Annotated in this window: 190 protein-coding genes and 1 tRNA gene (1 of these 191 only partly in view); 97 read left to right on the forward strand and 94 right to left on the reverse strand. The window is 69.0% G+C overall.

The window, feature by feature from the left end; translation table 11 throughout:
- The 3 genes from NNI01S_RS00975 to NNI01S_RS00985 all read right to left on the reverse strand — a co-directional run.
- Positions 1 to 830 carry the 5' portion of an acyl-CoA dehydrogenase family protein gene (locus NNI01S_RS00975; protein WP_063016480.1) on the reverse strand. It extends 319 nt beyond the left edge of the window, so 830 of the gene's 1,149 nt are visible here — the first part of the coding sequence; its start codon is at positions 828 to 830; its stop codon lies off the left edge, out of view.
- Positions 830 to 2,059: an acyl-CoA dehydrogenase family protein gene (locus NNI01S_RS00980; RefSeq protein WP_063016482.1), complete on the reverse strand. Its 1,230-nt coding sequence runs from the start codon at positions 2,057 to 2,059 to the stop codon at positions 830 to 832. Before NNI01S_RS00980 ends, NNI01S_RS00975 begins: the two co-directional genes overlap by 1 nt.
- 225 nt (positions 2,060 to 2,284) lie before the next feature.
- On the reverse strand, positions 2,285 to 2,824 hold the full coding sequence (locus NNI01S_RS00985; RefSeq protein WP_063016484.1) for a YdcF family protein: 540 nt from the start codon (positions 2,822 to 2,824) through the stop codon (positions 2,285 to 2,287).
- 141 nt (positions 2,825 to 2,965) lie between these two features.
- Between NNI01S_RS00985 and NNI01S_RS00990 the strand changes: the two genes are divergently transcribed.
- Both NNI01S_RS00990 and NNI01S_RS00995 read left to right on the forward strand, forming a co-directional pair.
- The gene (locus NNI01S_RS00990) at positions 2,966 to 4,288 is read left to right on the forward strand and encodes a UDP-glucose dehydrogenase family protein (protein WP_063016486.1); all 1,323 of its coding nucleotides are present in this window, start codon (positions 2,966 to 2,968) and stop codon (positions 4,286 to 4,288) included.
- A 151-nt stretch (positions 4,289 to 4,439) separates the two neighbouring features.
- Positions 4,440 to 5,747, forward strand: a complete 1,308-nt coding sequence (locus NNI01S_RS00995; protein ID WP_245675926.1) for a DUF7159 family protein — start codon at positions 4,440 to 4,442, stop codon at positions 5,745 to 5,747.
- A 191-nt stretch (positions 5,748 to 5,938) separates the two neighbouring features.
- Here NNI01S_RS00995 and NNI01S_RS01000 read toward each other — a convergent pair whose 3' ends face one another.
- The 3 genes from NNI01S_RS01000 to NNI01S_RS01010 form a co-directional block, all read right to left on the reverse strand.
- Positions 5,939 to 7,216, reverse strand: coding sequence for a YibE/F family protein (locus tag NNI01S_RS01000; protein WP_063016490.1), 1,278 nt, complete (start codon positions 7,214 to 7,216; stop codon positions 5,939 to 5,941).
- A 390-nt stretch (positions 7,217 to 7,606) separates the two neighbouring features.
- The gene (locus tag NNI01S_RS01005) at positions 7,607 to 8,860 is read right to left on the reverse strand and encodes a pyridoxal phosphate-dependent aminotransferase (RefSeq protein ID WP_063016491.1); all 1,254 of its coding nucleotides are present in this window, start codon (positions 8,858 to 8,860) and stop codon (positions 7,607 to 7,609) included.
- Positions 8,861 to 8,961: 101 nt separating this feature from the next.
- Entirely contained in the window at positions 8,962 to 10,299 is a 1,338-nt protein-coding gene (locus NNI01S_RS01010; RefSeq protein WP_084488347.1) for an NsdA family TPR-like regulatory protein, read from the reverse strand.
- Between the two features lie 230 nt (positions 10,300 to 10,529).
- Here NNI01S_RS01010 and NNI01S_RS01015 point away from each other — a divergent pair, with 230 nt between their 5' ends.
- Positions 10,530 to 10,979: a hypothetical protein gene (locus NNI01S_RS01015; RefSeq protein ID WP_063016495.1), complete on the forward strand. Its 450-nt coding sequence runs from the start codon at positions 10,530 to 10,532 to the stop codon at positions 10,977 to 10,979.
- Positions 10,980 to 11,057: 78 nt separating this feature from the next.
- Here NNI01S_RS01015 and dcd read toward each other — a convergent pair whose 3' ends face one another.
- A complete protein-coding gene (gene dcd / locus NNI01S_RS01020) occupies positions 11,058 to 11,657 on the reverse strand; it encodes a dCTP deaminase (protein ID WP_063016498.1) in 600 nt (199 codons plus the stop codon).
- A gap of 112 nt (positions 11,658 to 11,769) precedes the next feature.
- Here dcd and NNI01S_RS01025 point away from each other — a divergent pair, with 112 nt between their 5' ends.
- The 3 genes from NNI01S_RS01025 to NNI01S_RS01035 all read left to right on the forward strand — a co-directional run bounded on the left by NNI01S_RS01025 (position 11,770) and on the right by NNI01S_RS01035 (position 13,596).
- Positions 11,770 to 12,543 carry an SDR family NAD(P)-dependent oxidoreductase gene (locus tag NNI01S_RS01025; RefSeq protein ID WP_063016500.1) on the forward strand — a complete coding sequence of 258 codons (774 nt, stop codon included), beginning with the start codon at positions 11,770 to 11,772 and terminating at the stop codon, positions 12,541 to 12,543.
- Positions 12,544 to 12,618: 75 nt separating this feature from the next.
- Positions 12,619 to 13,341: a phosphatase PAP2 family protein gene (locus tag NNI01S_RS01030; RefSeq protein ID WP_063016502.1), complete on the forward strand. Its 723-nt coding sequence runs from the start codon at positions 12,619 to 12,621 to the stop codon at positions 13,339 to 13,341.
- Positions 13,342 to 13,522: 181 nt separating this feature from the next.
- Positions 13,523 to 13,596 (forward strand) — tRNA-Gly (locus NNI01S_RS01035).
- A 75-nt stretch (positions 13,597 to 13,671) separates the two neighbouring features.
- Here NNI01S_RS01035 and NNI01S_RS01040 read toward each other — a convergent pair.
- The 7 genes from NNI01S_RS01040 to NNI01S_RS01070 form a co-directional block, all read right to left on the reverse strand.
- A complete protein-coding gene (locus tag NNI01S_RS01040; protein WP_063016503.1) occupies positions 13,672 to 14,781 on the reverse strand; it encodes a methyltransferase in 1,110 nt (369 codons plus the stop codon).
- Positions 14,782 to 15,008: 227 nt separating this feature from the next.
- On the reverse strand, positions 15,009 to 15,620 hold the full coding sequence (locus NNI01S_RS01045) for a uracil-DNA glycosylase (RefSeq protein ID WP_084488348.1): 612 nt from the start codon (positions 15,618 to 15,620) through the stop codon (positions 15,009 to 15,011).
- A gap of 86 nt (positions 15,621 to 15,706) precedes the next feature.
- On the reverse strand, positions 15,707 to 16,222 hold the full coding sequence (locus tag NNI01S_RS01050; RefSeq protein WP_063016507.1) for a flavin reductase family protein: 516 nt from the start codon (positions 16,220 to 16,222) through the stop codon (positions 15,707 to 15,709).
- Positions 16,215 to 16,730, reverse strand: a complete 516-nt coding sequence (locus NNI01S_RS01055; protein ID WP_063016509.1) for an NADPH-dependent FMN reductase — start codon at positions 16,728 to 16,730, stop codon at positions 16,215 to 16,217. The genes NNI01S_RS01050 and NNI01S_RS01055 overlap by 8 nt, the downstream gene beginning before the upstream one ends.
- 11 nt (positions 16,731 to 16,741) lie before the next feature.
- A complete protein-coding gene (locus tag NNI01S_RS01060) occupies positions 16,742 to 17,959 on the reverse strand; it encodes an SfnB family sulfur acquisition oxidoreductase (protein WP_063016512.1) in 1,218 nt (405 codons plus the stop codon).
- A complete protein-coding gene (gene sfnG / locus NNI01S_RS01065) occupies positions 17,959 to 19,074 on the reverse strand; it encodes a dimethylsulfone monooxygenase SfnG (RefSeq protein WP_063016514.1) in 1,116 nt (371 codons plus the stop codon). The genes NNI01S_RS01060 and sfnG overlap by 1 nt, the downstream gene beginning before the upstream one ends.
- A 127-nt stretch (positions 19,075 to 19,201) precedes the next feature.
- Positions 19,202 to 20,593: a styrene monooxygenase/indole monooxygenase family protein gene (locus tag NNI01S_RS01070; RefSeq protein WP_063016516.1), complete on the reverse strand. Its 1,392-nt coding sequence runs from the start codon at positions 20,591 to 20,593 to the stop codon at positions 19,202 to 19,204.
- A gap of 98 nt (positions 20,594 to 20,691) precedes the next feature.
- On the opposite strand from NNI01S_RS01070, the gene msrC reads away from it, so the two are divergent.
- On the forward strand, positions 20,692 to 21,174 hold the full coding sequence (msrC, locus tag NNI01S_RS01075) for a free L-methionine (R)-S-oxide reductase MsrC (RefSeq protein ID WP_063016518.1): 483 nt from the start codon (positions 20,692 to 20,694) through the stop codon (positions 21,172 to 21,174).
- 62 nt (positions 21,175 to 21,236) lie between these two features.
- Here msrC and NNI01S_RS01080 read toward each other — a convergent pair whose 3' ends face one another.
- Together NNI01S_RS01080 and NNI01S_RS01085 are read right to left on the reverse strand one after the other, a co-directional pair.
- Positions 21,237 to 22,670, reverse strand: coding sequence for an LLM class flavin-dependent oxidoreductase (locus tag NNI01S_RS01080; RefSeq protein WP_063016520.1), 1,434 nt, complete (start codon positions 22,668 to 22,670; stop codon positions 21,237 to 21,239).
- A complete protein-coding gene (locus NNI01S_RS01085) occupies positions 22,667 to 23,890 on the reverse strand; it encodes an acyl-CoA dehydrogenase family protein (protein WP_063016815.1) in 1,224 nt (407 codons plus the stop codon). Before NNI01S_RS01085 ends, NNI01S_RS01080 begins: the two co-directional genes overlap by 4 nt.
- Before the next feature lie 156 nt (positions 23,891 to 24,046).
- On the opposite strand from NNI01S_RS01085, the gene NNI01S_RS01090 reads away from it, so the two are divergent.
- On the forward strand, positions 24,047 to 24,349 hold the full coding sequence (locus NNI01S_RS01090) for a DUF1905 domain-containing protein (RefSeq protein WP_063016522.1): 303 nt from the start codon (positions 24,047 to 24,049) through the stop codon (positions 24,347 to 24,349).
- A gap of 38 nt (positions 24,350 to 24,387) precedes the next feature.
- Here the strand turns inward: NNI01S_RS01090 and NNI01S_RS01095 are convergent, their stop codons facing one another.
- The 4 genes from NNI01S_RS01095 to NNI01S_RS01110 all read right to left on the reverse strand — a co-directional run bounded on the left by NNI01S_RS01095 (position 24,388) and on the right by NNI01S_RS01110 (position 26,116).
- Positions 24,388 to 24,984 carry a hypothetical protein gene (locus tag NNI01S_RS01095; protein WP_063016524.1) on the reverse strand — a complete coding sequence of 199 codons (597 nt, stop codon included), beginning with the start codon at positions 24,982 to 24,984 and terminating at the stop codon, positions 24,388 to 24,390.
- A 153-nt stretch (positions 24,985 to 25,137) separates the two neighbouring features.
- Positions 25,138 to 25,479, reverse strand: a complete 342-nt coding sequence (locus NNI01S_RS01100; protein WP_063016526.1) for a hypothetical protein — start codon at positions 25,477 to 25,479, stop codon at positions 25,138 to 25,140.
- A gap of 129 nt (positions 25,480 to 25,608) precedes the next feature.
- On the reverse strand, positions 25,609 to 25,905 hold the full coding sequence (locus NNI01S_RS01105; RefSeq protein ID WP_063016528.1) for a hypothetical protein: 297 nt from the start codon (positions 25,903 to 25,905) through the stop codon (positions 25,609 to 25,611).
- Positions 25,892 to 26,116 carry a hypothetical protein gene (locus NNI01S_RS01110; RefSeq protein ID WP_063016531.1) on the reverse strand — a complete coding sequence of 75 codons (225 nt, stop codon included), beginning with the start codon at positions 26,114 to 26,116 and terminating at the stop codon, positions 25,892 to 25,894. Before NNI01S_RS01110 ends, NNI01S_RS01105 begins: the two co-directional genes overlap by 14 nt.
- Before the next feature lie 98 nt (positions 26,117 to 26,214).
- Between NNI01S_RS01110 and NNI01S_RS01115 the strand changes: the two genes are divergently transcribed.
- A complete protein-coding gene (locus NNI01S_RS01115) occupies positions 26,215 to 27,006 on the forward strand; it encodes an alpha/beta fold hydrolase (RefSeq protein ID WP_063016533.1) in 792 nt (263 codons plus the stop codon).
- Here NNI01S_RS01115 and NNI01S_RS01120 read toward each other — a convergent pair.
- From NNI01S_RS01120 to NNI01S_RS01130, 3 genes are read right to left on the reverse strand one after another with little or no spacing between them, the layout of a single operon-like run.
- Positions 26,990 to 27,616, reverse strand: coding sequence for a TetR/AcrR family transcriptional regulator (locus NNI01S_RS01120; RefSeq protein WP_063917283.1), 627 nt, complete (start codon positions 27,614 to 27,616; stop codon positions 26,990 to 26,992). The genes NNI01S_RS01115 and NNI01S_RS01120 overlap by 17 nt on opposite strands.
- Before the next feature lie 50 nt (positions 27,617 to 27,666).
- Positions 27,667 to 28,431 (reverse strand): crotonase/enoyl-CoA hydratase family protein, encoded by a 765-nt coding sequence (locus tag NNI01S_RS01125; protein WP_063016538.1) that lies wholly within the window; start codon positions 28,429 to 28,431, stop codon positions 27,667 to 27,669.
- Complete coding sequence (locus NNI01S_RS01130; protein WP_063016540.1) at positions 28,428 to 29,957, reverse strand: TLP1 C-terminal extension domain-containing protein; 1,530 nt, start codon at positions 29,955 to 29,957, stop codon at positions 28,428 to 28,430. The genes NNI01S_RS01125 and NNI01S_RS01130 overlap by 4 nt, the downstream gene beginning before the upstream one ends.
- Positions 29,958 to 30,074: 117 nt before the next feature.
- Here NNI01S_RS01130 and NNI01S_RS01135 point away from each other — a divergent pair, with 117 nt between their 5' ends.
- The 4 genes from NNI01S_RS01135 to NNI01S_RS01150 all read left to right on the forward strand — a co-directional run bounded on the left by NNI01S_RS01135 (position 30,075) and on the right by NNI01S_RS01150 (position 34,142).
- Entirely contained in the window at positions 30,075 to 30,830 is a 756-nt protein-coding gene (locus NNI01S_RS01135) for a crotonase/enoyl-CoA hydratase family protein (RefSeq protein ID WP_063016542.1), read from the forward strand.
- A gap of 177 nt (positions 30,831 to 31,007) precedes the next feature.
- Complete coding sequence (locus tag NNI01S_RS01140; RefSeq protein WP_063016544.1) at positions 31,008 to 32,114, forward strand: glycoside hydrolase family 183 protein; 1,107 nt, start codon at positions 31,008 to 31,010, stop codon at positions 32,112 to 32,114.
- Between the two features lie 95 nt (positions 32,115 to 32,209).
- Positions 32,210 to 33,418 (forward strand): erythromycin esterase family protein, encoded by a 1,209-nt coding sequence (locus tag NNI01S_RS01145; RefSeq protein ID WP_063016546.1) that lies wholly within the window; start codon positions 32,210 to 32,212, stop codon positions 33,416 to 33,418.
- A gap of 49 nt (positions 33,419 to 33,467) precedes the next feature.
- A complete protein-coding gene (locus tag NNI01S_RS01150; RefSeq protein ID WP_063016548.1) occupies positions 33,468 to 34,142 on the forward strand; it encodes a class I SAM-dependent methyltransferase in 675 nt (224 codons plus the stop codon).
- 4 nt (positions 34,143 to 34,146) lie between these two features.
- Here NNI01S_RS01150 and NNI01S_RS01155 read toward each other — a convergent pair whose 3' ends face one another.
- The gene (locus NNI01S_RS01155; protein ID WP_063016550.1) at positions 34,147 to 34,737 is read right to left on the reverse strand and encodes an alpha/beta hydrolase family protein; all 591 of its coding nucleotides are present in this window, start codon (positions 34,735 to 34,737) and stop codon (positions 34,147 to 34,149) included.
- Positions 34,738 to 35,089: 352 nt separating this feature from the next.
- On the opposite strand from NNI01S_RS01155, the gene NNI01S_RS01160 reads away from it, so the two are divergent.
- The 3 genes from NNI01S_RS01160 to NNI01S_RS01170 all read left to right on the forward strand — a co-directional run bounded on the left by NNI01S_RS01160 (position 35,090) and on the right by NNI01S_RS01170 (position 39,087).
- Positions 35,090 to 36,925 carry an acyl-CoA dehydrogenase gene (locus tag NNI01S_RS01160; protein ID WP_063016552.1) on the forward strand — a complete coding sequence of 612 codons (1,836 nt, stop codon included), beginning with the start codon at positions 35,090 to 35,092 and terminating at the stop codon, positions 36,923 to 36,925.
- Positions 36,926 to 37,179: 254 nt separating this feature from the next.
- Positions 37,180 to 37,914 (forward strand): helix-turn-helix domain-containing protein, encoded by a 735-nt coding sequence (locus tag NNI01S_RS01165; RefSeq protein ID WP_245675928.1) that lies wholly within the window; start codon positions 37,180 to 37,182, stop codon positions 37,912 to 37,914.
- An 87-nt stretch (positions 37,915 to 38,001) separates the two neighbouring features.
- The gene (locus NNI01S_RS01170; RefSeq protein WP_063016556.1) at positions 38,002 to 39,087 is read left to right on the forward strand and encodes a glycoside hydrolase family 183 protein; all 1,086 of its coding nucleotides are present in this window, start codon (positions 38,002 to 38,004) and stop codon (positions 39,085 to 39,087) included.
- 62 nt (positions 39,088 to 39,149) lie between these two features.
- Here NNI01S_RS01170 and NNI01S_RS01175 read toward each other — a convergent pair whose 3' ends face one another.
- Positions 39,150 to 41,048 carry a VanW family protein gene (locus NNI01S_RS01175; RefSeq protein ID WP_063016558.1) on the reverse strand — a complete coding sequence of 633 codons (1,899 nt, stop codon included), beginning with the start codon at positions 41,046 to 41,048 and terminating at the stop codon, positions 39,150 to 39,152.
- A gap of 299 nt (positions 41,049 to 41,347) precedes the next feature.
- On the opposite strand from NNI01S_RS01175, the gene gnd reads away from it, so the two are divergent.
- Entirely contained in the window at positions 41,348 to 42,376 is a 1,029-nt protein-coding gene (gene gnd / locus NNI01S_RS01180) for a phosphogluconate dehydrogenase (NAD(+)-dependent, decarboxylating) (RefSeq protein WP_063016816.1), read from the forward strand.
- 57 nt (positions 42,377 to 42,433) lie between these two features.
- Here the strand turns inward: gnd and NNI01S_RS01185 are convergent, their stop codons facing one another.
- The gene (locus NNI01S_RS01185) at positions 42,434 to 43,756 is read right to left on the reverse strand and encodes an acetyl-CoA C-acetyltransferase (RefSeq protein WP_063016817.1); all 1,323 of its coding nucleotides are present in this window, start codon (positions 43,754 to 43,756) and stop codon (positions 42,434 to 42,436) included.
- A gap of 212 nt (positions 43,757 to 43,968) precedes the next feature.
- Here NNI01S_RS01185 and NNI01S_RS01190 point away from each other — a divergent pair, with 212 nt between their 5' ends.
- Positions 43,969 to 45,327, forward strand: a complete 1,359-nt coding sequence (locus NNI01S_RS01190) for a 3-oxoacyl-ACP reductase (RefSeq protein WP_063016561.1) — start codon at positions 43,969 to 43,971, stop codon at positions 45,325 to 45,327.
- Positions 45,324 to 46,214, forward strand: coding sequence for a MaoC family dehydratase (locus tag NNI01S_RS01195; protein ID WP_245675929.1), 891 nt, complete (start codon positions 45,324 to 45,326; stop codon positions 46,212 to 46,214). The genes NNI01S_RS01190 and NNI01S_RS01195 overlap by 4 nt, the downstream gene beginning before the upstream one ends.
- A gap of 106 nt (positions 46,215 to 46,320) precedes the next feature.
- Here NNI01S_RS01195 and NNI01S_RS01200 read toward each other — a convergent pair whose 3' ends face one another.
- The 3 genes from NNI01S_RS01200 to NNI01S_RS01210 all read right to left on the reverse strand — a co-directional run bounded on the left by NNI01S_RS01200 (position 46,321) and on the right by NNI01S_RS01210 (position 49,544).
- The gene (locus tag NNI01S_RS01200; RefSeq protein WP_245675930.1) at positions 46,321 to 47,475 is read right to left on the reverse strand and encodes a regulator; all 1,155 of its coding nucleotides are present in this window, start codon (positions 47,473 to 47,475) and stop codon (positions 46,321 to 46,323) included.
- A 206-nt stretch (positions 47,476 to 47,681) separates the two neighbouring features.
- A complete protein-coding gene (locus NNI01S_RS01205; protein WP_040870930.1) occupies positions 47,682 to 48,281 on the reverse strand; it encodes a TetR/AcrR family transcriptional regulator in 600 nt (199 codons plus the stop codon).
- Positions 48,282 to 48,380: 99 nt separating this feature from the next.
- On the reverse strand, positions 48,381 to 49,544 hold the full coding sequence (locus tag NNI01S_RS01210; RefSeq protein WP_063016565.1) for a glycoside hydrolase family 3 N-terminal domain-containing protein: 1,164 nt from the start codon (positions 49,542 to 49,544) through the stop codon (positions 48,381 to 48,383).
- Between the two features lie 452 nt (positions 49,545 to 49,996).
- Here NNI01S_RS01210 and NNI01S_RS01215 point away from each other — a divergent pair, with 452 nt between their 5' ends.
- The 5 genes from NNI01S_RS01215 to NNI01S_RS01230 all read left to right on the forward strand — a co-directional run bounded on the left by NNI01S_RS01215 (position 49,997) and on the right by NNI01S_RS01230 (position 56,896).
- A complete protein-coding gene (locus NNI01S_RS01215; RefSeq protein WP_157114537.1) occupies positions 49,997 to 50,470 on the forward strand; it encodes a universal stress protein in 474 nt (157 codons plus the stop codon).
- 67 nt (positions 50,471 to 50,537) lie between these two features.
- On the forward strand, positions 50,538 to 51,632 hold the full coding sequence (locus NNI01S_RS01220) for an isochorismate synthase (RefSeq protein ID WP_063016569.1): 1,095 nt from the start codon (positions 50,538 to 50,540) through the stop codon (positions 51,630 to 51,632).
- 147 nt (positions 51,633 to 51,779) lie between these two features.
- A complete protein-coding gene (locus NNI01S_RS33170; protein ID WP_084488349.1) occupies positions 51,780 to 51,950 on the forward strand; it encodes a DUF2613 domain-containing protein in 171 nt (56 codons plus the stop codon).
- Positions 51,931 to 56,277, forward strand: coding sequence for an alpha-(1->3)-arabinofuranosyltransferase (locus tag NNI01S_RS01225; protein ID WP_084488350.1), 4,347 nt, complete (start codon positions 51,931 to 51,933; stop codon positions 56,275 to 56,277). The genes NNI01S_RS33170 and NNI01S_RS01225 overlap by 20 nt, the downstream gene beginning before the upstream one ends.
- A 118-nt stretch (positions 56,278 to 56,395) precedes the next feature.
- Positions 56,396 to 56,896, forward strand: a complete 501-nt coding sequence (locus tag NNI01S_RS01230) for a DinB family protein (RefSeq protein ID WP_174554341.1) — start codon at positions 56,396 to 56,398, stop codon at positions 56,894 to 56,896.
- 16 nt (positions 56,897 to 56,912) lie between these two features.
- Here the strand turns inward: NNI01S_RS01230 and NNI01S_RS01235 are convergent, their stop codons facing one another.
- The gene (locus NNI01S_RS01235; RefSeq protein ID WP_063016571.1) at positions 56,913 to 58,097 is read right to left on the reverse strand and encodes an acyltransferase family protein; all 1,185 of its coding nucleotides are present in this window, start codon (positions 58,095 to 58,097) and stop codon (positions 56,913 to 56,915) included.
- 203 nt (positions 58,098 to 58,300) lie between these two features.
- Here NNI01S_RS01235 and pgfA point away from each other — a divergent pair, with 203 nt between their 5' ends.
- On the forward strand, positions 58,301 to 59,458 hold the full coding sequence (pgfA, locus tag NNI01S_RS01240; RefSeq protein ID WP_063016573.1) for a cell envelope lipid trafficking protein PgfA: 1,158 nt from the start codon (positions 58,301 to 58,303) through the stop codon (positions 59,456 to 59,458).
- A 209-nt stretch (positions 59,459 to 59,667) separates the two neighbouring features.
- Here the strand turns inward: pgfA and NNI01S_RS01245 are convergent, their stop codons facing one another.
- A complete protein-coding gene (locus NNI01S_RS01245; protein WP_063016575.1) occupies positions 59,668 to 60,909 on the reverse strand; it encodes a hypothetical protein in 1,242 nt (413 codons plus the stop codon).
- A 119-nt stretch (positions 60,910 to 61,028) separates the two neighbouring features.
- Here NNI01S_RS01245 and NNI01S_RS35835 point away from each other — a divergent pair, with 119 nt between their 5' ends.
- On the forward strand, positions 61,029 to 63,173 hold the full coding sequence (locus tag NNI01S_RS35835; protein WP_245675931.1) for an MmpA family trehalose lipid delivery protein: 2,145 nt from the start codon (positions 61,029 to 61,031) through the stop codon (positions 63,171 to 63,173).
- Between the two features lie 96 nt (positions 63,174 to 63,269).
- Here the strand turns inward: NNI01S_RS35835 and NNI01S_RS01255 are convergent, their stop codons facing one another.
- On the reverse strand, positions 63,270 to 64,442 hold the full coding sequence (locus tag NNI01S_RS01255) for a glycosyltransferase family 4 protein (protein WP_063016579.1): 1,173 nt from the start codon (positions 64,440 to 64,442) through the stop codon (positions 63,270 to 63,272).
- Between the two features lie 115 nt (positions 64,443 to 64,557).
- On the opposite strand from NNI01S_RS01255, the gene NNI01S_RS01260 reads away from it, so the two are divergent.
- Positions 64,558 to 65,343, forward strand: a complete 786-nt coding sequence (locus NNI01S_RS01260; protein ID WP_063016581.1) for a class I SAM-dependent methyltransferase — start codon at positions 64,558 to 64,560, stop codon at positions 65,341 to 65,343.
- Here NNI01S_RS01260 and NNI01S_RS01265 read toward each other — a convergent pair.
- Positions 65,340 to 65,651 carry a hypothetical protein gene (locus NNI01S_RS01265; protein ID WP_063016583.1) on the reverse strand — a complete coding sequence of 104 codons (312 nt, stop codon included), beginning with the start codon at positions 65,649 to 65,651 and terminating at the stop codon, positions 65,340 to 65,342. The genes NNI01S_RS01260 and NNI01S_RS01265 overlap by 4 nt on opposite strands.
- Before the next feature lie 209 nt (positions 65,652 to 65,860).
- Here NNI01S_RS01265 and NNI01S_RS01270 point away from each other — a divergent pair, with 209 nt between their 5' ends.
- A complete protein-coding gene (locus NNI01S_RS01270) occupies positions 65,861 to 67,306 on the forward strand; it encodes an aldehyde dehydrogenase (RefSeq protein WP_063016585.1) in 1,446 nt (481 codons plus the stop codon).
- Here the strand turns inward: NNI01S_RS01270 and NNI01S_RS01275 are convergent, their stop codons facing one another.
- Complete coding sequence (locus NNI01S_RS01275) at positions 67,307 to 67,510, reverse strand: hypothetical protein (RefSeq protein ID WP_063016587.1); 204 nt, start codon at positions 67,508 to 67,510, stop codon at positions 67,307 to 67,309.
- Positions 67,511 to 67,842: 332 nt separating this feature from the next.
- A complete protein-coding gene (locus NNI01S_RS01280; RefSeq protein WP_063016589.1) occupies positions 67,843 to 68,793 on the reverse strand; it encodes a GlxA family transcriptional regulator in 951 nt (316 codons plus the stop codon).
- A gap of 114 nt (positions 68,794 to 68,907) precedes the next feature.
- Between NNI01S_RS01280 and NNI01S_RS01285 the strand changes: the two genes are divergently transcribed.
- Positions 68,908 to 69,660 (forward strand): HD domain-containing protein, encoded by a 753-nt coding sequence (locus tag NNI01S_RS01285; RefSeq protein WP_063016591.1) that lies wholly within the window; start codon positions 68,908 to 68,910, stop codon positions 69,658 to 69,660.
- Between the two features lie 112 nt (positions 69,661 to 69,772).
- Here the strand turns inward: NNI01S_RS01285 and NNI01S_RS01290 are convergent, their stop codons facing one another.
- The 4 genes from NNI01S_RS01290 to NNI01S_RS01305 form a co-directional block, all read right to left on the reverse strand.
- On the reverse strand, positions 69,773 to 71,605 hold the full coding sequence (locus NNI01S_RS01290) for a phosphoenolpyruvate carboxykinase (GTP) (RefSeq protein WP_063016593.1): 1,833 nt from the start codon (positions 71,603 to 71,605) through the stop codon (positions 69,773 to 69,775).
- Positions 71,606 to 71,821: 216 nt separating this feature from the next.
- Positions 71,822 to 73,405, reverse strand: a complete 1,584-nt coding sequence (locus NNI01S_RS01295; RefSeq protein ID WP_063016596.1) for a hypothetical protein — start codon at positions 73,403 to 73,405, stop codon at positions 71,822 to 71,824.
- Positions 73,392 to 74,525, reverse strand: coding sequence for a GTPase Era family protein (locus tag NNI01S_RS01300; RefSeq protein WP_063016598.1), 1,134 nt, complete (start codon positions 74,523 to 74,525; stop codon positions 73,392 to 73,394). Before NNI01S_RS01300 ends, NNI01S_RS01295 begins: the two co-directional genes overlap by 14 nt.
- 67 nt (positions 74,526 to 74,592) lie before the next feature.
- Entirely contained in the window at positions 74,593 to 75,375 is a 783-nt protein-coding gene (locus NNI01S_RS01305; protein ID WP_063016600.1) for an SDR family oxidoreductase, read from the reverse strand.
- Between the two features lie 150 nt (positions 75,376 to 75,525).
- On the opposite strand from NNI01S_RS01305, the gene NNI01S_RS01310 reads away from it, so the two are divergent.
- From NNI01S_RS01310 to NNI01S_RS01325, 4 genes are read left to right on the forward strand one after another with little or no spacing between them, the layout of a single operon-like run.
- Entirely contained in the window at positions 75,526 to 76,872 is a 1,347-nt protein-coding gene (locus NNI01S_RS01310; RefSeq protein ID WP_063016602.1) for a lipase family protein, read from the forward strand.
- A gap of 59 nt (positions 76,873 to 76,931) precedes the next feature.
- Positions 76,932 to 77,744 (forward strand): tRNA (guanosine(46)-N7)-methyltransferase TrmB, encoded by an 813-nt coding sequence (gene trmB / locus NNI01S_RS01315; RefSeq protein WP_157114538.1) that lies wholly within the window; start codon positions 76,932 to 76,934, stop codon positions 77,742 to 77,744.
- Complete coding sequence (locus NNI01S_RS01320; RefSeq protein ID WP_084488352.1) at positions 77,741 to 78,469, forward strand: NYN domain-containing protein; 729 nt, start codon at positions 77,741 to 77,743, stop codon at positions 78,467 to 78,469. Before trmB ends, NNI01S_RS01320 begins: the two co-directional genes overlap by 4 nt.
- A complete protein-coding gene (locus NNI01S_RS01325) occupies positions 78,469 to 81,492 on the forward strand; it encodes an MMPL family transporter (protein ID WP_063016604.1) in 3,024 nt (1,007 codons plus the stop codon). The genes NNI01S_RS01320 and NNI01S_RS01325 overlap by 1 nt, the downstream gene beginning before the upstream one ends.
- 220 nt (positions 81,493 to 81,712) lie before the next feature.
- Here NNI01S_RS01325 and NNI01S_RS01330 read toward each other — a convergent pair whose 3' ends face one another.
- Positions 81,713 to 83,353, reverse strand: coding sequence for a DUF2339 domain-containing protein (locus tag NNI01S_RS01330; RefSeq protein WP_245675940.1), 1,641 nt, complete (start codon positions 83,351 to 83,353; stop codon positions 81,713 to 81,715).
- A 756-nt stretch (positions 83,354 to 84,109) separates the two neighbouring features.
- Here NNI01S_RS01330 and NNI01S_RS01335 point away from each other — a divergent pair.
- Positions 84,110 to 84,301: a hypothetical protein gene (locus NNI01S_RS01335; protein ID WP_063016606.1), complete on the forward strand. Its 192-nt coding sequence runs from the start codon at positions 84,110 to 84,112 to the stop codon at positions 84,299 to 84,301.
- Positions 84,302 to 84,375: 74 nt separating this feature from the next.
- Here the strand turns inward: NNI01S_RS01335 and NNI01S_RS01340 are convergent, their stop codons facing one another.
- A complete protein-coding gene (locus tag NNI01S_RS01340; RefSeq protein WP_245675932.1) occupies positions 84,376 to 84,843 on the reverse strand; it encodes a hypothetical protein in 468 nt (155 codons plus the stop codon).
- A gap of 357 nt (positions 84,844 to 85,200) precedes the next feature.
- On the opposite strand from NNI01S_RS01340, the gene NNI01S_RS01345 reads away from it, so the two are divergent.
- Positions 85,201 to 86,391, forward strand: coding sequence for a helix-turn-helix domain-containing protein (locus NNI01S_RS01345; RefSeq protein WP_063016610.1), 1,191 nt, complete (start codon positions 85,201 to 85,203; stop codon positions 86,389 to 86,391).
- Here the strand turns inward: NNI01S_RS01345 and NNI01S_RS01350 are convergent.
- Positions 86,388 to 86,756 (reverse strand): MerR family transcriptional regulator, encoded by a 369-nt coding sequence (locus NNI01S_RS01350; protein ID WP_063016612.1) that lies wholly within the window; start codon positions 86,754 to 86,756, stop codon positions 86,388 to 86,390. The two genes, NNI01S_RS01345 and NNI01S_RS01350, sit on opposite strands and share 4 nt — an antisense overlap.
- A gap of 66 nt (positions 86,757 to 86,822) precedes the next feature.
- On the opposite strand from NNI01S_RS01350, the gene NNI01S_RS01355 reads away from it, so the two are divergent.
- The gene (locus NNI01S_RS01355; RefSeq protein ID WP_063016614.1) at positions 86,823 to 87,929 is read left to right on the forward strand and encodes an alkene reductase; all 1,107 of its coding nucleotides are present in this window, start codon (positions 86,823 to 86,825) and stop codon (positions 87,927 to 87,929) included.
- 9 nt (positions 87,930 to 87,938) lie between these two features.
- Here the strand turns inward: NNI01S_RS01355 and NNI01S_RS01360 are convergent, their stop codons facing one another.
- The 4 genes from NNI01S_RS01360 to NNI01S_RS01375 form a co-directional block, all read right to left on the reverse strand.
- Positions 87,939 to 88,574, reverse strand: coding sequence for a DUF1707 SHOCT-like domain-containing protein (locus tag NNI01S_RS01360; protein WP_157114551.1), 636 nt, complete (start codon positions 88,572 to 88,574; stop codon positions 87,939 to 87,941).
- A 120-nt stretch (positions 88,575 to 88,694) separates the two neighbouring features.
- Complete coding sequence (locus NNI01S_RS01365; RefSeq protein ID WP_063016618.1) at positions 88,695 to 89,360, reverse strand: response regulator; 666 nt, start codon at positions 89,358 to 89,360, stop codon at positions 88,695 to 88,697.
- A 19-nt stretch (positions 89,361 to 89,379) separates the two neighbouring features.
- The gene (macS, locus tag NNI01S_RS01370) at positions 89,380 to 90,573 is read right to left on the reverse strand and encodes a MacS family sensor histidine kinase (RefSeq protein WP_063016619.1); all 1,194 of its coding nucleotides are present in this window, start codon (positions 90,571 to 90,573) and stop codon (positions 89,380 to 89,382) included.
- The gene (locus NNI01S_RS01375; protein WP_063917286.1) at positions 90,533 to 91,747 is read right to left on the reverse strand and encodes an AI-2E family transporter; all 1,215 of its coding nucleotides are present in this window, start codon (positions 91,745 to 91,747) and stop codon (positions 90,533 to 90,535) included. Before NNI01S_RS01375 ends, macS begins: the two co-directional genes overlap by 41 nt.
- A 206-nt stretch (positions 91,748 to 91,953) precedes the next feature.
- On the opposite strand from NNI01S_RS01375, the gene NNI01S_RS01380 reads away from it, so the two are divergent.
- Genes NNI01S_RS01380 through NNI01S_RS01390 form a run of 3 tightly spaced genes read left to right on the forward strand, consistent with a single transcriptional unit; the run spans position 91,954 to position 95,006 of the window.
- Positions 91,954 to 93,474: an adenylate/guanylate cyclase domain-containing protein gene (locus tag NNI01S_RS01380; RefSeq protein ID WP_174554345.1), complete on the forward strand. Its 1,521-nt coding sequence runs from the start codon at positions 91,954 to 91,956 to the stop codon at positions 93,472 to 93,474.
- Between the two features lie 4 nt (positions 93,475 to 93,478).
- A complete protein-coding gene (locus NNI01S_RS01385; protein WP_063016621.1) occupies positions 93,479 to 94,567 on the forward strand; it encodes a lysylphosphatidylglycerol synthase transmembrane domain-containing protein in 1,089 nt (362 codons plus the stop codon).
- Between the two features lie 37 nt (positions 94,568 to 94,604).
- Positions 94,605 to 95,006, forward strand: a complete 402-nt coding sequence (locus NNI01S_RS01390; protein WP_063016623.1) for a DUF3054 domain-containing protein — start codon at positions 94,605 to 94,607, stop codon at positions 95,004 to 95,006.
- On the opposite strand, the gene NNI01S_RS01395 is transcribed toward NNI01S_RS01390, so the two are convergent.
- A complete protein-coding gene (locus NNI01S_RS01395; protein WP_063016625.1) occupies positions 94,977 to 96,614 on the reverse strand; it encodes an NTF2-like N-terminal transpeptidase domain-containing protein in 1,638 nt (545 codons plus the stop codon). The genes NNI01S_RS01390 and NNI01S_RS01395 overlap by 30 nt on opposite strands.
- Before the next feature lie 418 nt (positions 96,615 to 97,032).
- On the opposite strand from NNI01S_RS01395, the gene abmR reads away from it, so the two are divergent.
- Both abmR and aroQ read left to right on the forward strand, forming a co-directional pair.
- Entirely contained in the window at positions 97,033 to 97,632 is a 600-nt protein-coding gene (abmR, locus tag NNI01S_RS01400) for an ATP-binding transcription factor AbmR (protein ID WP_063016626.1), read from the forward strand.
- A gap of 42 nt (positions 97,633 to 97,674) precedes the next feature.
- On the forward strand, positions 97,675 to 98,124 hold the full coding sequence (gene aroQ, locus NNI01S_RS01405) for a type II 3-dehydroquinate dehydratase (protein WP_063016628.1): 450 nt from the start codon (positions 97,675 to 97,677) through the stop codon (positions 98,122 to 98,124).
- Here the strand turns inward: aroQ and NNI01S_RS01410 are convergent.
- On the reverse strand, positions 98,121 to 98,567 hold the full coding sequence (locus NNI01S_RS01410) for a nitroreductase family deazaflavin-dependent oxidoreductase (protein ID WP_063016630.1): 447 nt from the start codon (positions 98,565 to 98,567) through the stop codon (positions 98,121 to 98,123). The two genes, aroQ and NNI01S_RS01410, sit on opposite strands and share 4 nt — an antisense overlap.
- Positions 98,568 to 98,757: 190 nt before the next feature.
- Positions 98,758 to 99,684, reverse strand: coding sequence for an imine reductase family protein (locus tag NNI01S_RS01415; RefSeq protein WP_494407694.1), 927 nt, complete (start codon positions 99,682 to 99,684; stop codon positions 98,758 to 98,760).
- A gap of 93 nt (positions 99,685 to 99,777) precedes the next feature.
- Between NNI01S_RS01415 and NNI01S_RS01420 the strand changes: the two genes are divergently transcribed.
- Positions 99,778 to 100,128 (forward strand): winged helix-turn-helix transcriptional regulator, encoded by a 351-nt coding sequence (locus NNI01S_RS01420; protein WP_063016632.1) that lies wholly within the window; start codon positions 99,778 to 99,780, stop codon positions 100,126 to 100,128.
- Here the strand turns inward: NNI01S_RS01420 and NNI01S_RS01425 are convergent.
- Positions 100,125 to 101,243: a glycerate kinase gene (locus NNI01S_RS01425; protein WP_063016635.1), complete on the reverse strand. Its 1,119-nt coding sequence runs from the start codon at positions 101,241 to 101,243 to the stop codon at positions 100,125 to 100,127. The genes NNI01S_RS01420 and NNI01S_RS01425 overlap by 4 nt on opposite strands.
- 80 nt (positions 101,244 to 101,323) lie before the next feature.
- On the reverse strand, positions 101,324 to 102,913 hold the full coding sequence (locus NNI01S_RS01430; RefSeq protein WP_063016637.1) for an alpha/beta hydrolase: 1,590 nt from the start codon (positions 102,911 to 102,913) through the stop codon (positions 101,324 to 101,326).
- 157 nt (positions 102,914 to 103,070) lie between these two features.
- Here NNI01S_RS01430 and NNI01S_RS01435 point away from each other — a divergent pair, with 157 nt between their 5' ends.
- Positions 103,071 to 103,382, forward strand: coding sequence for a GNAT family N-acetyltransferase (locus tag NNI01S_RS01435; RefSeq protein WP_063016638.1), 312 nt, complete (start codon positions 103,071 to 103,073; stop codon positions 103,380 to 103,382).
- 4 nt (positions 103,383 to 103,386) lie between these two features.
- Here NNI01S_RS01435 and NNI01S_RS01440 read toward each other — a convergent pair whose 3' ends face one another.
- A complete protein-coding gene (locus NNI01S_RS01440) occupies positions 103,387 to 104,148 on the reverse strand; it encodes a lysophospholipid acyltransferase family protein (RefSeq protein WP_063016640.1) in 762 nt (253 codons plus the stop codon).
- A gap of 126 nt (positions 104,149 to 104,274) precedes the next feature.
- Between NNI01S_RS01440 and NNI01S_RS01445 the strand changes: the two genes are divergently transcribed.
- The 3 genes from NNI01S_RS01445 (at position 104,275) to NNI01S_RS01455 (ending at position 106,349) form a co-directional block, all read left to right on the forward strand.
- Entirely contained in the window at positions 104,275 to 104,919 is a 645-nt protein-coding gene (locus NNI01S_RS01445) for a YqgE/AlgH family protein (RefSeq protein WP_084488354.1), read from the forward strand.
- A gap of 132 nt (positions 104,920 to 105,051) precedes the next feature.
- Positions 105,052 to 105,588 (forward strand): sigma-70 family RNA polymerase sigma factor, encoded by a 537-nt coding sequence (locus NNI01S_RS01450; protein WP_063016642.1) that lies wholly within the window; start codon positions 105,052 to 105,054, stop codon positions 105,586 to 105,588.
- A complete protein-coding gene (locus NNI01S_RS01455; RefSeq protein WP_063016644.1) occupies positions 105,585 to 106,349 on the forward strand; it encodes an anti-sigma factor family protein in 765 nt (254 codons plus the stop codon). The genes NNI01S_RS01450 and NNI01S_RS01455 overlap by 4 nt, the downstream gene beginning before the upstream one ends.
- Positions 106,350 to 106,407: 58 nt before the next feature.
- On the opposite strand, the gene NNI01S_RS01460 is transcribed toward NNI01S_RS01455, so the two are convergent.
- The 3 genes from NNI01S_RS01460 to NNI01S_RS01470 form a co-directional block, all read right to left on the reverse strand.
- The gene (locus NNI01S_RS01460; protein WP_063016646.1) at positions 106,408 to 107,175 is read right to left on the reverse strand and encodes an ABC transporter permease; all 768 of its coding nucleotides are present in this window, start codon (positions 107,173 to 107,175) and stop codon (positions 106,408 to 106,410) included.
- A complete protein-coding gene (locus tag NNI01S_RS01465) occupies positions 107,172 to 108,143 on the reverse strand; it encodes an ATP-binding cassette domain-containing protein (RefSeq protein ID WP_063016648.1) in 972 nt (323 codons plus the stop codon). Before NNI01S_RS01465 ends, NNI01S_RS01460 begins: the two co-directional genes overlap by 4 nt.
- Positions 108,144 to 108,248: 105 nt before the next feature.
- On the reverse strand, positions 108,249 to 108,779 hold the full coding sequence (locus NNI01S_RS01470; protein WP_063016650.1) for an EXLDI protein: 531 nt from the start codon (positions 108,777 to 108,779) through the stop codon (positions 108,249 to 108,251).
- A gap of 135 nt (positions 108,780 to 108,914) precedes the next feature.
- Here NNI01S_RS01470 and NNI01S_RS01475 point away from each other — a divergent pair, with 135 nt between their 5' ends.
- The 5 genes from NNI01S_RS01475 (at position 108,915) to NNI01S_RS01495 (ending at position 113,854) form a co-directional block, all read left to right on the forward strand.
- A complete protein-coding gene (locus NNI01S_RS01475; RefSeq protein WP_063016652.1) occupies positions 108,915 to 110,594 on the forward strand; it encodes a thiamine pyrophosphate-binding protein in 1,680 nt (559 codons plus the stop codon).
- 35 nt (positions 110,595 to 110,629) lie between these two features.
- The gene (locus NNI01S_RS01480; protein WP_063016654.1) at positions 110,630 to 111,289 is read left to right on the forward strand and encodes a hypothetical protein; all 660 of its coding nucleotides are present in this window, start codon (positions 110,630 to 110,632) and stop codon (positions 111,287 to 111,289) included.
- An 8-nt stretch (positions 111,290 to 111,297) separates the two neighbouring features.
- Positions 111,298 to 112,332 carry a 3-oxoacyl-ACP synthase III family protein gene (locus tag NNI01S_RS01485; RefSeq protein ID WP_063016656.1) on the forward strand — a complete coding sequence of 345 codons (1,035 nt, stop codon included), beginning with the start codon at positions 111,298 to 111,300 and terminating at the stop codon, positions 112,330 to 112,332.
- Entirely contained in the window at positions 112,329 to 113,366 is a 1,038-nt protein-coding gene (locus tag NNI01S_RS01490) for an aminotransferase class I/II-fold pyridoxal phosphate-dependent enzyme (RefSeq protein WP_063016658.1), read from the forward strand. The genes NNI01S_RS01485 and NNI01S_RS01490 overlap by 4 nt, the downstream gene beginning before the upstream one ends.
- Before the next feature lie 104 nt (positions 113,367 to 113,470).
- The gene (locus NNI01S_RS01495) at positions 113,471 to 113,854 is read left to right on the forward strand and encodes a cupin domain-containing protein (protein ID WP_063016660.1); all 384 of its coding nucleotides are present in this window, start codon (positions 113,471 to 113,473) and stop codon (positions 113,852 to 113,854) included.
- A 92-nt stretch (positions 113,855 to 113,946) separates the two neighbouring features.
- Here the strand turns inward: NNI01S_RS01495 and NNI01S_RS01500 are convergent, their stop codons facing one another.
- On the reverse strand, positions 113,947 to 114,354 hold the full coding sequence (locus tag NNI01S_RS01500; protein ID WP_063016662.1) for an SdpI family protein: 408 nt from the start codon (positions 114,352 to 114,354) through the stop codon (positions 113,947 to 113,949).
- Between the two features lie 164 nt (positions 114,355 to 114,518).
- On the opposite strand from NNI01S_RS01500, the gene leuS reads away from it, so the two are divergent.
- Complete coding sequence (gene leuS / locus NNI01S_RS01505) at positions 114,519 to 117,365, forward strand: leucine--tRNA ligase (protein WP_063016664.1); 2,847 nt, start codon at positions 114,519 to 114,521, stop codon at positions 117,363 to 117,365.
- 7 nt (positions 117,366 to 117,372) lie between these two features.
- On the opposite strand, the gene NNI01S_RS01510 is transcribed toward leuS, so the two are convergent.
- Both NNI01S_RS01510 and NNI01S_RS01515 read right to left on the reverse strand, forming a co-directional pair.
- Positions 117,373 to 117,555 carry a hypothetical protein gene (locus tag NNI01S_RS01510; RefSeq protein ID WP_063016666.1) on the reverse strand — a complete coding sequence of 61 codons (183 nt, stop codon included), beginning with the start codon at positions 117,553 to 117,555 and terminating at the stop codon, positions 117,373 to 117,375.
- Between the two features lie 116 nt (positions 117,556 to 117,671).
- Positions 117,672 to 118,361, reverse strand: coding sequence for an SDR family oxidoreductase (locus tag NNI01S_RS01515; RefSeq protein WP_063016668.1), 690 nt, complete (start codon positions 118,359 to 118,361; stop codon positions 117,672 to 117,674).
- 228 nt (positions 118,362 to 118,589) lie between these two features.
- Between NNI01S_RS01515 and ggh the strand changes: the two genes are divergently transcribed.
- Entirely contained in the window at positions 118,590 to 119,927 is a 1,338-nt protein-coding gene (gene ggh / locus NNI01S_RS01520; RefSeq protein ID WP_063016670.1) for a glucosylglycerate hydrolase, read from the forward strand.
- Positions 119,928 to 120,000: 73 nt separating this feature from the next.
- Entirely contained in the window at positions 120,001 to 120,738 is a 738-nt protein-coding gene (locus NNI01S_RS01525) for a glycoside hydrolase family 25 protein (protein ID WP_063016671.1), read from the forward strand.
- A gap of 111 nt (positions 120,739 to 120,849) precedes the next feature.
- Here NNI01S_RS01525 and NNI01S_RS01530 read toward each other — a convergent pair whose 3' ends face one another.
- From NNI01S_RS01530 to NNI01S_RS01540, 3 genes are all read right to left on the reverse strand, one after another.
- Entirely contained in the window at positions 120,850 to 122,913 is a 2,064-nt protein-coding gene (locus NNI01S_RS01530) for a PhoX family protein (RefSeq protein WP_063016673.1), read from the reverse strand.
- 233 nt (positions 122,914 to 123,146) lie between these two features.
- Positions 123,147 to 123,947 (reverse strand): hypothetical protein, encoded by an 801-nt coding sequence (locus NNI01S_RS01535; RefSeq protein WP_063016675.1) that lies wholly within the window; start codon positions 123,945 to 123,947, stop codon positions 123,147 to 123,149.
- Positions 123,948 to 124,046: 99 nt separating this feature from the next.
- The gene (locus NNI01S_RS01540) at positions 124,047 to 124,577 is read right to left on the reverse strand and encodes a lipoprotein LpqH (protein WP_063016677.1); all 531 of its coding nucleotides are present in this window, start codon (positions 124,575 to 124,577) and stop codon (positions 124,047 to 124,049) included.
- Positions 124,578 to 124,952: 375 nt separating this feature from the next.
- On the opposite strand from NNI01S_RS01540, the gene NNI01S_RS01545 reads away from it, so the two are divergent.
- Positions 124,953 to 125,174 (forward strand): hypothetical protein, encoded by a 222-nt coding sequence (locus NNI01S_RS01545; protein WP_063016679.1) that lies wholly within the window; start codon positions 124,953 to 124,955, stop codon positions 125,172 to 125,174.
- Positions 125,175 to 125,578: 404 nt separating this feature from the next.
- On the opposite strand, the gene NNI01S_RS01550 is transcribed toward NNI01S_RS01545, so the two are convergent.
- Positions 125,579 to 126,052 carry an MDR/zinc-dependent alcohol dehydrogenase-like family protein gene (locus NNI01S_RS01550; protein WP_245675933.1) on the reverse strand — a complete coding sequence of 158 codons (474 nt, stop codon included), beginning with the start codon at positions 126,050 to 126,052 and terminating at the stop codon, positions 125,579 to 125,581.
- Between NNI01S_RS01550 and NNI01S_RS01555 the strand changes: the two genes are divergently transcribed.
- Positions 126,035 to 126,274: an LmrA/YxaF family transcription factor gene (locus NNI01S_RS01555; RefSeq protein ID WP_169812911.1), complete on the forward strand. Its 240-nt coding sequence runs from the start codon at positions 126,035 to 126,037 to the stop codon at positions 126,272 to 126,274. The genes NNI01S_RS01550 and NNI01S_RS01555 overlap by 18 nt on opposite strands.
- 190 nt (positions 126,275 to 126,464) lie before the next feature.
- Positions 126,465 to 127,124 carry a GAP family protein gene (locus NNI01S_RS01560; protein ID WP_063016683.1) on the forward strand — a complete coding sequence of 220 codons (660 nt, stop codon included), beginning with the start codon at positions 126,465 to 126,467 and terminating at the stop codon, positions 127,122 to 127,124.
- 106 nt (positions 127,125 to 127,230) lie between these two features.
- On the opposite strand, the gene NNI01S_RS01565 is transcribed toward NNI01S_RS01560, so the two are convergent.
- The 3 genes from NNI01S_RS01565 to NNI01S_RS01575 all read right to left on the reverse strand — a co-directional run bounded on the left by NNI01S_RS01565 (position 127,231) and on the right by NNI01S_RS01575 (position 129,421).
- Entirely contained in the window at positions 127,231 to 127,668 is a 438-nt protein-coding gene (locus NNI01S_RS01565) for a DoxX family protein (RefSeq protein WP_063016685.1), read from the reverse strand.
- Between the two features lie 202 nt (positions 127,669 to 127,870).
- Complete coding sequence (locus NNI01S_RS01570) at positions 127,871 to 128,608, reverse strand: alpha/beta hydrolase (protein WP_063016687.1); 738 nt, start codon at positions 128,606 to 128,608, stop codon at positions 127,871 to 127,873.
- Positions 128,609 to 128,809: 201 nt separating this feature from the next.
- On the reverse strand, positions 128,810 to 129,421 hold the full coding sequence (locus tag NNI01S_RS01575; RefSeq protein WP_063016689.1) for a DUF8020 domain-containing protein: 612 nt from the start codon (positions 129,419 to 129,421) through the stop codon (positions 128,810 to 128,812).
- A 235-nt stretch (positions 129,422 to 129,656) separates the two neighbouring features.
- Here NNI01S_RS01575 and NNI01S_RS01580 point away from each other — a divergent pair, with 235 nt between their 5' ends.
- The 5 genes from NNI01S_RS01580 to NNI01S_RS01600 all read left to right on the forward strand — a co-directional run bounded on the left by NNI01S_RS01580 (position 129,657) and on the right by NNI01S_RS01600 (position 135,282).
- Positions 129,657 to 131,015, forward strand: a complete 1,359-nt coding sequence (locus NNI01S_RS01580; protein WP_063016691.1) for a hypothetical protein — start codon at positions 129,657 to 129,659, stop codon at positions 131,013 to 131,015.
- Complete coding sequence (locus tag NNI01S_RS01585) at positions 131,015 to 132,034, forward strand: hypothetical protein (RefSeq protein WP_063016693.1); 1,020 nt, start codon at positions 131,015 to 131,017, stop codon at positions 132,032 to 132,034. The genes NNI01S_RS01580 and NNI01S_RS01585 overlap by 1 nt, the downstream gene beginning before the upstream one ends.
- A 1-nt stretch (position 132,035) precedes the next feature.
- Positions 132,036 to 133,562 carry a tetratricopeptide repeat protein gene (locus tag NNI01S_RS01590; protein WP_063016695.1) on the forward strand — a complete coding sequence of 509 codons (1,527 nt, stop codon included), beginning with the start codon at positions 132,036 to 132,038 and terminating at the stop codon, positions 133,560 to 133,562.
- A complete protein-coding gene (locus NNI01S_RS01595; RefSeq protein ID WP_063016697.1) occupies positions 133,559 to 134,815 on the forward strand; it encodes a CHAT domain-containing protein in 1,257 nt (418 codons plus the stop codon). Before NNI01S_RS01590 ends, NNI01S_RS01595 begins: the two co-directional genes overlap by 4 nt.
- Before the next feature lie 218 nt (positions 134,816 to 135,033).
- Positions 135,034 to 135,282 carry a hypothetical protein gene (locus NNI01S_RS01600; protein WP_063016699.1) on the forward strand — a complete coding sequence of 83 codons (249 nt, stop codon included), beginning with the start codon at positions 135,034 to 135,036 and terminating at the stop codon, positions 135,280 to 135,282.
- A 27-nt stretch (positions 135,283 to 135,309) separates the two neighbouring features.
- On the opposite strand, the gene NNI01S_RS01605 is transcribed toward NNI01S_RS01600, so the two are convergent.
- From NNI01S_RS01605 to NNI01S_RS01630, 6 genes are all read right to left on the reverse strand, one after another.
- On the reverse strand, positions 135,310 to 135,714 hold the full coding sequence (locus tag NNI01S_RS01605; RefSeq protein WP_063016836.1) for a nitroreductase family deazaflavin-dependent oxidoreductase: 405 nt from the start codon (positions 135,712 to 135,714) through the stop codon (positions 135,310 to 135,312).
- 95 nt (positions 135,715 to 135,809) lie between these two features.
- Positions 135,810 to 136,649, reverse strand: coding sequence for an alpha/beta fold hydrolase (locus tag NNI01S_RS01610; protein WP_063016701.1), 840 nt, complete (start codon positions 136,647 to 136,649; stop codon positions 135,810 to 135,812).
- Positions 136,650 to 136,682: 33 nt separating this feature from the next.
- A complete protein-coding gene (locus tag NNI01S_RS33175; protein WP_084488355.1) occupies positions 136,683 to 136,979 on the reverse strand; it encodes a hypothetical protein in 297 nt (98 codons plus the stop codon).
- A gap of 98 nt (positions 136,980 to 137,077) precedes the next feature.
- Positions 137,078 to 137,803, reverse strand: coding sequence for an amino acid ABC transporter ATP-binding protein (locus tag NNI01S_RS01620; RefSeq protein WP_063016705.1), 726 nt, complete (start codon positions 137,801 to 137,803; stop codon positions 137,078 to 137,080).
- The gene (locus tag NNI01S_RS01625) at positions 137,804 to 139,600 is read right to left on the reverse strand and encodes an ABC transporter substrate-binding protein/permease (protein WP_063016707.1); all 1,797 of its coding nucleotides are present in this window, start codon (positions 139,598 to 139,600) and stop codon (positions 137,804 to 137,806) included.
- Between the two features lie 149 nt (positions 139,601 to 139,749).
- Positions 139,750 to 140,544 carry an LLM class F420-dependent oxidoreductase gene (locus NNI01S_RS01630; RefSeq protein ID WP_063016709.1) on the reverse strand — a complete coding sequence of 265 codons (795 nt, stop codon included), beginning with the start codon at positions 140,542 to 140,544 and terminating at the stop codon, positions 139,750 to 139,752.
- 136 nt (positions 140,545 to 140,680) lie between these two features.
- Here NNI01S_RS01630 and NNI01S_RS01635 point away from each other — a divergent pair, with 136 nt between their 5' ends.
- From NNI01S_RS01635 to NNI01S_RS01645, 3 genes are all read left to right on the forward strand, one after another.
- Positions 140,681 to 141,931 carry a PucR family transcriptional regulator gene (locus NNI01S_RS01635; RefSeq protein WP_063016711.1) on the forward strand — a complete coding sequence of 417 codons (1,251 nt, stop codon included), beginning with the start codon at positions 140,681 to 140,683 and terminating at the stop codon, positions 141,929 to 141,931.
- Between the two features lie 154 nt (positions 141,932 to 142,085).
- The gene (locus NNI01S_RS01640; protein WP_439956108.1) at positions 142,086 to 143,054 is read left to right on the forward strand and encodes a phosphotriesterase family protein; all 969 of its coding nucleotides are present in this window, start codon (positions 142,086 to 142,088) and stop codon (positions 143,052 to 143,054) included.
- Positions 143,055 to 143,145: 91 nt separating this feature from the next.
- Positions 143,146 to 144,228: an ABC transporter ATP-binding protein gene (locus NNI01S_RS01645; RefSeq protein ID WP_063016838.1), complete on the forward strand. Its 1,083-nt coding sequence runs from the start codon at positions 143,146 to 143,148 to the stop codon at positions 144,226 to 144,228.
- A gap of 152 nt (positions 144,229 to 144,380) precedes the next feature.
- Here the strand turns inward: NNI01S_RS01645 and NNI01S_RS01650 are convergent, their stop codons facing one another.
- On the reverse strand, positions 144,381 to 144,911 hold the full coding sequence (locus tag NNI01S_RS01650) for a winged helix-turn-helix transcriptional regulator (protein ID WP_174554342.1): 531 nt from the start codon (positions 144,909 to 144,911) through the stop codon (positions 144,381 to 144,383).
- 99 nt (positions 144,912 to 145,010) lie between these two features.
- On the opposite strand from NNI01S_RS01650, the gene NNI01S_RS01655 reads away from it, so the two are divergent.
- Entirely contained in the window at positions 145,011 to 146,183 is a 1,173-nt protein-coding gene (locus tag NNI01S_RS01655; protein ID WP_063016715.1) for a thiolase family protein, read from the forward strand.
- A 588-nt stretch (positions 146,184 to 146,771) separates the two neighbouring features.
- Here the strand turns inward: NNI01S_RS01655 and NNI01S_RS01660 are convergent.
- Both NNI01S_RS01660 and NNI01S_RS01665 read right to left on the reverse strand, forming a co-directional pair.
- Complete coding sequence (locus NNI01S_RS01660) at positions 146,772 to 147,110, reverse strand: hypothetical protein (protein ID WP_157114543.1); 339 nt, start codon at positions 147,108 to 147,110, stop codon at positions 146,772 to 146,774.
- 18 nt (positions 147,111 to 147,128) lie between these two features.
- Positions 147,129 to 147,554: a hypothetical protein gene (locus NNI01S_RS01665; protein WP_063016719.1), complete on the reverse strand. Its 426-nt coding sequence runs from the start codon at positions 147,552 to 147,554 to the stop codon at positions 147,129 to 147,131.
- 105 nt (positions 147,555 to 147,659) lie between these two features.
- Between NNI01S_RS01665 and NNI01S_RS01670 the strand changes: the two genes are divergently transcribed.
- The gene (locus NNI01S_RS01670) at positions 147,660 to 148,643 is read left to right on the forward strand and encodes an o-succinylbenzoate synthase (protein ID WP_063016721.1); all 984 of its coding nucleotides are present in this window, start codon (positions 147,660 to 147,662) and stop codon (positions 148,641 to 148,643) included.
- A 23-nt stretch (positions 148,644 to 148,666) separates the two neighbouring features.
- Here NNI01S_RS01670 and NNI01S_RS01675 read toward each other — a convergent pair whose 3' ends face one another.
- From NNI01S_RS01675 to NNI01S_RS36300, 3 genes are all read right to left on the reverse strand, one after another.
- Positions 148,667 to 149,179, reverse strand: coding sequence for a TIGR04338 family metallohydrolase (locus NNI01S_RS01675; RefSeq protein ID WP_063016723.1), 513 nt, complete (start codon positions 149,177 to 149,179; stop codon positions 148,667 to 148,669).
- 112 nt (positions 149,180 to 149,291) lie between these two features.
- Positions 149,292 to 150,134: a DUF2786 domain-containing protein gene (locus tag NNI01S_RS01680; protein ID WP_063016725.1), complete on the reverse strand. Its 843-nt coding sequence runs from the start codon at positions 150,132 to 150,134 to the stop codon at positions 149,292 to 149,294.
- 84 nt (positions 150,135 to 150,218) lie between these two features.
- On the reverse strand, positions 150,219 to 150,344 hold the full coding sequence (locus NNI01S_RS36300) for a hypothetical protein (RefSeq protein ID WP_281180592.1): 126 nt from the start codon (positions 150,342 to 150,344) through the stop codon (positions 150,219 to 150,221).
- A 79-nt stretch (positions 150,345 to 150,423) separates the two neighbouring features.
- Here NNI01S_RS36300 and NNI01S_RS01685 point away from each other — a divergent pair, with 79 nt between their 5' ends.
- From NNI01S_RS01685 to NNI01S_RS01715, 7 genes are all read left to right on the forward strand, one after another.
- Positions 150,424 to 151,725 (forward strand): ABC transporter substrate-binding protein, encoded by a 1,302-nt coding sequence (locus NNI01S_RS01685; RefSeq protein ID WP_063016842.1) that lies wholly within the window; start codon positions 150,424 to 150,426, stop codon positions 151,723 to 151,725.
- 44 nt (positions 151,726 to 151,769) lie between these two features.
- Complete coding sequence (locus NNI01S_RS01690; RefSeq protein WP_084488356.1) at positions 151,770 to 152,798, forward strand: carbohydrate ABC transporter permease; 1,029 nt, start codon at positions 151,770 to 151,772, stop codon at positions 152,796 to 152,798.
- Positions 152,798 to 153,691 (forward strand): carbohydrate ABC transporter permease, encoded by an 894-nt coding sequence (locus tag NNI01S_RS01695; RefSeq protein WP_174554343.1) that lies wholly within the window; start codon positions 152,798 to 152,800, stop codon positions 153,689 to 153,691. The genes NNI01S_RS01690 and NNI01S_RS01695 overlap by 1 nt, the downstream gene beginning before the upstream one ends.
- A gap of 57 nt (positions 153,692 to 153,748) precedes the next feature.
- Positions 153,749 to 154,282: a ribonuclease FAU-1 family protein gene (locus NNI01S_RS01700; protein WP_063917290.1), complete on the forward strand. Its 534-nt coding sequence runs from the start codon at positions 153,749 to 153,751 to the stop codon at positions 154,280 to 154,282.
- Between the two features lie 124 nt (positions 154,283 to 154,406).
- On the forward strand, positions 154,407 to 156,683 hold the full coding sequence (locus NNI01S_RS01705; RefSeq protein WP_063016729.1) for a transglycosylase domain-containing protein: 2,277 nt from the start codon (positions 154,407 to 154,409) through the stop codon (positions 156,681 to 156,683).
- A 250-nt stretch (positions 156,684 to 156,933) separates the two neighbouring features.
- Complete coding sequence (locus NNI01S_RS01710) at positions 156,934 to 157,392, forward strand: GyrI-like domain-containing protein (protein WP_063016731.1); 459 nt, start codon at positions 156,934 to 156,936, stop codon at positions 157,390 to 157,392.
- 9 nt (positions 157,393 to 157,401) lie between these two features.
- Positions 157,402 to 157,827: a GyrI-like domain-containing protein gene (locus NNI01S_RS01715; protein ID WP_063016733.1), complete on the forward strand. Its 426-nt coding sequence runs from the start codon at positions 157,402 to 157,404 to the stop codon at positions 157,825 to 157,827.
- Between the two features lie 177 nt (positions 157,828 to 158,004).
- Here the strand turns inward: NNI01S_RS01715 and NNI01S_RS01720 are convergent, their stop codons facing one another.
- From NNI01S_RS01720 to NNI01S_RS01735, 4 genes are all read right to left on the reverse strand, one after another.
- Positions 158,005 to 159,105 (reverse strand): inositol-3-phosphate synthase, encoded by a 1,101-nt coding sequence (locus NNI01S_RS01720; protein ID WP_063016735.1) that lies wholly within the window; start codon positions 159,103 to 159,105, stop codon positions 158,005 to 158,007.
- Positions 159,098 to 159,655: a PadR family transcriptional regulator gene (locus NNI01S_RS01725; RefSeq protein ID WP_063016737.1), complete on the reverse strand. Its 558-nt coding sequence runs from the start codon at positions 159,653 to 159,655 to the stop codon at positions 159,098 to 159,100. Before NNI01S_RS01725 ends, NNI01S_RS01720 begins: the two co-directional genes overlap by 8 nt.
- A gap of 113 nt (positions 159,656 to 159,768) precedes the next feature.
- Positions 159,769 to 160,560, reverse strand: a complete 792-nt coding sequence (locus NNI01S_RS01730; RefSeq protein WP_063016739.1) for a DUF1707 SHOCT-like domain-containing protein — start codon at positions 160,558 to 160,560, stop codon at positions 159,769 to 159,771.
- A 4-nt stretch (positions 160,561 to 160,564) separates the two neighbouring features.
- On the reverse strand, positions 160,565 to 161,656 hold the full coding sequence (locus tag NNI01S_RS01735; RefSeq protein WP_063016741.1) for a DUF1707 SHOCT-like domain-containing protein: 1,092 nt from the start codon (positions 161,654 to 161,656) through the stop codon (positions 160,565 to 160,567).
- A gap of 112 nt (positions 161,657 to 161,768) precedes the next feature.
- Between NNI01S_RS01735 and NNI01S_RS01740 the strand changes: the two genes are divergently transcribed.
- The 3 genes from NNI01S_RS01740 (at position 161,769) to NNI01S_RS01750 (ending at position 166,981) form a co-directional block, all read left to right on the forward strand.
- Positions 161,769 to 162,188 carry a DUF5318 domain-containing protein gene (locus NNI01S_RS01740; protein WP_063016743.1) on the forward strand — a complete coding sequence of 140 codons (420 nt, stop codon included), beginning with the start codon at positions 161,769 to 161,771 and terminating at the stop codon, positions 162,186 to 162,188.
- 709 nt (positions 162,189 to 162,897) lie between these two features.
- Positions 162,898 to 165,066 carry a transglycosylase domain-containing protein gene (locus NNI01S_RS01745; protein ID WP_063016848.1) on the forward strand — a complete coding sequence of 723 codons (2,169 nt, stop codon included), beginning with the start codon at positions 162,898 to 162,900 and terminating at the stop codon, positions 165,064 to 165,066.
- A 232-nt stretch (positions 165,067 to 165,298) separates the two neighbouring features.
- The gene (locus tag NNI01S_RS01750; RefSeq protein WP_439956109.1) at positions 165,299 to 166,981 is read left to right on the forward strand and encodes a glycosyltransferase family 87 protein; all 1,683 of its coding nucleotides are present in this window, start codon (positions 165,299 to 165,301) and stop codon (positions 166,979 to 166,981) included.
- 19 nt (positions 166,982 to 167,000) lie between these two features.
- On the opposite strand, the gene NNI01S_RS01755 is transcribed toward NNI01S_RS01750, so the two are convergent.
- Complete coding sequence (locus NNI01S_RS01755) at positions 167,001 to 168,569, reverse strand: TerD family protein (protein WP_063016747.1); 1,569 nt, start codon at positions 168,567 to 168,569, stop codon at positions 167,001 to 167,003.
- A gap of 27 nt (positions 168,570 to 168,596) precedes the next feature.
- Complete coding sequence (locus NNI01S_RS01760) at positions 168,597 to 170,003, reverse strand: TerD family protein (protein ID WP_063016749.1); 1,407 nt, start codon at positions 170,001 to 170,003, stop codon at positions 168,597 to 168,599.
- Positions 170,004 to 170,184: 181 nt separating this feature from the next.
- Between NNI01S_RS01760 and NNI01S_RS01765 the strand changes: the two genes are divergently transcribed.
- From NNI01S_RS01765 to NNI01S_RS01785, 5 genes are all read left to right on the forward strand, one after another.
- Positions 170,185 to 170,808, forward strand: a complete 624-nt coding sequence (locus tag NNI01S_RS01765) for an AIM24 family protein (RefSeq protein ID WP_063016850.1) — start codon at positions 170,185 to 170,187, stop codon at positions 170,806 to 170,808.
- 7 nt (positions 170,809 to 170,815) lie between these two features.
- A complete protein-coding gene (locus NNI01S_RS01770; RefSeq protein ID WP_063016751.1) occupies positions 170,816 to 171,514 on the forward strand; it encodes an AIM24 family protein in 699 nt (232 codons plus the stop codon).
- Positions 171,515 to 171,521: 7 nt separating this feature from the next.
- Complete coding sequence (locus NNI01S_RS01775) at positions 171,522 to 172,286, forward strand: AIM24 family protein (protein ID WP_063016753.1); 765 nt, start codon at positions 171,522 to 171,524, stop codon at positions 172,284 to 172,286.
- A 110-nt stretch (positions 172,287 to 172,396) separates the two neighbouring features.
- A complete protein-coding gene (locus tag NNI01S_RS01780; RefSeq protein WP_157114544.1) occupies positions 172,397 to 173,899 on the forward strand; it encodes a hypothetical protein in 1,503 nt (500 codons plus the stop codon).
- Between the two features lie 193 nt (positions 173,900 to 174,092).
- Positions 174,093 to 174,293, forward strand: a complete 201-nt coding sequence (locus tag NNI01S_RS01785) for a hypothetical protein (RefSeq protein ID WP_063016757.1) — start codon at positions 174,093 to 174,095, stop codon at positions 174,291 to 174,293.
- 1 nt (position 174,294) lies between these two features.
- Here the strand turns inward: NNI01S_RS01785 and NNI01S_RS01790 are convergent, their stop codons facing one another.
- Entirely contained in the window at positions 174,295 to 175,092 is a 798-nt protein-coding gene (locus NNI01S_RS01790) for an MBL fold metallo-hydrolase (protein ID WP_063016759.1), read from the reverse strand.
- A gap of 47 nt (positions 175,093 to 175,139) precedes the next feature.
- On the opposite strand from NNI01S_RS01790, the gene NNI01S_RS01795 reads away from it, so the two are divergent.
- The 3 genes from NNI01S_RS01795 to NNI01S_RS01805 are packed head-to-tail and all read left to right on the forward strand — an operon-like array spanning position 175,140 to position 176,801.
- Positions 175,140 to 175,538, forward strand: coding sequence for a MerR family transcriptional regulator (locus NNI01S_RS01795; protein WP_063016761.1), 399 nt, complete (start codon positions 175,140 to 175,142; stop codon positions 175,536 to 175,538).
- Between the two features lie 37 nt (positions 175,539 to 175,575).
- Entirely contained in the window at positions 175,576 to 176,235 is a 660-nt protein-coding gene (locus NNI01S_RS01800) for an XRE family transcriptional regulator (protein ID WP_157114545.1), read from the forward strand.
- Complete coding sequence (locus NNI01S_RS01805; protein ID WP_063016766.1) at positions 176,232 to 176,801, forward strand: class IV adenylate cyclase; 570 nt, start codon at positions 176,232 to 176,234, stop codon at positions 176,799 to 176,801. The genes NNI01S_RS01800 and NNI01S_RS01805 overlap by 4 nt, the downstream gene beginning before the upstream one ends.
- On the opposite strand, the gene NNI01S_RS01810 is transcribed toward NNI01S_RS01805, so the two are convergent.
- From NNI01S_RS01810 to NNI01S_RS01830, 5 genes are read right to left on the reverse strand one after another with little or no spacing between them, the layout of a single operon-like run.
- Positions 176,773 to 177,561: an HAD family hydrolase gene (locus NNI01S_RS01810; RefSeq protein ID WP_063016768.1), complete on the reverse strand. Its 789-nt coding sequence runs from the start codon at positions 177,559 to 177,561 to the stop codon at positions 176,773 to 176,775. The two genes, NNI01S_RS01805 and NNI01S_RS01810, sit on opposite strands and share 29 nt — an antisense overlap.
- A 59-nt stretch (positions 177,562 to 177,620) precedes the next feature.
- Complete coding sequence (locus NNI01S_RS01815; RefSeq protein WP_245675934.1) at positions 177,621 to 178,760, reverse strand: cysteine protease StiP family protein; 1,140 nt, start codon at positions 178,758 to 178,760, stop codon at positions 177,621 to 177,623.
- Entirely contained in the window at positions 178,757 to 180,223 is a 1,467-nt protein-coding gene (locus NNI01S_RS01820; protein WP_063016770.1) for a phosphoribosyltransferase domain-containing protein, read from the reverse strand. The genes NNI01S_RS01815 and NNI01S_RS01820 overlap by 4 nt, the downstream gene beginning before the upstream one ends.
- Positions 180,220 to 181,434 (reverse strand): HpcH/HpaI aldolase/citrate lyase family protein, encoded by a 1,215-nt coding sequence (locus NNI01S_RS01825; protein ID WP_084488358.1) that lies wholly within the window; start codon positions 181,432 to 181,434, stop codon positions 180,220 to 180,222. The genes NNI01S_RS01820 and NNI01S_RS01825 overlap by 4 nt, the downstream gene beginning before the upstream one ends.
- A 13-nt stretch (positions 181,435 to 181,447) precedes the next feature.
- The gene (locus NNI01S_RS01830; RefSeq protein ID WP_245675935.1) at positions 181,448 to 182,665 is read right to left on the reverse strand and encodes a hypothetical protein; all 1,218 of its coding nucleotides are present in this window, start codon (positions 182,663 to 182,665) and stop codon (positions 181,448 to 181,450) included.
- A 145-nt stretch (positions 182,666 to 182,810) separates the two neighbouring features.
- On the opposite strand from NNI01S_RS01830, the gene NNI01S_RS01835 reads away from it, so the two are divergent.
- The 3 genes from NNI01S_RS01835 (at position 182,811) to NNI01S_RS01845 (ending at position 185,363) form a co-directional block, all read left to right on the forward strand.
- Positions 182,811 to 183,386: a TerD family protein gene (locus tag NNI01S_RS01835; RefSeq protein WP_062966714.1), complete on the forward strand. Its 576-nt coding sequence runs from the start codon at positions 182,811 to 182,813 to the stop codon at positions 183,384 to 183,386.
- Between the two features lie 159 nt (positions 183,387 to 183,545).
- Positions 183,546 to 184,646 (forward strand): DUF475 domain-containing protein, encoded by a 1,101-nt coding sequence (locus NNI01S_RS01840; RefSeq protein WP_063016772.1) that lies wholly within the window; start codon positions 183,546 to 183,548, stop codon positions 184,644 to 184,646.
- A gap of 93 nt (positions 184,647 to 184,739) precedes the next feature.
- Positions 184,740 to 185,363, forward strand: a complete 624-nt coding sequence (locus tag NNI01S_RS01845; protein ID WP_063016774.1) for a TerD family protein — start codon at positions 184,740 to 184,742, stop codon at positions 185,361 to 185,363.
- A gap of 1 nt (position 185,364) precedes the next feature.
- Here the strand turns inward: NNI01S_RS01845 and NNI01S_RS01850 are convergent, their stop codons facing one another.
- A complete protein-coding gene (locus NNI01S_RS01850; protein WP_245675936.1) occupies positions 185,365 to 186,264 on the reverse strand; it encodes a DMT family transporter in 900 nt (299 codons plus the stop codon).
- Positions 186,265 to 186,348: 84 nt separating this feature from the next.
- Between NNI01S_RS01850 and NNI01S_RS01855 the strand changes: the two genes are divergently transcribed.
- Entirely contained in the window at positions 186,349 to 186,879 is a 531-nt protein-coding gene (locus NNI01S_RS01855; RefSeq protein WP_063016778.1) for a CGNR zinc finger domain-containing protein, read from the forward strand.
- On the opposite strand, the gene NNI01S_RS01860 is transcribed toward NNI01S_RS01855, so the two are convergent.
- A complete protein-coding gene (locus tag NNI01S_RS01860) occupies positions 186,876 to 188,264 on the reverse strand; it encodes a glycosyltransferase family protein (RefSeq protein WP_157114546.1) in 1,389 nt (462 codons plus the stop codon). The genes NNI01S_RS01855 and NNI01S_RS01860 overlap by 4 nt on opposite strands.
- Positions 188,265 to 188,480: 216 nt before the next feature.
- Here NNI01S_RS01860 and rpsF point away from each other — a divergent pair, with 216 nt between their 5' ends.
- The 5 genes from rpsF to dnaB all read left to right on the forward strand — a co-directional run bounded on the left by rpsF (position 188,481) and on the right by dnaB (position 193,396).
- The gene (gene rpsF, locus NNI01S_RS01865; protein ID WP_040871220.1) at positions 188,481 to 188,768 is read left to right on the forward strand and encodes a 30S ribosomal protein S6; all 288 of its coding nucleotides are present in this window, start codon (positions 188,481 to 188,483) and stop codon (positions 188,766 to 188,768) included.
- Between the two features lie 88 nt (positions 188,769 to 188,856).
- Positions 188,857 to 189,393, forward strand: coding sequence for a single-stranded DNA-binding protein (locus tag NNI01S_RS01870; RefSeq protein WP_063016779.1), 537 nt, complete (start codon positions 188,857 to 188,859; stop codon positions 189,391 to 189,393).
- A gap of 57 nt (positions 189,394 to 189,450) precedes the next feature.
- Positions 189,451 to 189,702 carry a 30S ribosomal protein S18 gene (gene rpsR, locus NNI01S_RS01875; RefSeq protein ID WP_043700357.1) on the forward strand — a complete coding sequence of 84 codons (252 nt, stop codon included), beginning with the start codon at positions 189,451 to 189,453 and terminating at the stop codon, positions 189,700 to 189,702.
- A 17-nt stretch (positions 189,703 to 189,719) separates the two neighbouring features.
- Positions 189,720 to 190,172, forward strand: coding sequence for a 50S ribosomal protein L9 (gene rplI / locus NNI01S_RS01880; protein ID WP_063016780.1), 453 nt, complete (start codon positions 189,720 to 189,722; stop codon positions 190,170 to 190,172).
- A gap of 629 nt (positions 190,173 to 190,801) precedes the next feature.
- Complete coding sequence (gene dnaB / locus NNI01S_RS01885) at positions 190,802 to 193,396, forward strand: replicative DNA helicase (protein WP_063016781.1); 2,595 nt, start codon at positions 190,802 to 190,804, stop codon at positions 193,394 to 193,396.
- Between the two features lie 28 nt (positions 193,397 to 193,424).
- Here dnaB and NNI01S_RS01890 read toward each other — a convergent pair whose 3' ends face one another.
- The gene (locus NNI01S_RS01890) at positions 193,425 to 194,690 is read right to left on the reverse strand and encodes a serine hydrolase domain-containing protein (protein ID WP_084488360.1); all 1,266 of its coding nucleotides are present in this window, start codon (positions 194,688 to 194,690) and stop codon (positions 193,425 to 193,427) included.
- 121 nt (positions 194,691 to 194,811) lie between these two features.
- On the opposite strand from NNI01S_RS01890, the gene NNI01S_RS01895 reads away from it, so the two are divergent.
- Positions 194,812 to 195,546 carry a TetR/AcrR family transcriptional regulator gene (locus NNI01S_RS01895; protein ID WP_063016782.1) on the forward strand — a complete coding sequence of 245 codons (735 nt, stop codon included), beginning with the start codon at positions 194,812 to 194,814 and terminating at the stop codon, positions 195,544 to 195,546.
- Positions 195,547 to 195,801: 255 nt separating this feature from the next.
- A complete protein-coding gene (locus tag NNI01S_RS01900; protein ID WP_063016783.1) occupies positions 195,802 to 197,466 on the forward strand; it encodes a cutinase family protein in 1,665 nt (554 codons plus the stop codon).
- A gap of 60 nt (positions 197,467 to 197,526) precedes the next feature.
- Here the strand turns inward: NNI01S_RS01900 and NNI01S_RS01905 are convergent, their stop codons facing one another.
- Both NNI01S_RS01905 and NNI01S_RS01910 read right to left on the reverse strand, forming a co-directional pair.
- Complete coding sequence (locus NNI01S_RS01905; RefSeq protein WP_063016784.1) at positions 197,527 to 198,276, reverse strand: SDR family oxidoreductase; 750 nt, start codon at positions 198,274 to 198,276, stop codon at positions 197,527 to 197,529.
- Positions 198,277 to 198,487: 211 nt separating this feature from the next.
- A complete protein-coding gene (locus NNI01S_RS01910) occupies positions 198,488 to 199,726 on the reverse strand; it encodes a phthiocerol/phthiodiolone dimycocerosyl transferase family protein (RefSeq protein WP_063016785.1) in 1,239 nt (412 codons plus the stop codon).
- A 266-nt stretch (positions 199,727 to 199,992) separates the two neighbouring features.
- Here NNI01S_RS01910 and NNI01S_RS01915 point away from each other — a divergent pair.
- The coding region (locus tag NNI01S_RS01915) for an EamA family transporter (protein ID WP_157114547.1) at positions 199,993 to 200,282 on the forward strand (290 nt) is incomplete at its 3' end.

Genomic DNA, 200,282 nt, shown 5'->3' on the forward strand with positions numbered 1-200,282 from the left:
ATCGGCTGACCGAACTGCTCGCGCTGCTTGGCATAGTCGATGGTGTCGGCGAGCACTTTGCGCATGCAGCCGACCGCCTCGGCGCAGATGGCCGCGGTCGCCTCCGCGATCGTCGGCTCGATGACGGTCCAGCCGTCCGACTCCGGCCCGAGCAGAGCGTCGGCGGGCAGCCGCAGGCCGGTGAGCACGAGGTCGGCGGCGGTCCGGTCGTCGATGGTGCGATAGGTGTGCACCTCGATTCCGGCGGGCGGAGCGCTCGCGTCGAATTCGAGCCGGAACAGGGAGATGCCCGCCTTGTCGCGCCGCTGACCGGACGTGCGCGCGGTGATCAGCAGATCGGTGGCCAGCGGCGCGCTGGTCACCACGGTCTTCGCGCCGTTGAGCACCCAGGCGTCGCCGTCGCGGCGGGCGGTGGTCGACACGTCGTGCAGCGCGTGCCCCGATGACGGTTCCAGGGCGGCGAACGCGATGCGCGCGTCACCGGAGACGATCCGGCGCAGCACGGCATCGGCCTGCTCGCCACCGGAACGATCCAGCAGACCGGCGCCGAGCACGACCGTGTCCACGAACGGCTCGACCACCAGCGCGCGGCCGAGTTCTTCGGCGATCACCATGAGTTCGACCGGCCCGCCGCCGGTGCCGTCCACCCGCTCGGGCAGCGTCGCGCCGAGAATGCCCAGCTCTTCGGCGAAGCCGCGCCAGACGGCGGGCTGCCAGCCTGCCTCCGATTTCGCCGCCGCGCGGCTCTTCTCCAGGTCGTATCGGGCGCCGAGGTATCCGGCGATCGCGGAACGGAGCATTTCCTGCTCATCGGTAAGCGTGAAGTCCATCAGAGCCCCAATGCTGCTTTGGCGAGAATGTTTCGCTGAATCTCGTTGCTGCCCGCGTAGATCGAGCCCGCTCGGTCGTTGAAGTACTTCAGCGGCGCGACGGCCTGCCAGTCCGCGCCACTGTGGTAGCCGTCGTCGGGCGGCGTGAACTGGGCGATCGGCCCGCCCGGCTGGGTGGCATGCGGCTGGTACACGCGCCCGCGCGGTCCCGCGGCCTCCAGTGCCAGTTCGGTGAGCTTCTGGCTGAGTTCGGTGCCGAGGATCTTGAGGATGGAGGACGCGGGGCCCGGGTTCTTGCCCTGTGCCATCGCGGAAATGGTGCGGTACTCCAGGATTTCCAGCACTTCGGTGCGGATGCGCAGGTCCGCCAGCTTCGCCGCGAACGCGCGGTCGTCGATCAGCGGGTTGCCGTCCGGGCCGGGCTGCTGCGCCGCGTTGGTGGCGATGTCCTCCGCCATGACCTGCAGCCACGGCGCTGCCGCTCCGCCACGCTCGTGCACCAGCAGGTATTTCGCGACGGTCCACCCGTCGTCGATCCGGCCGAGCACATTGCTCTTGGGTACCCGCACGTTGTCGAAGAAGACCTGGTTCTGCACCTGCTCACCGGAGGTCATCACCAGCGGCCGGATCTCGATGCCCGGCGAGGTCATGTCGATCAGCACGAATGTGATGCCCTGCTGCTTCTTCCCGGTGCGCGAGGTGCGCACGAGGCAGAAGATCCAGTTCGCCTCGGTGGCGTGGGTGGTCCAGATCTTGCTGCCGGTGCACACGAAATCCTCGCCGTCGTCGACGGCGGCCATGGACAGCGCGGCCAGGTCCGACCCGGCCTCGGGCTCGGAGTATCCCTGGCAGAAGAAGACCTCGCCGGTGAGGATGCGCGGCAGATAGAACGCCTTCTGCTCGTCGGTGCCGAACGCGATGATCGCGGGCGCCACCATCCTGATGCCCATCGGCGAGAGCGCCGGCGCACCTGCCAGCGCCGATTCGCGCTGGTAGATGTAGTGCTGGGTCAGGCTCCAGTCGCATCCGCCGTGCTCGACCGGCCAGGCGGGCGCCGCCCAGCCGCGCTCGTGCAGGATCCGCTGCCATTCCATGCTCGCCTCATGGTCGGGATACACGCTCGTCGCCAAGCGCCCGGCCCGCCGCAATTCCGGCGTCAGCTTCGCGTCGAGGAATGCGCGCACCTCGTCCCGAAACGCCAGATCCTCCGCTGACCAGTCGAAATCCATCTGCCCTCCCAGAGGGTGTGCACCGTTGCTTCCATGGCGGCCGTTCCGCCACCATGCGACAGAATGTACGGGTATTTCTTTCATAGAGTCAAACTGACGTCACCCGCCTGCACATCCTCCACCAGGTAAGACCGGCAGCCGGACGCCATTGAGGTCGGCCGCTGGTAACTCGGGCCCGGCGGTGGCGCGCAGGAAGTCGAGAGCCTTCGATGAGTCGGGCGCGGTTCAGCAGTCTTCGAAGTAAGCCTTCGCGAAGCCCACGGATTGGTAGACGTAGTCGTAGGCCCAGCGAGGGACGGAGAGATCAGGTTCCGGGTCGGTGAAAAGGAGTTCTCCGTCCCAGCACTTCCGCAGGATGTAGCGGGCTCGGGAGATGTGCGGAGTGAAGGTGACGACGATGACTCGCCGCCAATTGCGGGCGCGGGCCAGGCGGGCGAGTTCCCTGCCCTCGCCGCGGGTGGTGCGTGGTGACGGGTCGAAGCACAGCACCTCGAAGCTGTAGCCGCCGTGGCAGATACGGTTCAGCATGGCGCTGTTCTCATAGGGGTCGGAGAACACCACACGGGGGGCGTACCCCTCGCGCGCCAGGCGCAGACCCAATTGCTCTCGGCCGTCGTGCGCCCCGCCCAGGACGAGAACGGCGTCCGCCTGCGCGGGCGGGTCGGTCCGCGGACACACATAGACCGGCCACAGCGCGACCGCGGCGACGATCACCGCCACACCGGCGCCGAGCACGCGCCACACCCACCGACCACGTCGCACCATGCCGATGCTAGCCGGGCTTCGCGACCGTTCCACCAGGTCACGGCCTTCTGATCGGCGATGTCGCCGCATGTACACCTGCTGTTGCCCGGACCCTTGCCTCGCTGACGTGGCGTGGCCATCGGAGGGGCTTACCAATCGATCATGCGATGCACAGTCTTCGGAACCGGGTATCTCGGGGCCACGCACGCGGCGTGCATGGCCGAACTCGGGCACGACGTCATCGGAGTGGACGTGGACCCGGGCAAGGTCGCGAAGCTGTCCGACGGAGTGGTGCCGTTCTACGAACCTGGCCTGGAGGGCGTGCTGCGTCGTAACCTCGACGCGGGCCGCTTGCGGTTCACCACCTCCTACGCCGAGGCGGCCGCGCACGCGGAGGTGCATTTTCTCGGCGTGGGCACCCCGCAGAAGAAGGGCGAATACGCCGCCGACCTGAAATATGTGCACGCGGTGGTGGATACGCTCGCCCCACTGCTGGATCGTCCCTCCGTGATCATCGGCAAGTCGACGGTTCCGGTCGGCACCGCCGCCGCGCTCGGCGCCCGCGCTCGCGCACTGAGTTCCACCGACGTCGAGGTGGCGTGGAATCCGGAATTCCTGCGGGAAGGCTTCGCGGTCAAGGACACCTTGCGGCCGGACCGGCTCGTCCTCGGCGTCGACCGGGAGCGCGCGGCGGCTGGATGGGTCGAGAATCTGGTGCGCGAGATATACGCCGATCTCCTCGTCGCCGAGGTTCCTTTCCTGCTGACCGACCTGGCCACAGCCGAATTGGTGAAGGTCTCCGCGAACGCCTTTCTGGCCACGAAGATCTCGTTCATCAACGCGGTGTCCGAGGTATGCGAGGCGACCGGCGCGGATGTGACCATGCTGGCCGACGCCCTCGGTTACGACGCGCGCATCGGCCGCCGATTCCTCAACGCGGGCCTGGGTTTCGGCGGCGGGTGTCTGCCGAAGGACATCCGCGCGTTCATGGCCCGATCCGGCGAGCTCGGCGCCGACCACGCCGTCGCTTTTCTGCGCGAGGTGGACAACATCAATATGCGCCGCCGGACCAAGGTGGTCGACATGGCCGCCCGCGTCTGCGGCGGCTCACTGCTGGGAGCCAACGTCGCTGTGCTCGGCGCGGCGTTCAAACCGGAGTCCGACGACGTCCGCGACTCGCCCGCGTTGAACGTGGCCGGCATGATCCAGTTACACGGGGCCGTGGTGACCGTCTACGACCCTAAGGCCCTGGAGAACTCGCGCCGGGTGTTCCCGACCCTGAATTACGCGACCTCGGTCGCCGAGGCGTGCGAGCGGGCCGACGTGGTGCTCGTGCTCACCGAGTGGGACGAATTCACCGCTTTGCGACCGCAGGACCTGGATGGAGTGGTGCGCGCCCGCTCGATCATCGACGGCCGGAACTGTCTCAATCGTGCCATCTGGAGAGCAGCCGGATGGGTGTACGCGGGACTCGGCACACCGTAGAGTTGCGGGGCGAGGCGGGCTACTGCCAGACAGACGACCAGTCCTGCCTTAAGCACAGCTGATCGCCGACGGTAGGGTCCGTCCAGCGGGTCTCCGCCGACGGACGGCGCAGGCTCGCATGTCGTGAAGTGTGAAACGAGATGGGCAGCTGATGAGTTCGGTACTGGGAGTTTCGGTGGGGGCCGGCGCTGTCCGTATGGCGCGGCCGCACGCCGGTAACCCCCACGGGCATGTCTCCCCGCATTCCTTCGATCTGCAGACCATTCCGGTTCTCGACCAGAGCGTAGAGGAACTGGCGGCCGAAGCCATCGGGGTCACCCTGGAAGCCACGCCGGGAATCGGCGCCACCGCGATCGCCTATCGCAGTGAGCAGCACGCCCGCGCCATCCGCGCCGCCATGGCCCGCCAGCAGCTGACCAATTACGAACTCGTGCCGGAGATCGCGGCAGCACTCGAGTTCGCGCAGGCCACCGGCGATATCCGGGGCATCTCCTCGCTGGTCGTCTACGACCTGGGCAGTTCGGGGCTGACGGTGAGCGTGGTCGACACCCAGACCCGCGAGGTGCGGCACAGCGAACGCACCAGCGACATCAGCGGTGACTATCTCGACTCGTTGATCCGAGAGCAGCAGATCGCCTCGGGGCGCATCGCGCACCCGCCGAACGCCGCGGGCCTGGCCGCGCTGGACGCGCTGTGCCGGGAGGCGAAGGAGCAGCTCACCAGCAATACCGCGGTCGCGCTGCCGAGCGAGCAGGGTTTGGTCCTGCTCGCGCAGGAGAACTTCGAATCGCTGATCATGCTGGCCATCGAATCGTCGGCGCGGATGGCGCGGGACGTGATCGTCCGCTCGGACCGGCCGGTGCACGGCGTGCTGGCCATCGGCGGTTGCGCGCGGATCCCGCTGGTGGCCAAGGTGCTCGAGCGCTGGATGGGCGTACCCGTCATCGTGCCGGACAGCCCGGAGACCGTGATGGCGCGCGGCGCGGCGCTGCTGGCCAGACCGGTGGGCAAGGAGACGCCCGCCGCGACCGCCGCGCTGGACGACGAACTGTCGCCGGCCTGGTTGTCGGCCCCGGCCCAGCGCGGCAAACGTGAGATCAGCGGCGCCGTGTTGACGGTGAGCGCGCTGGCCGTGGTCGCCGCGATCGGGCTCGGCCTCGGCTACGGGCCACAGGTGCTGGAACGGGATTCGCACACCAGCGAGGGCTCGCCCACCGTCTCCCCGACCACCGCACCGCGCACGACCAGCTTGGATCCGCAGATCGCGGTCGCGCCGGGCACCACGGAGTCGCCCGCGCACGAATCGGTCGCCGCGCCGCCGCCGAACCGGCGGCAGACCACCAGCGAGGCGCCGCCGACGCCCGGCCCGAACACGATTGTGGTGCCGGGCCTTCCACCGATCGTGGTCCCCACGATCCCGCCGGAGGTCTTCCCCTTCCCGCCGCCGCCGGCGCGCTGAGCCGGATGACCGTGCCGCACAGGCCGGGGCGAGAAGGTACCAGCCCGACGTGCCGTGCTCAGCGCGCGAAGGTCCAGCAAATGGCGCTGTGCTCCACACGAGCCCGGGACGCGCAGCATGGCGCTCAGGCCCGACCGGTCCGCACGCAGCATGTCCGGTTGCGATTCAGACGCTGACGTGGCGGAAGTGGTTCACACCCTCGCGTGCCGGGCTCGGCGCGGGGGCGGGGGCGGGGTGGGTTCCTTGCTCGTGAAGGGCCGGGCCAGCAGGACCGCGATGCCGGTGGTCAACGGCACCGAGAGCGCCAGCGCGATGCCGCCGACCGCGGAGCGGGCGATCTCGATGGCCACCGCGTCACCGGTCAGCACGTCGCGGATGGACCGCCCCGCCACGCTGAACAGCAGCAGCAGCGGCAGCGCCCCACCGGCGTAGGCCAGCACCAGGGTGTAGACGGTACTGGCTATGTGGTCACGCCCCACCCGCATGGCGGCGGCGAAAACCTCCCGGCGGGATGCTGATTCATCGAGCGCGGCCAGCTCGAAGGCGGCCGACGCCTGAGTGATCGTGACGTCGTTGAGCACACCCAGCGAACCGATGATGAACCCGGCCAGCAGCAGTCCGGTGATGCTGACGTGCTCGATGTAGGTCGCGACGTTCGTGTTCTGTTCCTCGGAAAGCCCGGTGAGATGGGTGATCTCGATCGTGAGCCAGGACAGCGCGGCAGCGAGCAGCATCGAGGTCAGCGTGCCGAGCAGCGCCGAACTGGTGCGCAGGTTCACTCCGTGCGCCAGATACAGCACTGCGTAGAGGATCAGCGAGCCCGCGACCAGGGCGACCGGGATGGCCGGTTTGCCGTCCAGCAACGCGGGCAGCAGGAACAACACCAGGACCGCGAAGGCGAACACCAGGCCGAGCAGCGCGCGCACGCCACGCCAGCGGGCCACCGCGATGATCACCACCACGAAAGCGACGACGATCAGTGTGAGCGGCATTCCGCGCGAATAGTCCTCGAACGAGTACAGCGGCGTCCCGCTCGGGTCGGTCTGGCGGACCAGCCGCAGTTCGTCACCGGCGTGCAGGTCGGGCTGCCCTGGGCCGGGCGCGATTTCCAGCAACGTGCGGTTGCCCTTGTGCGGCCCGGATTCGATCGCGATCAGGCTGCGCTGACAGGTGTAGGCGTTGCTGCGAGGCGGCTCGGGCTGGTCGACGAACACCTTGCCCAGCGACGAGCTGCCGCATGGTCCGACGTCCTGCAGCACCACGGTGCCCGCCTCGGTCTGCACCGCGCCGCCGCCCGCGTTCTGCATGGGCAGCGGGATGTCGATGTGCTGCTTGCTCGGCCACAGCGCGATCGCGCTGATGACGACGACGACCCCGATCACGGTGAGTAGCCCGATGACCACGCGCGCCGCGGTCGCGCCGATCGCGATCGGTCCCGAATGATCGTGGTGATGATGGTGGTCGCTCACCGCGCTCCTACCTGTCAGAGGTGTTTCTGCCCGGAGCGAGCCTAAAGGATTTCATTTTCAAGACCGGCGCGGCGGTTACCGAACACTGCGGATACACGGTCAGAGCGATCCGATCGCGAAGAAAGGGATTAGAGGGGGCGGCGGAGAGCAGGGGGATGTCTCCGCCGCCCGCAGGGCAGGCGGCCCAGGGGGGTAGGCGGCCTAACCCGAGGCCGGATATGCCCAGGGGGGGTAGGCAATCCGACCAGGCACTCTAAGTGCCGAGGACCACTGTACACAAAAGTACTTCTTTTGCGCTAGCTAGTCGCCAAACCTGACAGATATCCGTACATCGGGTTTGTTTCCGGGCCGGAAGCGGGGCGATTATATGGTCCGCCGCCAGCCTTCCCACTATTGGCGATAGCTGGCGAGGAAGTTGCCGAAGCGTTCGATCGCGACCGCGAGATCCCGGGCCCAAGGCAGCGTCACGATCCGCAGATGGTCGTGACGCGGCCAGTTGAAGCCGGTGCCCTGCACCATCAGGATCTTCTCCTGCAGCAGCAGGTCCAGGATCAACTTGGAGTCGTCGTAGATCTCGTACACGTTCGGGTCCAGCTTCGGGAACGCGTAGAGCGCGCCTTTCGGCTTCACACACGACACTCCGGGAATCATGTTCAGCCGCTCCCAGGCGACGTCGCGCTGTTCGAGCAGCCTGCCGCCGGGCAGGATCAGATCCTCGATGCTCTGATGGCCGCCGAGGGCGACCTGAATCGCGTGCTGCGCGGGCACATTCGGACACAACCGCGAAGAGGCGAGCAGGTCGATGCCCTCCAGGAATCCGGCCGCGTGGTCCTTCGGGCCGGTGATCGCGAGCCAGCCCGAGCGATAGCCCGCCACCCGATAGGCCTTGGACAGCCCGTTGAAGGTCAGGCACAGCAGGTCGGGCGCCACGGTGGCCAGTGAGATGTGCTTGGCGTCGTCGTAGAGGATCTTGTCGTATATCTCGTCGGCCAGCAGCAACAGCTGGTGCTTGCGGGCGAGGTCGGCGATCTGCTGGAGCACTTCGGCCGAGTACACCGCGCCGGTGGGATTGTTCGGGTTGATCACCAGCAGCGCTTTGGTCTTGTCGGTGATCTTCGATTCGATGTCCGCGATATCGGGCTGCCAGCCGTTGGCCTCGTCACAGAGGTAGTGCACGGGGGTGCCGCCGGCCAGGCTGGTCATGGCCGTCCACAGCGGGTAATCCGGCGCCGGGATCAGCACCTCGTCGCCGTTGTCCAGCAGCGCCTGCATGGTGATGGTGATCAGCTCGGAGACGCCGTTGCCGAGGTAGACGCCGTCCACGTCGAGCTCGGGGAAGCCGGGCACGAGCTCGTAGCGGGTCACGATCGCGCGCCGCGCCGAGAGGATGCCCTTGGATTCGGAGTAACCCTGGGCGTACGGCAGCGCCGCGATGATGTCGCGCATGATCACGTCCGGCGCCTCGAAGCCGAACGGGGCGGGGTTGCCGATATTGAGCTTGAGAATGCGGTGGCCCTCGGCCTCCAGCCGTGCCGCGTGCGCGTGTACCGGTCCACGGATCTCGTAGACGACGTTCTGCAGCTTCGTGGACTGCTCCAGAACACGCGGGGGGCGGTGCGGATGATGAGGACTCACCCGTCCCATGGTGCCATCCGTCGCAACTGGATAAACCGCCTGTCCGAACGTACCCCGGGGCCTTCCCGCCCGCGACGGCGGCCGCGCACCGACCGTATGTGACGCGTCACTCAGTGAACCCCGGCCGGCGGGATGCTCTTGGCCGCGGTGGAGCCGCAGAATTCCTCGATCCGCTCGTCCAACCGGCGCGCCTCGACCGAGTCGCGGAAGGCCGGGGCCGCGATGAGCCTGCGCACATCGGTCAGCCGCTCCTCGAGTTGCGCGATGCGCTTGTCCTCGTCGAGCCCGAGCACCGGTTGCAGTACCTCGGCCGCGCCGTCCAGGCTGCCGTTGATCAGGTGGGCGACCGCGCAATCGACCCTGGCCAGACCCTCCGCGCCGTAGGAGCGCTGTTCGGAGGGCCCGTTGGAATACAGCTCGATGGCCCGCTGAGTGGCGCCGAGCGCCGGCTCCGCCTGACCGAGGTGGATGTAGGTGGCCCCGGCGTAGTAATTGGCCTTGGCGTCGTTGAAGCCGAAGACGCCGCCCACTTCGTCGTGCAGCGTGTCGGTCGCGTTGATCTCGCGGGCGTCGTCGGCGGCCCGCACGCAGCGATCGGTGTCCGCGCCGCTGCCCAGCGCCGACCAGATGCGCGCCTCGATGTTGAGCAGGCGCACCTGCGCGGTCGCGGACTCGGCGAACTCCTGCCCGCTCTGAGCCAGCTGGACCGCCCGGCGGGGGCGCTGCGACCAATACTCGATAAGCGCGTGCATGCCGCGCGTCCACGCGCGAAGGCCGTTGTGCCCACACAGTTCCGCGTAGGCCCAGGCGGCCCTGACCTGCTCGCCCGCCGCGTCGTAGTAGCCGAGATCGGTGCTGGCGTTGGCGAGCAGGCCCGAGAGCGTGCCCGCCAGCAGATACAGATGACCGGTGTCGGCGGGCCGCTGATGGCCTTCCAGCAACCGATACACCCGGCGGCGCACCCGCACCATTTCCACCATCATCGGCACCGGCGGAATGCGCACGTAATCGTTCGCGATGCGCACGACATCCGCGTCGAGCTGGTCCAAAGTGCTCGCACCGACATTGGTGCTCTCGGCTTTGCCGGCGTGCTCGCTGGCCTCGTGGGCAGCCGCCATGATCAGATCCCTCTCCGAAATCGCTGCTAACGCAACACCTCTCATCGCACCGGCGTCTATGAGAGCCAAAAGGTCGGCGTCGCTCGAATAATCAACGCGCGCCGAGGCGCCGGCGCGCTCATCGAATCCCGGCGGGACGGCTCGATCGCGCGAGGGCTGATCGAGCAAGGCCGCGAACCGGGCCCGCACCACATCGTCGGACCTGGCCAGTGAGGTATCCAGAGCAGCCTGGTTGATCGGTCGAGGATGAACCCGGACGCCTCCGGCTTCCCACTTCGACACCAAGCGTTCGTGCACACCCAGATGGGCGGCGAATTCCCTGATGCTCATCCGCTTGGCATCGCGGAGGGCGCGGGCCTCTTTGCCTGACCAATGCCTGACCACGGTGCCATCCCTTCCGAACGAACCCCTTCCAGAGTACGAGCGGTTTGTGAGCAGGGCCACAGGTGAAATGCGGCCTGCATCAAAGGCAGCGGAAGGGCAGCGGAAAGCGGGCAGGCGGGCGATACCGAATCACGCGGCGAGCCGGGACCATTGAGTCGGAAGGCAAGGAGTTCGCCGTGAATGTCGAGAAACTCAGGACCGTGGACGATTGGGTGGCGTTCTATCGACACGAGTTCGGACTGCCGGTCACCGAGCGTGGCGGTTTCGCCATGCTGCCGATCACCGGCCGCGTTTGCGTCGTCCACCTGCCTACCGCGCGTGCCGAAAAGGTGCGCGCCGCACTGGAACAGCAGGGAACGAGGGGTCCCATGTTGGCCAGGCAGATCCGATGGAGTTTCCTCGCCGAGCCCGACAGCCGACCGGGACCACAGGTGCTCGAGGTGCTCAATCGGTTGGATATCGGCCTGCCCGCCGTCGGCAGCGCCGTGATGTTGCCGACCGGTCTCGGTCGCTGGACCCGGGAAGGGTGCTTCTGGGTCAGCCCGCCGAGCCGCGGTGACACGCTTCCTCCGCTGTCCGTCATCCTCACTACGGCGCTCGCGGTGGGAGCGGGCGGCGGGGACTGATCACCTCCGCGGTCAGATCCCCGCTGCCGTCCGCCGGGTCCGCTTCTCCCCACAGTCGACGAAGCGGACCCGGCGGCGTCAGCGTGATTCGGCGGCGTCGATCGCGGCGGCCGGAATCGGGAAGTTGAGGTAGGACCGCGACGGAGTCGGCCCGCGCTGGCCCTGATACTTCGAGCCCGCCACTGCGCTGCCGTATGGATGCTCGGCCGGACTGGTCAATCGGAGCAGGCACAACTGGCCGATCTTCATGCCCGGCCACAGCGTGATCGGCAGATTGGCCACGTTGGACAACTCCAGCGTGATGTGCCCGCTGAAGCCGGGATCGATGAAACCCGCCGTCGAATGGGTGAGCAGACCCAACCGTCCCAGACTGGACTTGCCCTCCAGACGTCCGGCCAGGTCGTCCGGCAGGGTGCACACTTCGAGGGTGGAGCCGAGCACGAACTCGCCGGGATGCAGGACGAACGGCTCGCCTTCGGCCGGCTCGACCAGGCTGGTGAGTTCGTCCTGCTGCTGCGCGGGATCGATGTGGGTATAGCGAGTGTTGTTGAACACCCGGAACATCCGGTCCAAGCGCACGTCGATGCTCGACGGCTGGATGAGGTTCGCCAGCAGCGGCTCGACGCCGAGACGCCCAGCGGCGATCTCCGCGCGGATGTCACGATCGGAAAGCAGCACGCGACGAGCGTAGCGCCTGCTCGCCGGGGCTCCTCAGGCGCACAGTGATATGAAGAGAGCGATATCCTCGCATTCATTCGGGCGGCGCCGCCCGTAATCGAAGGGATGAACCATGACCGAGGGCTCGCTGTTCGACCTCACCGGCCACGTCGCCGTCATCACCGGAGGCAACTCCGGCATCGGCCTGGGATTCGCCCGTGGGCTCGCGAAAGCCGGCGCCGATGTGTGCGTCGTCGGCCGCAACGCCGAACGCAACGCGGCCGCCGCCGCCGAATTGCGCGAGTTCGGCGGACGAGTACTGGCCCTGAGCTGCGACGTCAGCGAGGAGCAGCAGGTGATCGACACCGTGGGCCGCGCCGCCGCCGAACTCGGCCGTATCGACTCCTGCTTCGTGAACGCCGGTGTCAGTCAGGGTTTCATCCCGTTCGTGGAAACCGATCTCGCGGAATTCCGCCGGGTCACCTCGCTCAACCTCGACGCCGCGTTCGTGACGCTGCGCGAAGCGGCAAAGATTTTGCTCGCCCAGGGCGAGGGCGGCAGTCTGGTCGCCACCGCGAGCCTCGCCGCTCGGCAGGGCGTTCCGCGCGGGCAGTCCTACGCGGCCAGCAAGGCGGGGCTGATCGCCATGGTCAACTCGATCGCGGTGGAGTTGGCCAAGCACGGCATCCGCGCGAACTCGGTGCTGCCCGGCTGGGTCGAGACGCCGATGACCGAGGGCGCGTTCGCCTGGGACCGTTTCCGCGAACGCGTCCACCCGAGGATCCCGGTGCGCCGCTGGGGCCTGCCGAGCGATTTCGAATCCGTCGCCGTCTACCTCGCCGGCCCCGCCAGCGCCTACCACACCGGCGACACTCTCCTGATCGACGGCGGCTACAGCAAGTTCTGAGTGTCGTCGCCCGCCGCTCCCGTCCCAGCTGGGAACGGCAGGGTTACCTCCCGGCGTCGAAGGTGGCAACGTGGAATGGTGACTTCCCCTCGCATTCGCAACGCTCTGGGGGTGCTCACCGCATTGCTGGTGGTGTGCGCCGCAGCTCTCACCGCAGGAGTGGTCGGGGATCGCGGCCCCGGCGGAGTCGATCGCGGCATCGCCGACTGGGCCGTCGGGCACCGGATCGAGGCGTTGACCCCGATAGCAGTGGTGATCAGCGTCTTGGGCGGAACGCTCGCCATGACCGCCCTGGCCACCGCGACCTGTCTGGCGCTGACCTGGCGGCGACGCTGGACATCGGCCGCCCTCGTCGCGATCACCGGGCTCGGCGGGGGGTTACTCGTTCGCGGCGGCAAGCGCCTGACCGACCGCGATCGCCCGCCCGTCGAGGACCACCTGATCAGCGTCTCCAACCAGGCATATCCATCCGGGCACAGCATGGGCTCGTTCGTCGTGGTCGGCATAGTCCTCGTAGTCGCGCTGCCCAGCGTGCACGGCCCCGCCCTCCGCGCCTGCACCGCCATCACCGCCGCACTGTTCGTCCTCGCGGTCGGCCTGTCCCGTATCTACCTCGGCGTCCACTGGACCACGGACGTCCTCGGCGGCTGGTGCTTCGGCGCACTCTGGCTCATCCTCTGCCTGACGGTGTACCGATACTCGGTGCGCGCCGACCGAGGGGCGCCCCCCTCGCACGACGACTTTTCCAGCACGGGACCCGGCAAAGCCGAAGCTCCGTCCACCCCTCGAGCGAAATAGACCGCATCACACGCGGTTCAGCGCTCGCGGAGTCGGCTGGTTCCCGGCGACATCCCATCGATGAGGAGGCGCGCCGTTGGCCGACACTGGGAAGCATCACCCCAGGTCAACAGCTTCTAGCTGGACTTTTCCCACCCCACGCGCCGCTTCTGCTACAGTCTCGATTGGCACGTCTGCCGCTGCCGATGTAGTTCAATGGTAGAACTTCTGCTTCCCAAGCAGACAGCGCGGGTTCGATTCCCGTCATCGGCTCCACCACAAACCCACCCTTTGTCGTCGAGTGGCACATGGCTGCGGTGAATCGCGAGTGGACCCTCCCTCATGTGCCACTCAACGCGGTGCCAGGCGGTAGAGGGACGTCACCTCCGCGGTTCGAGCGGTATGCAGCGGTGAGGCGGAGTCGTGGGCTCGGCGGTGGGTGGGGCGGGTGTCGAGCTGGGCGATTACGTAGAGGTTGGCGGCCGCGATGTCGGCGAGTAGCTCGTCGCGGGTGCGCAGGCCGAGGTGTTGGGGGAGGTCGGAGAGAATCAGCCAGCCTTCGCCGCCTGGGTTCAGGTGGGCGGGGAGGCCGGAGAGAAAGGCGTGCAGCATGGACGAGTTCTCGTCGTAGACGCCGCTTTCCAGCGCGGAGGTCGGTACGCCGGGGAGCCAGGGTGGATTGCACACCACGAGGTCGGCCTTACCATCCGGAAAGAGAGCTGGGCCTTGCACGGCGACGGAGGACAGGCCCAGTCGGTCGAGATTGGCGCGAGCGCAGGTCAGCGCACGAAGGCTGTTGTCAGTGGCGGTGATGCGACCGCATCCGCGACGAGCGAGGATCGCCGCGAGCACACCGGTACCCGTGCCGAGATCGAAAGCGATCTCCGCACGCTCGGGTAGCGGCGCGGACGCGACGAGATCGGCGTACTCGCCGCGCACCGGAGAGAACACGCCGTAGTGCGGATGGATGCGGGCGCCGAGGGCGGACACGTACACGCCCTTCTCCCGCCACTGCGCCGCACCCAGCACGCCGAGCAACTCGGTGAGCGCCACCACGGTGCGTCCGCGTGGCGCGCCATACGCCTCGACGCACGCACGCCGCACGTCGGGAGCGCGACGCAACGCCAGCGAGTAGTCGTCTTCCAGCAACACGAGCATTTTGCCGAGTACCTGCGCGCGCCGACGACGCGACGCGCGATACCGCCGGAACGCTTCAGCCGGATCGTCACCCAGCGAAACCTTCCGCTCGATCCGCCGACCCATCGCTCGCAACAGCTGCCGCGCATTGTGGAAATCCCCGCGCCACAGCAGGCCGGTACCCGCTCGCGCCAACCGACATGCCGCGTCAGCGGTCGTCCAGTCGTTCACCACCACGATGGAATCGACTGGGGGCGCGCCGTTCTCGGAATGCCAGCGGGCGCTCGTGAAGATGTTGTCGTCGGTCCAGGAAACGGTGGACACCGCGTACTCCTCGTGATCGAACGTGCAAGGGCACGAAGAGCACTTCGACGCGGAGTCGCGAAAGACCCGTGCGGCTACCGCACCGGATCGACCTAGATTTCTTCTACACCCGCGCCGAAGTGCGCGAGAAGTCACCGAGAACCATGCCGAGCGTCATGACCGGGACCTTTCCGTGGGAGACGCACGAGTCTCCCACAGCGGCGACTGCCGCAGCAAAGTCCGCGTCATCAGTCGAGCAACCGGACTGCCGTGCGAATCGCCGCTTCGAAGCTACCGCGATTGCGCGGATGGTTGATGCCGGGTGGAGAAGGCGACGCGCCGTGCGCCAAGTGGATATCCGCACCCGTCAACGACATTCTTTGCCACGCGTGCTGCGCCGGACGGCCGAGCAGGACGACCACGCGCAGCCGCGGGAGAAGTCCGAGCATTCGGCGCGTGTACGGCTCGGCTCTACTGAGTTCGGAACGAGAGGGTGAGTCGCCCTCGATCGGAAACGGGCAGGCGTTCCACGCGGTGCAGCGCCGACGGTCGAGACCGTATTCGGCGCAGGTGCGGAAGAAATTCTCCGCACCCACATCGTCGTTATCCCAGCTCAGAAACCTTTTACCAGTGATAGCCGGATTCGCGTCGCCCTCCGGCGCTTTGAGCACGAACAACACCTCGGCCGCGACGCCGCCGAACAGTGGGTCTATGCAGGGCAGATTCGCGAAACCGGTGTCCGCCTCGATGCGGCTGATCAACTGATTGAGCTCGCGGACATGCGGCATCTCGAGTGCGGCGGCCCGTTCACGCCGAACCCTGCGCTGAGCCAGAGCTCTCGGCTGATCGGGTACGTCCATGGGCCACCTCGAGGACCGACGACAGCGCTACGAGGGTCAACCTTACGCGCTGTCGATCCGGTCGTCGGGCGGATCGCACCCACGGCTCAAGCCGCCCCGTTCGCCGGTTCGGCGCGCAACCGGCGGAACTTGCTGCCGTGGAAGACCAGCGGGTCGACGTCGGTGCGGGTGGCGATGCGGTGGATGCGCAGGATGACGACGGCGTGGTCGCCTGCGGGGACGTGAGCCTCTTGGACGCCCTCGATCCAGGCGGACGCGCCGTCGATGAACACGGCGTCACCGGAACCGCGGTGGAGGTGGATGTCGCGGAAGCGGTCGCCGTCGCGGGCGCCGAGCGAGCGGGCGGCGGCCTGCTGGTCGGTGCCGAGCAGGCTGAGGCCGAGGTGGCTCGCGGCGGCGAGCTTGGGCCAGGTGGCCGAGGAGTTCTGCACGCAGAACGAGACCAGCGGCGGATCCAGCGAGACGGGCACGAAGGTGCTCACCGCGAGACCGTGTGGGACGCCGTCGATCTCGGCGCATACCGCGACGACACCGCTGGGGAAATTGGCGAACGCGCGACGCAGACCGGCTCCGTCGGCGGGGAATTCGAACAGGTCATGCATGATTCGCAGCCTTCGAGCTGTGGGCCAGTGCCTGGGCGACCGAACGCCACCGACCACTGTACCGGTCGATGACGCCGTCCTCGGCGAATGTGCGATCGGAAAGGTAGAGCCCGGGCAACGCGGCGGTGGCCCCGATTTCGACGAGCACGGGCTTGAGCAGCAGGTCGGGGGCGAGAGCGTGGGCCGGTCCGGCGCCCAGCATCACCGGGACCGCGAGCACGCCTTCCAAACCGGTTCCGCCTTCGAACTGTTCGAGGAACAGCTTGAGCAATCCCGTGTAGGTCGCCTTGAAGGTGGGGCTGGCGAAGACTACGAGCTCCGAGCCTGCGACGGTGCGCACCGCTTCGGTCACGGCCGAGTCACCCCAGCTGAGCAGGCCGGCACCGAACTCGACCAAGTCGATCACGGTGGGTTCCACCTCCGGCCGCAGCCCTTCGGCGACCAAGGTGGCCGCGGCGAGGGTGCGGGAGGCGGGTTTCGGATTGCCGACGACGACAGTGACTGTCATTTCGTCTCCTTTCAGATCACACCGTGCAGCGGCGGCGCGGCGTCGTGCAGCAGGGCACGGCCGATGTGCTGGTATTTCCAGCGCACCGGATCGTGCAGGGTGTGCGTGCGCGCGTTGCGCCAGAAGTGGTGCAGGTTGAGATCCGCCGCGGCGCTGCGTGTTCCGGACACCTCGAACAGCGCGGCGGACACGTCGTTGGCCGCGCGGTCGGCGAGCACTTTGGCGGTCGCGACGGCCAGCGACGACTGGGCGATGTTCGCAGCGCTCGGATCGATCCTGATGGCCGCGTCCAACGCCCATCCGGCCGAGGAGAGGGTCGCCTCCGCGGCGGTCACCGCGACGGACAATTCTCCGAACCGCTGGATCAACAGCGGGTCGTCCACCGCGTTCGCCACTCCCGCCTCGAACCACGGACGGCTATTCGTGCGCACGAATTCCGTCGCCGCGGTGAGGGCGCCCCGGGCGATGCCGGTGTCGATGGCGGCGTGCAGCAGCTGCGCGAACGCGCCGTATCCGGTGGGCGCCCGCACCGCTCCGGAGCGAGGGATCACCTGGTCGCGATCGACGAGCACCTCGTCGAAGGACACCGTTCCGCTGCCGGTGGTGCGCTGCCCGATCCCGTTCCAGTCGTCCACGACGCGCACACCTGGAGTGTTCGCGGGCAGGTAGACGATGTACTCACCGGGCTCGAGCCCGCCGCGCCCATCCGGATCCTCCAGGCGGGTCAGCACCGCGAAAAGGTCGGCGAACAGGGAGCCGGTGCAGTAGTACTTCACGCCGTCCACCCGGAATCGGTCACCGACCGGTCGCAATGTGGTGGCGATGTCGGCGACGGTCGCGCCGCCGCGCTCGGACTGCGCGTTGGCGATGCGCCCGCCGTCGAGCACCCGCCGGAAGTACCGCTCTTTCTGCTGCGGCGTACCCGCGAGCCGGAGCAGGTTCACATACACGAAGTGGCTGTGCGGGATCTGCGCGATATTCGGATCGGCCGTGGCGAGAATTCGCGTCACTTCCGCGACCGCGCTCGGCGGCAGGTCCGCGCCACCGTGTGCGGCGGGCACGGTGATCGCGAGCAGACCGCTGGCCGCCAGCCGATCGACTTCGGTGTACGGCAGCACACGATCCCGGTCGCGCTGCGCGGCCCCCGACGCGAAGTCGGCCGCGAGCCGCTGCGCGACCGCGAACGCCTGGGCCGCCGACAGGATGCGATCGGCGGCGACCGCGGTCATCAGTTCACCGCCGCGACGGGCCGCTGCGCGGCTTCCAGCTCGCGCACCAGCGGGAGCACTTTCGCGCCGAAGTACTCGATCTCCTCCTGGAAGTGCAGGAAGCCGCCGAGGATCAGGTCGACGCCGAGCTGCTTGTAGGCGACGATCCGCTCGGCCACCTGCTCCGGCGTGCCGATCAGCCGGGTGCGGAAACCGTCGTTGTACTGCACCAGGTCTTCGAAGGTGGAGTCGGCCCACATGCCCTTGCGGTCCTGGGTGGACGCGCCCGCCTGCTGCACCGCGTCGCGGAACCCCTCCACCGCGGGCTTGTTCGCTTTGTCGATGATCTCGCGCAGGGTGTCCCGAGCTTCCTGCTCGGTGTCGCGGGCGATGATGAAGCCGTTGAGCCCGAACTTCACCTCGCGGTCGTGGGCGCGGGCGACGGCGCGCAGGTCGTCGAGTTGTTCGGTGACGCCGTCGAAGTCCTTGCCGTTGGAGAAGTACCAGTCGGCGAAGCGGCCGCCGTTGCGCCGCGCGGCGGTGGAGTTGCCGCCCTGGAAGAGTTCGGGATTCGGGCGCTCGGGGGTGTTCAGCGGCTTCGGCTTCAACGTGAAGTCCCGGATGCGGTAGAAATCGCCGCCGTAGTTGACGTTGTCCTCGGTCCAGATCTTGCGGATCACCTCGAGGAATTCCGCGCTGCGGCGGTAGCGCTCGTCGTGCTCGAGCCACGGCTCGCCGAGCGCGGTGAACTCGCCGGCGAACCAGCCGGAGACGACGTTGATGGCGAACCGGCCGTTCGACAGGTGGTCGGCGGTGGCGCCGAACTTCGCCAGCACCGCGGGGTGCCACAGCCCGGGATGCACCGCCGCGATGACCTTCAGCCGTTCGGTCGCGCCGAGCAGTGCGAGGCTGAACGAGGTCGATTCGTGCTGGTACTCCGCGCCGTAGGAGGCGGTGTAGCGCACCTGGGACAGCGCGTAGTCGAAGCCGTTGTTCTCCGCGGTCTGCGCCAGCTTCTTGTTGTACTCGAAATCCCAGCTGGTGCGCTGTTCGATATCACTGGTGACCAGTCCCCCGCTGACATTGGGCACCCAGTAGGCGAATCGGATCTGCTCGGCGATCTGCTCCGTGGTCATAGCTGCTCCATGGTTTCCGGGGGTAGCCGTCGGATCGGAGGCCGGACGCCACGTGTGCGTCCGGCGCTCCTTCCACTCCAGCACCGGCCCCCGATCGGGACGAGGTTTTGAATCTGTGCGATTCGGATCAGGCGTCGGCGAGCACCGGCGAGTAGTTCGACCTGGCGAACCGGCCCGCGGGCGCGAAACGGCCCAGCAGCGTGGCGGCGTCCGCGCCGGTGACCCGCGTGATGAACTCGTCGACCGCCTCCGGCGAATCGATCGGCAGGAACGGCTGCGGGCGATGCAGCAGCCCGACCAGCGCCGAGGCGAACGCCGGGTCGACGGCCGCCGCGGCGAAGAACGCGTTGCCGACCTCCGCCAGCTCGGGATCGCTGAGGAACAGCCTGGTCACCTTGTTGGCGGCGTCGGCGCGCGCGGCCAGGAACGCGCCGTACTGCCGTGCGATCCACGCCTCGTCGAACGGTCCTTCGTGCACCGCGGCCGCCGCGACCAACCGCTGCGCCTGGATCAGGCCGCTCTGCGCGCCCTGTCCGGCGATCGGGTCGTAGGCGATGGCGGTATCGCCCAGTGCCGCGACCACGTGCCCGCCCGCGGTGCGACCGACACCGGACCGCACGACCGGGCGCACCGCGCCCTTCAGCCACGAGTGCGGGTCCTCGGGAATGGTTTTGGTGGCCAGCACCTCCGGCAGGTCCCAATCGATGTAGTCGCGGTAGAGATCCTGCACGATCCGGTGCGCCGACTCGGCGGACTCCGCGGCGGCGAAGCGCTTCTCCCAATCGCTGCCGGGCCGCGCCCAGCCGAGGAAGGCCCAGCTCGGCCCCGCGTCCTTGTGCAGGTACGGGCCCCACCACCCTTCACCCTGGTCGGCGAGGATGGAGAAACCGCTGTGCGCGCCGCCCGCGACGCTGCGATGGGCGAAGACGTTCTCGTCGTGGCCGAGTCCGGTGACGACGACGGTGAGCAGCGAGCGCTGCGGCGCGTCGTAGGGGGTGCGCTGCGCGTCGACGGGGAACAGATCCGACAGTCCGCCGCGACCGGTCGCGACCAACGTGAGGTCGTTGGCGGCGGCGATGCCGTCGAGCGTCTCCGGCGTCACCGGCTCGACCACGAACCGGCCGCCGCGCTCCAGGAACGCGGTGAGCCGCTCGTCGGCTTTGAGCCGGGTGTCCACCGCGACGCCGACGTATCCGTCGAAATGACCGTCGAATTGGATCAATTCGGGGCGCTCGGGCCCGGGTCCGGCGATGCGCACGCTCAAACCGGTGTGCCGTGGCGCCCGCGCGGTGTAGCTGTCCAGTCCGAGCGCGGCCTCGGCCTGCTGGGTCTCACCGAATTCGAGCGCGGTGCCGGTGGCGGGCACGTCGTCGCGCAAGGCGCGCTGATCGCGCTCGCTGTAGAGGGTGACGTCGAAACCGGCGTCGAGAAGTCCTAGCGCCGCAGTGACGCCGGTCTGTCCGGCACCGATAACCGCGGCCGAACGAGTGGAACGGGAAACGGATTGCTGCGAAGTCATGCAGGGATGATGCGACGGTCACACGGTGGTCGCAGAGTGTTGCGATCACCGAGAATCAATGGGCAGACAGCGAATTCCCAGCGCGTACCATTCGGCCCATGTCGTTTGTCGTCGCCGACCTGACCGGAGACCGCACCGAGCAGTACCGCCGGCTCGCCGCTCAGGCCGAAGCGCTGGTCGCGGGTGAGACCGACCGCATCGCCAATGCCGCCAATCTCGCCGCCTTGGTATTCCACGCGTTACCCGATGTGAATTGGGTGGGTTTCTATTTCTACGACGGGCGCGAACTCGTGGTCGGGCCGTTCCAGGGCAAACCCGCGTGTGTGCGCATCGCGCTGGAAAAAGGCGTCTGCGGCGCTGCGGCGCGGACCAGGGAGACCCAGCTCGTGCCCGACGTGCACGCATTCGAAGGCCACATCGCGTGCGACGCCGACACACGGTCGGAAATAGTCGTCCCATTGATCAGCAACGATGCGCTGATCGGAGTATTGGACCTCGACAGTTCGCAGACCGGGCGCTTCGACGAAACCGATCGCGCGGGACTGGAAGTGATAGCCGAGATATTCCTCGCCGCAGGCTGATTCGCCGACCGGAGAAACGAGACGGCGCCGGGCCACGAGGGTTCCGGCGCCGTCCGAGCACGTTACGAATTCGCCTCCACCGTCGCCCCCGGGCGCGCAACCGAATCCGGCAAGGCCGTCGATCCCGGACCGCCCAACCGGTACCTGGCTCCGCGGTGGTCGGCGGGCAACCGGTCGCCCGCGCCGAACAGCGCGTTGCGCAGGGTGCCCGACGGGTACTGCTCCGCGTACGCACCTCGGGCGGTCAACACCGGAACCACGTGCCGAACAATGTCTTCGAACGATCCCGGCGTGATCGCGTAGGCCAGGTTGAAGCCGTCCAGATCGGTTTCGGCGGCCCACTCCTGAAGCAGGTCGGCGACCGTCTCCCCGGATCCGGCGAACACCGGCCCCATGCCGCCGATCCCGGCCCATTTGCCGATATCGCGGACGGTCCATTCGCGGCCGTCGTCGTCGAATTCCTGGAACGCGGCCACCGCCGACTGGATCGCATTGCTTTCGACCTGGCCGATCGGGTCGTCGAGGTCGTAGCGGGACAGGTCGATGCCCATCCAGCCGGACATGAAGACCAAGCCGCCCTCGACGCTCGCGTAGGAGAGGTAATCCTCGTGCTTGCGCCGCGCCGCTTCGTCGGTCTCGTCCGTGACGATCGTCGCGAGCGCGTAGACGCGCGCCGCGTCACGGCTGCGGCCCGCCGCCTCCAGCGCATCCCGGATGCGGGCAACCGTTTGTGCGAGCACTCGTTTCGACGGACCGGCGATGAAGATGGCTTCGGCGTTCTCCGCGGCGAACCGCACCCCGCGCGGTGAAGCCCCCGCCTGGTAGATCACCGGCGTCCGTTGCGGTGACGGCTCGGAGAGGTGGACGCCCGGCACGGTGTAGTGCGCGCCGCGATGACCGATGTGGTGCACCTTGGCCGGATCCACGTAGACGCCCGCGGCCGCGTCGCGGACCACCGCGTCGTCCTCCCACGAGCCTTCCCACAACTTGTAGAGCACCTCGAGGTACTCGTCGGCCTGGTTGTAGCGCTCGTCGTGGTCGAGCTGGTCGGCCGCGCCGAAATTGCGTGCCGCCGAGGGCAGATATCCGGTCACCACGTTCCAGCCCAGCCTGCCGTTGGTGAGATGGTCGAGCGTCGAAAGCCGCCGCGCGAACGGGTACGGGTGCTCGAATCCGGTGCCGGTGGTGATGCCGAACCCGAGATGCTCGGTCACCGCCGCCATGGCGGAGACCAGCAGCAGCGGGTCGGCGACCGGGATCTGCGCGCCTTGACGCAGCGCGGCGACGTCGTCGCCGCCGTAGACGTCGTAGGTGCCGAGGACGTCGGCGATGAAGATGCCGTCGAAGCGGCCGCGTTCCGGCAGCTTCGCCAGCTCGGTCCAGTAGCCGAGTTCCTTGTAGCGGTGCGACTGGTCGTCAGGATGCCGCCACAGCCCCGGGGACTGATGGGCGACGCAGTTCATGTCGAAAGCGTTGAACCGGATCCGGCGGGTCACCGCGCGGCTCCGGCGGTCGGTGTGCGTTCGCCCGCGCTCCAGGCGAACGGCAGAGAGGCGCCGTTGAGCAGGTGGTCACCGATCGCGCGCGCCTTCTGGATCGCCGGGTTGTGCACCGAGATGGTGCGGGCGTTGCGCCAGTGCCGATCCAACCGCAGCTGTTCGGACACCACCGAAGCCCCGCCCACCTCGAACAGCAGCGACGTCGCGGGCAGCACCAGATCGATGACGGCGAGCTGCGCCCGAGCCGCCGCGAGTTCGGCGGCGACCAGGGCACTCTCGTCCTTCGCCCCGCCCGCCAGCACACCGTCGAGCACGTCGGCGACGGCGAGCACACTGGCTTCGGCGGCGAACGCGGCCGCCGACAGACGCCCGATCACCTGCTGGACCAGCGGATCGTGGCGCGGCAGATCGGCGGCGGAGTGCGTGTAGCCGCGCGTGCGCGCCGCGACCCACTCGCGGATGTCGCGTTCGGCGCGCTTGGCGATACCCGCGAGCACCGAGAGCTGGACCAGTTGCAGGTAGGAGGTCGCGTAGGTGGGGCCGGGCGCACCATAACCGGGGCCGAGAATGCGATCCTCGGTCACTACCACGTCGGTGAATTCCGTGGTGCCGCTGGCCGTCAGCCGCTGTCCGAAGCCGTTCCAGTCGTCGTGCTGACGCACGCCCTCGGCGTTCGCGTCCACCAGCACCCCCACCCGCTCGCCGTTCCGGTCGGCGGCGGCCAGGATGTAGTCCGCGTACAGCGATCCTGTGCTGTAGTACTTCACACCGTTGAGCAGCCAACGACCGCCGTCGTCGGTCAACGTGGTGCGGTAGCGGTCCACCGCGCCGACGCCCGGCTCGGTTATCGCGTTGCCCACCAGCGTCCCTTCGGCCACCGCGCGCAACCAGCGCTCCCGCTCCGGCCCCTGCTCGGCCAGCAGTTGGTCCTCGACGAACGAGAAGTGCACCCGCAGCGCCTGCGGCAGGTTCGATTCGGCGGCGGCGAGTTCGATGAGCAGCCGGAACAGCTGCCGGACGGTGACGCCGTAGCCGCCGAACTCGACCGGAACGCGCAGCGCGCCGAACTTCGCCGCGCGCAGCTCGCCGACTTCGTCGTAGGGCAGGGAGCGATCGATTTCCCGCGCCACGGCGCCCTGGGCGATCCGGTCGAAGATCGGGCCGAAGATCGCATCCAGTTCGGAATCGGTAGTGGATTGGGCCTCGGTGGTCGTCATCAGCCCACGATCGCGCACCCCGCTCGGTCGCTCACGGGTTGCACGCAGCGCGATCGAAATCCTGTCCATCGACGGCGAGCCCGACTCGACGGCCGGTGCTCCCATCCGCTCGCTCGCGGCGGGATCGCTGTCGGTGCCCACCGCTACAGTCGCTGCGTGACTGGTTCGCGGTACTCGTTCACGGCGGAAGTGTGGGAGCACCAAGGGGATGCCGCCTGGCACTTCGTATCGCTGCCCGAGGATGTGGCCGATGACATCGAGGAGCGCTACGCGCATCGTTCCGGCGGCTTCGGCGCGGTGCGGGTGCACGTGGTCGTCGGCGGCAGCAGCTGGTCAACATCACTGTTCCCGGATAAGTCGCGGGCGACCTACGTGCTGCCGATGAAGAAGGCGGTCCGGGCCGCGGAGGGGTTGGAGGCGGGGTCGAGCGCGCTGATCGAGCTCACCGTGGCACTGTGAGACGGGAACCACCAGCGGTTCGCGCGCGTCCGCGCGGATCAGTACGAGACCGGCCGTCCTGGAACCCGTCCCGCCGCATCGCGCTTGCTCGCACTTCGTTTGACCGCCACAACCACGATCACGAGCACACCGAGCACAACGCCGCCGAAACCCAAGGCGAGCGCACCCAGCAGCGTGCCGACGAAAGACGAGCCGAGACCCTGCCCGATGGCGACCGTCACCTCGGAACTACCCGCCGTGGTCACGCGATAGGCGCCCGGCTTCGCGGCATCGAACGAGAACCCGGCCCGCCCCTCGTGGCTGCCGAAGGAATAGGTGACGGTCGCGTCGTATTTCCGCAACTCCGCATGCTTGCCGTCGGGATCGAGCACCCGCAGGTCGACCGTGCCGGAGGGGCCCTGGGACGCCGCTCCGGAATACTCGAGGTACACGGTGTAGCCACCGGACTCCGCCAAGTTCACCACCCCGGAGCCGGGCACCTTGATCCGCTGGAAGTCGTCGATGCGGCCCGAGGTCTGCAGGAAGCCGAAAGCGCCGAGGATGATCCCGCCGATGATGCCGACGCCGATCAGCGCGCCACCCAGCGCGAACCAGCGACCGGAAGGGGTGATCGGTTGCGTCCCGGGTGCTCCCACCGAGCCCGGCGATGTCGGAAAAGGCGGCTGTGACACGGTCGGACCTCGGCTTCTGGTCGACACCCGCGTCGACGTAGCGTCAGCGTACGGTCTGCCGCACCGCCTCGCTATGCGAAGCGTCGGCCGACGCACCCTGGGCGACGGCCGACCTGATCAGCGCGCCTGGGGCGCCGACATGCACTCGCCGGCGATGCGGCCGCTGGCCGCGCGCGCCTTGTCCGCGTCCTCTTTGCTCATCCCCAGCGTTTCCTGGTTGGGAGACTTGGTGTCGTACTCGTCGCTGATCATGATCCGCAGTCCGGCCTGCGAGATTCCCTGATCGACGAACACCTTCGCGGCGCATTCGGCCAGTTGCTTGTTCTTGAGGCCCTTGTCCTGCAGCGACTTGGCGAGATCGGCCTGCGTCACCGTCGGCGCCGCCGCCTCTTCGTCACTGCCGCATGCCGCGAGCACCGGCAGCGCGATCAGCGCCGCGGCGATCATGCAGATCCGCACCTGACTCCTCTTCCTCGACTGACCACTGTCGGTGGCGTGGCCACCATAATGCCGTGTGGCGTCCAGCGGTAGTCGTGGATGGCATTCACAGCTGGATACGCTGTCGCGCACTGATTTACCGGGAAGTCCTCAAAGGTCCATCGCAGCGCGCAACGCGGTGTCGAGCCGTTCCAAAGTCTCGGTGTCCACCACGTCCACCCGCTCGGCCAGCCAACCACGGAAGATGCGCCCGATGTTCCCGGCATGCACCCAGCCGTGCTGCTCTACCGGAACCGCGAGAATGTCCTGCGGATCGTCCTCGATCACCTCGGCCGCGATCAGCCAGGGGCGCGGCGATTCGTTGATGCCGTCACTGCTGATGAGCACGACCGTTCGGCGGCGCGGCGAACCATGCGGGTTGTAGATCCACAGTTCACCCCGACGCACGCATCGCCTCCTCGGCGGCCGCCAGCTCGGCCGCGTCCGCGGCGGCCTCGGCGGTCACATCCGACACCGGACCCACACCGGTGCGCACGGCCTCCCGTCGCGCGGCCTTCGATATCCAAGCCGACGGCGACATTCCCGCGCGAGCGGCCGCTTGTTCGGCGTACGACCAGGCGGCTTCATCGAGCGAAAGGGTGACCTTACGCGTTGCCATACCAATTATCCTACCGGCCGGGCGCGGCTCGGCACCACCCCTCGCCACACGGACCGCGATCCCAACTGACGACAGGTGACTGCTGTTAGGGTTGGCGCATGACGACGTTGCACCATCACCGCGTCGGCGCGGGCGACCCGCTCGTGCTGGTACACGGGGTCGGAAGCCGGTGGCAGGTGTGGGAGCCGATCATCGACACACTGGCCGCGTCGTACGAAGTGATCGCCGTCGACCTGCCCGGCTTCGGCGGATCGACGCGCCCGCTCGCGCACAACACGGTGCCCAACCTCACCGACGCGCTCGCCGAATTCCTCGCCGCCCAGGGGATCGAACAACCGCATCTCGCGGGCAACTCGATGGGCGGGCTGATCACGCTGGAATTGGGCACACGAGGGCTGGCTCGCTCGGTGACCGCCTACTCCCCGATCGGATTCTGGGATATTGCCGGTCGCGTGTGGTGCCAGCAGTCGCTGGGCAAGTCGCGAGCGCTGGCACGCAAGCTGCGACCGGCCCTGCCGTCCGTACTCGGCACTGCCGCGGGCCGGACCGTCTTCCTCTCACTGGTCTTCGGCAAACCATGGGCGCTGGATGCGCAAGTGGCACTCGACACCGCCATCGGCGCGGCGGACGCGGCCGGGTTCGACGAGGCGATCGCCTCGTTCACCGATGTCCGACCGCCCGAAATCGACGCCCTCGCCGACATTCCGGTGACGATCGCCTGGGGCAGCCGCGACATCCTGCTCACCTACGCGACCCAGAGCCGTAAGGCGCGCAGCCTGCTGCCGGACGCCGAGCACGTCACGCTGCACGGCAGCGGGCACACGCCGTTCTTCGACGACCCGGCGGGCTGCGCACAGGTTCTGCTGGAGACGATCACCCGCCGGCGGTAGGCGTCTGCCCGGTTCGGCCCGCGGGCGGATCGAGCAAGGTGTCCGCGGCCGCCGTGCCGAGCAGCACGCGCACGGCGTTGCCCCACCGGTGCCGCAGAATCCGGTTCCGGGACACGTCACCGGTGAGCAGCACGCGCAGGGCCAACCCGGTCATGATCTCGATGGTGAACTCGGTGATCGTCGGCACTCGGGGATCATCCGGGAACTCGCGCCGGAAGCTGTCGCGAATGCTGGTGTGCATCAACTCGAACAGGCGGACCTCCAGCGGAAGGAACGCCGCCCGCAGTTCCGGATCGGTCCGCGCGCCCACCCACATCTCCAGCGCCGCCCAGAACGACGGGCCGCTGAGCATCCGCATGGTCAGCTCGACAGCTGTCTCCAATCGGTCCGCGCCGTCCGGAATGGCCTCGAATTCGCTGGTCAGCTGGTCGAATCTGCGGCGCGCGACATGCTCGACGGCACCGGCGAGCAGATCGGCCCTGGTGGGAAAATGGTGCTGCAACGTCCCGCGCGGCACGCCCGCCCGCTTCTGCACTTCGAGCGTGGTCGTTCCCGCGTAGCCGACCTCGACCAGGCTTTCCACCGCCGCGTCCAGCAACCGCGTGCGCATACGCTCCCTGCGCTGCGCCTGCGGCTGCCGGACGTGTCCCGGCCCGCCCGTCAGCGGCCCTGCCACTGCGGCTCGCGCTTCTGCGCGAACGCCAGCGCGCCTTCGGCCGCGTCCTTGGAAATCAATGCGGGCAGCGCGATCTCGCCCTGCTTCGCGAAGCCCTCCGCGACCGGCCAATCCGGTGACTCGTCGATGATGCGTTTGCTCGCGGCGACCGCGAGCGGTGCGGCGGCGACGATCTCGGCCGCGAGGTCCAGCGCCACCGACAGCGCCGCACCCGGATCGGTGACCCGGTTGACCAAGCCCAGCTGGTGCAGCCGCTCGGCGCCGATCCGCCCTCCGGTGAGCGCGAGTTCGGCGGCGGTGCTGCGCGGCAGCCGCTGGGTCAGGCGCAGCACGCCACCGCCCGCGGCCACCAGACCGCGCTTGACCTCGGGAATGCCGAACTGCGCGTCACGTGCGGCGACGATGAGATCGCCCGCGAGCGCCAGCTCGAAACCACCGGCCAGCGCGAAGCCCTCGACCGCGGAGATCATCGGCTTCGCCGGGGGCTTCGCCGTGATGCCGAGCGGGCCGCGGCGTTGCGTCATCGGCATCTCGCCCTTCGACGCGGCGACGAGATCCATCCCGGCGCTGAAGGTTCCACCTGCGCCGGTGAGCACGAGCACGCGCGCGGCGGCGTCGGCTTCGAACTCGTCGACGGCGGCCTCGATGGCCTGCGCGGTGGCCAGATTGATCGCGTTGCGCGCCTCGGGACGGTTGACCGTCAGCACGGTGATCGCGTCGCGCCGCTCGATCAGGACCGAGTCGTTCATCGGGCGCTCCTCTCGGTGAGCAGGGTGAACGTGTCCGCGGCGATCTCGGCGTCCGCGCCGAGCGGGTCGCCCGCGGTGAACGCCGCGAGGGTGTCGGCATCCGACGCCCGGACCAGTATGCGGGTCCCCGCGGGCGTCAGCGCGCTCACCACAACGGCTTCCGGCTCGTCGGCGTGGTCCGGCGCGGGGCCCTTCCGGTAGGCCACGGTGTAGGACTCGACGGTGGCGGGACCGGTGTATCCGGGCGCTGGTTCGCGCCGTGCCGCGGGCACCTCCGCTTCGATCGCACGGAACAGCCGCTCGGGCGGCTTGGCCGAGTAGATGCCGACGCCGTGCTTGGTGCTGTACCAACCCAGCGCCGTCGCCAGGCCGTACGCGTCGGGTTCCGCGCGCAGGAGGCCGGACAGCGTCGCGATCGAATGCGTCGTGTAGTTGTTGCCGGGCCCGCCCGCGAAGGTGAGGCCGCCGGTGACCGACAGCGGACGGGACGGATCGTCGATCGGCAGGCCGAGTTCCTCCGCGGCGATCTGCACCGCCACCGGGAAGCACGAGTACAGGTCGATGTGCGCGACATCGTCTATCGCGATCCCCGCCGCACCCAGAGCCGCCTTTCCCGCGGCGGCGATGGCGGGCGAGCGGGACATGTCCGCGCGCTCGGAGACGAACCACTCGTCGGTCGCGGTGGCGCCCGCATGCGGGAACACCCAGCGGTCCCGCGGCACACCGGCGGCGTCGGCGGCGGCCGCGCTGCACAGGATGAGCCCGGCACCCAGGTCGACGCTCAGGTTCGCGACCATCAGCTTCGGGTACGGCGTCGATACCATCCGGTTGGCGGGAGCGGGTGTCACGAGGTCGGCGGCGGGCTGCGCGGCGGGCTGCCAGGCGTACGGATTGCGCGCCGCGATTCCCGACAGCCGCGACCACAGGGCGCCGATCCGCTCGCTGTGCGCGGCAGCGCTCGACCCGAGTCTGCGGCGCAGCGCCGTCTCCATGAGCGCGTAGAAATACACCGGGCCCCACAGGCCCGCGGCGGTCTCCATCTCCGAGTTCGGGCCACGATCGGAGCCGATGATCTCGTCGGGACCCACGTCCTCCGGTTGATCCGGCCAGTCCACCGCCGCTCCGGTGCGCGCGGCCGCCGTCCCGGAGTACACCGCTTCGGCCCCGGCGAGCAGCGCGACGTCCGAACGGCCGTCCGCGATGGCCTGGGCGACGATGTTGAGCAGCCGCTGCGGCGCGTCGCCGCCGAAACGCACCGACTGCACGGTTTTTCGCGGGGCCGCGCCGAGGTCGGCCGCGACGAGCGCGCCCAGGTCGCCGTAGGGGCGGCTGACCGGGGCGACGGCGGCGATCAGATCGGCCGACCGCAGCAGACGGTCGCCGACGCCGCTGTCGGCGCCCGCGCGGCGCAGGGACTCGGCGGCGAGTTCGACCGGGCCCGGCAGACCCGGCTCGCCGGGTCGGTGCACGACCTGCCCGGCGCCGACGAGCACCGGCGTTCTCGGGTCCATTCCGGCTGGCAGCATGCGTCCTCCGCTCCATAACCGTCAACATTGACGGTAACTTGAGTCCGATTAGAACAGAGGCGGAGTCCTCCGGCAACAGCCCGAGCAACGCAACTGACTCACGAGTAAGATTCGCGCATGAGCAGCCACATCGCCGTGCGATTCGACGGCCACCGCGCGTACGTCACCCTCGACCGTCCGGACAAACACAACGGCCTGACCATCGACATGCTCGACGAGCTGGTTGCTAGCGCGAAGCTGGTGGCTCGCCGCCACGATGTGCGGGCGGTTATCCTGTCCGGCAACGGACCCAGCTTCAGCAGCGGACTGGACGTCGCCGCCGCTACCAGCGATCCCCTAGCTATCGTACGGAACTTCGTTCCCCTGCCCTGGCGCGGCACGAACGCCTTCCAAGAGGCGTGCTGGGCTTGGCGCCGCCTGCCGGTACCGGTGATCGCCGCGGTACACGGGCGCTGCTACGGCGGCGGACTGCAGCTCGCCCTCGCCGCGGACGTCCGTTTCGCCACCCCCGACGCGGAGTTCTCCGTCATGGAGGCCAAGCACGGCCTGGTCCCGGATATGACCGGCGCGGCGACACTGTCCAGGCTGATCGGCATGGACAAAGCCCTCCTGCTCACGATGACCGCGGACACCGTGGACGCGGCCTACGCCGCACGGATCGGCTTGGTCACCGAACTGGCGCAGGACCCCCTCGCGGAGGCCGAGAAACTCGCCGACCGCCTGGCGACGCGGTCGCCCCACGCGGTGGCCGCCGCCAAGCGCCTCTTCGAGAAGTCGTGGCAGGCATCAACCCGGCGAACCCTCGCCGTGGAGCGCGCGACCCAACTCCCGTTGATCATCCGCAAGGCGATCGGCGGCCGAGCAGGAAAATAGCTGAAAATTCGCCAGTATGTCTGAGAAGGCTCCCTCCGCCCGGTTCCGCTGTTAGCATTTGCACGATTTGCCAGCCAGTCGACAAGTGGTGCGAGGCACACTGCGAAGGGTCTGTGTATCGCGGGACGTCCGTGTTTCGCCACCGCTCTCGGGAAGAAACCGGAGGGCTCACAGACAGTGATCAAGACCGCATCCTTCCTACTCTCGGCGCTGGCGGGTGCCTCGGCCCTGCTCTTCACGGCGACTACCCCCGCCATCGCCAACCCGAACGCGATCAATCCGATTCCGGTGCTCAACGGCACGACCGGATTACCGAATCTGCTCGGCCGCACCAAGGCGGTCTTCCAGGTGACCGGCATGGCCAGCCCGAACAACACCCAGACCTACAACGTCCTCGGCACCGACCTCGGCATCATGTGGGACAACGGGCACGGCGAAATGCTCACCGCGTTCGGCGACACCGCGGGCGTCGGGTTCCCCAATTTGCTCGCGGGCAGCATGTGGGCCTGGCGCAGCAATATCCTCCTGCGCAGCCACACCACCAATCCGTCCGAGGGCATCTTCTTCGACAGCGTGGTGCGCGACGTATTCGGCCAGGCGCGCGACTTGATTCCCAGCCCGAAGATTCCCTTCCTGGAGATCAGCCGGATACCCACCGCAGGCATCTCGGTCGACGGCGTGCAGTTCATGAGCTTGATGTCGGTGAGGACCTGGGACGACGTCGGACAGTGGAGCACCAATTACTCCGGCCTCGCCGTCTCCGGGGACAACGGCGAGAACTGGGCCGAACTGCCGGAAACGCGGCGGAACAACGAAGGCGGGAACGCCAACTTCCAGATGAACGCCTTCCTCGCCGACGGCGGATACATCTACGAATACGGCACGCGGTCCGGGCGCAATCACACCGCCCATGTCGCCCGTGTGCGCGCGCCGGACATCGCGAATCTCGCCGAATACGAGTACTGGGACGGCGGCGCGTGGCGAAAGAACGACGTGAATGCCGCCGCGCCGATCATGTTCGGTGTAGGCGAACTGTCGGTGATGTACAACGCCTATCTCGGACAGTACATTTCGCTGACCACCGACCGATTCAATTCCGTGGTGATGCGGCGGGCGTCCTCGCCGGTCGGCCCGTGGAGCGAACCCGAAGTACTGATCGACACACGGGAATTGCCCAGCGCGTACGCGCCCTCGATCTTCCCCTACCAGACCGGCCGCGATCTGTACTTCCTGACGACGGTGCACAGCCAGTACAACGTGCTGCTGATGCGCACCACGCTGTAGCCCGGAACCAGGCGGTCCGGCGCGACGTTTGACCTCAACAATAGTTGATGTATGAGGCTGATCGCGTTGGACCGTTCACGTCTCCGGGAGGCACCATGCAAAGCACCACCGTCGATGTCCGCGCCTGGCTGCGCGACAACGCCGTCGCGATCGACAGCTCCGATCCGGATGCTTCCGCCGCGGATCTCGACGCCTTGATCGCGCGGCTCGGCGCAGCCACCGTGGTCGGCCTCGGCGAGTCGACGCGATTCTCCCGGCAGACCTTCGGGGTGCGCGAGCGGCTGTCGCGCGCACTGATCGAACGACATGGGTTCCGCGCGCTCGCCATTCAGGACAGCGCGCGCTCCGGGGAACGCTGGGACCGGTTCGTCACCGCCGGCGCCGGCGACCCGGAGACGGTGCTCGCGGGCGCCTGGCGTCCGTGGCGCACCGAGGAATCGGTGGCCACCCTGCACTGGATTCGCGCCTACAACCTGGCGCATCCGAAGGATCCGGTGCGCATCTTCGGTGTCGAACCGCCTCGCGCCGAGCCGAGCGACTACGACGCGGTGCTCGATCACGTGCGCCACGCGGCTCCCGACCGGCTCGCCGCGATCGAGGCGCACCTCGCCCCGATCCGCACCGCGCACCAGGTCGACGAGCACGTCCAGCGACACCACGGCAGTCATCCCGGCCGCCCGTTCGCGGAGCACGCCGAAGACGCCCTCGCACTGCTCGCGGAGTTGCCGGACACGAGCGAGCGCGCCACCGCGCTCGCCCACGCCCGCCTGATCCTCGACTTCCACCAGCAGAGCGTCGCGGGCCGGGGATTCGCCCGAGACGAACGGCCGGCCGCGGAAAGGGTGCTGGAATGGCAGCGCTCGACCGGCGCCGGAATCGTCTACTGGGACGGGCTCGCGCACACCAGCAGCCTTCCGATCGTGCTCGGCACCGCCGAATTCCGCGGTACGGGAAGTCATTTGCGCGCTGAGCTGGGCGCCGGGTACGCGTCCGTCGGCATCGGCTTCCATCACGGCGATCTCGGCGCGGCCGTGGCGCCCGACCCGCAGCCGGACCTGGTCGACGCCGCACTCGGCGAGGTCGAACTGCCCGCCTACTATGTGGACCTGCGCGCCGCGGCGCCGGAACCGGTACGCGGCTGGCTGACCGGCCCGGCGAAACTGCGCACCATCAGCGGCGTCTACGACCCGGCCGCCGACGCCTCGGCGAACATCCGGCTCGCGTCGCTCGCCGACGCGTTCGACGTACTGATCCACCTGCGCGAGACCACGCCGGTGCACTGGCTCTCGCAGGTATCGGACTGACTCGGGCAACCCCACGGAACGCGGGCCGCGCGATCAATAGACTCGAAATATGGATGCGGCCGACTGGGACGAGCGCTACGCGCAAACGGAATTGGTCTGGGGCGCACCGCCGAACAACACCGTGGTGGAGCACGTCTACGGGTTGGAACGCCGTGCACCGCTGCAGGGCGCCACACCCGAGGGCGATGCGCCGGAGTTCCCCCGCGCGCTCGACTTGGCGTGCGGGGAGGGCCGCAACGCCCTGTGGCTCGCCACGCACGGCTGGCAGGTGCACGCCGTCGACTACTCCCAGGTGGGCATCGACAAAGGCCGCACCGTGGCGTCGCGCCTGTCCCGCTCGGTCCGCAGTCGCATCACCTGGCAGTGCGCCGACGTCACGGACCTGGACGAAGCGGGGGTCACCGGGCCGTTCGAGCTGGTCTTGATGGTCTTCCTGCACCTGCCCACAGAGCCGCGCCGCAAGCTGGTCCGCAAGGTGGCCGGGCTACTCGCCCCGGAGGGCACCCTGCTCGTGCTCGGTCACGACACCACCAACATCACCGACGGGTGTGGTGGGCCGCAGGATCCGGCCATCCTCTTCACGCCCGACGACATCGTCGCCGACCTCGGCCCCCTGGCGGCGGCGGGCCAGGTGCGCGTGCGCATCGCCGACCGCGTCTACCGGCCCACCGAAACGGGCGACGCCATCGACGCCCTGGTCATCGCCACCCGCCCGGCCGACTAGGGATTCAGGACCAGCGCTCCAGCCACGGGGTCACGGTCTCGGCGATCAGGTCGAACCCGGCGCGGAAGGCGTGCGGCTGTCCCGGGATGACGCGCACCTCGGCGGCGTCGGCGCGATCGGGAATGCCGAACGGGTCGTTGGCTCCGTTGACGACCACGACGTCGATGTCACCGGGGGCGAGCAGCTCGTCCCGGCGCGAGTTCTCCGGTTTGCCCGGCGGATGCAACGGAAACGACAACGCGAGAACGCCACGCGCGCGCGCCGCGACCGCCGTCCGGCACGCGACCCGCGCCCCGTTGCTGCGCCCGCCCTGGATCAGCGGAATGCGCTTGCGCCCGCGCAATCGAGCGACGACCTCCAGCCAAGCCTCGTCCTGCTTGACCGCCGACCCCGGCGCCCGCCGCCCCGCGACCCGATACGGCTGCACCACCCGCGCGACCCCACCCCCGAGCCGCAGCGCCGCATCCCGCACCGCGAGCAGGTCCTTCGCCTCCACCCCACCACCCGCGCCATGCGTGAGCAGCAGGAGAAAAGCGGGCTTGCGCGGCTGTTCGAGCTCGACCTCAGCCGGCCCGGCACTCGTCTCGATCAGCATTGCACTCATTCTGCCGCGCCGGTTCCGCCCCGAACCGCGACGCCACACCGCCGCGCACACCCGATCAGCGACCTTCACCACCAACGCACCCCGCGCACTCAGCCCCCGGTTTCGAGCGAAGCGAGACCGAGCCTGTCCCGTTCGCGACGAAGCCGCGGCCATCAAACACTGTAAAACGCGTCACATTGCCTGCTCAGCTCTTTGCGCAGTCATTACCGGCCGGTAATATGTTGCATAAGTTACCCGCGAGTAGCATGCGGAAAACCGGCACGACTACCCCGGTGGAGCGAACAACGGGCGGGAACGGCAACCATACCGACCGCACCAACTCAACGGAGAGTGAGTACTGACAATGGGTCACTACAAGAGCAACGTCCGCGACCTGGAGTTCAACCTCTTCGAGGTTCTCGGCCTCGGGTCGATCCTGGACAGCGGCGCCTACGGCGATCTCGACGCGGACACCGTCAAGGAGATGCTCAACGAGGTGCGTCGCCTGGCCGAGGGTCCGCTCGGCGAGTCGTTCGCCGACGCCGACCGCAACCCGCCGGTCTTCGACCCCGAGAACCACACGGTCACCCTGCCCGCGTCCTTCAAGAAGAGCTACCGCACCCTGCAGGACGGCGGCTGGGACAAGCTGGGCATCGCCGAGGAACTCGGCGGCCTGCCGATCCCGCGCGCGGCCTATTGGGCCATCGCCGAGCTGATCCTGGGCGCGCAGCCGGCCGCATTCATGTACGCCGCGGGCCCCGGCTTCGCGAACATCTTCTACAACAACGCCACCGACGAGCAGAAGAAGTGGGCGGAGATCGCCGCCGAGCAGGGCTGGGGCGCCACCATGGTGCTGACCGAGCCCGACGCCGGTTCCGACGTGGGCGCCGGCCGCACCAAGGCGATCAAGCAGGAAGACGGCACCTGGCATATCGAGGGCGTCAAGCGGTTCATCACCTCCGCCGACTCCGACGACCTGTTCCCGAACATCATGCACTTGGTGCTGGCCCGCCCCGAGGGCGCCGGGCCGGGCACCAAGGGCCTGTCGCTGTTCTTCGTACCGAAGTTCCACTTCGACCACGAGACCGGTGAGCTGGGCGAGCGCAACGGCGTCTTCGTCACCAACGTCGAGCACAAGATGGGCCTGAAGGTCTCGGCCACCTGTGAGGTCACCTTCGGCGGCCACGGCATCCCGGCCAAGGGCTGGCTGGTCGGCGAGGTGCACAACGGCATCGCGCAGATGTTCGACGTCATCGAGCACGCTCGCATGATGGTGGGCACCAAGGCCATCGCGACCCTGTCGACCGGTTACCTGAACGCGCGGGACTACGCCAAGGAGCGGGTCCAGGGCGCCGACCTGACCAAGATGACCGACAAGGCCGCGCCGCGCGTGACCATCACCCACCACCCGGACGTCCGTCGTTCGCTGGCCACCCAGAAGGCGTACGCCGAGGGCCTGCGCGCGGTCTACCTGTACACCGCGGCTCACCAGAATGCCGATGTGGCGCAGCAGGTTTCCGGTGCGGACGCCGACCTGGCCGCGCGGGTCAACGACCTGCTGCTGCCGATCGTCAAGGGTGTCGGCTCCGAGCGGGCCTACCAGTACCTGACCGAGTCGTTGCAGACCCTGGGCGGTTCCGGCTTCCTGCAGGACTACCCGATCGAGCAGTACATCCGGGACGCGAAGATCGACTCGCTCTACGAGGGCACCACCGCCATCCAGGCGCAGGACTTCTTCTTCCGCAAGATCGCCCGCGACCGCGGCGTCGCGCTGGCCCACGTGGCCGGTCAGGTGCAGAAGTTCATCGACGCCGAGGCGGGCAACGGCCGCCTGAAGGGCGAGCGCAAGCTGCTGGCCACCGCGCTGGAGGACGTGCAGGCCATGGCCGCCACGCTCACCGGCCACCTGATGGGCGCCCAGGAGCAGCCGAGCGAGCTGTACAAGGTCGGCCTGGGTTCGGTGCGCTTCCTGCTCTCGGTCGGTGACCTGCTCATCGGCTGGCAGCTGCTGCGTCAGGCCGAGGTCGCCATCGCGGCGCTGGACAACGGTGCGACCGGCGCCGACGAGGCGTTCTACAACGGCAAGATCGCGGTCGCGCAGTTCTTCGCCCGCAACATCCTGCCGGAGCTGACCGCCACCCGCGCGGTGCTGTCCAACCTGGACAACGACATCATGGAGCTGGACGAAGCCGCCTTCTGACGCTCGCCAACCGCATAGATGGCGCTGTAGTCCGTCCGCAGCCCGCACCGGGCCGAACGACGGGCAAAGCAGCCGCAACGGCTCGACGGCCCGGAGATCCTCTCCGGGCCGTCGTCGTCTAGATTTGTCGTTTCGTGACGTTCGATCACCGCTCGACGCCGATCCTCTCCGGTAGATTGCGTGCTCCCGGGAGGCGACAGGAGCCTCCCGCTTCACACAGTTCGGCACTCGACATGCCGGCAGAGGTGCCCGAGGTGACGCGCAACGCAACTGGCATCGGCGCTTATCTGCGCGAACGACGCCTCGCCGCGGGGCTGACAGCCGCCCATCTCGCTACGCGCGCCGGGCTCACCGAGGCCGGGCTGGACCAGGTCGAGATCGGTGCCGTCGCGCCGAATCACACACTGCTGCAACGCTTGTTCGACGCGCTCGAGGTGCCTATCTGGTATCGCAAGCACATCGTCGCGCTGACCCAGCCGAGCTTCTTCACTGCGGCCTACGGGCCCGGCCCCGACGTGCCGACCCCGGAGGATCAGGCCGACCTGCACAGTCTCCCCGATCCGGCCTGCTACCAGCGGATGCCCACACAGGATCTGGTGGAGGCCAATTCCGCCTACCAGCGGGTGTTCCCGGGTGCGGTCGCCCGGGGAAACGTGCTGGAGTGGATGTTCCTGGATGCGGCGGCCCGGCGAGTGATGGTGGACTGGGCCGTGGAAGCGCACCTGCTCGTCGACGCCTTCCGCTTCCTGTCCCCACTCGCCCCGCGCGAGCGCGTCGAGCAGATCGCCGAACGCTGCCGCCGCTGTCCCGATTGGGACCGCATGTGGACCACGGAGGTGCGCGCCGCCGACATCCCGCGCCGCCGGTTGCAGGTGCGCGAGCTCGCCACGGGCCGGGTCCGCTCGATGAGCATGCGGGTCTACAGTCCCGAGCTCCCGGAGCGCCCGTGGTGGCTCTACCGGCTGGTCACGATCGGCCGAACGCGCTGAGCCAACCCCTCGATGTAGGCGACATCGCGGCGGCGAGCGGGCAGAATGACCCGAGCAGACTGCGTCCCAGAGGAAGGGAATTGCCGGATGACTCGATCGCTGTCCGCACTCGCCGGGGCCGGCGCGCTAGCCGCGGTCCTGACGCTGGCCGCGGCCGCTCCCGCCGGGGCCGACCCGAACAATGTCATTCCGATCCCGGCGCTCAACGGCATTCACGGCCTGCCGGACCTGCCCGGCCCGACCAAAGCGGTTTTCCAGGTGACCGGCATGGACAGCCCGAATCGCACCCAGAGCGTCAACGTGCTCGGCACGGATCTCGGCATCATGTGGGACGACGGCAACGGCCGCATGATCACCGCCTTCGGTGACAGCGCGGGCATCGGCATCCCGAATCTCCTCGCGGGCAGCATCTGGGCGTGGACGAGCAATGTGCTGTTCCGCAGCTCCAGACACGACCCGGCCGAGGGCATCATCTTCGACGACGTGGTGCCGAACCCGTTGCCCAGCCCGAAGATTCCGGGCATCGAGATCAGCCTGATTCCCACGGCGGGCATCTCGGTGGGCGGTGTGCAGTACATGAGCATGATGTCGGTGCGCGAATGGGGCGACCACGGGAAGTGGAACACCAACTTCTCCACCCTGGCCGCCTCCGGCGACGGCGGCGCCACCTGGACACAGCTCACCCACACCCGGCGCGCCAACGTCGACGGCCACGAGAACTTCCAGCAGAACGCCTTCTTGAAAGCGGGCGGCTACGTCTACCGCTACGGCACGCCCGCGGGCCGCAACAACCCCGGTTTCGTCTCCCGGGCAAAGGAACCCGATATCGCGAATATCGACGCCTACGAATACTGGGACGGCAAGGAGTGGAAGCCCACCGACGCCAAGACCGCGGCACCGATCGTCGGCGGCGTCGCCGAACTCTCGGTGATGTGGAACGACTACCTCGGCCAGTACGTCATGCTGACCACGGATCCGGCCAACAGCGTCGTCCTGCGCACCGCGCCCGCCCCCGAGGGGCCGTGGAGCGAACCCCGCGTTCTCATCGACGCCCGCGCCCTCCCCACCGCGTACGCGCCCATGATTTACCCGTATCAGACGGGCCGCGATCTCTACTTCCTGGTCACCCAGCACACCCAGTACAACGTGCTGCTGATGCGAACCCCCTTGTGAGCACGCGCCGATCCGCCCTGCCCGACGTGTGACAGGGCGGATCGGCGACGCAGGTTACGCCCTCACTCGCACTTCACGACCGGGATCGGGTCGTACTTCACCGTGCGTGTCTTGCGGGAGACTTCGCGTCCCGTTTTGCGGTCGGTGATGACGCGGGTATCGGAGATTGTGAAGCCCGGCGCGCCCTCGGAGGCGATGCAGTCCTTGCCCTTGGGCAGGGTGATGGTGTTGGGCTCGGTCGGTTTGGTCTTCTCGCCGGTGATGGATTCGACGTCGACCGTCTTGGTGCCCCACAGGCGGACGGTGATCTCCGCGTTGGTCGCGACGGTCTCGATGTAGATGCCGGTTGGGGTGTTGTTCCGGAACTTCAGGTCGATGGCGCCGTCGAACACGGTGGCTTCGCGGGCGGCGGGGTAGCGGGAGATGTAATAGCTGTGCTCGGTGTGGCCCGCGTCCTCCAGGCCGGCGAAATAGGCCGCGTTGTAGAGCGTGGTGGCGAACTGGCTGATGCCGCCGCCGACCGCCGTGCTCGGACGGCCGTGGTCGATGATGCCGGACTCGACGTAGCCCTCCGCGGTGCCTCGCGGGCCGGTGAAGTCGTTGAGCGAGAAGGTTTCTCCTGGCTTCACGATCGCGCCGTCGACCTTCTTGGCCACCGTGCGGATATTGACGCCGGAGGGGCCGCTGAAACCGCCGGTGGTGAACGAGCCGACGGGCTCGATCACGCCGAGTCCCTGCGCGGCCTCGGTGGTCAGTTTCGGTTCGATCCGCTCGTAGACCACCTGGGCGGTCCGCTCGCCCGGCGCGGCCAGCAGCGCGGTGAACTGCTCGAATGTCTTCGGCCAGTTGATTTTGTCACCGACAACGGCGGGCACGACCGACGGCTTGCCGCCCGACACCGCGAACGTCGCGTCCTTCGCCTCGACCTCCGTGGTGGCCAGCTGCGGCGCGAGCAGGCCGATCGCGGCGTCCTGATTCACCGATACGGCGAGACCGCCCTGCCCGTCCGGGGCGAATGCCAGGACGGACGCGATCTGCTCCGGATCGAGCTTGCCGGATCCGCCTTTGCCGGCGAACGAGATCGGCGCGCGCACGGCGGGCTCGGCCACCTCGTGCAGGGCTTTGTCCACGGCCTCCGGACGCACCTGCAACGGCGCGGGGTGGACGGGCAAGTCCACCGTCGACCCGGTGACCCACCGGTCGGCCAATTCCGTGCGCGCGGCGGCGACGTCGAGGACCCGTCCTGGAACAGGAGGCACGGCAACAGGTTTGGCCTTGTCGAAGGTGACGGTGCCGTCGACCGAGGCCCGGTCGTGTACCCGCAGCTCGGTGAGCTGACGTTCCAGCGCCGGTTCGTCGATCGCGCTGACGATCGAGACGTCCCGGGTGGTGACGAAGGAGGCGAGCCGGGTGAACGGATTCAGCGGCTGGGTACCGATCCGCGACCAGGTGGCGTCCCAGTCCACGCCCAGTCCGGCAGCGCTCGGCACGATGCGGGTCTGCACGTCGCCGATGCGCAGCGGCAGCTCCCGCCCGGCCCTCGGCTCGAGTTCGGCGCGCAGCCGCGCATCGGCGGCGGAGGTGTCCATGCCGCCCACCTCGACGCCCGCCACGACAGTGCCGCGCGGCACCTCGCCCGAGGACATCACCAAGTCCACCACGTAGCCGAGACCCGCGATCGCGAGCACGGCGCCGACCGCGATACCCGCCCGGCGCACGGTCGCGCTGTCCAGGCGCTTCGGCGGCGGAGCGGAGATCGGGCGACGCGCGGGCGCACGGCGGGGTGCGGGCGGCGCGGGCCGTGGCCGGGTAGTTTGCAAAGGCTGAGTGAGCTGCTCGTCGCCGCTCCAGGCGACCGTCCGGTCCGATCCTTGGGGGCGCTCGGCCCCGAGGAGCTGGCGCCATCCGACTTCGCCCCCTGGCTGTGGGCCGCGTCCTCCGGTGCTCGGCTGGCTCGTCACGAACCGTCCTCCCCGTTCGATTGAATTGTGGACCCGCACCGATGCGAGTCCCCACCAAGATAACGGTTCCGCCGACAGTGGTCGGCACAGCGCACATCCCACGCGAAGAACCGGGTACACCACGCAAAGAGGCCCGCGCAGTTGCCGGGTCGGGGGTCTGGCAACTGCGCGGAGCCGACCTGTTTATCGGACCTGCGCGGGCGGCGTTACATCCGCGCGCCGAACCGTGACCGATCCCACGCGGGACAATCGAGACGACCCCGCGGCAAGACTTCGCATACACGAGGGAGATGGATGGCATGCAGCTGGGAATGATCGGCCTCGGCCGGATGGGCGCGAACATCGTGCGTCGCGCCGTCGGGGACGGACACACCGCCGTCGGATACGAACGCCGCTCCACGCACATCGACGAACTGAGCGCGGAACTCGGCGACCGCTTCCGGGGCAGCACCGATCTCACCGAGTTCGTCGGCATGCTGGAGACGCCGCGCGTGGTGTGGGTGATGATCCCGGCCGGCGCGACCGGGGCGGTGATCGACCAGGTCGCCGAGCTGCTCGAACCCGGCGACATCGTCATCGACGGCGGCAACAGCCGCTACCACGAGGACCTCGCGCGCGCCGAGCGATTGAAGCCCAAGGGCATCCACTACGTGGATATCGGCACCTCGGGCGGGGTGTTCGGCCTGACCCGCGGCTTCTGCCTGATGATCGGCGGCGAGGCCGAGCCGGTGAAATACCTGGACCCGCTGCTGAAGTCCATCGCGCCGGGCATCGACGCGGCGGAACGGACGCCGGGGCGCACCGGCGAGCCGTCCACGGCCGAGCTGGGTTATCTGCACTGCGGCCCGGTGGGGGCGGGCCACTTCGTGAAAATGGTGCACAACGGCATCGAGTACGGGGCGATGGCCGCCTACGCCGAAGGGTTGAATATTCTGCGGCGGGCCAACTACGGGGCCGAGCACACGGGCGAGTTCTCCGCGGAGGAGACCCCGCTGGAGCATCCCGAGTACTACCAATACGACCTGAACGTGCCCGAGATCACCGAAGTATGGCGTCGCGGGTCGGTGGTCGCGTCCTGGCTGCTCGACCTCACCGCGGCCGCACTGCACGCGGACCCGAATCTGGATTCCTACAGCGGGCGGGTGTCCGACTCGGGCGAGGGCCGATGGACGATCGACGCGGCCATCGACACCGGTGTGCCCGTGCCCGTGTTGTCGTCCGCCTTGTTCGCCCGCTTCTCCTCGCGGGGCGAAGCGCTGTACGCGGACAAAGTGCTCTCCGCGATGCGGAAAGCCTTCGGCGGGCACATCGAGCTGCCGGGCAAGTAGCCCGGACACGCGGGTGGTCCGGCCGGGATTCCGGCCGGACCACCCGCGGCATGCGACTCAGCGCTCGAGGATGGCGACCACGCCCTGGCCGCCCGCGGCGCAGATGGAGATCAGCGCGCGGCCGGAGCCCTGCTCCGCCAGCAGCTTCGCGGTGGAGGCCACGATGCGGCCACCGGTTGCGGCGAACGGGTGACCCGCGGCCAGCGACGAACCGTTGACGTTGAGCTTGCTGCGATCGATCGAGCCGAGCGCGCCGTCGAGGCCGAGGCGCTCCTTGCAGTAGGCGTCGGACTCCCACGCGGTCAGGGTGGCCAGCACCACCGAGGCGAACGCCTCGTGGATCTCGTAGTAGTCGAAGTCCTGCAAGGTCAGGCCGTTGCGGGCGAGCAGGCGCGGCACCGCGTAGGTCGGCGCCATCAGCAGACCGTCGGGGCCGTGGATGTAGTCCACCGCCGCGACCTCGCTGTCGACCAGGCGGGCCAGCACCGGCAAATTGCGCTCGGCGGCCCACTCCTCGCTGGACAGCAGCACCGCGGAGGCGCCGTCGGTCAGCGGGGTCGAGTTGCCCGCGGTCATGGTCGCGTCGCCCGCTTTCACCCCGAAGACCGGCTTCAGCGTCGCCAGCTTCTCGATCGAGGAGTTCGGCCGCAGGTTGTCGTCGCGAGTCAGGCCGAGGAACGGCGTGATCAGGTCGTCGAAGAAACCGCGGTCGTAGGCGGCCGCCATGTTCTTGTGCGACAGGTAGGCCAGCTCGTCCTGCGCCTCGCGCGGGACGCCGAATTCCTTGGCGGTGATGGCGGCGTGCTCGCCCATGGACAGCCCGGTGCGCGGCTCCGCGTTGCGGGGGATCTCGATGCCGAGCATGCTCGGGCGCAGCTGGCCGACCAGCTTGAGACGGTCCTTGCCGGTCTTGGCGCGGTTGGCGTCGAGCATCCACTCGCGCATGCCCTCGCTGACGCCGATCGGGGCGTCGGAGGTGGTGTCGGTACCGCCGCCGACGCCGGCTTCGATCCGGCCCGCGGCGATCGCGTCGCCGACGGTGACGATCGCCTGCAGGCCGGTGCCGCAGGCCAGCTGCAGGTCGTGCGCCGGGGTGTAGGGGCTGAGCTTGCTGCCGAGCACGCTCTCGCGGATCAGGCCGTGCTCACCGACCCGCTTCAGCACCGCGCCGCCGACGACCATGCCGAGCCGCTCGCCCTGCAGGCCGAAGCGGCTGACCAGCCCGTCCAGCGCGGCGGTGAACATGTCCTGGTTGGAGGCGTGCGCGTACGCCTTGTCCGAGCGAGCGAACGGGATCCGGTTGCCACCCACGATCGCGACCGGACGGGTGGTCTTACCTGTCTTGGCGGTGCTCTTCGCCGAACGGGCTTTGCTAGTCACTCGAGTCTCCAAGGTCTCGTGGATGGGTGTCCCGGCGGCCCGGTCGAGCGCGGACATTTCCGCGCTGCTCGGCGCCCCGTCGCGGTTGTTTACATTAAACTTACTCTGGAGTAAGTTTAATGTCGACACATACCCCCGCAAAAGTGCGCCAGCAGACCACGCCGGGGCGATACCCCAGACCCGAGAGACAGAACTCAGAAAAGGTAGGAATAGTGGCAGCCAGCAAGAGCAAGGGTGCTCCCAACCTCTATGGATCGTTCGTACACTCCGCGCCTGGCGCGTTCCTGGCCGGCAAGCTCGGCCTTCCGAAGCCGGAGCCGCTGCGCCGCTACGTCGCGGGCGAGCCGCCGCTGTCCGGGCCGGTGCTGCTCGGCGGGAAGGGCCGGGTCGCCGAGCCGGTGCGCGCCCTGCTGTCGGACTACACCTTCGCCGACGCGCTGAGCCAGGGCACCAAGTACGGCGCCCTCGTGTTCGACGCCACCGGCATCGGCACCATCGAGGACCTCTCGCAGCTGTTCGAGTTCTTCCAGCCCGCCCTGCGCAGCCTCACCCCGTCCGGCCGGATCGTGGTCATCGGCACCACCCCCGAGCTGGCCTCCGGCGTGGACCAGCAGATCGCGCAGCGCGCGCTGGAGGGCTTCACCCGCTCGGTGGCCAAGGAACTGCTGCGCGGCTCCACCGCTCAGCTGGTCTACCTGCACCCGGAGGCGTCCGCGACGGCGACCGGCCTGGAGTCGACCCTGCGCTTCCTGCTCTCGGCCAAGTCGGCCTTCGTCGACGGCCAGGTCATCCGGGTCGGCAAGGACGACGCGAGCGCGCCCGCCGACTGGGACCGCCCGCTGGACGGCAAGGTCGCGGTGGTGACCGGCGCGGCGCGCGGCATCGGCGCGACCATCGCCGAGGTGTTCGCCCGGGACGGCGCCCAGGTGATCGTGGCCGACATCCCCGCCGCGGGCGAGGCGCTGTCGCAGACCGCGAACAAGGTGGGCGGCACCGCGCTCGCGCTCGACGTGACCGCGCCCGACGCGGCGGAGAAGCTGGCCGAGTTCGCCACCGAGCGTTTCGGCGGCATCGACATCATCGTGCACAACGCGGGCATCACCCGGGACAAGCTGCTGGCGAACATGGACGAGGGCCGCTGGAACGCGGTCATCAACGTGAATCTCGCCGCGCCGCACCGGATCACCGAGGGCCTGGTGGCCAGGGGCGCGCTCAAGGAGGGCGGCCGGGTGATCGATGTGTCCTCGATCGCGGGCATCGCGGGCAACCGCGGCCAGACGAACTACGGCGCCTCCAAGGCGGGCGTCATCGGCATGGTGAACGCCGAGGCCCCGAAGCTGGCGGAGAAGAACATCACCATCAACGCCGTCGCGCCCGGCTTCATCGAGACCGCGATGACCGCCGCCATCCCGTTGGCCACCCGGGAAGCGGGCCGGCTGATGAGTTCACTGCTGCAGGGCGGCCAGACCGTTGACGTCGCCGAGACCATCGCCTACTTCGCGAGCCCGGCGTCGAACGCGGTGACCGGTAACGTCGTCCGGGTCTGCGGGCAGAGCCTGATCGGAGCATGATGACCCAGGCTCCGGCAGGCAAGGAGAAGACCCAGGTGATCGCCCTCACCGAACCGCCCAAGAACAGCCGCCTGTTCGTCAAGGCGGCGCTCGGCGCCGTGCCGCTGCTGTCGGCGCGCAAGCCGGCGCTGCCGGACCGGGCGGTGCAACTCGACGGGCTGCGGGTCGATCCGGATCACCTGGCCGCCTACTGCCGCGCGACCGGTCTGCGGTTCGGCGATTCGCTCCCGCTGACCTATCCGTTCATCCTCACCTTCCCGCTGGCCATGCAGCTGGTGGTGGCGCGGGACTTCCCGTTCGTCGCGGTGGGCGCGGTGCACGCGCAGAACGTCATCGAGCGCACCCGGGAGATCTCGGTGAGCGAGCCGCTGGACATCCGCACGCACATCGAGAACCTGCGCGAGCACCCGAAGGGACTGCTCGTGGACGCGATCAGCGATGTCAAGGTGGGCCGGGAGCTGGTGTGGCACCAGGTGACCACATTCCTGCACCAGCAACGCACCTCGCTGTCGGGCGGACCGAAGCAGGAGCCGAAGCCGGACGAGGTTCCGCCGCCACCGCTGCGCACGCTGCGGGTGGATCAGAAGACGATCACCCGGTACGCGGCCGCGTCGGGTGACCACAACCCGATCCACACGTCGGCATTGGGCGCCAAGGCGTTCGGCTTCCCGCGGTCGATCGCCCACGGCATGTGGTCGGCGGCAACCGTTCTCGGCGCGGTCGAGGGCCGCATTCCGGAGCAGACCACGTACTCGGTCAAGTTCGGTAAGCCGATCCTGCTGCCGTCCACCGTCAATCTGTATGCCGACCAAGCCGAAGGCGGGTGGGATCTGGCGCTGCGCCATCCCAAGAAGGGATACCCGCATCTGACGGCAACCCTGCGCTGAACGAAGTCGAAGCCGCGCCCGATTCGCGAATCGGGCGCGGCTTCGTGCTTTCGGCGGGATCGGCGCTGCCGCACCCGAGCGCGGCCGGGGCGCCCCGCGATACCGATCAGCAGTCGCAACCGCAGTCGCAGCAGTTGCAGTCACCGCAATCGCAGCAGCCGCAATCGCAGTCGCCGCAATCGCTGCAATCGCAGTTCTTGATCCACGCGTCCTTACGTTCGCCCGTGCACGGTTGTGTGTGGTCGGCGCAGCACGCGTAACCGGTGCAATAACCGCCGAGGATGAGCGTGAGGGATTCGCCCACCCCCGGTCGGCGAGTCGGCGGACGGTGACCGGTGCGCGCGTGGACGCCGCCCCCGGCGCGGGGAGACCCTTCGGACGACACCGAGCACGTGTGGGCGACGAGCGCGCCGAGCCCGCCGCCGAGCCGCCGCAGCACCGCGGTGAGCGGGTCGAGCAGCATCCAGCGCACGGTGGGCACGCTGCTGAGCTCGGCGGCCGCGACGGCCGCGCGCAGGCGCGAATTCGATTGCCGCAGCAGATCGTAAGCCTCGGTAACCGTGGTGCCGGTGGCCGCGAGGGGATTGAACCGATCGTGGGCCGCGTCGTCCTCGTAGTCGGTAAGGGCGTCGGCCAGATGCGCGATCCGGCCGAAATGCCAGCCCGCCGCACGCAACGCGTCGATATTGTCCGGGCGATCGGCCAGCACAGCGGTGTGGGCGAAGAACGCCGACGCGCACAGCTGGGTGGGCGCGGTCAAGCGGTCCAGCGGTTCCGCCGACTCCGCCATCGCCGAGCGCCAATGCGGCGAAGCGGCAAGAGATTCCGGCACCCACCTCGCTACCGCAGCCGAACCGCCCACGCTGAACTGCGCTTTCGCCTCCCGCTCCAGGCGCACCTGCGCGTCGAGCGCCGCGACGAGCGGATCGACGTCCAGACCGATTCCCGCCGCGCTCGCGCGGGCCGCGCCATACCAGCGCGTCGCGGCTTTCGCCAGCGGCCTGCGCGCGAGCGCGGAGACCTCCCCGTCGTCCACATGATCGCGAATCTTGGCCGCGGCCAACAGCAACGACGCCGTGGTGGCGAGCCGCACGCCGGGCGAGCCGGCGGTGACCACCGACGCGCGGCGCATTCCGCGCAGCGGACACGGCGCCGCGGTGGCGCGGGCCGCGGCGCCGGACTGCGCCTCGGTGAGCATGCTCAGTACCAGCGCGTCCTTGTTGGTGGTGGCACGGGCGAGCTGATCATGCCCGTCCCGCAACCCGAGACACAAACCGCACAGATGCGCCCGCCACTCGGCCGCATCGATTCCATACTTCTGAGCGCCGTGCGTACACGGCGTGAGCAACCCGAACACTTCCGCCCCGTTTCTCCCCGGCTCGTCGAAGGAGCCGGTCCGCGCTGTGCGAACTCACGCACTGTGGCAGGAGGGCGGCGCGGAAGCAACCGGTCCGGGCAATGGGCGGGCTACTCGGTCTTCTTCCGTCCGGCGAGACCGCGCCAGGCCAGATCGTCGAGCAGATCCACGGCCTCGGCGACCTCGATCCGGCCGCTGGCCAGCCGATCGGCGATGGCCTCGCCCGCGCCGATCACGGCGACCGCGACGACATCGAAATTCGTTCCCGGCTCGGCGTGCTTGGCGCTGGACTCCAGGAGTTTGGCGGTCAGCTCGATGACGCGTTCGCGGGCGTTCTCGATCTCCGAGGCGAACGCCTGCTGGCCGATGGCCTGCCGGTAGAGCACCTGCCAGGAGCGACGGTTGCGGTCGACGAAGCCGAGGAAGCCCTCCAGCGCGGTGCGCACCTGCTCGTGCGGCGTGAGCAGGGGGTTTCCCGCGGGCGCGACGGATTCGATGAATCGCAGCCCTTCCCGTTGGATGCAGGCGCGGAACAGTTCGTCCTTGGAGCCGTAGTACAGATACAGCATCGGCTTCGAGATCTTCGCCTCGGCGGCGATCGCGTCCATCGACGTGTCGTGGAAGCCTTTACGCGAGAAGACCTCCACGGCGGCGTCGAGCATCTGCTGCTCGCGTACCGCCCGCGGAAGCCGCTTCGTACCGCCCGCCATCCACACTCCTACCACAGGTGAATTTCATATATTACTCCAAGGTAAGTTCCGGCGGTCCGATTTGCTCACCAGTCGCCCGACTCGGCCGTGCGGCGCGCTTCAGCAGCGCGGCAACGCACCCTTGTAAGCGGCCAAGCGCAACACCGACGCATCCACCTGCGGCATCGGCAGTCGCCCACTCGCCACCGCCTGCTCCAGCCGGTCTAGCACCTGCGGCACCGCATCGGTGGTGATCCACAGGGCACTGTCCGCGCCGGCCACCAGGGCGGCCTCCACGGCGTCCTCGATCGACATCCGGCTGGTGATCGCCGCCATGCCGCCGAGATCGTCGGTGAAGATCGGCCCCTGGAACGGCGCGGCGCCGTAGCCGCTGCCGTCGCGCAGCAACCGCATCGCCTCCGGGCTGATGCTGGCCGGGACACCCGGGGTGGTCAGTCCGGGCACGTCCAGGTGACCCACCATCACGGCCGCGCCCGAGCCGATCAGGTTGCGGAACGGAACCAGATCCACGTTCTGCATCTGGTCCAGCGGCGGGGTGCGCACCGCTCCGGTGTGCGAGTCGCCCGAACCCGACCCGTGGCCCGGGAAGTGCTTCATCACCGTGCCGACGCCGACCTCGCGCATGGCGCGGATGTAGGCGTCCGCGTAGCGGGTGACCACGTCCGGATCGTCGGAGAAGGAGCGGTCACCGATCACCGAGTCGTCCGGCTGGGAGCTGACGTCCACGTCGGGGGCGAAATCCACCGTCACGCCGAGATCCTTCAGCGCGCGGCCCCTGGTCAGCGTCGCGCTGTAGAACTGATCGGGGCTCATGGTCTGCGCCGTCTCCCGTGCCGAGGGCGCCGCGCCGATCAGGTCGCGCACCCGCGAGACGCGGCCGCCCTCCTCATCGATCGTCACCATCAGCGGCACCTTGGCCGCCTGCTTCACCTGCGCGATCTGCCCGGAGGCGAGCAGCGCCTGGTCGGTCCATCCGCCCACGAAGATGCCGCCGACCTGCTCGTTGCGCACCACGTTCGTCGCGTCGTCGGCGCCGGTGACGCCGACGGTCAGCAGCTGGGCCAGCTTCTGGCGGGTGGTGAACTGCCCGAGGTACCCCGCGTTGCAGTCCGGCGGCGCCGCGCTGGTAGCGGGGATCACCGCGGTGGTCGCTTCCCGTGTGGTGGTGGTGCTCGACGACGCCGTTTCGGTGGAGCCGCCGTTCGAGCAGGCGGTCGCGACGGCGGCGAGAACGGCGAGGACGAGCAGAGGCGTCTTCCGCATAGAGGTCAACCGTACTCGTCACGACGTGCGCGACCGCACTCGCTACGTCGCTACCGAGCGGGTAACTCACGCACCGGTACCGAATCGTTGCGCCGGGGGCGGGCCGTACCGGACCGACGGGTCACGCCTTGTCCGCGTCGTGATTTCATCCATCGGCGCTTGCGGGGGGCGAGCCGCTCGGGTCGTGACCGGCCTGCTCCCCTGCTGGTGGTCCGCCCTGGAAGTCGGCACGGGCCTCCGACGACGCTCTGCGCTGCGGCAGCACGGCCGGCGACAGCAGCGCCGCGAGGGTCGAGTTGCGGATCGAAGCGGACACGACGGCGCACGCCCGCGTCGGCGCGGCGGCCACACTAGCGTTTGCGCAGGTCATGCCGAGAAACAAGCCGGGTTCACGCGGGCCGGCGCGGGGTAATCTCGGGGGTATCGCCGTGCGTCGTTCTCAGGAGGTCATCGTGCCTTGCGATCTGATGCTCATCGCCTACGACGGCTCCGAGAACGCCAAGCGCGCCGTCACCTACGCTGGACGGTTCCTCAGCGCCGAGCGAGCCATCGTGCTGACCGCCTGGGAGCCCATGGTGCGTCAAGCCGCTCGCCTTTCCGGGCTGTCGGGCGTCATGCAACCGGAATGGGTGCCGGACGACGAGATCGAGGACATCGCCTACGTCGACGCGCGCGCCATCAACGCCGAGGGCGTGCGACTGGCCGAACTGGCGGGCCTGAACGCCGAGGCTCGCACCGCCGAATGCACCACCACCATCTGGAACGCCATCGTCGACTGCGCCGACGAACTGGACGTCGACATCATCGTGGCGGGCACCCGCGGCGCGACCGGGATCCGCGCGCTGCTGCACAGCAGCGTCGCCGACGCCGTCCTCAAGCATTGCCACCGTCCCGTATTGCTCGTCCCGCCCGGCAAGGACTCCTGACCCGCAGACCGTGAGATGTGGATCGCTCCAGCGTCTCGGGGCGCGGCACCGGGGTTAGGTTGGGGTCATGGATGGGTTCCTGCTTGCTCGGGCCGACGGGGTTGTTCGTGGTCACGGGAGCCGAGCCCGCTTCGACGACGCGCGCCTGGCGCAAACCGCGTTGCGCGAGGGCAGCGCGCGGCTGATCGTCGGCGCGCTGCCCTTCGATCCACGCGAGCCCGCCGCGCTGAGCGAGCCGGAGCGCGCGGTGCACACCGCGGGGCCGTGGCGGCCCGCCGCGCTGCCCGAACTGCCCGCGGTGCGGGTGGTGACCGAGCTACCGAGCCCGGCCGAGCACGTCGCGCGGGTGACGAAGCTGGTCGAGCAGCTCAACGATCCCGCGCAACCACTGCGCAAGGTGGTCGCGGCGCGGTCGGTGCTGGCCGAGGCACAGGCCGCGCTCGACCCGGAAGTCGTCGCGGCGCACCTGCTGACCAGGCATCCGCACGCGAACGTCTTCGCGGTCGACCTCACCGCGGCCGGGCGCGCCGGTGCGACGCTGGTGGGCGCGACGCCCGAAGTGCTGATCGCCCGGCAGGGCGACCTGGTGACGCTGCGCCCGCTGGCGGGCACCGCGCCGCGCCCGGCCGATCCGGAGGCCGATGCCGCGCAGGCCAGGGAGTTGCTGGCCAGCACCAAGAATCGCGAGGAACACGCGTTCGTGATCGACTGGATCCGGGAGCGGCTCGAGCCGATCTGCGCCGAACTGTCGATCCCGGAGGGCCCGGAGCTGGTCAGCACCCACGAGGTGTGGCACCTGGCGACGCCGATCACCGGGCGTCTGCGCGACACCGCGATCACCGCGCTCGACCTGGCGCTGCTGCTGCACCCGACGCCCGCGGTCTGCGGCACGCCCACCGATCTGGCCCTCGAGACCATCACGCGCATCGAGGACGACCGCGGCTTCTACGGAGGAGCCGTCGGCTGGTGCGACGCGCAGGGCGACGGCGCCTGGGTGGTCGCCATCCGCTGCGCGGAACTCTCGGCCGACGGCCGCACGGTGCGGGCGTACGCGGGCGGCGGCATCGTCGCGGCCTCCGATCCGCAGGCGGAGCTCGACGAGACCACCGCGAAACTGCGCACGCTGCTCGGCGCGCTGCACTGCGCTCTGCCCACCCGCTGACGCGTCCGGCTCCGGCCGATTCGGGGTGGTCGCCACGTGCTCGGCGACGATCCGGCCGGAGAATCCGCGGCCTGAACGCATACAAATACCGGACGTCCTGCTAGGTTGACCGGGAACGTGCCTGCATCGACGTATTGGAGTACCGCGATGAAGTTTGCTGTCCCGGGTGTTGCGAGTGCTGTCGCGGGCGCCGTGCTGGGCGTGCTCAGCGTCTTCCTCATCACCATCGCGGTTCAGCAGAACTCGCGGCCCGAGATCGATCGCAGCGGTGACAAGGACTCCTCGCTGCTGAACAACGTTGAGTACGGCAGCCGCTGACCCGCTGACCTCCGCTTCACCCGCCGACTCGCTCGGATCGTCCGGGGCGCCGGGGCAGCACAGCACCGCGCCACTGGGCAGACGCTGGTTCGCCGCGACCGTCGTCGTGGCGTTCCTGCTCACCTTCGTGCAGGCGCCCGGACTCACGGTCGCCGACACCAAATACGACCTGGCGCAGAATCCGCTCGGCTTCCTCGAACGCGCGAGCCATCTGTGGAGCAGCCAGGCGCCGATGGGCCAGGTGCAGAACCAGGCCTACGGCTATTTCTTCCCGCACGGCGCGTTCTTCTCGCTCGGCCATCTGCTGGGTGTGCCCGCCTGGGTGACGCAACGGATCTGGTGGGCACTGCTGCTGCTCGCCGGATTCTGGGGAATCGTGCGCCTGTGCGAGGCGCTCGGCATCGGCACGCGGGGGTCGCGCGTCGTCGCCGCGCTCGCGTTCGCGCTGTCGCCGCGCGTCCTGACCACCGTCGGGTCGATCTCCTCGGAAACCCTGCCGATGATGCTCGCGCCGTGGGTGCTGCTCGCGCCCGCCGCGCTCGGCGTCGCCGGGCACGCCCGGCGGCGGGGCGGGGCCGCCTCGCCCGCGGGCAGTGCGCTTGCGCTGGCGCTGATGGGCTCGGTCAACGCGGTCGCGACAGTGGCCGCCTTCCTGCCCGCGCTGCTCTGGTGGGGGTCCTATCGGCCCGACCGCCGGTGGTGGCGCTTCACGGCGGCGTGGATCCCGCTGCTGGTGCTGGCCACCTTCTGGTGGGCGGTGCCGCTGCTGCTGCTGGGCAAGGTCAGTCCGCCGTTCCTGGACTACATCGAGTCGTCGGGGGTGACCACGCAGTGGGCCTCGCTCGGGGAGGTGCTGCGCGGCACCGACAGCTGGACGCCGTTCGTCTCGCCGGAACGCATCGCGGGTGCGGTGCTGGTGACCCAGCCCGCGGCGGTGCTCGCGACCGGGCTGGTCGCGGCGGCGGGCATGGCGGGCCTGGCTCTGCGGTCCATGCCGTACCGGGGCAGGCTCGTGCTGATCCTGTGTGTCGGGCTGGTCGGCATCTGCGCCGGGTTCGTCGGTGAGCTGGGCGGACCGTTCGCCGAGTCGGTGCGCGTCTTCCTGGACTCCGGCGGCGCCCCGCTGCGCAACGTGCACAAGCTGGAGCCGCTGATCCGGATCCCGCTCGTGCTGGGGTCGGCGCAGCTGCTGGCCCGGGTTCCACTGCCCGCCTCCGTACCGCGGAAGGTCTGGCGCAGCGCCTTCGCGCATCCGGAGCGCGACCGCGCGGTCGCCGTCGCGGCGCTGATCCTGACCGCCCTCGCGCTGTCCACCTCGCTGGCCTGGACCGGCAAGCTCGCGCCCCGCGGCGCCTACGACCGGGTGCCCGAGTACTGGCAGCAGACCGCCGAGTGGCTGAAGGACAATGCCGCCGACACGCGCGCCCTGGTGGTGCCGGGCGCGCCCTTCGGCAGCCAGGTCTGGGGGCTCACCCGCGACGAACCGCTGCAAGCGCTGGCCGAGACGCCGTGGGCGATCCGCGACGCGGTGCCGCTGAACCCGCCCGGCACCATTCGCGCGATGGACTCGGTGCAGCGGCTCATCGCCGACGGCAGGCCGTCGGCGGGACTGGCCGCCACGCTGAGCGCGCAGGGCATCGGCGTCGTCGTCCTGCGCAACGATCTCGATCCGGAGACCTCGCGTTCGACCCGGCCGATGCTGGCCCACCAGGCGCTCGACGGGTCGCCCGGGCTGCGCAAGGTGGCCGAATTCGGCAGTCCGATCGAATCGGTGGTGATCGCCGACGACCTGGTCGCCGACGGTGACCTGCGCCCGCCGTACCGGGCGGTCGAGATCTACCGCGTGCAGGCACCGGCGCTGGGGACGCCCGCCGAGGTGCGCGGCGGAACCGGTGCGCCGGAGGCGTTCACCGGCGCGTATACCGTCCCGCTCGCACAAGTCCCGGTGGTACAGGGCGGACCGGAAGTACTCGAGCGGATGCGCCGCGACCCCGATCCGGCCCGGACGCCCGCCCTGCTCGCCGCCGACGCGATCAGGGCAGGGCTGCCGCTCGGCCCGGTGACCGTCACGGACACCCCGATGGATCGCGAAGCCGATTTCGGCCGGGTGGACAACCACAATTCGGCCTTGCGCGCCCCCGATGACGCACGCCGCACCTTCAACCTGGTGCCCGACTATCCGGTGCCCGGCGCCGAGCTGGTGCGCGGCGAATGGTCGGGCGCCACGATCACCGCCTCGAGTTCGGCCGCGGACGCCACCCAGCTCGGCGGCGCCGCGCCGGGCAGTTCGACCGCGGCCGTCGTGGACGGCGATCCGGCCACCGCGTGGATCAGCAACGGCACCGAGCACGCGCTCGGGCAGTGGCTGCGGCTCGATCTCGACCGCCCGATCCAGGCCGGGCAACTGAACCTGACCACGAGTTCGGCCGCCATCGGCGACCCGGTCAAATGGATCGAGGTGCGCACCGCGAACGGCACCGTCTCGGTCCGGGTGTCCGAACCGGGTGCGCCCGTCTCGGTCTCCCTTCCCGCGGGCCGCACCGAATGGCTGACCATCACCGCCATTCGCACCGAGAACGGCTCCAGCGGCGGGCAATTCGGCCTCAGCGAACTCGCGCTGGACGACTATTCGGCGCGCAACGCTCCCGTTCGCGTCGACATCCGTCATCGCACCGTGGTGCCGTCCGCTCCGGCCGGTGCGCAGCTGAGCGGCTGGGATCTCGGGCAGGAATTCCCCGGCCGCAGCGCCTGTTTCGACGCACCCGATCGGGTGCGCTGCAGCAAAGGTCTCGCCTTGGCGCCGGAGGAACCCGGAACGTATCAGCGCACGCTGACCGTCCCGGAACCGATGTCGGTCGCTCCGGAACTGACCGTCCGCACCAGGCAGGGCCCGGCCCTCGAGGCGCTGCTCACCGACCACGCCCGGCCGGTGGCCCGGGGCAAGGCCGACGTCGGCGACTTGCGGGGCGCGGCTTTCGCCGCGACCGACGGCGACCCCCGCACGAGCTGGACCGCCCCGGAGGACTCGGTCCGCGAACCGACCGCGGGCAGGCCGACGCTCACCCTCGAGCTGCCGGAGCCCACGCTGGTGACCGGTCTCGAGCTGACCCCCTCCCTCGGCGGCCTGCCCGCGGCGCCCACCTCGGTGACGGTGAACCTCGGTGACGGTCCGCAGGTGCGGGAGCTGGACGACGACGGGCCGGGCACGCCCACACGAATCTCCCTGCACCCCACCGTGACCGACCGCATCGAACTCAGCATGCGGACGTGGCGGCCGGTGCTGGACAAGACCGCGCTCGGCTTCGTGCAGACCCAGCCGCCCGGCCTGGCGGAGGTGACGGTGCTGGGGCCGGACTACCCCGCGGCGGCTCCGCTGGACCGCGAGCTCACCGTCCCGTGTGAGCTGGGGCCGACGATCGACGCGGGTGGGCGGACCCTGCGCACCACGGTCACCGCCACCGTCGGCGAATTGCGCTCCGGCGCGCCTGTTCCCGCCCGGGTGTGCGCCGACGACGCGACCGGGGCGCCCGGCGAACTCGCGTTGCCGCAGGGCCGTGCCGACGTGGCGGTCGGGCCGACCGACCTCTTCTTCGTCGATCGGCTGCGCTTGCACCGCGGCGGGACGGACGCGTCCGCCGCACCGGTACCGGACCCGGGCGCCCGGCTGCTCGTGCTGCCGTTGAGCACCAATGTCGGATGGCACGCGACCAGCGCGGACGGGCGGGTGCTCGACCCCGTGGTGGTCGACGGCTGGCAGCAAGGCTGGCTGCTGCCCGCCGATGCCACCGGCCCGGTGACGATCGCCTTCCCGGTCGATCGCTGGTATCGCCTCGGCATCTTCGGCGGCCTGCTGCTGCTCCTGCCGCTCATGGTCCTGGCCGTCCCCCGTCGCGCGCGGCCGGATGCCGCCCGGGTCGAGGCGGACGGAGCGGAGACGGATGCGCCCTCGGGCGCCGCGGCGCCCGGCACCTGGGGCAGGCGCTGGCTGGGCGCGGTCGGGCTCACCGGTGCGGCCACCGTGATCGCCGGTCCGGTGGGCGCCGCGGGCACGGTGATCGCCTTGGCCGCGACCCGTTTCACGCCTTATGTCACCGCGCGCGTGCTCGTCGTGGTGGCGGGCTTGGGCACCACCCTGTCCGCCGCCGCCCTGTCGAGGGGCCCTTGGCGCTCACCCGACGGTTATCTGGGTGGCTCCGCGCTGGTGCAGCTGCCCGCGCTGCTCGCGATCATCGCGGTGGGCATCGCGGCGCTGCCCCGGTCGAAACGCGCCGATCGGGCCCGGGTGAGCAGGCCCGACGACCCTCATTCCGGGGCACCCGAGCACTGACCGGTCGCGCCCCGCACCGGCCCGCGACCCCGGCCCACACACACGCGCGGGCTCCTCGCTCGGCCGGACGCGCATTCGCCGTGCGCCGCAAGAGCACTCGTTGCTAACGTGACCCCGCGTGAACACCTGTGCCGAATGCGGTTTCGTCTACGACTTGGCTTCGGCGGCCGACGTGCCGTCGCTGGCGCGGGAGCACGCCGTGGAATACGCCGACCTGCTCGGCGCCGACAGCGCCAAATTGCGCGAGCGCGGCAAGCCCGATGTGTGGTCACCACTGGAGTACGCCTGCCACGTGCGGGATGTGCTGCTGGCGCAACGCGAGCGCGTGCTGGCCGCGCGCCGTTCGGACAACCCTCCCGCCACGGCGATGGGCCGGGACGAGCGAGTCGAGCACGACGGGTACGCCGAGCAGAATCCCGCCGATGTCGCCCGCCAGATCCGCGATGCCGCCCTATTGTTCGCCAACGTGCTCGAGCGCCTCGGCGACGACGACTGGGAGCGGACCCTCGGTTTCCCCTACCCCGAACCCGCGGATCGTTCCCTGCGCTGGCTCGCGCTGCACACCCTGCACGAACTGCGCCACCACCTGCTGGACATCCACCGGCAACTCGACGGCTGAACTCGCGAGCCGCCGATCAGGGCGCGGGCTCGGGTTCGGAACTTCGGCGCACCCGGTCCCGGTCGCGCACCCAGCGCCGCACCGGCTCCTCCACCAATGCGTAACTGGCCGCCGCGACCGGAAGCGTGACGCCGATCGTGAGGACCAGGATGTAGCCGAAATCCCCCTGGAACGGCAGCAGGCCGAAGACCGGGAACACGATCGACAGCACCGCGAGGTGCCAGATGAAGATCCCGTACGACCAGCGTCCGAGCGCCGCGGCCACCGGCGACTCCAGCCAGCGGTGCCCGCGCGCCGCCGGGTCCCGCAGGACCAGCGGCGCGAGCAACGCGAACCCGATGATCGCGCCCAGGCCCATCTTCACCACGTACTGCCAGGGTTCGGCCCGGGTCAGGCCGGCGGGACCGGCCAGATCGGTCGCCGCGAGCAGGAAGGCCGCCGCCGCGACAGTCCACATCAGTGGCTGATTCGCCCCGACTTTCCACCATCGTGATAGCCGAACGCTATGTTCGGCTAGTTCAGCGAGGATCATGCCCCCGGCGAACCAGGGCAGATAGCCCGGCAGCCAGTTGTCAGCGTGGATCGCGTCGGGCGTCGGCACCGGAATCAGGTTCCAGCCGAGGCTGATGACAGCGACGACGAGCAGCACCGGTACCCGCCACCGAGCCACGGGGCCGCGCAGGCGCACCAGCGCGAACGCCAGCAGGGGCAGCACCAGATAGAACGCGACCTCCACCGACAGACTCCACATCTGGGTCAGGCCGTCGGTGAGCGTGAGGGGCACGAAAACCTGCAGCAGCGCCAGGTTCGACATCCAGACCCGCGGTCCAGCGGTCCCGGCCGCGGCGGGCAGCAGCAGCAGGACCGCGCACACCACCACCCAGTACGCGGGCAGGATGCGCGCGGCACGATGACGCAGGTAGTAGCCGACGGGTGGGGCGGTGTCGAGCCCGCGCGCGGCCGCGGCGTGCGGCCGCCAGAGCAGGAACCCGGACAACGCGAAGAAGACGGCCACCGCCATGTCGAACCGGCCCCACACCCGGCCGATCACCGGGGTCCCCGCGGCGCCGGTCTGGAAGGCCACGTGGGTCAGCAGCACGCCGAGCGCGGCCATTCCACGCATGCCCTCCAAGGCGGGGACGAAGGCACGCGGGCGCACCCGTTCGGTCGCGGGGGCGGCGGTGGGCAGGGTCGCTGTCATCGGGCTCCAGTCTGCCTTGACGAATCCACAGTTGATAACCCGACGTTTCAGATTTCGCGCTAGACTCGGGCGATTTCTCGGCCGTTTCGGCCTCGACGGCGCATGGTACGACATCGGACTGTTAGTGTCGGGGCTCACGAGTGCCGCGGCCTGCCCGCAGTACTCGCCGGAGCGACCTGTGTTCTACGACGAGGAGAGTTTGCATGGCACTGAGTGCCGGTACCAGAAGGACGGTGGCCTGCCTGCTCGTGGGTCTCGGCGCGTTGCTGATCGTCGCCGCAATCATGATCCCGACCTACACCGTCGACAAGCTGGCCAAAACTCCCCTCGACCTGGAGATCACCACGATCGCCACGAACCAGCAGGGTGAGGACAGCCTGGTGCTCGACGCCAAGTCGCTCACCGCTCCGGACGGCTCGGCCAAGGTCGACACCAATGTCCCGCTGGTCTCGCAGCGCTTCCTCACCGTCGAGGATCCGGCCGACGCCGAGCAGATGACGGTGCAGGCGGGCCAGACGCTGCGGCGCATCGACAAGCAGGGCGACACCGGCCTGCTCACCGCCACCATCGATCGGGTGACCATCGACCGGGTGACCGGCGAGCCGGTCGCCAAGGAGCCGAACGGTTCCATCGCGGTGACCACGAACCCGCAGGGCGAGAGCATCGCCGAGCCGGTGCAGCACACCGGTCTGCAGTACCGGTTCCCGATCGGCACCGAGAAGAAGACCTACCCGTACTTCGACCTCAACGTGCGCAAGACGTTCGACGCCAACTTCATCGAAGAGACCGAGATCAACAACACGAAGGTCTACCACTTCCAGATGTCGGTGCCCGCCACCAGCCTCTGGGACGTCGTCCAGGCGCCGACCAACCGGTTGAGCCTGCCCGCCGCCAAGTGGGGCGTCGAGGGCGGCGAGGCCCCGGTTACCATGACCCGCTACTACACCAACACCCGTGACCTGTGGGTTGAACCGCAGACGGGCACGGTCGTCAAGGGTGGCGAGGCGCTGCACCTCTACTACTCGCGCACCGCGGACAAGCCGGAGGTCACCGCGCTGAAGTCGCACATCGTGTTCGACGAGAACACGGTCGAGTCGCAGCTCGCGGTGGCCAAGGAGAACATCGACAAGCTGTCGCTGTACGGCCGCGTGCTGCCGATCATCCTGGGCGTGCTCGGCGTGATCGCGCTGATCGCCGGTGTGGTCCTCGGCATCCGGGGCGGCTCGGCTCCGACGCCCGCGCGGGCCGGTGGTCCCGGCCAGCGTCCGAGCGGCGCGGCGTCCGCCGCCCCCGCTCCCCGCGTCAACCGCGGTGCCGACGACGCGCCGACCGAACAGATCCGGATCCACAAAGAACCCTGATCGACTGAGCGCACCTGACTTCGGCTCCCCCGCCTTCCGGCTGGGGAGCCGAAGTCGTTTCCGGGCCGCTACTGTCCGGCGAGCGGATAGGCCACCGGATGCCGCGGCTGATACAGCAACATCGTGCCCGCACCCGGCACGCGCAGGTCCACGCAGCGGCCGAAGCCCCGCTCGGCGACCTCGCCCTCGAACTGCGCTGCGGCGCCGGATCAGCCGACCGGGCGCAGCGGTTCGGGGCGCGTCGTGTGGTCGGCCGCACGCAGGACGATGACGGCCACCACGACCGTGGTGGTGGCCGCGACCGACACGGCCGTGACGATCAGCGCCGGAATCGAGCGGGCCAGCGACAGCATCAGGGTGACTTCGACGACCAGCCCCAGCCAGGCGACCAGCGCCAGAGACGTGCGGTCGACGGCGATGGCCGAGAGCACCGCGCCTTGCAGCACGGCCAGCAGTGCGCCGTGCAGTGCGAACAGCCACAGCAGTCCCTGGATCGGGGCATAGTCCGCACCAGCCAGCAGCGGGGCGAGCGGCGCGGCGAGCGCGGCTCCGAGCACCGCGACGAGGCCGATTCCGCTGAGCACCGCCAGCGCCGACCGGATCGCGCTCGCCGAGTGCGCGGGCTGCGCCATCCGCGGGTAGAGCACGACACCGACCGCCTGCGGCAGCCAGAACGCGATCTTGGTGGCGATCGTGCCGAGGGCGTAGCGGCTGGCGTCCACGTCGTCCAGCACGATCCGGACCACGATCAGGTCCGCCGACGACAGCGCCATCATGGCCGCCTGCACCTGGGCGGCTCGCAGGACCGGCAGCACACCGGGGGCCGCGGCGACCTCGCCCGGCTCGAGAGCGCGGGCGCGCGCGGACGGCGCACCGGCGACGATCCTGGCCAGCAGCGCCGCCACCGCGATCCCGCCGGCCGCCGCCCACAGGGCGAGCGTCGCGCCGCCGCCCAGCGCGAGGACCACCAGCGCGGGCGCTACCCGGGCGATTCCGGCGGCGCCGAGCACCGCGCCCAACGCTCGGAACCGCTTGCCGCCCTGCAACACTCCCTGCTCACCGGACAACAGCACCAGCGCGGGCGCCGCACCCAGCGCCGCCGCGGTGGCGGCGACTCCGACGTTCAGCGTGACGGCGACCAGCGGCACCAGCACCGCGGCCACCAACGCGACGATCACCGCACACCGCCACTGGAGCCCACGCAGCGCCGCCGTTCCCGCACCGCGCACGAGTTCTCTGGCCACCACGTTCTGCAACGCCAGCGCGGGCACCGCGCACAGCAGCTGCACCGCGAGCAGACTCGCGAACTCGCTGTACCCGGTCACCCCCAGCCACCGCCCGGCCAGCAGCTGCAGCAGATACCCGGCGACGTTCGCGGTCATCGCACCGGCCGTCACCCACGTCAGATCCGCCACCACGGGGAACCGACGGACAGCAGACACGCCGCCCATCGTCCCACCCGCGCGACCGGTCCCCCTGCGCGCCCCGCCGGACCACGACACCGAATGCGCCCGGCGCGCGAGGCCGCTGGATCGGCGGCGATGATGATCGGGACGTACAGTGCTCAGGCGTGAGCGGGAGCAGTCGGACTCGAGCGGTGGTCGCGGCATACAGCGCGGCCGGAGCGCTGCTCGTCGCAGGGCCATTGCTCGCGCCGGGACATCTGCTCTTGCGGGACGCGGTGAGCACCCCGCGCAGTTATCCGACCGATGCGGCGCTGGGTCTCGGCGACGCCGCGCCGCGGGCGGTGCCGCAGGACGCGCTGCTGGCCGCGCTGTCGCCGTTCGTCGACGGCGGGCTGGTGGTCAAAGCGATTCTGATCGTCGCGCTCTGGGCCGCGGCCTACGGAGCGGCGGCTCTCGCGCGCGAACTGCTCCGCGCGTCGCTGGCCCCGCAACTGGTCGCCGCGACGGTCGCGCTGTGGAACCCGTACGTGGCCGAGCGCTTGCTACAGGGACACTGGAGCCTGCTCGCCGGCTACGCCGCACTGCCCTGGACAGCGCTGATCGCCTACCGCCTCCGATCGACGGCCACCGCGAAGCGGCGTCAGCGGGTGCTGTCGAACACCCGGCCGGAGCCCCCGAACGACCTGACCGCACCGGCCGAACCACCTGTAGCCGAACACTTCACCCCACCCACCGACACGACGGAAATCCCAGGACGGGCCACCCCGGCCAAATCGATGCCGGGCACACCCGATCACTCCAGCGCGTCTGCCCCGGCCGATACCGCCGAGTCCCACTGGCCCGCTGAACGAACCGCACCGGCCGAACGACCGCTAGGCGCATCCGGTCCGTCCGCTCCCCTCGGCCCCGCACCGTCCCACACGGCGGGCCCGGGTCGGTGGACTCGGCGCATCGCCGCGGCGGCACAGCGCGGGGACATTCGGACCGCATCGTCCTGGGCCGCGCTGGCCGGATCGCTCGCCGCCGCGGGGCTCACACCCACGGGAGCGCTGCTGGCGGGCGTGACCGCCTTCGCCCTGGTGCATCGACGTCAACTCTCCGCGACGCTCGCGCTCTGGCTGGCCGCCTCCGCGCCCTGGCTCGCCGCGACCGCACTGTCCGGCGCCGGCGCCGAGCCGTCCGATCCCGCGGGCATCGCGGCCTTCGCCGCGCGGGCCGAACCCGGTCTTGGCACGCTCGGCAGCCTGGCCGGTCTCGGCGGGATCTGGAACTCCGAGGCGGTACCGGACTCGCGCACCACGCCGCTGGCCGCACTCGGCACCCTGGCGCTGCTGGCGATCGTCGCGCTGGGTGTGCGGTCGGTGGCCACCGGCGGCGCCGACCCCGACAACCGCCACGTCCGCCGGGCATCGCTGCTGCTCGCGGCTGTCGCGATCCTGTTTCCGGCGCTCGGGGCGACGGCGTGGGGCATGCACGCACTGGAGTGGCTGGTCGCCCACGTGCCCGGTGCGGGTCTGCTGCGCGACACACAGAAGTACGCGGCCCTGGCCATGCCCGCCTACGCCCTGTGCGCGGCGGCGGGATGCGCGGTGACGGCTCTGCGCCCGGCCCCCGCACACGCGAGCGCATCGGCGAACCGGCCCGCGCCCGCGCCCCGTGCCGTGACGACGACGGTCGCCGCGGTATTCGTCGCAGTTCTGGTCCTGCCGCTCTACGACCTCGCGTGGGGTGTCGGCGGTGCCGTTCGTCCGGTGCACTATCCCGCCGGTTGGCAACAGGTCGCCGACCGGATCGATGGCCCGGGCGACATCGCGGTGCTCCCGGGCGGGATGTTCCGCAAGTTCCGTTACAGCGGCGCCGCACCGGTGCTCGACCCGGCTCCACGCATGCTCCCCAACGACGTCCTGCAGACCGGGGAGCTTCCCGTGCGCGGCCGTACGGTCTCCGGCGAAGGCAACCGCGCAAGAGCCGTGGAGACTCTCCTGCTGCACGGCGGCTCCCCCGCGGACCTGGCCCGCCACGGAGTGGGCTGGATCCTGGTCGAACGAACCACCCCCGGACCGCTCGGCGAATCGGCGTCCACCCTCGCTCGACTCGAACGGGCCTACGACGACGCAGACCTCACGCTCTATCGCGTCCCGGGCGTCGTCGAACGTGGTGAACCGACGACCACGCAACGCTCCGTCGCCGCCACGGCCCACCTGCTCTGGGGCGCGTTACTGGTCGCGGGCCCCTTGGCCGCCCTCGGCACGCGCGCCCGAGTCAGGGCGAAGGCACACTCTGCGCTGCGCGGATCGCATCGCCGGTAGCGCTCCGCCGACCCCCGCACCGCACGACGGCCGCCGCGTGACCGTCGGCGACAACAGCGCGAGCCACCACCACGAGCGAAACCGTCGCCCTGTGGTTCAGTCGGCGGTACGGGGCGCGAGCAGTCCGGTGACGTGCTCGCCGCGGGCAGCCGCGGCCAGCACTTCGTACACACCGTTCCCGGTCTGCTCCCACGAGAATTCGCGGGCGCGGGCGCGCGCCTTCTCCCCCATGACCGTGCGCGCGCCGGCATCGTCCAGCAGATCGCCTACGGCATCGGCCAATTGGGCTACGTCGTCGACCAGGATGCCGGTGGCGCCGTCGACGATGGAATCGGTGAGGCCGCGCGAACTCCGGTAGCCCACCGTCGGGACGCCGTGCTGAGCGGCCTCGATCACCGCCAGCCCCCATCCCTCTTTCCGGGAAGGCAGCACATGCACCCACGCGCGGGCCAAGAGTTCGTGCTTGCGGCGCTCGTCCACGTGTCCGTGGAAGGTGACGGCGTCGGCGATGCCGAGGTCACGGGCGTTGTCCCGCAGGTTGTCCGCCCACCACCCGTCGCCGATCACGTCGAGGCGAAGACCCGGTACGCGGTCGCGCAGCCGGGCCACGGCCGCGAGCGCGTCCTCGATCTGCTTGTGCGGCACCAATCGGGACAAGACCACGACAGTGGGTGCGGCAGAGCGGGTTTCCGCGGCGCCGGTGGGCGCGTCGGCTGGAACAGGTTCAGCGCCGTTGCGCACCACCGCGATTCGCGAGCGGTCCACACCCAGCGTGGCCAATTCCTCCGCCGACGGCAGCGAAACGGTGAGGTATTGATTGCGCCGGTGCACCCGGGGCGACAGCCGCGACTCGATCCACCAGCCGATGCGGCCGACCAACCGGCCCGCCACCGGCCACTGCTCCCGGTGGCCGTGGTGCACCAGCACCACCGATGGCGCCGCGGTGACGGCGGCGGCGAAGAACGGGATGCCGTTCTGGGTGTCGATCACCGCGTCCGGCCGCACGCCGCGCAACGGGCCGAGACCGATCCTGCCCAGCAGCAGCGCGCCCAGCGCTCGCGGGTACACCGTGTAGCGTCCGCCCGCCCTGCTGATATCGATGCCGTCGACGCGCTCCCGCCGCGGCGCCCCGGGGTAGCCGGCGGTGCGCAGGGTGACCTTGACCCCGCGTGCCGCGAGCTGCGCGCCGACCTGTTCGAGGTACCGCTCGCTGCCGCCGCCCTGCGGGTGCCCGGTGTCACGCCAGCAGAGCAGGAGGACTTCGCGCACGGTGGAGCTTCTCTCGGTCAGTAGGTCCCGGTGGGAACGCCGGATGTCGCGCTACACCCTAACCCGAGCACCCGCCCGAGATGCCGAGCATCGGGGTTGTGCGAAACTCGGCGCCGTGCTCGAAGCCGAAAAGACGCCGACCCGCGGCAGCTCGCCCCGGTTCGCCCGCCGGGCGACCCTGCGCCGGTCGCTGCGCCTGCTCGGCAGCTTCCGGTTCGAGCAGACCGACCCGGCGCTGTTCTACGGGGGTCTGGCCGCCGACAGCGCGGCGATGATCGGCGACTTCTACGCCGACCTCACCGGCCGGTCGCTGCGCGATGCGACGATTCTGGACGTGGGGGGCGGGCCGGGCTACTTCGCAGACGAGTTCGCCCGCACCGGCGCACGCTATATCCCGGTCGAGCCCGATCCCCGGGAGATGCACGCGGCGGGGCTCTCGGTGGCGGGCGCGGTTCGCGGGTCCGGGATGGCCCTGCCGTTCCGCGACGACGCGGTGGACATCTGTTTCTCGTCGAACGTCGCCGAGCACGTCTCGAAGCCGTGGCTGATGGCCGACGAGATGGTGCGGGTGACCAGGCCGGGCGGGTTGGTCGTGCTCTCCTACACGGTGTGGCACGGCCCGTTCGGCGGGCATGAGACCGGGCCGTGGCACTACCTGGGTGGCGAGTACGCCGCGCGCCGGTACCGGCGCAAGCACGGACACGAACCCAAGAACAGGTTCGGCACGTCGCTGTTCGCGGTGCGGGCCGCAGACGGATTGCGCTGGGCGGCAAGCGCTCCGGCGGAGGTGTACACGGTGTTTCCGCGCTACCACCCCCGCTGGGCATGGTGGTTGGTCAGGGTACCTATGGTGCGTGAGTTACTTGTGAGCAATCTGGTTGTGGTGGCAACCAAAAGTTAGCCGAAGTAAGGCTCCAGCCATCCTCGGCGCCAGTGCCGCTTCCCGCACGGGGCGTGCACGGGCTCGCTCCACGGCGATTCGCGCATAGCCAACCCGACGGTCTCGAGGGTGGTGAGGCCGACCAGATCGGCCAGCATCCCCACGGCGGCCACCGCCTCCGCGGCCTGCATAGCCGCCGTCGCCTGCTCGATCGTCAGGGTGCGGCCGGGTAGGAAGGAGACCACCCACCCGCCGCTGCCGACACACTTAGCCTGATGCTCGGTTTGATCACTGGTCATCAGCGACCGGCCGATCACTTGCACCGCCATGACTCGGACTCCCCAGTTTGCGGTAACGGTTCGGTAATGGAGCGAGCTGATATGTCGCTACAGCATCCCCCTTCCAGCAACAGAACGCAATAGTGCGTTCTGCGAAAAGCGAACCGAGAGGTCGGGATTCACACTGGTCAGCGCACGGGCGGCGCGCAAAACTGGAACAGGTTACAGACATAGGGCGGGCAAAACTGTAACGTGTTCTCATGCATTACGACAGCTTGTTCATCGGCGGCCGCTGGACCGCGCCAGCCACCGCCGAGCGCATCCAGGTCATCTCGCCGGCCACGGTCGAACCGGTGGGCAGCGTCCCCGCGGTGAGCCGGGCCGACGTCGACGCCGCGGTCGCCGCGGCCAGGCACGCCTTCGACCACGGCCCGTGGCCCGCCACGCCGCCGAAGGAGCGCGCCGAAGTGCTCACCCGGGCGGCGCGGCTGATCGAACAGCGCTCCGCGGATCTGCTCGCCGCGCTGACCGCCGAAGTCGGCGCGCCGCAGATGATCGCCATGACGCTGAACCAGCTCCCCGCGGTCGCCGCGCTCGATGCCTACGCGGCCCTGGCGGAGTCCTTCCCCTGGTCGGAGACCCGGGTAGGCGGGTTCGGCACCACGCGAGTCACCCGCGAGCCGCGCGGTGTCGTCGCGGCCGTGACCGCGTGGAACGTCCCGCTGTTCCTCGCGGTCAACAAGCTCGCGCCCGCCCTGCTGGCCGGTTGCACGATCGTGCTCAAACCCGCCCCGCTGACGCCGCTCACGGCGAACCTGGTCGCCGACATCTTCACCGAGGCGGGCCTGCCCGAAGGCGTGCTCTCAGTGCTGCCCGCCGAGCCCGACGCGGCCGAGTACCTCGTCTCACACCCCGGCGTGGACAAGGTGACCTTCACCGGAAGCACCGCCGTCGGCCGGAAGATCGGCGCCATCGCCACCGGTCAGCTCAAGAGCGTCTCGCTCGAACTCGGCGGCAAGTCCGCCGCGATCCTGCTGCCCGACATGGACGTCGCGGCCGGTATCCCGGTGCTCGCGTTCTCCGGCCTGATGAACAGCGGGCAGGGTTGCGTCGCGCAGACCCGCATCCTCGCCCCGCGTAGCCGGTACGACGAGATCCTCGAGGCGCTCGTCGAACACGTGAAGACGATGAAGGTGGGCGACCCGAACGACCCGAGCGTGCAGCTCGGCCCCCTGATCTCCGAACGCCAGCGCGACCGGGTGGAGGGCTACATCGCCAAGGGCAAGGCCGAAGGCGCGCGTCTCGTGCTCGGCGGCGGCCGCCCGGAGGGGCTGGACCGCGGCTGGTTCGTCGAGCCGACGATCTTCGCCGACGTGGACAACAAGTCGACCATCGCCCAGGAGGAGATCTTCGGGCCGGTGCTGTCGGTGATCCCGTACGAGACCGAGGACGAGGCCGTGGCCATCGCGAACGACTCCGTCTACGGTCTCGCGGGCTCGGTGTGGACGACCGACGTCGAGCACGGCGCCGAGATCGCAGCGCGGGTGCGCACCGGCACCTACGCGATCAATTGGTATGCGTTCGATCCGAGTTCGCCGTTCGGCGGCTACAAGGCCTCCGGGCTCGGACGCGAGAACGGCCCGGAGGGTCTCGATTCGTTCTGCGAGCAGAAGTCGCTGCTCATGCCGCTCGGCTGGACCGGGTGATCAGTCCGGTGGCATGACCACCCGCAGCAGCGGCGCACGGTTGCCGTATCGCCGGGGTGACGCGTCGACGATCTCGACGCGCCACCCCGGCGGCAGCACTGCCAGTAGCCGCCCCGCGGCCCGGCGCAGCGGGGTACTCGCGGCGGCGAACTCGAATTCGGCCACCGTGGGGGTAAGGGACGTCGCCGTCTCCAGATCGGCCATGCTCCATCCACCTCTCACGTCGATCTCGCCGTGCGCCGCGGCATCGCGGGTCCGATGTCGGTAGGGAAGTCGTTCAGTCGATCAGTTAACCGTCAGTAATCCGACTGGGTGGTGCGGAAGGAAGAACACGCCAAGCATAAGTTACGAGTGCACGGAATCTCTCATCAAGATCATTACCCCGTTCCGCACCCGGCTAAACCCTTCGATCCATGGTAATTTCGCGGATTCGCGGCCGAAGCCGCAACAGCCGGGGCGCGACGCCGACCGCAGGCCACTGCCACGCTTCCCTGAACAGCCACTCGCGCAGCGGTATTCGCGATCGCGCCAGCGCACTAGCCGCCCATCGATCGGCGATACGCGGCGGGTGTGGCGCCCGTCGCCGCTCGCAGGTGCACGCGCAGCGCGGTGACGCTGCCGAATCCGGCCTCGGCCGCGACGATTTCCACTGGCAAACGCGTGGTTTCCAGAAGTTCCCGGGCGCGAGCGGTGCGCTGAGCGTCCAGCCACCGCCGCGGCGTGGTGCCCACTTCCGCCTTGAAGCGGCGGATGAAGGTGCGCTCGCTCATCAGCGCGTGCGCGGCCAGCGCCGAAACATCCGTCGCGGCACTGGGTTCGGCGACCGCCCAGGCCAGCGTCGCGGCAAGGCCGCCGTCGGCGGCACGGGCGCCCGCCCCCTCCGGAATGTACTGCGCTTGGCCGCCCTCGCGGTGCGGGGCGGTGACGTTCCACCGGGCCAGCTCCGCCGCCGCGTGCGCGCCCAGTTCGCGGCGGACGATGTGCAGGCACAGATCGAGGCCCGCCGACAGTCCGGCCGAGGTCAGCACATCACCGTCGTCCACGTACAGCGCGGTGGGATCCAGCCGAACCGCCGGATACAGCTCGGCGAACTCGCCGCAGTAGGCCCAGTGCGTCGTCGCCCGCCGACCGTCCAAGAGCCCGGCCTCGGCCAGGACGAACGCGCCGACGCAGATGCTCACCATGGTCGCGCCGCGCGCAGCCGCGCGCCGCAACGCGGCCAGCGCCTGCGGCGGTGTCGGCAGCGTCGGAATGGCGATCCCGGGCACGACGACCACATCCGCTTCCGCCAGCGCCTCCAGGCCGTGCTCCACCCGCAGTTCGAAGCCGTTGGGCGTCCAGACCGGCCCCGGCCGCAACCCACACGTTCGCATCTCGAACCCGGACGGCTCCCCGGTCTTCCCCGGCCCGTGCCGGAACGCCTGCACCGCGCAGGCCAGGTCGAAGGCCATCACTCCATCCAGCGCGAGCGCCACCACTTGCTTCATCACTCGCAGTTTGACACGAATCCACGCATAACTGTCATTTCCGCCACTCGTCCTGGATCCGGTCGCACACTTGACTCCAAGTGCACACCTAGTTCCGACCAGAAGGAGGGCATCGTGGCCGCACCGACGGGCTTCGACTGGGCATGGGCCACCCGCACCGGGGGCGCGTTGTCGAGGGAGCAACGCCGCAGATTGGCCGTCGCGACCGCGCGTACGTTGCCCGCCATGGCGCCCGATCGGATCCGGATCGCCCTTGGCCGGCGCGGCCGCGGGAAACTGGAGTTCGCCGGTCTGCGATTACCGGATTCCAAGCTCGCCGTCGCGGCGGAGACCGAAGCACGCGAGTCGTTGTCGCCGCACGTGTTGCACCATTCGTTGCGGACCTACTACTTCGGACGCGTCCTGGCCGACCTCGACGGCGCCGCCTATGACGACGAACTCGTGTACGTCTCTTGCCTGCTGCACGACCTGCAACTCGAACGCCCCACGCCTGGAAGATGTTTCGCGGTTGTCGGCGGCGAACGAGCGGAAGCGATCGCACTGGGCGCGGGCGCACCGCCGCAGCGGGCGGAAGCGATCGGCGCGGCGATCGCCGCGCACATCACGCCCGGCGTCGCCGACGATCTCGGCGATCCCGGCGGCTTCGTCTCCGCGGGAGCGTCGGTGGACGTGCTCGGGACGCGGCTGGCGGAGCTGGACCGGGATTGGGTCGCCGAACTGCTGCGGCGGCACCCGAGGCAGGCATTCAAGCGGCACGTGATCGCGGCTTTCCGAGCGGAGGCGAAGGCGATGCCGGAGGGCCGAATCCATTGGCTCGACCGCGCGGGCTTTCTCGCCATGATCCGCCTGTCCCCGTTCGACGAATAGCGCCGCCGCTCGGGCACATTCCCCGCATCGCGCGCAAAACGTTTGTCGCGCAGAACAAAACGCCCGCACCATCTGCCAGATGGTGCGGGCGAATGCTACTTTGGGTGGAGTGTCAGCCCAGACGCTGCTTGAGCGCCTCGAACTCGTCACGCACGCCGGAAGGCAGCTTGTCTCCGACGAACTCGAACCACTCCTCGATGAGCGGGATCTCCTTGCGCCACTCCTCGGCGTTCACGGCGAGCGCCTCGTCGACATCCTTGGGCTCGACGTCCAGCCCGTCCAGGTCGAGCTGCGCGGCGGTGGGCACGTTGCCGATCGCGGTCGCCTCGGCCTGCGCGGAACCCTCGATGCGGCCGACGATCCACTCCAGCACGCGGGAGTTCTCGCCGAAGCCGGGCCACAGGAAGCGGCCGTCCTCGCCACGACGGAACCAGTTGACGTAGAAGATCTTCGGCAGCTTGGCCGCATCGGCGTTCTTGCCGACGTTGATCCAGTGGCCGAGGTAGTCACCGACGTGATAGCCCAGGAACGGCAGCATGGCCATCGGGTCGCGGCGCACGGTGCCGACCTTGCCCTCAGCGGCCGCGGTCTGCTCGGACGACAGCGTGGCGCCCATGAACACGCCGTGCTGCCAGTCGAAGGACTCGGTGACCAGCGGGACGGTGGTCTTGCGGCGACCGCCGAACAGGATCGCCGAGATCGGCACGCCCTGCGGGTCGTCCCACTCGGGCGCCAGGATCGGGCACTGCGCCATCGGCGTGCAGTAGCGGGAGTTCGGGTGGGCGGCCAGCGTCTCGGTCTCCCGGAGGTACCAGTCGTTGCCCTTCCAGTCGATCAGGTGATCGGGCTCGCCCTCCAGGCCCTCCCACCACACGTCGCCGTTGTCGGTCAGCGCGACGTTGGTGTAGACGGTGTTGCCCGCCTCCACGGTGGCCATGGCGTTCGGGTTCGAGCTGCGGTTGGTGCCCGGCGCGACGCCGAAGAAGCCGAACTCGGGGTTCACCGCGTAGAGGCGGCCGTCCTTGCCGAAACGCATCCAGGCGATGTCGTCGCCCAGGGTCTCCGCGCGCCAGCCCGGCACGGTCGGCTGGATCATCGCGAGGTTGGTCTTGCCGCAGGCGCTCGGGAACGCGGCGGCGATGTAGTACGCCTTGTTCTCCGGGGAGATCAGCTTGAGGATCAGCATGTGCTCGGCCAGCCAGCCCTCGTCGTGGGCCATCGCCGAAGCGATCCGCAGCGAGTAACACTTCTTGCCGAGCAGCGCGTTGCCGCCGTAGCCGGAGCCGTAGCTCCAGATCTCCCGGTCCTCGGGGAAGTGGGTGATGTACTTGGTGTCGTTGCACGGCCACGGCACGTCGGCCTGGCCCTCGGCCAGCGGCGCGCCCACGGAGTGCAGCGCCTTCACGAACGGGCGGTCGACGCCCAGCTTCTCCAGGGCGGCGGCGCCCATGCGGGTCATCACGCGCATCGACACCACGACGTACTCCGAGTCGGTGATCTCCACGCCGAGCTTCGGGTCGTCGGCGCCCAGCGGGCCCATGCAGAACGGCACCACGTACATGGTGCGGCCCTTCATCGAGCCGCGGTACAGCTCGGTCATCGTGGCGCGCATCTCGGCCGGGTCGACCCAGTTGTTGGTCGGGCCCGCGTCGGCCTCGGTCTTGGAACAGATGAACGTGCGGGACTCCACCCGGGCCACGTCGGAGGGATCGGAGAGGGCGAGGAAGGAGTTCGGCTTCTTCTTCTCGTCCAGGCGCTTGAACGTCCCCGCCGCCACGAGCTGCTCGGTCAGCCGCTCCCACTCTTCGTCGGAGCCGTCGGCCCACACCACTCGATCCGGCTGGGTGAGTTCGGCGACTTCTTGTACCCAGGCGAGTAGTTCGCTGTGCTCGGTCGGCGCCTTGCCGTCGGATCCACGAAGACCAGGAATGGTCGCTGACGTCATGAAAACTCTCCTGAGATGGGCGGCTATCGCTGCTTCGCCGCCTGGCCCTAGGCCCATGACCAGCGCGAATGCACCGAGCGCCACCGTTGGCGGGAAGGCGCCCGCTCCGACCGGTCGAACGCGCACCCAGGAGGGCGGCAGATCAGGACTTAGCGGACGCCCAAGTTCCTGAATAGAGGTTAACGCGATGTGACGGCCGGTACGGTATCGGGTTCCTCACTGTGTACCCAATCGGTCGTTCGTTTCAACAGGGGAGATCCACCGATCGAGGATCGTGACGTCGCGCTCGCATGCGGCGAGCTGTGCCGGCTGCTCGGCCGCGATCCGGCGCAATTCGGCCTCCAACCGGGCCACCCGGCGATCGATCTCGACCATTCGCGCGGCGCTTGCCTGGACCACATGATCGGCCAAAACGGTCTCTGCTTCCACGAGCGCGGTCACCACACGTTGCTCGAGCTGCGCTTTTACGTTGACCAGCGCGTCGGCGATCCATTGCCGGATGTGCGCTCGATCGGCCAGCTGGCGCCGGGCACGAACCACCCATGCCGCCGCACCACCGCCGAGCAGCAGCGTTACCGGCACGGTCGCGACATCGAGGGCCGGTAGGAGGGAGAACGGAGCAACCAGCAAGCGACCCAGACCGACACCGGCCGACGCGCCGAGCGCGATCATAAGGTGATCTTCGACACCCCGATGGCGTGGCTCGGGATCCGGGCCCACCCGAGGGGCCGGATCACGCCGTCGCGTCGGCGCACCGCGATCCGCGCCCTCGATCCGGGCGCTCAGTTCGGCGATGCGCTCATCGATGACGTGGTCGAGCGCGCCGGTCAGCTCGGTGACGGACTGCTGCAGCCGGGCGGGATAGCCGGCCAGATCGGCGGGGCGCAGCCGCTCCAGTTCGGCGCGCACGGCGGTGTGCAGCGCCCGGATGCTCGCTCCGACCTCGGTCATCAGGTCGACTCGAGCCAAGTGCAACTGCCCGCGCAACGTGGACATGGCGGTGGCCCGGCCGCCGTCGCGACCCGCCAGCAGGACGGCACGTTCCTCGCGCAGCCGCGCCGGTTCGGCGCCGGAGCGCAGCGTCGCCACCTGCTCGGCCACCCGCTGGCGGGTGTCGGCCAGGACCCGTGCGGTGACCGCTCCGGGCCGGTCACCGCCCGCGGCGGCCGCCGCGGTGAGCCGCGCGTGCAGCGCCCCGACACCGGAGCGATCGAGCAGCCCGGCGTCCCCCGAGGTGCGCGCAGCGGCCGCGAGCCGCGCCGAGACCGGCACGATGTCCAGCTCGCCCGCCCCTTGCGCGGCGAGCAGCTCCAGGTCGCGCTCCCGCACCGCCCGCCAGTCCTGGTGGGCGTGGACGCCGTTCATGGCGAGCAGTAGGCGGGTGCCGTCCGCGCGCAACCGGCCGATCATCCCCAGCAGGTCCGCGCCGATGATGGTGCCCGCGTCGAGCAGGATCAACGCCACCGCGGGCGGGGCCGTGGTGGCCTCCACCCCCGCGCCGGCGTCGGCGAGCGGCTCGGACAGCGTGACGCGCGGTTCGAACCGGGCGAGCTCGGTGCGCAACAAGGTGGTGTTGACGTCGGCGGGACCGATCACCACGACCGCACCCGCGCCGCCGTGACCCTGCACCGCGCGCAGCAGCGCCATACCCTGCGGATTCCACCGCTCCACCACGGCCGTGAGCTCCGGCGCCAGCTCGTTCGCGGGACGTCCGGGCCGGCCGTCGCCGGTCGGCCCGCCCGCTCCCGACTCGGACGGCGTACTCGCCGTCTCCGATTCCGGAGGTTCAGAGACCGGCACTGCTCATCCGTTCCCATAGTCGGACGTATCCGTTGTGCACGCGCAACGCGGCGCGGCGTGCGGCAGGCGGCATATCGCTGGTGACGACCGCGCGCCAGCGGGTCGCGCGGGCCAGCGCGTCGTCGGCGTCGGCGGGCGCCGGGGCGGCGTACCCCGCGGCGAGGTGGGCCACATCGGGCCCGGCGAGACCCGCGCAGAGGCCGAGCCAGACGGCGTCGTCACCGTAGAGATAGGACTCCAGGAGGTCGCGCGCGCGGCCGCCCTCCTCCGGGACCGCGCGAGCGGCCAGCCTGGCCAGCTCGTCGAGCAATTCGCCGCCGCGCAACGCGGAGACCTGCTCGTAGCGGCGGTGCAGCAACCGGTGCAGCGCGTCGATGCCGCTGGCGGCGTGCAGGATCTGCAGCAACGCCTGCGGGGCGAGGTCCGGATCGTGGCGCAGGGCCGTGCACGCGCAGGCGACGCCGTAGAGATCCCAGCGCCGCAGCAACTGCTCGCGCTCGGCCGCGTCCGGTCCTGGGGCGAGGAACAGGTCGGGCGCGAGGATCAGCGCGGGGTCGGCGTCGGTGGCGAGCTTGCGCAGCAGCTCGACGTCGGCGCCGCTCAGCGCGCCCGCCCTGGTGCGCACGGCCAGCGACGCGACCACCGGAACCACCGGAATCCGCAGTTCCCTGCCGTACTGCTGGGCCGCGGCCACCGCATCGCCCCAGCGGGAGCCCACCGCGTCGGCCTTGTTCAGCACCGCGATCGTGCGCTGCGGCGGCAGGGCGGCCAGCACCCTGCGGTCGGCGGGCGTCGGCGCGGCCGACAACACGTACACGACGATGTCGGCGTCGAGTTCGGGATCGGGCGCTTCGGGCCGGTCCACCGGATCGGTCTCCACCGCCGACATGAGCGCGAGCGCGTGCAGGACCGTGGTCCGCCCCGCGTGCGCGCGCCCGGTCACCTGGATGCGCGGCGGTTTGCGCCAAGCGCTGACGGCGGCCGCCGCGGCGTACCCGATCTGCGAGTCCCGGCCCGTGCCGAAGCGCAGCTCGGCGAGCAGCTTGTCGAGCTGCAAGTGGGAAGACGTCGGAACGCCGCGCTCCCGCACCGGCCCGTCGGAATCAGTGGCTGTCGGCATGCTTCCCACCCCCTTTTACGGTGCGCAATTCTGTCAGAAGTCCGCTCGCCGGACCGGCTCGAACCGCTCAGCTGCCGCTGAAGTATTTGTTCGCGGTCCGCACCGCCCAGTTCGGCGCGTATTTCGCCACCGTCGCCAGCACCTTCGCCTGCGCGCCGATCTCGTAGTGCACCTTCGGCAGCCGTGCGCGCTTGTGGGTGGCCTCCCAGATCCCGGCGGCGACGTCGTCGGCGGTCAGTCGCACACCCAGCGACTTCGTCGTCCCGGTGGTCACCCCGTCCACCATGGCCGTGGCCACGAACAACGGCCAGATCGCGAGCACCCGGATGTCGTAGTGCTCCCATTCCAGGTCCAGCGCCTCGGTGAGACTCTTCACCGCCGCCTTCGTGGCGCCGTAGGTCGCGAGTTCGGCTTGGCCGTAGATAGCCGAAGCCGAGCAGAGGTTGACCACCTGGGCGCCCGGGGTGTCGCGCAGGTAGCGGAAGGCGCTGTGCGTTCCGGCGAGCACGCCGACCAGGTTGACCTCGACGATCGCACGATGAGCGGCGAGTTCGATCGCGTCGAACGGCCCGGCGCGCAGGATGCCCGCGTTGTTGACCAGAATGTCCAGCCGCCCCGTCGCGGCGTGGAACTCCGCGAGACGCTCCGCCCACTGCGTGGCGTTCGTCACATCCAACACCCCGGTGTGAACGGCGCCACCCTTGGCTGTGATATCACCGGAAAGCCGGGTCAGCCCGACTTCGTCGATGTCGTAAGCCCCGACCTGGTATCCCTGCGCAGCGAAAAGCAAGGCCGTGGCACGGCCGATGCCGGCCGCCGCGCCGGTGATGAATACTGTCGGTCTGCTCATGCCGGGGAGTCTAGTGCCGGGAATGCCGTGTACTCCGGGGTTCCCAGACGCCCGCCGGTCACTTACCCTGCTGAAGTGGTCGGCACCATAACCGGTGCGCAGCTTCACCTTTCGCATGCGGCAACCGACCTCGACGATGAGGAGGTTGCGATGACCGCGAATGTCATCGGCGCTGCCGACCCGGAGGCCGCCTGTCCCGCGGACCGCAAGCCTTTGCTGCCCAGCACGGACCCGTTCCATCGACCGCCGAAGGGGTTCGCGGCCAAAGCGCCCGGCACCCTCCTGCGCAGCAGGAAGATCGACGTGGCGCTGTTCGGGATTGTGCCGCAACAGGTCTCGGCTTGGCAGCTACTGTACCGCAGCTGCGATCTGCACGGTGCGCCGGAAGCGGCGATCACCACGGTCCTGCTGCCGGTCGACGCGGAACCCGACGAGGATCGCCCGCTGCTGGCCTTCCAGACCGCGATGGACGCGGTGACCGAGAAGTGCTCCCCGTCCTATGCCCTGCGTCACGGCGCGCGTGCGCTCGGCTCGGTCACCCAGTTCGAATGGCTGCTGGTCGCGAACGCGCTGCGGCGCGGCTGGGCGGTGACCATCGCCGACCACGAGGGCCCGCACGGGAACTTCGGCGCGCCGCGCGAGCCCGGCTACCGCGCGCTCGACGGCATCCGCGCCGCCCTGCGCTTCGGCCCGCTCGGCCTCGGCCCGCAGACCCGGGTCGCGGTGTGGGGTTACTCCGGCGGCGGTATGGCCAGCTCCTGGACGGTCGAGATGGCGCCGACCTATGCCCCGGAACTCGACATCGTCGGCGCGGTGCTCGGCGCTCCGGTCGGCGATCCGCGCCAGGTCTTCGACCGGCTCAACGGCACCCCGTACGCGGGCCTGCCCGCGATCGTCATCGCCGCCCTGCGCAGGCTGTATCCCGCGTTGAGCTCGCTGATCGACGACCAACTGAGCCCGGACGGCCACCGGTTCGTCGTCCGCGCGGAGAACGCGACGCCGTTCGGCGCGATCCTCGGGCTGGCGGGCAAGAAGGTGGACGATTTCCTCGACCGCCCGCTCGCGGAGGTGCTCGACACTCCTGAACTGCGGGCGATGTTCGATGACCTGCGCCTGGGCAACACGACGCCCGCCTGCCCGCTGCTGGTGGTGCAGCCCATCCACGATCAGGTCATCCACATCGAGGGGATCGACGGCCAGGTGGCGCGCTACCGTCGCGGCGGCGCCGCCGTGACCTACGTGCGCGACCGGCTCAGCGAGCACTTCTCGCTGCTGCCGCTGTCCACGCCGATCAGCCTGGACTGGCTGGCCGACCGGTTCGCCGGGCAACCGGTGAGCGACGTCGGCGACAGCACCGTCTGGTCGGTCGCGGCCTCGCCCTCGGGCGTGCGCGGCTTGATGGAGATGGCGGTGACGGCGGCCAAGGTCGCGCTGGGCAGACCACTGCGCCAGCAGCGTCCCACCGTGTCCAGAATCGCGCCCGCGCGCGCCGCCTGACCTCCTGCTCAGCGGTGCGCGCACAACCGCTTGCCGCACTGATCACCGGATGCTGGACAATGGACGCCGTGAACGACGCCGCGAACCATACTGCCGAGTCAGTTCCGGGCCCGCCGTCCACAGCTTCGGCTCCGGCCGAGGGCGGGCCCCGGCACAAGACCGGCTCCCGCCTGTACCCACGAGTCACCAGCTTCCGGTCGCGCAGGGGCGCGCTGACCGCGACCCAGCAGCAATCCTGGGACCGGATGTGGCCGTCGATCGGCCGCGAGGTCGCCGACGAGCCGCTGGACGCGGCCGCCTGGTTCGGCCGGGACGCGCCGCTGGTGATCGAGATCGGCTGCGGCACGGGCACCGCGACGGCCGCCATGGCGCAGGCCGAACCGCACCTGAACCTGATCGGCATCGAGGTCTACCAGCCCGGTCTCGCGCAGCTGGTGCAACGCATCGAGCGCGAGGGGATCGGGAACATCCGGCTGCTGCGCGGTGACGCGGTGGACGTGCTGGAGAACATGATTGCCGAAGAGTCGCTGACTGGCGTCCGCGTGTTCTTTCCCGACCCGTGGCCGAAGGCGCGCCACCACAAGCGGCGGCTGCTGCAGCCCGCGACGGTCGCGCTGATCGCCAGTCGCCTGAAGCCGGGCGGCGTGCTGCACGTCGCCACCGACCATGCGGGCTACGCCGAGCACATTCACGCCGTAGGCATGGCCGAACCCCTGCTCAGGGGACTGAATGAGACCACGGGCGGCGTGAGTGCGGAACATCGCGCCACCGCGCCGATCGGTTTCGAGCGTCCCGTCACGAAATTCGAAGGCAAGGCACATCGCGCCGGTAGCGCCATCACCGAGCTCATATGGGGGAAGATCGACCGATGAGCGTCAGTGAGATGGCCCACGAAGTGGTCGATGTTGCCGGGGAGGTGCACGGAAGCGGAGCGGAAGGTCTGGGCAGCGCGGGACCGGACGTGCGCCGCGTCCTGTTGGTGTGGGACGCCCCGAACCTCGACATGGGCCTCGGCGCCATCCTCGGCGGTCGTCCGACCGCCGCCTACCGCCCGCGGTTCGACGCGCTCGGCCGCTGGCTGCTGGCCCGGACCGCCGAGTTGTCGGTGGGCGCGGTGCATCGCGTGGAACCCGAGGCCACTGTCTTCACCAACATCGCGCCGGGCACCGCCGATGTCGTGCGGCCCTGGGTGGAGGCGCTGCGCAATGTCGGCTACGCGGTCTTCGCCAAGCCCAAGATCGATGAGGACTCCGACGTCGACGCCGACATGCTCGCGCACATCGCGCTGCGCAGTCGCGGCGCCGGCCTGGCGGGCATCATGGTCGCGTCGGCCGACGGGCAGGCGTTCCGCGAACCGCTCGAGGAACTCGCCGCCAAAGGAGTGCCGGTTCAGGTGCTCGGCTTCCGCGAGCACGCGAGTTGGGCCGTCACATCCGATACTCTCGAATTCATCGACCTCGAGGACATTCCGGGCGTGTTCCGTGAACCCCTGCCCCGGGTGAGCCTCGACTCGTTGCCCGACGAGGGTGCCTGGCTGCAGCCGTTCCGGCCGCTGTCGGCACTGCTCACCTCTCGCCCCGCCCAAGGAGTCGCTTAGTGTTCACACGCTGGGGCGATCTGGTATACCGGCTGCGTTTCGCCGTCATCGGCGTGGTCGTGGCCGGTCTTCTGGCTCTCGGTGGCTACGGCCTCGGGTTGGAGGACCACCTCAGCTCCAGCGGGTGGGATGACCCGACCTCGGAGTCGGCGCGCGCGGCGCGGATCAAAGACGGGGCCTTCGCCCGGAATCACGACTCCGACGTCATCGTCTTGTACACGGCGCCCGCGGGCAAGACGATCGATGATCCGGAGTTCAGCGGCAAGATCGTCGAGAATCTCGCCGCTCTGCCCCGCGAGCATCCGGACGAGATCACCAAGATCAACGGTATCTACTGGCGCAACGACGCGAATATCCCTACCCAAGCTTCCATTTTCGGCTCCAAGGACAAGAAGTACGCCTTCGCGTCCATCGCCATCAAGGGCGACAACGACACCGAGATGGTGCGCAACTACCGCAAGGTGAAGAACGTCTTCTCCATCCCGGGCGTGGATGTGCAGGTGACGGGTCTGCAGGCGGTGGCGGGCACGCTGAACGACACGATGGCCGACGACCAGAAGCGCATGGAGATCCTCGCCATTCCGGCGGTGGCCGTCCTGCTCTTCTTCATCTTCGGCGGTATCGTCGCCGCCGGACTGCCGCTGATCGTCGGTGGCCTCACCGTGGTCGGCGCGTGGGGGATCGTCCGCTCCATCACCGAATTCACCGAGGTGAACTCGTTCGTCTCGCCGGTCGTCTCGATGATCGGCCTCGGCTTGGCCATCGACTACGGCCTGTTCATCGTGAGCCGATTCCGCGAAGAACTCGCCGAGGGGTACGACACCAGAGTGGCGGTCCGCAGGTCGGTGATGACGGCGGGCCGGACCGTGGTGTTCTCCGCGACGATGATCGTCGCCAGCCTCGGCGGCATGCTGCTTTTCCCCCAGGGCTTCCTGAAATCGGTCGCCTACGGCGCCATCGCCACGGTCTCGCTGGCGGCACTGACCTCGATCACCGTCTTGCCCGCCATGCTGGCGGTGCTCGGTAAGCGCGTCGATATGCTCGGCCTCAAGCGGTTCCGCAAGACGAAGACCGCCGACGAGGTGGAGGGCGGCTTCTGGGGTCAGTCCACCCGCTGGGTGATGAAACATCCGCTCAAGATCGCGATCCCGCTGTGCATCGTCTTGCTGCTGCTGATCATCCCGGTCAAGAACCTCAGTTTCGGCGGCATCAACGAGCGGTATCTGCCGCCGGACAATCCGACCCGGCTGGCGCAGAAAGAGTTCGACACGATCTTCCCGCTGCGCAAATCGGATCCGATCGAATTGGTTTTCGTCGTCGACGATCCCAGCCTCGCTCCCCAGGTGGGCAAGGTCGTGAAGGAGGCGAGCAAAGCGCCCGGGCTGGCCGGCGAATTCGCCTATCCGCCGAGCACGGCTCCCAACGACAAGACCATTTACAACACCTCCGTCACGTTGACCAATTCGGAGGACGCCGATCCGACCATCGAGTACCTGCGCTCGCTGGAGTTGCCCGACGGCGTCACCATGCTCGTGGGCGGTCAGCCGACGATCCAGAAGGACAGCATCGAGGCGCTGCTGAGCCGGATGCCGCTGATGATCGCGCTCGTCCTGTTCGTGACGACGCTGCTGATGTTCCTGACCTTCGGCTCGCTGGTGCTGCCGATCAAGGCCGCGCTGATGAGCGCCCTCGGTCTCGGGTCCACACTCGGCATCCTCACCTGGATCTTCATCGATGGCCACGGCGCCGGGCTGTTGAATTTCACTCCGCAGCCGATCATGTCGCCGGTCCTGGTGCTGATCATCGCAATCATCTACGGCCTTTCGACCGACTACGAAGTCTTCTTGATGTCGCGCATGGTCGAGGCGCGCGCCCAGGGCGCGAGCACCACCGAAGCGGTGCGGATCGGCACCGCGCAGACCGGGCGGATCATCACCGCGGCGGCGCTGATCCTGCTCGTCGTCACCGGTGCGTTCGCCTTCTCCGACCTGGTGATGATGCAGTACATCGCCTACGGCATGATCGCCGCGCTGTTCATCGACGCGACCGTGCTGCGGATGCTGCTCGTCCCGGCCACCATGAAGCTCCTCGGCGACGACTGCTGGTGGGCTCCTGGCTGGATGAAGAAGGTGCAGGAGAAGGTCGGGCTCGGCGAGCCCATCCTGGACGACGAGCGAGTCGGTGGTGGCGACGTCGTCGATCTGGTGAAGACCACACCGATCACCGACCCGGTGACGATGCAGATCCCTGCGGTCGCCGACGCCAACAAGATGCCGCGCAGGCGCAAGCCGCGCACGGTCGCCGAGATCGAGGCCGAAGCGCCGACCAGGCGGCTGGACCGGGTGCCGCCGTCCCCGGCGACGCAGGCGACGCCCGCGCCGCCGCCGCTCGATCCGAGCAGGCAGCGCCCCGAACCGCCGCGCATCCCCACGCCTCCGCAGGGTGAGCCGATTCGCCCGCGCCGGATCTCCCAGGCGCCGAACGTTCCCCACCGCGCGCCCGACCAGGCGGAGCCGCGCCCGCCGTCGCCGCCCGCGAACCCGCAGAGCCTCGCGGCGCCGCGGCCCGCGGGCCTGCCGCAGGACGCGAGCGCGACGCACGCCGGTGTGCCGTCGGTGATCCTTCCCGAGCGCAGCCCGCGGCCCACGGTCTCCTCGATCACGCCGCCTGTCCCGCGCCCGACGCAGGGGCCGGAAGCCCATCCGCTGCCGGGCGGCGCGCAGGATCCGACCCTCGACCTCGCCCGGCAGCAGCGCGAAGCTCCCCTTCCGCCGCGGCACCTGCCGCCCGAGGCTCCGGCCGCTTCCGACGGTCCCGCGCATCGCGCACCCGAGCCCGAGGCGCCCGCGGAGCCGTACAACGGCCCGGACACCACCAATCGCAGCAGCATCGAGAGCTGGATGGCCGAACTGCGCTCCTCTCGCCGCCACATCGGCAGGACTCCCGAGGAAGGCAGGCACCACGGCGGCGACGGCCGCACGGTGAGCGTGAACGAACTGCTGCGCCGACGCGAACGCAAATGAGCCGTCGTCGCTGAGATACGGAGCAGCCGCCGAGCCTCGTCGGGTCGACGAATGCGCAGCGGCTTTCCACAGTGGTGCTTCCGGTGTGGACGATCGGGTCGCCCGGCTATCCGCGCCGGTAATCGGCCGGGCGCGGAAGAGACTCGGCGCGCTGGGTAGTGCCACCCGAACAAGGCCCGAGCGAACGAGGCACACCCGTCCGATCCGTCCGGCCGAGCCGTCAGTGTGGATCTTGCTCAGCCGCTCCCCGACGGATGTTGCCGTGGCCATCGGGTCGGCCGCCGGTTCCCGCATCGGCGAAGGCGCGGGCATAGCGGGTTCCGGCCAAGAGCAGCAGGATTCCGACGATCAGGAAGGCGGCGACGCGGACCAAGCCGTCGAGGGTGGCCAGGTCGAAGAGGAACAGCTTGGCGAGTGCGGCCGCGGTGACCAGTAGCCCCGAGCCCAAAGCGAATTTGGCGACCGCGGGTGCGTCGGCGAGGTTCCGCAGCCCGAACAGGAGCGCGCCGGTCGCGGCAGCCATCCAGAGGATGGTCGCGGCGCTGTGGCCGAGGAGGAACCCGTTCGGCGCGCCGGTCGCGACGCCGATGGAGACCGTCGTCGCGGTCACCGCGTAGAGTCCCGCGACGCTCGCTGTGATCCACGGCCACGCACTGCCCCCGTTCGCGCCCGGCAACCGTCGTGCGCACCACAACGCCGCCGCGACCACACCGAGGGCCAGTACCGCGCCGAGGACGGTCGCCACGCCGAGCCCCGCCTCCGAGCGCTGTTGCGAGGCAAGGATTTCGGGGCCGGCGACGTTCAGCAACGCGAAGCCGCCCAGCACCGCGAACGCCGTGCCGAGGCCCGCCGCCGGACGCGACCTCCGCTGACCCGCCACGCCGAGGAAGGCCGACGCCACCAGGAGCAGAGCCGTAGGCAGCGTCCGCGACTCGGTCGTGCCGACGCACACCTCGAGCAGTGCGATCGAGCCCGCGAGGGCGGCCACGAGCGCGGTATGTCCCGGAACCCGCAGGCGCGCACTCAGTTTCGGTATCAAAGTCACCGCAGCGACGAGCAAGAGCACCGCAGCGGCGATCGACGCCGCCGACACCATGACAACTCGTTGCTCGTACATGCCCGGAGCGACCAGGATCGGCACGAGTGCCGCCGCCATCGTCAGCGAGGCGGTGACATCGGCGGCCCGGTGCCGGACGACGACGATCGTCCCGGCGACCCCGACCAGCGCGACCGCCGCCGCGGCCACGAGTACCCAGGCGCGCTCCGCGGCGGCGGGCGTACCGAACACCGCCCCAGCGACGAACGCGAGCGTCGCCAGTACGGCAGGCAAGGTCCGCGCCACGTGCAGATACGGCCAGTTCCGGGTCAATTGCACCGGCACGCAGGCCGACTGCAACACGATCAAGAACGCGAGGAGCACCGGCCGCGTGGTCAGCACCGGCGACAGCGCCGCCGCGGCGAGCACCACCAGCACCGCCAAAGGCTGAGAGCGCCAATGCATCGCCAGCCCGACGCCCGCGGCGGCAACACCGAAGGCGACGGCGAGCCCGAACACCGGATGCAGCCAGTGGTAGACGGCAGTCACCGCGACCACGTCGAGGTAGGCGGCCGCGATACCGGTGGCGGCCAGCGCGATACCGCCGACCCGTCCGCCGGTGCGCTGGAAGACGCGCACACCCGCACCCAGAAGCGCGGCCGAGAACACGGCCCCGGCGACCACTCTCGGCACCGGACCGAAGAACCCTGCCTGCGCGGCCAGCACCAGCAGCATCGCGACGCCGATCAGGGTCACGGCGACACCGGCCAGAGCGAGGATCCGGCTGATCACCCCGTCCCGCTGCCACCACGGCGTGTGCGGCACCGCCGGCCTCGCGCGCGGTGGGACGGGTGGACGAGGCGGCATCGGCCCCTGCGCGTTCGGCGGCCACGCAGCGCCACCCCACCCGCCGCCGGGTGGCGGGGCGAAATGCGGGGCGTACGCAGGCTGCGGAACCGGCATACCGGTGGTCGGTGGATGACCTGGCCAAGGCGGCATCACCGGTGGTACGGCGCCCACCGGCGCACGCCCCGATCCCGCGTGCACACCGCTTCCCTGGGCCGCGCCGGACGACTCGCTCGCACCGGAACGGCCACTCGCGGACGCACCGGGCGGCATCGCGACGGGACCGCCAGGAGCACCGGATTCCGCTTTCCCGCCCAGACCGAATGCCTGGTCGTCGAATCCGCCTGATGCCGAGGGTCGCGAAGTCGAACCGCTCCTCTCACCGGACGCCGGCTCGCGAGCTGCGTCGCTCCCGGGCACCCCCTGCGCGTCGGACACCGACCCCTCTGCCCCGGCGTCAGGCGCACCCGGTGCGCCCGAAGCCCACCCGCGAGCTACGTCAGTCCCGGGCATACCGTGCGCGCCCGGCGCCGACTCGTGTACTGCACCTGCCCCGGCCGCACCTGCTGCACCGGATGCCCACCCGCGAGCGTCGCTCCCGGGCACTCCCTGCTCGCCGGATACCGCCCCGGGCGCACTCGAGGCCCACCCGCGAGCCGCATCGGTCCCGGACGCGCCCGGCCTACCGGGTACCGGCTCGGTCCCTCCCCCTGGCGCGCGACTCGGCGCCTCCCCTTGGACGCCGGTGGTATCCGCGACGACCTGCTCGCGCAGCAACCGCAGGTCCCGTCCGAGCACGCCCAGCTGCGTCCCCAAGGTGGTGAACTCGCCGGAGAGCCGCGCGAGCAACGCCGGATCGATGGAGGTCGTCATGACTTCATGCTGGATTCCGCGCCGCGCGCGGACATGAGTAGTTACCCCCGGTAGACGGACGGGTTCTACCCGGCTGACCAACCGGCCCGCACCCGGGCAGTCGGATGCGAACCGGTCGCGCCGGGTGGTCAGTGCGCGCGCAGGCCGACCACCTCGTGCACGGCGTCGATCACCGTGCCGCGCGGCGGCATGCGCAGGACACCCGGCGCTGGTTCGCCCGCCCAGTGCCAGCCGAGCGACGAATCGGAGCTGGGAAGCAGGACGATGCGACCGCCGGGGACCACGGTGACCCCATGACCGGCGAGACAGCGCCGGACCGGGACCTCCACCGGCCGAGCCGGGCTCGGGGGCGTGACGAGAAAGGTCCAGGAGCGTTCACCCGGGTCGGCGATCACGGGCGCGGTGTGCTGGCGGTTCAACGGGGTCAGGACTTTCCGGCCCAGTTCCGGCGGCATGACGATCGCCCCGATGATGGAGCCGGTGGTGATGATCGGGCGTCCGGCGAGAAGCTGGACCGGCAGCCCGTAGGTATGCCGCAGCAGATGTGCGACTTCATGGGGTGTGTGACAGCCCTCGAACATCGCTCTACTCCGCATCATGAGAGCCGAATTCGGTCATAACGGCGGACGTTCGGGATAGCAACTCGCGCCGGTCGCGCATCCGTATGGCGGTGTTCGCGGTCCGAGCGCTGACCTGGCGTACCGATCGAATCGCGTGGTGGCGCGCCGGTCGCGTGGTCCGTGCACCAGGCCGCCACGCGCGATCGGCGCGCCCGGCCTGCACGGTGGTATTCGGCATGGTTTTCATCGCCGCCGCCCTTTGCAGTCAAAGTTGCAGAAAGGCAACGGTATTCCAACCAGCAGCGAACGAGTCGTACGCAATGTCCCACTCCGGTAGTCGCGGATAACATAGCGTCGTACTCTGAAACCCAGATTTAACAAAAGGACTTGGGTATGGACGACTCGTCGATCGGAGTTCGGATCCGCCAGTTCCGCGGGAAGGCGCTGACACAGCGCCAGCTCGCCGATCAGGCGGGGGTCAGCGTGGATCTGGTGCGCAAACTCGAGCAGGGCGGCCGGCAGACCGCCTCCATCGCCAGCTTGCAGAAGATCGCGCGTGCCCTGGATGTGGACATCGCCGACCTGATCGGCAAGCGCCAGGGCGTGCCGTCCGCCAATCCGGACGCGGGCATCGTGGCCATTCGCCGCGCCCTGACGCCGGTCGACGACCTGCTGGGTGAAACCAAGGAGGAGGCGGCGGTCGGTCTCGACGACGGCCGTCGCGCGGTCGAATACGCCTGGGGCGCCTACTGGTCCGGTCGCTACGAACTGCTGACCTCGATCCTGCCGCCCGGGTTGACCCAGCTCCGTGCCACCGTGCACGCCGCGCGCAATGGTTCGGTCGCGCCCGCCAACGAGTTGCTGGCCCGGATGTACTGGGTGACCGGATGCACGCTGGTGCATCTCGGACAGACCGATCCGGCGTTCCTGGCGATCCGGCAGGCGCTCGCCGCCGCCGAGCTGGGCAACGATCCCCTGCTGCTCGGCACCATTCGGGGCTCGGTGGCCTGGCAGTTGCTGGTACAGGGCCGTTACGACGAGTCGCGCGGCGTCGCGCTGAACGCGGCCGCGTCCCTCGAGCCTTCCGGCGATGTCACGCCGATGCACCTGTCCGCGTACGGCTCACTGGTGTTGCAGGGCGCGACCGCGGCGGGGCGGGCGCAGGACGTGCACGACGCATTGTCCCTGGTGCAGACCGCGAGCGAGGTCGCCCTGCGGATCGGCTCGGATCGGCAGGACTACGAGACGTATTTCGGCCCTTCGCAGGTCGTCATGCAGACGGTCGATGTCAACGTCTCCTCCGAGCGCTATCCGGAGGCGTTGGCCGCCGCCGCGGACATGCCCGCCAACGGCAGTCTCCCGCAGGCGTCCCGGGCCCGGCACCTCGCCGATACGGCGGTCGCGCTGACCCGCACCGGCCGGCATCAGCGCGCGCTGGACGCGTTGCTCACCGCGGAGCGGGTGGGCGGCGCGGACTGGCTGAAGTACCAGACGCTGCCCCGCCATATCGTGTCCGAACTGCTCGACCACGATCGGAAGGTGCCGCTGCGCGCGTTCGCCCGCAGGATCGGGGTCAACACCTAGGCCGACGACCGTTCGTCGGCTCGTTCGATCACCTCGTCCAGTACCTCGCGCGAGCGCATCAGATCATTGATGGTCCGGGTGATCCGCTCCCGCTCGGTTTCCAGCTCGGCGACCAGCGCCGGGGTAGCGTACTCGTTGGGACCGCCGTCCGCGTCGCGCATGCAGGGCAGGATGCGTGCGATCTTCTTGCTGGTGAGTCCCGCCGCGAGCAACTCCTGAATGTGGATGACCCGGTCCACCGCCCGCTCCGGATAGTCTCGATGACCGCCGGGCGTGCGATCGGAAGCCAGCATGCCCTGCTGCTCGTAGTACCGCAGCGACCGTTCGCTCACGCCGGTGCGCTCGGCGAGTTCCCCGATTCGCATCCGCCACCTGCCCTTTCCCCATTCCGGCTTGAATCTCACATTGGTGTCAAGTTTTACCGTACTAGCATGACGAACGCAGCGGATTCCGCCCTCTTCCAGCCCGTGGCCCTCGGCTCCCTGGTGTTGCCGCACCGTCTCGTGATGGCGCCGATGACCCGCAATCGCGCCGCGGCCGACGGCACGCCGTCCCCGCTCATGGCGACCTACTACACCCAGCGCGCGAGCGCGGGCCTGATCATCGCCGAGGCGAGCACGCCCAACCGGGTGGGCCAGACCTACGCGAATATCCCCGGCATCTACACCGACGCGCACATCGCGGGATGGCGTGCGGTGACCGACGCTGTCGCGGCGGCGGGCGGGCGTATGTTCCTGCAACTGCAGCACGGCGGCCGGGTCGGCCATCCGGACAACAGCGGCCTGACCCCGGTCGCGCCCTCGCCGGTTCCGCTGTCCGAACCCATCCACACGCCCACCGGCGCACAGGATGCCGTTGTGCCGCTGGAGATGTCCACCGCCGATATCGAATCCACCATCGCCGATTTCGTCTCCGCTGCCCGCAACGCCATCGCGGCCGGATTCGCCGGGGTGGAGGTGCACAGCGCGAACGGTTATCTGCTGCACCAATTCCTGGCGCAGAACACCAATCGGCGCACCGATGACTACGGCGGGCCCGTGGCCAACCGCATTCGATTCACCCTGGAAGTGGTCGCGGCGGTCGCCGACGCGATCGGCGCCGAGCGCGTCGGGGTGCGGATCTCCCCCGGAGTCTCCGTCAACGGCATCGACGAGGGCGACACCGAGGACATCTATCCCGCGCTCGTCTCGGCGCTGGCGGACAAGGGCCTCGCCTACCTGCACTACGTCTTCGCCGACCCGCAACAGCCGCTGTTCCAGCAGATCCGGGCGCTGTGGCCGGGCGTCCTGATCGCCAACCCGAATCTGGGCTGGGGCGTTCCCCTGCCCGAGGACGGCGGCACGCATGCCGCGCAGCGCCTGCTCGCCGGTGGCGCGGACGTGATCTCGCTGGGCCGTTCCTTCCTGGCCAACCCCGATCTGGTCGAGCGGTTGCGCGCAGGCGCGGCGCTGAACCCGGTCCGCGACGCGCACCTCATGTATGTGGGCGGCGCGGAGGGCTACACCGACTACCCGACGCTGGCCACAGCGACCGCCTGACCCGGCCGCTCAGCGGCCGATCAACCGGCGCCACTGCGCGATGAACGGATGTTTCGCGGTGACCGAGCCGAATCGGATCTTGCCGTGCACCACCAGGTGCAGCGGGCCCAGCGGCGGCCCGGTGCGCACCTTGTTGTTCACGCTGGAACCGATCAGTTCCAGCCCGTTCAGGTCGACGGTGGCCTCCGCGGGCACGATCAGGGTGATGGAACCGAAGAAGTCGTCGACCCGCAGCTCCACCACCTGAGTCGACATGATCGCCCCGGTGAAGTCCAAGGTGACCCCGGACAGCCAGTTGTTCAGGTGCAGCGTCGGCGGCACCTGCCACGCGCCGCGACGGCTCACCCCGGACAGGCGCGAACGGATCACGTTGCCCATGGCGTTCGAGCCGGGGGCCTGCCTGGCGTAAGCGGGCGAGTTGTTCACGAACGCCGACGGCGGCGCGGCGGGCTGCCCGACCAGACGGACGCCGGGCAGGTCGATGAGGACGGCATTCAGTTCGCCGCGCGTCTTGGCGGCCAGCGCGGTGTCCATCCGCTCGGTGAACTCGCCGAGCGAGAGCATGCCGAGGCCCACCGCGCGCTGCAACAGTTGACCGACGTGTTCGCGTTCGGCGTCCGACACGCGCAGTTCCCGATCGCCCACCGCGCCGCCGGAGCCGACCGCGTTCGATACCGATTCGGGCCCGCCCATGCGATCGAGGTTACCGAGCAGGCGGCCACGGCCGCATCAGGGCGATCCCTGATTCGGAGGCCTCCGCCCGGATCACTCGAGCCCCTGCTCGATGGCGTAGCGGGTCAACTCGACCCGGTTGGCCAACTGCAGCTTGCGCAGCGTCGCCTGCACATGGTTCTCCACGGTGCGATGGCTCAGTCCCAGCCGTGTCGCGATCTGCTTGGCGGACAATCCTTTCGCCACCATCCGCAGGACCTCGGTCTCGCGCTCGGTGAGCGCGGGCCGGTGCGGCTCGTCGGGCTGCGCGGGCGCGGTCGCCATCCGCCGGTACTCGCCGAGCACGAGTCCGGCCAGGCCGGGTGTGAACACCGCTTGTCCGGCGGCGGTGGCGTGCACGGCGTCGACCAGTTCGGCCGCCGACGCGCTCTTGACCAGGTAGCCCGAAGCCCCCGCCTTGATCGCGTCGAGCACGTCGTCGCGCTCGGCCGAGGCCGAGAGCACCAGCACCCGGCTCCGCGGAGAGACCCGCAGCACCTCGGCGGTGGCCTGGGCGCCGTTGCCGTCGGGCAGCTGCATGTCCATCAGCACCACGTCCGGGCGCACCGCCGCGGCGCGCCTGCCCGCCGCGGCGACCCCGTCGGCCGTGGCCGTCACCCGGAAGCCCGCCTCCGTGAGGTCGCGGGAGACGCCGTCCCGCCACATCGGGTGGTCGTCCACCACCATCACCGAGATGGTCCCGTCCGCCTGGTCCGTCATCCGCGCCTCCCGTTCCCGCTCATCTGGGCACCCGGAATTCCCATTCGGTGCCGAATCCGACACCGCCGTCGATCTCGGTGAGCAGGTCCGCGCTGCCGCCGAGGGCGGCGATCCGCCCGACGATCGATCGGGAAACTCCCATGCGTCCTTCGGCTTCCGCCTCGGCCAGGCGGCCCGGCGGAATGCCGACACCATCGTCGCGCACACTGATCACCAGTTCGTCGCCGGTGTCCTCCAGCAGCACATACGCTCGGGCATCCGGCCCGGCGTGCAGTTCCACATTGGACAGCGCGGTTGCCACGGCCGAGGCGATCTCGTTCGCCATCCACCGGCCCACCCGCACCGGATCGCCCGGCGTGGACACCGACACCGTGGGGGTGGATTGCGCGGTCAGCAGCGGTCGCAGGTCGACCTCGGCTCCGCCGGCGTCCCGGTGATCGGCCTGCTCGGTGATCAGCACGCGCAGCGCCACCTCCTGCTCACCGGCCCGCAGCGCCAATTCCTCGGTGGGCCCGCCGATCTCGCTGCCGCGACGCTTGATGTAGCTGAGCACTTGCAGCACCCCGTCGTGCACCTCGCGGGACAGCCGCTCGCGCTCCTCGGCCGCCGCGGTCAAGCGCACGGCTTGCTCCAACTGGTCCTGGGCGCGGCGGGCGGTGTTGGCGGCCAGGCCGAGCGCGAGGCCCACCGAGACGAGCACCGGCACCGTCGCGTCCGTCCACACGTCCTCGCCCCACTGATCGCGCACGGTCAGCGATACGGCGGCGATCACAGCTCCGGACAGCACGCCGGCGAACGGTCCGCGCAGAATCGCCGCCCCGATCACCGCGTTGGTGGCCCACAGCGTGGTCGGCAGCGTCTGATGCCCGTGGTACCAGCCGTAATCGGCGACCAGGCGGGTGGCGGCCATCAGCCCGATCACCACCACGTGATCGCCGATCACCACCCAGGTGCGCAGTCGGGCCACCTCCGGAAAGTGCCACTGCGACAACATGATCGCCGAAGCGCCCGACCACACCGCCATCAGCGCGACGAGCACCCAGCTCAACCGCTGGTTCGTGTAATACGGCACCGACGCGATCTGCTGGCCGACCGCGTACAGCAGTGTGACCAGCCGCAGCGCCTGCGCGGCCCGCCACAGCGGAGTGGTCGCCACGTCGGCCGAGCGCAACTCAGTCCCGCGCGCTGCTTTCGCCTGGTTGCGCGTCGTCATCGGATCCCGCCTTCTGCTCCGCCCGCTTCCGGGCCGCCTCCGTCAGCGTCGCGGCCAGGTCGAACCGGCCGGGATCGGGTCGATCGGGTTCGGCCGTGTACAGCCCGCGATGATCGTCGCCGGTCTGCAACTCCTCGTACAACTCCTCCGGGCCGTCGAGCAGCGACCGGATCGCCGTGTTCAGCACCGCGACGAGCGGCACGGCCAGCAGACCGCCCGCGATCCCGCCGATCACCACGCCCGAGGTGATCGCCAGCACCACGGCCAGCGGATGGATGCTGACCGCGCGCCCGAGCAGCAGCGGTTGCAGCACATGCCCCTCCAGCTGCATCACCGCGATGATGATGCCGAGCACGATCAACGCGGTGACCAGCCCCTTCGTGACCAGCGCGATGAACACCGCGATGAATCCGGCCAGGAACGCGCCGATGATCGGGATGAACGCGCCGATGAACACCAGTGAGGCCAGCGGCAGCGCCAAGGGCACCCCGAGAATGGCCAGCCCGGCGCCGATGCCGATGGCGTCGACCGCGGCGACCACGACGGTCGCGCGCACGAATCCGACCAGCGTGCCGAACCCGAGCCGCCCAGCGGTGCGGACCCGCTCGCGATGGTCGGTGGGCACGATCCTGGTGACGAACTCCCAGATCTGGTCGCCGCCGTACAGGAAGAAGATCAGGATGAACAGGGTCAGGAAGGTGCCGGTCAGCAATTCGCCGATCACGGTCGCGGTGGTGAGCGCCCCGCTGGTCAGGCTGTCCTGATTGGACTGGATCGCCTTGACCACGGCGTCGCCCACGTTGCGGATCTGCTCGTTGCTCAGATGCAGCCTGCCGTTGATCAGCCAGTCCTGGATCTGATGGATGCTGTCGGTGAACTTGTTCGACAGCTGCGGAACACCGGCGACGAACTGCTCCACGACGAAGGTCATGATGCCCGCGACCACGCCGATCGAGCCGACCAGCGCGACGAACACCCCCACCGCCCGCGGCACGCCCAAGCGCTGCATCCAGTCCACCAGCGGTGCGAGCAGCGCTGCCGCCAGCAGGCCGATGGCGAGCGGGATGACCACGGTCGCCAATTTCTGCACGATCGCCGTGACCGCGAGCGCCAGCGCGAACAGCACCAGCAGCCGCCAGCCCCATTCCGCCGACACCCGGACGATCGGGTGCACCGTCTCCGCGGCGGGCCGGGACAGGGTGATTTTCCGCTCTGGACTTGACTTCGCGTCGGTCACCTCGGTGAGCCTAACCGGCCCGGCCGGACCCTGTCCGCCGGCAGCGGCGGCGCGAACGGCGACCAGCGCCGCGGACATGCCGACATGATCGGAACGCTAGATTGGACCCCGTGTCAGCGCCCTTGGAAGCGGTCAAACAGACCATGCGAACGCGCTGGCCGCTGTACCTGACATCGATGCTGCTGGCGAACGCTTTCGGCGCGGTCCTGGTGTGGGCGTTCATCCAGTACGGGCTCCCGGTCCCCGAGGGTGAGGCCTCCGGTGCCAGGCGCACCGGCCTGCTCGTCCCTGCCGTCGTCTTCGTGGCAGGGGGCCTGCTCAGCATGGCCGCGTCCGCGCTGATGCTGCGCCCGGTGATGCGCTGGCAGATGCGCGGCGGTCCGCCGAGCCGCCAGGAGCAGATGGCCGCGCTGCACGCACCACTGCGCCAGGCGATCCTGCATCTCGCGCTGTGGCTGATCGGCGGCGCCGTGCTGGCCGCGCTGATCATCAGGGACACTCCCGCGCTGGCCGGCGCGGTCATCGTCACCGAGTGCATGGCCGCGACCATCGTGTTCGGCTTCACCTACATGCTGGGCGAACGCATCCTGCGCCCGGTCGCGGCCCAGGCGCTGACCGAGGGCACCTTCGACCACACCCTCACCCCGGGCGTCGGCACCAGGATGGCGATGACCTGGGGCATGGGCACCTTCGCCCCCACCATCGCCATCGTGCTGCTGTGCGTCACCCAGATCTCCTCGGACGTGAAGTTCTCCGCACAGTCGCTGGCCATTTCCATCCTGCTGCTGTGCGGCGTGGTGATCATGCAGGCCCTCGCGCTGTCCATGCTCACCGGTTCGAGCATCTCCGACCCGGTGCGCCAGCTCAGCCAGGCCATCGACCGGGTCCAGGCCGGGGCGCGCGACGTGCAGGTCGAGGTCTTCGACGGCAGCGAGATCGGTCTGCTGCAGGTCGGTTTCAACCGGATGATGGAGGAGGCCGCCAAGCGCCGCCAGCTCCAAGAGCTGTTCGGTCAGCACGTCGGCGAGGAGGTGGCGCAGCGGGCGCTGGACTACGGCACCGAACTCGGCGGCGAGACCCGGTTCGTCGCCGTGCTGTTCGTCGACATGGTCGGCTCCACCGCCACCGCGGCCGAACGCCCGCCCACCGAGGTGGTCAGCCTGCTCAACGAGTTCTTCCGCATCGTGGTCGACGTGATCGACCGCCACCACGGCTTCGTGAACAAGTTCGTCGGCGACGCGGCGCTGGCCATCTTCGGCGCGCCGCTGGATCGTCCGGACGCGCCGACCGCCGCGCTCGCCGCCGCGCGCGAACTGCGCGAAACCCTGCGGGAAGTGCCCGGCCTCGATATCGGCATCGGCGTCTCGGCCGGCTTGGCCGTCGCGGGCAACATCGGCGCGGCCAACCGCTTCGAGTACACGGTGATCGGGGATCCGGTCAACGAGGCATCCCGGCTCACCGAGCTGGCCAAAGAACGTCCCGGCCGAACGCTGGCCTCGGGCAGTGCGCTGTATTTCGCCGAGGAAAGCGAGCAGGACCAGTGGGAAACCGGCGACGAGGTGCAGCTGCGCGGCAGACGCAGGAAAACGCTCCTGGCCTGGCCACGGGAACGGGCCGACGCGCACGACGATACCGATGTCGAAACGGTGCGTTCGTTAGGCTGACCGCGTGACGGCCGAAGGGGAACTGGCAGGCGATCCCACGCCGCCGCCCATGGCGGGTTCCCGCCGTGGCAGATTCCGCTGGCTGAAATGGGTGCTCGGCGCCGCGCTGCTGGCCCTGCTGATCGCCGAGGGCGTGTACCTCTGGCCGCGCCTGCACGAGTCCTGGCGCACGCTCACCGAGATCCACTGGGGTTGGCTGGCCGCAGCGATCTGGCTGCAGGCCGTGTCGATGAGCGGGTTCGGCCGGGTGCAGAAGCAGCTGCTCAACGCGGGGGGCGTCGCGGTGAGTCAGCGGAAGTCCGTCGCGGTGGTCTACGGCGCTACGGCGATGTCGGTGACCTTGCCCGCGGGCCAGGTGTTCTCCACCGCGTTCACCTACCGGCAGACCAGGCGCTGGGGCGCCAGTCCGATCGTCGCCTCCTGGCAGCTGGTGTTCTCCGGTGTGGTCGCCGCGGTGGGGCTGGCCTTGCTCGGTGTCGGCGGCACACTGCTGGCGGGCGGGCGCGTCGGCCCGTTCAAGCTGATCCTCTCGGTGGCCGCGGTTGTCGCGCTGGTGTGGGCGGGCAACCACGTCTCGCGCCATCCCGGTTCGCTGGAGGCGCTGCTGCGCAAACTGCTGGCGCTGGTCAACCGGCTGCGCAAGCGCCCGCCGGAGTCCGGCGCCGCCAAGATCGAGGACGTGCTCGAGCAGCTGGAATCGGTGAAACTCGGCAAGCGCGACGGCGTCTTGGTCGCGCTCTGGGCGCTGATGCACCGTTTCGCCGACGTGGCCTGCCTCGGCGCGGCCTGTTACGCGGTGGGCGCCGATCCGCGCATCGCCGGTCTGCTGCTCGCCTTCGCCGTGGGCAAGGCGGTCGGGTCCATCCCCTTCGCGCCGGGCGGCATCGTCTACGTCGACGCCACCCTGATCTACGGCCTCACCGCCGCGGCGGGACTGCCCGCCGCGCAGGCGGTCGCCGCGGCGTTCGTCTATCGCATGGTGAGCTTCATCCTGGTCGCGATCGCGGGCTGGATCGTTTTCCTGTTCCTGTTCCGCAGACGGCAGGCCGACGACGCGGAATTCGAGCGGGAGTTCGAGCAGCGGCGGCTGTGACCGCGACCGCATCCGGATCCCCGTTACGCTGGCCCGCGTGCGGAAACTACTGCCCTTCGTGCTCGATACGCTGCTCGTCGTCGTCTTCTGCGCGATCGGCAGGCGCAGCCACGACGAGGCGGTGCTCGCCGGGCTGCTGCGCACCGCGTGGCCGTTCGCCACGGGATTGGTCCTCGGCTGGCTGGTCGTGGTGTCGCTGCGATGGCGCACCGCCGCCGCCGACGCGCGGTTCGACATCGCCGCCCTGTGGCCCGCGGGCGTCGTCATCTGGGCGTGCACCCTGGTCGGGGGCATGTTGCTGCGGGTGATCAGCGGTCAGGGCACGGCGGTCAGCTTCATGCTGGTGGCAGGCGTCGTGCTCGCGGTGTTCCTGCTCGGCTGGCGGGCGGTGTCCGAAGCCGTGCGGCGATCACGGCTCCGGAGTCGCCAGCGCCTGTAGCATCCTGGCCGCCATCCGCGCGGTCGCGTCCTTGCTGTCCACGTCGTTGATGTGGATCGCGAAGACCAGATCGCCCATCGCCCCGATCAGCCACCCGTCCGGGCCCGCGGTCGCGGCGAACGCGTCGACGTCGCGGTAGCGGCGCACACTCGCCAGCTCCGGCGCGTTGGAGGCGTCGCGGAGCATGCCGCGCAGCCGGTCGGCGGCCTGCGGCGGCAGCGGGTCGAGCCGGGCATCGGTGGCGCTGGGGCGACCGGCCTCGATCATCGGCGGCGGCACCTCCCCGCGCACGATCGTGGCCGCGGCGATGGCCATGCCGAACGGGCTGGCCAGCACGGCGTCCGAACCGCCACCTTGCACCACCTGCTCGGCGCTGCGTCCCGCGATGGCCAGACGGCCGGTGACCTCGTCGAGGCCGGGGACCTTGAAGTCGATGCCGACGCCCAGCGCGGTCGCCGCCTCGGCCGCGTCCTGCACCGACACGTCCTGCGGCGCTTTGCCCTTGGCCGACGCCGCGACCGCGCGGAACAGCTCCATGGCGCCGCCCACCGGATACAGCCCGGTGAACGCCACCGACCCGTGCTCACTGGCCTGGCTGTTCTGTGCGACGGCCACCACCGCCCCGGTCGACGGCTGGATCGCCACGATCGAGGCCTGCGTGGGCACGCTGACCACCGCGTCCTCGGCGGCACGCTGCAAGCGCTGGTCCATCGTGCCCGCGATGTCCGGTCCCGGCGGGCCCTGCTGGCCCGCGAGCTGGGTGATGAACCGCCCGTCCGGCTCGAACAGCTGGACGCCCCATCCGGAGTGCGCCTCCTGGCTTTCCTGCTGCACCTTGCGCAGCGCGTCCAGCATCGGCGACCAGACCCGGCGGTCGGCGGAGATCAGCCGGGGCTGCTTCTCCAGCACCACGCCGGGAATCGGCGCCATCCGCGGTTCCAGGATCGCGAAGTCACCCTCGCGCAGGTTCACCGCGACGATGGGCTTGCCCTGCGAAGTGGCCAGCTGTTGCATCAGCGACGGCCCGGTGATCAACGGCGCGACCGGCTCGATCGCCTTGGCCAGCGCGTCGGTCGACGCGATCGGGTCGGGCATCTTGGCGGGGTCGAGCTTGACGACGTTGATGACCTGCTCGGTCATCAACGGCGCGCCGGCGATGTCGTTGACCCGCGGCGCAGGCGTCGGGTAGGTGCGCACCAGCTGCACGGTCCGGTTGTGCGTGAGCTGGGGCATCACGACCGCGGGCTCCCAGGAGATCCGCCAGCCGATGGCCAGCTTGCGCACATTGCCTTCCAGGCTGTAGTTCCAGGTCTTCTTCTCGCCGAAGCTCCACTCGACGTCCATGCTGAAGATCGCCGACTGCGCGTCGAGACCGATGAACTGGGTCTTGCGGTAGTCGACCTTGGCGCCCTGGAGCCCGGTAAACATTTGCTTGAGGGTTGCTGTGGCCGCAGTGGGATACGACGTCAGGTCTGCCGCCTTGGTGTAGTCCTGATCGTCGAGCAGATCGGTGAAGCGCTCCACGACCGCTTCGGCTTCGTTCTGCTTCTCGTGTATCCCGCACGACCCGATCCCGAGCGCGAGCGCCGCCACCCCCATGAGTGCCATTGCGCCGCGAACACGAAAGCGGCGGGATCCCCACACGTCCATGTCGCCCACTCTTCACTCTTGTCACTCCAGTAACAAGACCACCGTACCCGAAAAAGACCAGACCGCGATGCCTCCGTAGCGCGGACGTTACCCATGCTCAGCATCCCAATTCTGCCCCGGGATCTTGCATCTCGGGGGGCCTTTCATGATCATCGCCCAGCCGGTCGGCGGCAACCGGCGCCGCTACCGTACCGGCCTTCTCGAAAAGTCGCGCGGTTACCACCGCCCTCGACGTTTCGAATCAATAAATACCCCGAAGGGTGCGGATCGAAGCAATCGGACCCCTGTTCGCACACAGCGGACACCCGAGCGGCGCATTGAGAAGTAATCTTGTAATCATTGAAAGCACCGCACCACAGTAAGTAGGTGACCCATCATGAGAAACGCACACCGCGGCCGGGGCTTCGGGCGGACAGGGGGCTGGCAGCAGGCCGATCTGCCGGATCCGTCGGACGTGCCCGACTGGTTCGCCGGAAGATTGCCAAATGACTGGTTCACCGGCCCGCCGGTAATCGAGGTCGACCGGGACGAAATCGTCGTCATCGGGGAGCTGCCGATTCCGCAGCCGGAGAAGAAGCCGGACGCCGACGACGCGGAGGCTCCGACCGAAGAAGTACCGCGCGCGACGAAGGAGGGCGCGGTCGCCCGGTTCCGCGAGTCGACCCGGCCGGCCCGCATGCAGATCGCGAACGAAGCGCAGCACCGCTACCGGCGCAATGTGGCCTGGGGCGTGTCGGTGGACGGGGAGCGGATCATGTTCACCCACCTCGCCGTCCCCGTCATGACCCGCCTGCGCCAGCCGGAACGCAAGGTGCTCGACACCTTGGTCGACGCCGGCGTAGCCCGTTCCCGCGCCGACGCGCTGGCCTGGACGGTGAAGCTGGCGGGCAAGCACGCCGAGACGTGGCTGGAGGAACTGCGCGAGGCCATGCGCAAGGTCGACGACCTGCGCTCGGAAGGTCCGCAGGGGCTGTAGCCGGTCGGGTCCGGCGTCGGGCGGCGCGGTATCTTGCCGTGCATGGCTGCGACCGCGACGCCGGGCCCGATCCTGGTTCTGAACGGACCGAACCTGAACATGCTCGGCATCCGGCAACCGGAGGTGTACGGGTCCGCGACGCTGGACGACGTCGTGCGGTTGTGCGAGCGGACCGCGGCGAAGTTCGACCGGAAGGTCGTCGCCTTCCAGTCCAACTCCGAAGGCGCGCTCATCGACCGCATCCACCAGGCGCGGGGCGCCGAGTCGGGCATCGTGATCAATCCCGGCGGACTCACCCATACCTCGGTGGCGCTCCGGGACGCGCTGGTGATTCCGGAACTCCCGATCGTCGAGGTGCACATCAGCAACGTGCACGCGCGCGAGGAGTTCCGGCAGCACTCCTACATCTCCGCGATCGCCACCGCGGTGATCGCGGGGATGGGCATCCAGGGTTACGCCGCCGCCATCGAGTTCCTGGCCCGTCCGCGCTAGTTCAGCCGGAAGACCGGGAACCCGGGCGCGATAGCGGCGAGTTCCTCGTCGGTGGCGTCCTTGGTCACGCCCTCGAAGAACTTCCCGACCTCCCAGCCCCACTTCTGCAAGTAGAGGCGCAGCAGCGGCACCTTGTCGGCGTCGGCCACCTCGGTGGCGGTGAACGTCTCGACCTTGCGGCCGAGCCGCAGCTCGCCGCCACCCGCCACGCGCAGGTTGCGCACCCACTGCGTGTGCCCGCGCGGAGCGACCAGGAAGCGCTGGCCGTCTTCGCGCACCATCAGGTTGACCATCGTGGTGCGCCACTCGCCGCTCTTGCGCCCACGCACCGCGAGCAATCGCGACCCCATCACGCTGATGCCGAGCTTCGGCAGCAGGTTGGCGATCCGGTTGAAGACCGCGTCGAATCCGGCGGGGCCGATGTAGCGGGTGCTGAGGTCCATGACCACTCCTTGTTGTGAGCGCTGCTCTCTATAGAGAGAAGTGTTCCACGCCGGGTGCGGCAAAGTCAAGAGCAGTGCTCTCTTTATGGAGCGGTTCGCGTCGACGAAAGCGAACCGGCCTCGCGAAGCCGGTCGGCTCCTCGCGCGGACGAGGAACCGGCCGGCTCGGCGAGGCCGGATGACGGGGTGGTCAGGGGTTGCGGAGGAGGGCGTAGGTGGAGATGGGCTTTCCGGCCTCCTCGCTGGCAGCGACGGCCTTGCGCCACAGCTCCTGGGCCGTGTGCGAGAGCACGGCGTCCACGCCGACTTCTTCACTCGCGTCGATGACGTGCTGCGCCCCCGCGTCCATCATCTTCAGGCTCGCCGTCGAAGCCCAGCCGCCGTTCTGATTGGCAACCGAGAACTCCTCCATGAAATAGGGGAATGCGGCGGCCGAGCGGATCGCGAAGGGAACGAAGGTGGCGATGTCGTGACCTGAGCGGTCGATCATCGCCGTGGCCTGGTCGAAGGCGAGCAACCAGGGATGGAAGATGGTCAGCAGTCCCTGGTAGAAGACCTGCGCCAAGCCATCGTCGGCGCCGAGGTACTCCTGCGGGCTCAACGGCCGCAGCAACTCGGCGTGCGCGTCGAACACCGCACGCGGGCCGCTGTAGAAGATGTAGGACGCCGGATGCGTGATGTTGTCCCCCGCCGACATGACGCCGCCGGAGAGGAATTGCGCACCGTGCGAGCGCACCCACTCCGCGCCCCGGCGGGCCTTCTCCGGCGAATCGGACGACAGGTTCGCGATCACTTTGCCCTCGAGGTGGCCGGTTGCCGGGCCCAGCACGTCGTACATCGCCGCGTAGTGGGTGAGGCTGAGCACGGTGACCTCGTTGGCGTCGAGCGCCTCGGCGACGGTCGCGGCGCGCTTCGCGCCGAGTTCGACCATGGCGTCGACCTTCTCGGGGCTGCGGTTCCACACCGTCACCTCGACGCCCGCGGCCAGGAAGGCCCGGACCATCGCCTGCCCCATCGGCCCCAGGCCCACGACGGAGACAGTGCGGGCGGTGGTCTGCTCGGACATGATGTGTTCCTTCGGTTCTCGTCGGTTACTTGCGTCGGCGCCGGTGTTCATCGTCGTTCCCGCAGGTAGGGTCGGGAAGACCGAACGTCGAGGTGCGGTTGCTTACCTCGAGGTCCGAAACGAGGTCAGAGGAGCGCGGTGGGCATGAGCAGTGACGCGGATCACGAAGTGTGCGGCATGACGGTCGCGATCGATGTCGTCGGCGGCAAGTGGAAGATGCACCTGATGTGGGTGCTCGGGGCAGGCCCCCAGCGCTTCGGCCGGATCCGCAGGCTGCTCGACGGGGTCAGCGAGAAGGTGCTCGCCGAGAACCTGCGCCAGCTGGAGGCCAGCGGTGTAGTGCACCGCGAGGTCTATCCCGAGGTACCGCCCCGGGTCGAATACTCGCTCACCCCGCTCGGCGAGGAGCTGGCCGTGGCGTTGCGTCCGCTCGAGGAGTGGGGCGACCGGCACAAGAACGAGCTGTCCGCGAACCTCCTCGCGTCGGCGAGCTAATCCAGCCACTCCTCGGCGATCCGCCCGCCGACGCGTTCGAGCAGCACCGCCGCATCGGACATCGAGCGTTCGGGGTCGGGCGCGAGATCGGCGAGCGCATAGCAATCCGCGAAACCCGCGGACCGGATCTCCTCGGGCGTGAGCAGCGCGCGGCCCGCCACGGCCACCACCGGGACGTTCGCCTTCCGAGCGGCCGCGCACACGCCGACCGGCGCCTTGCCGTGCAGACTCTGCCGATCGAGCGACCCTTCACCGGTGACCACGAGGGCGGCTGCGGCGAGCAGGGCGGGAAAATCGAGGGATTCGAGCACGACCTCGATGCCACTGCGCACCCGCGCACCCAGCACGGCGAGCGCCCCGAAACCCGTGCCGCCCGCCGCGCCCGCGCCGGGCAGCCGCGCGAACTCGGGCCCGGCGAGCCGCGCCCAAGTGGCGAGGGCGTTTTCGAGAACGTCGAGGTCGGCGGGCCCGGCCCCCTTCTGTGGCGCGTATACCGCCGTCGCGCCGGTCGGGCCGAGCAGCGGATTGTCCACATCGCAGGCCAGCGTGAACCTGGTGCCGGCGACACCGGGGTGCACGCCGGAGCGGTCCACTCGCACCGCGCGGGCCAAAGCCGCTCCGCCGCGCGGCAGTTCCCGTCCGTCGCTGTCGAGGACGCGGACGCCGAGCGCCTGCACCATGCCCGCGCCGCCGTCGGTGGAGGCGCTGCCACCCAAACCGAGCACGATCTCGGTAGCACCGTGTTCCATAGCGTGCGCCAAGACCACGCCGAGCCCGTACGTGCTCGCGCCCAACGGGTCGGGCTGCGCATCGGGTAAGTGGGCCAGACCGACCACGGCAGCCAATTCGACGACGGCCCTCGCCCCGTGCCGGGCGTAGGCCGTCGGGCGCGGTACGCCGGTCGGTCCTGGCGCCGTCACCTCCACCCGCGTCCAACCGGCCGCGACGAACGCCTCGACCGTGCCGTCACCCCCGTCTGCCACCGGCACCTGCCGGATCTCCGCGCCGGGCGCGCGCTTCCGCAATCCGGCAGCCAGGGCCGCCGCCACTTCCGGCGCGGCGAGCGACCCCTTGAACTTGTCCGGAGCGAGGATCACTCGCGCAGCGGATGTCATCCCCACATTCTCGGGCGTGACCGGACGCGCCGCACCACGACACCTCCGCCGCGGGACGCTTCATCGACAGGCCGAACTACTCAGCCGACGGGCAGCGGCGCCTGGTCGGCGCGGGTGATGTCCACCTTCCCGGTGTGCAGGTAGGTGAGCACCGCCTCGTCCACCGCGCGGTTGCCGCGACCGAAGGTGCCGTGGTCGCCGCCGTCTACGACGACCAGCGTGCCGCCCAGCGCCGCGGCCATCGCCGGGCCGCCTTCGTATTTGGTCAGCGCGTCGTGCTTGCTCTGCAATACCAGCGGCGGGGTGCCAAGGCCCGCACCGTTGATCGGCACCGGCTTGGTCACGGGCTTCCAGGAACCACAGGCCATTCCCGAGCGCACGAGGTCGGCGCGCGCGTCCATGGCGTTGCCGCCGGAGGCGATGGTGCCCGCCGCGGCGCCGAGCAGTTCGGGCCTGCCCGGCACGGCGTTCTCGTTGCAGGTGATCGCGCTGAACACGAACCGCCCGGTGGGATCGGTCGAGGTCGCCCCCTCGATGGCCCGCAGACGCTGCACGTTCGCCGGGTCGGCCGCGGCGTCGGCCATCGCGCGGGCGAAGGTCGGCCAGAAAGTGCGGGTATAGGTGGCCACGGTGGTGGCGCCGAGCAAGGGCACCTGCGCCGAGACACCGCCGCTCACCAAGGTGCGCAACAGGTTCTGCAACTTGCCGAGCTGCTCGACGCTTCCGGTGTAGCCGTCCCTGGCGATCTCGGCCAACGGTTCGGGGAGGGCGCCGGGCAGGTCGGCGATGCTCGCCGGTGGCGGGGTCAGGTTGGCGTACCAACCGCCGCCCTGGCCCGCCGCCAACCGCACCCAGGTGCGGTAGACCTGCAGCGCGGTGTCGCCGAGGTGGTATTCGCCGTCGTGTTCGGCGATCCAGGCGAACAGGTCGTCGAGGCGTTGTTTGCCCGCTATCTGCTGCTGGGCGAATTCCTCGGTCCACACCCAGTCCGGGTTGACGTTGGAGTCCAGGATCATCCGGTCCACCCGGTCGCCGAACAGCGCCGCGTAGACCGCGCCGAGGTAGGTGCCGTAGGACGTGCCGAGGTAGCCGATCCGCTCCAGCCCGAGGGCGGCGCGCACGGCGTCCATGTCCCGCGCGGTGTTCTCGGTGGTGATGGTGTCCAGATATCCGGGCTGCGCCGCATCGCAAGCCTTCTTGATCTCGTCGCGATTGCCGCCGCCCAGCGAGACCTGCTGGCCCGGCCCGTCCTTCGCGCTCGTGCCGCATTCCAGCGGCGTGGCCCAGCGCAATCCGCGCGGCTGGACGGCGATCCGGTCGTAGTGCTGGGCGAGCGCGGCGGGAAACACCTCCAACCGGCGAGCCCAGAAGTCCAGCGCGTCCGCACCGGGGCCGCCGGGGTTGGCGAACAGGACACCCCGCCGCTCGCCCGTGGCGGCGATCCGGCTGACGGTCAACTCGATCCGGGCGCCGTCCGGGTCGGCGTAGTTCATCGGGACGGCGACGACGGCGCACTGCACGCCCCGATCGGCGGTCACGGACCCCGCGGGACACGTGCCGAACGCCACCGCGGGCGCGGCGTCCGCGACGCCGGTGACGACCGATCCCCCGAGCAGGCCCGCGGCGACGACGGCGGCCGCGACCCGCGAAACCCGCAGTGTCCTCATCATTTCCGTACCTCCCCGAGCCTGCCCGCTCGCGCGCGACGACGGACCCGACCAGAAGCATTCTGCGCAGGGCCGCCGGGCCGGACAAGTCGGTGGCGGGATTTCGCCCGCTCCGGAGTGTGATTTACCCGGAAACCGGGGCACAGAGTAGCGTCGAGCCATGTCGACCGAGGTCAGCAACAACACCGCACTGGAACGTTTCGAGATCTACGTCGACGGTGCGATCGCCGGCTACGCCGAATATCAGGACACGGCGTCCGAGCGCGCGTTCGTGCACACCGAGATCTACCCGAGCTACGAGGGCCAGGGTTACGCGCGGCTGTTGGTCGAGACGGCCTTGAACAGCACGCGCGAGGACAAACTCGGCGCGCTGCCCATGTGCCGGACGGTCCACCACTTCATCGAGACCCGTCCCGAATACCTGGGGATGGTGCCGCACTGGGCGCGCGACCGGCTGAACCTGCCGCAGTAGGCCGTCAATACGCCTCGACGGCGCTGTCGAGCGCCTTCTGCAAATCCACGCGCACCAGCTTGGCGATGTCGCCGGGCCGGGGCGGCAGGTCGAGCACGGGGACGCCGAAGTGGAAGCTGGCGCCCTTGGCCTCCTCCTTCGTCGGCTGCACCGACGGATCATCGCGCGGCCCGTAGCTCAGCGCCATGGACACCAGCACCGGCTCGGCGCCGAGCTTCATCGCCCGGAACGCGATGTGCCCGATACCGCTGCCCACCGCTTGCACGCGGGCCGGGTCCACGTCGTTGCAAGTGCCCTCGGGGAAGACCGCGATGCCGTCGCCGCGGGCCATCCGCTCCGCGCAGACATCCATCATGCGCTGGCCCGCGGCGTTCACCGCGCGGATGCCGTGGTCCTTGCCGCGGAACACCGGGATGCCGCCCATCATGTCGATCTTGCGCCGCTGATCGGGATCGGCGAACAACTCGTCCTTGGCCAGCACGCGCACCCGGCCGATCACCCGCCGTAGCCCGCTGCGCCAAGCGGCCGCGGCCACGGTGTAGGGATCGCTCTCGGACAGATGGTTGATCGCGATGAGTAACGGCCTGTTCTGCCTGATCGCCGTGCGCAGCGCTGCGCGCGCGCCCTCCGCGTAGGTGACGCGGGGATGGTAGCGGCGGCCGAGAATGGCGTAAGCCCCCCAAGCCTGCAGGCGGTTCTGGCGGTGATCGCGGTAGAAGTCGTACACGGTGTCGCTGTTCTCGAGGCGCACCTCGGGCGGTTCCATGACCTGGACTCTACGACGGCGCGCCGGGGCGTCCACCGTCCGGTCGGCGGCCCGATCGGCAAATCCGGTACGCAGAAGTCGGCCGCAGAAGGCGCAATCTGAGCGAACAGCTGCGATGATGTCGGAGTGGCACGCGCAGAAGACCCGGACGATCGGAAGACTCGCGGCGGGCACGGTGACCGCAGGCGACGTGAGTTCCGCCACGGTGACCAGGTGGTTCGCGCCGGGACGCTGCTGGTGTCGGCCACCGAACTGGTCGAGCCGACCTTCCGGCGCACCGTCGTCTACATCATCGAGCACAACGAGGCGGGCAGCCTCGGCGTCGTGCTCAACCGGCCGAGCGACACGGCGGTGCACGAGGTGCTGCCGCGCTGGACGAACGCGGTCGCCGCGCCACGCACGCTGTTCATCGGCGGCCCGGTGAAACGAGACGCCGCGCTGTGCCTGGGCACCGTCCGGGTGGGCGCGCGGATCGAGGGCGTCCCCGGACTGCGCCGGATCGACGGACGCGTCGTCCTGGTCGACCTGGACGCCGATCCCGAGCGGGTGGGCCCGCTCGTCGAGGGCATCCGGATCTTCGCGGGCTACGCGGGCTGGACCTTCGGCCAGCTGGAAGGCGAGTTGGAGAACAACGACTGGATGGTGGTGTCCGCGCTCCCGTCCGACCCGATCAGCAGTGGCCGTCCCGACCTGTGGGCGCACGTGCTGCGCCGCCAGCCCCTGCCGCTGTCCCTGCTGGCGACACACCCGATTGAACTCGAACGCAACTGAGAACGTGTACTCCTCGAAGGGACCGAAGGAGACACGATATGAGATACGACAACTGAACCGGCAAGAGCATGGGTGACTTGTCAGGTGCGCCCACCGACCGGCCCCGCGACTCGAGCGGAGAGGTAGCCAGTTGTGCGCAACCCAGACGGCCAGACGGGCCGGCCCGACGATCGGTCCGAATTGCTGCGGGCCCTCTATCGCGAACACGCCACCGCACTGTGGCGGTACACGCTCGGCTTGGTGCGGGATTCCGGACGGGCGGAGGACATCGTGCAGGAGACCTTGCTGCGGGCCTGGCAACGTCCGAACGTTTTGGACCAGTCCACCACCTCGGCGCGGGCATGGCTGTTCACCGTGGCGCGCAATCTCGCCGTGGATGAGCATCGCAGCGCCCGCAGCAGGCGCGAGGTCCGCACCGACAGCCCGCCCGAACAGCCCGCTCCGGACCAGTCAGACCGCGCGCTGGACAGCTGGCTGGTCGCCGACGCCCTGGGCAGGCTCAGCGCCGATCATCGCGAGGTGATCGTGCGGGCCTACTACCGCGGCCTGTCCACCCATCAGATCGCCGAGGAACTCGACATTCCGCCGGGCACGGTGAAGTCCCGGATGCACTACGGTATGCGCGCATTGCGCCTGGCATTACAGGAGATGGGGGTGACGAACCAGTGACGGACATCACCGACGATTTCAGCACGTGGGACGCCCCGTATGTGCTCGGCTCCCTCACCCGCGAAGAGCGTCTGCAGTACGAGAGCCACCTCGCCGGTTGCCCCGGCTGCCGGTCGGCCCTGGCCGAACTGGCCGGACTGCCGGGCATGCTCGCGCTCGTGGAGCCCGATATCGCGAACGCGATGATCGAGCCGCCCAGGCATCCCGGCGAGCCTGCGCCGCCGATGCCACCGCCGCCGCCGATGCCCGAGCTTCCGCCGATGCCCGAGCTTCCGCCGCCGACGTGGCTCGCCGACGCGGCCGAACGCCGCCGCAAGCGCAGCGGGTGGACGTCGGTCGGCATCGCGGTGGCCTCGGCCGCGGCGGCGGTGGCGATCGCGGTCCCGATCGCCGTCTCGGTGTCCGGATCGAACGACTCGGGCGAGCCGGGCACCAGCGAGCAGGCGTTCGTCGAACGCCAGATGACTCCGGTGGAGCCGACGCCGGTCTCGGCGAGTTTCAAACTCGTCCCGGCGGGCGACCGGACGCGGCTGGTGATGACCTGCAGCTATCCGCCCGGCGACCAGCAGCGCTACAGCACCGAGCTCGCGTTGTACGTCACCCGCACGACCGGTCAGCAGGAGAGACTCGACGCTTGGCCCGCGGGTCCGGGGACCGAGCTGACCATCGACCGAACCATCGACGGTGCGCCCGACCAGGTCCGCTCGGTCGAGATCCGCGCGAGCAACTCCGGGAAGGTCCTGCTCACCGGCACGGTGTGAGCGCATGGACGATCCCCCGCGGGCGCTGCTCGCGGGGGATCTCCTGCGCACGGCCCGTTCAGCGCGTCCGGCGCCGGAAGATCGAGGACGACCACAGGTAACCGACCACGGTCAGACCGACGCACCAGGCGATCGAGATGATCCCGTTGTCGCCGATCTCGGTACCCATCAGCAGACCGCGGATGGTCTCGGTGAACGGGGTGAAGGGCTGGTACTCGGCGAACTGACGCAATCCGGCGGGCATGGTGTCGGTGCTGACCAGGCCGCTGCCGAGGAACGGCAGCATCACCAGCGGGAAGGGCGTGTTGCTCGCGCTCTCCGGGTTCGGCGCGAGCAGGCCGAGCGCCACCGACAGCCAGGTGAGCGCGAACATCACCAACGCGAGCAGTCCGAAGACGGCGAGCCACTCGACCGCGTCGGCATTCGGGCGGAAGCCGATCAGCAGCGCGACGCCCGCCATCGCGGCCACGCCGGCCAGCGCTTGGATCAGTGCGCCGACCACGTGACCGGTCAGCATGGCCGATTGCGCGATGTCCATGGTGCGGAACCGGTTCACGATGCCCTTGGTCGTGTCGGTGGCGACCGACACCGCGACCGAGACCGTCATGTACGCCGGAATCATCAGCAGCATGCCCGGCGCGAGGTAGTCGATGTAGTTTCCGCCGGAGGACTTCTCCAGCGCCCCGCCGAAGACGAAGTTGAACACCAGCAGCAGCACGGTGGGCATCACGATGACGCCGAAGCTCAGACTCGGATAACGCTTGGCATGCAGGAGATTGCGCCGCAGCATGGTCGCCGAATCGGCGAGCGCGTAGGACATGCTCATCGCACGGTTTCCTTTTCGGTGGTGGGGTGGCCGGTGAGGGTGAGGAAGACGTCGTCGAGGTTGGGGGTGTGCACGGCGAGGCCCTCGACCTCGATCCGCTCGTAGTCGAGCCGATCCAGCACCGAGCGCAGCGACTTCACGCCGCCGTCGCTGGGCACCGCGAGGGTGAGGTCCTCCTCGTCGTCCGGTGGCGGGGCGGCGACGCCGAGCGCGTCGGCCGCAGCGGTCAAGGCGGGCCGGTCGGCGAACTCGAGGCGGATGTGCCCGCCCGGCACCAGTCGCTTCAGTTCCGGGGCGGTGCCTTCGGCGACGATCCGGCCGTGGTCGAGCACCGCGATGCGGTCGGCGAGCTGGTCGGCCTCCTCCAGGTACTGGGTGGTGAGGAAGACCGTGACGCGGTAGTCGTCCACCAACCCACGGATGATGTCCCAGATCGCGCGTCTGCTGCGCGGGTCTAGTCCCGTGGTCGGCTCGTCGAGGAAGATGATGCGCGGATCGCCGACCAGCGTCATGGCCAGGTCGAGACGCCTGGTCATGCCGCCGGAGTAGGTGGCCACCGTCTTGTCCGCCGCGTCGACCAGATCGAAGCGCTCCAGCAGATTCTCCGCCAGCCCGCGGGTGTCCCGCCGCGGCAGATGGTGCAGATCGCCCATCAGCAGCAGGTTCTCCCGGCCCGTGAGCAGTTCGTCGACCGCCGAGAACTGGCCGGTCACCCCGATCTGCGCGCGCACCTGCTTGCGCTCGGCGGCGAGATCGTGGCCGCCGATCCTGATCTCGCCCGCGTCCGGGTCGATCAGCGTGGTCAGGATCTGCACGGTGGTGGTCTTGCCCGCACCGTTCGGCCCGAGCAGCGAGAACACCGTGCCCTCGGGGACGGTGAGGTCTATCCCGTCGAGCACCACCTGCTCGCCGAACGATTTACGCAGGCCCCGCGCCGAGACGGCGGGCGTGCGATGGCCGTTCACCATGGTTCTTCCCTTCTGAGATATATGCGACTATGCGAATCAGGGCATGTTTTGCCGACACCGCCCCCTCGGGGTCGCGGTGCTGGTCGATTCGGTTGCCGGTGGCGGCTAGATGTCCAGATCCTCGATCTTCGGCCCCTGGGCCACATCCACCACCCGCCGGTAGAGCTTGTCGGGCAGCTGCCCCTTCAACTCGTCGAGGGAATCCGCGACGACGAAGACGAAGTCACCCCAATCCTGCTGGCCGACGCCGAGCAAGCGACGCCAGCTCTTCGGGTCCCGCCAGTCCTTGAGCCAGTTCGCGCCGGCGTCGGCGGGATATTCGTCCCAGTTCGAATACTGGGCGTGCATCACGTATTTGCCCTTACGGCTGCGATACACCTGGACGTGCTCGATCCGCGTATCGTTGACCTCGTGCCACTCCCCTAGCAGGGTGCCGGAGAAGCGAACCTGGCGCACTCCGTCGCGGCCGACCTTGAGCACGATCTCGTCGTAGCCCTCCAGCCGGCCCTCCTCGAGTTCGATGAACCGGCGCAGCGCCGTGACCACCGCCCCCGAGAGATTGCCGCCGACCAGTTCCTGCGCGCGCTGGAAGAGCGGGAGGTCGTCATCGGCAACGTAGATCGTCTTGTTGGGCATGCTCCGACTATACGTAGATGTATACGTACACGCAAGAAGCGCGGAACATCTTCCGAGTCGCCGTTGAACCGACCGGCAGCCGGGTCCGTATCACTCCTGTACGCAGTCGAAGTTTCGTCAGCGGAAGGAGCGCGGATGCCGACTCGGGTAGTGGACCATCTGGTGCGAGCGATCTCGGCGATGGGCGTGCGCCACATCTTCGGAGTGGACGGCGCCAATATCGAGGACCTGTACGACGCGATCTTCGACGCCCCGGAGCACGTCACCGGAGTGGTCGCGAAACACGAGTTCTCGGCGGCCACCATGGCCGACGGGTACGCCCGCAGCACGGGCGGACTCGGCGTGGTCGCGGCGACCTCGGGCGGCGGCGCGATGAATCTCGTTGCCGGACTGGCCGAATCGTTCGCCTCGCGGGTGCCGGTGCTCGCGCTGGTCGGCCAGCCCCCGACCGCCCTGGAAGGCAACGGCGCCTTCCAGGACACCAGCGGACGCGCGGGGGCGATCGACGCGGTCCGCCTCTTCGGCGCGGTCAGCACCTATTGCGACCGCGTGGAGACCGCCGCCGAACTGCCGGATCGGCTGGACCGGGCGGTGCGGGCCGCCCGGCGCGGCGGCCCGGCGGTGTTGCTGCTGCCCAAAGACGTGCAGCAGGCGGACGCGGGCGACACAGCGCCGTGGCGCCCCGCGCCGCGGACGCATCGGTCCGACGAGGCCGGAATCGCCCGCGTCCGCGCCGCGCTCGGCACAGCCAGGCACACCGGCAAGATCGTCATCATCGCCGGTGATCAGGTCGCGCGCGACGACGCCCGCGACGAGCTGGCCCGCCTGGCCACCGCGCTGAACGCCGCGGTGGGCGTCGCGCCGGACGCGAAGGACACCTACGACAACACAGATCCCGCCTTCTGCGGTGTGGCGGGCAGCATGGGTCATCCCGAGTTGCTGGCGGCGATCCGGTCCTCGGCCCTGTGCCTGCTGGTCGGCACGCGGATGCCGGTTCCCGCCCGCGCGGGCTCGGAGACCGCGCTCGCCGAACGCACGGTCGCCAGCATCGGTGTGGCGCCGCCGTACCTGCCCGCCCTGCACGCGACCAGTACCGATCTCTCGCGAACGCTGGCCGAGCTCGCCGACGCACTGGACGACGGCAGCACCGGACCCGAATGCGTGCGCGCGACGCAACCGCTGACCTCCCTGCGCGTACCCGCCGCCTCCGGTCCCGGCCTGCGGTATCGGGAAGTGGTCGAGACGATCGACGCCGTATTGCCGGACGGCACAGACGTGTTCGCGGACGCGGGCAACACCGGCGCGGCCGTCGTGCACCATCTCCGGGTCCCGCGCGACGGGCGGTTCGTGGTCGCCCTCGGCATGGGCGGTATGGGGTACGCGTTCGGCGCGGGCATCGGGTCCGCGTTCGCGCGCGCGGACGGCGTCCGGCGCACCGTGGTCATCGCCGGTGACGGCTCGTTCTACATGCACGGCATGGAGTTGCACACCGCGATCGAGCACGCACTGCCGGTCACCTTCGTGGTGCTGAACAACAACGCGCACGCCATGTGCGTGACCAGGGAGCAGCTGTACTACCGGGATCGCTACAGCTTCAACCGTTTCCGCCCGGCCTACCCGGGCGCGGGCGTCGCCGCGATGTTCCCCGACCTGCCCGCGTTCTCGGTGCACACCGTCGGCGATCTCGCCGGCGCGCTGCGGCACTGCCTGCACACCGAGGGACCGTCGTTCCTTTCGATCGAGTGCGATCCCGACGAGATCCCCCCGTTCCTGCCGTTCCTGACCACCGTGGAGCAAACGCTCGGCCACAACTGAACGCCCGCGCTCGCACTACCCGAAGGAGTACCACCGTGACCACGAGTTCCCTCCCTGCCCTCAGCGACATTCCGGAACAGGCGGTGCCGGGCGTGCTCCGCATCGAGAACTCCGACAAGGACGCGACCACGCCGATCATCATGGACATGCTCCGGTCGGTGTATCCGCACGACCAGATCTACGGCGACTACTGCCCGGTGCAGGGCTATATCGCCGCCCCACCGCGAGAGGTGTACGAATACCTCGCCGACACCAGGTCGCTGGAGGAGTGGACCTACAGCATGCGCGGATTCGTCGAGACCGACGAACCCGGACTGTGGCTGGCCTATGACCGGCTGGGCGACGAGACCAAGATCTTCACTCGCACCTTTGCGAACCCCGACGCCATGACCGTCGACTACCACTGCGCCTGGGACCAGTCACGACACCTGTGGATGATCTACCTCCTGCGCGTGGTCGACGCCCAGGTGGTGTTCGACAAGCCGGGGTCGGTGGTGCTGTGGGTGAACTGCAAGCACCCCTTCTACGACGAGAACCCCTACACCGAGACCGCCCCGCCGGAGCGACCGGTATGGGTCGGCGACTTCTGGGACATGTTCTCGGCGGGTCATCAGCTGGAGATGGACAACCTCAAGGCCATCTGTGAGTACCGGGCCGCGCACGGCCTTCCGATCAAGCCCGACTGGATGAAGTGAGACGCGCTATGCACCAGAACACCTCCGGCCTACCACCGGTCAGCCTCGTCGACGTGGCCTCGTACCTCCCCGGCGAACCGGTCGGCACCGAATATTTCACCCAGTTCGCCCGCTCGGATCGGATGGCCAAGAACGTTATGTTCCGCGCGCCCAAGGGCCGCCACCACGTGGCGCGCGACGAGACCGCGGTGGACATGGTCGAGCGCGCCGTCGCACCGCTGATCGAACGCAACGGCGCCGACGCGATCGCCGAAGTCGACGTCCTGATCACGCATACCCAGCTGCCGGACAATCCGGTGCTCGGCTGCGGCCCCGAGGTGGCGCGCAGGCTCGGCATCCGCCCCTCCTACGTCTACGACGTGCACAACGGCGGGTGCGCGGCGTTCGTGCACATGATGGCGATGGCCCGCATGATCCTGCAGACCACCTCCGCCCGCACCGCGCTGATCGCGGCGAGCCAGAACTGCGCGGGACCGGTGTTCACCCAGACCGAGATCCGCAAGCTGGCCCAGGCCCCGGTGCCCGGCGACGGCTGCGGAGTGGGGCTGCTCCGCAAGGACGACAGCGCACCGATTCTCGACATCGAATGCCGCACCTATCCCGAGTTCGCCGGGGACATGGAGTTCTCCACCAACGGCGAGCGCAAGTATTGGGAGCCGGGCGAGGGCCAGGGGTGCGTCAGCTTCACCGAATCCAAGGTGACCAAGGTGTTCGCCCGCGGCAACCGGCTGGTCCCGGAAGTCGCGCTCGCGGTGTGCGATCGGATCGGCGTGCGGGGACGCGACGTCGACACGTTCGTCACCAATCAGCCGAACCGCCTGTTCCTGCGCAACTGGCACGACGCGCTGGAGCTGCCCGCGCAGCGGCATCCCGACACCTTCGACTCCTGCGGCAACCTGTTCGCCGCGGGCATCCCGGTGACGCTGGATGTGGAGAACCGGGCGGGACGGCTGGCCAACGGATCGCTGGTGCTGCTGGCCGGCTTCGCGCACGCGGGCGATTTCGCGGGCGCGGCCGCTGTCCGCTGGGGAGCCGCGCGATGAGCGTGCGCGTTGTCGACGGCACCCGGCCCTCGCGTCGGCACCAGGTATCCCGGGTGCCGCCCCGCTTCGACCTCACCCTGAGCGAGAATCCGTTCCCACCGCTGCCTTCGGTGCTGCGAGCGGTGCACATGACGCTGGCTCAGGCCAACCGATACCCGGAGTTCCTGCCGCATCGGCTGCCGTCGCTGATCGCCGGGCATGTGGGTGTCCGGGCGGATCAGGTGGTGGTCGGATCGGGGGCGACCGGCGTGGCCCTGCAGATCCTGCAGACGCTCACCACGCCGGGAGAAGAGATCGTCTACAGCGCGCCGACGTTCGACGGGTATCCGATCATGGCCGAGATGGCCGGACTCGAGGCCGTGCCGGTGCCGCTGGACGCGGCGGGCGATCAGGATCTGCGGGCGATGCGGCGTGCCGTCGACCGGCGCACCGCACTGGTCGTGGTGTGCCGTCCGCACAATCCCACCGGAACGGTGCTTCCGGCCGACGAGCTGAAGGCGTTCCTGTCCGACATGCCTGCCCGTGTCCCGGTGCTTCTCGATGAGGCGTACGTCGAATTCCTGGGCGCGGCGGAGTACATCGACCCGCTGGCATTGATCGCGAAGCACCCCAACCTGCTCGTCCTGCGGACCTTCTCGAAGGCGTACGGCTTGGCCGGGCTGCGGATCGGTTACACCTTCGGCAGACCCGAGCTGATCGCGCGCGTGAGCAAGCTGCAACTCCCCTTCGGGATGAGCGCGGCAGCGGTGGCCGCGGTCGCCGCCTCGTACGCCGCCGAACCCGAACTCGCCGCGCGCACCTTCCGCATCACCGAGGAGCGGGACGCGCTGCGTGCCGCGCTGATGGCCCGCGGATTCGCGATACCGGAAAGTCGCGCCAACTTTCTGTACATCCCCGGTCCCGGCACCGTCACCGCGCTGCGCCGCGCGGGGATCGCCGCGAAGTCCTATCCGGACGGCAGCGCGCGAATCGCCGTCGGCGACCCCTCCGCCGACCACGCGGTTCTCCAAGCGCTTTCGACACACGCCCGGTGAGCTCGGGTCGGGCCTCGACGGCGACTCGCGGACATGCCGGAGATCCGCCATCTGTGCGCGTCGGGTGGCTTGGAGCGGCCTGTCCGAGGTGATTCGATCGAGGGATGTGGGGTGCATTCGAGGTCAACGCGGCGCCCGCACACGGGACCGCGAGTCGTGTGCTGTTGCGGCTCGCCGTGGGGCGATGGGCGTTCATCCTGCGCCAGACGCTCATCGAGCCCGGCGGCAGCAGCGGGTGGCACTACCACGACGGGACACTGTTCGTGCTGGTAGCGCGGGGAACCCTGGATCACCCCGGCGCGAACTGCGCGCCGGTCGCCTATCGGCGGTGGCGGGTCTTCCGGGAGCCGAGCGGACCGCGCTATCCGCACGTGGCCCGTAACGTCGGGACCGCGCCGGTACTGTTGTGCGTGCTCTACATCACTCCGATCGGCAGCCCGCTGTCGCGCGGTGTCGCACCGCCGCCGTGTGCGGACGACATGGAGTGAGCCTCGTGCTCGGCACGCTGCGAATGGTTATGGGCCGTTCAGGAGTGACGACTGTCGGCCGAGGTGACCGGGCCCGGCGCGTGCGGCCGACGTCAGCCCGCCGGTTGGCAGGCGTCGCGAAGCGAGCAGGCGCCGCAGGAGTTGCCGCAGCCACCGGTCTCCGGGGGCGGCGCGATGGCGGCGGCCGCCTGCGCCGCGGCATTCGCGCCCGCGCCGAGGGTGAACAGCGCGACCACGGCGGCGGCGCCCGCGACCGCGAGCGCGACGACGCCGCCCGCGGCGAGCCCGACCAGACCACCGGCGAACAGCAGCGCTCCGGCCGCGATCGAGGTGGGCGCGGCGACCCGGTTGGCGATGCGGAACGTCTCGTCCGTGGACAGCGCGGCCTCGGTGTGGACGCCGAAGAAACGATTGCGGGGCAACCGGCCGGTCAGCCCGAGTGCGCCGGTTGCGACGGCCACGACGGCCAGCACGAACAGGACGAGAGCGACGACGAACACCCATGCAGGCTAGCGCATCGGTGCCGCCGCGCCGCCGACGGGCCGTGCGACGGCGAACACGTCCGCAAAGTCCAGGCCAGCCCGATTTTCGGTCCAGCCGAGGGGACGTTCTACCCTGATAGACGAAGTTTGTCGGGGATCGGCGACCACAAGAAGGCAGGACCGTGCAAGACACACGCGCAACCGAAAGCGATGTACCAGAGCACCGGTACAACGCGGAGCTTGCCGGCCGCATCGAACGCCGGTGGCAGCGGACGTGGGACGAACGCGGAACCTTCCACGCGCCGAACCCGGTGGGGCCGCTGGCCGGCCGCACCCCGGCCGACAAGCTGTTCATCCAGGACATGTTCCCGTACCCGTCCGGCGCGGGCCTGCACGTCGGGCATCCGCTCGGTTACATCGCCACGGACGTCTTCGCGCGCTACCACCGGATGCACGGACGCAACGTGTTGCACGCCCTTGGCTACGACGCGTTCGGCCTGCCCGCCGAGCAGTACGCCGTGCAGACCGGCGCCCATCCGCGCGACACCACCGAGGCGAACATCGCCACGATGCAGCGCCAGCTCGACCGCCTCGGCCTCGGCCACGACCGGCGCCGCTCGTTCGCGACCACCGATCCCGAGTACTACCGCTGGACGCAGTGGATCTTCCTGCGCATCTACAACGCGTGGTTCGACCCCGCACTGAACCGGGCCCGCCCGATCGCCGAGCTGGCGGCCGAGTTCGCGTCCGGCGCGCGGGCCGTTCCGGACGGCCGGTCCTGGGACACGATGTCGGTTGCCGATCGCGGCGCGCTGCTGGACTCGCACCGGTTGGTGTACCAGACCGAGTCGGTGGTCAATTGGTGCCCCGGTCTGGGCACCGTGCTGGCCAACGAGGAAGTCACCGCCGAAGGCCGCAGCGAACGCGGCAACTTCCCGGTGTTCCGGAAGCGGCTGCGGCAGTGGATGATGCGCATCACCGCCTATTCCGATCGGCTGGTCGACGACCTGGACCGGCTGGACTGGCCGGAGAACGTGAAGTCGATGCAGCGCAACTGGATCGGCCGCTCCCGGGGCGCGCAGGTGAAGTTCGACGCCGACGGCGAGCAGATCGAGGTCTTCACCACCCGGCCCGACACCCTGTTCGGCGCCACCTACGTCGTGCTCGCGCCGGAACACGAGCTGGTCGACAAGCTCACCGCGCCCGCCTGGCCCGCGAACACGGACCCGCGCTGGACCAACAACGGCGCCGCCACACCGGCCGACGCCGTCGCGGCCTACCGCAAGTCGATCGCGGCCAAGTCCGATCTGGAGCGCCAGGAGAACAAGGAGAAGACCGGCGTCTTCCTGGGCAACTACGCGATCAACCCGGCCGACGGCAAGGCCGTGCCGATCTTCATCGCCGACTACGTGCTGAGCAGCTACGGCACCGGCGCGATCATGGCCGTTCCCGGGCACGACCACCGCGACTGGGAGTTCGCGTCCGTCCTCGGACTGCCGATCGTCGAGGTCATCAGTGGCGGCGACCTGGAGAAGGGCGCGCACGCGGGCGAGGGCGCGCTGGTGAACTCCGGCTATCTCGACGGGATGTCCGTCGAGGACGCCAAAGCGGCGATGATCGCCCGGCTGGAGGCCGACGGCCACGGCAAGGGCACCATCCAGTACAAACTGCGCGACTGGCTGTTCGCCCGTCAGCGCTACTGGGGCGAGCCCTTCCCGATCGTGTACGACGAGCAGGGCGCTCCCCACGCGCTGCCGGAGTCGATGCTGCCGGTGTCGCTGCCGGAGCTGGACGACTTCGCCCCGGTGACCTTCGATCCGGACGACGCGGACTCCGAACCGTCCCCGCCGCTGGCCAAGGCGACCGACTGGGTGGAAGTCGAACTCGACCTCGGCGACGGCCCCAAGCGCTACCGCCGCGACACCAATGTCATGCCGCAGTGGGCGGGCAGTTCCTGGTACGAGATCCGCTACGCCGACCCGACGAACGCGGAAACCTTCTGCGCCAAGGAGAACGAGGCGTACTGGCTCGGCCCGCGCACCGAAGTCGGCGGGCCGGACGATCCGGGCGGCGTCGACCTGTACGTCGGCGGCGTCGAGCACGCGGTGCTGCACCTGCTGTACGCCCGGTTCTGGCAGAAGGTGCTCTACGACCTGGGTGACGTGTCCGCGAGCGAGCCGTACCGGCGGCTGTTCAACCAGGGCTACATCCAGGCGCACGCCTACACCGACGAGCGCGGCGCGTACGTGCCCGCCGCCGAGGTGGTCGAGCGCGACGGCGCGTTCTTCTGGACCGACCCGACCGGCGCCGAGATCCCGGTGCGCCAGGAGTACGGCAAGATCGGCAAGTCGCTGAAGAACGCCATCTCCCCGGACGAGATGTGCGACCTGTACGGCGCGGACACCTTCCGCTTCTACGAGATGTCGATGGGTCCGCTGGACACCTCGCGGCCGTGGGCCACCAAGGACGTCGTGGGCGCGCACCGGTTCCTGCAGCGCGCCTGGCGTCTGGTGGTCGACGAGGAGTCCGGCGCGCTGCGGGTGACCGACGCCGAGCCGACCGGCGAGACGCTGCGCCTGCTGCACAAGACGATCGCCGGAGTGGACGAGGATTTCGCCGCGCTGCGCGACAACACGGCGGGCGCCAAACTGATCGAGCTGACCAACCACCTGACCAAGAGCTACCCGGACGGCGCGCCGCGCTCGGTGGTGGAGCCGCTGGTGCTGATGCTGGCCCCGCTGGCCCCGCACATCGCCGAGGAACTGTGGGAACGCCTCGGCCACACCGCCTCGCTGGCGCACGGCCCCTTCCCGGTCGCCGATCCGGCGCTGCTGGTGGAGGAGTCCGTGGAGTACCCGATCCAGGTGAACGGCAAGGTGCGCAGCCGGGTTCAGGTGGCGGCCGACGCGGACAACGCGGCGATCGAGGCGGCCGTGCTGGCCGACGAGAAGATCGCCGCGCTGCTCGACGGCGCGGCGCCGCGCAAGCTGATCGTAGTGCCCGGCCGACTGGTGAACATCGTCGCCTGACGGCTGGTCAGCGCGGCGGGAGCAGCACGGCGTCGAGCGTGACCAGGGAAAGGTTGCGCTCTTCGACGATGTCGGCCAGTTGTCCGTAGCAATGCGTGCCGTCGGGCGCGTCGGCGTGCCCGATGACGATCGTCTGCGGCCGGAAGTACTGCCGCGCGCATTCGATCGCGTGGTCGGCCGGGCGAATCACACGGGCAGGAGCACGTCGGTGAGCCGATCGCGGGGGCGAGGATCCAATCGGCGACGTGCGCGCCGACAGTGAGCGCACGCTATCGCCGCGAGAGCTACACCGGGCGCGTCCGGGAATCAGTACGGCCGTAGCACGACCTCCGTGGGGTGCGCGTCACGCGGGGTATCGATGGCCGAGCGGACCGCGTACGCCACGGTCTCCGGCGTGAGAAAGTCCTCGGCACGGTACTCGCGTCCCTCGCCCGCGATGATCTCACGCTGCATATCGGTGTCGATGCGCCCCGGATGGATCGAGGTCACCCGCAGTTCCGGCTCCTCCTGCCGCAACGCGTCACCGAACGCGCGCAGCCCGAACTTGCTCGCCGCGTAGGAGGCCCAGCCCGCGTTGGCGCGTAGTCCGGCGCCCGAGTTGATCAGCACCACGTGCCCCCGGCCCGCCCGCAACGCGGGCAGCAGCAGGCGGGTGAGTTCGGCGACCGCGATGAGATTGGCTTCCAGCGTATTTCGCCACTGCTCGACGGTGGACCCCGCGATCGTGCCGAGATCGGCGATGCCCGCGTTGTGCACCAGCACGTTCAGGCTCCGGATCGGCGCGGCCGCTTCGGCGAGGGCGGCGTAGTCGGTCAGCTCGACCGGCCAGCCCTGCGCGGTGGGCAACTCCGCCAGGATGCCGCGCAGCGACTCCGCCGATCGCGCGCCGAGCAGCAGGTCGTGCGTGGGCGCGAGCGCGCGGGCGATCGCCGCGCCGAGGCCGCGGCTGGCGCCGGTGATCAACGCGGTCGGTTTCGGTCTCGCGGCGGAAGTCATGGGCCCCACCGTAACCGGCTGGGTGAAGAAGGCGTAAAAACGCGTAGCACTGGACGAACGACTAGCGATGCAGGCTGGATCGAGGTGAGAATCTCGAGCAGCGAATCACGGACGGGGCGTGCGAAAGTGAGAACCGCCGAACAAGAACCGGCCACGGGCCGATCGGATGAGGATGAAACGGACACCGCTGAGCGGGCATATCTGCGGGTGACATCGCAGAATAGGGGGATGGCACATCCGGGCTTCACCCCCACCCAGCTCGCGGCCCGCGCTGCCTACCTGCTGCGCGGCAACGATCTGGGCACGATGACCAGCGCGGCGCCACGACTGTACCCGCACATGTGGAGCTGGGACGCGGCGTTCGTCGCGGTCGGTCTCGCGCCGCTGAGCGTGGAGCGCGCGGTGGTCGAGTTGGACACCTTGCTCTCGGCGCAGTGGAAGAACGGCATGATCCCGCACATCGTCTTCGCCAACGGTGTGGACGGTTACTTCCCCGGCCCGGCCCGCTGGGAGTGCCGCAAGCTGGCGGCCAACGCGCCGGACGGCCCGGACACCTCGGGAATCACCCAACCGCCCGTGCACGCCATCGCGGTGCAGCGGATCCTGGATCATTCGCGCAGGCACGGCCGCAGTACCAGGGCGGTGGCCGAGGAGTTCCTCAACCGGCGCTGGCCGGACCTGGTGCGCTGGCACCGCTGGCTGGCGCATGCCCGCGATCCCAAGGAGACCGGCCGCATCACGCTGTATCACGGCTGGGAGTCCGGGATGGACAACTCGCCGCGCTGGGATCGCGCCTACGACCACGTGGTTCCCGGCGACCTGCCGCCCTACCGCCGCGAGGACGTGCTGGTCGTCTCCGACCCGACCCAGCGCCCCACCGACCGCGAGTACGACCGCTATCTGTGGCTGGTCGAGCAGATGCGCCGGGCGGGCTACGACGACTATCAGCTCGCCTCCACCATGAGCTTCGCCGTCGAGGACGTGTTCGTCACCGGGATCTTCTCGCTGGCCTGCGAGGTGCTGGCCAATATCGGCGAGGAGTACAAGCAACCGCACGCGGACGTACGCGATCTCTACGCTTGGGCCGACCGGTTCCGCGCCGGCGTCGTCGCGACGACCGATGCCCGCACCGGCGCGGCCCGCGATTTCGACGTGCGGTTGCAGCGGTGGATCAACACCGAGACACTCTCCATGTTCGCGCCCCTGCTGTGTGGCGGGCTCCCCCGCGATACCGAGCGCAGCTTGCTGCGCTTGTTCGAGGGCCCGCGGTTCTGCGGGCATCCGGACCTGCGTTACGCGCTGCCGCCCTCGACGTCGCCGGTGTCCAAGGATTTCCGTTCCCGCGAGTATTGGCGCGGTCCGGTGTGGCCGGTGATGAGCTGGCTGTTCTCCTGGGTCTTCGCCCGGCGCGGCTGGGCGGAGCGCTCCTTCATGCTGCGCGCCGAGGGCTTGCGGCAGGCCAGCGACGGCAGTTTCGCCGAGTACTACGAGCCGTTCACCGGCGAACCGCTCGGCAGCATGCAGCAGTCGTGGACGGCGGCGTCGGTCCTGGATTGGCTCGGCTGAGGGCTCAGGACACGTCTGACACCCCACCCGTCACACTGGTAACAATCAGAGCGAGTGGCTATCGTCGTGCGGCATGGACACCTGGAGGTCGACCCCCCGCCGCGCCGCGGCGCTGTCGCTGATCACACTGTCCGGCATACTCGCCACCGCGCTACCCGCGACCGCCGCGCCGACCGGTCCGGACGTCTCCTCCTGGCAGCACACCGACGGAAGCCTGATCGACTGGTTCGCGGTCAAGCGTTCGGGCCACAACTTCGCCATGGTCAAGGCCACCGAGGGGCTCAACTACATCAATCCGTACTTCGTGCCCGACAGCCTGCTGATGCGCGCGGCGGGCATGGCCCGCGGCACCTACCACTATGCCCGGCCCAACCTGCCACCCGAACCACAGGCCGCGATGTACGCCGCGGTGGTGCTGGGACAGAACGGACCGCTCGACCTGCCACCGGTACTGGACCTGGAGAACACCGGCGGCCTCGGCCCCGCGGCCCTGATCGACTGGACCCACCGCTACTTGAACACCGTGGAAGCGCTCACCGGCCGCGTCCCGATCCTCTACACCTATCCCAACTTCTGGCATACCGCGATGGCCGACACCGCCGAATTCGCCGAGTACCCGCTTTGGATCGCCGACTATCGCGGCAACGCCCAACCGGAAGTCCCCGGCGGCTGGTCCACTTGGACGTTCTGGCAGACCACCGACAGCGGCGCCATCCCCGGCATCGCGGGCCGCGTCGACCTCAACGTCTACAGCGGCGCCCAAGGCGATTTCGCCCGCTTCGCGAACATGAGCGGCACCGGCAGCGGATGAGAGTGGAGCCGCTACCCGCCCAGTCGAGTAGCGGCCCCACCCGTGGGAAAAGCCGCGGAGGGTGGTCGGCCGTGGTTGCAGGGGGCCGGTGGGGCGCCGCGGCTGTGGTCGTCAGACGCCGATGCGGCCGCCGTTCTTCTTCCAGACTGCCACGACCGACGGGCGCGGCTGGGCCGTGCCGCCGTCGGGCCAGTGCGACAACGGGTTGTCGGGTGTGGCGTCGTCGGCTTCACCCGGGTGCTGCACGCAGACCATGACCCGCGCCTCGCCGACCACCGGGCCACAGGTCTCCGCGCCGCGCGGGACGGTGAGGAACTGCTTGGTCTGGCCGCGATTCGGGCCGTCGAGCACCACGGAGAACAATCCGTCGTTCGACTTCGACGCGTTGCCGTCGGTGGAGATCCACAGGTTGCCGTACGGGTCGAAGGCCAGGTTGTCCGGGCAGGAGATCGGGCTCACCTCGGACTTGTCGTATCCGGCGTAATAGGTGTCGGCCGCCGCGGGATCACCGCAGACCAGCAGCAGCGACCAGGTGAACGTGGTGCCGGTGTGGTTGTCGTCGATCTCCAGGATCTGGCCGTTCTTGTTCAGCTTGCGCGGGTTCGCCTCGTCCGGGCCCTGCTTGCCTTCCGCGCCGCGGTTGTCGTTGTTGGTCAGCGCCACGTACACCTTGCCGGTGTAAGGGTTGGCCTCGAAGTCCTCCGGGCGGTCCATCTTGGTGGCGCCGACCTTGTCGGCGGCCATGCGGGTGAACACCGCCACCTCTTCCGCGCTCATGCCGTCGACCAGCGACTTGCCCTTGCCGTCCGCGCCGGTCTCCAGCAGCGGGATCCACTGGCCGGTACCGGTGAAACCCTTGTCCGACGGCTTCGCGCCGGTGCCGTCGATCTTGTCCGCGTGATCACCGGTGAGTTTGGCGACGTACAGGGTGCCCGCGTCCAGAATGGTCAGGTTGTGCCGCATGCTGGCCGCGCCGGTGCCCGACTGGATCTTGCGCGAGGACACGAACTTGTACATGTAGTCGAACTTCTCGTCGTCACCGGTGTAGGAGACGACGTCGCCGTTCTCGGTGACGTAGATGGTCGCGCCCTCGTGCTTGAGCCGTCCCATCGCGGTGTGCTTGATCGGCGTCGAGGTCGGGTCCCACGGATCCACCTCGACGACGTAACCGAAGCGGTTGGCCTCGTTGGGTTCCTGCGCCAAATCGAAGCGCTTGTCGGCGCGCTCCCACTGGTTGGCGGTCTTGCCCGCGGAGAAGCCGTAGCGCTTCAGCCGGGCCGCGGCGGCAGACTCGGTCACCTTGTCGCCGTTGGCGAAGTAGCCGTTGAAGTTCTCCTCACCGGACAGCACGGTGCCCCACGGCGTCAGGCCGCCGGAGCAGTTGGCGAAGGTGCCGAGCACCTTGGTGCCGGTGGGATCGGCCGAGGTCTTCACGAACTCGCTGCCCGCGGCGGGACCGGTCAGCTCGAACTCAGTGGTCGCGGTGATCCTGCGGTTGTACTTGCCGAAGGCGGGAACCAGCTTGCCCGAACCGGATTCACCCTTGACCTCGACCACGGACAAGCCGTGGGCGGCCATGGTGATCGCGATCTGCTCGTCGGTCGGCGCGTCCTTGTTGTAGCCACGGAACATGTGCGGGCTGGTGGTGTACTCGTGATTGACCACCAGCAAGTAGCCGTTCGCCTGACCCTCGATCGGCAGCAGGGCGGCGAAGTCGTTGTTGTAGCCGAACTGCTCGGCCTGCGCGGCGGCGGTTTGCTTGTCGAAGTCGAAGGCGGGCGCGCCCGGGAACAGCGGATCGCCCCAGCGGATCACCACGGACTGCTCGTAGCCGTCCGGGATCACCACGGCGTCTTCCTTGTTCGGTGCGACGGCGGTGAAATCGGTTCCGGTTCCGGGCGGCCCGGCGGGCGAGGCCGACACCGCGGGCTTCGGCTCGTCGTCACCGCAGGCCGCGAGCACGCTGCCCGCGCCGACCGCGAGCACCGCGGCCGCGCCGCCCTTGATCAGTCCGCGCCGGTTCAGCGAGCTGACAATGTCACCGAAGTAGGCGCCCGCGGAAGTGTTCGGCGTCTCGTGGAAGCACGCGTTCGCGCACTTGTACTCACAGGTGACGGCAGCGCGTGACGACTGTCCGTCGTGCTTCACGAAAAGGGCGAGTGGCTGAAGACTCACGGTGACTCCTGGGTTGGGCCGATGGCCGCACGGTAAACCATCCGGACAATCCGGAAGGGACGGCAAAGTGAACAACCGCCCAATTAGGTAACCCTCAAATTGCCGGACCGCCAGACCTGGGAACAAACGAATGCCGCGCCGATTCGATGATCTCGAATCGACGCGGCATTTGTCTCTGCAAGCGGTTGCCTCGGTTCCTTCCGGCCCGGCGCGAAGTTCGTCCGGCTCACCCATCAGGCGTTCACCGGAAGGGCGATGACGACCTCGCTCTCGTTCTCGGGCAGGTAGTGCGCCCGCAGGATGCGGCCCACCTGCACTTGGGCGACACTGGCGGGTGCGAGGAACTTCGTCACCCGGGTCGCGAAGCTCGACCCGTCGGGCCGGGTGACGACCAGGCCGAGTTCGACCTCGGAGTGACCGTCGCGGATGTTGCCGGTCACCGACAGCGCCTGCACCACCGCCTGGGTGGCGATGCCGCGCTCGGCGATGTCGAGCTTGTGCCGGGTGGTGATGCCCTTGCGGATCAGGGACTCGTTCATCGCGTGCTGCGCGGCGGAGGCGTCGCCGGACAGGTCGACCTCGACCCGGTCGGTGCGGCCGGGCAGGTAGCGCACCGGAAGCACCACTCCGGCGCGCAGCAGGGCCAGTTCGGTGAGCGGCACGATCATCTTCGCCGAGGAGTGGAAGGTCTTGCCGTCCGCGCCCTCGACGCTGAACTCGACGTGGACCTGCGGCTGGTCGTTGACGGTGACCCCGGTCTGCCGCACCGATCGGACAGTGCCGAGGCCGGTGAGCCCGCCGCGGAACTCCGCGCTGTTGCGTCCGGTCAAGGCGCTGACGATCCCTTCGCCGGTGAACGCGAAGACCATGGGGACCAGGGTGAGCGCGATGATCGGCAGCGCCATCTCGAAGCCGAGCCAGCCCATTCCGGCGGGCTCCCATTCGCTGGCCGGGACGTAGGTGACGGCGTGGTAGACGTAGTAGCCGATCGCGACGGCGGCGAGGGCGAGGGCGAGCAGACGGAACTTGTTCATGACTTTTCCTTTTCGGTGTCGAAGATTCGGGTTCGCCACGCCCCGTCATCCCTGAGGTTCGAGCGGGATGACGGGGCGGACCGGGGAAACACGCTGCGATCAGGCGCCGACGATGGACGAGCAGGCGAAGGTGATGTCGAACTTCGACGTCTTCGGGCCGGCCAGCGGGTTGGTCAGGTCGGGCGCGCCCACGCCCTCGCCGGTGACCTTGAAGGTGTTGCCGTCCTTCACCACCGTGGCGGAGCCGCCCGGCATGCCGTTGCCGAAGCCGACCGCGTAGGGCAGGCCGTTGTCGCCGCCTTTGCTGCCCGCGATCCCGACGGCCTGCACGGTGTTGGCGTCGGTGATGGTCGCGCTCACCGAAAGGTTGCCGTAGGCGGAGTTCTCGGTGTCGGTCAGCGCCAGCGCCAGGGTGCCGCCCTGCTTCGCGCAGGTGGTGGTGAACTTCGCGTCGAAGGCCTTGCCATCGACGGAAGCGACCGACTTCCCCGCCGGGGCGGCCGGCTGCGCCGAGGACGGAGCGGGCGCGGCGGGCGAGCTCCCCTTGCTGTCCCCGCATCCGGTGAGCACCGCGACGGCGGCGGTGGCGGCGAAAGCGGCAGCTGCGATGCGGAGCGAAGTGGTGTTCATGGTCTGCGTCCTTGTCGTTCGAGGGGCGGCGCCCCTGGTTCTGTTTCTCCGGCCTCCTGTCGGGCCGTTGAGAAAAAGGTAGGAACGATTCGCGCCCTACCGATCCCAGGTTTTCCGCATTTACGCAGGTAGACGCCGTGCGACTAGAGCGATCAGGACCGGCTCAGGTCCTCGAACGCGCCGACACCCTGACATCCGAACTCAGCCTGCACCGGATCCGGTCCGCGGTTCGAGCAGTACGACGAAGATGAACTCGACGAGGACGAAGACAAACGCCGCTTTTACCGCCCTGCGGCGACCTCGACCTTCTCGCAATGGACCCGGCTACGGCATCGCCCGGCTGGATCGCGCACTGGAGGTACGGCCGGTAGCGCAATGATGCCCACGCTCATCGCCTTCGGAGTCGTCTTGTGGCTCGCGCTCTGCTTCGTCGTGACCACGGCCACCCTCGAGTACCGCGTCACCCGTGCGGAAAAGCTCTATCTGGCGTCGGCCGCGAGCCCATCGCTTCCATCCGACGTCGAAATAGAGCATCTATGTGACCTCACCGAGCCGCGCCGCGATCCGTGGGTGCGCGCGGAACCGGTTCCGGCGTAACCGCTGCCGCTTCGCCTGAAGCGTGGCGGCCATACGCACATAACTCCGCAAGTTCTGTCGCGGCTCCGCGCCGCCTTCTCGTGGGAGGTGTTCGACAAAATGGCCACCAACGGCGATGCCGAGGCCGACTCGAGCGGGCCGTGCTACGACACCGACGTCCTCGCCCGGACACTTTCGTAGTCGGACCACAACAACCCGAACTGGCCGATGCAGAGTTACGAGACGGCCTACCACCATCACCAGGATTGCCCACCCATGAGTGGCACATGGTGGAGGGGCTTCCCGGGTTTTGCCGCAACCATGTGCCACTCGCAGCCGGCCGGTTCAGCCGTAGCGGAGACTGTCGGGCACTGCTATGTAGCGGCGTGCTCGGGTGGCCATCAGATGGGCGTGATGCAGGTTGATCACTGCGCGGCTCCTTCCGCCGCGGCGGCGTGCACCGGTCGACGATGCAGGACCAGCTTGGTGGTGTGCGCGGTGTACGCCTCGGGGGCGTCCTCCCAATCGGCCGTGAGGGTGGTCACCTGTTCGGCGGGGAAATCATGCTCGGCAATGAAATTCAGGAGCTCCGGCAGGACCGGCCGCACATGAGAGACCCCGATCTGCAAGGTGGCGTCGTTCGCGTACATATGCATCAGGGGGACCTTGGTGCCAACCGGGAGGTAGTAGCCGACGGGCCGGCAGAACCCGCCCGGCGCAAGCGACCGCAGCGCGGCGTCGACTCCTGCGGCCGAAGAGGTGCCTTCCACGGCGCTGTCGTAGTCGCGGCGCGGAATGTCGGTGAGCCGCCGATTACCCTTCGCGGCAGCGGAGTGCACTGTGGCGCCGAGATTTTCGGCGATCTCCAGGCGCTCGCGCCGATGATCGACGTAGTCCACGACCTCCGCTCCCAATGGACCGACCTGCTCACTGTGGCGCTGCGCGAACACGGAGCCGACCAGGCCGACGCCGAGCAGACCGCCACGCTGATCGTCGCCGCGTTAGAAGGAAGCGTGGCCATATGCCGCGTCGAACGCAGCACGCGGGCACTGGACCGTATCAGTGCGAAGCTCGAGAACATCGTCTCGGAAACGATCACACGGACCGATCGCGGACACTGATTGCCCACCGGACGGTCCATCCGCACATTGCGATCCCACACCGGCGTGCAGAGGGAGGCGCCCCCCTCATCCTTCCCGGGTGAATCATCCCGCGGACTCCGGTCAGAGCACAGGGCGGCATCTACGACACCACAGCTCGACACCCTTTGAACAGCGTGGTAGCCGGGCCCGCTGCCCTAGGGTTCAGAAGATGGGCGCTGTCCTGGGTGATCTGTTGCCTCTCGCGGTCGGTGTCGCGATCTCACCGATCCCGATCATCGCGGCGATCCTGATGATTCTGTCGGCCCACGCGGGCGGCGCCGGTCGCGGGTTCGCACTGGGCTGGGTCGTCGGCATCCTCGCGGCGACGACGCTCGTGACGCTGCTGTCCGGGCCGCTGGGCGGTTCGGCCGATCGGCAACCCTCGGTGGCGGGCGCATGGGTGAAGATCGCGCTCGGGATACTGCTGCTCGGGCTGGCCGCGGCACAGTGGCGGTCGCGCACCGACACCGACGTACCCGGGTGGATGCGCGCGGTCGACCGATTGACCGTCACCAAGGCCACCGGGCTGGGGATCTTGTTGTCCGCGGTGAATCCGAAGAATCTGCTGCTGTGCCTGTCCGCGGGCGTGATCATCGGCTCCAGCAGCACCAGCGGCGGCGGCCAGGTCCTCGCCGTCGCCATGTTCACTCTGCTCGCCGCCTCCAGTGTGCTGGCCGTGATTCTCGGCTACACCCTCGCCGCCGACCGGCTACGCACCCCGCTCGAACGCCTCCGCGATCGGCTGCAGAACAACAGCCACCTCGTATTGGCCATCGTGCTGCTCATCATGGGCACGGTAGTACTCGGCAAAGGTCTCCGGGGCCTCTGACGAAATCATCATCGATCGCCGCCAACCCGACGGGCGATCGATGCGAGAACGCCCGACCGGCGATCGGTGGGCAGGCCACCGATCGCCGGTCGGGCTTATGGATTCGTCATCGGGAGAGCGAGTTGCGCAGGTCGGTGATGGTGGCGCGGCGCTCGTAGGCGATCCAGGCGAAGATCGCGGCGAGCACCAGCGGGAAGATCGCCATCGCGGGCTTGTCGGCGATGAAAGCCTGCGTCCCGGCGGCGAGCACAGTGAGAACGGACAGACCCGCGGCAGCCAGCGCGCTGAGCCGCGGCACCATCAGGCCGATACCGCCCGCGACCTCCACCACGCCGATGAAGATGAGCAGCCCGAAGGGGATGGTCAGATTCTCGGGGGCGTTATCGGTCAAGGTATTCGGTATCACGAGCTTCGGCCCGCCGGAGGCGATGATGAAGAACAGGCCGAGCAGGATCTGCAGGGTCCACAGGACGCGGTTGCGGACCTTGCCGGGACCGTCGGTGACGTCGGCGGAGAAGTCGGCGGTGGGATTGGCGCTGGTCATTTCTGGTCCTTCTGGTCGGTCGCGCCGGGTTGGTAGCGCGTTCAACAGATAGGACGGAGCACCGTCGGAGAACTCATCGCTGTCCGCGAAGATTTTTTCGAGACGGGCGCGGCTACCGCCATCGAGGAGGGCCGGGGCCTGTTCCTCGATGACGGCGTTCTGGCCGACGACTGCTATCGTCGCCCGGCCTGACGGCCCGGCCTCACTTCAGGTGCCTGGCGAAGAACCGGTTCCCCGCGTCTGCTTCGAACTGCGGGACGCCGGTGTGGCCGCCCATATTGGCGTGCAGGGTCTTCTCCTTGGAGCCGAAGGCGTCGAACAGGTCCAGGGCCATCTGCCGGTCGTTTCCTTCGTCGTCCCACTGCAGCAGGACCTGCAGCGGAATGGTGACCTGCCTGGCCTCCTCGAACATGGAGCGGGGCACGTAACTTCCGGCGTACAGCAGGGCGGCCGAGATGCGCGGTTCGACCAGCGCCAGCCGGAGGCCGAGGGATATCAAGCCTCCCGAATACCCGACCGGGCCGCCGATCTCGGGCAGCGAAAGGACGGCGTCCAAGGCGGCCTGCCATTCCGGGACCGCCCTATCGACCAGCGGGAGGACGAGCCGGGCGACGATCTCGTCGTCGACCGGCTCGCCGGCCGTCACCGCCCGGCGCAGGTCGGCGCGGGCCTGGTCGGCAGCGGCCGAACGGGGCCGGTCACCGCTGCCGGGGAGCTCGATGGTGGCCGCGGCGAAGCCCTCCGCCGCGGAGTGCCGGGCCCGGCCCACCAGTCGGGGGTACATCTGGCGCAGTCCGCCGGGGTGGCCGACGAGAATCAGCGGCGCCGGTGCGGATGGGGATGCGGATCCGGGCGTCCACAGGATGCCGGGGATATCGCCGAGGGTGAATTCGCGCTCGCGGACACCGTCGTCGAAGCGCTGTTCAGAAGTGAATTGCACGGGTCGTGCCTTTCGGGAGTGCTCTTGAACGGCGCTCCCGGACGACCTACCGCCCGACCGTGACCCCGGAGGGGAGCACCCATGTCGATACTGCGTTCACGGGTACCACCTCCTCGGTCTCTTGCACGGCCTCCGAAAAATAGCAGTGGTCGATGTGGTCCGCCAACAGGTTTCGCGGAGGCTCCGTAACCGGCCGCTATCTCACCTGCCCTGGTTGGCGATGAATGCCTGTACGGCGTCGAGGAACTCCGGGCCGCCCATGGCGTACCCGCCGATGGTTGCACCGATCAGTGCACCCACGGGGATGCTGACCCCCCATATCAGGATCACGCACGCCCCGAGGAGGCCACCGACGATGGCACCGCCGACGACGCCGGGCAGATTCTTGTTGATCTGCTCCTTGAGCCGGTCGTAGGAGCTGATGTCCTTCAGTGGCGTGATTTCTTCCGCCGTCGGGGTCGGTGTCAGCGTCAGGGTGCGGCCGTCCGCGGCGATGTGCTGCGCGAGCGCGATCGAACGCCCGGCGACGGCGAACTGTTGCGGCACTTCCGTCACCGACGCTCCATCGCCGGACTCGAGCACCACCGCACCGTTCTGCGCGATCTCGAACCTGCCACTCTCGACCGTGGCGATGACGACTCCGTCGACTGGAGAAACGGTGATCTGGTAGTCGACCCCGTGATCCACGCCCGAGATCGTGTTCCCAGCGGTCGACTGCTCCGTCATGGTCGGCTCTGCATGGGCGGTTGCCGCTGTGATCCCCACGGCCGAGATGACCATGAGAACGGCGGCAGTGATTCTGTCGAACTTCATTCTTCGAATCCCTCCACTCAGCTGCCCCTGATGGGCGGACCGAGTCCGACCTTAGGCGTCGACGTCGATGGTGTGCGGTACGCCACACAGGGCCCGCGTCGGCCAATAGTCACCCACGTGTCGAGGACCGCAGAATCTGCGCGAATGAGCCCGAAGAATCCGCCATCAGCGGGCCGTGAACCCGCCGGGACGAAGTCGAGGCCAATACACTCAGCCCATGCGACGACCGCGCGCCATGGTGCTCGATGAGGTGTGGCGCAAGCTCGGCGGGGTCGAACCGCTCAGCGGCCCGCACGGAGGTCCGCTGCGCCGCACCGTGAAGCTCGTGCTCGACCCGTTGGTGATCCGGCCCGTGCAGCATCCGCTGTGCGCCGGGCCGATCCTGACGGCGGACGGCGCGGTGTTGCTGGAGGCGCGCATCCAGGCGGCAGCCGATGTGCTACGTGCGACGGCGGCTTGGTTCACGGTGCTCAAGCAGGTGCGGCGGACACTGCGGATCACCGAGGGGCACCCGCAGGATCTGTACTTCCAGCGTTGTTTCGAGCTGGCGACCACCTCGGGAATGCCGGACCCGGCGCGGGCTCGCGCGGTCGCGGAGGACGCGCTGCGTGAGATCCACGAGTACACCGCGGGACGCACCACACAGGCGCTGAAGGAATACCTGACCGACCACACCCGGGAGCGCGAGCTGGCCGCGCTACTCGATCTGGCCTGGCGGCGGCGGCCGCTCACCGGTCCGCCGGGCGGCGACCACGACGCCGAGGTGGATGAACTGCTGGAAGCCTGCGCGGCGGCACGGCTCGGTGAGAACGCCGCCGACGGGCAGCGGATCCTGGATCGGCTGGTCACGGCCCATACCGGTACACACACGGGAATCCGCTTGTGGCAGGAAGCATCCGATCATTCCGCTCAGGAACTGGGGCTCACCGTGCATCCGGCGCCGCCACGCCCCGCGATCGGCTCCTCGGCCTCGAAATCCACCCTCGGGCTCCCGTTCGATCGCACCGTGTACGAGCGGGTGTTCACCGTATTGCAGGCGTCCACCGATCGCGCGGATCTGCCGCCGATCCCCGAGCTGGTCGACGCCGAGATCGCCCGGAGTTGCGCACCGTGGGCGCTGCTGGAGGAGACGCTGCGCCTGACCGCGACGGCGGGAACCGCGCTGGCGACCGGCTTGGCGCCCATCGAGCATCGCAGACCGTCGGCGGGACGGCCGCGTTTGCGTCTGGCCGAAACGAACACCGATACGACGCGATCCACGGCGCATCAGGTGGTCAACAGCCGCTGGCAGCGGGAAGCCTATGTGTTGCAGGCGCGGCGGCTGGTGGTGTCCGCCGAGCCGCCCACAGGTCCGTTGGCCGCCATCGCCGCCGAGCTGATCACGCCGTGGCGGCCGTACCTGCGGCGGCTGTGGGTTCGCCTGCACGGCAGGGATGTCCGGGAATTCGGGATCTACGATCCGGACGAGCTGTGGGATCTGCTCGACGGCGTGGCGCGGTCGGTGATCCTGGACCATCGCACGCGGGTCAAGCGGGCGCTGAGCGTGCGGGCGGGCGCGGGTGAGCCGGACGCGGCGGAATCGAAGGCGAGCTGATGACGACCGTACGCCTCAGGCGTCGAGACGACCTGTGGATCATCGCGCCGGACGACGCTCCGACCGTCGTGGACGACGCGGCCGGGATGGACGTGCTCGTGCTCGAGGTGGCGGGCGGCCACCTGACGTGGAGCCTGCTCAGCGGACAGGCGACCCCGGCGGCCGTGCTCGACGACCTCGCCCTCGCGCAGGAGTGGGTCTGGGCCGTCTACGGCGAGGAGGTCTCCCTCGCCCTCGACGAAACAGCGGCGCACGAAGGCGAATACCGAGCCGAGCCCGCGCTGCCCGATCTGGCCGCGCGCGCCTGGCGGCTCGGCTACGCGCGCTGGGCGGCGCGCTGGTGGCCCGCGTCGACGCTGGACGGCATCGCGCCGCTGGACGAAGGCCTGCTGGACGACGAGATCGCCACGCTGAGCGAGGAATGCGATCTGATCGTCGACGGCGCCGACGCGGCCGTCGAGGAACGGGCTGCGGCCGAGACTCTCGGCCGCGCGGAGGACTACGCGCTGGCCGCCGGACCGGTCGCCGTCGCCGCGCCCGGCGCTCTCGTCTTGGCGCGGGGCACCGCGGGCTGGGACTGGCAGCGATGCCCGCCCGGTCTGCTCGACGCCTCGGAAAGCGCTGTGTCCTGGGAAGTGGTGCGCGCGGCGGAGACCACGCTCGTGCGGGTGAGCGCGGTCGCCGCCCCGCTCTCGCCCGCGGATGTTCCAGCGCACCTGCATCCCCGCGCCGGAATCCGCACTCCGGCCGACGCGGCCGACGTGCCGATGACCCGCGACGGCGACCTCTGGCGGGCCGAGACCACGGCGCCGACCGGCGCGGAAGCGGGCCTGACCGTGCACGTCTACGTGCCCGGCGTCGGCGTGGGCGAGCCGGAGCCGGACGCCGCGGATCGTCGCGCACGGATTCGCGACCTGATCACAGCGCGGCTGCGCCGCACCGACGACGCACCCGGCAACCCCGTGGACGCGCCTTTGCTGGCCGAAATAGCGGCGGCCGCCTCGGATTCGGACTTCTGACATGGCCGAGGAGACGGCGGACGACGGCCGGGAGCTGCTCGCCGCGGGCGCCGCCGCCTACACAAGCGGGGACCCGGCCGAGGCCAAGCGTCTGTTCGAGGACGCCGCCGAGCGCACCACCGGCGACATCCGGCTCGGCGCGATCATCAACGCCGCGAGTATGGCCGACGAACTCGGCGACCACGCCGCCTCGCTCGCCCTGTACCGCTCGGCCTTGGCCGAAATGCCCGAGGACGCTCCGCGATTGCGGCCGAACGCGCTGGTCAACATGTCGCAGGCGCTGCAGCATCTCGGCGAGCTCGACGCGGCACAGGCGGCGCTGGAGCAGGCGCGGGCCTTGCTCGCCGACAACACCGACACCGACCTGGGCGTGCTGCGCGTGGCCTGTCTGCTCTCCCTCACCGCCGTCGCGCTGCATCGCCAGAGCTGGGCCTACGCCGCCGAGCTGGCCACCGAGTCGCTCGCGGCGGCACGCCGTTTCGCACCGCAGCTGGCCGGTCATCCGCTGATGAACCTCGCCGCCACCTACTTCGAGACCGGCCGCCGCGATCTGGCCGTCGATTTCGCGCGGCAGGCGCTCGCCGCGTTCGAGTCGGCGGGCGATCGCAATGCGGTCGCCGAGACCGAACAGAATCTCGCCACCATGCTGGTCCGCCTCGAACGGTACGACGAGGCGGAGGCGCCGCTGCGCTCCAGCCAGGCCTATTTCGAGCGAACCGGGTTGGAGCACCGGGCCGGGATCGGTCTCAAGACCATGGGATTCCTCGCCGAGGGCCGCGGGGATCTGGCGAGCGCGCGGGACTTCTACGACCGGGGCCTGGCGTATTTCGTCGCGTCGGGCGCGGTGCTCGACGCCGCCGACCTGCGCATTCGCTCGGCCACCGTGGCGTTCGCGTCCGGACGGGTCGACGAGTGCGAACAGTTGCTCGCGGCGGCCTTCGCGAGCTATGCCGAACGCGGCCTCGGGCTGCATTGCGCCCAGCTCGATTTCTGGCACGCGACGCTACTGGAAGGCGCGATCGGCGCGGCCGAGTCGCCTTCCGCGGAGTTGCTCGGGCGTGCCGTCGGCATCGCCGTTCCCGCCGCGCTGGCCATCGACGCCGTCCGTCACACCTTGCCGAACGGCACGCAGCGCGAGCAGTGGAACCGGCAGATCGCCGACCCGGCGATGCGGTTGGCGTTCCGCTTCGCCTACCTCTCCGGCAATGGCGTCCTCGTCGCGGATTTGATCGAAACGCAGTGCGCTGGAACTGGTTTGGCGCTGGATCGGACAGAGCGGGTAACCGGCGCCCGGCTTCCGCTGGAATTGCCGGATCCGCCGGAGGATTTCACCGAGCACCCCGGCACCGCCGCCCTGCAATTGGGCGCCGCGCTGGCCGAGGTCGCGGCCGGTGCGGGCCTGCCGGTCGCCCCGCCGCCGCGCCTGGCCCTGGCCGCGGAAGGACGGATCGCGCTCGCGCCGTTCATCGCCGCCGCCGAGCAGCGCTACGGCCGGGTGATCCGCGACGAGCGGGTGCTGACGGTATGACGCGACCGACGGTGCTCGTCCGCATGGCGGACGCGGGAGATGTCTACGTGTCGTGGCGGTGGGTCGACGACAGCGCACCCCGGGGCGCGGGAGTGCTGCCGGAAGACGCGGCGATGCGTGCGGTCGCGCTGCTGGCCGACGCGCTCCCGCGTCCCGCCGAGCCCGGCGGCCTCGAACAGGCCCTCACCACCGGCGCGTTCGCCGACTACGAGCGCGAATACGCCGTGGCGCAGGAACTTTCCCGGGCGCTGCTGCCCTACGGCTTGGCCGCGCAACTCTACGAACTGTGGCAGCGCGGGGTGCGCCCGCATATCCGGCTGCAACCGTCTCCGCGCCTCGCCCAGGTGCCGTGGGAAATCATCGCGCCGGACCGCGACGTCCGGTTGGTCGACATCGCCGACGTCAGCCTGCTCGCCGCAGCGAGCGTGGTGCAAGCGCCGGGACGAATCGCGCGCACATGGACCGAGAGCGCCGCGGACCCGGTCGTCGCGGTCCTGGATCCGCGCGTTCCCGGGTTCCGCGCCGATTCGACGCTGGGCTCGGTGCTCGGCCGGATGACCGCCGAAGCCCCGCTCACCCAACGGGTGGCGGATTATGCCGCGCGCGGTCGATTACAGCCCGCGGTACCGAATCCGGTGGACGCTTTCCGGCGCACCGATGTCGATCGCCACTGGCTCGGCGCCGTCCTGCGCGCGGGCGCGAGCCGTTTGATCTACGTCGGGCACGTCTCCGCCGCCGCACCCGAATCCGGTCGCAGCGAGGACGCCCGGTTGCACCTCGCCTGCACCGCCGACATCGTCGGCTTCGCCGAGCCGGCCCGCACCCACCGGCCGCTCTCGGCCAAAGACCTGCTGCTCGGCACGCACACCCTGGAGGCGGATCCCGTTGCCGGATCCCGGCTGTGGCCGATGCCGAGCCGGGTCGCGCTGATCGCCTGCGAGAGCGGCGGCGACCTACGGTTCAGCGAGGCGCTCGGCCTGACCGCCGCGATGATCACCGGCGGCGCGGAACTGGTCACCGCGGGCCGCTGGGCGCTGCCCACCGATTTCGCCTTCCAGCGCCTCGCGGGTGCGCCCGCGCACGCCCTCCCGCTCCAGGAAGCCGTCTGCGCCATCGACGCCGCGCACGAACAACCCGACCCGGTGATCACCCTCGCCGCATGGCAGCGCGACCGTCTGACCGCATGGCGCGACACCGGCCGGATCGAGCACTCCCCGGTGCTCTGGGCGGCCTTCGCCACCGTGTGCGCCTGAACCGGGCAAACCATGCCCACCGGTCTCCATATACCGGTCTACGTGCAGCGATGCCGAGAGAACGAATCGAAAACGGGTAACGCTACTGATGCGCAAACCGACACTCAGCATCGAACGGGTGGATAAGCTCGAACGCCTCACCCATCACGATTCCCGTTCAGGAGACGTAGTTACCCAGTCGGATGACCGCCTCGACCGGCCTCTGAGGAGCCCACCAAATGCGCTACTACGCCGTCTACGACAACGACGGAAACATCGCCACCATCCTCGGACAACCTGACGACGCGCCGCCCTTGCGCTCCGCCGCCCTGCACCGGGGACAACGGCTCACCGAACTGGCCCTACCGGAAGGGTCCGTCGACCCCGCCGACCCCGACAACTTGTCCGCCCTGCTCGACCTGGTCGCGGACCGGCGAGTCGACGCGACCACCTCCCGCACCCCCTCCGACGCGGGCGCGAGCCGCTGAACCCGGCCGGGCGGCGCTCGCGGGCCGTCACACCCGGGTCAGCGCGACCACCGGGATGACCCGGGCGGTCTGCATCTCGTGTTCGGCGAAGAACGGGTAGGTGTTCTTCAACATCGCCCAGGTGCGGGTCCGGTCGTCACCGGTCAGCGGGGTTGCCGCCGCCGGATAGCTCTCCTCGCCCACCTCGACGGTGACGTGCGGGTCCGCGCGCAGATTCAGGTACCAGTCGGGATGTTTCGGTGCACCGATGTTGGACGCGACGATCAACAGCCGGTCACCGTCGCGGTGGTACATCAGCGGGGTGGTGTACGGGGCGCCGGTTCTGCGGCCGGTCGTGGTCAGCAGGATCAGACGATCGCGTTGCATGCCGTCGATCACGCCGCCCGCGCGGAACTGAGCGATGGTTCGCCGGTTCACTTCCTTGACGTCCACGTTCACCTCCCTCGACCGTGGTGGACGAACCTCAGCTTTCCCCCTGGTAGCGGCCCTGTCCGGGAAACGCCGGGATCGGCGTCCCACCAGCGCATTCAGTCACGGTGGGCGAGCAGGTGCTGGATCAGCAGCCGGGTCAGCGCCTCGGGCGCTTCCTCTGGCACCCAATGCGAGACGTCCTCGAGCATCTCGAACCGGTACGGGCCGGACACGTATTTCCGGGTGACCAGCGCCGCCGTGGGCCCGACGGTCGCGTCCTCGGTGCCCCACACGTACAGGGTGGGTACGCGCGCCGGGCCGACCGGACCCGCGAGGTCCGAGGCGCGATACCAGTTCAGCGCCGCGGTGAGCGCGCCCGGACGCGCCAGTCTGCGCACATACTCCTCGACGCGTCGCTCCGGGATCTTCCACTCGAAGATGCGGCGCAGGGCGGCGCAGTCGTCGGCGAGCAAGGTTCGCTCCGCCGTCCTGGGCTGTCGCAGCGCGGTCAGGTGGTGCGAGCGCTGCGCTTGGTCCTCGTCCTCGGCCATCGCCTGCTGGAGCGCGGCCGGATGCGGATGCGACACCGCGGCGAACGTGCGGACCCGCTGCGGAAGTTCCGCCGCCACCGCCCATCCGACCAGCGCGCCGCAGTCGTGGCCGATCAAGTCGAAGCGGTCCCAGCCCAGCGCGTCGGCCAGGGCGATCACATCGCCGACCAGCTCTTCGAGCCGGTACTCGGCCGCTCGCCCGGGCCGTACGCCCGGGGAATACCCGCGCTGGTCCGGCGCGACGACGTGGCAGCCGCCTCCGCCCAGCACACCGAGCTGGAACTCCCACTCGCGCGCTCCCTGCGGAAACCCGTGCAGTAACAGCACCTCCCGGTCGCCGGGAGCACCGGCGGCCAGCACGTCGAAGGTTCCCGCGGCGGTGCGAATCTCGAGTTCGTCGATCACCCGGCCGACTCTAGAACCCGGTACCGACGCGACTCAGTGCTCGTCGAAGTGGCCGTCGTGAGGGGCGTGGCGGTGGCCGTCGTGCACGTAGTCGACATGATCCCCGTGCTGGACGGCCTCGTGGCCGCAGTTGGGGCCGTGCTGATGCGGATGGTCGCGGCACTCGGTGTGCTCGGACCGCTCGCATTCGTCGTAGTGACCTTCGTGCTCGCGATGCAGATGACCATCGTGGGCGTAATCGATGTGATCGCCGTGCTGGAACGCCGTGTGCCCACAGTCCGGGCCGTGAACATGGTCGTGGGCGGTGTGCTGCGCGTGTGCTGTAGTCATCGAAGTTCCCTCTCTCCTGGCGCGGATAGCTGGAATCGTGATGACAAATACATTAGCAGATGCGCATCAATCGAGATTGCCTCGAGTGTGCTGGAGGGTTAGAGAACCTGGGCGAGGAATCTCTGCAAACGCGGCGTCTGCGCATCGTCGAACAAGGCGTCGGGCGTGCCGGTCTCGACGACCTGCCCGCGGTCCATGAACACCACGCTGTCGGACACGGTGCGGGCGAAACCCATCTCGTGGGTCACCACGACCATCGACATACCGCCCGAGGCGAGGTCGGCCATCAGCGCGAGCACACCCTTCACCAGCTCGGGGTCCAGCGCCGAAGTGGCCTCGTCGAAGAACATGATCTCCGGCCGCATCGCCAGCGCCCGCGCGATGGCGACGCGCTGCTGCTGCCCGCCGGAGAGATTGGCGGGACGGGTATCCGCTTTGTCGGCCAGGCCGACGATCTCCAATTGCTCCACCGCCAGCGCCCGCGCCTCGTCCTTGGACAGACCGCGCAGTTTGCGCGGGCCCAGTGCGACGTTCTCCGCGACCGTCTTGTGCGGGAACAGGTTGAACTGCTGGAACACCATGCCGATGCGCTGCCGCAACCGGTCCGGGTTCTCGGTGAGCACGGACTCGCCGTCCAGCAGCACGTCGCCCTGATCGGGCTCGTAGAGCCGGTTCAGCACGCGCAGCAGGGTCGATTTACCCGACCCGGACGGCCCGATGACGGTGGCGGTCTTGCCCGCGTCCACGTGGATGTCGATCCCGCGCAGCACGTGGTTGTGCCCCAGCGTCAGGTGCAGTCCGGTACCGGTGAGGGAGGCACTCATCTATCCGCGCCCTTCCGTGATCGTGGCCGCCTCCACCTGGTCGATCGGCCGGTCGGGTCGGCCGGTGCGCATCCGGCGGTCGATGTAGTTCACCAGGTGGGTGAGCGGGATGGTCAGGATCAGATAGACCAGCCCGGCGGCCACCAGCGGCGAGAGATTCCCGGTCTGCGCGTTGAGATCGCGGCCGACGGCGAACAGCTCGCGCTGGGTGGCGAGCAGGCCGAGGAAGTAGATCAGCGAGGAATCCTTGATGAGTGCGATGAACTGGTTCATCAGGGCAGGCAGCACCCTTCGCACGCCTTGCGGGATCACCACCAGCGTCATCGACTGGCGGTAACCGAAACCGATGGCGCGCGCCGCCTCCAGCTGCCCGGCCTCGACCGACTGGATGCCGGAGCGGAAGATCTCGCCGATGTAGGCCGAGGCGAGCAACGCCAGCGCCACCGCACCGAGCCAGTAGGGGTTGTTGCCGGTGAGGTTGCGCACCACCGGGCCGACACCCAGACCGATGAGCAGGATGATCACCACGGCGGGCAGGCCGCGGAAGATGTCGGTGTACACCCTCGCCGGCCAGCGCAACCAGCGTGTGCGCGATATCCCGGCGACCGCGAGGAACATGCCGAGGACGGTGCCCAGCGCACCCGAAACCACCGCGAGGATCAGCGTATTGGGCAGACCGGTCTTGAACAGGTCGGGAAAGGCCTTGCGGTACAGCGACCAATCGAAGAACGTGTCCTTCAACTGCTGCACGGTGGATTTCGGCGCGTTCTGCGCGGTCTCGTCCTTCTGCTTGCCCGCGGCGAGCGCGGCGAAGTCCGGCAGCTGCGGCGCGGGGGCGGCTTTCGAGCCCGGCTTCCAGCCCGGCGGCAGCTGGCGGGGCACCCAGTCGGTGTAGAGCTCGGCGTAGGTGCCGTCCGCGATCACCGCGTCCAGGCCGCTGTTGAGCGCGTCGATCAACGGCTGGTTGTTCTTGGCTACCGCGTAGCCGACGAAGTTGTCCAGGCTGAAGGTGTTCTGCGACACCGTCGTTCCGTCGCCCGGCTCGATCGCGCCTTCGGCCTGGGCGGACGGGGCGACCCAGGCGTCCACCTGGCCGGACTTCAGGTTGGCGTAGGCGGTGTTGTAGTCCGGGAACTTCACCGGGTCCAGATGCAGCTGGTTCACCACGAACTCGTCCTGCACGGTGCCCTGCACCACCGCGATCCGGGTGCTCCGGTTCAGGTCGGCGAATCCCTTGACGGCGCTGCCGCTGGGCACCACCAGGGAGAAATAGCCGAAGTCGTAGCCGTTGGTGAAGCCGACCAGCTGGCGGCGCGCGTCAGTGGTGGTGATGTTCGACGAACCCACGTCGAAGCGGCCGCCCGACACCTGGGCGAGCAGCCCGGCGAACTCGGTGCCGGAGAATTCCACCTGGAGGCCGAGCTTGGCGCCGATCGCCTTCAGCAGCTCGTTGTCGAAGCCGGTGAACGCGCCCTGCCGATCGACGCAGATGCTCGGTGGAGCGTCCGACAGCGTGCCCACGCTGAGCTTGCCGGGCGTGATCAAACCGAGCTTCGAGACGTCGATCGAGGTCAGCGGCACGGTGGCCGCGGTGGTGTAGCGGTCGCTGCCCGCGGCAGCCGAGGACGCCAGGTTGGTGGGCGCGGCGGAGGCGGCGGCCAGGCCGGGTGGTGCGCAGAGGTTGCGCTCGGTGGCCGCGTCGTCGGAGCCGGAACCGCACGCCGTCACGCTGAGACCGACGGCAAGCAATATCACGGCGATCAACGCACGAGACCGCACAGCGGGCAGAACAGCCATGACGGACAACCCTAGCCGCGAAAATCTGCTATTCCACAGCTACCCCGAGGTCGCCGGCCCCGGAAGCCGAGCTCGCCCGGCGGTCGAGCTTTCCGATCACCTTGATCCGAAGTCCACCCCGCGCCGCGACAGCGCGCAGGCAATCCGGCTCAGGCCAGTCCGCTGACCGGTTCCGGGTTGACCTCGTCGCGCCACCGCACGGCCTTCGCGACCTCGCTCAGGTCGTAGTCCGGCCCGCTGGCCCCGATCGTGAAGGTGGTCACGCCCGCCTCGACGAATGCGGGCGCCTTCTCCAGCCCCGGCCACTGCACTGAGCGCTCGATGCGCGCCTGGTCGGCGCCGACGGCGGCGCAGTGCTCGGCCAGTACCTTGTTCTTGTGCGCGAGCACGTCCAGGTCGGCGAAGGTGTGCCACATGTCGGCGTACTGCGCGACCAGCCGCAATGTCTTCTTCTCGCCACCGCCGCCGATGAGAATCGGCAGGTCGCGGGTGGGGCGCGGATTGAGTTTCGGCAGCCGGGCGCTGATCCGGGCGAGCGTCTCCTTCAGCAATTCCAGCCTGCTGCCCGCTGTGCCGAATTCGTAGCCGTATTCGTCGTAGTCCTTCTCGAACCAGCCCGCGCCGATGCCGAGGATGAGCCGCCCACCGCTGATGTGGTCGACGGTGCGCGCCATGTCGGCCAGTAGATCCGGATTGCGGTAGCCGCCGCCGGTGACCAGCGCGCCGATCTCCACCCGCTCGGTCTGCTCGGCGAACGCGCCCAGCATCGTCCAGCACTCGAAGTGCGCGCCGTCGGGATCGCCGGTGAGGGGGTAGAAGTGGTCCCAGTTGAAGACGATGTCGACACCGGCGTCCTCGCAGCGCAACACCGCGTCGCGGATGAGCCGGTAGTCCGGCGCGTGCTGCGGCTGTAGCTGAACTCCGATACGCACTGGACGACTCATGGGCACTCTCCTCGTCGCTCGGCCCGCCCCGCCCCGAGGCTACCGGCGCGGTGGGGTTCCCGCAGGCAGCCGCACCGCGCTTCCGGCGCGGGCTAGGTTGAGGACGCGATACGAGCCGGTGGAGGGAGGTGGCGGCGTGACCGATGGCGAGAACGAGGTGGTTCGCGCGGTCGTGTCGACGATGCTGCGCGATCGCGACCAGTTGATCGCCGAACTGTCGGCGGTGATGCGCGCGCAAGTCGTGACGCTCGACCTGGACGCCCGGCTGCGGGGGTTGTTCGAAGCGGGCACCACCGACAACCTGATGTCCGTCCTCGACTTCGTCCAGCACGACGCCGCCGAGGACGCCGTGCACGCCCCCGAACGGGCCTTGGTGTACGCGCGCACCCTCGCACAGCGCGACGTCCCGCTGTCGGCGCTGATCCGCGCCTATCGGGTGGGGCACGCCGGGTTTCTCGACATCGCGATGCGCTACGCCGTGGAACTGGGCGGTCGCGACAGCTCGGCGGCCATCATCCGGATCGTCAACCGCACCGCCGTGTACATCGACCGGGTCTGCGAGCACGTCGGCGTCGCCTACGAGCAGGAACGCGACCGGTGGGTGGGCAGCCGCGGCGCCTTGCGGCAGGAATGGGTGGCGCGGGTGCTCGACGGCTCAGCCGACGACATCGGGCAGGCCGAGCAAGTACTGCGCTATCCGCTGTCCGGCCGCCACGTCGCGGTGAACGCCTGGACCGAACCGCAGCTCTCCGCGCGGGCCGCGGTGGACGTGCTCCACGCCGTTCGCGCCGCGCTGGTTCCGCTGTTCGGCAACCCGCGCCGGGCGCTGCTGGTACCGACCGACGAGCGGGAGGTCCGGCTGTGGTTCTCCCTCGCCAAGGAGACGACGATCGATGCCGGCGCCATCGAGCGCACGCTGTCGGCCATGTCGCTGCCGGTGCGGGTGGCGGTCGGCGGCTGCGGCGGAGGAGTCGAGGGATTCCGCCGGAGCCTGCGCCAGGCCGATCGCGTACGCGAACTCGTGCTGCTCGCCGGTCCGGACGCACCGCGCGCGGTAGCGCACGACCAGGTGGCGGCCATCGCGCTGCTGGGCGGAGACATCGCGGAACTGCGCCACTACGTGGCCGACTGCCTGGGTGAACTCGCCGCCGACAACCCGCGCAATCTCTGGCTGCGCGAAACCCTGCGCGTCTTCTTGGCCAACAACCGCAGTTACGCCGCGGCCGCGCAGGAACTGGCCGTGCACCGCAACACCGTCCAGTACCGGGTGCGGCAGGCGCTCGAACTGATCGGCGAGGTCTTCGACGATCCGGACCGCACGCTGCACCTGCACCTGGCCTTGCAGGCCGCGCGCTGGCTCGGACCGGCGGTGCTGCGTCCGGCCTGAGCCGCGACGCACCTGATCTTTTCGTGCGCTCCGCACGAAAGTTGTACGAAGTTTCAGTGCCCGCGAATATGGTCCACCTCACATTCCGGTTCGTAGCATTTCCGCGAATGCGCAGCTCAGATGAGGAGAAATCGCTGTGGCAAGGCTGGAAACGATGCGCGGGCCGATCGACACCGCTGATCTCGGAGTGACATTGATGCACGAGCACGTCTTCGTGCTCACCGGAGACATCCAGCAGAACTATCCCGCCGAATGGGGTTCGGAGGACGATCGCATCGCCGACGCCGTGCGGCGACTGCGCGTCGCCTACGACGCCGGTGTGCGCACGATCGTCGACCCGACGGTGGTCGGGCTGGGCCGCTACATCCCGCGGATCCAGCGCATCGTCGAGCAGGTGCCGCTGAACCTGGTGGTGGCCACCGGTGTCTACACCTACGGCGACGTCCCGTTCTTCTTCCACTACCGCGGGCCCGCGTTGAACGAGATCGTCGGCGCGCAGGTCCCCGACCCGATGGTCGATATGTTCGTCGGCGACATCCGCGACGGCATCGCGGGCACCGGGGTGAAGGCGGGCATGCTCAAGTGCGCGATCGACCGGCAAGGACTCACCGCGGGTGTGGAACGGGTGATGCGCGCGGTCGCCAAGGCCCATCTCGAGACCGGCGTCCCGATCACGGTGCACACCCATCCGGAGTCGCGCGCCGGGCTCGACGTCAAACGCGTGCTGTGCGACGAGGAAGGCGTCGATCCGGGCCGCATCGTGCTCGGGCACAGCGGCGACACCACCGACTGCGATCACCTGGCCGAACTGGCCGACGCCGGCTTCGTGCTCGGCATGGACCGCTTCGGCATCAACCTGGACACCACATTCGAAGCGCGCGCCGACACACTGATCGAGATGGTGCGCCGCGGCTACACCGACCGGATGGTGCTCTCCCAGGACGCGAGCTGCTACATCGACTGGATCGAGCCCGCCGCCATGGCCGCCCTGCCGCAGTGGCACTACACCCACTTGTTCGAGGACGTGTTCCCCTACGTACTCGACCGCGGCGTCACGCAGGAGCAGATCGACACCATGCTGGTCCGCGTCCCGCGCGCGTACTTCGAGGCGCGCCCCCGCTGACGTGGCTCCTCGCCGACCGGCCCGATAGTATCGCCGCACCCTTACTCGGATCGTCCGGCACGTTCCTGCCGGGATGGGATGTGAATTCGTCATGGCCACTGTGACCTTCGACAACGCGACGCGGCTCTACCCCGGTTCCGCCAAACCCGCGGTGGATCGGCTGAACCTGGAGATCGAGGACGGCGAGTTCCTCGTGCTGGTCGGCCCCTCGGGCTGCGGGAAGTCGACCTCGCTGCGCATGCTCGCCGGGCTGGAGGACGTCAACGGCGGCCGCATCCTGATCGGCGACAACGACGTGACGCACGCCGAGCCGAAGGAACGCGACATCGCCATGGTGTTCCAGAACTACGCGCTCTACCCGCATATGACCGTCGCGGAGAACATGGGCTTCGCGCTGAAGCTGGCCAAGGTCGCCAAGGCGGAGAAACAGCAGCGGGTGCTGGAGGCGGCCAAGCTGCTCGACCTGGAGCCCTTCCTGGATCGCAAGCCGAAGGCGCTGTCCGGCGGCCAGCGGCAGCGCGTCGCGATGGGCCGCGCGATCGTGCGCCAGCCGCAGGTTTTCCTGATGGACGAGCCGCTGTCCAACCTGGACGCCAAGCTGCGCGTGCAGACCCGTACCCAGATCGCCCAGTTGCAGCGCAGGCTCGGCACCACCACGGTGTACGTCACGCACGACCAGGTCGAGGCGATGACCATGGGCGATCGGGTCGCCGTGCTGAAGGACGGCCTGCTGCAACAGTGCGCCACGCCGCGCGACCTCTACCGCGATCCGGCCAACGTGTTCGTCGCTGGGTTCATGGGCTCGCCTGCCATGAACCTGTTCACGCTGCCGGTCGCCGACGGCCGGGTGGAACTGGGCGGGCACGCGATCGCGCTGCCGCGCACGGTGGCGGACGAGGCGGGAGACACGGTGACGGTCGGCATCCGCCCGGAACACTTCGATCTCGGCAACGGCTCCGGCATCGAGATGGAGGTCGACGTGGTCGAGGAACTCGGTTCCGACGCCTACATCTACGGCCGCACCGTCGCCCAAGGCGGGACCGACGGCGCCGGGGAAACCATCGTCTCGCGAGCGGATTGGCGCAACCCGCCCGCGAAGGGCACCCGTCTGCGGCTGGCCACCGACTCCGAGCACGTCTACTTCTTCGACACCGACGGCCGCAGGCTCAACTGAGCGCGCCGCCGAGCGGTCCGCTCATCGCCTCCTGCCGACGAGCGGACCGCACGACTTCGGGTCTCGGCTCGATTCACCATCGGGCCGGTCATCGTGGCATCGCCTGTCCGTCGCGTCGTCGCCGGTGAGCGGATCGGTGCCGCGAGCGGGCATCAGTCCGGCGCGTCCGATCGACGGCGCGCGCGCCGCTGCCGCGCGTAGTCCTCGTTGAGCCGCACGCCCAGTTCCTCCAGCTCGATCTCGCGACCGGACTCGCTGCGCACCTGCACCCGCACCGGAGCGCCGGTCGCCTCCTCGACCAGCAGCAGCGGAGCCGCCCCCGGTTGCAGGTAGGCGTCGCCCCACTGCATGAGCGCCAGCACGGCGGGCAGCAGATCGCGGCCCATCCGAGTGAGCACGTATTCGTGCCTGGTGCGCTTGCCTTCCTCCTGGTAGGGGCGTTTCGCCAGCAGGCCCGCCTCGGTCAGTTTGCGCAACTGGGCCGCGGCCGCCGCGTCGGTGATGCCGACGCGGCTGGCGAACCCGTCGAACCGCCGGGTGCCGTAGTACGCCTCGCGCAGGATGAGCACCGCCGAGCGCGTGCCGATGATGTCCATCGCCTTCGCGATCGAGCATTCGTCGGCTTTCCAGGCGCTGAGATCGGCCAACGGTCCTTCCATCACTGCTGCCATGACCGACATCATACCGAGGCTGACTTGCCTTTACTATTGCCAGGCGTAATCTGACTATGTGTTGATAGAGCCAGGCATGGTGGCCGGGCTCTCGGTCCGGAAGGAAGCACCATGAGAGACGCGGTGATTGTCGAAGCGGTACGCACTCCGATCGGCAAAGGCAAACCGAACGGCGCACTGCACAACGTCAACGCGGTGGACCTGCTGGCCCACAGCCTGCGCGAGGTGGTGAATCGCAGCGGCATCGATCCCGCACTCATCGATGACGTGATCGGCGGCGTCGTCACCCAATTCGGCGAGCAGGGCGCGAACATGACCAGGCGGGCCGCGCTGGCCGCCGGATATCCCGAATCCGTCCCGGCGACCACCGTCGACCGGCAGTGCGGCAGCAGCCAGCAGGCGATCCACTTCGCCGCGCAAGGCGTGATCGCTGGGGCCTACGACATCGTGGTCGCCGCGGGTGTGGAGTCGATGGGCCGGATTCCCATGGGCGCCAACCTGGTCGGTTCGGACGACATCTCCGGCGTCGGCTTCGCCGAGCGGTACCCGGAGGGCCTGGTTTCGCAGGGGATCAGCGCCGAGTTGATCGCCGCCGAGTGGGGACTGACCCGCACCCAACTGGACGAGTTCGCGCTCGCCAGCCACGAGAAGGCCGCGCTCGCCACCAAGAACGGCCTGTTCGCGCGGGAACTGGCCCCGATCAACGGACTCGCCACCGACGAGGGCATCCGGGTCGGCAGCACGCTGGATACGCTGGCGGCACTGCGTCCGGCCTACTACGACCCGGCCATGGCCGCCCGCTTCCCGCAGATCGGCTGGGAGATCACGGCGGCGACCGCGAGCCAGGTCAGCGACGGCAGCGCGGCGGTGCTCGTCATGACCAGCGAACGCGCGAAGGAACTCGGGCTGAAGCCGCTCGCCCGGCTGCACAGCTTCGCGGTGGCGGGTGACGACCCGCTGTTGATGCTCACCGCCGTCATCCCGGCTACCAGGAAGGTCCTGCAGCGCGCGGGCCTGCGGCTGTCCGACATCGACCTCGTCGAGATCAACGAGGCGTTCTCCCCGGTGGTGCTGGCCTGGGCCCACGACACCGGGGCGGACCTGGCGAAGGTGAACGTCAACGGCGGCGCGATCGCCATCGGGCACCCCCTCGGCGCCTCCGGCGCCCGTCTGATGACCACCCTCGTGCACGCCATGCAGGACCGCGACGCCCGCTACGGCCTGCAAACCATGTGCGAGGCAGGCGGCCTGGCCAACGCCACCATCCTGGAGCGACTGAGCTGATCCGCATCACCACCGGCGCTGTGTGTTCGCGGCGGTCGCGACCACACAGCCCGGTGGGCCCCGCAGAACCGCATCGGCCCGACCACGTCTTCCGAGCGAAACCTGTCCCGTTCGGGCCCGGCCCACGTTCGAGCAGCCGCCGCGAAGACGACGGCAAGGAGCACCCCGACGGCCGATCGAACCGACACAACCACCCCACCGCGCACACCCGATCAGCAACCTTCACCACCAACGCACCCAGCGCACCTCAGCCCCCCGTTTCGAGCGAAGCGAGACCGAGCCTGTCCCGTTCGCGGCCCGCTCACGTTCGAGCAGCCGCCGCGAAGACGACGGCAAACGAGCAACCCCAGCGTCCGATCGAACTGACACAGCCACCCCACCGCGCACACCCGATCAGCAACCTTCACCACCAACGCACCCAGCGCACCTCAGCCCCCCGTTTCGAGCGAAGCGAGACCGAGCCTGTCCCGTTCGCGGCCCGGCTCGCGTTTGCGCGGCCGCCGCGTACGCGACGAAGGAGCAAGCGGCGGCCGCGCAAACGCGAGCCATCAGAGGGCCGCGAACCCGCCGCGACGAAGTCGCGGCAATTCAATACGACACCAGCACGACCGCGATCAGGAAGCCGACCAGCCAGGATTCGAGGATCAAGGGGACCGCGATGAGCGGAGTCCATGCGATCGGCCGTCCGTCGCGCACTTTGTCCAGTACCGAGATGACCGCGGCGAGCACCGACGCCGCGATGCCGGCCCAGGCGACGACCTGCGCCCACGGCAGGTATCCGACGCCGCGGCCGTCGCGGCCGTCGCGTGCGAGCACATCGTAGAGCGGGACGAAAGAGGCCATCAGCCAGCCGAATCCGAGGACGATCACCGTACCCAGCGCCACGCGCAGGCAATCGGTCGTTCGCTGCCGGATTTTCCGCGCCATGTGATCAGCATGACTGCCTCACGGCCGCAGGGCATCTCGAGAGCCGGTGTAGATCTGGGAAGCCAGCGCGACGCCACCGGCGAACGAGGCCGCGATCAGCATCATCGCCAGCACCGGCCAGTACCACAGGTACCAGCGCTTGACCGCGGCCAGGATGAGCATCCCGCTCATGCCGGTGATCGCCAGCGCGGTTCCGCCCCAGGACACCGCGAACGCCCAGCCCAGATAGTCGGTGCGGCAGTTGTCCGCCCCGCACGGATCGGTGGCGAAGGCGAAGAAGAGGGTGAAGTAGGCGGCGGCGAGGCCGAGGACCGCCGCGACGCAGTACAGCACGACGGCGAGCACGACATCCCAGGTCCGCACCGGCCGCTGCCCGGCGGGCGGTGCGAACCCCTGCGGCGTGCCGTACGGCGGCCAGGACTGTGGGGGACCGGTGTGGATCATGACGCCAACGATCCCGCGCCGGGCGTCCGGCCGACTCCGGGAAACTACTCGAGTCCGGGTGCGCAATCCCCGATCCACGGCGGCCGCCGAATAAGCTGGTCGGCGATGAGCGACTCCGCAGCGCAGAACGTCGTATACGCCATTCCGATGCGCACCCGCTTCCGTGGCATCACGGTGCGGGAAGGGATGCTGATCCGGGGCCCACTCGGTTGGGGCGAATTCTGTCCGTTCCCCGAATACGACGACCGGGAAGCCGCCGCCTGGCTGGCCACCGCGCTGGAGCAGGTGACGACCGGCTGGCCGGAGCCGGTCCGCGATCGCATTCCGATCAATTGCACGGTGCCCGCTGTGGACCCGGAGCAGGCGCACGCGATCGTGGGCCGGTCCGGCTGCCGCACCGCCAAGGTGAAGATCGCCGACCACCCGGACTCGCTCGCGGAGGACCTGGCCAGGGTCGAGGCGGTGCGCGACGCCCTCGGCCCGAACGGCGCGATCCGGGTCGACGCGAACGCGGTCTGGGATGTCGATACCGCTGTGCGCCACATCCAGCTGATCGATAAGGCCGCGGGCGGTCTGGAGTATGTCGAACAGCCCTGCCGGACGATCGAGGAACTCGCCGCGGTGCGCCGCCGTGTCGAGGTCCGCATCGCCGCCGACGAATCCATCCGCCGCGCCGATGACCCGCTGCGGGTCGCGGTCGCCGGGGCCGCCGACATCGCCGTCCTCAAGTGCACGCCGCTCGGCGGGGTCCGCCGCGCCCTGCAAGTGGCGGAGGCGGCGGGACTGCCCTGCGTGGTCTCCTCCGCCCTGGAGACCAGTATCGGCCTCGCCGCGCAACTGGCGCTGGCCGGCGCGCTGCCCGAACTCGATTTCGCCTGTGGCCTGGGCACTTTGAGCCTGCTCACCGGTGATGTGACCCCGGGCGCGCTGCGTGCCTCGGACGGTTATCTCCCCGTGCTCCGCACTCCGCCCCAGCCGGACCCGCACCTGGTGGAAAGCCACCGCCATCCCGATGCCGACCGCACCGCGTGGTGGCAGGAGCGATTGGCTCGCGTCACCGCCCTGCTCCAGCAGACCTCGCCCACATAGTCAGACGGCCGACGTTCAGCGGCTTACCCGATCCGTACCCCGCAGCCGAGCATCGTCGTCCGCAAGAGCAACCCCGCTTCCGGACCGACGACACCGTCGACCAGTTCCACGTACCGGTCACAGAACTCTGGACCGTGCGCGGCCACCGACTCGGGCGCGGATTCCAAGTGATGCGCCAGTTCGTGCAGAATCACCAGTTCCCGCAGCGCCCAGGCGGTGCCGCCGGTGTGCAGCGGAACCGCTAGGACGTTCCCGGCCGCCTCGTAGTGCGCGGCAGTCGCCCCGGCGCGCGAGCGGACGCGCACCGCCACGGCGGCCCGCTCCCAGCGCGCCCGTATCCAGTTGAGCGCCAGCACCTTGTCCGTATAACTCTGTACCGATGCCACCGAGGCGAAGCGGCGCTCGATCGGCAACGTGAGCTGCGAACCGTACAGTTCGACGGTGCGCACACCGTGCTCGTCCGCGCGATCGAACACCCCGCGCACCAACTGCTCCGCGTCGTAGACCTTGGCGCGCTGGCTGTCGCGCGCGGTCATCGCCGCGCGGCCGGTCTCGCGGCGGCGAGCATCAGCCGATTGCCTGCTCGCGCCGACGGCAGGCGGTCATGATCGCCGGCCCGCCCGCCACGGCGCGTGCTGTGCACGCTGGTCAACTGCCCTCGGAGGAGGTCAACCTCGAACGGGCAGCGGGGAGTTCGGGCGAGGTTCCGATCCGGGCGGCCCTGCCCGCGCGATCCCCCGCCGCGCGCGCCGCCGGCGAATGTCCCGCCGACGCCTGCGGCCCACGCCAGGTGCCGCGCGCCTCGGAGGTCTTCGCGTAGAAATCGGTGAGCTCGATCTCCTTGTCCCGCAAGGCCAGCGCGGTCCCGGCCGCATCGGCGTCCGGCAACACCTCGGCTTCGACCTCCGCTTTCACCTCGGCCAGCCGCCGCCCGATCCGCGCGGCGAACGCCATCTGGAAATTCAGCCGCGCCGTCACACCCGCGACCGGCGCCTGCACCCGCCGCCGGACCTGGCGACCCCACCGCTTCTCCACCACGATCTTCTCGGCCGTGGCCGATCGATACGCGCCCGACTTGATGTATTGGTCGGACGCGCGCACCATCTGCACGAGCAGACCGGCGTACAGCGCTTCGCACGTATCGATATCGGAGTCGAACCCGTAGGCGTAGACCTGAGTCGAAGTCCGGGCGACATCGCAGCGCACGTCGTTCGCCGCCGCGATCGCGACGAACAGCTGAACGTAGGTGCGTAACCCGCGTTTGCCCGGCTCGCCGATCGGGATGACCCGCTGCACCGGCGTCGGCCTGCGCTCGCGTCCCGCGATATGCGCCCGAGCCACTGCGAGATCGATGGACGACTTCGTCGCCAGCCGCTGAGCCGCGGCGAGAAACGCTTCGGCCTCGTGCTCGTTGTCGGTCGATTCGGCCTTGCGCAGCAGCCCACCGATGCGTGTGAGCATCCGATCGGGAACCGCGTTCGGCGAAGACATCGCGCCCCAGCCTAGTGGCTCGGCCGAACGAAGCCCGACCGCGCCGACGCCGGTGCGCCGACAGGCAGCCGGAACGGGGCTGCGCTACGTCGCCCGCTCGCTCGGCACCGCGGTCAGCCCACCGTGCCCGATCACGATGTCATAAGGCACACCGAGACGATCCATCTCGATGGTGCGGCGCGGGCTCGACTTCGCGCCACTGTCCCGCACGCCGGATCGACACCATGTATCTTGCCTTGTGCACCGGCAGGGTGTGCTGCCGCTCACGAATGATCCTGGAGTGTTTGCGATGGCTGTGAAGAAGGTGTCGTCCCTACGTTCGTCGCTCGTGCCACGGGCCGCGGTGGCGGTCGCCTCGGTCGGGCTGCTGACCGCGACGTTCACCAGCGCCTGCTCCAGCGACAGCGGCGGCAGCCCGACCAGCCAGAACCTCACCGGGCGCGGGCCGATCACCTACGTCGAGGGCAAGGACACCACCGAGACCGGCGCGGTCAAGCAGCTGATCGAGCGCTGGAACGCCGCGCACCCGGACGAGCCGGTGACGTTCAAGGAGCAGTCGAACGACGCCTCGCAGCAGTACGACGACCTGGTCGAGCACATGCGCTCCAAGCAGTCCAACTACGACGTGGTCGCCCTGGACGTGCCGTGGACCGCCGAGTTCGCCGCCAAGGGCTGGATCCAGCCGCTGAAGGACTCCTTCACCATCGACACCAGCGCGCTGCTCTCTCCTCCGGTCGCCAGCGCCACCTACAACAACACGCTGTACGCCGCGCCCCGCAACACCAACGGCGGCCTGCTGTTCTACCGCAAGGACCTGGTGCCGAACCCGCCCAAGACCTGGAACGAACTACTGGCCCAGTGCCCCATCGCGCGCCAGCAGAATATCGGTTGCTACGCGGGTCAGTTCGCCCCCTACGAGGGCCTGACCGTCAACGCGGCCGAGGTGATCAACGCCTACGGCGGCAGCTTCGTCGGCGCCGACGGCAAGACCCCCACGGTGAACAGCCCACAGTCTCGCGCCGGACTGAAGGTCCTGGTAGACGCCTACAACAACGGCGACATCCCCAAAGAGGCCATCACCTTCAAGGAACCGGAGTCCAGCAACGCCTTCGCGCAGGGCAAGCTGATGTTCCTGCGCTCTTGGCCGTCCACCTTCGGTGACGTCGGCGGCGAGGCCTCCGCCGTGAAGGACAAGTTCGCGGTCGCCCCGCTGCCCGGCGAGAACGGCGTCGGCGCCTCCACGCTCGGCGGCTACAACGCCGCGATCAGCGCCTACTCCAAGAACAAGGCCACCGCGCTGGACTTCCTGCGCTTCCTGATCAGCGAGGACGCACAGCACATCGTCGCCGCGGGCGCGCTGCCCTCGGTGCGCGCCTCGATGTACGACGACCCGGCGCTGATCGCGAAGATGCCGTACCTGCCCGCGCTCAAGGACTCCATCGCCAGCGCCGTGCCGCGCCCGGTGACGCCGTTCTATCCCGCGGTGTCCAAGGCCATCCAGGACAACGCTTATGCTGCGTTGAACGGAACCAAGTCCGTCGACGACGCGATCACCGGTATGCAAAAGGGCATCGAGACCGCCGGATCGTGAGCGGTTGAGCGCAACGGACCCGACGAACCCGCAGGAGAGTAACGGTGTCGGATCCTTCGGGAACGGCGACTAGCGTGCCGAAAGACGACGAGGTCGTTGCGGCCAGGCGCGGCTCGGCCGCGAAACTGGCGCTGGAGCTGCGACGCGCCGGGAAAGCCTGGTTGTTCGTCACGCCCGTGCTGATCGCGCTCGCGGTCGTGATCGGGTATCCCGTGATCCGGGCGCTGTGGATGTCCTTCCAGAAGGACCCGGGGCTCGACCCGGCGACCGGCATGTTCGTCGAGGGCGGCAACGCCGGCTTCGCCAACTACACACACTGGCTGCTGCAGCAGTGCCAGGTCGCGACCGGCGAGACGGTGGCCTGCCCGACCGGCAACCTCGGCTCGCAGTTCTGGCTGGCCATCGGCACCACGCTGTTCTTCACGGTGGTGACCGTCGCGCTGGAAGCGTCGCTGGGTCTCGGCATGGCCATGGTGATGGGCAAGACCTTCCGCGGCAGGGCGCTGCTGCGCGCGGCCGTGCTGATCCCGTGGGCCATCCCGACCGCCGTCACCGCGCGGTTGTGGGAGTTCATGTTCCAGTACGACGGCGTGGTGAACCGCGTCCTCGGCACGCACATCCTGTGGACCTCCGACGCGTGGCCGTCCCGGTTCGCGGTGATCGCGGCCGACGTCTGGAAGACCACGCCGTTCATGGCGCTGCTGCTGCTGGCCGGTCTGCAGGTGATCCCCGGCGACGTGTACGAGGCCGCGCGCGTCGACGGCGCGTCGGCCTGGCAGCGGTTCACTCAGATCACGCTGCCGCTGCTGAAGCCGGCCCTGCTGGTCGCGGTGCTGTTCCGGACGATGGACGCGCTGCGGATGTACGACCTGCCCGCGATCATGACGCTGGGCAACCCGTCCACTCGAACGGTGTCGATCCTGGTGGTCGATCAGGTCCGGCAAGGCCCCAACAGTGCGGCCGCCTTGTCCACGATCACCTTCCTTTTGATCTTCGCCGTAGCGTTCGTGCTGGTGAAGGTTTTGGGCGCCAACGCGGTCCGCACCCAGGAAGAACAGCGGGAGGCGCACTGATGTCCGTGCAGACGGCGCAAAAGCCGGAGACCGGCGAGTCCGCCGCCCAGACGGTGCCGTGGACCAAGCGCCTCGGCTCGGCGCGGGTGTACCTGGGCGCGCTGATCGTGCTGGTCTGGGGTCTCGCGCCGTTCTACTGGATGGCGGTCACCGCGTTCCGCGACCCCGACTACACCTTCGACAACACCCCGTGGCCGACGCACATCACGCTGGAGAACTTCCGCAACGCGTTCGACACCAGCCGCGGCAACGACTTCGGTAAGGCGCTGGTCAACAGCATCGTGATCGGCTCCATCACGACGGTGATCGCGCTGGTGATCGGCGTAATGGCCGCGTACGCGCTGGCCCGGCTCACTTTCCGCGGCAAGTACGTGGTCTCCGGCCTGATCCTCAGCGCCTCGATGTTCCCCGTCGTCGTCCTGGTGACCCCGCTGTTCCAGCTGTTCACCAACCTCGGCTGGATCGGCCGGTACCAGGCGATGATCATTCCGAACATCTCGTTCGTGCTGCCGATGACGGTCTACATCCTCGCGTCCTTCTTCACCGAACTCCCCTGGGAACTCGAAGAAGCCGCGCGGATCGACGGCGCCACGAAAATGCAGGCCTTCCGCCTGGTGATGCTGCCCTTGGCCGCTCCCGCCGTGTTCACCACCGCGATTCTGGCGTTCATCGCGGCGGTCAACGAATACCTGCTCGCTCGTTTGCTTTCCAGCGACAAGACCGAGCCGGTCACCGTCGCGATCGCCCGCTTCTCCGGCAACAACCCGCTGGTGCAGCCGTACGCGGCGATCATGGCGGCGGGCACGATCGTCACCATCCCGCTGGTCATCATGGTCCTGCTCTTCCAGCGCCGCATCATCTCCGGCCTCACCGCGGGTGGCGTCAAGAGCTGAGCCTTCCGGAGCGGTCGCCGCGCGCCGGCAAGGTGCGCGATCGCTACCGTGATCGCCATGACCGGTTTCAGGGTGGGATCGATCGTGCAGCGGCGCGAGGTGCTGCACGATCGGGTGTGGATGACGATGCCGGTCCGGGTCATCGCGGACGACGATGTGCTCGCCGTGTGGCTCGAAAACGGCGCTGAACTCACGTTTCCGCCGCATCCGTTCGGGCCGCACCCATGGTCGAAGCGGGACCGGTGGACCGGCAGCAGTGTGCTGCAACTGCACCGGCCGAACGACGCCTACGCGGTCTGGGCCTTCTTCCACGATGGCGAGTTCGATCGCTGGTACATCAACTTCGAGCAGTCCTACCGGCGTGGCGAAGCATGCTTCGACACCTTGGATCACGGACTCGACATCGTCATCGAGGACGGCGACTGGCGATGGAAGGACCGCGAGGATGTCGCACTCCAGGTGCGCAACGGCCGGCTCACGCCGGGAGAAGCCGAAGCAGTCTGGGTCGAGGCCGCACACGTCGCCCGCTCCCTGGACCAGGGTGACTGCTGGTGGCTCCCCCGCTGGCAGAGCTGGAGGCCGGCACCGTAAGTAGCGGCGGTGTGGAACGGCCGGAAAGTGGAAAGCCGGTGATGAACGAGCGCGGTAAACTCTGCGTTCGACGCTCTTTTCCGTTCGTTCGTGCAGGTGAGTTCGTCCGACGCTCCGGGAGGAGATGATCGTGAGCTCGTTCCGCAGACCGCGAGAACGTAGACGCGGCGCCAAGGGAGGACCCAAGACCGCGCCGTATGCCTCGATCGCGGGCTGGACGGAGCGGCCGGGCACGGCGCGACCGAACACGCGCAACCGGCGCGAACGCGCCGCGGCCCGCCGGAAATCGCGGCCGCCCACCGCTCCCCAGGCGACCGAGCCGAATCGGCCTCCACGGAGCAGAGCCGAACGCTTTCGTCGCCTGCTGCTCGCCTTGTTCATCCTCTTCGGCGTGGTGCCCGCGCTGCTGTCCGTCCTGGCGTACTGGAGCGCCGAGATACCCGACCCGAATGCGGTACAGACCAATCAGATCGCCACCGTCCTCGCGGCCGACGGCAGCACCGTGCTCGCGAAAATTGTTCCGGCGGATGGGAATCGGACGCCGGTTCCGTTGTCCGAGGTGCCGCAGCCGGTGCGCGACGCGGTGCTGTCGGCGGAGGACCGCAACTTCTATTCCAATCCCGGATATTCGACATCCGGTTTCCTGCGCGCCGTGCGGGACAACCTGCTCGGGAAGGACAACGCGGGCGGCGGCTCCACGATCACCCAGCAGTACGTCAAGAATGCGTTCCTCGGCTCCGAGCGCACGGTCACCCGCAAGATGCGCGAGCTGATCATCGCGGCGAAGATGGCGCGGCAGTGGAGCAAGGACGACATCCTCGCCGCCTACCTGAACACCATCTACTACGGCCGCGGCGCCTACGGCATCGCCGCGGCGGCGAAGGTCTACTTCGACAAGCAGGTGAACCAGCTGACCCGCGCGGAGGGCGCGGTGCTCGCGGCGCTGATCCGGACACCCTCGATCCTGGACCCGGAGACCCACCTCCCGGATCTGAAGGCCCGCTGGCGCTACGTGCTCGACGGAATGGTCGAGATGGGCGTGCTGGCGCCGGGCGACCGTGACGCCACCACCTTCCCGCCGATCATCCCGCTGACCCGGATTCCGGACGAGGACGTGGCCCGCGGGCCGGAGGGCCTGATCCGCAACCAGGTGGTGCGCGAACTGCGCGACTCCGGCATCAGCGAACGCGATTTGAACAAGGGCGCGCTGCAGATCACCACCACCATCGACCCTCGGGCGCAGCAGGCGGTGCTGGGCGCGGTGCACGACCGGCTCGGTTCGCAGCCACCCGAATTGCGCGCCGCGGTGGTGTCGATCGATCCGCGATCCGGGGCGGTGCGCGCCTACTTCGGCGGCTACGACGGCCTCGGCTTCGACTTCGCGCAGGCGCCGTTGCAGACCGGTTCGGCGTTCAAGGTCTTCGCGGCGATCGCCGCGCAGCAGCAGAGCATCCCGCTGTCCCGCGTGCTGGACAGCTCCCCGGTGACCGACCGGGGCACCCGGATCACCAACGTGGACGGCGAATCGTGCGGCAAGTGCACCATGGCCGAGGCGCTGAAACGCTCGCTGAACACCAGCTTCTACCGGTTGACCATGACGATGTCCGACGGTCCTCGGGCCATCGCGGAGGCGGCGCACGCGGCGGGCATCCCGGAGGAACTGCCGGGCGTGCCGGGCAAGACCCTGACCGAGGACGGTGGCCGACCGCTGAACGGGATCGTGCTGGGGCAGTATTCGGTTCGCCCCATCGACATGGCCTCCGCCTACGCCACGATCGGCGCGTCGGGCGTCTACCACCAGCCGTATTTCGTGCAACGAGTGGTGACCGGTGACGGGCGGGTGCTCCTCGACCGCGGCGGCGACAAAGCGGGCAAGCAACTACCCGCGGGGGAACAACGTATCTCCCGGACGATCGCGGAGAACACCGCCGAGGCAATGCTTCCCATCGCGGCCTACTCCAACGGGCACGCGCTGAAGAACAACCGCCCCTCGGCCGCGAAGACCGGTACCACGCAGCTCGGCACGAGCGACCTGAACAAGGACGCGTGGATGATCGGCTTCACCCCGTCGCTGTCGACGGCGGTGTGGATCGGCACCGAACAGTCACAACCGATCCGCACCGCGCGAGGGGCCGACATCTACGGCTCCGGCCTGCCCGCCGACATCTGGAAACAAGTCATGGACGACGCGCTGGATGGCACCCCGATCGAACAGTTCCCCGGGACGCAGGCCCCGGCGCGGCCCGGTCCGAGCAAGGCGCCTTCGGGCGGACCTTACGACATCTTGAATCCACCGCAGCAGTCGCCGCGGCGCGAACCCGTCGTCATCATCCCGTCCAGCCCCCAACCGCCCAGGGAGGTGGAGATTTTCCCGGGCCTGAGCATTCCGGTTCCTGGATAGCGATGATGCTGTGACCTTCCGTCGCCCGGAGGAACGCATGACATGGCAGCATCGTTTGCCAGAGTGAGAGCGAACAGCGAGTGCGTCGGAACGGGCCGACGCCGAAACCGCGGAAACGATGCGGAAGGATATGCGCTCGAGCGACGACAGCGCGGCGCGAGCGGCGGGCCCGGAGGCGGTAGCCTGCGCACCATGGAGGGCACCGGGAGCGACGCCAATTGAAGACAGACGAGACATAGGGGCTACGCCGGTGGATTTCAATGTCGTTGACCAACCCGAGACGCTGGTGGCGGGAACAGTGCTTCGCAGCCCCGCGCTCGCGGTCGAGGGGCCGCGCCGCGCGAAAGTCGAAGAGGCGTGGAAGCGCAACCTGGCCCGCAAGCTGCCCGGGCCGCCGACCACGGCATATGTCGACCACGCGCCGGAGATCAATTCGTACCTGACCCACATCGTCGGCTACCGCTGTCACAGCTTGGCCGACCTGCAGCCCGGCGACGTGCTCGCCCGGGTGCCGGGCGGGCGCTTCGCCCGGTTCATCGCCAGCGGCGACAACCTCGGCGACACCATCGTGAGCATCTGGCGAGCGGTCTGGGACGCGGAAGCGGCGGGGCGGCTGGTGCGGGCCTATACGGGCGACTGGGAACACTATCCGGACGCACGGACGGTGGAAGTCTTCGTGGCAGTGGCAGACGATCAGGGCAACGGGTAGGAACAGACAGTGGACTTCGAGATCGTCACTTTGCCGCAGAGCATGGTCGCCGGCCTGACCGTGCCGCTGGCCGGCCGTGAGGTGACCGCGCGGGACCTGGACCTGGTGAACTTCACCTGGGATCGGTACCTGGCGCGGGAGAAGAACGTGCAACGGGTGGCCGCCTACATCGGCCAGAACGATCACGCCGTCGCCGTGCTCGGCTACGAGATCGGCGGAATGGACGAGCTGGACGCGGGTGACGTGCTCACCATCATCCCGCAGGGCCGCTATGCCAAGTTCGTCGTCGCCGACAAGCCCTACGACCTGCTACGCACGGCCTGGGCCCAGGTGGCGAAGGCGGAGAACGCGGGAACCATCACCCGCTCCCACACCGCCGAGGTCGAGCGCTACACCGGCCCGGCATCGGTGGAGGTCTACGTCTCGCTGGACTGACCCGACAGCCGATGTTCCGTCCGCGCGTCGGCAGATACCACGTCGCGTACCGGGTGGACAACGGCGTGCTGATGATCCTCGTGGTGAAGGTCGGCCGGCGTCCACCGGGGCCTATAGACGGAAGCAGGTCGGCCGAGGGCATTTCGCCGTCGGCCGACCTCATGCCGGTGCGGTGGCCTATTCCGCGCCGATGATGAAGGCTTCCAGCTGCGTGCGCGCGATGTCGTCGGCGAGCTGCTGCGGCGGGGACTTCATCAGGTAGGCCGAGGCCGGGATGACCGGTCCGCCGATGCCGCGGTCCTTGGCGATCTTCGCCGCGCGCACCGCGTCGATGATGATGCCCGCGGAGTTCGGCGAGTCCCACACCTCGAGCTTGTACTCCAGGTTCAGCGGCACGTCACCGAAGGCGCGGCCCTCCAGGCGGACGTAGGCCCACTTGCGGTCGTCGAGCCAGCCCACGTGGTCGGACGGGCCGATGTGCACGTCGTTGGCGCCGAGTTCCTTCTTGAGGTTGCTGGTGACGGCCTGGGTCTTGGAGATCTTCTTCGACTCCAGGCGCTCGCGCTCGAGCATATTCTTGAAGTCCATGTTGCCGCCGACGTTGAGCTGCATGGTGCGGTCGAGCTGCACGCCGCGATCCTCGAACAGCTTGGCCATCACGCGGTGGGTGATGGTGGCGCCGACCTGGCTCTTGATGTCGTCACCGACGATCGGGACACCGGCCTTCGTGAACTTCTCCGCCCAGACCGGGTCGGAGGCGATGAACACCGGCAGCGCGTTGACGAACGCGACGCCCGCGTCGATCGCGCACTGAGCGTAGAACTTGTCGGCTTCCTCCGAACCCACCGGCAGGTAGGACACCAGCACGTCGACCTGGTTGTCCTTCAGCACCTGCACCACGTCGACCGGCTCGGCCTCGGACAGCTCGATGGTCTGCGCGTAGTACTTGCCGATGCCGTCGAGGGTGGGACCGCGCTGCACGACGACGTCGCTGGGCGGCACGTCGGAGATCTTGATCGTGTTGTTCTCGCTGGCGAAGATCGCCTCGGCCAGGTCGAAGCCGACCTTCTTGGCGTCCACGTCGAACGCGGCGACGAACTTGACGTCGCGGACGTGGTAGGGCCCGAACCGCACGTGCATCAGGCCGGGAACGGTCGAGGACTCGTCCGCGTCCCGGTAGTACTGCACGCCCTGGACCAGCGAGGAGGCGCAGTTGCCCACACCTACGATGGCGACGCGAACCGCTGTGGCGTTGTCAGCCTTGTCGATGTCACTCATGGCCGATATTTCCCTCTTTCTGTGGTGCCGCCTTCGTCGATTGCTCCGCCGCAATCAACTCGTTGAGCCAGCGCACTTCGCGCTCGCTTGATTCGAGTCCGAGTTGATGGAGCTGCCGGGTGTAGCGATCCAGCGACCCGCTGGCCTTCTTGATCGCCTCCCGGAGCCCCTCTCGGCGCTCCTCGACCTGACGCCGCCTGCCCTCCAGGATTCGCATCCGCGCTTCCGCGGGGGTGCGGCTGAAGAAAGCCAGATGAACGCCGAAGCCGTCGTCGGTGTAGTTCTGCGGTCCGGTGTCGGCGAGCAGCTCGCTGAACCGCTCCCGCCCGGCCGGCGTCAGTTGGTAGACCCGTCGCGCACGCCGTGTCGTCGCGCCCGCGGGGAGCTCCTCGGCGATCAACCCGTCCGCCTGCATGCGGCGCAGCGTCGGGTAGAGCGATCCGTAGGAGAAGGCACGAAACGCCCCGAGCAGGCCGGTCAGCCGCTTGCGCAGCTCGTACCCGTGCATGGGCGCTTCCAGGAGCAGCCCGAGGATTGCCAGCTCGAGCACCGGGCTTCACCCCCTGACTGTGTTCAGACCTAACCGATGGATGCGACTTCCCACTATATCGGAGCGATACATCTGTGCACAGACGCCTCCCCGCCGTGAACGAACTTGCGAACTCAGCGCGGGAAGACCGCGAGCGGCTCGCCCGCGAAAGTGAGCTCCGCGTACCCGGTAGCGCCGCCTGGGCACTTCACATGGATGTCCACCACGGGACCGGGGTCGACTGTTCCGGGCGAATCGAACTGCAGGCTGACGTGACTGATCACGCCGTCCGGGCACTTCACCGTCTGCGGCGCACCCGCCAGCAGGCGGGCGATGGCCGGCACGTCGACGGCGGCGAGGTCGAAGGTGGGCGTGCCAGTCTTGCGCTCGGAGGTCCGCGAGGTCCGGAAGCCGCCGTCGTAGCGGTAGTCGCCGGTCTGGGCCGCGTTGCCGGGCTTCTGCCGGTCCACCAGGGCATACTTCGGGTACAGGGTGACCTCGTCGGCGATCAGGTCCCCGAACTCGGCCCGATACTCCGCGAGGAAATAGGACAGGCCCGCACCCGTGGTCATGTCGGGAACCTTCTCCGACGAACCGGGCAGGTCGATGCCGCAACGGCTGATCGCGCCCACCATCGCACCCGCGACCAGGGCGGCCGCGATCGTGGAGACCGGCGCCAGCCAGCGCCGCGGCCGCCGCCGGTCCACGCGAACCACCGGGGCGTTCACGAGGTCGGCGGGAATCTGGAGATCATCGATCAACGCGTCGAGCTCGCCGAAGGATTTGGCGCGCATCGCCGCGGCGGTCCGCGCGGCGTGCTCCTTCTCGGTGAGCTGTCCATCGGCCAGCGCGGCGTCGAGCAGGCCGCACACGTCGGCGCGATCGGTATCGCGGGCGCGGATGCCGCTGTATCGGGTTGTCGCCATCGTCCTACCCTTTGAACGGCGAGACCCGACGAATCTCGCCCGCCGGAGTCATCGTGAAGTATCCGCTTTCCCTAACCGAGTTGCTCGCGTAGACGGTGACGACGGGTTCGGCGCCGACCCTGTTGTCGCTGACGTTCACCGCGAAATGCGTCACGACACCGCCCGGCACCCGCACGATCGTGGCCGCGTCGGCGAGCGCCCGGCCGATCGCGTCCGCGTTCAACGCGACGAGATCCACCGATGGTGTGTCGACCTTGCGCGTCTCGATCTGCCGGGACTGCGTGAAACCACCGCGGTAGTCGTAGGCGACCTTCCGGTTCGGCTGCCCCGGCACCGCCCGGACCAGCGAGGCGTAGTTCTCGTGCACGGTCAGCTCATCGACCTGGAGGTCGCCGAATTTGCGCTGGTAGTTGCGCAGAAACGTGGCGATTCCCTCGGTGGTGTGCAGGCTCGGCGTGGGGACGGCCAACGGTTGCACCGTCGCTTGGTCCAGCACGGGCATGGCTTGCGCCGCCGGTCGCGGTTCCTCCGCTTCGTGGGTGACCGCGAGAAATCCGGCGCAAGCGGCCAGTGCCGCGGCCACGGTCACCGCACCCACGTACCACTGGCGCCGATGCGACACCGGCGGCCGTGGCGCGGGTGCGACGTCGCTGGGCTGCTGCAGGTCCGCCACCAGGTCCCGCAGGTCACCGAGGGTGCGCGCCTCCGCGGCGAGTTCGGCGAGGGCGTCGTGCTCCTCTTCGGACAGCTGACCGTCGACCCGGGCGGCGTCGAGCAGCTCGCGAGTAGTGGCGCGATCGGCATCGCGCGCCCGGGTGTGATCGGGGTAACTTCCGCTGGATCCCGAGCGGCGCAAGACTTTTCGCGTGCTCGACGAGCGCTGCGAGGTGAACCCGCCGGCCGCGGCCGGGGTTTGCAGATCGGTGGTGAGCGCGGCCAGTTCACCGAGCGTCTTCGCCGTCGCGGCCTGCGCGATCCGGTCGTGGTACTCATCGGCGCCGAGTTGCCCCTCGGCGTAGGCGGCATCCAGCAGGCTGGACGCTTCGGCGCGGTCGAGGTCACGCGCTCGCGTGCGCCCGGATGCTGCGGTGGACACAAACGGATGGTAGTCCGGGTGAGGCCGCGACGCGCTGGATCGAGGCCGGTCGGGACCGGTCAATCCGCACAGCCCGGGGCGGGGCGATTCCAACACCGCTACTCTGGTTCTCGTGCGAATTCAGCGGCAAGTTGTCGACTACGCCCTCCGGCGCCGGTCGCTGCTGGCTGACGTCTATGCGGGCCGGGTCGATGTCGCCGAGGTGTGTGATGCGAATCCGTATCTCTTGCGTGCGGCGAAGTTCCACGGCCGTGGTAGCGAAGTCACATGCCCCATCTGCCGGAAGGAACAACTGACCCTCGTATCCTGGGTCTTCGGCGACGGCCTCGGGCCGGTCGCCGGATCGGCTCGCACACCCGAGGAGCTTGCGCGACTCGCCGAGACGCGCGAAGAATTCTCGGTTCATGTCGTCGAGGTATGCCGGACGTGCAGCTGGAATCATCTGGTGCAGTCCTATGTCCTCGGTTCCGCGCCGGCGCCGCCGCGCCGCCGCACCGGGACACGCGCGAACCGGCGCACCGCCGCCGAATGAAGTGCCTTGGGTCATCCCCGTCGGCTGACTCGGGGAGCAGGCACGCGTCCGCCGCGGTGACGACTACCGCTGATAGCCACCTGGACCGCTACGAGTTATGGAGATCTTGTCAGTGAATTCGCCCTACGAGCCCTACGGCGATGAGCCACATGGCGGTCGTCCTCCACAGAGTTCACGTCCAAGTCCCAACCCGTACCAGAATCCCCGTCCCGGGCCGCCGCCCGGCGCCCGTCCGGGTCAGCCCTCGGGTGGGCGTCCCGTTCCCGGCGAGCCGCGCGGCCCGCAGCCACCGCGCCGCCCCGGGCCCCCGCCGAACGGGCGACCACCACAGGGTGGCCGTCCGCCCCAGCCGGGCCGTCCGCCGCAGCCGAATCGCGGCGTGCCCAATCCCCCCGCGTCCGGCCCGCAGCAGACCCAGCGGATCCAGCGGCCGGGCTCGCTGACCGAGGCGGTGGCCGAGCGCGACCGGCGCGGTCCCAGCACGGGCCCGCGTCCGGCCACCGGTGGACGTCCGGCGGTGGACCGCGACGGACGCCGCGGCCCCGGCAGCGGCCCCACCACGGGTGAACGCAGGCAGACCGCGGGCGGACCGCCGTCCGGCCCGCCGCCGCGCCGTGGCGGCGGCAGCGGCTCCGACGGGCCGGGAAGGCGTCAGCCCGCGCAGAAGAAGAAGTTTCCGTGGCGGATCGTGCGCCGCACGCTCTACGTCATGATCGCGTTGGCCATCCTGGTGCCCAGCGGCATCTTCCTGGCCGCGTACACCACGGTGTCGGTACCGCAGCCGGGCGACCTGAAGACCAACCAGGTGGCGACCGTTCTCGCCTCCGACGGCACGACGGTGATCAGCAAGGTCGTCCCGCCGGAAGGCAACCGGACCGACGTCACCATCGACCAGATCCCGCCGCACGTGCGCAACGCGGTGATGGCGGCCGAGGACAGGGACTTCTACACCAACCCCGGCTTCTCGATCTCCGGCTTCGCGCGCGCGGCCAGGGACAACATCCTCGGCAAGGAAAGCGCGGGCGGTGGCTCGACGATTACCCAGCAGTACGTGAAGAACGCGCTGGTCGGTGACGAACACTCGCTGACCCGCAAGATGCACGAGCTGGTCATCTCGGCCAAGATGGCGCGGCAGTGGAGCAAGGACGAGATCCTCGCCGCCTATCTGAACACCATCTACTTCGGTCGCGGCGCGTACGGCATCGACGCGGCGTCCAAGGCGTACTTCGGCAAGCCGGTGCAGGAGCTGACCGTCGCCGAGGGCGCGGTGCTCGCCGCCACCATCCAGCTGCCGTCCAGCCTGGACCCGGAGAAGAACCCCGAAGGCGCGAAGACCCGCTGGAACTACGTGCTCGACGGCATGGTCTCGCTCGGCAGCCTGAACGCGGCCGAGCGGCAGGGTCTGCAGTACCCGCAGGTCGTCTCGCTCGCGTCGACGCGCGACAAGGAACAGGACTCCGGCCCCGAGGGCTTGATCAAGACTCAGGTGCTCAAGGAGCTCGCCGCAGCGGGCATCAGCGAGCAGCAACTGAACACCTCGGGCCTGCAGATCACCACCACGATCGACCCGAAGGCGCAGCAGGCGGCGGTCGAGGCCGCCACGTCGAAGATGCAAGGGGAGCCGGAGCAGCTGCGCACAGCGGTGGTCTCGATCGATCCGCACACCGGCGCGGTGCGCGCCTACTACGGCGGCAGCGACGGCCAGGGCTACGACTACGCCAATGCCGGTCTGCAGACCGGTTCGTCGTTCAAGGTCATCGGCCTCGCGGCCAACCTGGAGCAGGGCATTCCGCTGTCGCAGATGTACGACAGCTCGCCGATCACCGTGAACGGCATCAAGATCACCAACGTCGAAGGCGAGCAGTGCGGTATGTGCACCATCGCCGAGGCGCTGAAGCGGTCGCTGAACACCAGCTTCTACCGGATGCAGCTGGACATGCAGAACGGCCCGCAGAAGATCGCCGACATGGGCCACAAGCTGGGCATTCCGGAAACGATCCCGGGCGTGGGCAAGACGCTCACCGAGTCGGACGGCTCCGGGCCGAACAACGGCATCGTGCTCGGTCAGTACCAGGCCCGGCCGCTGGACATGGCCTCCGCCTACGCGACCTTGGCGGCCTCCGGCGTCTACCACGCGCCGCATTTCGTGACCAAGGTCGTCACCGCCGACGGACAGGTCCTGCTCGACCGTGGTGAAGTGGCCGGTGAGCAGCGCGTCTCGGCCGCGGTGGCCGACAATGTCACCGCCGCGATGAAGCCGATCGCCGGCTACTCCCGCAACCACGGGCTGGCCAACGGACGCGAGTCGGCAGCCAAAACCGGTACCGCGCAGCTCGGCGACACGGGTGAGAACAAGGACGCCTGGATGGTCGGCTACACCCCTTCGCTGGCGACCGCCGTGTGGGTCGGCAGCGTCGACAACTCTCCGCTGCGCAACTACAGCGGCGGCATGATCTACGGCTCGGGTCTGCCGTCCGATATCTGGAAGGCGACCATGGACGGCGCGCTCTCGGGCACCCGCAACGAGACGTTCCCCAAGCCCGCCCCCATCAAGGGCCAGGCCGGTGTCCCCGAGTGGTCGGCGCCCTACACCCCGCCGTCCACCGTCGACTCCCCGCTCCTGCCGCCGGTCGTGGTCGCGCCGACCCAGGTGGAGATCCTGCCCGGCATCACCATCCCGGTGCCCGGAGTCCAGCCCGCACCGCAGCAACAGCGTCCGCAACAGCAACGCGAGTCGGACGCGGGCCCGCTGCCCGGCCAGCCGGTCGCGCCGTCCGACGGAGCCTCACCGTCGGCCACCGGCTCACCGAGACCGGGCAACAGTGGCAACTCGAACAACGAAGGCACGACCGGAACCGCGCCGACCCGGGGCCGGTAGTTCGCCGGCACGCAGGCCGGGGCCGACCGCATCAGGTCGGCCCGGCCTGTTTCGTACCTGGGACGGATACCGCCGGTTATTCCATGGGTGAGGTCTTCCGCTCGCGCAGGCGGAAGGCAACGCGTGGAGTGGTGGGGCGACTCGATCCCGACCGTCGGCCGCCCTCCGGGTAGCCTCGGGTTCCGTGACCGATCAGCAGCTGGTGGAGCCACGGAGGAATGGGAGGGCACCGCTGTCGGACCAGGTGAAGCCCGGTGGGGCGTACTACGCGGCCCCGGCTCCGCTCGCCTCCGATCTGCGATCGGCGGATGCCCGAGACCGGCCGAGCCGCAACGATTCCCTCGCCGCGCAACTGTCCACGGTGATCGGCGGGCCGGTCGGTGATCACGCGCTGATCGGGCGGGTGCGGTTCTGGACGCCCATGCGGGTGCTGCTCGCGTTCACGGTGGTGTTCCTGGCGCTCGGCTGGTTCGGCAAAGCAGGGTGCATCCAGCAGACCAACGGCGCGGACGGTCCGACACTCGACTGGAACAACGGCCGTCAGTACGTGGCGATGTGCTACTCGGACACCGTCCCGCTCTACGGCGCGGAACGACTCAACGAAGGCGCCTTCCCGTACAAGAAGCAGTGGATCGAGCAGACTCCCGACGGTGGCCGGGAGACGCGATACATGGAGTATCCGGTGCTCTCGGGCCTGTACCAGTACCTCGCGATGCGGATCGCGAAGAGCTGGGACGCCGCGCCGCTGCCCGGTGCGCTGCAAGTGGTGATCTACTTCAACGTCGTCGCGTTCGGTCTGGCGATGGCCTGGCTGATCACCGTCTGGGCGTCGGCCCTGCTGTCCGGCCGCCGGATCTGGGATGCGGCGCTGATCGCCTGCTCACCGTTGGTGATCGTGCACGCGTTCACCAATTTCGACGCGCTCGCGACGGCCTTCGCCGCGACCGGACTGCTCGCCTGGGCACGGCGCAAACCCGTGGTGGCGGGCGTTCTGCTCGGTCTGGGCGGCGCGGCCAAACTGTATCCGCTGCTGCTGCTCGGTCCGATCGTCGTGTTGTGCCTGCGTGCCGAGACGATGCAGCGCACGCCGCGCACACACCTCGGCCTGCGGATCCGCGACATCGACAGCTGGCGGACGTTCCTGGCGTGGGTGCGTGAGACGCCCTACCGCATCCAGTTCCTCAGCGCCCGTCCGCTCGGCGCCGCGTCCGTCACGGTGTGCGCCACACTGGCCACCTGGCTGGCGGTGAACCTGCCGATCGCCGCGCTGTTCCCGAACGGCTGGCGGGAATTCTTCCGGCTCAACACCACCCGGCACGCCGACCCGGACTCGATCTACAACGTGATCTCGTCGTTCACCGGCTGGCCCGGCTTCGACGGCGTGCTGACCCACGGGGAGCAGCCCGCCATCCTGAACGTCGTCTCGCTACTGGCGTTCGTCGCGGCCTGCGCGGCGATCGCCTACATCGGCCTCACCGCACCACAGCGGCCGCGGCTGGCGCAACTGTGCTTCCTCGTGGTCGCGGCGTTCCTGCTGACGAACAAGGTATGGAGTCCGCAGTATTCGCTGTGGCTGGTGCCGCTCGCCGTCCTGGCGCTACCGCACCGGCGCATCCTGCTGGCCTGGATGACGATCGACGCGCTGGTCTGGGTGCCGCGCATGTTCTACTACCTCGGGTTGGACCGCAAGGGCCTGCCCGAACAGTGGTTCACCGGCGCCGTCGCGCTGCGTGACCTGGCGGTGCTCGCGCTGTGCGCCGTGATCGTGCGGCAGATCTATCGCCCGGAGGAGGACCTGGTGCGGCGCGACTTCGTCGACGACCCGGTCGGCGGGATCGTCGACCGCATGCCGGACCCACTGCTGGCTTGGCTGCCGGAGCCGCTGCGCCCGCGACCGGAGGTCGCGCGCGGCTGACCGGCCCCGGCCCAGGCGCTCACCTGGTGCGCAGGAAGCGCGCCTGCCGTTCCGGTTCCTGCGGCAGCATGTCCAGATCGAGCTGCCACGCGCTGCCGGTCCACGGATCGAACAGCGGCGTGCCGTCGACGGTCGGCAGGTGGCGGCACGACTGCGACAGCATCGCCACGGTGGTGTCCGCCGAATCGGATTCGTTCGCGCCGACGATCACGATGGACAGTCCGATCAGCTCGCCTCGGGTGATCAACGCGCCGATCCGCTGGGCGTCCGAACTCTGGTAGCCGTGCGGGAAATCCGCCGCCAACAGCACCCGATGCTCGGTGGGTGGCGTGAAAGCGCCACTCGTATAGGCCAGTTCGGCGAGTTCGGCCGCGTCCACCAGTGCCTGCAACCGCGCCGAGATGTCGGCGTGGTCGGTGATCGGCGGGCCGTTCAGCACGGGAGCGAGCAGGCCGGTGAAGCCGGTGAACGCGTCGGTGAGGTCGATGATGTCGAGCAGCGTCCGCCGTTGCGGCGCCGTGGCGAGCAACCGCGCCAGCAGCGCGCCCACGACCGGCGCGACCGCACGGGTCGATTCGGCATCGATCCACAGCGGCCGGTTCAACGGCACCGGAACGCAATACGGGATGCGCAGCGATCCCCGGTCGAGCGCGTACAACTGGCCGAGCCGGATACCATCGCTCGGCGCGGGCGGCTTGTCCCAAGCCGGCGAGTCCCAGGACGCCAGGGCGGGCGGCAGCACCCGGTCGGCCTCGGCGAGTTCGCCCATCAGCTGTTCGGCGTCGCGCTGGTGGTTGTGCTCGGCGGTGCCGACGAGTTCGTCGTGCCGTTGCTGCGCGACGCGACGCGCCTGCTCGGCTTCCGGAGTGTTCCTGGTCGCGGGATCGGAGACGGCGAGCGACAGTTCGTTGTCCAGCCGCTTGGCCGCGTACTCGCGCGCCGAGACCAGCGCGGCGGCCGACCGCGCGGCGTCCTCGAACACCATCCACAGCCGCTCCAAGCCATGACCGACTTCCAGCGGCGCACCGGCCGCGGCGATCTGCGCGTCACCGGCCAGTGGACCGGCCATGGTGTGCGTGCCGGGCTGCTCGGGCTCCGGGGAAGCACCGTCGACCTCGACGCCGTGGGCTGTGAGCAGCACGGCGAGCCCGCCCGCATAGCCTTGGCCCAGCGCGCGCAGCTTCCAGGCCGGGCCGCGCCGGTACACCTCCAGGCAGATCAGCGCCGTCTCACCGGACGACGGGGTGATCGCGAATTCCGCTGCCACGCTGTCATTCCCGGACAACGTGGCGGTGACCGGCCCGAGCCCGTCCGCCCGCGCGGGGGTGGACGGGTCGGCACTCACCACCAACAGCACGGCCTTCGCGTCGGCGCGCACCTCGTCGAGCGTGATGGTGACCCCGTCGGCGGCCAGGGCCACCCCCGGCGTGGCGGGCTGGTTGTAGAAGACGAAATCGTCGCTGGAGAACACCTTCAGGTTCTCGGCGACCACCAGCGCGGAAACATCGAGGGCAGCCTCGGCTTTCGCACTGAAACGAACGACCTCACCGGTCAATGGGATGTTCTGACCGGCCTGCAGTTGAATCACCGTATCCGCCCCGCTGTCCGCCGCCGGTCAACCGTTGACGAGGAACCGGCCGAGCTGCGGCACCGCCTCACCCGGATGCTTGGCCTGGAAGCCCTCACCGAGCGCCTGCAATTTCCAGTCGTTGCCCACCCGATACAGCTTGGACATCGCCATCGCGGTGAACGGCATGCCGCCCGCGAGGGTGTACCGGGCCAGTTCGCCGTTGTTCGTCCCGTCGACCAAGCGGCAGAACGCGTTCTGCACCTGCTCGAAGGTGTGGCCCTTGTAGGAGGTGACTACGAACACCAGCGTGGTGATGTGCGCCGGGATGCGGGTCAGGTCGACCAGGATCATCTCGTCGTCGCCTTCGCCCTCGCCGGTGAGGTTGTCGCCCTGGTGGCGGATCGAGCCGTCCTTGGAGGTCAGCTGGCCGTAGTAGGCGACGTCTACCGGGTTCATGTCGGCGAACATGATGACCGACGCGTCGAGGTCGATGTCGACCGTGCGATTGCCGAACATGCCGCGGCTGCGCACCGGATCCCAGCCGAGACCCATCTTGACGAAGGTCAGCGCCGCGCCTTCCTTGCGGAGCGTGACCCGCTGGCCCTTGACCAGGCTGACCGGGCGGTCCTTGCTCAGGCTGACCTCGGCGGGTTGCTGCGGCTGCTGCGGCGGCTGGCCGGGCGGCGGATAACCGGTGCCGGGGGCGGGCGGCGGCGGGTAGCCGGGGCCCGGCGGCGGATAACCGGGACCGCCCTGCGGGGGCTGGCCGGGCGGCGGGTAGCCGGGCCCGGGGGGCGGATAACCGGGACCGGGCGGCGCGTATTGCGGCGCCTGCTGCTGGGAAGGGTACGACGGGGTGGTCGGCGGCGGGTAGTTCGGCGGCTGCTGGACCGGCTGCTGCGGAGGCGGCGGCGGGGCCTGCGGCGCCTGCGCGGGCTGGGCCGGAGCGTCGTCGACCGTCACGCCGTGATCGGTGACCAGCGCGGCGAAACCGCCCGCGTAGCCCTGTCCGACCGCGCGCACCTTCCACGCGCCCTGGCGGCGGTAGAGCTCGAGCGCGATCACGATCGACTCGGTGTTCAGACCTTCGACCCGGTACTCGTACAACTGATTACCGGCCGCGTCGGACACGATCGCGGTGGGGGCCGGGAACTGGCCGAAGTTGCTGTTCGCGTCGTCCAGCGTGATCACCGCGCGAATCTGGTCGATGTCGGCGGGCACCGCGCTCAACGACACCGCCAGCGACGCGGGCTGGCCCGCGGGCGCGGGTTGCAGGTTGACGCCGGGACCGCTCGGCTGGTTGAAGAAGACGAAGTCGGCGTCGGAACGGACCTTGCCCCGCTCGGTGACCAGTAGTGCCGACAGATCCGCCGGTGCGGAGAGCTGGACGGAAATCACCACGTCGTTGGTGGCCAGCGGACCGTTCTGGCCCTTGGCGAGTGTTGCGGACAAGTTCGACCCTTCGCTTGTCGGTGCGTTCGTCTGACACTCTACGAGAAACGCGTTGCGCACCGCTTGTACTGAACGGACGCGCTGCCCCGACACCCGCCGAAGCATCGGTTAGGGTGACGGCACGCAGATGGAATACGGCGGTCACACCGTGTTCCCGATCGAGACAGCAGGCAAACATCGCATGGCGCAACTGTTCGAGCAATCGAAGAAGGTGATCGAGGCCCACCTGGCCGGGACCAGCCTTCGCGCGATCTCCGGTTCGATGATCGCCTACGAAGGAAACGTGCAGTTCAAGGCGGCCGGTTTCGGTGGGGGCGACGGTGTGCTCGCCGGGCTGAAACGCCGGGCCACCGGCGAGAAACTGTCGCTGATGGAGTGCGCCGGGCACGGCCGGGTGTTCTTCGCGGTCAACGGCCAGCACGTCACCGTCGTGAACTTGAACAACGAGACGCTGCAGGTGGAGTCGCAACAACTGCTCGCCTTCGCCGGAAACCTGCGCACCGACGTGCGTTTCGCCGGATTGCGCGGTGCGTCCACCGGGCAGGGCCTGTTCACCACGACCGTCTCCGGCCAAGGTCAGGTCGCGCTGCTCTCGGCCGGTGGACCGCTGATCCACCTGGAGGTCTCCCCGCAGTATCCGCTGGTCGTCGATCCGGACGCGTTCGTCGCGGCGCGCGGGAACCTCAACCAGTCCTTCGTCACCGACGTGTCGTGGCGCAGTTTCGTCGGCCAGGACGCGGGCGAGGCGTTTTCGTTGCGCTGGGACGGCCAGGGCGTGGTCTTGATCCAACCGGCGGAACGGTAGGCGAGCAGTGTTCGAGAAGGTCAACGGCAAAGTCGTCAAGGTCGATGTCGGAATGGCGGGCGGGGTGGTCGCTCGCAACGGCGCGATGCTGTTCTATACCGGCGCTGTTTCGTTTGCGCCCCATCAGATTCCGGGCGCCCAGGCCATGGGCGGTATGGGCGGGCTGATGGGTCTCGCGGGCCGCGCGATGGCGGGCGAGCACGAACGCACCATGCTCGCGCAGGGCAACGGCCAGGTCCATTACGGATTCGCCGGCCTGGAGGTCCACGTGGTGCACATGCAGCCGGGTGCGACGCTGCGCGTCGAGGCTTCGCGGCTGCTGGCCAACACCGCCGGGTTGCAGAGTTCGGTGGTCTCCGTCATGAGTTCGGGCGGTGGCGGCGGGGGCGGCGGTCTGATGGGCGCGCTGCGCGGCGCCGCCTCGGGCGCGTTGACCGGGCAGGGCCTGTTCACCACCCAGCTGTCCGGGCACGGCGCCGCGGTGCTGCTCGCTCACGGCGGATTCCTGGAACTGCAAGTGGGCGGCCCGAATCCGATCGTGGTCGACCCGCAAGCCTTCGTCGCCACCTACGGCAATGTGCAGACCGAGCTCAAGTCGGCGCTGAGCTGGCGAGACGCCGTCGGCCGTGGTTCCGGTGAGGCGATGCAGCTGCATTGCGCCGGGCAGGGCGTCGTCTACGTGCAGGCCTCCGAAGAGAAGTTGTGAGCAGGGTATGTCCCAGATCCTCAACCCCATGAATCTCGGTGAGAGCGACAACATCCCGGGAAACAGCTACGCGTACTGCATCGACCTGAACAAGCCGTGGTTCATGCGCAAGGGCGCGATGATCGCCTACTACGGGGACATGCGGTTCCAGATGCTCACCCACGGATTGCAGGGCGGCCTGCTGCACATGGTGTCGCAGCAGTTCTCGGCGCCGCTGTTCACCGGCGATTACGTCGTCGCGGAGGGACACGGCAAACTGATCATCGGCGACCGCGGCTACGACATCAATTCCTACGATCTCGAGGACAACGGCAACCTGACCATCCGGGCGGCGAACCTGCTGGCCTTCGAGCCCGGCCTGTCGCTCAACCAGTCCATCGTGCCCGGGTTCCTCACCCTCATCGGCACCGGCAAGTTCCTCGCCTCGTCCAACGGGCCGGTCATGTTCGCCGAGCCGCCGCTGCGCGTCGATCCGGAATCGCTGGTCGGATGGGCCGATTGCCCCTCCCCCAGCCACCACTACGACGAGGGATGGATCTCGAACTTCCTGGCCGCCGGTGCGGCGCGTTTCGGCGTGAACTCCGGTGAGGAGCGCCAGTTCGAGTTCACCGGTGCGGGGACCGTGCTGATCCAGTCCAGCGAGAAGGTGCTCAGCGACTCGATGCTGGTGCGGACCATCGAGGGCCAGATCCAGAGCGGCATCACCGTCGGCGGCCTGCAACGGCTGCAAGGGCTCATCGCGCAGCAGCTCGCCGGGCAACAGCAGTACTGAGCCACGGAGTGCGCGGACCGGGTCGCACCGCGAATTCCGGTCGCAGCCGTGACCGCGTAATCACTCGCGTGGGGGATTCGCGCGCCGCCGGTCCCGGATACCGTTCATCCGTGTTTCACATCTTCTCCTCCCAGGTCCTGCGTGCTGCGCTGCCCGCGGCGATCCTCGCCGCGATCGCAGCGGCGCCCGCCGCCGCGACGCCGATTCCCTCGGTGCCCGCCGTGCCGGAACCGGCGCGATTCGTCGGTGCCACCGCGAGCGGCGAACCGGTCACCGGCATCCCGCCGGTCCCGCAGAACCCCCATCTGGCGCCGAACGGGAACTCTGGCGTCCACAACGACGGGTGGATGAGCGACACCTATACCCGCCCCGGTCCGCTCGGCCGGGCGCCTCGGACCGATTCCCTACTGCTCGGCAGCGAGTGCGGCTCGGTGGCGTTCGACCGCGCCGGCCGCATCGTCACCACATGCCTCGGGCTGCAACCGGGGCTCTACCTCATCGACCCGGCGACGATGACCGTCCTCGGCAGACATCCACTGCCCGGTAAGAGCCCGATCGACACGTTGCGACCGGGCGCTTTCAACAACTTCGGCGGCGGCGGGTACTTCTACCTCGACGACGAGGACCGCGCTGTCGTGGGCACCAGCACCGGCCACATCCAAGTGTTCGCCGAGAATGCTGCTGCCGATGGCTTTTCGCTGGTGCGCGACTACGACCTGACCGGCGTGCTGAGCCAGGACGAGACGCTGAACTCGGCGCTGCCGGATTCCAACGGCCTGATCTGGTTCGTGGCCAAGACGAACGGCGTGGTCGGCACGCTCGATCCGGATACCGGTGCGGCGCGGGTGGTTCGGCTCGGAGCGGGCACGGAGAACGAGATCGAGAATTCGTTCGCGGTCGGCGCGGCCGGGGAGGTGTACGTCGCCACCAACCGTCAGCTCCTGCGTTTCGACGCCGGTCCGGATCGGGCACCCCAGGTCACCTGGCAGACCACCTACGCCAACAGCGACAAGCGCAAGCCGGGCCAGGTGGACGACGGAACCGGCACCACGCCCACCGTCCTGCCCGACGGCTATGTCGCCATCACCGACAATGCCGATCCGATGAACGTCGTCGTCTACCGTACGGCGCCGTCGGTCGCCGAACGGCAGGTCTGCGCGGTACCGGTGTTCGAGCCCGGCCGCAGCGCCACGGAGAATTCGCTGATCGGTGCGGGGCGCTCACTCATCGTCGAGAACAATTACGGCTATTCGCATCCCGACGCGGTCGCGTCCGGCAAGACCACCACACCGGGGCTCGCCCGGGTCGACATCGACGCCGACGGCGACGGCTGCCATCTCGCCTGGACCAACTCGGTCGAAGCCGCACCCACGGTGGTACCGAAGCTGTCCCTGGCCACCGGCTTGATCTACACCTATACGAAAGGCACCGAGCCGAGCGACCCGTGGTACTGGACCGCCCTCGACTACCGCACCGGCGCGACCGTCTGGAAACAGCTGTCCGGCACGGGTCTCGGCTTCAACAACAATTACGCGGGAATCGCGATCGGCCCCGACGGAACGGCTTTCCTCGGCACGCTGGGCGGACTGGTCTCGATGCGCGACGGCGAGTGAGCCGGGTGACGGTCGGCGCAGAATCGGGAGATGGCTGATCCGGCGCTCTCGCCGCAGCATTGTACCGCGCTGACGGACCTGGTAGGGGACGAATCCGCCTTCGCGACAGCGTATCCGCGGGTCGCCGACTACGGGGCCACCGCGGGCCGGCGGTGCGCTGTTCGTCTGCTGGCCGCCCGGCTGGGAGGACCCGATGGCCTCCACCACGCTCGCCGGCTACCAGGACGCGGGCGGCTCGCTGCTGATCTACATCGGCCAACCACGCGGCGGGCGCACGGCCGGCAGCGCCTTCTTCGACACGCTGGAGGCCGGATGGGCGCTGCTCGACCAGGACCCGGATTACGTCTCGTGGCGGAACCTCGGTGATCGGGCGCAGTGCTGGCAGCGTCGGTGAGTCAGCTCGCCCGCTGGAACTCCCACGGGTCGTGCGCGCTGATCAGCGTGACCTCGGCACCGTGATCGCGGTGTAGTTCGCGCAGCCGCGCCTGGGTGCCCAGCCGCAGGTCGTGGTGGACCTCGGAGCTGGTCTGCACGATGTCGAGCACCGGATGCGGCTGCGGGGCCGGGTCGAGTTCGCGGTGGTAGTAGTACGCGTCGCCGCAGTGCAGCAGCCAGCTGTCGCCATCGCGGACGGCGACACCGGTGTGGCCCGCGGTGTGCCCGCCCAACGGGATCAGCTGGAAGTCGCCGGGCAGGTCCTTCGGCTGGATCGCGTCGAAGCCGAACCACTTTCCGGTCGGGTCCGACGGATAGGTCACCCAGTGCGGATCGTGCGCCCAGTGCGCGGGGCGGTAGCGGAAACTGGGGGCTTCGGCCCGCGCCGCCGTCAGCTCGGCGGCGAGCACGTGGACCCGTGCGTGCGGGAAGTCGGGCAGTCCGCCGCAGTGATCCACGTCGAGGTGGGTGAGGATGATGTGCCGGACGTCGGCGGGGTCGTAGCCGAGTCGCTCGACCTGCCGGATTGCCGTCTCTTCTTCGGCGAGCACGGGCTGGGCCATCGTGACCCAGTCCGCCCCGAGGGTGCCCGCCGGGTCGCGCACGTCATCGAGTCCGATGCCCGTCTCGATCAGGACCAGTCCGTCGGACGCCGTCTCGACCAGCAGGCAGTGGTTCACGGCACGAGCGGGGGCGGGTCCGTCGTAAGTGGCTTCGATTTGCCGGACCGATCCGCAATTGAGGTGATGCAGTGTCATGCGAGCTAGTCTGTGACTTGAAGCGCGGTTCAAGTCAAGGAGACGAGATGACCGACCTGCTCGATATCGCCGAAGTCGCGGGCCACGCCGGCCTCGCTCCCTCCGCACTGCGCTTCTACGAGAAGCGCGGCCTCATCAGCGCGACCGGCCGCAACGGCCTGCGCCGCACCTACCACCCCGACGTCCTCGGCCGCCTCGCCCTCATCACCTGCGCCCGGGGCGCGGGATTCACCCTCGCCGAAATCGCCCGCTTCCTGCGCGCCTCCCCCACCGACGCCGAACTCCGCACCCGCATGGCGGAGAAAGCACGACAACTCGACGACGACATAGCCCGCCTCATCCGCATGCGCGACAGCCTCCGCCACGCCTCCACTTGCACCCACGACCCTTTGGTCGAATGCCCGGACTTCAAGTCCGCCTTCGAGAGTGCCGCTGACGCGAGGTGAGTCGGCGAATCCATCCCGATCGACCCGATGAACGGACATGCTTATTCTCTGGTCGGGAAGATCGGGAGTATTCGAACGAATCGCGGATGGCGTCTCGATGCCGGACCACGCGCGTGTCTTGTTCGGCCTCGCTCCACGTCACGCGCAGACACTCACCGGCCACGCCGAGATCGCGCAAGCATTTACCGTTCAGTCGGAGGCTGATGTCGAACTCCGCCGGCAAGCACTGATCGCAGATCGAATCGACCTGTTGGCTGTACGCGGTTTGGGGTTGCTCGCTCTCAACGAGTCGCTGTTGCGTGGCGCTTTACTGGAGCGGACCAGCAGCGTCCGTGTCCGAGCACTCCTACTGGACCCGGAATCTGCCGCCGCGGGAATCCGAGCGGCAGAAATCCGTGAGTCGAGACAGTCTTTCACCGCAGGAATCAGACTGGCACTGGCGCGGATATCCGAGCTTCACGATCGTCCCTCCGTCGAACTGCAAGTAGCTGTCTACGACTCGCTGCCTACCTGGCGGATGCTGGTTTTCGACCAGACGTTGTATCTATCGGCTTTCGGCCTGTCCGCGGAAGGCCATCGTTCCGGAATGTACAAGCTCACGGCGGCGACCAACGGCGTCTTGCATGCCGGATTCCTACGGCAGTTCGAACAAATGTGGCTTCAAGCCCGCCCGGTCGAGAGAAAATCGGCCACATGATCGAGGCCGAACTGAAAGCTCGCGTACAGGACGTCGAGTCCGTGCAAGCTGCGCTGTCCGCACGGAGCGCAGGGCAGCGCTCGAGATATCAGGACGTCTACTTCGACTCGGCGGACGGAAGATTGTCGTCGGAGGGCCGAGAGCTGCGGTTGCGGACGATCACCGCGGACGACGGGCGGCGGGCGCTGCTCACCTACAAGGAGCCCGCAGTGGACACGACCAGCGGGTCCAAGCCGGAATACGAGACCGAAGTGGCCGACCCGGCAGCGATCGACTCGATGCTGCGCGGTCTCGGCCTGACCAACCTGGTCAGCTTCGAAAAGCGTTGCCTGAATTATCGATTCACATCGGAGAGTCGTGAGCTGCTGGCCACGCTGGTCACCATTCCCGAATTGGACGGCACCTTCATCGAGCTGGAGACGATGGTGGCCGAGTCCGAGCTGACGGAAGCGCTGAAAGTCGTGCGGACCACGCTCTATCAGCTCGGAATCAGCGACAGCGATCTCACCACCGAGCAGTACACCGATGCCGTACTGGTTACGCGGCGGAAGCCGGAGCTCCCTTGATGAACCAGTTGATGATTTCCTCGCCCGCGAGGATGCCGGTGGCTCGGGTGATGGTGAGGTTGGGGTGGGTCCAGTTGAGTTGTTCGAGTTCGCCGTGGCGGGGGCGGATGGCGGAGTCGGCGGCGCGGAGCATTTCGGCGTCGAGGGCGCCGTCGCCCGCGGCGAGCGTCCGGGCCTCGTCGGCTAGTTCCCCGCTTTCCCAGAGGCGCTTGCGCACCTCGGCGACCGCGCGGCTCTTGCAGACGACCTGCGGCATGGTGTAGATCTTGCGGCCCTGCTGGGACGCGGACCAGCCGCGTGGACGACACCAGTCGTCCCACTCGGCCAAGAACCCCTCGGGCACCTCTTTCGGCTTCACCACCAGGTAACAGAACAGATGATCGGCTACGCGGAACTTGGTGACCCACGAATCATCGATGCGGGTGTGCAGTTCCTTGCTCACCTCGGACAGGGTGGCGCCCCCCGCGCGAACCTGGGCGTCGATGGCGATGCGCCAGCTCAGGTCGGGCACGCCGTCGACCAGGATGTTTCCGCCGTTACTGGTAATCGCGTAGCGCCACGGCGCTCCGGGCAGCCGGATACGGTCGAACTGTTTGATGGTGCGAGTGGTGGTGGGAACGACGGCGGCGGGTTCGGTCAGGGTCTGCATCCGCAGCGCCGCGGTGGTGGTCATGAACGACAGCGGCGCCCCTTCCAGATGCTCCACGCAGACCGTCGGCACGTCGGCGGTGGTGCTGAAGGCGTTACGCGAGTAGATCATCGTCCGGTCCAGGTCGGTCGCGATCAGCGCACGTCTTCGATGTGCTCTCGGAGATAGGTTCACTGCTGCACGTCCTTGATCAATCCCATGCACGAATATGCCAGGTCGGGGACCACGTCGACCGGGACACCCCTGGCCGCGGCGAGCAGGCGGATGTGCGCGTGCTCCGGCGCGTCGGCCGCGCGCACCAGCACCCGCCACGGCACCCGCCGCAGCAGCACCCGGGTGGTCTCGCCGACGCCGGGTTTCACGAAGTTCACGCTGGTGATGCCGTACTGCTCGCGCACCTGCTCCACCGACGCCCAGCCGGTCCACGTGGGTGTCCGGTCGCTCGCGCGGACCGCCGCCAACCCCGCGGGAACGCGGTCGCGGATCGCGTCGAAGGCGCCGCTCACGGTGTCCAGCAGACGCCCGGACACGTCGTCACCGGCCAGTTCCCGGTAGAACTTGGCGCCGTGGAAATCGCCGGGGCCGATCAGCGTGTCGTTCAGGACGGTGCGCGACACCAGACCGGACACCGTCGAATTCAGGCACGCCGAGGCGATCAGGAAGTCGTCGCGCGTGCCGTAGGTACGCACGCAGTGCCCGGGATCGGCCAGCACGGCCAACTCGTCGTCGAACCGCGCGCCGCCGGCGGCGTGATAGGCGTCCAGCGCCTCGGTGAGCTCGCGGGTGATCGCCCCTTTGCCGGTCCATCCGTCGACGAAGACCACCGACGCCGGATCATGGTGCTCGGCCAGGTAGTCCAGCGCCACCGCGTCGATGCCGCGATCGCGCACAATCGATACCGCGTAGTGCGGCACCTCGAGGCTCGGCCGTCGCGAACGCAGCCAGCGGCGCATCAGAATGCCGACCGGCGTGCCGGCTCGGGCCAGCGACGCCAGCACGATGTTCTCCCCGCGTTCGGCGACGACCAGTTCCGACACTGTCGCCACCGCCAGCGCGAGCCGCTCGGCGCTGGTCGCGAGCACCTCGTCGAACAGCGACCGGTACGCCGCGTCCGGCTGGTACTCGATCGGCAGCGACTCCGCGTAGTGCGCCTTCCCCGCCTGGATCCGCCGTTCCCGCTCGGCGACGTCGGCCTCCAGATCGACATCCGAGAGGTCCTTCAGCAGCCAGGAGACCTCCTCGGCCGAGTAGGAGCCGAACTCCGGTCCGTGCAGCGGCGTGGGTAGCGCGCCCACCCTGGTGCTCGTCACGTCCGGCTCCCCTGCGCCGCCGCCGCGCGTTCGGCGTGCAGCCGCCGCGGGTCCGCCTCCGGCAACACGGCGAGCAGCACGTCCGCCCCGGAGGCGGTCAGCACGTCGACCAGCCCGTGCTCGGCCACCAGCTCCGCCGTGTCGGCGGGCGAGTCGACCACGACGACCAGCACCGGATCGGGCGCCGGGCCGTCGGCCTCGGCGCCGCTGCCGACACCGTCATCGGTGATCGCGGCGGCGGTATCGGCGCGCAGCGGCGGAGCGGCGAGCAGTGCGCCCAAGCCCGCCAGGTCGGCCTCGAACAGGTCGAGAGCCGCGGGCCACTGCGCGTTGTACAGGTAGCGCGGCGCGGTATCGCCCGGCTCCGGCGCGATGAACCGGAATCCCCGCCGCAGCGGATATCCCGGCTCGTCCAGCACGTACGCGGGCGAGCGCGTTGTGGTCTGGAAGCGGGTGGGCGTCCCCGAGTCGGCGAGCAGCGCCGCCAACCGCAGCGGCAGGTACATCAGCTCCTCGTGCCCGAGCACGATGACGGCCCGGCCCGGGAAATCGGCGGCGAGCCGGGCGGTCAATACCTGTCCGGCGTCCGAGAGCGCGGCCTCGAAGGCGCCGGTGTCGGACGCGAGAATGCCGTGCCTGCCCCCCTCTGGGACGGCCGCAGGCCAGGGAATTTCGACCCGCCCGAACGAACCGGCATGTCGCGCGGTCGGATTGAGCCGCGGTTCGGGAAGCTCGCCCACCGCGTCGACGAGCCCGGCGGGCAGCGACGCAAGGCCGGTGGCGAGGCAGACCGTGTCGATACGGGCGCCGAGTTCCGCCGCGGCGGCCTCGAATTCGGCGCGATCGGCCTCTGTGCGCAGATCGACCAGCGACGCGAGAACGTAGTGCGCCCGAGGCGCGAAGGCGTGCAGCGCGCGCACGGCGTCGATCGCGGTGGCGCCGGTGGAGATCTCGTCGTCGACCAGCACCAGCGGCAGATCGTTGACGAAAATGTCTGCGGGCGCCGGTTGCAGCAGGTGCGAGGTGGCGTGCGAATGTCCCTCCTCGAACCCGGCCAGCGTCCTGGCGTGCGGCACCGCGCGCCGGGTCGAATGCAGGTAGCAGCTCGCGCCGATCCGCGCGGCCACGCAGTGGCCCAGCCCCGTCGCGGTCTCGGCGAACCCGAGCACGACGGCTTCGCGCTCACCGAGCACCGCGCGAACCAGATCCCCCAGGTGATCGCCCGCGCCCAGCACCACCCGCGGGTCGGTGGGCAGGTGCTTGCCGAGCACGGTGGAGACCAGCAGATGCGCCCGGCGCCGATTGTTGTGGCGAACGCCCGGTTGCACCAGCGCGGTGATCGGTAACCGCGCCGAACGCAGCCGCTCCGCGCCCCCTTCCGGCCGGTGATGCAGCCCTATACCGAGATTCCTTGTCGCCCAGGGTATTTCGTTGTAACCGAGATCGGTCGAGAGCCGGCTCATACGGTAACCAACGCCGTCAGCAGATCCACGAAGGACACTCCCTTGTTCGCCACGCCGAACACCCGTGCGCGCAACAGCGTCTGGCGCGCCCAGCTGCGATGCGGCCGCATCTCGTTCATCTTGTTCCGGTAACCGGAGGCCGCCACGCCTCCGGCGTCCTCGCGCAGGATGTCCAGCGCGTCCGAGTACTCCTCGTGCGTCACCACCGACAGCGCGTGCACCGCGGCCACGTGCGACGGGTGGATCACCGTCTTGCCCTGGATGCCGTTGGCCCGGTCCAGCGTGATCTCCCGCAGCAAGCCGTCCAGATCACGGCTGACCAGGTACTGCCGGAACGGCACCGCGTCGGATTCCTCGAACGGCGCGGTCCGCAGCAGCGGCCGGAACATCCGTTCGTGGTCGGCGAAGTACTCCCATACCGGCCCCGTGATGACGAACCCGGTGCCGTCCGCGCGCCCGAGGTAGTTCACGATGTCGGCGATCACGTCGGCGACCACGCGCACGTCGTAGATGGTCAGGTCGCGATCGCGCCGGATGCCGAACGTCGAGCACATGTCGGTCGCGCCGACCCGCACCGCGAGCACCCGGTCCCGGTGCGCGGCGAGCAGCGCCGCGATCTGGGTGAGCTCGTAATCGCGGGTCTCCCGGTGCACCAGCCCCGGCGACTCCAGGACCGGCATCCCGTACAGCGGGCGGTCCACCCGCTGGGCCGCCACGTTCAGCGCGTTGAGGTACTTCGGCCCGGTGACACTGTCGAACTTCGGGAACACGAAACCCGTCAGCACCTCGGCGCCCGGTCCGAGTTGCTCGATGAGTTCGGTGATCGTGTCCGCGTCGCGCACCCGCACGAACAACAGCGGGTTGGCGTCATGGCTGCCCGCGAGCAGGTCGAGCGCGGCGACGGTCTGCCGCTTGGCGTACTCCACCTCGTGATCGGCGACCGCGTCTTCGAGATCGATCACCATCGAACACACACCGTGCTCGGCGCGCCTGCCGATCGTCAGCGCGAGATCGGGCCTGGTCGCCGGTGCGTACAGCGTCGCGCCGAGCCCGACCGCGAGCAGTTCGCGATCGGTGTGGTCGTCGCCGAACGGTTCGGGCTGCCGGTGGAAAAGTCGCCTTGCCTCCGGTCCGGGCAACTGCCGGAAGTGGCGCAGCGGCATTCGCTTCCGCAGGGAAACCTCCTGCTGGACGGCGATGCCTGCGGTCATCGTTGCCCCATCCTCATTCTCGTCGTGGTCCTGCTTGTCTTCTCATTCGATCCACTACCCCGGCTATGAATTCGGTGACGGCATCCAGTTCCGCCACATAGGCCCAGTAGTCGGGGTGACGCCCCGACAGTGTTTCGCTGATTCGGTCGATCCGCGCCGCTTGCGCGTCGAGCACCGAACCCCATTCGGCGACCAGCCCGCGGCTCACCGCGAGCATTTGCGCGTCCCGCAGCCGGAATCGTACGGCCTTGGCCTTTTCTTGCGGGTCGGACCGAATCGCACGCAGCAGAGTCAGCCGCTTGGTGACGGCGTCGACTCGCTGCTCGGCCTCGGCGAGGTACCCGCGCGCGGATGTGGTCAGATCAAGTGCTAACTCCGGATTGTTCTCTGCCGCCGCCGCACGCGCCCTGCCCAGGGCCGCGTCCGCGGCCTCGATGGCTCGCTGGCTTTCCCGCTCATTGTTAGCCAGATCGGCCGAACTCGCAGCGTTGAACTCGCGCAGCAGCGCCGAGAACGCCTGCGGAACCCCTTCCGCCCTGGTCCGGACGGCGGCAAGGCGGGTTGTCACGGACGAGATCGCGGTGCTCGCCGACCCGGCCCGAGATGGGGCTTGCGCCAACGCATCCGCCAGCTCGCCGGTGGCCGTCTGCAGCCGGTTCGCAGCCTCCCGCAGCGTGCTCGCGGGCGCGCCAGCACCCGCCGCCTCCAGTGTGACCAGCGCCTCATCGACCGCGGCGGCGCGCTCGCGCACCGACGGATAGTGCGCGAATTCCGATTCGGCGGCCCGGCCGCGCACACCTGCCGCGGCGGCCTTCACCTGCTGCACCAACTGCGGCACCGCACCGAGCACGGCCACCGCCTCCTCGAGCTTGCCCTGGTCGCCGCGGTAGAACTCGTCGACCGCGCGCGCCGCGTCGGTCAGCTGCCGGATCGCGGCGTCGACGCGCTCCCGGCCCTGGGGGACCGGCGGGCCGCCCTGCTGCGCGGCCTCCAGTTCCGCGCTCAGCGTCAGGTAGACCTCCGCCGCGCCATAACACCTGTGGCGCACCGGTTCCCAGCGCGCACCGATCCGCCGCTCCGGGAAGATCTGCTCGGCGGCGTGCGCCGCCGCGTCGGCCGCGCTCTGCCGCCGATCCATGTCGAGGAACGCCGTCGCCAGCGTCGCGCGGGCGTGCTCGATCCACTCGTCGTTTCCCGACGAACGGAACCAACCGCGCCTGCGCCCTGCCACGCCCCGATGGTAGGAGATGTTCCTGTTCGCCGGGGGTTACGCCGGTTCCTACGCAAGTTCGCGGAAACCTACTACTGTCGTATGGCGTACCCGGCGATTCGGACATGCTGGGAACCAATGACGGACTATTGAAAGGGAATCCCGCATGGGTGTCAGTTTGTCCAAGGGCGGCAATGTCTCGCTGACCAAGGCGGCGCCTAACCTCACTGCTGTTGCGGTCGGCCTCGGGTGGGATGTGCGGACCACCACCGGTACCGACTTCGACCTCGACGCGAGCGCCATCGCGACCGGCGCGGACAAGAAGGTCCTGTCCGACCAGCACTTCGTCTTCTTCAACAACCTGCGTTCCCCCGAGGGCGCGATCGAACACGCGGGCGACAACCGGACCGGCGAGGGCGAGGGCGACGACGAGGTCATCAACGTCGACCTGGCGAACACCCCGCCCACGATCGAGAGCATCTTCTTCCCGGTCTCGATCTACGACGCCGACTCCCGGTCGCAGTCCTTCGGCCAGGTCCGCAACGCCTACATCCGCGTCGTGGACCGCAGCAACGGCGAGGAACTCGCCCGCTACGACCTCACCGAGGACGCCTCGACCGAGACCGCCATGGTCTTCGGTGAGCTGTACCGCAACGGCGCGGAGTGGAAGTTCCGCGCGATCGGCCAGGGTTACGCCTCCGGTCTGGCCGGCATCGCCCGCGACTACGGCGTGAACGTCTAAGGAACACTTCGCTGTTCGCAGGGGGCCCGGTGACGGGCCCCCTCGTCGTGCGACCCCGGGCATGCCGGCGCCCTGGGAGCGCGTTGGACAACCGGCGATCCAGCAGCCACGCTGGTAGCAACGTCGCCGCCAAGTCTTCCCTTCACGAAAGGTCCCAGCGTGGTCCTGCGCATATTCGGCATGTCACTGGTCGTCACCGTGATCTCCTTGGTCGTGGCGGCGTTGTACGGCGGGCCGACCGCCCTCGCGCTCGCCGCGATCCTCGGCATCCTCGAGGTGTCGCTGTCCTTCGACAACGCCGTGATCAACGCCACCGTGCTCGAGCGAATGAGCGCGTTCTGGCAGCGGATCTTCCTGACCATCGGCGTGCTGATCGCCGTCTTCGGTATGCGGCTGGTCTTCCCGCTGGCCATCGTGTGGATTACGGCCGGACTGAATCCGGTCGAAGCCTTCGACCTGGCACTCAACCCGCCTCCGGGCGACGCTTTGACCTTCCCGGACGGCAGCCCGAGCTACGAGAAGCTGCTCACCGACGCGCACCCGCAGATCGCGGCGTTCGGCGGCATGTTCCTGGCGCTGCTGTTCCTGAACTTCATCTTCGAGGAACGCGACATCACCTGGCTGAGCTGGCTGGAGCGGCCGCTGGCCAAGGCGGGCAAGCTGGACATGCTCTCCGTGGTGGTCGCGGGCGCGGGGCTGATCCTCACCGCGGAGTACATCGCCGACGAGGCGCACCGCTCGACCGTCCTGGTGGCGGGCCTGCTCGGCATGATCACCTACATCGCGGTGGACGGCCTCGGCTCCATGTTCCACACCGAGGAGCACACCGAAGGCGGCCCGTCCGAGCTGGCCAAGGCCACCGGTAAGGCGGGTTTCTTCCTGTTCCTCTACCTGGAGGTGCTCGACGCCTCGTTCTCCTTCGACGGCGTGATCGGCGCGTTCGCCATCACCTCCGACCCGATCATCATCGCGCTCGGCCTCGGCCTGATCGGCGCCATGTTCGTCCGATCGATCACGGTGTACCTGGTCCGCAAGGGCACCCTGTCGGAGTACGTCTACCTGGAGCACGGCGCGCACTGGGCGATCGGCGCGCTCGCGGCCATCCTGCTCGTCTCGATCGGCGTGCACATCAACGAGATCGTCACCGGCCTGGTCGGCGTCGCGTTCATCGGCGCGGCGTTCATCACGAGCATCGTCCGCAACGGCCGAGCGGACGAGGAGGAACTGGACAGCGAACGAGAACCGACGCCGGTAGGCTGATCTCCGGCAAGCAGCCGAAGACCTGTTGCGGCAGCGGCCCCATCCCGACGGATGGCCGCTGCCGCTCTCGTTTCCGAGAGGGGGGATCGCGCCATGGCGATCGACGACAACCCCGGCGGCGTCAACCTGTCCAAGGTGACCCTGTCGAAGGCGACACCGAGCATCAACCTGACCAAGCCCGGTGAGCAGCAAGGCACCATGCGGGTCAACCTGAACTGGTCGAGCGGATCAAGGGGCTTCTTCCGCCGGTCCAAGCCCGTGGATCTGGACCTCGGCTGCCTCTACGAACTGTCCAACGGCGCCAAGGGCGTGGTCCAGGCGATCGGGAACAATTTCGGCACGCTGGAGGCCGAGCCCTACATCCGGCTCGACGGCGACGACCGTAGCGGTTCGGCCGCGGCGGGCGAGAACCTGCACATCGACCTGGCCCGGCCCGAGGTGTTCCGGCGCATCCTGATCTTCGCCTTCATCTACGAGGGCGTGCCCAACTGGGCCGCCGCCGACGGCGTGGTGACGCTCTATCCCACGGCCGGTCCACAGATCGAGGTCCGTCTCGACTCTCCGGTGGCCGGCGCCCGTTCGTGCGCCATCGCCCTGTTGCAGAACCAGGGGGCCGGAATCACCGTGCATCGCGAAGTGCACTACGTCAACGGCGCCCAGCGCGAACTGGACCAGACCTACCAGTGGGGCATGCAGTGGCAGAGCGGGCGCAAGTAGGTCACCGCGCCACCGGCACGGGCTTGCCCGCCGCGGCCGTCGATCCGGTCGGCGTGCGCGCCGCGAACACCAGACCGACCAGGCCGATGCCGAGCCCGGCGACCGTCAGCAGCCGCAACGGCTGATCGATCAGCAGCCAGGCCAGGATCGCGGTCACGGCGGGGGTCGCGAAGAACAGCTTGCCCACCCTGGTCGCGTCCCACCGCCGCAGCATGGCGTTGAGCAGCAGGAACGCGGCCATGGAGTTCACCAGCACCATCCAGACGAGCGACCCGGCGAACCGGCCCGCGTCCCACACCTCCACCTGACCCGACAGCCAGGCCAGCGCACCGGCGATCGGCGCGCTCACCGCGACATGCAACGCGGTGGAGGCCCTCGGATCGACGGCGGGTGCGAACCGCTTCTGGTACACGGTGCCGATGCTCAGGCCGAGCAGTCCTACCACGCACAGCAGCAGTCCGGTCGCGGAGAAGTGGGACTGGTCGAACACGGCCAGCGCGACCCCGATGCCGCCGATGCCGAAGCCGAACCACTGCCGCAGCGTGACCACTTCGCCGATCAGTCCGGCGCACAGCGCGATGACAACCGGATTCAGGCCCTGCACCAGCGCGATCACCGCCGCCGAGACATGCTCGGCCATCGCCGTGTAGAAGGCGCCGAACTGGACCATCTGCATCAGCAATCCGGCGACGAGCACATGCCGCAGCCGGTTGCCTTGCGGCCATGTGGCGCGCATGAGGAACGCGTACGCCGTGAGCAGCACCCCTGCGATCGCGAAGCGCACGAACAACACCATGAGCGGCGGCGCGGCGCCCACTCCGATCACACCGGCGATGAACGCGCTGCTCCACAACAAGACGAACAGCGGCTGCGCGGCCACCATCGCGAATCGACTCTGCACGGACCCTCCTGGGACTAACCACCTCGGGTGGTTATCACGGTGGCATCCGCCCAACTAACCTGTCAAGGTGGTTATCATGCGAAGGTGTTCACCTTCGTGAGCGGCAATCTCGCCCTGGATTTCGCCGGCACCGTCAAGGCGCGATCGACCACGTTCGAGGACATCCTCACCACCCCGCCCGCGCTCGCCGACTGGATCGTCGCCGCGGGACTGCTCGACGAGCCCCCGCGCAGCGACGCCGACACCCTCGCGCGAGCAGTGCGCCTGCGCGAAGCGGCTTACCGCATGGCGCTCGCGGCCGCCGAGGCAAGCGCCTTCGACGACGCCGACCGCCGGACCGTCAACGCGTTCGCCGACGCCGCACCACCCTCGATCAGCCTGCGCGCCGACGGCACAGTCCTCCGCTCCGGCGACGCGGACGCGGCGTTGGCCGCCATCGCGCGTTCGGCGATCGAGCTATCGGGCAGCGGCGCGACGGTCAAAGAGTGCGGCAGGTCCGCATGCACCCGGCTGTACGTGGACACCTCCCGCGGTGGCTCCCGCCGCTGGTGCGACATGACGCTGTGCGGCAATCGCGCCAAAAGCGCCGCCTTCCGAGCCCGGCACGGGTCTTAAACGGCCGGGACCAGATCGCGCGGGTCCGATCGTGAGACCGGCGAAGCCGCCGGCCGGCTCCCACGCGGCAACGCCCACAGGAACACGAAGAACAACACGACGAGCAGACTCGCGCGCCCCCACACGCCGAACTTCACGATGTTCTCCATCAGTTCGACCGAGGTACCCGAGCCCATCGAGTAGAAGTACCGGAACACCCCGATGCCGATAGCCGCGTCGGCGACGAGATAGCTGCCGATCAACCACCACGGCACCTCGAGCAGGACCAGGAACGGCACCAGCCACAACGTGTACTGCGGTGAATGCACCTTGTGGAACAACAGGAATCCACACAGCATCGCGCCGCTCACCCCGACCCAGGGGAATACGCCGGTCGTCCGGTAACGCTTCCACCCGAGCCACATGGCCAGCGCGAACGCCGCGAGCACCAGCAGCGGCGAGGCGACCGACACCACTTCTTGAAACACCGTTTCGCTGCGCGCGTCCGGACCGAACCGCGGCCGAAGCCCCCAGTACCAGATCGAATTCGTGGTGATGTCGGCCTGCCGCAATTGCTGGAAGGTGATCGACGCGCGCCAGCCTTCGTACCCTGCCAGCGCGAACGGCAGGTTCACCGCCACGACGGTGCCGATCGCCGCGGCGGCGGTCAGCAGAGCGCCTCGGACGTCCAGCCTGCGACCCGGCCCTCCCTCGGCATGATCGCCCCTGGTCAGCACGTACGCCAGCAGGGGAAGCACGAATATCCCCGGGTACAGCTTGAGGCAGAATCCGAGCCCGAGCAGCACCGCGGCCACGATCCCCCTGGTCCGCACGGAGTACCGGGGCAGCGCCGCCATCACGTAGACGGCCGCGACCGCCGTGCACACCACCGGGAGCTCCCAGTTGTGGAAGGCGTACAGCACCAGCGGCGGTCCCGCGGCCCACAACAGGGCGGCCCAGCCGGCCAGTCGAGCCAGCATCCACGCGGTCAGCAGCGCGAACGGCGCCAGCAGCAGCGCCGAGTACCGCAGGAAATCGGCGTCGTTGTGCGCGCCGATCGCGCCGAACCACATCAGCACACCGCTGAGCACCGGATACTCCACCGCGCCGCCCACCAAGGCGCCGTCGTCGGTGATGCCACCGGTCACATACGGGAAGACGTGCTTGTCGATGTCTCTGCCGAGCCAGAGGAATTGGATATCCGAATAGCAGACGTCCGAGTCCTTCGCGACGTCGAAAACCGTACTGCGCCCGTCCCGGTCGAACGGCGCTCCCGCACAGCGCGCCTTGTTCGCATACGCCAAGGCGAGGACGAGACCGCAGAGCAGTACCACCACCACGGCCAGCGCCGCGCGGCGTCGCACGCGACCCGCTGGCAGGGCGCTGGCGGCGAGTCCGGTCGGCATGGATCCACCCTAAGCGGACGGTCCGGGCGGTGCCGCCGTTCCCCCTTCCTACGGATGCGAACGCGGGCCACCGCCGCGTGCCCGCCCGGACGGCGCACCGGGGCAATTTCACTGCTCAGCCGCCGCTCATGTAGCCTGTTCGGGTTGCTGACGCAACGACCCTCCTGCCACGGACCGTCCGTGGCCGTTTCCTAGTCCACAGGAGGTGATTGGTCCGTGCGTCATTATGAAGTGATGGTCATCCTCGATCCGAGCCTGGACGAGCGCACTGTTGGTCCGTCGCTGGACAACCTGCTCAGTGTCGTTCGCACCGAGGGCGGCAAGATCGACAAGGTCGACATCTGGGGCCGCCGTCGGCTCGCCTACGAGATCGCCAAGCACGCCGAGGGCATCTACGCCGTGGTCGATCTGACCGCCGAGCCCGCCACCGTGAGCGAACTCGACCGCCAGCTCGGTCTCAACGAGACGGTGCTGCGCACCAAGGTTCTGCGCCACGACAAGTAGTCCGGCAACCCTCGTTTGCGTCGGAGCCTGTGCCTAGGCTCTAGCGCAACAGCGAGACGCGGACTGCACACCGAGCAGGAGGAACCACATGGCAGGCGACACGGTCATCACCGTCATCGGAAATCTGACGGCCGACCCGGAGCTTCGATTCACACCGGCGGGACAGGCGGTGGCGAATTTCACCGTCGCGTCGACTCCCCGTGTGTTCGACCGTAATTCGAACGAATGGAAAGATGGCGAAGCGCTGTTCCTGCGCTGCAATATCTGGCGTGAGGCCGCGGAGAATGTTGCCGAAAGCCTGACCAGAGGTTCCCGTGTCATCGTGAGCGGACGGCTCAAGCAGCGCTCCTACGAAACCCGCGAGGGTGAGAAGCGCACGGTCGTCGAGCTCGAGGTCGACGAGGTCGGTCCCTCGCTGCGCTACGCCACCGCGAAGGTCAACAAGACCAGCCGCGGCAGCGGTGGCGGCGGCTTCGGGTCCGGGTCCGGCAGCGGTGGCAACTACGCCTCCTCCGGTAGTGGCGGTGGGCGTTCCGGCGGTGCCGAGGACGACCCTTGGGGCAGTGCGCCCGCGGCCGGCTCCTTCGGGGGCGGCGGCCGCATGGATGACGAACCGCCGTTCTGAGAACGGCCACAGCGGCCCGCTCGCATCGGGCCATCAATGATTACGGAGTACAAGACCATGCCTAAAGCGCCCGCGCGCGAAAAGGTGCTCAAGAAGAAGGCTTGCTCGTTCTGCAAGGAGAGCAAGACCGGAACCGTCACGATCGACTACAAGGACACGGCGTTGCTGCGCAAGTACGTCAGCGACCGCGGCAAGATCCGCGCCCGCCGCGTCACCGGCAACTGCGTCCAGCACCAGCGCGACGTCGCGGTTGCGGTCAAGAACTCGCGTGAGGTCGCTCTGCTGCCCTACGTGTCGACGGCTCGCTGAGAAAGGGAGGCACGCTAATGAAGTTGATTCTGACTGCTGATGTGGACAACCTCGGTGCCCCCGGCGACACCGTGGAGGTGAAGGACGGCTACGGCCGCAACTTCCTGCTGCCGCGCGGCCTGGCGATCGTGGCCAGCCGTGGCGCGCAGAAGCAGGTCGAGGGCATCCGCCGGGCGCAGGAAGCCCGCCGGGTGCGCGACCTGGACCACGCCAACGAGCTGAAGCAGGCCCTCGAGGGTCTGGAGTCGGTCTCGCTGGCGGTCAAGACCGCGGGCACCGGCAAGTTGTTCGGCTCGGTGACCCAGTCGGACGTCGCGGCGGCCGTCAAGGCGGCGGGTGGCCCCGTCGTCGACAAGCGCAGTATCGAACTGCCGAAGGCGCACATCAAGACGACCGGCAAGCACGCCATCGTGGTGCACCTGCACCCGGACGTGGCTGCGAAGTTCGACCTCACGGTCACTGCCGCCTGATCGAGGCATCGCGTCGAGGACCACTTCCGTCTCGCGGATGGAAGTGGTCCTCGGCTGCGCCCTCCCATCCGAGGTCGATTAGTAGCTAACTATTTGCCAGATGATCGAGAGCATCATTCGGAGCAAACGGCGCGGCGCAGCACCGCGCGCCGGCGCCTCGTGCGTACAGCCTGTGGATTGTCGGTCGAACCGACCGCTCGCAATGTGATTCAGGTCATATTCGGATTACGTTCTGTTAACCCAACACGCCCGGCTGTTCAACTCGGCCGACACGCCGGTACTTCGTTAATCCACACCTGGAAAAGCGCGGAAGTCCATATCTATCTGCGTATTTGACCTCGGCGACCTGCGTTTTCCCCAACTTGTACACAGGGGGTGCACACGGTTGGGTGAACTTTCCCCAAGTTATCCACAGCTGTGTGCACAGCACGGTTTGGTGCACACCCCTCGCGTCGCCTAGGTTCGTCGCATCGCTGCGCGCGGACCGCTTCCCATCCCGTGCGCGAGCGGGTGCCGCGGCGGTAGCTGGAGCCCTGGTCATCGGCTTTTCCAAACGTGTCGGTGCCCGGGAGTAAAACGAGTCGACAGGGTGGAACCCGGTCGTGGGGTAGAGAGGACGGTCGAGTCTGGTGACAACCACCGATGACCGCGGGCACACGGACTTCCCGCCCGAACCTCCCGGCGAAGACTTCGGCCGCCAGCCTCCACACGACATGGCGGCCGAGCAGTCGGTGCTCGGCGGCATGCTGCTGAGCAAGGACGCCATCGCCGACGTCATCGAGGTCATTCGTCCCGGCGATTTCTACCGTCCCGCCCATCAGGCCATCTACGACACCATCCTCGATCTCTACGGACGCGGCGAACCCGCCGACCCGGTGACCGTCGCCGCGGGCCTCGACCGCCGCGGCGAACTCAAACGCATCGGCGGCGCGCCCTATCTGGTCACCCTCACCCAGACCGTGCCGACCGCCGCCAACGCCGGCTTCTACGCCGAAATCGTCGCCGAGAAAGCCATTTTGCGCCGCCTGGTCGAGGCGGGCACCCGCATCGTCCAGTACGGATACGCGGGCGCCGACGGGCAGGACGTCGCCGAGGTCGTCGACCGCGCCCAAGCCGAGGTCTACGAGGTCACCGAACGCCGCACCAGCGAAGACTTCCTCCCCTTGGAGGAATTGCTGCAGCCGACGATGGACGAGATCGACTCGATCGCCAGCCGCGGCGGCATCTCCCTGGGCGTCCCCACCGGTTTCACCGAACTCGACGAGATCACCAACGGCCTGCACCCGGGTCAGATGATCATCGTCGCGGCGCGGCCCGGCGTCGGTAAGGCGCTGGCAGTGGATACTCCACTGCCCACGCCCACCGGGTGGACCACCATGGGCCGAGTGCAAGTCGGCGATGAGTTGCTCGATGCCGATGGTTTGCCCACCCGCGTCGTCGCGGCTACCGAGATTCTGACCGGACGCCCGTGTTACGAGGTCGAGTTCTCCGACGGCACCGTGATCATCGCAGACGAGCAGCATCAATGGCGCACCGAGACGCGCGCTTCCCGGCGATCGAAGCGGGCCCGCGCCGAAGTGCGTACCACCGCTGAAATCGCGAAGACGCTGCGCTGCGACACCGCCGATCGCAGGCTGAACCATTCGATCACCAATACCGGCCCGCTGCAGTTGCCTTCGCGCAAGTTGCCCGTTCCCCCTTACACTCTGGGTGCCTGGCTCGGTGACGGAACGTCCGCCGCCGCCCAGCTCACCTGCGCCGATCCGGAGATCATCGCGCGAATCGAAGCTGAGGGAATCGTCGCCGTGCCGTCGCGATCGGCTCGGTTGCGCTATCAGCTGAGACTGCCTGCCGACGAGCCGATCGCCGTGCGCGAGTGCGCGGTGTGTGGAAAAGAGTTCGTTCCTTTCACCAGTGAAGTCCGCACCTGCGGGCGTTCCTGCGGTGGAAAGGCACGGTTCCGTTCGGCTCCGGTACCTCCGCCTCGCTGCCCGAATTGCGGCGAGCGCTCGATCGGTCTGCGCCTGTGCCAGAAGTGCCGGAACACCGTGGGTAGCGTGCAGGCGCGTCTCCGGGAGCTGGGTGTCCTCGGGGAAAAGCACATTCCCATCGACTACCTGCGAGCGTCCGAGGAGCAACGCCGTTCTCTCCTGGCCGGTTTGCTGGACACCGATGGCACCGTAACCCACGGCGGCTCCGTACAGTTCTGCGTGACGAACGCCCGGCTCGTCCGGGACGTGCACGAACTGGTCGTCGGCCTCGGCTACCGCTGCCGGGTCTCCACCAAACGAGTTCCGGGCCGTTCCGAGGAATCATCGATCGCGTACATCCTGACGTTCGCCACCGATGACGAGGTGTTCGGCCTGTACCGGAAGGCCGTGTTGCAGAAGGAACGGCGCGCTGGCCGCAGCACCGCGCGATCGAATTCGCGATTCATCGTCGACGTGCGCCGCATCGACAGCGTGCCGGTGCGCTGCGTCGAAGTGGATAATGCCGATCATCTATATCTGGCCGGCCGCTCGATGATCCCCACGCACAATTCGACCCTGGGCATGGATTTCATGCGTAGTTGCTCGATCAAGCACGGGTTGGCGAGCGTCATTTTCTCCCTGGAGATGAGCCGGACCGAGATCGTCATGCGGTTGTTGTCGGCGGAGGCGAAGATCAAGCTCGGGGACATGCGGTCCGGGCGGATGAGCGACGACGACTGGACGAAGCTGGCGCGGCGGATGAGTGAGATCAGCGAGGCGCCGCTGTTCGTGGACGATTCGCCGAACCTGACCATGATGGAGATCCGCGCCAAGGCGCGGCGGCTCAAGCAGCGCCACGACCTGAAACTCGTGGTCGTGGATTACCTCCAGCTGATGACCTCCGGCAAGAAGGTCGAATCCCGCCAGCAGGAAGTCTCGGACTTTTCCCGCAACCTGAAGCTGCTGGCCAAGGAACTCGAAGTGCCGGTGGTGGCGATCAGCCAGCTCAACCGCGGTCCCGAACAGCGAACCGATAAGCGCCCGATGGTGTCCGATCTCCGCGAATCGGGAAGTCTCGAGCAGGATGCGGATATGGTCATCCTGCTGCATCGTCCCGACGCTTTCGAGCGCGACGACCCGCGCGGCGGCGAGGCGGACCTGATTCTGGGCAAGCACCGTAACGGCCCCACCGCGACGATCACCGTGGCCCACCAGCTGCATCTGTCCCGCTTCGTGGACATGGCGCGCGGGTGAGCCGCGATGTGTAGGTCGCACTTCGTTTTCAGTCGTCGATCGCCTGGTAGGCCGTGGTCCAGAAGTCCCGGTGCAGGTGGGCGGTGGCCGGGATATCCATCGCCGACTGTGTCAGCAGGATTCCGGTGAGTCCTTCGACCGGGTCGGTGTAGGCGGTCGTCCCCAGCCCTCCGTCCCACCCGAACTGACCCACAGGAGCCAGGTCGCGACGATGGGTCCGCACGGCCATTCCGAATCCGTAACCGCCGTGCCTGCCGAAGTGGTCGCCGAAGGCGTCTTTCTCGACCTTCTGCTCCGGTGTCAGGTGGTCTGTCGTCATCAGCTCGACCGAGGCCCGCGACAATACGCGCTCGCCGCCCAGGCTGCCCTTGTTCAACAGCATGCGGTAGAACGCGTGGTAGTCGTCGACGGTCGAGACCACCCCGTCACCACCGGCCTCGAACTTCGGCGGCCGACTGTACTTGCCGCCCCTCGCCTCGTCCCACACCACCAGGGAACCCGTCTCCGGGTCGTGTGCGTAGCTGGTCGGCAGCCGGTGGATCTGGTCCTCGGGCACGTGGAAGCCGGTGTCGCGCATACCTAGCGGGTCGAGGATCCGCTCGCGCAGGAACGCCTCGAACGTCTGGCCGGCGACCCTCGGGATGAGCACGCTGAGGACGTCGGCGCCGGTGTGATATTGCCACAGCTCTCCCGGCTGATGCATGAGCGGAAGGGTGCCCAGGCGCCGGATCCACTCGTCCGGCGCGACCGACGGCGGGACGTCCAGATCCAGTTCGCGCATCGCGTCCTGAATGGGGTAGGTGCCCGGCGCCGCCAGCACAGCGCCGAACCCGAACGTGAAGGTCAGCAGGTCCCGTACCGTGATCGGCCGCAGAGCCGGGACGGTGTCCTCCAGCGGGGCGTCGATGCTGCTGAGCACCCGCCGGTTGGCGAGTTCTGGCAACCACGTGTCGACCGGGTCGTCCAGCCGCAGGCGGCACTCCTCGACCAGGACCATGACCGCCGCGGCGGTGAGCGGCTTGGTCAGCGACGCCATCCGGAAGATCGTGTCGCGCCGCATCGGCGCGCCGCCACCCTCGTGCATCGTTCCCAGCGTCTCGACGTGGACGTCCTCACCCCGGCTGACCAGCGCGACCAGCCCGGGCGCCGCTCCAGCCGCCACGTGCCCGGCCAGCACGTCGCGCATCCGCCGCAGCCCCGGCCGTGACAGTCCGCCCCGACGCGCACCCGCGTCACCCCGGCCGCTCTCCGCCTTCCAAGTGCCCTGCGCGTCCCAGCTCACCGTCGTCGACATGATTTCTCCTCCAAGATGCGTACAGTGTTCGCTTTCTGGGAACACTGTATGCATTGGTGCAGTCGTGCGCAAGTGCGCACACTGTGCGCTATGGTGGCCGTCAGCACGGGAGAGGAGACCTATGCCGACCGACAAACCGCCCGTCCCCTCGGTCTGGGCCCGTCAGCGGCCCGCCCGGCGGCAACCGGGCCTCACCCAGGAGCGCATCGTCTCCGAAGCTGTGCGTCTGCTGGACGAGGAGGGCATCGAGGCGCTGAGCATGCGTACGCTCGGCACCCGGCTCAACGCAGGAGCCACCTCGATCTACCGGCACGTGGCCAACAAGGACGAGCTGATCGAGTTGGTCGTGGACGAGGTCTACGGCCAGATCAGCGTCCCCGACGCGGACGCCTCGGAGACCTGGAGGGATCCCGTCGCCACGTGCGCCCACAGCATGCGCGCGATGGTGCTCCGCCACCCTTGGGTCGTCTCCGTCCTCGGCCAGGTGGGGCTTTCGGAGTTCGGGCCCAACATGATGCAGCAGTCCGAACGCATCCTCGCCCTGTTCCACGCGGCGGGGTTCGCCCCGGGCGAGGCGGACCGGGCCATGAGCACGCTCATCGCGTACGTCATCGGCATGGCCACCAGCGAGGCGGCCTACCTCTCCCTGGTGGCCCGCAGCGGGCAAACCGAACAGGAGTGGGCCGAGAGCTTGGAGCCGACCGCCGAGGAGGCCACACGGGAGCATCCGCTCCTGAGCGAGGGCTACGCCGCCCGGCGCGGCGACGACCCTGCCCGCCTGCGCGACGAGACCTTCTCCTACGGCCTGGACCGTGTCCTCGACGGCCTCGCGGCGGTGCTCCCCGCCCCGGACTGAACCCACGCCGAGCCGCCGGGGACGGTAGAAGCCCAGCCCTGACCTCGGCGCCCTTCGCACTGGGCGGGCCTCGCCCGGCCGGTGCCAGGATGCGGCTTACGTCGTGACGGGGTGGCACGACGGCAGTGGGCGTTCGAACCCTTCCATCTGGCACCAAGTAACGCTCGGGTCGCCTGCCACGACGTTGTCGGTGACGTATTGCCCGTCGGGGGGCTTTCCGTCCACTTTGTCGGTGTATGGAATGGGAAACAGGACATGGCTCTTCGCGAGTTCTTCGCGCGGCATCGCATAGCTTCGGCCGTTGCCGCCCCGGCGGCGTTGGGGGTGGCGGCGGTCGTCGCCGCCTCGTTGGCACTGACGTCGACGCCGCAGACCAGGGATACGCAGCTCACGACCTCCGTCACGGAATGCCGCGACATGGTCACCATCTCGGTGGCCGGTCGCAACGACACTCCGGTGGAGGGGACCACCAAGATGCTGGTGGACGCCAACGGCAACCCGTTGCCCGCCGCGCTGTCCGGTGACCACAGCAGTGAGTGGGTCGACCCGGTCGTCAACGCGCCCGCCGACGACGTCGATCCGGACGCGTACGCCGCGGTCTACATCGCGTACCCGGCGAATATGTCCACCTACGAGGACGCCGTCAACGCCGGAGTCGCGAATACCGAGCGGGTGATGCGAGAGATCGCGCAGGCGTGCCCCGACACCAAATTCTCGATCGTCGGGTACAGCGAGGGCGCCGATGTCGTGCGCCGCGTCGCGATGAAGATCGGCCATCAGGAGCCCGGCCAGGACGGGGCCTACGAGGTCGTCGATCCGGACGATGTCGTCGGTGTCGTCATCCTCGCGGACTCGGGCCGCTCGGCCGGAGACGGGCCGTTCCCGGGTTCGAAGGATCCGTTCGGCAACCCGGACGGCTTCGACCAGCAGTACCAGAACGGCAAGAACCCGGTCCCCGGTCAGGGCGCGGTGCAAGGCACCAGCGGTGACTTCGGTGCGTTGAACGGCAAGATCGCGTCGTTCTGCTCGGACGGCGATCTGACCTGTTCGGCGCCGCAGAACATCTCGTTGCTGCAGTTGGTGGTCAACGTCGGCAGGCAGCTGAACGTCGACGCGCTGGAACGCGACGGGCTGACGCCCGCGACCGGGCAGGACGTCGCGGTGGTACTGGGTCGGATCGCGCTGGCGGCGTTCGCCGACATCCAGTCGCAGCCGAACTGGATGCAGAGCGACGAAACCTTCCTGGAAGTGCTGCTGCGCGTGTCGGATCCGGCGTACAAGCCGGGCGAGACGAAGGCCCCGGCGAAGGCGGACTCGATTTCGACCAATGAGATGTCGCCGCTGGCATACCTGCCGCAGAAGGTGTTCAACGAGATCGTCGGTCTCATCGTGACGAACCAGAACACAATTCCCGTGATCTTGAGCGACCCCTACAACCTCACCCTCGGGCCGAACCACACCGGTCACCACTTCGACTACTGGGACGACGCCGATCCCGCCGCGGGCAAGCCGCTGACCTCGGCCGAGTACGCCGCGGCCTGGCTCACCCATCTGGCGAAGCAGGCGCAGGCCGGTAAGCAGGTCGACCCGACGTCCAAGCCGCAGCAGGCCGATCTGGCCGCTGTGTACAAGGCGGCGGAGACCACCTCGGCGGCGCCGACCACCGAACCCGTCAAGGCTTCGACCACGGCGCCGGCTTCGACCAGCGCCGCTCCCACGACGACCGGCGCCACGAGCGCTCCCACCACCACCGTCGCGCCGACCACGACCACGACCACGACACCGGCGGGCACCACGCCTGCTCCGTCTCCGGTCGCGGCGCCGGTCGAGACGACGAAGCCGACCACCGTCGAACCGACCACTACGACAACCCAATCCGCGGCCCCGGCTACCAGTACGACCGCGAAAGCATCGAATTGACCGACCCGTCGGCTCGCGATCGCAACCTTTGGACGCGATCACGAGCCGACGGCGTTTCGGTCAGACCAGTCCGCCGTTCGCGCGAACGACCTGGCCGTTGACCCAATGTCCCTGCGGGCCTGCCAGGAATGCCACCACGGCGGCGATGTCGGCGGGTGCGCCGAGTCGCTGCAGCGGCACGGCGTCGGCGAGCCGCTGGACGGTGGCGTCGTCTTTGCCGTCGAGGAAGAGGTCGGTGGCGGTCGGCCCGGGCGCCACCGCGTTGACTGTCACGTCGCGTCCGCGCAGTTCGCGGGCCAGGATCATGGTCAGCGCCTCGACGGCTCCCTTGCTGGCTGCGTAGGCCCCGTAGGTCGGGAACGCGGCGCCGACCACCGACGTGGAGAAGTTGATGATCGCCCCACCGGGCCGCAGCCGCCGCGCCGCCTGTTGGTCCACGACGAAGGTGCCGCGGATATTGGTCCGGTAGGTGCTGTCGAGCACCGCGAGATCCAGATCGACCAGCGGCGCGAGCTGCATCCGGCCCGCCGCGTGCACCACGACGTCGACTCCGCCGAATTCGCTTTCCGCTCGGTCGAATACCGCCGCCATCGCGGACTCGTCGGCGACGTCGCCCTGGGCGGTCACCGCTACGCCTCCTGCGCCGCGGATGGCTTCGGCGGTGTTGCCGGCCTCGGCGGCATTCGACGCGAAATTCAGGACAACCGCGAATCCGTCGCCCGCGAGACGTTCGGCACACGCGCGGCCGATGCCGCGAGAACCGCCTGTTACCACCGCGACGCGGGCGGACCCGCCGTTTGTGGTTGCCACAGGATGCTGTTCCTTCCGTTCGTCGGCGTGATTCCGGAACTTCCGACGACGCCCCGTCACCGGGCGAACGAGTGTGGCAGGCGATACGCCATGGCCCTGCGGCGTCGGAAGGGGCCAACCATAACAGTGCGGCCGCCGGAATTCGCCGGTCACCGCACCGGCGAGCGGTTACGCGGAGCGGGTTGTCCGCTCGCGCGAGCGGATTGCGCCGTCAGGCGATCACGGCGCGAAGATGGCGTGTCAGCACTTCGACGCGGTGGCGCTGGAGCTCGGTGAATTCTTCCGGATGGTGTATCTCGACGCTCAGCCGACCGGCGAAGGTGCTGATGACGCAGGTTCCGCCGCCCGGTTGTTGTGGACGGCGGCCGGTCAGGTCCGGCTTCGCGAGCATGGTGGAGTGGAAGTCGTCGATGCGCAGCTCGTCCTGCTCGGGCAGGGGCGGGATAGTGCCCCAGTTGGTCGCGATGACCACCCCGGGCAGCGCGGGCCTGGGTGCGGCCGCCATGTCGGGGATGCTCAGGGGCGTGCGTTGCACGATGCCCGCGGCCAGCCCGGCATGCAGCGCCTCGCTGATGCCGCGGGCCGACTCCACCAGCGTCACGTCGGAGTCGGGGGAGAGGTAATTGGCGAAACCGAGGACGTTCGTCCCCTCGGTGCCGCCGATTTCGGGGCTCACCCGGGTGCGAAGGTCGACGGAGTACAGGTAGAGCAGTCCGGTGAGCGGTAGTTCGCGAATCTCCGCTTCGGTGCGCAACAGGGCCGCCGATACCAGACCGTGCACGGTGACGTTCTCGCGATGCCCGAGCGCTACCAGCGCGGCGGACTCCTCCCGGGTGAGCCTGCACCGGGTGGTGCGCAGCATCGGGTATTCGTCGTCGCGCTCCTGAGGGGCGGGCGTCGCGGCGGCGGGAGTCGCATCGGCGGGCGGGGAGCCGGGCAACGCCATCTTCTCGATGCCGCGCGCCGCGAGCAGATGCTCGACCGGTTCGGGGAACGCGCGCACCGGCGGCTGTGGGGTACCGCCGCCGACCGCGTCCCGATATCCCGCCCAGAACTCGGTGACGACGACGAACGCGTGGAAGGCGTCCGCGATGCTGTGATGGATCATGAGCGTGACGCTCGCTGTGTCGCCGTCGCGCACCACGCACAGGGCGCAGACGCCCGCTCGTTGATCGAATTTCGCACCGGTGAGGGCGAATTCGGGGTTCGCGTCGGCGACGAAGATCTCCGGTACGGCATCCGTCACGGCGAAGGCATGACCGCCTGTCTCGGCCGGCTCGATGCGGGCGCGCAGAATCGGATGCGCTCGCGCGACGGCCTCGAAGGCTGCGGTCAGCGCCCGCAGGTCCAACCGGCCGGATACCCGTGCCGTATAGCCGATGAAGACCTCGCCCGCGGCGAACATCTCCTCGCTCGGGGCGAGCCGGCGAATCACGTCGACCACGATCATGCGTTCCCTTCGCTCCCGGGGAGACTAGCCCGAACACCGTTGCCTGGGGGCATCATTCGCACCAATCGGACGAAAAGGACATGAAGAAGGACATGTAATCGGCGGCAACCGGCCTTACCGGAGCCGGGAACTGGATCTGCCGGATGATCGGATCACCTGGTTAAGCTCCCGGTGGTCGAAAGCGAGCGGAGTATGTCCCCCACCGAGCAGAGGTCATCCGGCGGCGAGCCGGGCGCCGTCCTCGGGCGCCGAACGGCGGGTGCGCGATGACCCGCCGCGGGTGGGCGCTCTTCTTGGCGATGGGCGTGATCTGGGGCGTGCCGTACGCGATGATCCGCGTCGCGGTGGAGGATCTCGACCCGATCGTGGTCGCGTTCGGCCGCACGCTGATCGGTGGTTTGCTGCTGCTGCCGGTCGCGTTGTTCTCCCGTGCGCTGACGCCGGTGTTCCGGCGGTGGCGGCCGCTGCTGCTCTACACCCTGGTGGAGATCACCGGGCCGTGGTTGCTGATCGGATACGCCGAGACCACGCTGCACAGCTCGACCGTTGGGTTGCT

It is taken from the genome of Nocardia niwae NBRC 108934 = DSM 45340, assembly GCF_001613465.1.
In the GTDB taxonomy this organism is placed as follows: domain Bacteria; phylum Actinomycetota; class Actinomycetes; order Mycobacteriales; family Mycobacteriaceae; genus Nocardia; species Nocardia niwae.

Bases quoted from the DNA above. Each gene is read 5' to 3' on its own strand.
- NNI01S_RS00980 (WP_063016482.1), bottom strand. From the start codon at position 2,059: ATGGATTTCGACTGGTCAGCGGAGGATCTGGCGTTTCGGGACGAGGTG.
- NNI01S_RS00985 (WP_063016484.1), bottom strand. From the start codon at position 2,824: ATGGTGCGACGTGGTCGGTGGGTGTGGCGCGTGCTCGGCGCCGGTGTG.
- NNI01S_RS00990 (WP_063016486.1), top strand. From the start codon at position 2,966: ATGCGATGCACAGTCTTCGGAACCGGGTATCTCGGGGCCACGCACGCG.
- NNI01S_RS00995 (WP_245675926.1), top strand. From the start codon at position 4,440: ATGAGTTCGGTACTGGGAGTTTCGGTGGGGGCCGGCGCTGTCCGTATG.
- NNI01S_RS01005 (WP_063016491.1), bottom strand. From the start codon at position 8,860: ATGGGACGGGTGAGTCCTCATCATCCGCACCGCCCCCCGCGTGTTCTG.
- NNI01S_RS01010 (WP_084488347.1), bottom strand. From the start codon at position 10,299: ATGAGCATCAGGGAATTCGCCGCCCATCTGGGTGTGCACGAACGCTTG.
- NNI01S_RS01025 (WP_063016500.1), top strand. From the start codon at position 11,770: ATGACCGAGGGCTCGCTGTTCGACCTCACCGGCCACGTCGCCGTCATC.
- NNI01S_RS01030 (WP_063016502.1), top strand. From the start codon at position 12,619: ATGGTGACTTCCCCTCGCATTCGCAACGCTCTGGGGGTGCTCACCGCA.
- NNI01S_RS01045 (WP_084488348.1), bottom strand. From the start codon at position 15,620: ATGGACGTACCCGATCAGCCGAGAGCTCTGGCTCAGCGCAGGGTTCGG.
- NNI01S_RS01050 (WP_063016507.1), bottom strand. From the start codon at position 16,222: ATGCATGACCTGTTCGAATTCCCCGCCGACGGAGCCGGTCTGCGTCGC.
- NNI01S_RS01055 (WP_063016509.1), bottom strand. From the start codon at position 16,730: ATGACAGTCACTGTCGTCGTCGGCAATCCGAAACCCGCCTCCCGCACC.
- NNI01S_RS01060 (WP_063016512.1), bottom strand. From the start codon at position 17,959: ATGACCGCGGTCGCCGCCGATCGCATCCTGTCGGCGGCCCAGGCGTTC.
- sfnG (WP_063016514.1), bottom strand. From the start codon at position 19,074: ATGACCACGGAGCAGATCGCCGAGCAGATCCGATTCGCCTACTGGGTG.
- NNI01S_RS01070 (WP_063016516.1), bottom strand. From the start codon at position 20,593: ATGACTTCGCAGCAATCCGTTTCCCGTTCCACTCGTTCGGCCGCGGTT.
- msrC (WP_063016518.1), top strand. From the start codon at position 20,692: ATGTCGTTTGTCGTCGCCGACCTGACCGGAGACCGCACCGAGCAGTAC.
- NNI01S_RS01085 (WP_063016815.1), bottom strand. From the start codon at position 23,890: ATGACGACCACCGAGGCCCAATCCACTACCGATTCCGAACTGGATGCG.
- NNI01S_RS01110 (WP_063016531.1), bottom strand. From the start codon at position 26,116: ATGGCAACGCGTAAGGTCACCCTTTCGCTCGATGAAGCCGCCTGGTCG.
- NNI01S_RS01115 (WP_063016533.1), top strand. From the start codon at position 26,215: ATGACGACGTTGCACCATCACCGCGTCGGCGCGGGCGACCCGCTCGTG.
- NNI01S_RS01120 (WP_063917283.1), bottom strand. From the start codon at position 27,616: ATGCGCACGCGGTTGCTGGACGCGGCGGTGGAAAGCCTGGTCGAGGTC.
- NNI01S_RS01125 (WP_063016538.1), bottom strand. From the start codon at position 28,431: ATGAACGACTCGGTCCTGATCGAGCGGCGCGACGCGATCACCGTGCTG.
- NNI01S_RS01130 (WP_063016540.1), bottom strand. From the start codon at position 29,957: ATGCTGCCAGCCGGAATGGACCCGAGAACGCCGGTGCTCGTCGGCGCC.
- NNI01S_RS01135 (WP_063016542.1), top strand. From the start codon at position 30,075: ATGAGCAGCCACATCGCCGTGCGATTCGACGGCCACCGCGCGTACGTC.
- NNI01S_RS01145 (WP_063016546.1), top strand. From the start codon at position 32,210: ATGCAAAGCACCACCGTCGATGTCCGCGCCTGGCTGCGCGACAACGCC.
- NNI01S_RS01150 (WP_063016548.1), top strand. From the start codon at position 33,468: ATGGATGCGGCCGACTGGGACGAGCGCTACGCGCAAACGGAATTGGTC.
- NNI01S_RS01155 (WP_063016550.1), bottom strand. From the start codon at position 34,737: ATGCTGATCGAGACGAGTGCCGGGCCGGCTGAGGTCGAGCTCGAACAG.
- NNI01S_RS01160 (WP_063016552.1), top strand. From the start codon at position 35,090: ATGGGTCACTACAAGAGCAACGTCCGCGACCTGGAGTTCAACCTCTTC.
- NNI01S_RS01170 (WP_063016556.1), top strand. From the start codon at position 38,002: ATGACTCGATCGCTGTCCGCACTCGCCGGGGCCGGCGCGCTAGCCGCG.
- gnd (WP_063016816.1), top strand. From the start codon at position 41,348: ATGCAGCTGGGAATGATCGGCCTCGGCCGGATGGGCGCGAACATCGTG.
- NNI01S_RS01195 (WP_245675929.1), top strand. From the start codon at position 45,324: ATGATGACCCAGGCTCCGGCAGGCAAGGAGAAGACCCAGGTGATCGCC.
- NNI01S_RS01205 (WP_040870930.1), bottom strand. From the start codon at position 48,281: ATGGCGGGCGGTACGAAGCGGCTTCCGCGGGCGGTACGCGAGCAGCAG.
- NNI01S_RS01210 (WP_063016565.1), bottom strand. From the start codon at position 49,544: ATGCGGAAGACGCCTCTGCTCGTCCTCGCCGTTCTCGCCGCCGTCGCG.
- NNI01S_RS01220 (WP_063016569.1), top strand. From the start codon at position 50,538: ATGGATGGGTTCCTGCTTGCTCGGGCCGACGGGGTTGTTCGTGGTCAC.
- NNI01S_RS33170 (WP_084488349.1), top strand. From the start codon at position 51,780: ATGAAGTTTGCTGTCCCGGGTGTTGCGAGTGCTGTCGCGGGCGCCGTG.
- NNI01S_RS01235 (WP_063016571.1), bottom strand. From the start codon at position 58,097: ATGACAGCGACCCTGCCCACCGCCGCCCCCGCGACCGAACGGGTGCGC.
- pgfA (WP_063016573.1), top strand. From the start codon at position 58,301: ATGGCACTGAGTGCCGGTACCAGAAGGACGGTGGCCTGCCTGCTCGTG.
- NNI01S_RS01245 (WP_063016575.1), bottom strand. From the start codon at position 60,909: ATGGGCGGCGTGTCTGCTGTCCGTCGGTTCCCCGTGGTGGCGGATCTG.
- NNI01S_RS01265 (WP_063016583.1), bottom strand. From the start codon at position 65,651: ATGGCGGTGCAAGTGATCGGCCGGTCGCTGATGACCAGTGATCAAACC.
- NNI01S_RS01270 (WP_063016585.1), top strand. From the start codon at position 65,861: ATGCATTACGACAGCTTGTTCATCGGCGGCCGCTGGACCGCGCCAGCC.
- NNI01S_RS01275 (WP_063016587.1), bottom strand. From the start codon at position 67,510: ATGGCCGATCTGGAGACGGCGACGTCCCTTACCCCCACGGTGGCCGAA.
- NNI01S_RS01280 (WP_063016589.1), bottom strand. From the start codon at position 68,793: ATGAAGCAAGTGGTGGCGCTCGCGCTGGATGGAGTGATGGCCTTCGAC.
- NNI01S_RS01290 (WP_063016593.1), bottom strand. From the start codon at position 71,605: ATGACGTCAGCGACCATTCCTGGTCTTCGTGGATCCGACGGCAAGGCG.
- NNI01S_RS01300 (WP_063016598.1), bottom strand. From the start codon at position 74,525: ATGCCGACAGCCACTGATTCCGACGGGCCGGTGCGGGAGCGCGGCGTT.
- NNI01S_RS01305 (WP_063016600.1), bottom strand. From the start codon at position 75,375: ATGAGCAGACCGACAGTATTCATCACCGGCGCGGCGGCCGGCATCGGC.
- NNI01S_RS01310 (WP_063016602.1), top strand. From the start codon at position 75,526: ATGACCGCGAATGTCATCGGCGCTGCCGACCCGGAGGCCGCCTGTCCC.
- trmB (WP_157114538.1), top strand. From the start codon at position 76,932: ATGGACGCCGTGAACGACGCCGCGAACCATACTGCCGAGTCAGTTCCG.
- NNI01S_RS01320 (WP_084488352.1), top strand. From the start codon at position 77,741: ATGAGCGTCAGTGAGATGGCCCACGAAGTGGTCGATGTTGCCGGGGAG.
- NNI01S_RS01340 (WP_245675932.1), bottom strand. From the start codon at position 84,843: ATGCGGAGTAGAGCGATGTTCGAGGGCTGTCACACACCCCATGAAGTC.
- NNI01S_RS01345 (WP_063016610.1), top strand. From the start codon at position 85,201: ATGGACGACTCGTCGATCGGAGTTCGGATCCGCCAGTTCCGCGGGAAG.
- NNI01S_RS01350 (WP_063016612.1), bottom strand. From the start codon at position 86,756: ATGCGAATCGGGGAACTCGCCGAGCGCACCGGCGTGAGCGAACGGTCG.
- NNI01S_RS01355 (WP_063016614.1), top strand. From the start codon at position 86,823: ATGACGAACGCAGCGGATTCCGCCCTCTTCCAGCCCGTGGCCCTCGGC.
- NNI01S_RS01365 (WP_063016618.1), bottom strand. From the start codon at position 89,360: ATGACGGACCAGGCGGACGGGACCATCTCGGTGATGGTGGTGGACGAC.
- macS (WP_063016619.1), bottom strand. From the start codon at position 90,573: ATGACGACGCGCAACCAGGCGAAAGCAGCGCGCGGGACTGAGTTGCGC.
- NNI01S_RS01380 (WP_174554345.1), top strand. From the start codon at position 91,954: ATGCGAACGCGCTGGCCGCTGTACCTGACATCGATGCTGCTGGCGAAC.
- NNI01S_RS01395 (WP_063016625.1), bottom strand. From the start codon at position 96,614: ATGGCACTCATGGGGGTGGCGGCGCTCGCGCTCGGGATCGGGTCGTGC.
- abmR (WP_063016626.1), top strand. From the start codon at position 97,033: ATGAGAAACGCACACCGCGGCCGGGGCTTCGGGCGGACAGGGGGCTGG.
- aroQ (WP_063016628.1), top strand. From the start codon at position 97,675: ATGGCTGCGACCGCGACGCCGGGCCCGATCCTGGTTCTGAACGGACCG.
- NNI01S_RS01410 (WP_063016630.1), bottom strand. From the start codon at position 98,567: ATGGACCTCAGCACCCGCTACATCGGCCCCGCCGGATTCGACGCGGTC.
- NNI01S_RS01415 (WP_494407694.1), bottom strand. From the start codon at position 99,684: ATGAACACCGGCGCCGACGCAAGTAACCGACGAGAACCGAAGGAACAC.
- NNI01S_RS01420 (WP_063016632.1), top strand. From the start codon at position 99,778: ATGAGCAGTGACGCGGATCACGAAGTGTGCGGCATGACGGTCGCGATC.
- NNI01S_RS01425 (WP_063016635.1), bottom strand. From the start codon at position 101,243: ATGACATCCGCTGCGCGAGTGATCCTCGCTCCGGACAAGTTCAAGGGG.
- NNI01S_RS01430 (WP_063016637.1), bottom strand. From the start codon at position 102,913: ATGATGAGGACACTGCGGGTTTCGCGGGTCGCGGCCGCCGTCGTCGCC.
- NNI01S_RS01435 (WP_063016638.1), top strand. From the start codon at position 103,071: ATGTCGACCGAGGTCAGCAACAACACCGCACTGGAACGTTTCGAGATC.
- NNI01S_RS01440 (WP_063016640.1), bottom strand. From the start codon at position 104,148: ATGGAACCGCCCGAGGTGCGCCTCGAGAACAGCGACACCGTGTACGAC.
- NNI01S_RS01460 (WP_063016646.1), bottom strand. From the start codon at position 107,175: ATGAGCATGTCCTACGCGCTCGCCGATTCGGCGACCATGCTGCGGCGC.
- NNI01S_RS01465 (WP_063016648.1), bottom strand. From the start codon at position 108,143: ATGGTGAACGGCCATCGCACGCCCGCCGTCTCGGCGCGGGGCCTGCGT.
- NNI01S_RS01470 (WP_063016650.1), bottom strand. From the start codon at position 108,779: ATGCCCAACAAGACGATCTACGTTGCCGATGACGACCTCCCGCTCTTC.
- NNI01S_RS01475 (WP_063016652.1), top strand. From the start codon at position 108,915: ATGCCGACTCGGGTAGTGGACCATCTGGTGCGAGCGATCTCGGCGATG.
- NNI01S_RS01485 (WP_063016656.1), top strand. From the start codon at position 111,298: ATGCACCAGAACACCTCCGGCCTACCACCGGTCAGCCTCGTCGACGTG.
- NNI01S_RS01490 (WP_063016658.1), top strand. From the start codon at position 112,329: ATGAGCGTGCGCGTTGTCGACGGCACCCGGCCCTCGCGTCGGCACCAG.
- NNI01S_RS01495 (WP_063016660.1), top strand. From the start codon at position 113,471: ATGTGGGGTGCATTCGAGGTCAACGCGGCGCCCGCACACGGGACCGCG.
- NNI01S_RS01515 (WP_063016668.1), bottom strand. From the start codon at position 118,361: ATGACTTCCGCCGCGAGACCGAAACCGACCGCGTTGATCACCGGCGCC.
- ggh (WP_063016670.1), top strand. From the start codon at position 118,590: ATGGCACATCCGGGCTTCACCCCCACCCAGCTCGCGGCCCGCGCTGCC.
- NNI01S_RS01525 (WP_063016671.1), top strand. From the start codon at position 120,001: ATGGACACCTGGAGGTCGACCCCCCGCCGCGCCGCGGCGCTGTCGCTG.
- NNI01S_RS01535 (WP_063016675.1), bottom strand. From the start codon at position 123,947: ATGAACAAGTTCCGTCTGCTCGCCCTCGCCCTCGCCGCCGTCGCGATC.
- NNI01S_RS01540 (WP_063016677.1), bottom strand. From the start codon at position 124,577: ATGAACACCACTTCGCTCCGCATCGCAGCTGCCGCTTTCGCCGCCACC.
- NNI01S_RS01545 (WP_063016679.1), top strand. From the start codon at position 124,953: ATGATGCCCACGCTCATCGCCTTCGGAGTCGTCTTGTGGCTCGCGCTC.
- NNI01S_RS01555 (WP_169812911.1), top strand. From the start codon at position 126,035: ATGATCGACGTAGTCCACGACCTCCGCTCCCAATGGACCGACCTGCTC.
- NNI01S_RS01560 (WP_063016683.1), top strand. From the start codon at position 126,465: ATGGGCGCTGTCCTGGGTGATCTGTTGCCTCTCGCGGTCGGTGTCGCG.
- NNI01S_RS01565 (WP_063016685.1), bottom strand. From the start codon at position 127,668: ATGACCAGCGCCAATCCCACCGCCGACTTCTCCGCCGACGTCACCGAC.
- NNI01S_RS01575 (WP_063016689.1), bottom strand. From the start codon at position 129,421: ATGAAGTTCGACAGAATCACTGCCGCCGTTCTCATGGTCATCTCGGCC.
- NNI01S_RS01580 (WP_063016691.1), top strand. From the start codon at position 129,657: ATGGTGCTCGATGAGGTGTGGCGCAAGCTCGGCGGGGTCGAACCGCTC.
- NNI01S_RS01585 (WP_063016693.1), top strand. From the start codon at position 131,015: ATGACGACCGTACGCCTCAGGCGTCGAGACGACCTGTGGATCATCGCG.
- NNI01S_RS01590 (WP_063016695.1), top strand. From the start codon at position 132,036: ATGGCCGAGGAGACGGCGGACGACGGCCGGGAGCTGCTCGCCGCGGGC.
- NNI01S_RS01595 (WP_063016697.1), top strand. From the start codon at position 133,559: ATGACGCGACCGACGGTGCTCGTCCGCATGGCGGACGCGGGAGATGTC.
- NNI01S_RS01600 (WP_063016699.1), top strand. From the start codon at position 135,034: ATGCGCTACTACGCCGTCTACGACAACGACGGAAACATCGCCACCATC.
- NNI01S_RS33175 (WP_084488355.1), bottom strand. From the start codon at position 136,979: ATGACTACAGCACACGCGCAGCACACCGCCCACGACCATGTTCACGGC.
- NNI01S_RS01620 (WP_063016705.1), bottom strand. From the start codon at position 137,803: ATGAGTGCCTCCCTCACCGGTACCGGACTGCACCTGACGCTGGGGCAC.
- NNI01S_RS01625 (WP_063016707.1), bottom strand. From the start codon at position 139,600: ATGGCTGTTCTGCCCGCTGTGCGGTCTCGTGCGTTGATCGCCGTGATA.
- NNI01S_RS01630 (WP_063016709.1), bottom strand. From the start codon at position 140,544: ATGAGTCGTCCAGTGCGTATCGGAGTTCAGCTACAGCCGCAGCACGCG.
- NNI01S_RS01640 (WP_439956108.1), top strand. From the start codon at position 142,086: ATGCGCGGGCCGATCGACACCGCTGATCTCGGAGTGACATTGATGCAC.
- NNI01S_RS01645 (WP_063016838.1), top strand. From the start codon at position 143,146: ATGGCCACTGTGACCTTCGACAACGCGACGCGGCTCTACCCCGGTTCC.
- NNI01S_RS01650 (WP_174554342.1), bottom strand. From the start codon at position 144,911: ATGATGTCGGTCATGGCAGCAGTGATGGAAGGACCGTTGGCCGATCTC.
- NNI01S_RS01655 (WP_063016715.1), top strand. From the start codon at position 145,011: ATGAGAGACGCGGTGATTGTCGAAGCGGTACGCACTCCGATCGGCAAA.
- NNI01S_RS01660 (WP_157114543.1), bottom strand. From the start codon at position 147,110: ATGGCGCGGAAAATCCGGCAGCGAACGACCGATTGCCTGCGCGTGGCG.
- NNI01S_RS01665 (WP_063016719.1), bottom strand. From the start codon at position 147,554: ATGATCCACACCGGTCCCCCACAGTCCTGGCCGCCGTACGGCACGCCG.
- NNI01S_RS01670 (WP_063016721.1), top strand. From the start codon at position 147,660: ATGAGCGACTCCGCAGCGCAGAACGTCGTATACGCCATTCCGATGCGC.
- NNI01S_RS01675 (WP_063016723.1), bottom strand. From the start codon at position 149,179: ATGACCGCGCGCGACAGCCAGCGCGCCAAGGTCTACGACGCGGAGCAG.
- NNI01S_RS01680 (WP_063016725.1), bottom strand. From the start codon at position 150,134: ATGTCTTCGCCGAACGCGGTTCCCGATCGGATGCTCACACGCATCGGT.
- NNI01S_RS01685 (WP_063016842.1), top strand. From the start codon at position 150,424: ATGGCTGTGAAGAAGGTGTCGTCCCTACGTTCGTCGCTCGTGCCACGG.
- NNI01S_RS01695 (WP_174554343.1), top strand. From the start codon at position 152,798: ATGTCCGTGCAGACGGCGCAAAAGCCGGAGACCGGCGAGTCCGCCGCC.
- NNI01S_RS01700 (WP_063917290.1), top strand. From the start codon at position 153,749: ATGACCGGTTTCAGGGTGGGATCGATCGTGCAGCGGCGCGAGGTGCTG.
- NNI01S_RS01705 (WP_063016729.1), top strand. From the start codon at position 154,407: ATGATCGTGAGCTCGTTCCGCAGACCGCGAGAACGTAGACGCGGCGCC.
- NNI01S_RS01720 (WP_063016735.1), bottom strand. From the start codon at position 159,105: ATGAGTGACATCGACAAGGCTGACAACGCCACAGCGGTTCGCGTCGCC.
- NNI01S_RS01730 (WP_063016739.1), bottom strand. From the start codon at position 160,560: ATGGCGACAACCCGATACAGCGGCATCCGCGCCCGCGATACCGATCGC.
- NNI01S_RS01745 (WP_063016848.1), top strand. From the start codon at position 162,898: ATGATCGCGTTGGCCATCCTGGTGCCCAGCGGCATCTTCCTGGCCGCG.
- NNI01S_RS01765 (WP_063016850.1), top strand. From the start codon at position 170,185: ATGGCGCAACTGTTCGAGCAATCGAAGAAGGTGATCGAGGCCCACCTG.
- NNI01S_RS01775 (WP_063016753.1), top strand. From the start codon at position 171,522: ATGTCCCAGATCCTCAACCCCATGAATCTCGGTGAGAGCGACAACATC.
- NNI01S_RS01785 (WP_063016757.1), top strand. From the start codon at position 174,093: ATGGCCTCCACCACGCTCGCCGGCTACCAGGACGCGGGCGGCTCGCTG.
- NNI01S_RS01790 (WP_063016759.1), bottom strand. From the start codon at position 175,092: ATGACACTGCATCACCTCAATTGCGGATCGGTCCGGCAAATCGAAGCC.
- NNI01S_RS01795 (WP_063016761.1), top strand. From the start codon at position 175,140: ATGACCGACCTGCTCGATATCGCCGAAGTCGCGGGCCACGCCGGCCTC.
- NNI01S_RS01800 (WP_157114545.1), top strand. From the start codon at position 175,576: ATGCTTATTCTCTGGTCGGGAAGATCGGGAGTATTCGAACGAATCGCG.
- NNI01S_RS01805 (WP_063016766.1), top strand. From the start codon at position 176,232: ATGATCGAGGCCGAACTGAAAGCTCGCGTACAGGACGTCGAGTCCGTG.
- NNI01S_RS01810 (WP_063016768.1), bottom strand. From the start codon at position 177,561: ATGATCTACTCGCGTAACGCCTTCAGCACCACCGCCGACGTGCCGACG.
- NNI01S_RS01820 (WP_063016770.1), bottom strand. From the start codon at position 180,223: ATGAGCCGGCTCTCGACCGATCTCGGTTACAACGAAATACCCTGGGCG.
- NNI01S_RS01825 (WP_084488358.1), bottom strand. From the start codon at position 181,434: ATGACCGCAGGCATCGCCGTCCAGCAGGAGGTTTCCCTGCGGAAGCGA.
- NNI01S_RS01835 (WP_062966714.1), top strand. From the start codon at position 182,811: ATGGGTGTCAGTTTGTCCAAGGGCGGCAATGTCTCGCTGACCAAGGCG.
- NNI01S_RS01845 (WP_063016774.1), top strand. From the start codon at position 184,740: ATGGCGATCGACGACAACCCCGGCGGCGTCAACCTGTCCAAGGTGACC.
- NNI01S_RS01860 (WP_157114546.1), bottom strand. From the start codon at position 188,264: ATGCCGACCGGACTCGCCGCCAGCGCCCTGCCAGCGGGTCGCGTGCGA.
- NNI01S_RS01870 (WP_063016779.1), top strand. From the start codon at position 188,857: ATGGCAGGCGACACGGTCATCACCGTCATCGGAAATCTGACGGCCGAC.
- rpsR (WP_043700357.1), top strand. From the start codon at position 189,451: ATGCCTAAAGCGCCCGCGCGCGAAAAGGTGCTCAAGAAGAAGGCTTGC.
- rplI (WP_063016780.1), top strand. From the start codon at position 189,720: ATGAAGTTGATTCTGACTGCTGATGTGGACAACCTCGGTGCCCCCGGC.
- NNI01S_RS01890 (WP_084488360.1), bottom strand. From the start codon at position 194,690: ATGTCGACGACGGTGAGCTGGGACGCGCAGGGCACTTGGAAGGCGGAG.
- NNI01S_RS01895 (WP_063016782.1), top strand. From the start codon at position 194,812: ATGCCGACCGACAAACCGCCCGTCCCCTCGGTCTGGGCCCGTCAGCGG.
- NNI01S_RS01900 (WP_063016783.1), top strand. From the start codon at position 195,802: ATGGCTCTTCGCGAGTTCTTCGCGCGGCATCGCATAGCTTCGGCCGTT.
- NNI01S_RS01910 (WP_063016785.1), bottom strand. From the start codon at position 199,726: ATGATCGTGGTCGACGTGATTCGCCGGCTCGCCCCGAGCGAGGAGATG.